The 206,481-nt window shown below is 72.1% G+C and carries 184 protein-coding genes and 3 riboswitches (1 of these 187 cut by a window edge); of the genes, 91 read left to right on the top strand and 93 right to left on the bottom strand.

The window, feature by feature from the left end:
- Positions 1–122: 122 nt before the first annotated feature.
- The gene (locus ACZ6D7_RS28930; RefSeq protein ID WP_469496813.1) at positions 123–488 is read right to left on the bottom strand and encodes an ATP-binding protein; all 366 of its coding nucleotides are present in this window, start codon (positions 486–488) and stop codon (positions 123–125) included.
- Positions 489–625: 137 nt separating this feature from the next.
- A complete protein-coding gene (locus ACZ6D7_RS28925; protein WP_469496810.1) occupies positions 626–1,789 on the bottom strand; it encodes an adenosine deaminase in 1,164 nt (387 codons plus the stop codon).
- Between the two features lie 113 nt (positions 1,790–1,902).
- Here ACZ6D7_RS28925 and ACZ6D7_RS28920 point away from each other — a divergent pair, with 113 nt between their 5' ends.
- Positions 1,903–2,664 carry an alpha/beta hydrolase gene (locus tag ACZ6D7_RS28920; protein WP_469496807.1) on the top strand — a complete coding sequence of 254 codons (762 nt, stop codon included), beginning with the start codon at positions 1,903–1,905 and terminating at the stop codon, positions 2,662–2,664.
- 56 nt (positions 2,665–2,720) lie between these two features.
- Here ACZ6D7_RS28920 and ACZ6D7_RS28915 read toward each other — a convergent pair whose 3' ends face one another.
- Positions 2,721–3,944, bottom strand: coding sequence for an RNA-guided endonuclease InsQ/TnpB family protein (locus ACZ6D7_RS28915; protein WP_469496805.1), 1,224 nt, complete (start codon positions 3,942–3,944; stop codon positions 2,721–2,723).
- A gap of 25 nt (positions 3,945–3,969) precedes the next feature.
- On the opposite strand from ACZ6D7_RS28915, the gene tnpA reads away from it, so the two are divergent.
- A complete protein-coding gene (gene tnpA / locus ACZ6D7_RS28910; RefSeq protein WP_469496801.1) occupies positions 3,970–4,386 on the top strand; it encodes an IS200/IS605 family transposase in 417 nt (138 codons plus the stop codon).
- 181 nt (positions 4,387–4,567) lie between these two features.
- On the opposite strand, the gene ACZ6D7_RS28905 is transcribed toward tnpA, so the two are convergent.
- A complete protein-coding gene (locus ACZ6D7_RS28905) occupies positions 4,568–5,521 on the bottom strand; it encodes a LysR family transcriptional regulator (protein WP_469496799.1) in 954 nt (317 codons plus the stop codon).
- A 63-nt stretch (positions 5,522–5,584) separates the two neighbouring features.
- On the opposite strand from ACZ6D7_RS28905, the gene ACZ6D7_RS28900 reads away from it, so the two are divergent.
- The 3 genes from ACZ6D7_RS28900 to ACZ6D7_RS28890 all read left to right on the top strand — a co-directional run bounded on the left by ACZ6D7_RS28900 (position 5,585) and on the right by ACZ6D7_RS28890 (position 9,190).
- Positions 5,585–6,850, top strand: coding sequence for an MFS transporter (locus tag ACZ6D7_RS28900; protein ID WP_469496797.1), 1,266 nt, complete (start codon positions 5,585–5,587; stop codon positions 6,848–6,850).
- Positions 6,851–6,933: 83 nt separating this feature from the next.
- Complete coding sequence (gene dnaN, locus ACZ6D7_RS28895; protein WP_469496794.1) at positions 6,934–8,055, top strand: DNA polymerase III subunit beta; 1,122 nt, start codon at positions 6,934–6,936, stop codon at positions 8,053–8,055.
- 109 nt (positions 8,056–8,164) lie between these two features.
- Positions 8,165–9,190 carry a sigma-70 family RNA polymerase sigma factor gene (locus tag ACZ6D7_RS28890; protein ID WP_469496792.1) on the top strand — a complete coding sequence of 342 codons (1,026 nt, stop codon included), beginning with the start codon at positions 8,165–8,167 and terminating at the stop codon, positions 9,188–9,190.
- On the opposite strand, the gene ACZ6D7_RS28885 is transcribed toward ACZ6D7_RS28890, so the two are convergent.
- The 10 genes from ACZ6D7_RS28885 to ACZ6D7_RS28840 all read right to left on the bottom strand — a co-directional run bounded on the left by ACZ6D7_RS28885 (position 9,074) and on the right by ACZ6D7_RS28840 (position 20,112).
- Positions 9,074–9,403 carry an STAS domain-containing protein gene (locus tag ACZ6D7_RS28885; protein ID WP_469496790.1) on the bottom strand — a complete coding sequence of 110 codons (330 nt, stop codon included), beginning with the start codon at positions 9,401–9,403 and terminating at the stop codon, positions 9,074–9,076. The genes ACZ6D7_RS28890 and ACZ6D7_RS28885 overlap by 117 nt on opposite strands.
- A gap of 62 nt (positions 9,404–9,465) precedes the next feature.
- Positions 9,466–10,053: a Uma2 family endonuclease gene (locus ACZ6D7_RS28880; RefSeq protein WP_469496788.1), complete on the bottom strand. Its 588-nt coding sequence runs from the start codon at positions 10,051–10,053 to the stop codon at positions 9,466–9,468.
- Positions 10,054–10,148: 95 nt separating this feature from the next.
- Positions 10,149–11,432 (bottom strand): thymidine phosphorylase, encoded by a 1,284-nt coding sequence (locus tag ACZ6D7_RS28875; RefSeq protein ID WP_469496784.1) that lies wholly within the window; start codon positions 11,430–11,432, stop codon positions 10,149–10,151.
- 98 nt (positions 11,433–11,530) lie between these two features.
- Positions 11,531–11,932, bottom strand: a complete 402-nt coding sequence (locus ACZ6D7_RS28870; protein WP_469496782.1) for a cytidine deaminase — start codon at positions 11,930–11,932, stop codon at positions 11,531–11,533.
- On the bottom strand, positions 11,929–13,191 hold the full coding sequence (locus tag ACZ6D7_RS28865; protein ID WP_469496779.1) for an ABC transporter permease: 1,263 nt from the start codon (positions 13,189–13,191) through the stop codon (positions 11,929–11,931). The genes ACZ6D7_RS28870 and ACZ6D7_RS28865 overlap by 4 nt, the downstream gene beginning before the upstream one ends.
- Positions 13,191–14,306: an ABC transporter permease gene (locus tag ACZ6D7_RS28860; RefSeq protein WP_469496777.1), complete on the bottom strand. Its 1,116-nt coding sequence runs from the start codon at positions 14,304–14,306 to the stop codon at positions 13,191–13,193. The genes ACZ6D7_RS28865 and ACZ6D7_RS28860 overlap by 1 nt, the downstream gene beginning before the upstream one ends.
- Entirely contained in the window at positions 14,303–15,973 is a 1,671-nt protein-coding gene (locus tag ACZ6D7_RS28855; protein ID WP_469496835.1) for an ABC transporter ATP-binding protein, read from the bottom strand. The genes ACZ6D7_RS28860 and ACZ6D7_RS28855 overlap by 4 nt, the downstream gene beginning before the upstream one ends.
- 224 nt (positions 15,974–16,197) lie before the next feature.
- Positions 16,198–17,250, bottom strand: a complete 1,053-nt coding sequence (locus ACZ6D7_RS28850; RefSeq protein WP_469496773.1) for a BMP family lipoprotein — start codon at positions 17,248–17,250, stop codon at positions 16,198–16,200.
- A gap of 240 nt (positions 17,251–17,490) precedes the next feature.
- Positions 17,491–18,522 (bottom strand): BMP family lipoprotein, encoded by a 1,032-nt coding sequence (locus tag ACZ6D7_RS28845; protein WP_469496770.1) that lies wholly within the window; start codon positions 18,520–18,522, stop codon positions 17,491–17,493.
- Between the two features lie 324 nt (positions 18,523–18,846).
- Positions 18,847–20,112 (bottom strand): amidohydrolase, encoded by a 1,266-nt coding sequence (locus ACZ6D7_RS28840; RefSeq protein ID WP_469496767.1) that lies wholly within the window; start codon positions 20,110–20,112, stop codon positions 18,847–18,849.
- A 486-nt stretch (positions 20,113–20,598) separates the two neighbouring features.
- On the opposite strand from ACZ6D7_RS28840, the gene ACZ6D7_RS28835 reads away from it, so the two are divergent.
- Complete coding sequence (locus ACZ6D7_RS28835; protein WP_469496764.1) at positions 20,599–21,267, top strand: class I SAM-dependent DNA methyltransferase; 669 nt, start codon at positions 20,599–20,601, stop codon at positions 21,265–21,267.
- A 60-nt stretch (positions 21,268–21,327) separates the two neighbouring features.
- Here ACZ6D7_RS28835 and ACZ6D7_RS28830 read toward each other — a convergent pair whose 3' ends face one another.
- Genes ACZ6D7_RS28830 through ACZ6D7_RS28815 form a run of 4 tightly spaced genes read right to left on the bottom strand, consistent with a single transcriptional unit; the run spans position 21,328 to position 25,973 of the window.
- Positions 21,328–22,401 carry a hypothetical protein gene (locus ACZ6D7_RS28830; protein ID WP_469496762.1) on the bottom strand — a complete coding sequence of 358 codons (1,074 nt, stop codon included), beginning with the start codon at positions 22,399–22,401 and terminating at the stop codon, positions 21,328–21,330.
- Positions 22,402–22,442: 41 nt separating this feature from the next.
- The gene (locus tag ACZ6D7_RS28825; RefSeq protein WP_469496759.1) at positions 22,443–23,381 is read right to left on the bottom strand and encodes an N-acetylneuraminate synthase family protein; all 939 of its coding nucleotides are present in this window, start codon (positions 23,379–23,381) and stop codon (positions 22,443–22,445) included.
- A 13-nt stretch (positions 23,382–23,394) separates the two neighbouring features.
- A complete protein-coding gene (locus ACZ6D7_RS28820; protein WP_469496757.1) occupies positions 23,395–24,612 on the bottom strand; it encodes a cytidylyltransferase domain-containing protein in 1,218 nt (405 codons plus the stop codon).
- 20 nt (positions 24,613–24,632) lie between these two features.
- Positions 24,633–25,973 (bottom strand): DUF6716 putative glycosyltransferase, encoded by a 1,341-nt coding sequence (locus ACZ6D7_RS28815; protein WP_469496755.1) that lies wholly within the window; start codon positions 25,971–25,973, stop codon positions 24,633–24,635.
- Positions 25,974–26,171: 198 nt separating this feature from the next.
- On the opposite strand from ACZ6D7_RS28815, the gene ACZ6D7_RS28810 reads away from it, so the two are divergent.
- The 6 genes from ACZ6D7_RS28810 (at position 26,172) to ACZ6D7_RS28785 (ending at position 32,457) form a co-directional block, all read left to right on the top strand.
- On the top strand, positions 26,172–27,158 hold the full coding sequence (locus ACZ6D7_RS28810; protein WP_469496752.1) for a glycosyltransferase family 2 protein: 987 nt from the start codon (positions 26,172–26,174) through the stop codon (positions 27,156–27,158).
- Positions 27,158–28,495, top strand: coding sequence for a polysialyltransferase family glycosyltransferase (locus ACZ6D7_RS28805; RefSeq protein WP_469496749.1), 1,338 nt, complete (start codon positions 27,158–27,160; stop codon positions 28,493–28,495). Before ACZ6D7_RS28810 ends, ACZ6D7_RS28805 begins: the two co-directional genes overlap by 1 nt.
- A 116-nt stretch (positions 28,496–28,611) precedes the next feature.
- Positions 28,612–29,607, top strand: coding sequence for a class I SAM-dependent methyltransferase (locus ACZ6D7_RS28800; RefSeq protein WP_469496746.1), 996 nt, complete (start codon positions 28,612–28,614; stop codon positions 29,605–29,607).
- A gap of 147 nt (positions 29,608–29,754) precedes the next feature.
- Entirely contained in the window at positions 29,755–30,783 is a 1,029-nt protein-coding gene (locus ACZ6D7_RS28795) for a glycosyltransferase family 2 protein (protein ID WP_469496744.1), read from the top strand.
- The gene (locus tag ACZ6D7_RS28790) at positions 30,773–31,195 is read left to right on the top strand and encodes a GtrA family protein (protein WP_469496741.1); all 423 of its coding nucleotides are present in this window, start codon (positions 30,773–30,775) and stop codon (positions 31,193–31,195) included. The genes ACZ6D7_RS28795 and ACZ6D7_RS28790 overlap by 11 nt, the downstream gene beginning before the upstream one ends.
- Positions 31,192–32,457, top strand: a complete 1,266-nt coding sequence (locus tag ACZ6D7_RS28785; protein ID WP_469496738.1) for an NAD(P)/FAD-dependent oxidoreductase — start codon at positions 31,192–31,194, stop codon at positions 32,455–32,457. Before ACZ6D7_RS28790 ends, ACZ6D7_RS28785 begins: the two co-directional genes overlap by 4 nt.
- A 58-nt stretch (positions 32,458–32,515) precedes the next feature.
- Here the strand turns inward: ACZ6D7_RS28785 and ACZ6D7_RS28780 are convergent, their stop codons facing one another.
- From ACZ6D7_RS28780 to ACZ6D7_RS28770, 3 genes are read right to left on the bottom strand one after another with little or no spacing between them, the layout of a single operon-like run.
- Positions 32,516–34,198 carry a hypothetical protein gene (locus ACZ6D7_RS28780; protein WP_469496735.1) on the bottom strand — a complete coding sequence of 561 codons (1,683 nt, stop codon included), beginning with the start codon at positions 34,196–34,198 and terminating at the stop codon, positions 32,516–32,518.
- Between the two features lie 4 nt (positions 34,199–34,202).
- Positions 34,203–36,539 (bottom strand): glycosyltransferase, encoded by a 2,337-nt coding sequence (locus ACZ6D7_RS28775; protein WP_469496733.1) that lies wholly within the window; start codon positions 36,537–36,539, stop codon positions 34,203–34,205.
- Positions 36,536–37,909, bottom strand: a complete 1,374-nt coding sequence (locus tag ACZ6D7_RS28770) for a glycosyltransferase family 29 protein (RefSeq protein ID WP_469496729.1) — start codon at positions 37,907–37,909, stop codon at positions 36,536–36,538. Before ACZ6D7_RS28770 ends, ACZ6D7_RS28775 begins: the two co-directional genes overlap by 4 nt.
- A gap of 310 nt (positions 37,910–38,219) precedes the next feature.
- Between ACZ6D7_RS28770 and ACZ6D7_RS28765 the strand changes: the two genes are divergently transcribed.
- Complete coding sequence (locus ACZ6D7_RS28765) at positions 38,220–39,347, top strand: acyltransferase family protein (protein ID WP_469496727.1); 1,128 nt, start codon at positions 38,220–38,222, stop codon at positions 39,345–39,347.
- 26 nt (positions 39,348–39,373) lie between these two features.
- Here ACZ6D7_RS28765 and ACZ6D7_RS28760 read toward each other — a convergent pair whose 3' ends face one another.
- Positions 39,374–40,024, bottom strand: coding sequence for a TetR/AcrR family transcriptional regulator C-terminal domain-containing protein (locus tag ACZ6D7_RS28760; RefSeq protein WP_469496724.1), 651 nt, complete (start codon positions 40,022–40,024; stop codon positions 39,374–39,376).
- A 64-nt stretch (positions 40,025–40,088) separates the two neighbouring features.
- Between ACZ6D7_RS28760 and ACZ6D7_RS28755 the strand changes: the two genes are divergently transcribed.
- Positions 40,089–41,447, top strand: coding sequence for an FAD-dependent monooxygenase (locus tag ACZ6D7_RS28755; protein WP_469496832.1), 1,359 nt, complete (start codon positions 40,089–40,091; stop codon positions 41,445–41,447).
- A gap of 4 nt (positions 41,448–41,451) precedes the next feature.
- On the opposite strand, the gene leuE is transcribed toward ACZ6D7_RS28755, so the two are convergent.
- The 3 genes from leuE to ACZ6D7_RS28740 form a co-directional block, all read right to left on the bottom strand.
- Positions 41,452–42,099 carry a leucine efflux protein LeuE gene (gene leuE, locus ACZ6D7_RS28750; protein WP_469496721.1) on the bottom strand — a complete coding sequence of 216 codons (648 nt, stop codon included), beginning with the start codon at positions 42,097–42,099 and terminating at the stop codon, positions 41,452–41,454.
- 30 nt (positions 42,100–42,129) lie between these two features.
- Positions 42,130–42,711 carry a Uma2 family endonuclease gene (locus ACZ6D7_RS28745; RefSeq protein WP_469496719.1) on the bottom strand — a complete coding sequence of 194 codons (582 nt, stop codon included), beginning with the start codon at positions 42,709–42,711 and terminating at the stop codon, positions 42,130–42,132.
- 92 nt (positions 42,712–42,803) lie between these two features.
- On the bottom strand, positions 42,804–44,384 hold the full coding sequence (locus ACZ6D7_RS28740) for an acyl-CoA mutase large subunit family protein (protein WP_469496716.1): 1,581 nt from the start codon (positions 44,382–44,384) through the stop codon (positions 42,804–42,806).
- A 124-nt stretch (positions 44,385–44,508) separates the two neighbouring features.
- On the opposite strand from ACZ6D7_RS28740, the gene ACZ6D7_RS28735 reads away from it, so the two are divergent.
- Positions 44,509–45,366: a L,D-transpeptidase family protein gene (locus ACZ6D7_RS28735; protein ID WP_469496714.1), complete on the top strand. Its 858-nt coding sequence runs from the start codon at positions 44,509–44,511 to the stop codon at positions 45,364–45,366.
- Between the two features lie 199 nt (positions 45,367–45,565).
- Here ACZ6D7_RS28735 and ACZ6D7_RS28730 read toward each other — a convergent pair whose 3' ends face one another.
- The 5 genes from ACZ6D7_RS28730 to ACZ6D7_RS28710 all read right to left on the bottom strand — a co-directional run bounded on the left by ACZ6D7_RS28730 (position 45,566) and on the right by ACZ6D7_RS28710 (position 50,244).
- Positions 45,566–47,059 (bottom strand): hypothetical protein, encoded by a 1,494-nt coding sequence (locus ACZ6D7_RS28730; protein ID WP_469496712.1) that lies wholly within the window; start codon positions 47,057–47,059, stop codon positions 45,566–45,568.
- Entirely contained in the window at positions 47,059–47,718 is a 660-nt protein-coding gene (locus ACZ6D7_RS28725; protein WP_469496829.1) for an RNA polymerase sigma factor, read from the bottom strand. The genes ACZ6D7_RS28730 and ACZ6D7_RS28725 overlap by 1 nt, the downstream gene beginning before the upstream one ends.
- 334 nt (positions 47,719–48,052) lie before the next feature.
- A complete protein-coding gene (locus ACZ6D7_RS28720) occupies positions 48,053–48,859 on the bottom strand; it encodes a hypothetical protein (protein ID WP_469496709.1) in 807 nt (268 codons plus the stop codon).
- Positions 48,860–49,063: 204 nt separating this feature from the next.
- Positions 49,064–49,672, bottom strand: a complete 609-nt coding sequence (locus tag ACZ6D7_RS28715) for an RNA polymerase sigma factor (protein ID WP_469496707.1) — start codon at positions 49,670–49,672, stop codon at positions 49,064–49,066.
- Positions 49,673–49,830: 158 nt separating this feature from the next.
- The gene (locus ACZ6D7_RS28710) at positions 49,831–50,244 is read right to left on the bottom strand and encodes a hypothetical protein (protein ID WP_469496705.1); all 414 of its coding nucleotides are present in this window, start codon (positions 50,242–50,244) and stop codon (positions 49,831–49,833) included.
- A gap of 258 nt (positions 50,245–50,502) precedes the next feature.
- On the opposite strand from ACZ6D7_RS28710, the gene ACZ6D7_RS28705 reads away from it, so the two are divergent.
- A complete protein-coding gene (locus ACZ6D7_RS28705) occupies positions 50,503–50,982 on the top strand; it encodes a DUF1877 domain-containing protein (RefSeq protein ID WP_469496703.1) in 480 nt (159 codons plus the stop codon).
- A 93-nt stretch (positions 50,983–51,075) separates the two neighbouring features.
- On the opposite strand, the gene ACZ6D7_RS28700 is transcribed toward ACZ6D7_RS28705, so the two are convergent.
- On the bottom strand, positions 51,076–51,645 hold the full coding sequence (locus ACZ6D7_RS28700) for a hypothetical protein (protein ID WP_469496701.1): 570 nt from the start codon (positions 51,643–51,645) through the stop codon (positions 51,076–51,078).
- A gap of 140 nt (positions 51,646–51,785) precedes the next feature.
- The gene (locus tag ACZ6D7_RS28695; protein ID WP_469496699.1) at positions 51,786–53,459 is read right to left on the bottom strand and encodes a beta-N-acetylhexosaminidase; all 1,674 of its coding nucleotides are present in this window, start codon (positions 53,457–53,459) and stop codon (positions 51,786–51,788) included.
- A 166-nt stretch (positions 53,460–53,625) separates the two neighbouring features.
- On the opposite strand from ACZ6D7_RS28695, the gene ACZ6D7_RS28690 reads away from it, so the two are divergent.
- The 10 genes from ACZ6D7_RS28690 (at position 53,626) to ACZ6D7_RS28645 (ending at position 61,041) form a co-directional block, all read left to right on the top strand.
- Complete coding sequence (locus tag ACZ6D7_RS28690) at positions 53,626–54,180, top strand: 2-oxo-4-hydroxy-4-carboxy-5-ureidoimidazoline decarboxylase (protein WP_469496697.1); 555 nt, start codon at positions 53,626–53,628, stop codon at positions 54,178–54,180.
- Positions 54,181–54,428: 248 nt separating this feature from the next.
- A complete protein-coding gene (gene sdhC / locus ACZ6D7_RS28685; RefSeq protein WP_469496694.1) occupies positions 54,429–54,809 on the top strand; it encodes a succinate dehydrogenase, cytochrome b556 subunit in 381 nt (126 codons plus the stop codon).
- Positions 54,810–54,814: 5 nt separating this feature from the next.
- Entirely contained in the window at positions 54,815–55,297 is a 483-nt protein-coding gene (locus tag ACZ6D7_RS28680; protein WP_189707585.1) for a succinate dehydrogenase hydrophobic membrane anchor subunit, read from the top strand.
- A gap of 19 nt (positions 55,298–55,316) precedes the next feature.
- Positions 55,317–57,071, top strand: a complete 1,755-nt coding sequence (gene sdhA, locus ACZ6D7_RS28675) for a succinate dehydrogenase flavoprotein subunit (RefSeq protein ID WP_469496691.1) — start codon at positions 55,317–55,319, stop codon at positions 57,069–57,071.
- Positions 57,071–57,850 carry a succinate dehydrogenase iron-sulfur subunit gene (locus ACZ6D7_RS28670; protein ID WP_469496689.1) on the top strand — a complete coding sequence of 260 codons (780 nt, stop codon included), beginning with the start codon at positions 57,071–57,073 and terminating at the stop codon, positions 57,848–57,850. The genes sdhA and ACZ6D7_RS28670 overlap by 1 nt, the downstream gene beginning before the upstream one ends.
- 156 nt (positions 57,851–58,006) lie before the next feature.
- A complete protein-coding gene (locus tag ACZ6D7_RS28665; RefSeq protein ID WP_469496686.1) occupies positions 58,007–58,627 on the top strand; it encodes a Uma2 family endonuclease in 621 nt (206 codons plus the stop codon).
- 120 nt (positions 58,628–58,747) lie between these two features.
- Positions 58,748–59,158 (top strand): VOC family protein, encoded by a 411-nt coding sequence (locus ACZ6D7_RS28660; protein WP_469496684.1) that lies wholly within the window; start codon positions 58,748–58,750, stop codon positions 59,156–59,158.
- A 131-nt stretch (positions 59,159–59,289) separates the two neighbouring features.
- Positions 59,290–59,697 (top strand): hypothetical protein, encoded by a 408-nt coding sequence (locus ACZ6D7_RS28655; protein ID WP_469496682.1) that lies wholly within the window; start codon positions 59,290–59,292, stop codon positions 59,695–59,697.
- 5 nt (positions 59,698–59,702) lie between these two features.
- Positions 59,703–60,212, top strand: coding sequence for a thiol-disulfide oxidoreductase DCC family protein (locus ACZ6D7_RS28650; RefSeq protein WP_469496828.1), 510 nt, complete (start codon positions 59,703–59,705; stop codon positions 60,210–60,212).
- 10 nt (positions 60,213–60,222) lie between these two features.
- Positions 60,223–61,041, top strand: a complete 819-nt coding sequence (locus ACZ6D7_RS28645; protein ID WP_469496679.1) for a TetR/AcrR family transcriptional regulator — start codon at positions 60,223–60,225, stop codon at positions 61,039–61,041.
- Here the strand turns inward: ACZ6D7_RS28645 and ACZ6D7_RS28640 are convergent.
- Together ACZ6D7_RS28640 and ACZ6D7_RS28635 are read right to left on the bottom strand one after the other, a co-directional pair.
- Entirely contained in the window at positions 61,038–61,448 is a 411-nt protein-coding gene (locus ACZ6D7_RS28640; RefSeq protein ID WP_469496676.1) for an ATP-binding protein, read from the bottom strand. The genes ACZ6D7_RS28645 and ACZ6D7_RS28640 overlap by 4 nt on opposite strands.
- Before the next feature lie 89 nt (positions 61,449–61,537).
- Positions 61,538–63,076 carry an ABC transporter substrate-binding protein gene (locus tag ACZ6D7_RS28635; protein WP_469496674.1) on the bottom strand — a complete coding sequence of 513 codons (1,539 nt, stop codon included), beginning with the start codon at positions 63,074–63,076 and terminating at the stop codon, positions 61,538–61,540.
- 279 nt (positions 63,077–63,355) lie between these two features.
- On the opposite strand from ACZ6D7_RS28635, the gene ACZ6D7_RS28630 reads away from it, so the two are divergent.
- Together ACZ6D7_RS28630 and ACZ6D7_RS28625 are read left to right on the top strand one after the other, a co-directional pair.
- Complete coding sequence (locus ACZ6D7_RS28630) at positions 63,356–64,105, top strand: hypothetical protein (protein WP_469496671.1); 750 nt, start codon at positions 63,356–63,358, stop codon at positions 64,103–64,105.
- A gap of 74 nt (positions 64,106–64,179) precedes the next feature.
- Positions 64,180–64,659, top strand: coding sequence for a hypothetical protein (locus ACZ6D7_RS28625; protein ID WP_469496669.1), 480 nt, complete (start codon positions 64,180–64,182; stop codon positions 64,657–64,659).
- 20 nt (positions 64,660–64,679) lie between these two features.
- Here the strand turns inward: ACZ6D7_RS28625 and ACZ6D7_RS28620 are convergent, their stop codons facing one another.
- Both ACZ6D7_RS28620 and ACZ6D7_RS28615 read right to left on the bottom strand, forming a co-directional pair.
- Positions 64,680–65,963, bottom strand: a complete 1,284-nt coding sequence (locus ACZ6D7_RS28620; protein ID WP_469496667.1) for a metallophosphoesterase — start codon at positions 65,961–65,963, stop codon at positions 64,680–64,682.
- 3 nt (positions 65,964–65,966) lie between these two features.
- Positions 65,967–66,206, bottom strand: a complete 240-nt coding sequence (locus ACZ6D7_RS28615) for an SCO4848 family membrane protein (RefSeq protein WP_469496665.1) — start codon at positions 66,204–66,206, stop codon at positions 65,967–65,969.
- A 91-nt stretch (positions 66,207–66,297) separates the two neighbouring features.
- On the opposite strand from ACZ6D7_RS28615, the gene ACZ6D7_RS28610 reads away from it, so the two are divergent.
- Complete coding sequence (locus tag ACZ6D7_RS28610) at positions 66,298–67,644, top strand: D-alanyl-D-alanine carboxypeptidase family protein (RefSeq protein ID WP_469496663.1); 1,347 nt, start codon at positions 66,298–66,300, stop codon at positions 67,642–67,644.
- Here ACZ6D7_RS28610 and ACZ6D7_RS28605 read toward each other — a convergent pair.
- Genes ACZ6D7_RS28605 through ACZ6D7_RS28590 form a run of 4 tightly spaced genes read right to left on the bottom strand, consistent with a single transcriptional unit; the run spans position 67,598 to position 70,509 of the window.
- Positions 67,598–68,512 (bottom strand): YihY/virulence factor BrkB family protein, encoded by a 915-nt coding sequence (locus ACZ6D7_RS28605; RefSeq protein WP_469496660.1) that lies wholly within the window; start codon positions 68,510–68,512, stop codon positions 67,598–67,600. The two genes, ACZ6D7_RS28610 and ACZ6D7_RS28605, sit on opposite strands and share 47 nt — an antisense overlap.
- Positions 68,500–68,937, bottom strand: coding sequence for a GtrA family protein (locus ACZ6D7_RS28600; RefSeq protein ID WP_469496655.1), 438 nt, complete (start codon positions 68,935–68,937; stop codon positions 68,500–68,502). Before ACZ6D7_RS28600 ends, ACZ6D7_RS28605 begins: the two co-directional genes overlap by 13 nt.
- A complete protein-coding gene (locus ACZ6D7_RS28595) occupies positions 68,931–69,944 on the bottom strand; it encodes a decaprenyl-phosphate phosphoribosyltransferase (protein WP_469496652.1) in 1,014 nt (337 codons plus the stop codon). Before ACZ6D7_RS28595 ends, ACZ6D7_RS28600 begins: the two co-directional genes overlap by 7 nt.
- Positions 69,937–70,509 (bottom strand): phosphatase PAP2 family protein, encoded by a 573-nt coding sequence (locus tag ACZ6D7_RS28590; RefSeq protein WP_469496649.1) that lies wholly within the window; start codon positions 70,507–70,509, stop codon positions 69,937–69,939. The genes ACZ6D7_RS28595 and ACZ6D7_RS28590 overlap by 8 nt, the downstream gene beginning before the upstream one ends.
- Before the next feature lie 132 nt (positions 70,510–70,641).
- On the opposite strand from ACZ6D7_RS28590, the gene ACZ6D7_RS28585 reads away from it, so the two are divergent.
- Positions 70,642–71,991 carry an FAD-binding oxidoreductase gene (locus ACZ6D7_RS28585; protein ID WP_469496646.1) on the top strand — a complete coding sequence of 450 codons (1,350 nt, stop codon included), beginning with the start codon at positions 70,642–70,644 and terminating at the stop codon, positions 71,989–71,991.
- A gap of 283 nt (positions 71,992–72,274) precedes the next feature.
- Entirely contained in the window at positions 72,275–73,030 is a 756-nt protein-coding gene (locus tag ACZ6D7_RS28580; RefSeq protein WP_469496644.1) for a decaprenylphospho-beta-D-erythro-pentofuranosid-2-ulose 2-reductase, read from the top strand.
- A 19-nt stretch (positions 73,031–73,049) separates the two neighbouring features.
- Here the strand turns inward: ACZ6D7_RS28580 and ACZ6D7_RS28575 are convergent, their stop codons facing one another.
- The 3 genes from ACZ6D7_RS28575 to ACZ6D7_RS28565 all read right to left on the bottom strand — a co-directional run bounded on the left by ACZ6D7_RS28575 (position 73,050) and on the right by ACZ6D7_RS28565 (position 76,347).
- On the bottom strand, positions 73,050–73,628 hold the full coding sequence (locus ACZ6D7_RS28575) for a 2'-5' RNA ligase family protein (RefSeq protein ID WP_469496642.1): 579 nt from the start codon (positions 73,626–73,628) through the stop codon (positions 73,050–73,052).
- 174 nt (positions 73,629–73,802) lie between these two features.
- Entirely contained in the window at positions 73,803–74,816 is a 1,014-nt protein-coding gene (gene trpS / locus ACZ6D7_RS28570) for a tryptophan--tRNA ligase (RefSeq protein WP_469496640.1), read from the bottom strand.
- Between the two features lie 79 nt (positions 74,817–74,895).
- On the bottom strand, positions 74,896–76,347 hold the full coding sequence (locus tag ACZ6D7_RS28565; RefSeq protein ID WP_469496637.1) for a glycine hydroxymethyltransferase: 1,452 nt from the start codon (positions 76,345–76,347) through the stop codon (positions 74,896–74,898).
- 44 nt (positions 76,348–76,391) lie between these two features.
- A riboswitch (ZMP/ZTP riboswitch) is annotated at positions 76,392–76,481 on the bottom strand.
- A gap of 56 nt (positions 76,482–76,537) precedes the next feature.
- Here ACZ6D7_RS28565 and rocD point away from each other — a divergent pair.
- Positions 76,538–77,779, top strand: coding sequence for an ornithine--oxo-acid transaminase (gene rocD / locus ACZ6D7_RS28560; protein WP_469496634.1), 1,242 nt, complete (start codon positions 76,538–76,540; stop codon positions 77,777–77,779).
- Positions 77,780–77,827: 48 nt separating this feature from the next.
- On the opposite strand, the gene ACZ6D7_RS28555 is transcribed toward rocD, so the two are convergent.
- Complete coding sequence (locus ACZ6D7_RS28555) at positions 77,828–79,021, bottom strand: glutathionylspermidine synthase family protein (RefSeq protein WP_469496631.1); 1,194 nt, start codon at positions 79,019–79,021, stop codon at positions 77,828–77,830.
- Positions 79,022–79,034: 13 nt separating this feature from the next.
- Entirely contained in the window at positions 79,035–79,385 is a 351-nt protein-coding gene (locus tag ACZ6D7_RS28550; RefSeq protein WP_469496629.1) for a hypothetical protein, read from the bottom strand.
- Positions 79,386–79,508: 123 nt separating this feature from the next.
- Between ACZ6D7_RS28550 and ACZ6D7_RS28545 the strand changes: the two genes are divergently transcribed.
- Positions 79,509–80,315: a DMT family transporter gene (locus tag ACZ6D7_RS28545; RefSeq protein WP_469496626.1), complete on the top strand. Its 807-nt coding sequence runs from the start codon at positions 79,509–79,511 to the stop codon at positions 80,313–80,315.
- A gap of 106 nt (positions 80,316–80,421) precedes the next feature.
- Positions 80,422–81,291, top strand: a complete 870-nt coding sequence (locus tag ACZ6D7_RS28540) for an aminotransferase class IV (protein ID WP_469496624.1) — start codon at positions 80,422–80,424, stop codon at positions 81,289–81,291.
- A gap of 32 nt (positions 81,292–81,323) precedes the next feature.
- On the opposite strand, the gene pdxR is transcribed toward ACZ6D7_RS28540, so the two are convergent.
- Positions 81,324–82,754 carry a MocR-like pyridoxine biosynthesis transcription factor PdxR gene (pdxR, locus tag ACZ6D7_RS28535; RefSeq protein ID WP_469496622.1) on the bottom strand — a complete coding sequence of 477 codons (1,431 nt, stop codon included), beginning with the start codon at positions 82,752–82,754 and terminating at the stop codon, positions 81,324–81,326.
- Between the two features lie 47 nt (positions 82,755–82,801).
- Between pdxR and ACZ6D7_RS28530 the strand changes: the two genes are divergently transcribed.
- Together ACZ6D7_RS28530 and ACZ6D7_RS28525 are read left to right on the top strand one after the other, a co-directional pair.
- Entirely contained in the window at positions 82,802–83,299 is a 498-nt protein-coding gene (locus tag ACZ6D7_RS28530) for a carboxymuconolactone decarboxylase family protein (protein ID WP_469496620.1), read from the top strand.
- A complete protein-coding gene (locus tag ACZ6D7_RS28525; protein ID WP_469496617.1) occupies positions 83,296–84,054 on the top strand; it encodes an isocitrate lyase/PEP mutase family protein in 759 nt (252 codons plus the stop codon). Before ACZ6D7_RS28530 ends, ACZ6D7_RS28525 begins: the two co-directional genes overlap by 4 nt.
- 41 nt (positions 84,055–84,095) lie before the next feature.
- Here ACZ6D7_RS28525 and ACZ6D7_RS28520 read toward each other — a convergent pair whose 3' ends face one another.
- The 7 genes from ACZ6D7_RS28520 to ACZ6D7_RS28490 all read right to left on the bottom strand — a co-directional run bounded on the left by ACZ6D7_RS28520 (position 84,096) and on the right by ACZ6D7_RS28490 (position 92,757).
- Positions 84,096–85,043: an ABC transporter substrate-binding protein gene (locus ACZ6D7_RS28520; protein WP_469496615.1), complete on the bottom strand. Its 948-nt coding sequence runs from the start codon at positions 85,041–85,043 to the stop codon at positions 84,096–84,098.
- A gap of 1 nt (position 85,044) precedes the next feature.
- Positions 85,045–87,006 carry an ABC transporter permease subunit gene (locus ACZ6D7_RS28515; protein ID WP_469496613.1) on the bottom strand — a complete coding sequence of 654 codons (1,962 nt, stop codon included), beginning with the start codon at positions 87,004–87,006 and terminating at the stop codon, positions 85,045–85,047.
- The gene (locus ACZ6D7_RS28510; RefSeq protein ID WP_469496609.1) at positions 87,003–88,178 is read right to left on the bottom strand and encodes a quaternary amine ABC transporter ATP-binding protein; all 1,176 of its coding nucleotides are present in this window, start codon (positions 88,176–88,178) and stop codon (positions 87,003–87,005) included. The genes ACZ6D7_RS28515 and ACZ6D7_RS28510 overlap by 4 nt, the downstream gene beginning before the upstream one ends.
- Complete coding sequence (locus ACZ6D7_RS28505; protein WP_469496605.1) at positions 88,178–89,707, bottom strand: GMC family oxidoreductase; 1,530 nt, start codon at positions 89,705–89,707, stop codon at positions 88,178–88,180. Before ACZ6D7_RS28505 ends, ACZ6D7_RS28510 begins: the two co-directional genes overlap by 1 nt.
- A 52-nt stretch (positions 89,708–89,759) precedes the next feature.
- Complete coding sequence (locus ACZ6D7_RS28500; RefSeq protein ID WP_469496599.1) at positions 89,760–91,280, bottom strand: aldehyde dehydrogenase family protein; 1,521 nt, start codon at positions 91,278–91,280, stop codon at positions 89,760–89,762.
- Between the two features lie 236 nt (positions 91,281–91,516).
- Positions 91,517–92,206 (bottom strand): GNAT family N-acetyltransferase, encoded by a 690-nt coding sequence (locus ACZ6D7_RS28495; RefSeq protein ID WP_469496596.1) that lies wholly within the window; start codon positions 92,204–92,206, stop codon positions 91,517–91,519.
- Positions 92,203–92,757 carry a DinB family protein gene (locus ACZ6D7_RS28490; protein WP_469496594.1) on the bottom strand — a complete coding sequence of 185 codons (555 nt, stop codon included), beginning with the start codon at positions 92,755–92,757 and terminating at the stop codon, positions 92,203–92,205. Before ACZ6D7_RS28490 ends, ACZ6D7_RS28495 begins: the two co-directional genes overlap by 4 nt.
- Before the next feature lie 58 nt (positions 92,758–92,815).
- Here ACZ6D7_RS28490 and ACZ6D7_RS28485 point away from each other — a divergent pair, with 58 nt between their 5' ends.
- Both ACZ6D7_RS28485 and ACZ6D7_RS28480 read left to right on the top strand, forming a co-directional pair.
- Positions 92,816–93,829 carry a helix-turn-helix transcriptional regulator gene (locus tag ACZ6D7_RS28485; RefSeq protein ID WP_469496591.1) on the top strand — a complete coding sequence of 338 codons (1,014 nt, stop codon included), beginning with the start codon at positions 92,816–92,818 and terminating at the stop codon, positions 93,827–93,829.
- 16 nt (positions 93,830–93,845) lie between these two features.
- The gene (locus tag ACZ6D7_RS28480) at positions 93,846–94,742 is read left to right on the top strand and encodes a GNAT family N-acetyltransferase (RefSeq protein WP_469496588.1); all 897 of its coding nucleotides are present in this window, start codon (positions 93,846–93,848) and stop codon (positions 94,740–94,742) included.
- On the opposite strand, the gene ACZ6D7_RS28475 is transcribed toward ACZ6D7_RS28480, so the two are convergent.
- A complete protein-coding gene (locus tag ACZ6D7_RS28475; RefSeq protein ID WP_469496586.1) occupies positions 94,734–95,654 on the bottom strand; it encodes a LysR family transcriptional regulator in 921 nt (306 codons plus the stop codon). The two genes, ACZ6D7_RS28480 and ACZ6D7_RS28475, sit on opposite strands and share 9 nt — an antisense overlap.
- A gap of 131 nt (positions 95,655–95,785) precedes the next feature.
- Between ACZ6D7_RS28475 and ACZ6D7_RS28470 the strand changes: the two genes are divergently transcribed.
- Entirely contained in the window at positions 95,786–97,219 is a 1,434-nt protein-coding gene (locus ACZ6D7_RS28470; RefSeq protein ID WP_469496582.1) for an MFS transporter, read from the top strand.
- Between the two features lie 8 nt (positions 97,220–97,227).
- Here the strand turns inward: ACZ6D7_RS28470 and ACZ6D7_RS28465 are convergent, their stop codons facing one another.
- The 5 genes from ACZ6D7_RS28465 to ACZ6D7_RS28445 form a co-directional block, all read right to left on the bottom strand.
- Positions 97,228–98,217 carry a malate dehydrogenase gene (locus ACZ6D7_RS28465; RefSeq protein WP_469496579.1) on the bottom strand — a complete coding sequence of 330 codons (990 nt, stop codon included), beginning with the start codon at positions 98,215–98,217 and terminating at the stop codon, positions 97,228–97,230.
- Positions 98,218–98,655: 438 nt separating this feature from the next.
- Entirely contained in the window at positions 98,656–99,717 is a 1,062-nt protein-coding gene (locus tag ACZ6D7_RS28460; protein ID WP_469496576.1) for a helix-turn-helix domain-containing protein, read from the bottom strand.
- 107 nt (positions 99,718–99,824) lie between these two features.
- The gene (locus tag ACZ6D7_RS28455; RefSeq protein ID WP_469496572.1) at positions 99,825–100,283 is read right to left on the bottom strand and encodes a helix-turn-helix domain-containing protein; all 459 of its coding nucleotides are present in this window, start codon (positions 100,281–100,283) and stop codon (positions 99,825–99,827) included.
- A gap of 236 nt (positions 100,284–100,519) precedes the next feature.
- Positions 100,520–100,993 carry a DUF3017 domain-containing protein gene (locus tag ACZ6D7_RS28450; protein WP_469496569.1) on the bottom strand — a complete coding sequence of 158 codons (474 nt, stop codon included), beginning with the start codon at positions 100,991–100,993 and terminating at the stop codon, positions 100,520–100,522.
- A complete protein-coding gene (locus ACZ6D7_RS28445) occupies positions 100,983–101,837 on the bottom strand; it encodes a bifunctional methylenetetrahydrofolate dehydrogenase/methenyltetrahydrofolate cyclohydrolase (RefSeq protein ID WP_469496567.1) in 855 nt (284 codons plus the stop codon). Before ACZ6D7_RS28445 ends, ACZ6D7_RS28450 begins: the two co-directional genes overlap by 11 nt.
- 264 nt (positions 101,838–102,101) lie before the next feature.
- Between ACZ6D7_RS28445 and ACZ6D7_RS28440 the strand changes: the two genes are divergently transcribed.
- From ACZ6D7_RS28440 to ACZ6D7_RS28420, 5 genes are all read left to right on the top strand, one after another.
- Positions 102,102–102,722 (top strand): hypothetical protein, encoded by a 621-nt coding sequence (locus ACZ6D7_RS28440; RefSeq protein ID WP_469496565.1) that lies wholly within the window; start codon positions 102,102–102,104, stop codon positions 102,720–102,722.
- Between the two features lie 164 nt (positions 102,723–102,886).
- The gene (locus ACZ6D7_RS28435) at positions 102,887–103,660 is read left to right on the top strand and encodes an FHA domain-containing protein (protein ID WP_469496562.1); all 774 of its coding nucleotides are present in this window, start codon (positions 102,887–102,889) and stop codon (positions 103,658–103,660) included.
- Complete coding sequence (locus tag ACZ6D7_RS28430) at positions 103,657–105,273, top strand: serine/threonine protein kinase (protein WP_469496560.1); 1,617 nt, start codon at positions 103,657–103,659, stop codon at positions 105,271–105,273. Before ACZ6D7_RS28435 ends, ACZ6D7_RS28430 begins: the two co-directional genes overlap by 4 nt.
- Positions 105,274–105,401: 128 nt before the next feature.
- The gene (locus ACZ6D7_RS28425) at positions 105,402–106,325 is read left to right on the top strand and encodes a hypothetical protein (RefSeq protein WP_469496557.1); all 924 of its coding nucleotides are present in this window, start codon (positions 105,402–105,404) and stop codon (positions 106,323–106,325) included.
- Between the two features lie 60 nt (positions 106,326–106,385).
- Positions 106,386–106,850 (top strand): hypothetical protein, encoded by a 465-nt coding sequence (locus ACZ6D7_RS28420; protein WP_469496554.1) that lies wholly within the window; start codon positions 106,386–106,388, stop codon positions 106,848–106,850.
- A 165-nt stretch (positions 106,851–107,015) separates the two neighbouring features.
- On the opposite strand, the gene purH is transcribed toward ACZ6D7_RS28420, so the two are convergent.
- Positions 107,016–108,593, bottom strand: coding sequence for a bifunctional phosphoribosylaminoimidazolecarboxamide formyltransferase/IMP cyclohydrolase (gene purH / locus ACZ6D7_RS28415; protein ID WP_469496552.1), 1,578 nt, complete (start codon positions 108,591–108,593; stop codon positions 107,016–107,018).
- Positions 108,590–109,231 carry a phosphoribosylglycinamide formyltransferase gene (gene purN, locus ACZ6D7_RS28410; RefSeq protein WP_469496550.1) on the bottom strand — a complete coding sequence of 214 codons (642 nt, stop codon included), beginning with the start codon at positions 109,229–109,231 and terminating at the stop codon, positions 108,590–108,592. The genes purH and purN overlap by 4 nt, the downstream gene beginning before the upstream one ends.
- Before the next feature lie 281 nt (positions 109,232–109,512).
- Between purN and ACZ6D7_RS28405 the strand changes: the two genes are divergently transcribed.
- From ACZ6D7_RS28405 to ACZ6D7_RS28395, 3 genes are all read left to right on the top strand, one after another.
- Positions 109,513–110,361 (top strand): hypothetical protein, encoded by an 849-nt coding sequence (locus ACZ6D7_RS28405; RefSeq protein ID WP_469496547.1) that lies wholly within the window; start codon positions 109,513–109,515, stop codon positions 110,359–110,361.
- 150 nt (positions 110,362–110,511) lie between these two features.
- Positions 110,512–110,895 (top strand): DoxX family protein, encoded by a 384-nt coding sequence (locus ACZ6D7_RS28400; RefSeq protein WP_469496545.1) that lies wholly within the window; start codon positions 110,512–110,514, stop codon positions 110,893–110,895.
- Positions 110,896–110,927: 32 nt separating this feature from the next.
- Complete coding sequence (locus ACZ6D7_RS28395) at positions 110,928–111,851, top strand: RNA polymerase sigma-70 factor (RefSeq protein WP_469496543.1); 924 nt, start codon at positions 110,928–110,930, stop codon at positions 111,849–111,851.
- 209 nt (positions 111,852–112,060) lie between these two features.
- Here ACZ6D7_RS28395 and ACZ6D7_RS28390 read toward each other — a convergent pair whose 3' ends face one another.
- Positions 112,061–113,839 carry a cell division protein PerM gene (locus tag ACZ6D7_RS28390; RefSeq protein WP_469496540.1) on the bottom strand — a complete coding sequence of 593 codons (1,779 nt, stop codon included), beginning with the start codon at positions 113,837–113,839 and terminating at the stop codon, positions 112,061–112,063.
- Between the two features lie 96 nt (positions 113,840–113,935).
- Between ACZ6D7_RS28390 and ACZ6D7_RS28385 the strand changes: the two genes are divergently transcribed.
- Positions 113,936–115,096, top strand: a complete 1,161-nt coding sequence (locus ACZ6D7_RS28385) for a helix-turn-helix domain-containing protein (protein ID WP_469496538.1) — start codon at positions 113,936–113,938, stop codon at positions 115,094–115,096.
- Positions 115,097–115,271: 175 nt separating this feature from the next.
- Here ACZ6D7_RS28385 and sucD read toward each other — a convergent pair whose 3' ends face one another.
- The 7 genes from sucD to ACZ6D7_RS28350 form a co-directional block, all read right to left on the bottom strand.
- Positions 115,272–116,156 carry a succinate--CoA ligase subunit alpha gene (gene sucD / locus ACZ6D7_RS28380; RefSeq protein WP_363118531.1) on the bottom strand — a complete coding sequence of 295 codons (885 nt, stop codon included), beginning with the start codon at positions 116,154–116,156 and terminating at the stop codon, positions 115,272–115,274.
- Positions 116,157–116,177: 21 nt separating this feature from the next.
- On the bottom strand, positions 116,178–117,356 hold the full coding sequence (sucC, locus tag ACZ6D7_RS28375) for an ADP-forming succinate--CoA ligase subunit beta (RefSeq protein WP_469496535.1): 1,179 nt from the start codon (positions 117,354–117,356) through the stop codon (positions 116,178–116,180).
- Positions 117,357–117,913: 557 nt separating this feature from the next.
- Positions 117,914–118,201 (bottom strand): hypothetical protein, encoded by a 288-nt coding sequence (locus tag ACZ6D7_RS28370; protein ID WP_469496532.1) that lies wholly within the window; start codon positions 118,199–118,201, stop codon positions 117,914–117,916.
- 1 nt (position 118,202) lies between these two features.
- Positions 118,203–118,790 carry a hypothetical protein gene (locus tag ACZ6D7_RS28365; RefSeq protein WP_469496529.1) on the bottom strand — a complete coding sequence of 196 codons (588 nt, stop codon included), beginning with the start codon at positions 118,788–118,790 and terminating at the stop codon, positions 118,203–118,205.
- A 200-nt stretch (positions 118,791–118,990) separates the two neighbouring features.
- A complete protein-coding gene (locus ACZ6D7_RS28360; RefSeq protein ID WP_469496526.1) occupies positions 118,991–120,166 on the bottom strand; it encodes a VWA domain-containing protein in 1,176 nt (391 codons plus the stop codon).
- Between the two features lie 17 nt (positions 120,167–120,183).
- Positions 120,184–122,811 (bottom strand): DUF5682 family protein, encoded by a 2,628-nt coding sequence (locus tag ACZ6D7_RS28355; RefSeq protein WP_469496524.1) that lies wholly within the window; start codon positions 122,809–122,811, stop codon positions 120,184–120,186.
- A gap of 110 nt (positions 122,812–122,921) precedes the next feature.
- The gene (locus tag ACZ6D7_RS28350; RefSeq protein ID WP_469496521.1) at positions 122,922–124,052 is read right to left on the bottom strand and encodes an ATP-binding protein; all 1,131 of its coding nucleotides are present in this window, start codon (positions 124,050–124,052) and stop codon (positions 122,922–122,924) included.
- A 157-nt stretch (positions 124,053–124,209) separates the two neighbouring features.
- Here ACZ6D7_RS28350 and ACZ6D7_RS28345 point away from each other — a divergent pair, with 157 nt between their 5' ends.
- Together ACZ6D7_RS28345 and ACZ6D7_RS28340 are read left to right on the top strand one after the other, a co-directional pair.
- Positions 124,210–125,592 carry an SWIM zinc finger family protein gene (locus tag ACZ6D7_RS28345; protein WP_469496517.1) on the top strand — a complete coding sequence of 461 codons (1,383 nt, stop codon included), beginning with the start codon at positions 124,210–124,212 and terminating at the stop codon, positions 125,590–125,592.
- A 26-nt stretch (positions 125,593–125,618) separates the two neighbouring features.
- Positions 125,619–127,505, top strand: coding sequence for a DUF5691 domain-containing protein (locus tag ACZ6D7_RS28340; protein WP_469496515.1), 1,887 nt, complete (start codon positions 125,619–125,621; stop codon positions 127,503–127,505).
- Here ACZ6D7_RS28340 and ACZ6D7_RS28335 read toward each other — a convergent pair.
- A complete protein-coding gene (locus tag ACZ6D7_RS28335) occupies positions 127,483–127,899 on the bottom strand; it encodes a cobalamin B12-binding domain-containing protein (RefSeq protein WP_469496825.1) in 417 nt (138 codons plus the stop codon). The genes ACZ6D7_RS28340 and ACZ6D7_RS28335 overlap by 23 nt on opposite strands.
- Before the next feature lie 491 nt (positions 127,900–128,390).
- Here ACZ6D7_RS28335 and ACZ6D7_RS28330 point away from each other — a divergent pair, with 491 nt between their 5' ends.
- Together ACZ6D7_RS28330 and ACZ6D7_RS28325 are read left to right on the top strand one after the other, a co-directional pair.
- Entirely contained in the window at positions 128,391–129,293 is a 903-nt protein-coding gene (locus ACZ6D7_RS28330) for an esterase/lipase family protein (RefSeq protein WP_469496513.1), read from the top strand.
- 220 nt (positions 129,294–129,513) lie between these two features.
- On the top strand, positions 129,514–131,031 hold the full coding sequence (locus ACZ6D7_RS28325) for a M23 family metallopeptidase (protein ID WP_469496510.1): 1,518 nt from the start codon (positions 129,514–129,516) through the stop codon (positions 131,029–131,031).
- 52 nt (positions 131,032–131,083) lie between these two features.
- Here ACZ6D7_RS28325 and pcrA read toward each other — a convergent pair whose 3' ends face one another.
- Entirely contained in the window at positions 131,084–133,573 is a 2,490-nt protein-coding gene (gene pcrA, locus ACZ6D7_RS28320) for a DNA helicase PcrA (RefSeq protein WP_469496507.1), read from the bottom strand.
- A 273-nt stretch (positions 133,574–133,846) separates the two neighbouring features.
- Positions 133,847–134,000: riboswitch (cyclic di-AMP (ydaO/yuaA leader) on the top strand.
- Positions 134,001–134,007: 7 nt separating this feature from the next.
- Here pcrA and ACZ6D7_RS28315 point away from each other — a divergent pair.
- Together ACZ6D7_RS28315 and ACZ6D7_RS28310 are read left to right on the top strand one after the other, a co-directional pair.
- A complete protein-coding gene (locus ACZ6D7_RS28315; RefSeq protein WP_469496506.1) occupies positions 134,008–135,189 on the top strand; it encodes a C40 family peptidase in 1,182 nt (393 codons plus the stop codon).
- A 271-nt stretch (positions 135,190–135,460) separates the two neighbouring features.
- Positions 135,461–136,447 (top strand): tellurite resistance/C4-dicarboxylate transporter family protein, encoded by a 987-nt coding sequence (locus ACZ6D7_RS28310; protein ID WP_469496503.1) that lies wholly within the window; start codon positions 135,461–135,463, stop codon positions 136,445–136,447.
- Here ACZ6D7_RS28310 and ACZ6D7_RS28305 read toward each other — a convergent pair.
- Positions 136,425–136,778, bottom strand: coding sequence for a hypothetical protein (locus tag ACZ6D7_RS28305; RefSeq protein ID WP_469496500.1), 354 nt, complete (start codon positions 136,776–136,778; stop codon positions 136,425–136,427). The two genes, ACZ6D7_RS28310 and ACZ6D7_RS28305, sit on opposite strands and share 23 nt — an antisense overlap.
- Before the next feature lie 510 nt (positions 136,779–137,288).
- Between ACZ6D7_RS28305 and ACZ6D7_RS28300 the strand changes: the two genes are divergently transcribed.
- Positions 137,289–138,389, top strand: a complete 1,101-nt coding sequence (locus ACZ6D7_RS28300) for a C40 family peptidase (protein ID WP_469496496.1) — start codon at positions 137,289–137,291, stop codon at positions 138,387–138,389.
- A gap of 30 nt (positions 138,390–138,419) precedes the next feature.
- Here ACZ6D7_RS28300 and ACZ6D7_RS28295 read toward each other — a convergent pair whose 3' ends face one another.
- Positions 138,420–139,160, bottom strand: coding sequence for a LuxR C-terminal-related transcriptional regulator (locus tag ACZ6D7_RS28295; protein ID WP_469496493.1), 741 nt, complete (start codon positions 139,158–139,160; stop codon positions 138,420–138,422).
- Positions 139,157–140,449 carry an ATP-binding protein gene (locus tag ACZ6D7_RS28290; RefSeq protein ID WP_469496490.1) on the bottom strand — a complete coding sequence of 431 codons (1,293 nt, stop codon included), beginning with the start codon at positions 140,447–140,449 and terminating at the stop codon, positions 139,157–139,159. Before ACZ6D7_RS28290 ends, ACZ6D7_RS28295 begins: the two co-directional genes overlap by 4 nt.
- 668 nt (positions 140,450–141,117) lie before the next feature.
- Here ACZ6D7_RS28290 and ACZ6D7_RS28285 point away from each other — a divergent pair.
- Both ACZ6D7_RS28285 and ACZ6D7_RS28280 read left to right on the top strand, forming a co-directional pair.
- Positions 141,118–142,569, top strand: a complete 1,452-nt coding sequence (locus ACZ6D7_RS28285; protein ID WP_469496822.1) for a PspC domain-containing protein — start codon at positions 141,118–141,120, stop codon at positions 142,567–142,569.
- Entirely contained in the window at positions 142,556–142,801 is a 246-nt protein-coding gene (locus ACZ6D7_RS28280; protein WP_469496487.1) for a hypothetical protein, read from the top strand. The genes ACZ6D7_RS28285 and ACZ6D7_RS28280 overlap by 14 nt, the downstream gene beginning before the upstream one ends.
- A gap of 133 nt (positions 142,802–142,934) precedes the next feature.
- Here the strand turns inward: ACZ6D7_RS28280 and ACZ6D7_RS28275 are convergent, their stop codons facing one another.
- Positions 142,935–143,468 (bottom strand): DoxX family membrane protein, encoded by a 534-nt coding sequence (locus tag ACZ6D7_RS28275; protein ID WP_469496484.1) that lies wholly within the window; start codon positions 143,466–143,468, stop codon positions 142,935–142,937.
- Positions 143,469–143,589: 121 nt separating this feature from the next.
- Positions 143,590–144,879, bottom strand: coding sequence for a hypothetical protein (locus ACZ6D7_RS28270; protein ID WP_469496482.1), 1,290 nt, complete (start codon positions 144,877–144,879; stop codon positions 143,590–143,592).
- Positions 144,880–145,081: 202 nt separating this feature from the next.
- Between ACZ6D7_RS28270 and ACZ6D7_RS28265 the strand changes: the two genes are divergently transcribed.
- Complete coding sequence (locus tag ACZ6D7_RS28265; RefSeq protein ID WP_469496479.1) at positions 145,082–145,966, top strand: DUF4429 domain-containing protein; 885 nt, start codon at positions 145,082–145,084, stop codon at positions 145,964–145,966.
- Positions 145,967–145,996: 30 nt separating this feature from the next.
- On the opposite strand, the gene ACZ6D7_RS28260 is transcribed toward ACZ6D7_RS28265, so the two are convergent.
- Positions 145,997–146,791, bottom strand: coding sequence for a class II aldolase/adducin family protein (locus tag ACZ6D7_RS28260; protein ID WP_469496476.1), 795 nt, complete (start codon positions 146,789–146,791; stop codon positions 145,997–145,999).
- 160 nt (positions 146,792–146,951) lie between these two features.
- Here ACZ6D7_RS28260 and ACZ6D7_RS28255 point away from each other — a divergent pair, with 160 nt between their 5' ends.
- Positions 146,952–147,425: a pyridoxamine 5'-phosphate oxidase family protein gene (locus tag ACZ6D7_RS28255; protein WP_469496473.1), complete on the top strand. Its 474-nt coding sequence runs from the start codon at positions 146,952–146,954 to the stop codon at positions 147,423–147,425.
- Positions 147,426–147,460: 35 nt separating this feature from the next.
- Here ACZ6D7_RS28255 and guaA read toward each other — a convergent pair whose 3' ends face one another.
- Entirely contained in the window at positions 147,461–149,035 is a 1,575-nt protein-coding gene (guaA, locus tag ACZ6D7_RS28250; protein ID WP_469496470.1) for a glutamine-hydrolyzing GMP synthase, read from the bottom strand.
- Between the two features lie 290 nt (positions 149,036–149,325).
- Here guaA and ACZ6D7_RS28245 point away from each other — a divergent pair, with 290 nt between their 5' ends.
- From ACZ6D7_RS28245 to ACZ6D7_RS28235, 3 genes are all read left to right on the top strand, one after another.
- A complete protein-coding gene (locus ACZ6D7_RS28245; RefSeq protein WP_469496819.1) occupies positions 149,326–149,649 on the top strand; it encodes a chorismate mutase in 324 nt (107 codons plus the stop codon).
- An 865-nt stretch (positions 149,650–150,514) separates the two neighbouring features.
- Complete coding sequence (locus tag ACZ6D7_RS28240) at positions 150,515–151,132, top strand: hypothetical protein (RefSeq protein WP_469496467.1); 618 nt, start codon at positions 150,515–150,517, stop codon at positions 151,130–151,132.
- Between the two features lie 36 nt (positions 151,133–151,168).
- A complete protein-coding gene (locus tag ACZ6D7_RS28235; protein ID WP_469496462.1) occupies positions 151,169–152,209 on the top strand; it encodes a hypothetical protein in 1,041 nt (346 codons plus the stop codon).
- A gap of 305 nt (positions 152,210–152,514) precedes the next feature.
- Here ACZ6D7_RS28235 and ACZ6D7_RS28230 read toward each other — a convergent pair whose 3' ends face one another.
- Positions 152,515–153,045, bottom strand: a complete 531-nt coding sequence (locus ACZ6D7_RS28230) for a TerD family protein (protein ID WP_469496459.1) — start codon at positions 153,043–153,045, stop codon at positions 152,515–152,517.
- Between the two features lie 154 nt (positions 153,046–153,199).
- Here ACZ6D7_RS28230 and ACZ6D7_RS28225 point away from each other — a divergent pair, with 154 nt between their 5' ends.
- The 5 genes from ACZ6D7_RS28225 (at position 153,200) to ACZ6D7_RS28205 (ending at position 157,262) form a co-directional block, all read left to right on the top strand.
- Positions 153,200–153,805 carry a YdbC family protein gene (locus ACZ6D7_RS28225; protein ID WP_469496457.1) on the top strand — a complete coding sequence of 202 codons (606 nt, stop codon included), beginning with the start codon at positions 153,200–153,202 and terminating at the stop codon, positions 153,803–153,805.
- 132 nt (positions 153,806–153,937) lie between these two features.
- Complete coding sequence (locus tag ACZ6D7_RS28220) at positions 153,938–154,597, top strand: histidine phosphatase family protein (protein ID WP_469496455.1); 660 nt, start codon at positions 153,938–153,940, stop codon at positions 154,595–154,597.
- Between the two features lie 12 nt (positions 154,598–154,609).
- Positions 154,610–155,515: an ADP-ribosylglycohydrolase family protein gene (locus ACZ6D7_RS28215; RefSeq protein ID WP_469496452.1), complete on the top strand. Its 906-nt coding sequence runs from the start codon at positions 154,610–154,612 to the stop codon at positions 155,513–155,515.
- Positions 155,516–155,853: 338 nt separating this feature from the next.
- Positions 155,854–156,555 carry a ribonuclease HII gene (locus ACZ6D7_RS28210; protein ID WP_469496450.1) on the top strand — a complete coding sequence of 234 codons (702 nt, stop codon included), beginning with the start codon at positions 155,854–155,856 and terminating at the stop codon, positions 156,553–156,555.
- Positions 156,556–156,623: 68 nt separating this feature from the next.
- Positions 156,624–157,262: a hypothetical protein gene (locus ACZ6D7_RS28205; protein WP_469496447.1), complete on the top strand. Its 639-nt coding sequence runs from the start codon at positions 156,624–156,626 to the stop codon at positions 157,260–157,262.
- Positions 157,263–157,876: 614 nt separating this feature from the next.
- On the opposite strand, the gene ACZ6D7_RS28200 is transcribed toward ACZ6D7_RS28205, so the two are convergent.
- Together ACZ6D7_RS28200 and ACZ6D7_RS28195 are read right to left on the bottom strand one after the other, a co-directional pair.
- Positions 157,877–158,497, bottom strand: a complete 621-nt coding sequence (locus ACZ6D7_RS28200) for a hypothetical protein (protein ID WP_469496444.1) — start codon at positions 158,495–158,497, stop codon at positions 157,877–157,879.
- Positions 158,498–158,781: 284 nt separating this feature from the next.
- Positions 158,782–160,947 (bottom strand): RecQ family ATP-dependent DNA helicase, encoded by a 2,166-nt coding sequence (locus tag ACZ6D7_RS28195; RefSeq protein ID WP_469496441.1) that lies wholly within the window; start codon positions 160,945–160,947, stop codon positions 158,782–158,784.
- A 130-nt stretch (positions 160,948–161,077) separates the two neighbouring features.
- On the opposite strand from ACZ6D7_RS28195, the gene ACZ6D7_RS28190 reads away from it, so the two are divergent.
- The 7 genes from ACZ6D7_RS28190 (at position 161,078) to ACZ6D7_RS28160 (ending at position 173,140) form a co-directional block, all read left to right on the top strand.
- Entirely contained in the window at positions 161,078–163,075 is a 1,998-nt protein-coding gene (locus tag ACZ6D7_RS28190; protein WP_469496438.1) for a DUF4192 domain-containing protein, read from the top strand.
- Between the two features lie 362 nt (positions 163,076–163,437).
- Entirely contained in the window at positions 163,438–165,357 is a 1,920-nt protein-coding gene (locus ACZ6D7_RS28185; protein ID WP_469496816.1) for a glycogen debranching N-terminal domain-containing protein, read from the top strand.
- Positions 165,358–165,487: 130 nt separating this feature from the next.
- The gene (locus tag ACZ6D7_RS28180; protein WP_469496435.1) at positions 165,488–166,246 is read left to right on the top strand and encodes an NUDIX hydrolase; all 759 of its coding nucleotides are present in this window, start codon (positions 165,488–165,490) and stop codon (positions 166,244–166,246) included.
- A 176-nt stretch (positions 166,247–166,422) separates the two neighbouring features.
- Positions 166,423–168,999 (top strand): ABC transporter ATP-binding protein, encoded by a 2,577-nt coding sequence (locus ACZ6D7_RS28175; RefSeq protein WP_469496432.1) that lies wholly within the window; start codon positions 166,423–166,425, stop codon positions 168,997–168,999.
- Between the two features lie 162 nt (positions 169,000–169,161).
- Positions 169,162–170,049 carry a FadR/GntR family transcriptional regulator gene (locus ACZ6D7_RS28170; protein ID WP_469496429.1) on the top strand — a complete coding sequence of 296 codons (888 nt, stop codon included), beginning with the start codon at positions 169,162–169,164 and terminating at the stop codon, positions 170,047–170,049.
- A gap of 449 nt (positions 170,050–170,498) precedes the next feature.
- The gene (locus ACZ6D7_RS28165) at positions 170,499–172,043 is read left to right on the top strand and encodes an RNA polymerase sigma factor (protein WP_469496427.1); all 1,545 of its coding nucleotides are present in this window, start codon (positions 170,499–170,501) and stop codon (positions 172,041–172,043) included.
- Between the two features lie 134 nt (positions 172,044–172,177).
- Positions 172,178–173,140: a serine protease gene (locus ACZ6D7_RS28160; protein ID WP_469496424.1), complete on the top strand. Its 963-nt coding sequence runs from the start codon at positions 172,178–172,180 to the stop codon at positions 173,138–173,140.
- Positions 173,141–173,280: 140 nt separating this feature from the next.
- Here ACZ6D7_RS28160 and ACZ6D7_RS28155 read toward each other — a convergent pair whose 3' ends face one another.
- A complete protein-coding gene (locus ACZ6D7_RS28155; RefSeq protein WP_030790025.1) occupies positions 173,281–173,511 on the bottom strand; it encodes a DUF7455 domain-containing protein in 231 nt (76 codons plus the stop codon).
- Positions 173,512–173,953: 442 nt separating this feature from the next.
- Here ACZ6D7_RS28155 and ACZ6D7_RS28150 point away from each other — a divergent pair, with 442 nt between their 5' ends.
- The 6 genes from ACZ6D7_RS28150 (at position 173,954) to ACZ6D7_RS28125 (ending at position 180,990) form a co-directional block, all read left to right on the top strand.
- Entirely contained in the window at positions 173,954–176,074 is a 2,121-nt protein-coding gene (locus tag ACZ6D7_RS28150) for a DNA gyrase/topoisomerase IV subunit B (RefSeq protein WP_469496423.1), read from the top strand.
- A gap of 330 nt (positions 176,075–176,404) precedes the next feature.
- On the top strand, positions 176,405–176,932 hold the full coding sequence (locus ACZ6D7_RS28145) for a DUF1453 domain-containing protein (RefSeq protein ID WP_469496421.1): 528 nt from the start codon (positions 176,405–176,407) through the stop codon (positions 176,930–176,932).
- Positions 176,929–178,080, top strand: coding sequence for a sensor histidine kinase (locus tag ACZ6D7_RS28140; RefSeq protein WP_469496419.1), 1,152 nt, complete (start codon positions 176,929–176,931; stop codon positions 178,078–178,080). The genes ACZ6D7_RS28145 and ACZ6D7_RS28140 overlap by 4 nt, the downstream gene beginning before the upstream one ends.
- A complete protein-coding gene (locus tag ACZ6D7_RS28135; RefSeq protein ID WP_469496416.1) occupies positions 178,077–178,760 on the top strand; it encodes a response regulator transcription factor in 684 nt (227 codons plus the stop codon). Before ACZ6D7_RS28140 ends, ACZ6D7_RS28135 begins: the two co-directional genes overlap by 4 nt.
- A gap of 80 nt (positions 178,761–178,840) precedes the next feature.
- Positions 178,841–179,401 carry a DUF485 domain-containing protein gene (locus tag ACZ6D7_RS28130; RefSeq protein WP_469496415.1) on the top strand — a complete coding sequence of 187 codons (561 nt, stop codon included), beginning with the start codon at positions 178,841–178,843 and terminating at the stop codon, positions 179,399–179,401.
- A complete protein-coding gene (locus ACZ6D7_RS28125; protein ID WP_469496412.1) occupies positions 179,398–180,990 on the top strand; it encodes a solute symporter family protein in 1,593 nt (530 codons plus the stop codon). The genes ACZ6D7_RS28130 and ACZ6D7_RS28125 overlap by 4 nt, the downstream gene beginning before the upstream one ends.
- Before the next feature lie 114 nt (positions 180,991–181,104).
- Here ACZ6D7_RS28125 and ACZ6D7_RS28120 read toward each other — a convergent pair whose 3' ends face one another.
- The 6 genes from ACZ6D7_RS28120 to ACZ6D7_RS28095 all read right to left on the bottom strand — a co-directional run bounded on the left by ACZ6D7_RS28120 (position 181,105) and on the right by ACZ6D7_RS28095 (position 187,215).
- On the bottom strand, positions 181,105–181,785 hold the full coding sequence (locus ACZ6D7_RS28120; protein WP_469496409.1) for a response regulator: 681 nt from the start codon (positions 181,783–181,785) through the stop codon (positions 181,105–181,107).
- Positions 181,782–183,515, bottom strand: a complete 1,734-nt coding sequence (locus ACZ6D7_RS28115; RefSeq protein ID WP_469496407.1) for an ATP-binding protein — start codon at positions 183,513–183,515, stop codon at positions 181,782–181,784. Before ACZ6D7_RS28115 ends, ACZ6D7_RS28120 begins: the two co-directional genes overlap by 4 nt.
- Positions 183,516–183,654: 139 nt before the next feature.
- Complete coding sequence (locus ACZ6D7_RS28110) at positions 183,655–184,596, bottom strand: sucrase ferredoxin (protein WP_469496404.1); 942 nt, start codon at positions 184,594–184,596, stop codon at positions 183,655–183,657.
- Positions 184,597–184,828: 232 nt separating this feature from the next.
- The gene (locus ACZ6D7_RS28105; RefSeq protein WP_469496401.1) at positions 184,829–186,085 is read right to left on the bottom strand and encodes a citrate/2-methylcitrate synthase; all 1,257 of its coding nucleotides are present in this window, start codon (positions 186,083–186,085) and stop codon (positions 184,829–184,831) included.
- Positions 186,086–186,182: 97 nt separating this feature from the next.
- Entirely contained in the window at positions 186,183–186,422 is a 240-nt protein-coding gene (locus ACZ6D7_RS28100; protein ID WP_469496398.1) for a hypothetical protein, read from the bottom strand.
- Positions 186,423–186,657: 235 nt separating this feature from the next.
- Positions 186,658–187,215, bottom strand: a complete 558-nt coding sequence (locus ACZ6D7_RS28095) for a DUF6082 family protein (protein ID WP_469496396.1) — start codon at positions 187,213–187,215, stop codon at positions 186,658–186,660.
- A gap of 322 nt (positions 187,216–187,537) precedes the next feature.
- Between ACZ6D7_RS28095 and ACZ6D7_RS28090 the strand changes: the two genes are divergently transcribed.
- Positions 187,538–188,683, top strand: a complete 1,146-nt coding sequence (locus ACZ6D7_RS28090) for a CobW family GTP-binding protein (protein ID WP_469496393.1) — start codon at positions 187,538–187,540, stop codon at positions 188,681–188,683.
- A 21-nt stretch (positions 188,684–188,704) separates the two neighbouring features.
- Here the strand turns inward: ACZ6D7_RS28090 and ACZ6D7_RS28085 are convergent, their stop codons facing one another.
- Entirely contained in the window at positions 188,705–191,161 is a 2,457-nt protein-coding gene (locus ACZ6D7_RS28085; RefSeq protein WP_469496391.1) for a DNA gyrase/topoisomerase IV subunit A, read from the bottom strand.
- A 305-nt stretch (positions 191,162–191,466) separates the two neighbouring features.
- On the opposite strand from ACZ6D7_RS28085, the gene ACZ6D7_RS28080 reads away from it, so the two are divergent.
- From ACZ6D7_RS28080 to ACZ6D7_RS28065, 4 genes are all read left to right on the top strand, one after another.
- Positions 191,467–192,816: a M16 family metallopeptidase gene (locus ACZ6D7_RS28080; RefSeq protein WP_469496388.1), complete on the top strand. Its 1,350-nt coding sequence runs from the start codon at positions 191,467–191,469 to the stop codon at positions 192,814–192,816.
- The gene (locus ACZ6D7_RS28075; RefSeq protein ID WP_469496386.1) at positions 192,813–194,201 is read left to right on the top strand and encodes a M16 family metallopeptidase; all 1,389 of its coding nucleotides are present in this window, start codon (positions 192,813–192,815) and stop codon (positions 194,199–194,201) included. Before ACZ6D7_RS28080 ends, ACZ6D7_RS28075 begins: the two co-directional genes overlap by 4 nt.
- 202 nt (positions 194,202–194,403) lie before the next feature.
- A riboswitch (cyclic di-AMP (ydaO/yuaA leader) is annotated at positions 194,404–194,570 on the top strand.
- A 14-nt stretch (positions 194,571–194,584) separates the two neighbouring features.
- A complete protein-coding gene (locus ACZ6D7_RS28070; RefSeq protein WP_469496383.1) occupies positions 194,585–195,328 on the top strand; it encodes a M23 family metallopeptidase in 744 nt (247 codons plus the stop codon).
- 188 nt (positions 195,329–195,516) lie between these two features.
- The gene (locus ACZ6D7_RS28065) at positions 195,517–196,212 is read left to right on the top strand and encodes a GntR family transcriptional regulator (protein ID WP_469496380.1); all 696 of its coding nucleotides are present in this window, start codon (positions 195,517–195,519) and stop codon (positions 196,210–196,212) included.
- Between the two features lie 348 nt (positions 196,213–196,560).
- Here ACZ6D7_RS28065 and ACZ6D7_RS28060 read toward each other — a convergent pair whose 3' ends face one another.
- A complete protein-coding gene (locus ACZ6D7_RS28060) occupies positions 196,561–196,842 on the bottom strand; it encodes an HPr family phosphocarrier protein (RefSeq protein ID WP_469496377.1) in 282 nt (93 codons plus the stop codon).
- A gap of 181 nt (positions 196,843–197,023) precedes the next feature.
- On the opposite strand from ACZ6D7_RS28060, the gene ACZ6D7_RS28055 reads away from it, so the two are divergent.
- The 5 genes from ACZ6D7_RS28055 (at position 197,024) to ACZ6D7_RS28035 (ending at position 202,857) form a co-directional block, all read left to right on the top strand.
- Complete coding sequence (locus ACZ6D7_RS28055; RefSeq protein WP_469496374.1) at positions 197,024–199,837, top strand: bifunctional acetate--CoA ligase family protein/GNAT family N-acetyltransferase; 2,814 nt, start codon at positions 197,024–197,026, stop codon at positions 199,835–199,837.
- A 10-nt stretch (positions 199,838–199,847) separates the two neighbouring features.
- Positions 199,848–200,261, top strand: coding sequence for a hypothetical protein (locus ACZ6D7_RS28050; RefSeq protein WP_469496372.1), 414 nt, complete (start codon positions 199,848–199,850; stop codon positions 200,259–200,261).
- Positions 200,262–200,356: 95 nt separating this feature from the next.
- Positions 200,357–200,953 (top strand): DUF5998 family protein, encoded by a 597-nt coding sequence (locus tag ACZ6D7_RS28045; protein WP_469496371.1) that lies wholly within the window; start codon positions 200,357–200,359, stop codon positions 200,951–200,953.
- On the top strand, positions 200,953–202,140 hold the full coding sequence (locus ACZ6D7_RS28040; protein WP_469496369.1) for an alkaline phosphatase family protein: 1,188 nt from the start codon (positions 200,953–200,955) through the stop codon (positions 202,138–202,140). The genes ACZ6D7_RS28045 and ACZ6D7_RS28040 overlap by 1 nt, the downstream gene beginning before the upstream one ends.
- A gap of 69 nt (positions 202,141–202,209) precedes the next feature.
- Positions 202,210–202,857 carry a thymidine kinase gene (locus ACZ6D7_RS28035; protein WP_469496367.1) on the top strand — a complete coding sequence of 216 codons (648 nt, stop codon included), beginning with the start codon at positions 202,210–202,212 and terminating at the stop codon, positions 202,855–202,857.
- 9 nt (positions 202,858–202,866) lie between these two features.
- Here the strand turns inward: ACZ6D7_RS28035 and ACZ6D7_RS28030 are convergent, their stop codons facing one another.
- Positions 202,867–203,670: a VOC family protein gene (locus ACZ6D7_RS28030; protein WP_469496365.1), complete on the bottom strand. Its 804-nt coding sequence runs from the start codon at positions 203,668–203,670 to the stop codon at positions 202,867–202,869.
- Between the two features lie 219 nt (positions 203,671–203,889).
- Between ACZ6D7_RS28030 and ACZ6D7_RS28025 the strand changes: the two genes are divergently transcribed.
- Complete coding sequence (locus tag ACZ6D7_RS28025; RefSeq protein WP_469496362.1) at positions 203,890–204,741, top strand: sulfurtransferase; 852 nt, start codon at positions 203,890–203,892, stop codon at positions 204,739–204,741.
- A gap of 150 nt (positions 204,742–204,891) precedes the next feature.
- Here the strand turns inward: ACZ6D7_RS28025 and sepH are convergent, their stop codons facing one another.
- Together sepH and ACZ6D7_RS28015 are read right to left on the bottom strand one after the other, a co-directional pair.
- Complete coding sequence (gene sepH, locus ACZ6D7_RS28020; RefSeq protein WP_469496359.1) at positions 204,892–205,926, bottom strand: septation protein SepH; 1,035 nt, start codon at positions 205,924–205,926, stop codon at positions 204,892–204,894.
- Positions 205,927–206,331: 405 nt separating this feature from the next.
- Positions 206,332–206,481, bottom strand: partial view of a D-arabinono-1,4-lactone oxidase gene (locus tag ACZ6D7_RS28015; protein WP_469496356.1) — the end only. The gene runs 1,170 nt beyond the window's last position; the window shows 150 of its 1,320 coding nt (coding positions 1,171–1,320); the start codon falls outside the window, past its right edge; it ends in the stop codon at positions 206,332–206,334.

Genomic DNA, 206,481 nt, shown 5'->3' with positions numbered 1-206,481 from the left:
TCTCCTCCCCCGGGGGGGGGGCACCCCCCCCCCCCCCCCCCCCCCCCCCCCCCCCCCCCCCCCCCCCCCCCCCCCCCCCCCCCTCTCCCCCCCCCCCCCCGACGGCGTGCGGTGCGCGCGGGTCAGCCCAGCGGGATTCCGTTCACCGGCAGGCCCTGCGTGGGCAGGCCCTTGCCGACCGGGAGACCGCCGAGGAGGCCGGCGACCGGCTTGGTGGGACCCTGGGCGAGCGCCTGCTCGGCGGCCGGCTGCACGGCGGCGACGCCCGTGGCGAGCGCCGGCTGGGCCTGGTCCAGCTTGGCCTGCTCCAGCACCTTGCCGGCACCCGGCAGCAGCTTGGCGACGTTCTCGACCGGCTTGGTGACCGAGTCCAGGGCCTGCGTGGCGTCGGGGACGGCCGGGGCGGCGTTCGCGGCGCCCGCACCGACGGCGGCGATGGCGGCACCGAGGGCGGCGACGCCGAGGGTCTTGGCAGCAGACTGCTTCATGATGAATGCGTCCTCGAATGGGATACGGGAACCGATCGGTCCACGACCGTAAACACGGGACGGGGGAGGCCGCAAACATCGAAATGCGGACGGATGGTGAATGTCCGTCCGCATTCCGTGCCCGAAGAAATCCGCGATCAGTTGCCCGCGGCCACAGAACCGCTGGTGGAGGCAGTCTGCTGGAACAGCCATTCGGACTTCAGCTCGGCATAGCCGGGCTTGATCACGTCATTGATCATGGCGAGTCGTTCATCGAAAGGAATGAATGCTGACTTCATAGCATTGACCGAGAACCACTGCATGTCGTCGAGCGTGTAATCGAATGCGTCGACAAGGTGCTCGAATTCCCGGCTCATGCTGGTCCCGGACATCAGCCGGTTGTCGGTGTTGACCGTGGCCCGGAAGTGCAGCCGGCGCAGCAGGCCGATCGGGTGCTCGGCGTAGGAGGCGGCCGCGCCGGTCTGGAGGTTGGAGGAGGGGCACATCTCCAGCGGGATCCGCTTGTCGCGGACGTAGGAGGCGAGCCGGCCGAGCTTCACCCCGCCGTCGGCGGCGATCTCGATGTCGTCGATGATCCGCACGCCGTGCCCGAGCCGGTCGGCGCCGCACCACTGGAGGGCCTGCCAGATGGACGGCAGCCCGAAGGCCTCGCCGGCGTGGATGGTGAAGTGGTTGTTCTCCCGCTTCAGATACTCGAAGGCGTCGAGGTGCCGGGTGGGCGGGAAGCCCGCCTCCGCGCCCGCGATGTCGAAGCCGACGACACCCAGGTCCCGGTAGCGGTTGGCGAGTTCGGCGATCTCCAGGGCGCGCGCCGCGTGCCGCATCGCGGTGAGCAGGGCGCCGACGCGGATCCGGTGGCCGTTTCGACGGGCCGTCCGCTCACCCTCCCGGAAGCCCTCGTTGACGGCCTCGACGACCTCCTCGAGGGTCAGCCCGCCGTCGAGGTGCTGCTCGGGGGCGTAGCGCACCTCGGCGTAGACGACACCGTCCTCGGCGAGGTCCTCGGCGCACTCGCGGGCGACCCGGACGAGCGCCTCCCGGGTCTGCATCACGCCGACGGTGTGCGAGAAGGTCTCCAAGTACCGTTCCAGGGAACCGGAGTCGGCGGCCTCCCGGAACCAGACGCCGAGCTTGTCGGGGTCGGTCTCGGGGAGCCGGGAGTACCCGGTGTCCCGGGCGAGGTCGACGATCGTGCCGGGGCGCAGCCCGCCGTCGAGATGGTCGTGCAGCAGAACCTTGGGCGCCCGCCGGATCTGGTCCGCGCTCGGGGTGTGGCCCGCTGGGATGCTCTGGCTCGTCATTTTCGCACTCTAACTCCTACGCGCGTAGATCGCGCGCTGTACCACTCCGTCGATACGTAACGGTGACCGCACGGACGGGTGGAGTACACCAGCGCTTCTGACACTGTTCTGTCATGGCACACCAAGCGACGCCGGTCCGAACGGCCCGGCTGGGGAGGGCGCTCGGCCCCGAGCCGACGACGGTCAGCGGGGTGGTGCTGCTGCTCCCCGGCGGCGAGGAGGTCTCCGACCGCAGACCGTCGCCCCTGTGGGCGGCGGCCTCCGTCCGCGCCCTGGGGCGCGCCCTGGCGCGGGCGGGACACGAGGAGGGCCTGGCCGTCCACGCCGTGCACTACCGCTACCGCGGGTGGAACGGCGGCGCGGCGCATCTCGCGGCGGACGCGGCCTGGGCGGCGGACGAGATCGTCCGGCGGTACGGGGACGTTCCGGTGTGTCTGGTCGGGGTCGGCATGGGCGGGCGGGCCGCGCTGCGCGCCGCCGGCCATGACGCCGTCAACTCCGTGCTGGCTCTTGCCCCCTGGTTGCCGGAGGAGGACATGGCCGCGCCGCCCGAACCGGTGAAGCAGCTGGTGGGGCGGCGGGTGATGATCGTGCACGGCACGAAGGACGAGCGGTCCGATCCCGAGCTGTCGTTCCGGCTGGCGTCCCGGGCGAAGAAGGCGAACCGTGACGTGTGCCGGTTCGAAGTGCATGCCGACGGACATGGGTTGCACCAGTACCGGGAGGAAGTGCTGGCCCTGGCCGCGGACTTCGTGATGGGGGTGCTGTTCGAGCGGGCGTTCGCGCGGCCGGTCGAGGACGCGTTGGCGGCTCCGCCGCCGCTGGGGCTGCGGATGCCGTTGGCCGTGGGGTTCGGGAAGTCGTTGCGGCGTTGACTTGCTCCTCGGGCTGAAGCCCGAGGATTCTGGCCTTCTCGTCCGTTGCTGTGCCGCTACGCGGCACGGGGTTCGGGGGAGAATCCGTGGCTTCCTGCTTCGGCGCGCTGTGCCAGGACGAGTCCTGGTCTGACCTGCGCTCCACAGGCTGCAACCGCCAGTCCGGCGGCCGTCTTCACGTTCTTCGCGGCGTTGTGGTCCCGGTCGTGGACCGCACCGCAGGCGGCGCAGGTCCAGGTCCGGATGTGCAGGGGCTTGGGACCGTCCTTGGCCCCGCACGCCGAGCAGACCTGGCTGGTCGGCTCGAACCTGCCGATCTTCACCAGGGTGCGCCCGTACCTGACCGCCTTGTACTCCAGCATGGCCACGAACTGTGACCAGCCCGCGTCATGCACGCTCTTGGCCAGCCTTGTGCGCGCCAGTCCCTTGACCGTCAGGTCCTCCACACCGATCGCTTGGTTCTCGCGGATCAGCTTCGTGGAGAGCTGGTGGTGGAACTCGCGGCGCGCGTCGGCCACTTGTGCGTGGGCGCGGGCGACCTTCAGGCGGGTTTTCTCCCGGTTCTTCGACCCCTTCTGCTTACGGGACAGGTCCCGCTGGGATCTCTTGAGTTTCTTCTGCGCGCGGCGCAGGAACCGCGGGGAGTCGATCTTCGTGCCGTCGGAGAGGACCGCGAAGTGCGCCAGGCCCAGGTCGATGCCGACCGTCTGGTTGCTGTCGGGCATCCGGTGGGCGTCGTCGGCCGGGTCCGTATCGATGACGAAGGACGCGAAGTATCGTCCGGCCGCGTCTTTGATCACGGTGACGGAGGAGGGGGTGGTGGGCAGGGTCCGGGACCACTCCACCTTCAGCTCGCCGATCTTCGGCAGGTTCAGCCGCCCGCTGCCGGTGATCGACCAGCGGGCGTTGGTGGTGAACCGGATCGACTGCCGCTTGTCCTTGCGGGACTTGAACCGGGGCGCACCCACCCGGGTACCCTTACGGACCCCCTTGAGGGAGGCGAAGAAATTGCGGTAGGCGGCCTCGGCGTCGCGCAGAGCCTGCTGGAGCACCACGACGGAGACCTCTCCCAGCCAGCACCGCTCCACGGTCTGCTTGGCCCCGGTGATCAGCTTCTTGGACAGCTCACCGGCCGTCGGGAACGCTGCGCCCGCCTGGCGGGCGTCCTCACGGGCGCGCACCGCGTCGTTGAACACGACGCGGGCACACCCGAACGCCTTCGCCAACGCGGTGCGCTGACCGGCGTCCGGGTACAGGCGGAAGCTGTACCTCAGCTGCATGGCGGCCACGACACATACTTGGGTTATGGGTGAGATGCAGGAGATCAGAACTGGTCGGCACTGTGTTTTCGTGATGCATGTGCACTTGGTCTTCGTGACCAGGTTCCGGCACAAGGTGTTCACCGATGTTCACCTGTCGCGGATGGAGGAGATCATGCGGTCGGTGTGCGCGGACTTCGAGTGCGAGCTGGTGGAGTTCAACGGCGAGGACAACCACGTCCACCTGCTGGTGGACTTCCCGCCCAAGGTCGCCGTCACCAAGCTGGTCAACTCCCTCAAGGGTGTCTCCTCGCGCCGTCTCCGCCAGGAGTTTCCCGACCTGGTGCAGCACTACTGGCGGGCCAACAAGCTCTGGTCGGGTTCGTACTTCGCAGGGACCGTCGGTGGTGCCCCGCTCTCCGTGGTCAGGCAGTACATCGAGCAGCAGAACCGGCCGGTGTGAGCACCGCCCGGCGCCGCCGGGACCGAGCCCCCGCGGCGCTCCGCGCCGCGGGTGGGGAACACGCCCTGTCCGGCTCCGCCGGACAGGAATCCGCGACGCTCCGCGTCGCAACCATCAGATTCGCTTCACCACCGGGCTGAAGCCCGATGCACTGCGAATGAATCCCGGTAGCGGCCGGCCCTCAGGTCGGCAGCAGGTTGCCCCGCCTCGACAGCAGGAACTTCTTGAAGGCCGCCACCGGCGGTGTGTCCGGATGGCCGTCCAGCCACGCCACGCCGATCTCACGGACCGCTCGCGGGGCGGTGACCGTCAGTTCCACCACGCCCGGACGGGCCACGGCGGGCGGCGGCAGCAGCGCCACCCCCAGCCCCGCCGCCACCAGCCCCCGCAGCGTCTCCGCCTCCTCGCCCTCGAAGGCGACCCTCGGGCGGAAGCCGGCCTCCTTGCAGAGGTCGTCGGTGATCCGGCGCAGGCCGTAGCCGGGTTCGAGGGTCACGAACGCCTCGTCGGCGGCCTCGGCGAGACGGACGCGGCGGCGGGCCGCGAGGCGGTGGTCGGCGGGGACGACCAGGCGGAGCTTCTGCTCGTCGAGACGGCGGGCGACCAGGTCGGGGGCGTCCGGGACCGGGGAGGTCAGGCAGAGGTCGAGGTCGCCGGCGCGCAGGCCTTCGAGCATCGCCTCGCCGTAGTTCTGGACGAGGCTGAAGCGGACCCGGGGGTGGTCGGCGCGGAAGGCGTGGATCAGACCGGGGACGGTCTCGGCGCCCATGGTGTGCAGGAAACCGAACGCGACCTTGCCGGTGGCCGCGTCGGCGTCGGCGCGGACCTCGTCGGCGGCCTTCTCGATCTCGGCGAGGGCGCGCTCGACGGAGGTCAGGAAGGTGCGGCCGGCCGGGGTGAGGGAGACCGAGCGGCCGCGGCGGGCGAACAGATCGACGCCCAGGTCCTGTTCGAGGCGGACCATCGCCCGGGAGAGCGTCGACTGCGGGACGTTCATCTCCTGGGCGGCACGCGTGACGTGCTCGGTGCGGGCGACCCCGGCGAAGTAGGCGAGCCGGGGCGCCAGCGACATCACCATGTCTTCTGTGTCACTGGACGGTGACAGGCGGGGCTGTGACCTCTGCTGATGCTCCATGGGAACGATTATGGCCATTCCATGCATTGGACGGATGAGCGGGGGCGTCCGTAGGTTCGAGGCATGTCTCCCGCCAGTACCGGGGCGTCCACACTCGTGGGCGCCGTCCCGTCCGTCCCCGCCTCCGACTCCCGTATGGCCCCCGGCGGCCCCGGCTACCGCCGGATGAGCTTCGCGCTCTTCCTCGCCGGGGTGGCGACCTTCGCCCTGCTGTACTCCACGCAGGCGCTCCTGCCGTTGATCTCCGGCGACTTCGGGGTGGCGGCGAGCGAGGCGAGCTGGACGGTCGCGGCGGCGACCGGCGGACTGGCGCTGTTCGTGCTGCCGATGAGCGCCCTCTCCGAGCGCTACGGCCGCCGTACGGTGATGACGGCCTCGCTGGCGGTCGCGGTGACCGTCGGCCTGCTGGTGCCGCTCGCCCCCTCGCTGGGCGCGCTGGTGGTGCTGCGGGCGGTGCAGGGCGCGGCGCTGGCCGGGCTGCCGGCGTCGGCGACCGCGTACCTGGCGGAGGAGGTCCGGCCGAAGGCGCTGGTCACGGCGATCGGCCTGTTCGTGGCGGGCAACAGCGTCGGCGGGATGAGCGGCCGGGTCATCACCGGCTGGGTCGCGCAGGAGTGGGGCTGGCGGGCCGCCGTCGCGGTGATCGGCGTGCTCGCGGTGGGCTGCGCGATCGCGTTCCGGCTGCTGCTGCCGGCGCCGAAGCACTTCACGCCGGGGTCGCTGCGGCCCGCCGTCCTGGTCCGCACGGTCCGCGACCACCTGGCCGACCCGCTGCTGTGCCGGCTGTACGCGATCGGCGCGCTGTTCATGACCGTCTTCGGCGGTGTGTACACGGTCATCGGCTACCGCCTGACGGAGGCCCCCTTCTCGCTCCCCCAGGGTGTCGTCGGCTCGATCTTCCTGGTGTACCTGGTCGGTACGGTGTCGGCGTCCACGGCGGGCCGGCTGGTCGGCCGGCTGGGCCGGCGCGGGGCGCTCTACCTGGCGGGCGGTACGACGGCGGCGGGCCTGCTGCTCTCCCTGGCCGACTCCCTCGTCCCGGTGCTGCTGGGCCTGGTCCTGATCACGGCGGGCTTCTTCGCGGGGCACGCGGTGGCGTCGTCGGCGGTCGGCAAGACGGCCACCACCGGCCGCGCGCAGGCCTCGGCGCTGTACCAGTCGGCGTACTACATCGGCTCCAGTGCCGGTTCCACGGTCGGCGCGATCGCCTTCCACGCGGGCGGCTGGGCCGGCACGGTCGGCGTGGGCGTCCTGGCGGTGCTCGGCGTCGTGACGATCACGGTGTTCGGGTCGCGGGCGGCCCGCCGGGAGACGTTGGCCACCGCCTGATCCCTTCCCCCTGCTCAGGGCCGGTTGTCAGTGGTCGCGGATAGCCTCCGCGACCACGACTGGTCCTAGCAGGGGGTTTGTTCATGGAGTTCCGGGTCGACCGCGGTGACCTCGTCGAGGCCGTGGGGTGGGCGGCCCGCGCCCTGCCCGCCCGGACGCCGGTGCCGGTGCTGGGCGGGCTGCTGCTGGAGGCGTCGGCGGGGCGGCTGAGCGTGTCGGGGTTCGACTTCGAGACGGCGGCGCGGATCGAGACCGACGCCGAGGTGACGGCCGACGGGCGGGTGCTGGTCCTGGGGCGGCGGCTGCTGGACATCTGCAAGGTCCTGCCGGACGGGCCGGTGGGTTGCGCCCTGGACGGGACCCGGTTCACGGTCGAGGCGGGCGGCACCAGCTTCGGCCTGTCCACGCTGGCGCGCGAGGAGTACCCGGCCGCTCCCCCGCCCCCGGCGGCGTACGGCACCGTGGACTCGGCCGCGTTCGCGACCGCCGTCGCCCAGGTCGCGGTGGCGGCCGGCCGCGACGACACGCTCCCCGTGCTGACCGGGGTGCAACTGCGGCTGGACGGCGACGAGATGACCCTGTCCGCCTCCGACCGCTACCGGTACGCGGTGCGGCGGCTGGAGTGGAAGGCGGAGGCGGAGGCCGCCGCCGGGGGTGTCGTGGAGGCGCTCGTGCCGGCCCGGCGGCTGCTGGACGTGGGCCGGTCGCTGGGGCGGTGCGGCACCGTGCGGGTCGGGCTCGACCCGGCCGCCGGGGGTGGTCCGATCGGCTTCGAGGGCGGGCGGATGCGGGCGGTGCTGCGCCGGCTGGACGGGCGGTTGCCGGCCTACGGCTCCCTGTTCGACACCGCGGGGGCGGCGGTCGCCGAGGTGGCGTGCGGGGCGCTGACGGAGGCGGTGCGCAGGGTCGCGGTGGTGGCGGAGGCGAACAGTCCGGTACGGCTGGACTTCGCGGCGGATTCGGTGCTGCTGCGCGCCGGGTACGGCGACGACGTGGCCGTACAGCGGCTGTCGGCCGTGCTGACCGGGGCCGACGAGGTCACCGTCGCCTTCAACCCTGCGTATCTGCTGGACGCGCTGGGCTCGTTCGAGGCGCCCGCGCTGCGGATGGAACTGCTGGGGACGGGGCAGCGGGCGCTGCTGGCCGCGGCGGACGCCCCGACGGCCCACCGGCATCTGCTGATGTCCGTGAAGCAGCTCGTCTGACCTGCGCGTTCGTCGACTCGGCGGGCCATTGTCAGTGGGCTGCGGTAGCTTCCGAAGTGCTGGGCGCACAGGCGCGTGACAGAACGGCCACAGGGGCGGGTGGACGACGATGAGTGACGGTACGGCCACGACGGCGACGGTGGAGGACCTCGACGTCAGGCTGGAGAAACACCGGGTCGAGCTGACCGGGTACTGCTACCGCATGCTCGGCTCCTCCTTCGAGGCCGAGGACGCGGTACAGGACACCCTGGTGCGGGCCTGGCGGAGCTACGACAAGTTCGAGGGCCGCTCCAGCCTGCGTTCCTGGCTGTACCGGATCGCGACGAACGTCTGCCTGGACATGCTGACGGCGGGCAACAAGCGGGCCCGGCCGATGGACCTGTCCGAGGCCACCCCGCTGGCCCAGGCGGCCCTGTCCCCCCGCCCCGACCACACCTGGCTGGAACCGATGCCGGACACCCGTGTACTGCCCATGGTGGAGGACCCGGCGGAGGCGGCGGTCGCCAAGGAGTCGGTGCGCCTGGCGTTCATGGCCGCGCTCCAGCAGCTCCCGCCGAAGCAGCGGGCGGTGCTGATCCTGCGGGAGGTGCTGGCGTGGAAGGCGAGCGAGGTCGCCGAGCTGCTCGGCACCTCGGTCGCCTCGGTCAACAGCGCCTTGCAGCGGGCGCGGGCGACGCTGGCCGAGCGCTCCGAGGCGGGCGCGGACGCGGCGGTGTCGAACCCGCTGGACGAGGAGCAGCAAAAGCTGCTCGACCGCTATGTGGCGGCCTTCGAGGGCTACGACATGACGGCCCTGACGGCGTTGCTCCACGAGGACGCCATCATGACGATGCCGCCGTTCGACCTGTGGCTGACCGGCCACGACGACATCGCGGGCTTCATGACGACGCTCGGCTCGGCGTGCGAGGGCTCACGCCTGCTGCCGGTGCAGGTGAACGGCCTGCCGGGGTTCGCCCAGTACAAGCCGGACCCGGAGAAGGGCGGGTTCACCCCGTGGGCCATCCAGGTCCTGGAGATCTCAGACGGCCGCCTCACCGGGTTCCACTTCTATCTCGACACCCAGCGCTGGTTCCCGCTCTTCGACCTCCCCCTCCACCTCGAAGCGGAGTCCGACGAGGCGGAGCAGGGCGCGTAGGGCGGGATCGGGGGCGCGCAGGCGGATGTGTCCCCCGGCCCTGCGGGCGGCCAGCTGAAGGCGCGCCAGCAGGTCCACGGCGGCCAGCCCCGGCGGTCCGATCCCGCTCACGTCACAGACGACGACCCCACCGCCCCCCGCGGCGTCCAGCAGCGCCCGTACGTCGTCGGCGAGCCCTGCCACCCGGTCGCGGGTGACAGGGCAGGTCAGCATGAGCACAGGCGGTGTTTTGGGGTCCACGTGCGGTAGACCCCGGGGTCGGGCTCAACTCATCGCTAGCCGACGGGAAACTCGCTGGTGTCCAGCTTCAGTCCGAACGGCTCGGGCAGCTCCACCGTGTCACCGAACTTGCCTGCCCGAAGTACGCGGTAGACCTCACCCTGCGGTTCGCCGTAGAGAGTGACCGTGGGACCGCCCGGTGCCCACCGATCGACGAGCAGGTAGAGAGGAATGCCGGCTGCCGCGCAGGCAGCGGGCTTGCTGACGCGGTCGTGGCGGGCGTTGGACTTGGACGTCACCTCGACGACGAACTCCGCGAGACCGGCAGGGACGTAGTTTTCCGACTCCGGATTCTCCAGCAGCAACGGGGCCACCACCAGGTCGGGGATGAGCATGCCCAGACGCGACGGCACTGCGATGGCCAGCGTCTGGAAGATCCCCCAGTCTTCGGGGATCACGGAGTAAAGGCGGCGCTGGATGCGATCCGCGATCACGTTGTGCTGGTACGCGGGAGCAGGTGACACGGTGACGATCCCTTCAATGATCTCCACCTTGCTGCCCTCGGGCCATTCCATCTCCTCCCAGAACCGGACCAGGTCGTCCCAGCTCTGCTCGGGGTCGTGGCCCACGGTGAGTGCGCTCATGGCGGTCTCCTATCGATGTGTCACCGATCCCAGCATGCCGAACGGGACCGGCGGGGGTCCACCGATCCCGTTCACCCGAACAGGGAAAGCGCAGGTCAGGCGATTCGTTCCAGCACCACCGGCGACGCCGTGAACGCGGTGCCAGGCGCGGCGATGTCGTAGGAGCCCGCCACCGACTCGAGGGCGTACTCGAAGCGCTCGGGGGTGTCCGTGTGGAGGGTCAGCAGGGGCTGGCCCTCGGTCACCGTGTCGCCGGGCTTGGCGTGGAGTTCGACGCCGGCGCCCGCCTGCACCGGGTCCTCCTTGCGGGCGCGGCCCGCGCCGAGACGCCAGGCGGCGATGCCGATGTCGTAGGCGTCCAGGCGGGTCAGGACGCCGGAGGCGGGTGCCTTCACCACGTGCTGCTCGCGCGCCACCGGCAGCTCCGCGTCCGGGTCGCCGCCCTGGGCCGCGATCATGCGGCGCCAGACGTCCATCGCCGAGCCGTCGGCCAGCGCCTTCGCCGGGTCCGCGTCCTTCACACCGGCCGCGTCGAGCATCTCGCGGGCCAGCGCGACGGTCAGCTCCACGACGTCCGCCGGGCCGCCGCCCGCCAGGACCTCCACCGACTCACGGACCTCCAGCGCGTTGCCCGCCGTGAGGCCGAGGGGGGTGGACATGTCGGTGAGCAGCGCGACCGTCTTCACGCCGTGGTCCGTGCCGAGGCCGACCATCGTGGAGGCCAGTTCCCGCGCGTCCTCGATGGTCTTCATGAAGGCGCCCGTGCCGACCTTGACGTCCAGGACCAGCGAGCCGGTGCCCTCGGCGATCTTCTTCGACATGATGGAGGAGGCGATCAGGGGGATCGCCTCCACCGTGCCGGTCACGTCCCGCAGGGCGTACAGCTTCTTGTCCGCCGGGGCCAGGCCGTCACCGGCGGCGCAGATCACCGCGCCGGTGGTGTCGAGGACGTGCAGCATCTCCTCGTTGGACAGCAGCGCGCGCCAGCCCGGGATCGACTCCAGCTTGTCCAGGGTGCCGCCGGTGTGGCCGAGGCCTCGGCCCGAGAGCTGCGGGACCGCCGCGCCGCAGGCCGCGACCAGCGGGGCGAGCGGCAGGGTGATCTTGTCGCCGACACCGCCCGTGGAGTGCTTGTCGGCGGTCGGGCGGGACAGGGACGAGAAGTCCATGCGCTCGCCGGAGGCGATCATCGCGGCCGTCCAGCGGCTGATCTCACGACGGTTCATGCCGTTGAGCAGGATCGCCATGTTCAGGGCGGCCATCTGGTAGTCGGCGACCTCCCCGCGGGTGTACGCGTCGATGACCCAGTCGATCTGTTCGTCGCTGAGGTCACCGCGGTCCCGCTTGGTGCGGATGACGGAGATGGCGTCCATGGCCATGGCTTTCCTTCCGAAGGTTCCAGAAGACGGTGCACAAAAAATTTGGTGCGGAAAAAGGGCGCGGCCCCTCTGTGTCGGTCAGAGGGGCCGCTCGGGACTTACCTGAGATGGTCCGGGCCGAACGCCTGCGGCAGCATCTCCGCCAGCGGCAGGATCCCCGCCGGCGTCTCGAGGAGCAGTTCCGGCCCGCCGAACTCGAACAGCAGCTGCCGGCAGCGGCCGCACGGGACGAGGATCTCGCCCCGGCCGTCCACACAGGTGAAGTGCGTGAGCCGGCCGCCACCGGTGTTCTGCAGCTCCGAGACCAGCCCGCACTCGGCGCACAGCCCGAGCCCGTACGAGGCGTTCTCGACGTTGCAGCCGGAGACGATCCGGCCGTCGTCGACCAGGGCCGCCACGCCGACCGGGTAGCCGGAGTACGGGGCGTACGCCCGGGACATGGCGTCCCGGGCCACCGCGCGCAGCTTCTCCCAGTCGGCCGTGGTGGCGGCGGGGGTCACTTGCCCTGCCCCTTCCGGTACGGCAGACCGTCCGCCTTCGGCATGCGCAGCCGCTGGGCGGAGAGGGAGAGGACCAGCAGGGTGACCACGTACGGGGTGGCCGTGACGACCTGGTTCGGGACCTCGTCCGTGCCGGTGTACCAGATGAACATCAGGGCCGAGACGCCCGCGGTGATCGCGGCGGAGATGTACTGCTTCTTCCACGCCAGGTAGACCGCGCCGGCCACCAGCAGGATCGCGATCAGCAGGATCAGGGCGTGGACGTTGGTGGCGCCGCCGCGCAGGTTGAGGCTGTCGGTGTAGCCGAACAGGCCCGCGCCGAGGGCGAGGCCGCCCGGCATCCAGTTGCCGAAGATCATCGCGGCGAGACCGATGTAGCCGCGGCCGGCGGTCTGGCCGTCCAGGTAGACGTTCGACGCCACGATGGACAGGAACGCGCCGCCGAGGCCGGCGAAGCCACCGGAGATGATCACGGCGATGTACTTGTACTTGTAGACGTTGACGCCGAGGGACTCGGCCGCGACCGGGTTCTCACCGCAGGAGCGCAGCCGCAGGCCGAAGGACGTGCGCCACAGCACGTACCAGGTGGCCGGGACCAGGGCGACGGCGACGACGGTGAGCGGCGACAGGTTGGTGATCAGACCGCCGACCAGGCCGGCGAGGTCGGAGATCAGGAACCAGTGCTTCTCGTTGAGGGTCTCCAGCCAGCTGGACAGGCCCGGGATGTCGAAGGTGCCCAGCGACTCGATCGGCGGGGACTGCTTGGAGGAGCCGCCCTCGGCATTCTCGAAGGTGAACTTGGACAGGTAGCGGGTGACGCCCAGCGCCAGGATGTTCAGCGCCACACCGGAGACGATGTGGTTGACCTTGAAGGTGACGGTGGCGATGGCGTGCAGGACGCCGCCGAGCGCGCCGCCGAGGATGCCGAAGACGACACCGGTCCAGGGGCCCCACTGGTAGCCGGCCCAGGCGCCGAACCAGGTGCCGAGGATCATCATGCCCTCGAGGCCGATGTTGACGACGCCCGCCCGCTCGGCCCACAGACCGCCGAGGCCGGCGAGGCCGATCGGCACGGCGGCGCGCAGCGCGGTGGACATCTGGCCGGTGGACGTGATGCCGTCCGCGCCGGTGATCAGACGGACGACCGAGGTCAGGATCAGGACGCCCGAGATGACCAGCAGGAGGACGGGCAGCGACAGCCGGCGGCCGCCCTTGCCGGGCTGCTTGCCCTTCGGCTTCGCGATGGTCGCGGTGCTCATCAGACCGCCACCTCCTTCTTGGTGTTCGCGGCGGCGGCGAGTTCCTCACCGACGCGCTTCTGCTGGCGGCGCAGACCCCAGGTGCGGACGACCTCGTAGGAGATGACGACCGCGAAGACGATCAGGCCCTGCATGATCATCGCGATCTCCTTCTCGTACGGCTCCGGAGTCGCGTAGTCGAGGGCGGGGGACGCCTTGTCGAGGAAGGCCCACAGGAGGGCGGCGAGCGCGATGCCGCCGGGGTTGTTGCGGCCGAGCAGGGCGATACCGATGGCGGTGAAGCCGACGCCCGTCGGGAAGCTCAGGCTGTAGGTGTGGGCGTCGCCGAGCAGCAGCGGGAGTCCGGCGAGACCGGAGACGGCGCCGGAGACGATCATCACGGTGAGGATCATGCGCTTGGCGTCGACGCCGGAGGCGGCGGCGGCCGACTCGGACTCACCGGTGGCCCGCAGGTCGAAGCCGAAGCGGGTGCGGTTGAGGACCAGCCAGTAGACGATGCCGAGGGCGACGGCGAGGAAGACCAGGCCGTAGATCTCGCCGACGTCCTGGCCCAGGTCGATGCCCGGAACCCAGCCGGACTCCTTCATGATGCCGGTCGTCTTGTTGTCGCCGACCAGCTCGCCGAAGACCTCGGGGAGGGTGAGGTAGGCGATGAGGCTGGTGGCGATGGCGTTCAGCATGATCGTCGCGACGACCTCGCTGACGCCCCGGGTGACCTTCAGGACGCCCGCGACACCGGCCCAGATACCGCCGGTGAGGGCGGCGACCAGCAGCAGCATCGGGACCTGGAGGAAGGCCGGCAGATCGACGTGGGCGCCGACCACCGCGGTCATCATCGCGGCCAGGCGGTACTGGCCGTCGACGCCGATGTTGAAGAGGTTCATGCGGAAGCCGACGGCGACCGCCAGTGCGGCGATGTAGTACAGCGACGCCTGGTTGACGATCAGCACCTGGACGTCGGAGTAGCCGATCTGCTCCAGCATGAGCGAGTACGGCTCGATCGGGCTCTTGCCGGAGGCGATCAGCACGACCGAGGTCAGCAGAATCGCCGCGACGAGCGCCATGACCGGGCCGGCCACGGCGAGGAGCACGCGCTCCTTGTCGAACTTCTTCATCGGGCCTCGTCCTCCGGACCGGCAGCTTCCTCGGTGGTGTCCGCGGTGTCCTGGTGCTCCAGGTGACCGGTCGCGGCGCCGGTCATGGCCGAGCCCAGCTCCTCCGGGGTGATGGTGGCGGGGTCGGCGTCCGCGACCAGCCTGCCGTTGTAGATCACCCTGAGGGTGTCCGACAGGCCGATCAGCTCGTCCAGGTCGGCGGAGATCAGCAGCACGGCGAGGCCCTCGCGGCGGGCTTCCCGGATGCGGTCCCAGATCTGGGCCTGCGCGCCGACGTCCACACCGCGGGTGGGGTGGGCGGCGATCAGGAACTTCGGGTTGTGGCTCATCTCGCGGCCGACGATCAGCTTCTGCTGGTTGCCGCCGGAGAGGGAGGCGGCCGTGACGTCGATGCCGGGGGTGCGGACGTCGTACTCCTCGACGATCCGGCGGGTGTCGTCCTGGGCGCCCTTGGGGTTCAGCCAGAAGCCCTTGGCGTTGGGGGCCTCGGTGACATGGCCGAGGATGCGGTTCTCCCAGAGCGGGGCCTCCAGGAGCAGGCCCTGGCGGTGGCGGTCCTCGGGGATGTAGCCGACGCCGGACTCACGGCGCTTGCGGGTGGACCAGGGGGTGATGTCCTCGCCGAGGAAGGCGATGGTGCCGGAGTCGGCGTTCTTGGTGCCGATCAGCGCGTCGATCAGCTCGGTCTGGCCGTTGCCCTCGACGCCTGCGATGCCCATGACCTCGCCGGCGTGGATGGTGAAGCTGACGTCGTCCAGGACGCGCTTGATCTCGCCGCCCTCGGGGGCGAGCGTGATGCCGCCGGTGGGCTCGGCCTCGGTGCCCAGGGAGGCGCCGCCGCTGGCGAAGACGGTGAGGTTCGCGACCGAGACGACGGCCTGGTCGGTGACCGTGGACTCGGCGGTCTCCGGGGTGGGCAGCTCGCTGCCGACCATCATCTCGGCGAGCTGGCGCGGGGTGGTCTCGGACGGGACCGCCGTGCCGACGGTCGTACCGCGCCGGATGACGGTGATGTCGTCGGCGACGGAGAGGACCTCGCCCAGCTTGTGGGAGATGAAGATGACGGAGAGGCCCTCGGCCTTCAGCTCGCGCAGGTTGTCGAAGAGCGCGTCGACCTCCTGCGGGACGAGCACGGCGGTCGGCTCGTCGAGGATGAGGGTCCTGGCCCCGCGGAAGAGGACCTTGAGGATCTCCACGCGCTGGCGGTCGGCGACACCGAGGTCCTCGACCAGGACGTCGGGGCGTACGCCGAGCCCGTAGCGGTCGGAGATCTCCTTGATCTTCTTGCGGGCGTTCGCGCCGATGCCGTGCAGCTTCTCGCTGCCCAGCACCACGTTCTCCAGGACGGTCAGGTTGTCGGCCAGCATGAAGTGCTGGTGGACCATGCCGATGCCGCGGCCGATGGCGTCCGCGGGGCTGGAGAAGCTGACCTGCTCGCCGTCGATCGCGATGGTGCCCTCGTCCGGCTTCTGCATGCCGTAGAGGATCTTCATCAGGGTCGACTTGCCGGCGCCGTTCTCGCCGACCAGGGCGTGCACGGTGCCTTTTCGGACAGCCAGGTGGATGTCGTGGTTGGCGACGACACCGGGGAAGCGCTTGGTGATCCCCGCCAGCTCTACCGCGATCGTCGACTGTGCGGTGAGCGGAGGGCTGCTGGACGCGTCGATGGCGCACTCTCCTTGAGAAAGGGGCCGCTCTACGCGCGTAGCGCCCCTGCTTTAAAAATAGTGCCCGGATCTGATCGATCGTTTTCAGTCTCGATCTGTTCCGAGCATTCTGCCGCGCGAACGGGGCACAGGACGGTCATCGTTCCCGTGCCCCGTTCCGCGGCCGTAACGCTGTCATTACAGCGCACTATTGGCCAATACCTCTGACCGGTTCGGTCGCCGGGTCAGGAGGTCTTGACGGTGATGCTGCCGTCCTTGATGCCCTCTTCGGCCTTCTTGATCGCGGCCTGGATGTCGGCGTTGTCGGCGAAGGCCGGGTTGGAGTCCGACACGCTCACGCCGCCGTTCTCCAGGCTGCCGCGGACGACGCCCGTGGCCGGCTTGCCGTCCTCGACCGACTTGGCCAGGGTGTAGACCGCGCCCTGGACGTTCTTCATGGCCGAGGTCAGGATCGAGTCCTTGTAGGCCTTCAGCGCGTCCTGCTTGTACTGGTCGGAGTCGACACCGATCGCCCACACCTTGTTGGCGTCGGCGGCCTTGATGACGCCCTGGCCGGAGAGGCCCGCGGCGGCGTAGATGACGTCCGCACCGGCGTCGATCTGGCCCTCGGCGGCGCTCTCGCCCTTGTCCGGGCTGGAGAAGCCACCCTCGGCGGCGGTCTCGGTCAGGTACTGCGACTTGACCGTGACACCCTTCTTGGTGTCCTCGACGCCCTGCTTGAAGCCGGCCTCGAACTTGTGGATCAGCGGCACGTCCACGCCACCGATGAAGCCCACGACGTCGGACTTGGTGGCCTTGGCGGCCGCGACACCGGCGAGGTAGGAGGCCTGCTCCTCGTGGAAGACGAGGTCTGCGACGTTGTCGGCCTTGATCTGCTCGTCGTCGACGATGCCGAAGGTGGTCTTCGGGTACTTGGCCGCGGCCTCCTTGACGGCGGGCGCGTACGCGAAGCCGACGCCGATGACCGGGTTGTAACCCTGCTTGGCGAGGTTCTCCAGGCGCTGCACCTTGTCCGCGTCGGACTCGCCGTCCTGCGGCTCGACCGCGGTGGACTTGTAGCCGAACTCCTTGTCGGCCTGCTCCAGGCCGGCGGTGGCGGCGTCGTTGAAGGACTGGTCGCCCTTGCCGCCGACGTCGTACGCGAGCGCGAGGCCCAGGTTCTTGTCGCTGCTTTCGGAGGAAGAGGACGACGTGGACGAGCTTCCACAGGCGGAAACGGTCACGGCGAGGGCTGCGGTGGCAACACCCGCGGCCGCGATTCGGGACACCCGGCGCATGGAACTGACTCCTTTGTGCATGCGCCCATACCAGGCGCTGGTTCCGCCGCAGCGTAACGCGCGTAGACCGGGAGGAAAAACCCTTCTGTCCGCTCCGTTATCGAGCTGTGGCCACAGTTGCATCCCAGATTACGGACAGCAGTACGCCCCTTGCGGGAGGCAAGGGGCGTATGGGCTGCAAGGACGCCCGTAAGGACGTAGCCGGGGGCCCTCCGGGCCCGGTCGGCGGGTAACGCGGCGTTACTTGGTGTTGACCGTGACCTTGCCGTCGATGATGTCCTGCTTGGCCTTGTCGACGGCCGCGACGACGTCCGTCATCGCCTTGTACTTCGGGTTGGAGTCGGCGAAACCGACACCGTCGTTGGAGAGGCTGCCGCGCACCACGCCGGACAGCGGCTTGCCGTCGACGACGGACTTCACGAGGTCGTAGACCGCTCCGCCGACGTTCTTCAGCGCCGAGCCGAGGATGTAGTCCTTGTACGCCGCCAGCGCGCTCTGGCTGTACTGGTCGGAGTCGACACCGATCGCCCACACCTTCTTGGCGGCGGACTCGGTGATCACGCCCTGGCCGGAGAGTCCGGCCGCGTGGTAGATGACGTCCGCGCCGGCCTCGATCTGGCCGCTCGCCGCGTCCTTGCCCTTGTCGGGGCTGGAGAAGCCGCCCTCCTGGGCCGTCTCGGTGAGGTACTGCGACTCGATCTTGATGTTCGGGACGACGGACTTGGCGCCCTGGATGTAACCGGCCTCGAACTTGTGGATCAGCGGGATGTCCACGCCGCCGATGAAACCGATGTGGCCCTTCTTGGAGGCCTTGGCGGCGGCGACACCGGCGAGGTAGGAGGCCTGCTCCTCGTGGAAGACCATGTCGGCGACGTTCTTGGCCTGGACGGTCTCGTCGTCGATGATCCCGAAGGTGGTGTTCGGGAACTTGGCGGCGACCTCCTTGACGGCCGGCCCGTAGACGAAGCCGACGCCGATCACCGGGTTGTAGCCGGCCTGCGCCAGCTGGGTCAGACGCTGGATCTTGTCCGCGTCGGTCTCGCCGTCCTGCGGCTCGATGTCCTTGCCGGTGATGCCGAACTCCTTCTCGGCCTTCTGCAGTCCGGCGTAGGCGGCGTCGTTGAACGACTGGTCGCCCTTGCCGCCGATGTCGTACGCGAGCCCGATGCCCTTGCCCGAGTACTTTCCGGACGACTCCGTGTCGGTCGCCTTGGAACCGGTGCTGGACTCACCGCAGCCGGCGGCCGCGAGGGCGATGACCGCGACGGTCACCGCTGCTTGGGAGAATCTGGTCCTCCGAGATATCCGACGCACAGCAAGCACCCCTTCATCCCCACGGCGCCGCTACCGGCCCGCTTTCCCCTAGGTGGCGCCGCCCCGGCGACTTCCCCGACAGGCCGTTCCGGGTGGCGATGTGGACGGACAGTAACGCGCGTAGAAGGGGAGGGGAACGGGGTTTCTCGCTGCCGTTATCGAACCGTGCCGCCCCTGGGTTACAAGCGCGTCCCGGGGATTACCAGTGGGTGACGCAAGGGGACGAAGGGGCACCTTCCGGTCGCCCCCTGCCCCCTGCCCCTGCCCCCTGCCGGTGTTCGGTCAGACGGTCCTGGTCGCCGCGTCCAGCAGTGCGGCCGCCGTGAACAGCTCCACGCCCACGGTGATCGCGGACTCGTCGGCGTCGAAGTCGCCCTGGTGCAGATCGCGTACGGTGCGCTCGCCGGGCGGCCGGACACCGAGCCGGGCCATGGCTCCGGGCACCCGCTCCAGGTACCAGGAGAAGTCCTCCCCGCCGAGGCTCTGCTCGGTGTTCTCGACGGAGGACGGGCCGCGCCGGGCGACCATCGCGTCGTACAGCAGGCCGGTGACCGCGCCGTCGTTGACGACCGGCGGGACCCCGCGCACGTAGTTGATCTCGGACTTGGCGCGGTGCAGGTTGGCGACCTCGTCGATCGCCGCGACGACGATGTCCGGGGCCTGGCGCCACGCCTCGATGTCCAGGCAGCGCACGGTGCCGGAGAGTTCGGCGTGCTGCGGGATGACGTTCGGCGCGTGTCCGCTCTCGATCCGGCCCCAGGTGACGGCCAGCCCGGCGCGGGTGTCCACGCGCCGCCCGACCAGCGCGGGCACGTCGGTGACGACCCGGGCGACGGCGGTCACCAGGTCGGTGGTGAGGTGCGGGCGGGCGGTGTGGCCGCCGGGCCCGTCCAGGGCGATCTCCAGCCGGTCGCAGGCGGAGGTGATGGCACCCTCGCGCAGCCCGATCCGTCCGGCGTCGACCCGGGGGTCGCAGTGCACGGCGATGATCCGGCCGACGCCGTCCAGCGCGCCGCCCTCGATGGCGTCGGCGGCGCCGCCCGGCAGCACCTCCTCGGCGGGCTGGAAGATCAGCCGCACCGGGCGCGGGAGCCGGCCCTGGCGGTGCAGCTCGGCGAGGACGAGTCCGGCGCCGAGGACGACGGTGGTGTGCACGTCGTGGCCGCAGGCGTGGGCGCGGTCGGGCACGGTCGAGCGGTAGGCGCACTCGGTCTTGGTGTCCGGGATCGGCAGCGCGTCGATGTCGGCGCGCATCGCGAAGATCGGGGTGCCCCCGTCCCAGGTGCCGTCCTCGGTCCCGATGTCACAGATGAGGCCGGTCCCGACGGCGAGGACCCGCGGCCGGAGACCGGCCTTCTCCAGGCGGGCCTTGATCGCTGCGGTCGTGCGGAACTCCTGGTTGCCCAGCTCTGGGTGCATGTGCATGTCGCGACGGAACGCGACCAGCTCTGCGCGCAGGGCTTCCGGCAGGGTGCCGGGAAGGGCTCCGGGGAGCACGCCTTCCCCGGCGGGTTCGGCCTCGGACTCTCGGGACGTCAATTGCTTCACCCTCTGAAGGGTAGGACGCCGAGGCGGTCAACTGACCCACGATCAACAAAACTTCAACCCCTTGGGGGGAGAAACGTTGGCCGCGCGGCGCATGGCTGCTGTGGGGGGTGGGTAAACTCGGGCGGCTTTCCGGCCGAGCGGATCATGGAAGGGGCCCTGGTGGTGGGGGCCTGGATCCGTACCCGTCACTCTGTTCCTTTCCTCCACGCATACCACGGCGCGGCCCACGCACGCGGAGCTGTCCACGTACCGGAACCGGGTCCGTATGCCGGTACGGCTCCCTCGTGTCACCGATCCACCACGCCGGGCGACGGGCGGGGGCGGCCCGGGCCCCGGGAAAGCGGCCGCGGAGGGTTGGGCCGTTGGGATGACGGGCGGGCGGTGCCCGGAAGCGGCGGCCGCCGGACGGAGCGTTCACCTCGCGGCGGGGCGTTCCTCGTCCGGCGTTCGTGCGGGTCTCCTCCGGCGCGGGTAGCGTGCGCCCCCATGACCGACCAGGACACCGGCTTCCTCCAGGCCACCCGGATCTCGTACGACACCATCGCCGACGCGTACGCCGAGGAGTTGCCCGACGGGCTCGGCGGGCGGCCCGTGGACAGCGCGCTGCTCTCCGGGTTCGCCGAGCTGGTCAGGGCGCGGGGCGGGAACGAGCCCGTGGCCGATGTGGGGTGCGGGCCGGGGCATGTGACCGCGCGGCTGGACGCGCTCGGGGTGCCGGTGTTCGGCGTCGACGTGTCGCCGCGCATGGTGGCGCTGGCCGGGCGGGCGCATCCCGGTCTGCGTTTCCACGTCGGCTCGATGACCGGGCTGGATCTGCCCGACCGCTCGCTGGGCGGGCTGCTCGCCCTGTACTCCCTGATCCACGTCCCGGACTCCCATCTCCCGCTGGTCCTCGGCGAGTTCAGGCGGGTCCTGGCCGACGGCGGGCAGCTGCTGCTCGCCTTCCAGACCGGGGACGGCGAGCAGGAGCACCTCGCGGAGCGGTTCGGCCGGGAGATCTCGCTGGGCTGCCACTGGCGTTCCCCGGAGACCGTGGCCGACCTGCTGACGGACACCGGCTTCGAGATCCGGGCCCGCATGGTCCTCGAACCGGACGAGGGCGCGAAGCGCCCCCGCGCCTTCCTCTTCGCCCACACCCCGCACTGCCGGCGCTAGCCCCGTACGGCCGGCATCCGCGATACGCCGTGTCCCTCGGGCCGTCCCTCGGGCCGCCCCTCAGACCACGCTCACCGCGGCCAACCGGTGGACGTCCCGGGCCGTGCCCGTGACGCCGGAGAGGAAGCCGTGGGCGCGGGGGGAGGCGTGTTCGGTGAGCCAGGCCGGGTCGATGTCGCAGACCGCCACGCGGACGTCCGTGCCGGACAGGGCGAGGGGCAGGGTGTGGACGACCGTGGAGGGGAAGCTCAGGACGGTCCTGCCGATCGGGCCCCGGCGGGCGATCAGTTCCAGGGGAAGGTCCGGGCGGACCACCTCCAGGCCCGTCTCCACGGCCAGCCGGTGGAGCTTTTCGGCGCTCTCCCGGCGGTGGGCGAAGTAGCGGGTCGCGCCATGGGCCCGGGCCAGCGCCCGTACCGCCCCCAGGTAGCGGTCGGCGTCCACCACGCCGGTCTCCACCAGGGACGTGCCCACCATGTCCGCGCCCTTGGTCACGCGCGGCGGGCCGAAGCGGGCGCGGGTCCAGGCGAAGGTGTTGGAGGTGACGGCGACGCCCTCGGGCGCCTCCTCGATCGGCATGGAGGAGAAGATTTCCACCCGCCGGTGCGCGCCCGGCGTCAGCCGACGCCGGGCCGACGACGACACCGGGGCGAACAGCAGGTCGCGCGGGCCGGGCCGGCCGCCCTTGCGGTGCCAGCGCACGAGCCGTTCGCCGCGCGCGAGCTGGCCGACGAACTCCATGGTGGCCGTGCCGTCGTCGACGACGACCAGGTCGGAGGCGCGGGTGATGGTCAGCAGCAGCTGGACGTACCGGGAGAACGGGTCCCCCATGACCACCCGCCCGGCGCGTCTCAGCAGCGGGGCCAGGCCGCCGATGGTGCGGAAGGGCGCCGCCGTGCCGCCGCGCGCCTCCTCCCAGCGGAGCTCGTGCCCCTCCCCGCGGGCCAGTTCGGCCATCCGGCGCAGCTGCCCGCGGGTCATCGGGTCGGTCGGGGACAGGACGACGACGGTGAGCCCCGCGCCGGGCTCCTCCTGGGCGTGCGCCCATTCGAGCACGTTGAGGAGCTGCACCGGGCTCTCGACGAATGCGAGGGTGCGGGGGGTGGTGCCGGTGTTCCCGGCGCGGGGGCTCATCGTCGTACGACCGTCCCGTCGTCGTAAGGCAGTCAGGGCTGTCAGACCGAAACCGGCTCGCCCGCCGCGGCGGCGATCTCCGCCTCGGCGACGACGCCCGTGACGCGGCGCAGCTTCTTCATCGGGCCCAGCTCGGAGTCGTAGACCTTCTTGACGCCGTCGCCGAGGGAGGCCTCGATGGTGCGGATGTCACGGACGAGGCGGGTGAGGCCCTGCGGCTCGACGGAGGCGGCCTGGTCGGAACCCCACATCGCGCGGTCGAGGGTGATGTGGCGCTCGACGAAGACGGCGCCGAGGGCGACGGCGGCCAGCGTGGTCTGCAGGCCGGTCTCGTGGCCGGAGTAGCCGATCGGGACGTTCGGGTACTCCTTCTCCAGCGTGTTGATCACGCGGAGGTTCAGCTCCTCGGCCTTCGCCGGGTAGGTCGAGGTGGCGTGGCACATGACGATGTTGTCGCTGCCGAGCACCTCGACCGCGTGGCGGATCTGCTTCGGGGTCGACATGCCCGTGGAGAGGATGACCGCGCGGCCGGTGGCGCGCAGCGCGCGCAGCAGCTCGTCGTCGGTGAGGGAGGCGGAGGCCACCTTGTGGGCGGGGACGTCGAACTTCTCCAGGAAGGCGACGGCCTCGGTGTCCCACGGGGAGGCGAACCAGTCGATCCCCTTCTCCTTGCAGTGCGCGTCGATCTGGCGGTACTCGTCCTCGCCGAACTCCACGCGGTGGCGGTAGTCGATGTAGGTCATCCGGCCCCACGGCGTGTCCCGCTCGATGTCCCACTGGTCGCGCGGGGTGCAGATCTCGGGGGTGCGCTTCTGGAACTTGACGGCGTCGCAGCCGGCCTCGGCGGCCACGTCGATCAGCTTGAAGGCGTTCTCGAGGTCACCGTTGTGGTTGATGCCGATCTCGCCGCAGATGTAGACGGGACGGCCGGGGCCGACCTCGCGGGAACCGAACGCGCGCTGACGGGAGTTGGTGCTCATGGCGGGGATGTCCTTACTTGGTGAGGGTGTCGAGAGAAGGTCCGAGGATCCAGCCGGCGATCTCCCGGATCGCGCCGTCACCACCGGGGATCGTGGTGACCGCGCGTGCGGCGCCGCGTACGACGTCGTGGGCGCTCGCGACCGCCACCGGCCAGCCCACGAGGGCGAAGCAGGGGAGGTCGTTGACGTCGTTGCCGACGTAGAGCACGCGCTCCGGCGCGATGCCCTGTTCCTCGCACCACTGCTTGAGTGCGAGGTCCTTGCGGTCGATGCCGTGCAGGACCGGGAGCTTGAGCTTCCGGGCGCGGGCGGCGACGACCGGGTTCTGTTCGGTCGAGAGGATGAGCAGCTTCAGGCCGCTCCTGCGCAGGGCGGCGATACCGAGGCCGTCCCCGCGGTGGACGGAGACGAACTCCCGTCCGTCGGAGTCGATCAGCACCCGGTCGTCGGTCTGGGTGCCGTCGAAGTCGAGGACGACCGCGTCGATGTCGTCGAAGGTGGGCAGGGCGCCGGGGCGGTCCGCGTCGAAGAGCGGCGCCAGGGCGCGGGCCCGCGCCAGCTCGTGCGGGTCGTCGATCTCCAGGACGCGCGCCGGGTCGGTGCGGACGAGTTCGGTGCGGCCGAAGAAGCGGTGCCTGTGCTCACGGAAGCCGGCCGCGTCCATCGCGTAGGCGGCGCCGGTCTCCAGGAAGTCCTGGGGGCGGTCCTGACGGCGGGGGCGGAAGGACTTGTCGTGGTTGACGCCGAAGCCGCCCTCGCTCGTCTCGTCCGAGTGGCGCCAGACGAAGCCGTGGAAGGGGGCGACGGTCACCGCGGTGTCCGCGCCCTGCTCGACGACCGCGCCGGCCACCCCGTCGACGTCCTCGCGGACCAGGAACGGGCTGGTGCACTGGACGAGCAGGACGACGTCGACCCGGCTGCCGTGCAGGGCCTCGTGGGCGTCCATCGCGTGCAGGACGGCCGCCTCGGAGGTGGCGGTGTCGCCGGCGATGGCGGCCGGGCGCAGCACGACCTCGGCGCCCGCCTCGCGGGCCGCGGCCGCGATGGCCTGGTCGTCGGTGGAGACGACCACGTCGGTGACGAGCCGGGTGGCCCGGCACTCGCGGACCGCCCGGGCGACCAGCGGGACACCGCCGACGGGGGCGAGGTTCTTCGCGGGGACGCCCTTGGATCCGCCGCGCGCGGGGATCACGGCGAGGACGCGGCGCACACTCGCTGAGGTGTCGGACATGGGCTTCTCTCCTTGAACGGTCACAGCTCCCCCATCCGCCGGATCACCGGTGCCACCCGCTGCACGCCGTGCCGGTAGGCGCCGCGCGCCGCCCGGCGCACGATCTGCCGGACCGGGCCGGGCTCCTTGTCGGAGGCGGGCGCGCCGGGCAGCGGGCTGCCGTCGGGGGCGAGGTGGTGGCGGGCGAGGATGCCGGGGAGGTAGCCGGGCGCTGTGGCGGGCGTGTAGTAGGGCGTGAGAGGCGGCAGACCGCCGGGCCGGCCGAGCAGCTTGGCGATGCGTTCGCGGGCCGGGTCGAAGGCGGTGGCGTAGCCGCCGTCCGCCGCGACGCCCTGCCGGGAGACCCACTCCTCGTCGGGGGCGGGGCGGTGTCCGGCGTCGAGCTGGTCCCAGGAGGCGAGGCAGCCGGAGCCCACGAAGTGGTGGTTGCCGAGCGCCTCGCGCACCCCGAGGTCGCTGAGGACGACGGTGGGGATACGGCGGTGGAGGGACTCCAGGGCGGCCGTGGAACTGACCGTGACCATCAGGTCGGTGCGGTCGAGGACCTCGCCCATGTTGCCGTACACCAGGCGGAAGTTGGACGGCAGGTCCAGCTTCTGCGCGAGCTTCTGGTAGGGCAGCTCCTCGATGTGGGTGGTGTGCTCGCCGGGCTTGGAGCGCAGCTTCAGCAGCACCTCCCGCTCGGGGTGCAGCCGGGCGTGCCGGACGAGCCGCTCCAGCAGGTACGTACGGTCCCTGCGGTTCTCCGGCACGGAGGGCTGGGCGGCGAAGACGACCGTGTAGGGGTCGTGCTCCCCGGTGTAGGGGGCACCGCCCAGGAAGGGCAGGGCCACCTCGGTCACCGAGGAGGCGTCGGCGCCCACTCCCTCGTAGACCGCGCGGAAGCGTTCGGCGTCCTGGCGGGAGTTGGCGAGGACCAGGTCGGCGCCGTGCCGCAGGAGCAGCCCGTCTGCGAGCTTCTCGTAGACGACGCCGACATAGCCGGTGACGACGACGGGCCGGGGGCCGCCGTCCTCCCAGATCCGCTTCAGGCCGTGCAGCACCGCCTGGACGCCGCCGCCGACGAGGGCGAGGACGAGGATGTCGTACGACGTCTGCGACATGGCGCGCAGGAACTCGACGGCCGTGACCTCGCGCAGCGAGTCGGCGCGCACGCCCACCTCGGCCAGCTGGCGGGGGGTGGGGGTGGCGCGGCCGCGCAGGAGGAACCCGTCGAGGACCGGCGCGACTTGCGCGTCCTCACGTGGTACGGCTTCCATGGACGGCGCGATCCGGGCCGCGGTCAGGGCACCCCATTTCCAGCGGGTGTCGGAATCCGCGAGGACGGCAATCCGTGGGGGGTTGGCAGTACTTGCAGGCACGAAGAAGACGCTAGAAAGCAAAACCGAGGATCCGCCCAACCCCCTCTCAACAAAAAGTTAACAGCATGCAGCCGGACATCGAACTGGCCCGTCAACGCGCCTCGAGAAGATGGGGTGCACCAATCCGACACATTGAGTTCACCCCCTGTCTCCCCACCGGAAAGTTTCGCTGCCGGGGGCGCTCCTAGGCTTTCGCGGGTGCCAAAGCTTTCCGTGATCGTGCCGTTCTACAACGTGCAGCAATTCGCCCCGGACACCCTCAGAAGTCTCCACCTCAACGCCCGCCCGGACTTCGAGTTCGTACTGGTGGACGACAAATCGAAGGACGAAACTCCGGCCATTCTCGAACGGGCGGTCGAGGAGCTTTCGAAGGTCGCCCACGTGCGGTACGTCCGCCACGAGGAGAACGGCGGCCTCGCCACCGCCCGCAACACCGGGCTCGACGCCGCCCAGGGGGAGTACCTGACGTTCCTGGACGGCGACGACTGGCTGGCCCGGGGCTACCTGGGCGAGCTGCTCGCCGCGATCGAGGAGCTGGGCTGCGACTTCGTCCGCACCGACCACGTCCAGGCCACCGGACGCGCCCGGACCGTCGTGCGCCATCCGCTCGGGCGGCGCGGAGAGGTGCTGAACCCGCGCGAGGCGATCCTGCCCACCGACCGCTCGACGTCCGTCGACTACGCGTACGCCTGGGCCGGCACCTACCACCGGCGGCTGCTCGACAAGGGGCTGCTGCACTTCACGGACGGACTGCGGACCGCCGAGGACCGGCCGTGGATCTGGAAGCTGCACCGGGAGGCCGAGTCGTTCGCCGTGCTGAACCTGCACGGCGTCTTCTACCGCCGCGGGGTCGCCTCCTCCCTCACCCAGATCGGCGACGCCCGCCAGCTGGACTTCATCCGCGCCTTCGACCAGGTCGTCGAGGAGACCGCGAAGGACCCGGAGGCGGACCGGCTGCTGCCGAAGGCGGTGCGCACCTACTGCGCGATCATCGCCCACCACCTCGCCGACATCGACAAGTTCGAGCCCGCGGTGGCCAAGCAGCTGCGGACGATGAGTTCGGCGGCCATACAGCGTATGCCGCAGGAGCTGCTCACCGACGTCCTGGACACCATGGACCTGCGCCGCTCCGCCAAACTGCGGCGGCTGCGGCGCAGGATCACCTCCGCGAAGGCGGCCGCCTGATGACCCGACACCCCCGGCGGACGACGCAGATTTTCTGCGCCTCCACGCTCTACGGCGCCGCCACCCTCGCCGCCGCCCTGGACTCCGACCTGTTCCCGGCGGCGGACCGCCGGCTGCTGCTGGTCTGCAACAACGCGACGAACCCGGAGACCACCCCGGCGGTCGACGAGATGCCCGGCTTCGAGCCGCTGCGGGACCGCTTCGACGCGGTGCTGTCGTGGAACGACGCGATCGCCCCCTTCCACCCGGGCGCCTGGTCGCCCCGCCCCGACGACGTGCCGCTCCTGGAGCGCTATCTGCGGCTGCTGTGGGGCCTGGAGGACGACCGGGTGGAGATCGTCCTGGAGTCCATCCAGGTCAACCCCGCCCAGGCGATCGCGCAGGTCTTCCCGGGCGCGCCGGTCGAGGTCTACGCCGACGGCCTGATGAGCTACGGCCCGACGCGCAACAAGATCGACCCGCTGATCGGCACCCGGGTGCGCCGGCTGCTCCACCTGGACCTGGTGCCGGGGCTGGTGCCGCTGCTGCTCACCGAGTTCGGGGTGACGGCGCGGACCGTGCCCGCCAGCGCGTTCCTGAAGGTGCTCGGGCAGGTCGGCGAGGAGGTGGCGGAGCTGCCGCCGCTGCCCGACGGCGCGGCGCTGCTGCTCGGCCAGTACCTGTCGGCGCTGGACATCCTCTCCGCGAAGGAGGAGGAGGACCTGCATGTGCGGATGATGCGCGGGGCGGTCGCCAAGGGCCACCGCTCGGTCGTGTTCAAGCCGCACCCGACCGCGCCGGCCCGCTACAGCCGGGTCCTGGAGGCGGAGGCGGAGAAGCTGGGCGTCGAGCTGACCGTGCTGGACACGCCGATCCTCGCCGAGGTGCTGTTCGAGAAGGCCCGGCCCGCGCTGGTCGTCGGCTGCTTCTCCACCGCCCTGTTCACGGCGTCCGCGTTCTACGAGCTGCCGGTCGCCCGGATCGGCACCGAGCCGCTGCTGGAGCGGCTGACCCCGTTCCAGAACAGCAACCGGGTGCCGGTCGTGCTGGCGGACGCGCTGCTGCCCGACCTGGAGGAGAAGGACGAGCCCGTCCCGGCGGACACGCTCACCGGGCTGGTCTCGGCGGTCGGCTTCGTGATGCAGCCGCAGATCTGCTCGGAGCTGCGCCCGGCGGCGGAGAACTACCTGCGCACCCGGCTCGGCCCGCGCACCCAGCGCTACTTCAAGCGCAAGCGGCTGACCTCGCTGGGCCTGCCCGGCGGCATCCCGGAACGGCTCGCGTTCCTCCCGCACAACTCCACGGCCCGCCGGATGGTCCGGCGCGCGAAGGCGCTGCGCAAGGCGGTCCGGCGCTGAACCACCGGGAGACCAAACCGAGGTGAACACACGGCGACATCACCACCGGGCGGGTCGGGAGCGCTCTACCGTCGCGCATCCCGATCCGCCCGACCCGACGCCACCGTGAGGACGCCATGTCGCAACTCGCCCGGCTCTACCCGCTGCTCGACGACGTCCGGCTCCCCGAGGAGGTGCCGTACGCGCAGATGAGCCAGTGGGAGCTGGCCTTCCTGTATCTGCTGGGCCGGCACCATCTCACCGGGCGGGACGGGCTGGTGGAGCTGGGGTCCGGCGGGGGCGGGTCGACGTACGCGCTGGCGCTGGGGCTGCGCGAGAGCCCGGTGTTCGACGAGCGCGGGGGGCGGCTGCACGCGTACGACTTCTTCCGGGTCGGCAAGGGCACCTTCGCCTCGCAGAAGTTCTTCACCGCCGGCGCCCGGCCCGCGGGCGAGGACTCCTTCCTGGACGACTTCCGGGAGCGGCTGGAGCCGTTCCTGCCGTTCCTGGAGATCCACGCCGGGGACATCTGGCAGACCTCCGACCCCGAGGACCGCTCCCCCGTCGAGTTCCTGCACATCGACATCGCCAAGACGCAGCGGGTGTTCCGGTGCGTGGCCGAGCGGTTCCTGCCCCGGCTGCGGCCCGGCTCGGTCGTCCTGCACCAGGACTTCGCCAGCCCCCGGCTGCCCTGGCTGCACCACAGCACGGGCGCGCTGCTGCCGTACATCGAGATCTCCGGCCCGCCGATCCGCTCCACGCTGGCCTTCGAGGTCGTCCGGCCGCTGCCCGGGGAGCTGCTGACCCGGATCGCCGAGGACGCGTACTCCGTCGAGGAGAAACTGGAGCTGATATCCGCCGTCCAGGAGCGGGTCGACCGCGACCACACGGGAAAGGTCCCGTTCCGGCCGGTGCTGGAACTCGCCAAGGCGTACGTCGCCCATTACGCCGGCCGGCCGCGCGAGGCATGGTCCATTGCCGAGCCGCTGACCTCGGATTCTTACCTGTCGGAAACACGCGCCGACCATTTCGCGCAGTTGCGTTCCGCGCGGGACAAGGCACCGGCGGACGAGTCCGGAACATCATCGGTGATCAAGTGGAAGCGGCTGTTGCGCAGAGCTGTGCGCCGCTGAACCCTCAAATAAACCCGAAAAGATGAAGAGCAACGGGGAAGCCCGCTTCCGGACGCGAGGAGTTGGGGTGCGGTTAACCAAGGCTCCATAGCTTCCCCGAATGCTGCAAATAGCGTTCTCCACAGCGCCGTCCGCGGGCGGGCCGAGATGACTCAGCAGGACATACGCCCGCCCGCCACCGCCTCCGTCACCCTGACCGCGGTGGAACCGGCCACGGAACAGCGGCCCCTGATCTCCTACGTGCTGCCCGTCTACAACGAGCAGGACGGCATCGCCGCCTTCCATGCCGAGTTGACCGCCGCCCTCGCCGGCCGGCCGGACCTCGACTTCGAGCTGGTCTACGTCAACGACGGCTCCGCCGACGGCTCGCTCGCCCTCCTCAAGGGCCTCGCCGAGCGCGACGACCGGGTCAGGGTGGTCGACTTCGCCCGCAACTTCGGCCACCAGATCGCCATCACGGCCGGCCTGGACATCGCCCGGGGCGACGCGGTGATCGTCATGGACACCGACCTCCAGGACCCGCCCCGGGTCAGCCTCGAACTGGTCGACGCCTGGCGCGAGGGCGCGGAGATCGTGCACGCACGCCGCCGCTCCCGGCAGGACACCAAGTTCAAGCGGACCACCGCGCACATGTTCTACCGGCTGCTGCGCTCCTGGACCGATGTGGACATCCCGGTGGACACCGGCGACTTCCGCCTCCTGGACCGGCGGGTCGCCGACGAGCTGTGCAAGTACCGCGAGCGCAGCAGGTTCGTGCGCGGCATCGTCGCCTCGATGGGCTACCGGCAGAAAGAGATCTCCTTCGACCGCGACGAGCGGTTCGCCGGCGAGACCAAGTACCCGCTGAGCAAGATGGCCCGCCTCGCCATCGACGGCGTGACCAGCTTCTCCACCACCCCGCTGAAGATGATCACGCGGCTGGGTTTCGTCGTCCTGACCCTCTCGCTGCTCGGCATCCTCTACGCGCTGGCGATGAAGTTCTTCCGGCCCGAGATCACCGTCTCCGGCTGGACCATGCTGATGGTCGTCGTGCTGTTCCTGGGCGGCACCCAGATGCTCTCCCTGGGCGTGCTCGGCAGCTACATCGGACGCATCTACAGCGAGGCGCAGGGCCGTCCGCTGTACCTGGTGCGCGAAGTGATCGGCGCCGAGAAGGACGGCGACGGTGACCGCTGAGACCACCGCGCCGGTGACCGCCCCGCCCGACGACCGGGCCCGGACGGTACGCCAGCTCGTCCGTTACACCCTGATCGGCGGCAGCGGCGTCGTCCTCGACCTCGTCGCGTTCCTGCTGCTGCACAACCTCGCCGGGATGGACGAGCAGATCGCCAACGCCATCAGCACCACGCTCGGCATCACCAACAACTTCGTCCTCAACGCCCGGTTCACCTTCGAACGCCGCGACCGGCTCGTCCTGCGCTTCCTTCGCTTCTACGCCGTCGGGCTGACCGGCATCGCACTCACGAACCTGCTGTTCCTGCTCTTCACCGACTCGCTGGGGATCGACGCCAACATCGTCAAGGCGGCCTCCCTGCCCCTGGTCCTGGCACTCCAGTTCGTGCTCAACAGAAAGTGGAGTTTCGCGTGAACCTCGGCATCATCGGCGCCGGCGCCACCGGCCTCACCGCCGCCTGGGACGCCGTACGGGCCGGCCATCAGGTCACCATCCTGGAGGCGGCGTCCGAACTCGGTGGTCTGGCGGCCTCGCTGGAGGTCGGCGGGGTCCCGCTGGAGCGCTACTACCACCACATCTTCCGCAGCGACAAGGCCATGATCGCCCTCATCGAGGAGCTGGGCCTCGGGGACGCGCTGCGCTTCCACAAGCCGACCACCGGCATCTACCGGGGCGGGAAGCTCATCGACTTCACCACCCCCTTCGACATGCTGCGCTTCCCGGAGTTCTCGCCGGTGGACGCCGTGCGGTTCGCGGGCTCGTCGGCGGTGCTGAAGGCCGTACGCAACGGCGGTGAGCGCTTCAACGACCTCACCGCGCTGGCCTGGCTGCGCAAGTGGGCCGGGAAGAAGGCCACCGGGGCGATCTGGGAGCCGCTGCTGAAGGGCAAGTTCGGCGATCGCGCCGAGCAGGTGTCGATGGCCTGGCTGTGGGCCCGGATCCACTGCCGGACCTTCGAACTCGGCTATGTGGACGGCGGGTTCGAGAGGGTCTACGCGGCGCTGCGGGACGGCATCGAGGAGCGCGGCGGCAAGGTGGAGTTCGGCAAGGCCGTCCAGACCATCCGGCAGGAGGCCGACACCCCGGTCGTGACCTGCGCGGACGGTTCGTCGTACCGTTTCGACCACCTGATCGTCACCACCCCGCAGCCGGCCTTCGCCCAGGCGGCCGGGCTGCCCTCGGACAACGCGGTGTGGAAGAACCAGTACCTGGGCGCGACCTGCTTCGTGCTGGAGCTGGACCGCAGCGCGATCCCGTACTACTGGCTCAACATCAACGAGCCGGACTTCCCGTTCCTGGCGGTCGTCGAGCACACGAAGATGATCGACCCGGCGGTGTACGGCGGGCGGCACATCCTCTACGTCGGCAACTACGTGGAGCGCGAGGACTGGCGGTTCACCACCGAGCCCGGTGAGCTGCTGCACGCGTTCCTGCCGTACCTGAAGCGGATCAACCCCGCCTTCGAGATGTCCTGGATCAAGGAGTGGCACTTCTCGAAGGCCGGTTTCGCCCAGCCGGTCGTGACGCCGCGGTACCGGGAGCTGATCCCGGCCCACGAGACCCCGATGAGCCGGGTCACGCTGGCCACGATGGCCCAGATCTACCCGCAGGACCGGGGGCAGAGCTACTCGGTGGAGATGGCGCGGAAGGTGACGGGGGCGCTGGGGCTGCGCTGACGCGGTACGAGAAGGGGCCCCGGTCGGATCGATCCGACCGGGGCCCCTCCCTTGTCCGTCACTTGCGCGTGCACACCACCGTCGGCGCGCCCTTCGTCAGGGGCGGGCAGTCGTAGGTCGCCTCCACCCGCGCGCGCAGGCCCGGGTCCACGTAGGCGAGCCGGAACCAGGCGCGGTCGAGGATCGCGTACGGCGCCGGGTCGTGGTCGACGCACTCCGCGTTCTCCTTGAAGGACGTCAGCTGGGCGACGTCCGGGAGGAAGCGGGAGCGCTGGAGGAAGGTGGCGATCGGGTAGCGGCACTGAGCCGGGTGGCCGACGTAGTACGTCGTGTCGCCGAAGGCCAGGTACAGCACCTTCGCGCCCGCCGGGATCCGGGCCCGCAGCCGGTCGGCGTCGGCCTCCTTGCGTTCCGTGTTGCGCAGGAAGGACGCGCTGGTGGAGGAGACCTTGCCGTGCTGCACCAGGTGCGGCGAGTCGGGCCAGATCGGTCCGGCCAGGCAGACCACACCGGCGAGGGCGACGAGCGCCGCCGACCGGGCCGGGGCCGGGCGCCGCAGCCGTACGTCGACCACCGCCGCCAGCAGGGCGACCAGCCCGAGCGCCCACACCGTCGCCGGGCGCTGGAGGCCCTTGGGCGCGTGGGTGTACAGCACGGGCAGGGCGCCGTACAGCAGGGAGACGGCGCCGAAGCACGACGGGGGTGAGCCCTTCGCGCCGCCCACCGCGAGGCCCCACATCGCGGCGGCCACGACGGTCAACTGGACGGCGTGGTACAGGAACCAGTTGCCCTGCACGATCACCACGGACAGCGAGCCGAAGCCGATGAGGGTGGCGATCGTGAGGAGTTCGAGGCGGCGGGCGCGGCCCTGCACGCGGGTCAGGATGAGCACCAGCGCGCCGGGGAGCAGCAGGAGCACCGGCGTGAGGACGGCCCGGTCGGCCAGGAAGTCCACGGAGCGTTCGAGGATGTGGCCGGGGCGGATCCCGGTGCGGCTGAGCGCCGACTGGTTGATCTGGGGCATGTCCTCGGTCCACTGCCACTCGTGGGAGCCGATGAGCACGCTCAGCCCGAAGAGGGCCAGCGCCCCGGGCAGGGCGACCAGGGCGACGCGTACCGCCCGGCCCCGGTCCACGGCCCAGACCAGCAGGATCCCGAAGGCGGCGGTGGAGGCGGTGGAGTACTTCATCATCACCGCGAGGCCCAGCGGGAGCGCGGCGAGCAGGGCGGCGGGCCAGGGGCGGCGGACGCCGAGGGCGGCGGCGACGCCCAGGACCGTCAGGACGACGGCAGTCCACTCGGGCTGGAGGAAGTCGGTGCGCGGGGCCAGGACGAGGACGAGTCCGGTGGCGCCGGCCGTGACGGCGGCCTCGCGGGCGTCGACCCGGCGCAGGAGTGCCGTGTACAGGGCGAAGGCCGCGGCGGCCACGACGACCGCGCCCTCGATCTCGATGATCGTCTCCCGTACGACCACCCCGCCGGCCGTCGGCATGTCCAGCAGCGCGACGAACCACCGGTAGAAGAAGGGGCGGTGGGTGAAGACCTCGGACGGGGAGTAGCCGGCGTCGCCGCCCAGCCGCAGGGCGCCGAGGACGTACTGGAGGTCGCCGGTGAGGCGCCGGGTGAGGACGGTGTACACGACGGCCGCCGCGGCCGTGACGGCGGCCGCCGGCCACCACAGGGGTGACCGGCGGGCGCGCGCGGCGGCGGGCGCGTCGACCGGGACGGTCGTCGTCGCCATGGGATCAGCCGCCCAGGATGGCGCGCAGGTCGGCGGCGTTCGCCTCGGTGGTCTTCCACAGCTCCTGCTGCCGGCCGTGCACGTCCGCGACCGTGCGGTCGTGGTCGGCGAGCAGGTCGCGGGAGCGCTCCACGAGGACGTCGGCGAGGTTGCGGTCGTGCACCGAGACACCCCATTCGGGGCGGTCGATGTCGCGCAGGAAGTACGCCATCTTCGGGTGCGAGATGAGGCTGATGATGGGCGTGCCGCAGCCGAACGGGATCATGCCCGCGTGGCCGCGCATGCCGATGACCAGCTTGGTGCGCGCGTACAGGTCGCGGATCTCGTCGTTGTCGAAGTCGTACATCGGGATGACGGGCATCGACACGCCGTGCTCGCGGCGCAGGTCGAAGGCGAGCTTCTCGTCGTCGAGGGAGTGCGCGGCGCACTTCACCTGGGCGAGCTCGCCGAGTTCCTTGACGGCCTTGGCCATCTGGGCGAGGAAGTAGCCGTAGTCGTGGCCGAAGCGCAGGCCGGCGCGGTCGTAGGCGGCGTTGAGGAGGATGGTGTCCTCGCGGGTCGCCGGGTCCTGCCAGCCGTCGACCAGCTGGCGGGTGACCGTGGTGGGGCAGGGCTGGAAGCGGACCTTGTCGTGCAGGTGGGCCGGGAGCATCGCCCGGACCTTCTCGATGGAGCCGTGGTTGCGCAGGCCGAAGAAGGACGAGCGCTCGACGAGCAGCCTGAGCGAGGCGCGGAAGCGCTCGGCGCGGTAGGACTGGCCGTCGAAGGCGTTGAAGCCGACGGCGTAGACCGCGATCGGCACGTCGATCCGGCTGAGCAGCTCGTCCGGGACGTTCCACTGCCAGGCGCTGTTGCCGTTGGGCATGGTGTCCGGGATGAACAGTCCGCCGCCGCCGATGACCATGCCCTTGCGGGCGTTGACGCGCTCCAGGGCGGCCTCGTCGAAGAGCCGGTGGGCGTGCACGGAGTGCCAGCGCCGGGAGGTGGTGTCGGGGCCGAAGGCGAGCCGGACGCTCTCCGGGAGCAGCTTGTCGCCGGCGTTGCCCTGGCGGTCCATGTAGAACGCGACGTGCGCCAGCTGGTCCTCGGGGCGGCCGGCGGGCTGGGCGGGGACGCCGATGGTGCGCTGGTGCCAGATGCGGCTGGCGCGGTGGGTCGGGTCGACGGTGAGGCCGTTCGTGGCGTACGTGCGGGCCTGGTCGTCGTCGCCGTGCACCCAGGAGATCTGGGCGAGGCGGGCGTAGGCGGTGGCGGCCCGGTTGGGGGCGGCGGTGGCCAGCAGGAGCTGGGCCCGGGCCTCGTCGTAGCGGGAGACGCTCATCAGGGCGTGCCCGTAGACCTCGTGCGGCCAGGCCTCGTCGATGGGCAGGTGCACGCGCTCCAGGATGTCGACGGCGGCCTGGTAGTCGCCGGCGCCGATGTGGGCGAGGGCGACCTTGCGGGCGGTGTCGATGTCACCGGTGCGCTCGACGTGCGGGGTGCCGTAGTGCACCAGCAGGTCGTGGTGGAGGGTGTCGCCGGCCTCCAGGTAGGCGGCGTGCAGTTCGGCGTCGGTCAGCTCGAACTCGGCCCAGCGTTCCTGCGCCTGTCCGTAGCCGGCCTCGCCGCCCTGCCAGGGCTTGTGGCGGCCGGTGAAGTGCAGGACGGCCGTGTCCTCGGGGACCGGGAGGTCGCCGGAGAGGCGGCGCTTGACGAAGTTGTACTTGGGGTCGAGGTCGACGAAGTCGCCGTCCAGGAGGGCGTTGAGGATGCCCTGGTCGTGCTTGTCCAGCTCGTAGGTGCCGCTGCGGCCGATCGCGTCGATCTTCTCGCAGAACGCGTCGGTCAGGTACTCCTTCTGGATGACGAGCAGACCGCTGTTGAGCATGCGGGTCTTGTCGCCGTAGAAGAACTGCGGGACGGCGGCGAGGCCGTGGCGCAGCGCGAGCAGGTCGTCGATCGGGCCGAGGACCACCATGTCGGTGTCCAGGGTGATCACGGTGTCGTAGTCGCGGATCCGGAAGACGTCGAGGATGAAGTACGCCTTGCGGACCAGGTAGTTGTCCTGGTCGCCCTTGACGTAGGAGTCGTAGTGGCCGGCGTCCACGCGGCGGAACTGCACGCGCGGGTGAAGGGCGCGGATGGCGGCGACGGAGGCGGGGCGCAGGTCGTCGTGGAGGACGAGGAAGTCCTCGCAGACGTCCGGGTTGGACAGCGCGAGGGAGCGCAGCAGGACGAGGAAGCCGGGGAGGTAGTTCTCGTCGACGAAGCTCGCGAAGGCGATGCGGCGCTTGCCGGTCAGGGCGCTGGCGTCGGTGGCGGGCGCCGCGGGGGTGGATATCGCGGGTGTGGTGGTCGTCATCGCAGGGAAATCCTCATGCCGGAGACGCTCTGGGCCCGTTCCATGACCCACGCCTTCTCGCTGCCGTATTCGTGCACGTTGGTGATGGCCAGCTTCATCGCCTCGGGGAGGCGGTAGGCGCCGCTCTCGTAGAAGTCGAAGCCGATCAGGTCGAGGGTGGGGCTGACGTCGAGGTGGTCGAGCAGCCACAGCATGTTGAAGCCGGAGGTGGGGATGGCCGAGAACTGCTCGGTGGTCCACCCGCCGATGTTGCGCACGGGCCAGCGCAGCGACTCGTCGTTGATGTACGTCTGGGCGCCCGGGACGAGCTTGTTGCGGACCGAGTACTTCCAGTCGGGCGAGTTGCCGCCGAAGACGAGCCGGATGCCGACCGGCTGGTCCCAGTTGTAGGCGTGCTTGTGGATGGTGACGTGGATGTCGGTCTTCTTGCCCGTGTGCACCGGGTCGATGCGGTACGAGTTGAAGCGGACGACCAGGTCGTAGCCGTCGATCCGGGAGCCCATGCCGCTCTCGCCGACCTTGCCGGAGTTGGCGATCAGGCAGATCGACTTTCCGGCGACCCGGTTGCGGAACTCGCCGAGGCTGAGCCACTGCACGCCCCCGAACAGGGGGTCGGGGACCGGGCCGCGCATCCGGTTGCGGCGGGAGTCGGCGTAGAGGGCGAGGGCCTGGGTCAGCTCGGCGGTGGGCCGGGGCTGCTGGGCCGTGGTCAGGTCCAGGTACTGGGCGAAGGCCTCCTGGAGCTCCTGCTCCGGCGTGCCCTGGCGGTCCATCGCGCGCAGGGCGCCGACCAGACGGGCCTGGGCGCCGCTCTGGTCGCCGGCGGCGTGCGCGGCGAGGCCGTCGGCCCAGACGTCGGTGGCGGGGCCCTCGGCGAAGCGGGCGGCCTCCGGGGCCGTGCGCTCCAGGAGGGTGAGCAGCTCGGTGCGGGCCTTGGTGGCGGCGTGGATGCCGTCGACGCGGGCGCGGACGCCGAAGCCGTCGTCCTTGGTCAGCTCGAGGTAGCGCTCGTAGGCCTCGGCGGCGGCCTCCGGCAGGCCCAGCGCCTCCAGGACGCGGCCGCGCAGCCGCCAGCCGGCGCGGGAGTTGCGGCGCTGGTGGAGGATCGTGTCGGTGATGAGCACGGTCAGGTTCAGCTCGTCGTCGTAGCCGCAGACGACGGCCTTGTTGCCGACGGCGAGCAGGGCGTCCAGGACGCCGTTGCTGATGCCGCCGCCGGTCGTCGCCGCCTTGGTGCGCCGCAGGATGCTGGTGGCGGTGACCGGCGCGGCCGGCTCCTGGGTCGCCCACAGGGCGAGGAGCTGGCGCAGTGCCTCGGCGAGCGCGAGGCGGCGGGGGTCGAGGCTGCCGACCAGCTTGCCGCTGTGCACCGAGCACGCACGCAGGCATTCGTCCAGCGTGACCGGGGACGGCGCTGACGAGGGCCTTTCCGGCCTGGTGTCTGACCCTCTGCTGCGGACCCTCGTCATGGTTCTCCTGGCATCTGAACTGACGTATGAAAATGACACAGAACTACTGCATGTCAATGGGAGGTTGGGAGAACGTAAGAAAGGAAAACGACGTCCAGGTGAACCCCTCGGAACACGGGGGCGAATGCTGACACTGTCGAACAGAAGTTTTCCGGGTGACGTCATAGAGTCCGCATAGACGGCACCCATGCGAATTCCGAGGTACACCGGCGTGACACAGACGGTCGTGAACACGACACAGGGGAGCCCCATCGCCGCCGCCCCCGTGAAGGCGGCACCGTCCGGCGGCCGACTGCGCGCCCTGGACGGCCTGCGGCTGCTGGCCGCGCTGATGGTGGCCTGCTACCACTACGGCGGCCGCGGCGGTGACATCACCCACGCCTGGGGGACCTCGGCGGCCCGGGTGTTCCCGACCCTGCACACGCCGTTCGCGTACGGCTGCCTCGGCGTCCAGGTCTTCTTCGTGATCAGCGGATTCGTCATCTGCATGAGCGGCTGGGGCCGCTCGCTGCGCTCATTCTTCGCCTCCCGCACGGCCCGTCTGATGCCCGCGTACTGGGTGGCGGTCCTGCTGGTGAGCGCCGTCTTCGCGCTGCCGTTCGTCGTCTACGAGACCGTCTCACCGAGCGACGCCCTGGTGAACCTGACCCTGCTTCAGCAGCCGCTGGGCGTGGACCGGGTGCTCGGCGTGGACTGGACGCTGTGGGCGGAGGTCCGCTTCTACGCCCTGTTCGCGCTGTGCGTGGTGCTGCCGGGCGCGAACCGGCGCCGGGTGATCCTGTTCTGCGCGGGCTGGATCCTGGCGGCGGCGATCGCGCAGGGCGCGCACCAGCCGCTGCTCGACATCGTGCTGATGCCGGAGTACGCGCCGTTCTTCGTCGGCGGGGTCGGCCTGTACCTGGTCCACCGCGACCGCCGCGACCCCTACGCCTGGGGGATCGTGGTCGTGAGCTTCCTGATCGGCCAGCACTACGCGGTGCGCAGCCTGTGGAACGCGGCCGACCCGAACGCCTTCGCGCACCGCACGTCCTTCGGCATCATCGCGGTCGTCGCCTTCGGGTTCGCCGCCGTGGCCGCGATCGCGCTGGGCCGGCTGGACCGGGTGAACTGGCGCTGGCTGACCGTGGCCGGGGCGCTGACCTACCCGTTCTACCTGGTGCACGAGCACCTGGGCTGGGTCGTCGTCGAGACGCTGCACCGGAAGCTGGGGGTGCCGTCGGCGGCGACGTTCCTGCTGACCATCGCCTCGATGCTGGTCCTGGCGTGGGTGATGAACAAGGTGGTCGAGGAGCGGCTGACGCCGAGGCTGCGGAAGGCGCTGGCGGCCCCGCGCTGGTGAATTCCCGGTGAATTGCCGGGCCTTTTTCAGGAAACTCCGTAGCGCACCCCGATTCCCGCGACGACGATCTCCAACCCCTCCTCGAAATGCTCGTCGTAGTCGGCGAAGATCTCCGCGCCCGCCCGTGCCGACAGCGGGAACTCGGCGAGCAGTCGGGCGCGTTCCGCCACGTCGTAGCCCTCGCGCCGCTCGTCCGGCAGCGGCTGCACGCCCTGCTCCTCGATGACGAAGCCGACGGTGTACGCGAACGTGGCCGACGTGGCCCGCACGGCCTGGCCGAGGGTGAAGCCGGCCGCCGTGAACAGCCGCAGCGTCTCCTCCATCTGGTGGGCGTGGTCGGTGCCGGTGAAGCGTGAGCCGCTGAACACCTTCGCGCCGTCGCGATAGGCGAGCAGCGCCTCGCGCAGCCCCCGGTTGGCCTTGCGCAGCCGCTCCTGCCAGGTGTCGCCGGGATCGAGCCGCGCGCCGGCGACCATCCGCCGGTACATCTCCGTCGCCATCTCGTCGAGCAGCGCCTGCTTGTCCTTGAAGTGCCAGTACAGGGCAGGCGCCTTGACGTCGAGTTCCCTGGCGATGGCGCGCAGGGTCAGTCCGTCCAGGCCGGTCTCGTTCAGCAGCGCCAGGGCGGTGTCCGCGACGCGCTTGCGGTCGAGGGGGGCTCGTCGTTCGGTGGTCACGCTTGACAGTTTAACGCCGTTAAGGGCACGCTCGTGGGCGACGGCACTTAACAACGTTAAGGAGATTGCTGTGCGACACACGGGCGTACGACACACGGACGTACTGGTCATCGGGGCGGGCCCCACGGGCCTCGCCCTCGGCATCGACCTGGCCCGGCGCGGGGTGAGCGCGCTGGTGGTGGAACGGGGCGCCACCCTGGCCCCCGGCTCCCGCGGCAAGGGCATCCAGCCGCGCACGATGGAGGTCTACGAGGATCTGGGCGTCCTCGACGAGATCCTCGCCGTCGGCGGCCCCTACCCGGTGGGCCTGATCTGGCAGGACGGCTCGCCGGCCGGCGAGCACCGGATGTTCGACCCGGCGGAGGACGGCGAGGAGGGCTCGCGCTTCACCGGGCCCTGGATGGTCCCCCAGTGGCGCAACCAGGAGATCCTGCGGGCGCGGCTGGAGGAGCTGGGCGGCGCGGTGCTCTTCGGCCACGAGGTGGTGCGGGTCGAGCAGGACGCGGACGGGGTGACGGCGCACTTCGCCTCCGGCGAGCCGGTGCGCGCCCGGTACGCCGTCGCCGCCGACGGGGGCCGCTCGGTGGTGCGCCGGGCGCTGGGCATCGGGATGACGGGCGAGACGGTCGACCCGGATCCGCTGCTGGTGGCGGACGTGCGGATTCCGGGGCTGGGGCGGGAGTGGTGGCACGTCTTCCCGCCGGGCGGGCCGGGTACCGGCTTCCTCGCGCTGTGCCCGCTGGCCGGCACGGAGGACTTCCAGCTCGTGGCGCAGTTCCCGGACGGGACCGACATCGACCTCTCCCCGGACGGCGTCCGCAAGGTCGTCGGCGAGCGCACCCATCTCGCGCCCGAGGACGTCACCGAGGTCGGCTGGACGTCGAACTTCCGCCCGCGCGCGGCCCTGGCGGACCGCTTCCGCGAGGGCCGGGTCCTCCTCGCCGGGGACGCCGCCCACATCCACTCCCCGGCCGGCGGCCAGGGCCTGAACACCAGCGTCCAGGACGCGTACAACCTGGGCTGGAAGCTGGGGGCGGTGCTGGGCGGACGGGCGCCGGAGAGCCTCCTCGACACCTACGAGGAGGAGCGCCGGCCGATCGCCGCGCGGGTGCTCGGCCTGTCGACCGCGATCCACCGGGACGAGGCCCGCCGCGACGCGGGCACCCGTCAGCTGGGCCTGGACTACCGGGACTCGTCACTGACGGAGGAGACCAGGCGGGACCCGGGTTTCGTGCGCGCCGGCGACCGGGTCCCCGACGTGACGGTGGACGGCGTCCGCCTCTTCGACCGCCTCAGGGGCCCGGACTGGACCCTGCTGACCCTGGCGGAGGGCGTGTTCCTGGTCCGACCGGACGGCTATGTCGGCTGGGCGGGCGAGACGGCGGAGGGAATGGCGGACTACCGGGCGCGCGCCGGCGCCTGAGGCGTCACGCGCTCGCCAGCGTCAGCTTCACGGCGAACCCGAGGAACAGCGCCCCCGCGGCCGAGGTGGCCCCCGCCGCCAGCCGCCTGCGCCGCCGGAAGGACGCCGCGAGCTTGGTCCCGCCGAATATCAGCGCGCTGAGATACAGGAAGCTCGCCGCCTGCGCGAACGCCCCGAGCACGACGAACGACAGCGCCGGGTAGGCGTACCCCGGGTCGACGAACTGCACGAAGAAGGCGACGAAGAACAGGATCGCCTTGGGGTTGAAGAGGCTGATGACCAGGGCCCGCCGGAAGGGACGCTCGTCGGAGACGGCTTCCCCGGCCTCCGGGAGCGTGCGCTCCCGCCGGGTGCGCCACATCCCCCACGCGGCCCGCAGCATGCCGATGGCCAGCCAGGCCAGATAGCCGGCGCCCGCGTACTTCACGATCCCGAACAGCACCGCGTTGCCCTGCAACAGCGAGGCGACGCCGGCGGCGGAGAGCGTCATCAGCACGGTGTCCCCGCACCACACACCGGCCGCGGCCGTATACCCGGCCCGGGTACCGCGCCGGGCGGCGACGGAGAGGACGTACAGGGAGTTGGGGCCGGGGAGCAGGACGATGAGGACCAGGCCCGCGAGATAGGTGGGGAGATCGATGACGCCGAACATGGGGACGAGTGTCGCACGGGGGTACGACAGTCAGTCGTCGCCGTCCAGAAGGGTGTCCACGGAGAGCTCGAGGGTGACACCGACGGACTCGGGGACCGGCACGCTCTGCCCCCGCTTGAAGCGGACAGGGTCGGGATACGCGCCGTCGGCCGGGTCGGTGTAGAGGAGCACCTCGTCGTGCTTGCGGTCGGCGATGAGGTAGGCAGGGATACCGGCCTGGGCGTAGCACTCGACCTTGGGACCGAGGTCGTCGGACCAGTTCGACGACGTCACTTCGACAACCAGTCGGAAGACGTTCGGAGCGTAGTAGTTCTTCGTCACGTGGGCGTCCCGGAAGTCCTCTTCGACGATGGAGAAGTCAGGGATCGCGAAGTCTGCGGGCAACGTGGGAAGCCAGATGCCGACACCCTGTACGTACCGGAGACCCGCTTTCCGGGCTCCGGCCGTATGGAATTGCACGACGAGCCAAGACAACGACAGGGCATGCGAGCCATCCGGCGGCGGTGTCACAGTGAGCCTCCCCTGGAGAATCTCCACGCGGTGCCCAGGCAGTGCACGGGAAAGCTGGTCGGCGGCTTCGCTCAACGTCAGCTCGTGTTGCAGTACGGCCACGGCATCCTCCTTTTCAGGGGTCACTCTTCACGAGCGTAACCGGGGGCGCGAAGTTTCCGCGTCAGTTCACTCGTTCGAAGTAAACGCCCTGCTCAGAAGGCATCCGACGGCACATACGTCCCCCACACCCCCCGGAGGGCACCGCACACCTCGCCCACCGTCGCGCGGGCCCGCAGCGCCTCCTTCATCGGGTACAGGACGTTGTCCTCCCCCTCGGCCGCCTTCCGCAGAGCGTCCAGGGCCGAGTCGACCGCCCCCTGGTCCCGCTCCGCCCGGAGCCGGGCGAGCCGCTCCGCCTGCTGGGCCTCGATCGCCGGGTCCACGCGCAGCGGTTCGTACGGCTCCTCCTCGTCGAGCTGGAAGCGGTTGACGCCGACCACGACCCGCTCGCCGGAGTCGGTCTCCTGGGCGATGTGGTAGGCGGAGTGCTCGATCTCGGACTTCTGGAAGCCGTGCTCGATCGCGGAGACGGCGCCGCCCAGGTCCTCGACCCTCCGCATCAGCGCGACAGCGGCCGCCTCGACGTCGTCGGTCATCCTCTCGATCACGTACGACCCGGCGAAGGGGTCGACCGTCGCGGTCACGTCCGTCTCGTACGCCAGGACCTGCTGCGTACGCAGGGCGAGGCGCGCGCTCTTGTCGGTCGGGAGCGCGATCGCCTCGTCGAAGGAGTTCGTGTGCAGGGACTGGGTGCCGCCGAGGACCGCCGCGAGGCCCTGGACCGCGACCCGGACCAGGTTGACCTCCGGCTGCTGGGCCGTCAGCTGGACGCCCGCCGTCTGGGTGTGGAAGCGCAGCATCAGCGACTTGGGGTTCCGCGCGCCGAACTCGTCCCGCATCACCCGCGCCCAGATCCGGCGGGCGGCGCGGAACTTCGCGACCTCTTCGAGGAGGGTCGTCCTCGCCACGAAGAAGAAGGAGAGACGCGGCGCGAAGTCGTCGACGTCCATGCCGGCCGCGACCGCCGTACGGACGTACTCGATACCGTCCGCCAGGGTGAACGCGATCTCCTGCGCGGGGGACGCACCCGCCTCCGCCATGTGGTAGCCGGAGATCGAGATGGTGTTCCACTTCGGGATCTCGGCCTTGCAGTACTTGAAGATGTCGGCGATCAGCCGGAGGGACGGCTTCGGCGGGAAGATGTACGTCCCGCGCGCGATGTACTCCTTCAGCACGTCGTTCTGGATCGTGCCGGTCAACCGGTCCGCGCGGACGCCCTGCTCCTCGGCGACCAGTTGGTACAGCAGGAGCAGCAGCGCGGCGGGCGCGTTGATCGTCATCGACGTCGAGACCCTGTCCAGCGGGATCCCGTCGAACAGCACCCGCATGTCGTCGATCGAGTCGATGGCGACGCCCACCTTGCCGACCTCGCCGTGCGCGATCGGGGCGTCGGAGTCGTGGCCCATCTGGGTGGGCAGGTCGAAGGCGACCGACAGTCCGGTCGTGCCGTGGGCGATCAGCTGCCGGTAGCGGGCGTTGGACTCCACCGCCGTACCGAACCCGGCGTACTGGCGCATGGTCCACGGGCGGCCGGTGTACATCGACGGGTAGACGCCCCGGGTGAAGGGGTACGCGCCCGGTTCGCCGAGCTTCTCGGCGGGGTCCCAGCCCGCCAGGGCCTGCGGCCCGTACACCGGCTCGATGGGTAGTCCGGACTCCGACTCACGCGCCATTGGTGTGATGCCTCCCATTGAGTGCCGCGGGGACGCGGGGACCTTCCTCACGGACGGGATTCCGTCCCGTTCACCACCATGCCGGTCCGTTCGCGGGGCGTCATCCGGGGGGAACATCTCAGGCATGCGGATCCGGAGATCGATCACCGCCCTGGCCGGCACGGCGGCCCTGGCGACGGTGTGCGGCTGTACCGTGCAGGCGCGGGAGACGGACGGCGGGGCACGCTCGCCCGTCCACATCGACGTCACCGGGACGTCGCAGGCACCGGCACGGACACCGGCGCCGGGCGCCGGCGTCGACGACAAGCCGAGCGAATCCCCCACCCCGAGCGCCACGCCGTCCCCCGCCCCCGCCGTCCTGTGGTCCCGTGGCGACACCGGGCCGGACGTCCGTGAACTCCAGGCCCGGCTGCGGCAGGTGGCGTGGCTCTTCGAGGGGCCGACGGGCACGTACGGCGCGGCCACCGAGGAGGCCGTGAAGGGGTTCCAGGGCAAGCGCGGGCTGCCACGGACCGGGCGGACCGACACGGTCACCTGGCAGCGGCTGGTGCGGATGACCCGTGAACCGAGCGAGTGGGAGCTGTACCTGATGGGCGGCCAGCCGGCCGCGGCACCCGACCCGCGGTGTCTGACGGGGCGGGTGCTGTGCATCGACAAGACCAGCCGCACCCTGCGCTGGATGATCGACGGACGGACCGTGTCGACGCTGTCGGTCCGGTTCGGCTCGCAGTACACGCCCACCCGGGAGGGCGTGTTCCACGTGTACTGGAAGTCCCGCCACCATGTGTCCACGCTCTACGACTCGCCGATGCCGTACGCGATGTTCTTCAGCGGCGGCCAGGCGGTGCACTACTCGGCCGACTTCGCGGCCCGGGGGTACGCCGGTGCCTCGCACGGCTGTGTGAACGTACGGGACGAGGCGGCGATCGCGCGGCTCTTCGCGCAGGTGAGGAACGGCGACAAGGTCGTCGTGTCCTGGTGATCCGGTAGGAGGAGTGGGGCGCGAGCGGGACCGGGGGAACGTGTCCCGCCCGCGCCAGGTGCACGAGCCGTCGGTACGGGGGGAACCCCGGCTCAGTGCGAGGGCCGATGACCAGTCGGCTCACTTGTTACTGCGTCGGAGCCGCGGAAAACGTCACACCCGTCGCGGAAAATTCTTCAGCGGGTGGGAACAGCGCAGGTCAGCGGCCGTTCTGGCGGTGGCCGTTTCCGCTGTGGCCGTTTCCGCTGTGACCGGTGCTGTCGGTTCCGCCGTGGCCGTTGCGGTTGCCGTCGTTGCCGTTGCCGTCGTGGGAGTGGCCGCCGTGGGACGAGCCCTCGCGGCCGTCACGGCCGTCACGGTCGTCACGGTCGCCGCGGTGACCGTCGCCGTCACCGTCGTCGCCGTCCCTGCCGTCGTTTCCGTCCTTGCCGCCGTCGTTCCCGCCCGCGCGGCCGGGTCTGTCGTCCTGGCCGCCGGAGTCGTCGTCGCCCTGACGGCTGTCGCGGGCGTCCGTGCCCTGGCCGTCCCGGCCGAACGTGCTCCTGCCGCTCTCGCGCGTGTCGCCCCGGGAATCGGTCCGGCCCGCGGTGCCCTTGAGGACGTCCGCGCAGTACGTCCGTACCCGCGACGGACCGCCCGCCAGGCGTTCCAGGGTCCGGCGGCGCTCGGCGTCCGGCGTCCGGCCGGCGCGGACGTCACGGCAGGAGGAGGTCACGCCGCTCGGAACGGTGCCCTTGCGGTCCGGGGCGGCGGAGGTGTCGTCGTCGGTGTCGGTGTCGGTGTTCCCGGGGGCCTCGGCGCCGGGGGCACCGGTGCTCGCGCCGGCGTCGGGCGTCGCCGGGGCCGTGCCCTTGCCGGTGGCGTCCGGCTCGGGGGAGACCAACGGCTGCTCGGGGTTCGCGGGGGCCGAGACGGAGGCACCGGGCCGAGCCGGCTCACCGCCGCCGAAGGGGCCCGGCAGCACACCGGTACCGGCCGCGACCGCGACCCCGCCGGCCAGGCCCACGGCGAGCGCGGCGGCCAGCGAGAGCCGGGCGGTCCGGCTCCAGCGGGACCGCCCGCCGACGGCCGCCGCCCGGGTCCGGGGAGGCTGTCCGCCGATCCGCACCAGCCCGCCGTCGGACGCACCGGACGCGCCGGACGCGCCGGACGCGAGCGCGGCGCCACGGGGGCGGGGAATGGCGACGGAGGCGACCCGCTCACCGACGGCAACGGCCTCGTCCGCGGCGCGGGTCTCGTGGGCGGCGCGGAGGTCGAACAGCTCGTCCACGGCGTGCGTCTCGCGGGCGGCTCGGCCGGCGTGGGCCGCGTCGGGCGTACGGGCCCGGCGGAACGCGGCCAGTGCCGCCGCCTCGCCGGCCGCACGCACGTCACCGACGTCCTGCACGCCACCGACCGCACGCACGTCACCGGCGGCCCGGGTGTCACTCGCCGTACGCGCCGCGCGGGCGTCGCGGGCCGCTCGGGCCTCGCGGAACGCCGCCAAGGCCGCCGCCTCGCCCGGGAGTTCCTCGTCGCCGGGTGGGAGCGCGGTGGCCGGGGAGGACAGCGCGGACAGTGTTCTGGCGAGGCGTTCGGCCTGGTCGCGGGTGGTTCTGGAGGCCGTGGCACCGACAGCGTTGTCGGGTGAGTCGCCGCGCAGCAGACGCTCCGCCGTGTCGCGGTCGAGCCACCTGTCCTGCTTGTCGGCCATCACATGTCCTTCTGCGTCCGCGTGCGCGCATGCGTCACACTCGCGGACGTCACCGCGCGCGAGCGCGGGTCGCGCTGGGGCGGCAGTGCGTCGAGCACGCCGGCCGTCTCCGGATCGTCGCCGAGCAGCTCGGCGAGCTTCTTCAGACCGCGGTGCGCGGCCGTGCGCACGGCACCGGGCCGTTTGCCGAGCGTCTCGGCGGCGGTCTTGGCGTCCAGGCCCATCACGACCCGCAGCACGACGGCCTCCGCCTGGTCCTGCGGCAGCCGCGCGATGAGGTCGAGGGTGCGGCCGGTGGCGAGCGCCTCGATGGCCTCGCCGGCGGTGTCGGACTCGGCGGCCCGCCCGGCCAGCTCGGTCTCGTCGCCGCCGATCGCGGGGCGCCGCCCGCGCATGCGTATGTGGTCCAGCGCGCGGTTGCGGGCGATCCGGGCGGCCCAGCCGCGGAAGCGGTCCGCGTCGCCGCTGAACCGTTCGAGGTCCCGGGCGATCTGGAGCCAGGACTCGGAGGCGACGTCCTCGGCGTCGGGTTCGCCGACGAGTGTGCGTACGTACCCGAGCAGGCGCGGGTGCACCGTGCGGTACACAGCCCGGAACGCGCTCTCGTCCCCGTGCTGTGCCGCGAGCACCGCGGCTGTGAGCTCCGCGTCGTCCCCCACGTCGTGGTTTCCTCGGTCGATGTTGGCGGTCGCGGTCTCGGGACCGCTGGTCGTTGCGGTGGTCATGCCGCTTGGCCGTCCGGCGCGAAAGGCACGTTACGACCTGAAACCGCCAGTCGTCCATGTCCGTACAACATGCAACTAACTCGTGACGCGGGAATCGACGCGGGAATCCCGGTCCGGGGGTGTGACAGAAAACGCACTCATGGCGCTGTAGGGAGTACGGGTCGCCGCGCGGCCCGTGCCGCGCGACGGCCGGGGCCTCTCCTGTGGGGGGTGGCGGCCCCGGCCGTTGCCTTGGCAGCACGTCAGGGGGGCGTGTTCCAGTAAGCCGTTACTGGCCTTTTTCGTTGCTCCGGCCGGCCTTCGGGGTCGCCTCGGAGTCGCCGTTGCCGCCGTTGCCGCCCTTGCCCGTGCCGTCGCTCTTGCCGTTTCCGGCCGATTCCGACGCCTGGGCCGACTCCGAAGCCTGGGCCGACTCCGAAGCCGAAGCCGATGCCGACGCGGACGCCGACGCGGACGCCGACGCGGCCAGCCGCGCGCAGTACGCGGTGACGTTCTCCTCGCCGCCCGCCGCCGTCACCAGCCGCTGCCAGGCCGTGGAGTCCATCGCGTTCCCCCGGCCCCGCACCCGCTCGTACGACCGGCAGTGGGCCTCGGTGTCCTGGGCGTTCTCGGGACGCTCCCGCTCCGCCGAGCCGTCCGAGGACGGGCCGGGGGTGAGCGAGGGCTCGGCGGACCGCCCCTCGGACGCGCTCGCCGACTGCCGCGAACGGTCCGCGTCACGGTCGTCGGTGGAGGACGAGGACCCGATCGCGGCGAACGCGACACCGCCCAGCGCGAGGCTCGCGACCAGCGCGGAGAGGGTGGCCCGCAGCGAACGCGCGGTGTGCCGCCGGGTCCGGGGCCGCCAGTCGTCGCGGCGCCGGGTGCGGGCGGTCCGGGCGGTCCGGTGCACGCCGGTGTCCCGGGCGGCCCGGAAGGCGGCCAGGGCCCGCAGCTCGCCCTCGCCGACCGCCGCGGGGCCGGCCGTCGGGCCGGACGGCTCGCGCGGGGCCGGCTCGCGCAGGACCCCGGCGAGCAGCGCTGCCACTCCCGGCGCCACGCCCGGCACCGGTCCCGGCGCAACGCCTGGCGCCATGTCCGCCTCCGGTCGCGCTTCCGCTCCCGCGCCGAGTCTCCTGTCGGCTCCCGCGTCCGAGGCCGGGCGGGCCGGGTGCGCACGCCGACGGCCCGGTTCACCCGTGTCGTTCAGCCGTTCACCCATGTCCGTTTCCGCCTCTGTCCCGTACGTACGCTCCCGCGGCCACCGCCGCCGATCCATACGGACCGCGGCCGACGCCGTTCATTCCGACTCCCCCAGCGCGCGGGATCCGTCATCCGTCACACCCAGCTGACGGGCCAGGCGCTTGAGCCCCCGGTGCGCGGCCGTGCGCACCGCGCCGGGGCGTTTGCCCAGGACGCGGGCCGCGGCGGGCCCGTCGAGCCCCACGACGACCCGCAGCAGCACGGCCTCCGCCTGGTCCCGCGGCAGCCCGCGGACCAGCTCCAGCGCGTGTTCGGTGGAGAGGGACTCCAGGGCCTGGTCGTGGGTGCTGTGCGGGCCGGGCAGTTCGAGCACGTCCTGTTCCGTGGCCGCCGACCGGGGCCGCACCCGCATCCGGCGCAGATGGTCGAGAGCCCGGTGCCGGGCGATGGTCGCCGTCCAGCCGCGGAAGCCCGCGCCGTCGCCCTTGAACCTCCCCAGGTCCCGGGCTATCTCCAGCCAGGCGTCGGAGGCCACGTCCTCGGCGTCGTCGCCGACGATCCCGCGCAGATAGCCGAGCAGTCCCGGCTGCACGAGCCGGTACGCGACGGCGAACGCGGCCTCGTCGCCGTCCTGGGCCCGCGCCACGGCCGCGCCCAGTTCCCCGTCGTACGCCTGCGCGCGCCGGGGTTCCCCTCCCTGGCCCAAGACTGTCCTCGTTCGTGCGGAGTTCCCTGCGGGTCCGCGGCCTGCCCGCCGCCCCCCGGATCCGGACACGGCCATGTCCCCACGCTCATCAGCGCCGGGGCTCACGGAATCGTCACAGCGTGCCGGCCCGGCGTCCGGTCGCGCGGCGACCCGGGCGGTCAGGCCGCCGCCCGGCGGGCGCGGCCGTGCAGGGTCAGGTAGAAGGTGCGCAGGGACTCCTCGGGGGCGCCCGTCTCGAAGCGGTTGACGACCTTGCCGAGGGGGTTCCAGACCCGCCCGTCCGGCATCCGCACCCCGACCCGCTGGCCGAACCAGGCCCGCTGCCGGTCGTCGAGGTCCACCCAGACCGCGCCCCCGCGCCGCACCAGCACCTCACCGACGTACGCGCCCAGTCCCACGAGCGTGTCGTGGGCCCGCTGCCGGTCGGCGCCGCCCTTGCGCAGGCCGTCGATCAGGAAGTCGACGACGCGCAGACTGGCGACGGAGTAGTCGAGGGGCAACCGCCGGTGCCGCGCGGTCGCCGTCGCGACGAAGGAGGCGGCACAGGCTCTCATCCCACCCGCGTCATCCATGGAATCCCTTCCTGCTGGCGTCCTACTGGCGTCCGAGGGGGGAACATCGATCCAGTTCCCCCGCCTGCCCCAGCGCACCGGGCCCCACAAACATCACGGGTCACGCGTGTGTCACCCGTCACATGGCGGCCCTGTCTGCTTCCCGGTGTTCCCCGGTGCTTTCACTGTGCGTTTCCGGCGTTTCCGGCGCTTCCCCTGGCCGGCGGTGCGTTCCTCGTGCGAGGTGACGCTTTCGTGCCCCCGTGCGCTCTGTGAGTGATGAGCGCGAACCTCCACCTCAGGTCCGTACCGCCCGCGGCGCTGCGCAACAGCGCGAACTGGCTGCGGAGGCTGTTCGACGATTCCGACCACCCCACCGACCACGGCGCCGCGCGGGACCAGCGGCATGTGCTGGGCCGGCCCTGCCGGGACCACCAGCTCCTCTACACCGACACCGACGCCGTCCTGGGGGACCAGGCGGTCCTCGGGGGCGGGCGGGTGTGCGCGCGGGGCTCGCAGGAGCCGCCGTTCCTGCTGCTCACCGCCGCCCAGACGGCCCGGGTGGCCGCGTTCCTGGCGGCCGCCGACTTCGACGAGCTGTGGCGTCCGGCCCGTACGGAGCTGCTGCCCCGCTACGGCGGCCCCGGCGAGGAACCCCGCACCCGGGCCGCCTTCGCCGCAGCACACCGGGAGCTGGCCGCCTTCTACCGGACGACCGCGCTGCACCGGGACGCGGTGGTGAAGTGGGTGATGCCGTAAGGGCGTGCGCCGGGCTCACGCCCCGCCCCGCGTGCGCCGGGCTCACACCCCATTGCGCGGGTCATTGCGCAGGCCATCGCGCGTGCGCCGGGCTCAGGACCGGCCGCGCGCCCGGCGGGACACCACCGCGCGCAGCACCCGGCGCCCCTCCGTGGAGACGTCGAGCGCCGGGCGCAGTCCGCCCGCGCCGTGGCCGGCGAGGAGTTCCAGGACGGTGATCTGGCGGCGCAGTTCGGCCGCCACGAGCGGCGACATGCCCTCCGTACGGCCCTCGCGGCGGGAGTCGACCGGGGAGGCGTCCGCGGCCGGGTCGAGCAGGCGGTGTATCTGGAGGGAGGCGACGGAGCAGGCGTCCGCCCACAGCCGCACCTCGGCGGCGGTCCGGTCCTCCGGCGCCGCGTCGAGCATCCGGCGGGCGAGCAGCGCGGCCTCGTCGCCGCCGTCACCGCCGGCCTCGCTGTCATCGCGTTGGTCCAGCTTGCCGCGCGCCTGGGCCAGCACCTCGCCCCAGTCCCCGGAACCGGCCTCGGAGAGGCTGGCCCACAGCGGGCGCAGGATCTCGTCGTCACCTCCGAGCAGCGGCACACACCGATCCAAACAAGCCAACCCGCTGGCAGCCAGTCCGCGTTCGTCGGCCTGAGCGATCAGCTCCACCAGGCTCATCCACGTCTCCCTCGCCAGGGCGCCGACCTTACGGAGCCCGCACTTCCCCTTACTGCGCGCGACGGAGCAAGAGTGTCACAGAGAAGATTTTCGGCCAAGGGTTACCGAGGGATCGGACCGGTTCGACAGCGGCGGGGCCGTCAGCCGACCTGGCCCGCCAGGGTCCTGAACTGCGACCAGGACAGCGACGGCCGGCGCGCGTCCCACAGTTTCTGCGCGGTCGCCCGCAGCGGCATCCGGATGCCGGCCGCGACCTGACCCTGCGTCTGCGAATTCGCGAGGTCGCACCAGACGGCGAAGGACCCGCCGAGGATCTGGGCGTCGTAGCGGGCGGGCACCGCCGTGGTGCCGCGCAGCACCCGCGGGGTCCACTGCTCGTAGATCCGCTGCCCGGTGGGGTAGACGAAGGTCTGCGGCTCACCGAGCACGTAGTAGAGGTACTCGTCGTTGTAGTTGACCACCTTGCGTCCCGCGCCCAGGTAGTCCGCCGGCACCCGTGCCCCGATCTCCTTGCCGGTCCAGTAGGCGACCACGAGGTCGGAGGCGGGTTTCACGGACGTGTTCCGGAAGAAGCCGTCGTTCCACACCCGCATGGTCCGGGCGTGGGCGCGGACCGTGTCGGCGCGGTCGTTCAGCCAGCCCGTCGCGAGGTCGGCGACGCCCGCGCCGGAGCCGTAGCGCTCCCGGGCGGCGGTGGCGAGCTGCGGGTAGGAGGCGGCCGGGTTCGCGACGGTCAGCGCCTGGTACTCGTCGCCGCCCAGGTGCCACTGCGCGCCGGGGAACAGGTCCGCGTACTCGTCGAGCAGGTCGTCGAGGAGGTTCGCGGAGTCCTCCTTCGAGATGTCGATCGCCCCGCGCGTCGCGACCCCGTTCGCGTTGCGCAGCTGGAGCTCGGGGTGGGCGGCGAGCACCGCGCCGAGGTGCCCCGGCGAGTCGATCTCCGGTACGACGGTGATGTGCCGCTGGGCCGCGAGCTGGACGATCTTCCGCACCTGCGCCTTGGTGAGGTGCTGCGCCGCCACGATCTCCGGGTGGGTGTCGGACTCGATCCGGAAGGCCTGGTCGTCGGAGAAGTGCAGGCCGAGCTGGTTGAACTTCAGGTCCCCCAGCTCACGCACCCGGTCCTCGATCCACCCGGGGGTGAAGTGCTTGCGCGCGATGTCGAGCATGAACCCGCGCTGCGGCTTGGCCGGCGCGTCCCGCACGACACCCTCCGGGGCCGTACGCCCCTCGTGCACCTCCTGCTTGAGGGTGCGGGTCCCGTAGAACACCCCGGCGTCGGAGGGCCCGCTGATGGTGACGCGCCCCCCGCGCACGGTCATGGCGTACGACTCCGGGTTCGCGCCCGCGTCGTCGTTGAGCGCCAGCCGCAGGTCGCCGGCGCGGATGTCGTCCTTCTCCCCCGCGTACGTCAGCCCCAGCTCCCCGGCGATCAGCCGCCCCTCGTCGGCGAGGTCGCCGTCGCTCACCACCACGCGGTTGCCCGCGGCGGGGCGCCAGCCCGGCCCGCGGGCGGGGGTGTGGGCGCTCACGGCGGGGATGGTGCGGGGGGTGGTGGAGAGGGCGTAGGAACGGCTGGGGCTCGGTGTGACGGCCGGCGCGCGGCCCGCGGCGGCCGGTCCGTCGCCGTCGGCGGCTCCCTGGGAGGTCTCGCGGCCCGCGGTCGCCCCGGTGGGCTCGCCGTCGTCGCCCGACGTGGCGTACAGCCCCAGCCCCACACCGAGCGCGGCGACCAGGCCGCCGGCTATCAGCGCCCGCGGCGCGACGCGCTGCTGCGGCTTCCTCTGGGGCGCCCGGCGCCGATGCCTGCTCACGCCGCCCACCGTACGGCCCCCGTCCGGGGCAGGCGCGCCGAGGAAGTCCACAACGGGTTCCGAAACTCTCTCGTTCGAGTGAAATTCGGGCATCCGTCGGACACATGCTGACCACTCTCGATAACGTGGCGCCACATATTTCACTGCCTCCCCTGCCACACCACACGTGACGCGAGGATCCACGCTGCCTGCGCACCCGCTTTCCCGTCCGACCGGCCAACTCCCGATACCGGCGCAGACCCGGACATCTCCGGCCCCCCTGCTGGACGGCTTCAACACCACCCCCGCCGAGGAGGCCCACCGCGCCCTCCTCGGCTGCCTGCGCAGCCTCCGCTGGGCCCGCCGGATCGCCGACCACCGCCCGTACCCGACGGTCGAGGCGCTCCTCGCCGCGTCGGACGAGGCGGCGTACGACCTGACGGCGGGGGATCTGGCGGAGGCGCTGGCCGGCGAGTCCCTCCCGCCGCTGCCGGACGACACGTACGAGGCGGCACACAGGGCGCTGCGTGCGGCGTACGCGGCGTACGAGGCCCGCTTCGGCCACGCGTTCGTCATCTATCTGGGCGACACGCCGCCGCGTGAAACGCTCGATCACGTCCTCGAAGCCATCCGGTCACGATTGACGAACGATCCGGAGGAGGAGCGGGTGGTGACGGCGGAGGAACTCCGGCGCCTCGCGCGAGGGCGGCTGGTGGCGCACCTGCGGGGCGCGGGGCTGTGACATGCGCGGCTCCACCGCGGGGCGCGACCGGCAGCACCGAACCACAGACGGCACATAACGCCACAACCCACCCCGGATGCCTCCGACGCTCACCCATACGCGTGCCACTTTGATCACACCGATAGGCCCGGCGTAAGCCCAGCGCCAGCGCGTCGCTACGATGCTGGGGGCCGGTGGACCGTACCCGGCCGGGCCCGTCCGACACCGAAGCCGGCAGGCCCCAATCCCCGCTCCCGGAGGGTTCTTCCGTGCCGGCTGGAACGCTGTACCGCGGCCGGGAAGGAATGTGGTCCTGGGTGGCTCATCGAGTCACCGGCGTCCTCATCTTCTTCTTCCTGTTCGTTCACGTGCTGGACACCGCACTCGTCCGTGTCTCCCCCGAGGACTACGACAAGGTCGTGGCCACGTACAAGACGCCGATCGTCGCGCTGCTGGAGTACGGCCTCGTCGCCGCCATTCTCTTCCACGCGCTCAACGGCCTGCGTGTCATCGCCGTCGACTTCTGGTCGCAGGGCCCCCGCTACCAGAAGCAGATGCTCTGGGGTGTCGTCATCCTGTGGCTGGTGCTGATGCTCGGGGCCATCTACCCCGTCCTCGGCCACGCCGCTCGTGAACTGTTCGGGAGCTGACACCGATGGCCACCACTGAAACCACCGCGTCCGGGATCGGCCCCGTCGAGGGCGGCTCGGTCTACAACGTCGACAACCCGGCGCCCCTCATCGAGGCCCCGCGCAAGCGCACGAAGAAGACCCCGCGCACCACGCGCGGCAACTTCGAGATGGCCGCCTGGCTCTTCATGCGGCTGTCCGGCGTCCTGCTGGTCGTCCTGGTCATCACCCATCTGCTGATCCAGCTGGTGCTGGACGGCGGCGTCTCCAAGATCGGCTTCGCCTTCGTGGCCGGCCGCTGGGCGTCCCCGTTCTGGCAGGTCTGGGACCTGCTCATGCTGTGGCTCGCGATGCTGCACGGCGCCAACGGCCTGCGCACGGTCATCAACGACTACGCGGAGCGCGCGAACACCCGGCTGTGGCTGAAGGGCCTGCTCTACACCGCCACGGTGTTCACCATCCTGCTGGGCACGCTGGTGATCTTCACCTTCGACCCGAACATCCGCTAGGCACGGGGCTGCGAGAATCATGAAGATCCACAAGTACGACACCGTCATCGTCGGCGCCGGCGGCGCGGGCATGCGCGCGGCCATCGAGTCGACGAAGCGCAGCCGCACCGCGGTCCTGACCAAGCTGTACCCCACCCGCTCCCACACGGGCGCCGCGCAGGGCGGCATGGCCGCCGCGCTGGCCAACGTGGAGGAGGACAACTGGGAGTGGCACACCTTCGACACGGTCAAGGGCGGTGACTACCTGGTCGACCAGGACGCCGCCGAGATCCTGGCGAAGGAGGCCATCGACGCCGTCCTCGACCTGGAGAAGATGGGCCTGCCGTTCAACCGCACCCCGGACGGCACCATCGACCAGCGCCGCTTCGGCGGTCACAGCCGCAACCACGGCGAGGCCCCGGTCCGCCGGTCCTGCTACGCGGCCGACCGCACCGGTCACATGATCCTCCAGACGCTGTACCAGAACTGCGTGAAGGAGGGCGTGGAGTTCTTCAACGAGTTCTACGTCCTCGACCAGCTGATCACCGAGGTCGACGGCGTCAAGAAGTCCGCCGGTGTGGTCGCCTACGAGCTGGCCACCGGTGAGATCCACGTCTTCCAGGCGAAGGCCGTGATCTACGCGTCCGGCGGCTGCGGCAAGTTCTTCAAGGTGACGTCGAACGCGCACACCCTGACCGGTGACGGCCAGGCGGCGGTCTACCGCCGGGGTCTGCCGCTGGAGGACATGGAGTTCTTCCAGTTCCACCCGACCGGCATCTGGCGCATGGGCATCCTGCTGACGGAGGGCGCCCGTGGTGAGGGCGGCATCCTCCGCAACAAGGACGGCGAGCGCTTCATGGAGAAGTACGCGCCGGTCATGAAGGACCTCGCGTCCCGTGACGTCGTGTCCCGCTCCATCTACACGGAGATCCGCGAGGGCCGTGGCTGCGGTCCCGAGGGCGACCACGTCTACCTGGACCTCACCCACCTCCCGCCGGAGCAGCTGGACGCCAAGCTCCCGGACATCACCGAGTTCGCGCGGACGTACCTCGGTATCGAGCCGTACACGGACCCGATCCCGATCCAGCCCACCGCGCACTACGCGATGGGCGGCATCCCGACGAACGTCGAGGGTGAGGTCCTGTCGGACAACACCACGGTCGTCCCGGGTCTGTACGCGGCCGGCGAGGTCGCCTGCGTGTCCGTGCACGGCGCGAACCGTCTGGGCACGAACAGCCTCCTGGACATCAACGTGTTCGGCCGTCGGGCCGGCATCGCGGCGGCGGAGTACAGCCAGAAGGCCGACTTCGTCGAGCTGCCGGAGAACCCGGCGGAGCTGGTGATCGACCAGGTGGAGCGGCTGCGGACCTCCACGGGCACCGAGCGCGTGGCGACCCTGCGCAAGGAGCTGCAGGAGACCATGGACGCGAACGTCATGGTGTTCCGCACCGAGCAGACGATCAAGACGGCGGTCGAGAAGATCGCCGAGCTGCGCGAGCGCTACCAGAACGTGTCGATCCAGGACAAGGGCCGGCGGTTCAACACCGACCTGCTGGAGGCCATCGAGCTGGGCAACCTGCTCGACCTGGCCGAGGTCATGGCCGTCTCGGCCCTGGCGCGCAAGGAGTCCCGCGGCGGTCACTACCGCGAGGACTACCCCAACCGCGACGACGTCAACTTCATGCGCCACACCATGGCGTACCGCGAGGTGGGCGACGACGGCAGCGAGACTGTCCGTCTCGACTACAAGCCGGTCGTCCAGACCCGCTACCAGCCGATGGAGCGTAAGTACTGATGGCAACCCCTGTTCTGGACAAGTCGGACGCGGCCGGCCAGCCCGAGCCCGGCTTCGCCGACTCCCCGTACATCACGGTCACCTTCCGCGTCCGCCGCTTCAACCCGGAGGTCTCGGGCGAGGCGACCTGGGAAGACTTCCAGCTGGAGATCGACCCCAAGGAGCGCGTCCTCGACGGCCTCCACAAGATCAAGTGGGACATCGACGGCACGCTGACCTTCCGCCGCTCCTGCGCCCACGGCATCTGCGGCTCGGACGCGATGCGGATCAACGGCAAGAACCGCCTGGCGTGCAAGACGCTGATCAAGGACATCAACCCCGAGAAGCCGATCACGGTCGAGCCCATCAAGGGCCTGACGGTCCTGAAGGACTTGGTCGTCGACATGGAGCCGTTCTTCCAGGCCTACCGGGACGTCATGCCCTTCCTCATCACGAAGGACACGAACGAGCCCACGCGCGAGCGTCTGCAGTCGGCCGAGGACCGCGAGCGCTTCGACGACACCACGAAGTGCATCCTCTGCGCCGCGTGCACGTCGTCCTGCCCGGTCTTCTGGAACGACGGCCAGTACTTCGGCCCGGCCGCCATCGTCAACGCGCACCGCTTCATCTTCGACTCGCGTGACGAGGCCGGCGAGCAGCGCCTGGAGATCCTGAACGACCGCGACGGCGTCTGGCGCTGCCGCACGACCTTCAACTGCACGGACGCCTGCCCGCGCGGTATCGAGGTCACGAAGGCGATCCAGGAGGTGAAGCGAGCGCTGATCACGCGCCGCTTCTGATCTCCCCTGAGCTCCACCCCCGAGGGCCCCGCACACATCCCGTGCGGGGCCCTCGGGCGTTCCGACCACGATCGGGTGAACGTGGCTCGTACGGGACGTGGGGGCGGCAACCTGCCTACGATGATGGCCTCGACACCCGCCCACAGGAGGCACGCGATGTCCGCTGCAGCCGTCGAGCAGCCCTTCGACGACGAGGAGCCGGTCACCCTCACGGCGATCGCCGACGAGATCATGGAGCGCCACCCGGGCTACCGCGTCGAGATCATCGGAGGAAATCTCCTCGTGACCCCGTCCCCGGATGTGCCCCACGCTCGCGCGCTGACCAAACTCATGCGGCCGTTCATCGCAGCAGGACTGGACGACGGTGAGACCGAGGTGCTCCAAGGCATCGGCCTCTGGCTGCCCACGGACGCCGAGGACTACGCCATCCCCGACCTCGCCGTGGTGGACGCCGACATCGACGACCACCTCATCGAGAACAACGCGTACGACCCGGTCTGCTTCCGGCTCGTCCTGGAGGTCACCTCCAAGAACTGGAAGAACGACCTGAAGACCAAGGTCGCCGCCTACGCCGAGGCGAAGGTCCCGGTCTACGTCGTCGTCGACCGCAAGCACCAGCGCCTGCACGTCCTCACGGAGCCGGTCGGGGACACGTACGAGAACCACCGCCCGCACGCCCCCGGCGAGATCGTCGCCCTGCCCGACTCGATCGGTGCCAAGGTCTCCCTGGACGTGACGGCGATCCTCGAGGCGGGCCGGCCGAAGGCGAGGGGCTGAGCCTGGGGGTGCGCGGCGCGTGGCCGTTCGGGGCGAGCCGCCACTGACGACGCCTCCGGGCGAGTGACCCCCACGGTCGGGCCTTCTTGGTCCGCGAGGCGGGATACCTAATCTGATGGCATGTCAGATGATCTGTCGTACGAGCTGCTCGGCTTCGACAACGTGCTGTTGCCCGTCGGGAACCTCGGGGAGGCCGTGGGGTTCTACGAGCGAGCGGGGTTCGCGGTGGCGTTCCGGTTCGACGAGGCCGGGATCGCGCTGCTGAGGGTGGGGGGCGAGACGCCCGGGATCCTGCTCAGGCAGGAGGAGGGGCTGGGGCACCGGCCGCCGCCGTGGCCCTCGCAGAGGGTGTGGCTGGAGGTGCCGGACGCGCGCGTGGCGGCGCGGCGGCTGGCCGAGGCCGGCGTCACGCCGCTCGACGCGCCGTTCTCCGTGGCGACCGGGTGGACCGTCGAGGTCGCCGACCCCTGGGGGAACGTCCTGGGGTTCACGGACTACACCAAGCGGCCGGAACTCGGCCGGAGGCCCTGACGCCCGACCATGACACCCAGCCGCGACGCGGGCCGTGACGCAGGTGCCGCACAAGCGAGTTGAACACGTTCAAAAGCAGGGCTACAGTCATCCCTGACAGCGTTTTGAACGCGTTCGAAAGGGTGGGGAACATGGACCGCACGGTCATCGCCTACGTCATCTACCTGGTCGTCAGCATCGCGCTGACCATCTGGGTCGCCCGGACCCTCAGCCGCAACGGACGGGTCTTCCTGGCCGACGTGCTCCAGGGCAACGAGAAGCTCGCCGACGCCGTCAACCACCTCCTGGTGGTCGGCTTCTACCTCGTCAACCTCGGCTTCGTCGCCCTCTACCTGAGCGGCGACGAGACCATCCAGGACACCCGGGGCGTCTTCGAGGCCCTGTCGACCAAGCTGGGTGTGGTGCTGCTGGTCCTCGGCGTGATGCACCTGGGCAACGTGTACGTGCTCAACCGGATCCGGCGGCGTGGGGTCATGGAGCGGGAGCAGGTCCCGCCGGTCGCCCCGCAGGCCTGGGCCACCCCGTCGGCCGGGGCGTGAGCACCGTGACCGCCCCGCAGGCCACCACGGGCCGGGACGCCGCGCGCGTCCCGGTCCGCCGGCTCACCGTCCTCTACGACGCCGACTGCGAACTGTGCGCCTTCGTACGCGACTGGCTGAACCGTCAGCCGCAGCTGGTGCCGCTGGAGCCGATCCCGGCCGGGTCCGCCCGGGCCCGGGACCGCTTCCCCGGCCTCGACCACCGCGCCACCCTGGAGGAGATCACCGTCGTCGGCGACTCCGGCCAGGTCTACCGGGGCGCCGCCGCCTGGATCGTCACCCTGTGGGCGCTGCGCGAGCACCGCCCGCTCGCCCACCGGCTGAGCACCCCCGCCGGGGCGAAGCTGGCCAAGGGCGCGGTCCTCGCGGCCGCCAAGTGGCGCGGGGCACGGGCCAGGGACGCACGGTGGGGTGGAGCCTCGTACCGGAGCGCGGACGGCTGGAGCTACGACCCGCGCCAGGGCTGGACGCACACCCCGCCCACCTGTGCCGACGGGGCCTGCTCAACTGGTTAGGCTCTCGTCCGTGTCCGCCAACAACGACGGCCCCGCCGAGGCCGCTCCCCCGCCCCCTACCGAGCCCCACGAGGCGTCGCCCGCGTCCAAGTCGGAACAGACCCGCGCGCTGATCCTGGAGACGGCGATGCGGCTGTTCCAGGAGCGCGGTTACGACAAGACGACGATGCGGGCCATCGCCCAGGAGGCCGGGGTCTCCGTAGGAAACGCCTACTACTACTTCGCCGGCAAGGAGTGGCTGATCCAGGGCTTCTACGACCGCCTCGCCGCCGAACACCGCGAGGCGGTCCGGGACATCCTGGCGCGGGAGACCAGCCTGGAGGCCAGGATGGCGGGCGTCCTGCGGACCTGGCTGGACGTGGCGATGCCGTACCACGAGTTCGCGGTGCAGTTCTTCAAGAACGCCGCGGACCCGGACAGCCCGCTCAGCCCCTTCTCCGCGGAGTCGGAGCACGCGCGCGTGGAGGCGATCGCCGTCCACAAGGAGGTCCTCGCGGGGTCGAAGGCGAAGGTGCCGGAGGAACTGCGGGAGGTGCTGCCCGAGTTGATGTGGCTCTCCCAGATGGGCCTCGTCATGTACTGGATCTACGACCGTACCGAGGGCCGTGAGCGCAGCTACCGGCTCGCCGACCGGGGCGCCCGGCTCACCGCGCGGGGCGTGTCACTGGCCCGCTTCCGGGTGCTGCGGCCCCTCGTCCTGGAGATCCACGAACTGTTCACGGACTTCCTGCCGGGCATGACCAACGCCCTGCCGGACCCGAGCCGGAAGAACGGGAAGGGCGAGAAGGGCGGGAAGGGCGAGAAGGGCGGCACGAGCGGGGCTTCCTAGGGCGCGGCGGACGGTGCCGTGATCAGGGCCCAGACCGTCTTGCCGTGGCGGCCCCTGCTCCACACGCCCCACGCGGCGGCGATGTGCTCCACCATGTGCAGGCCGCGGCCGTGTTCCTCCCACTCGCCGACGACCCGCAGCCGGGGTTCGTGCCGGCCCTCGTCCGAGACCTCGATCAGGCAGGAACCGTCGGCGAGGGCGGTCACGGCCACCTCGAACTCACGCTCCAGCAGCGGCCCGTGGCGTACGACGTTGGTGGCCAGCTCGGACACGACGAGGAGCGCGTCGGCCAGCGCCCCGTCGTCCGGGCCGTGCCCCCAGTCGGCCAGATGGTCCCGTACCCGGCGCCGGGCGAGACCGACGGCGGCCGGATGCCGGGGCAGCCGGAAGGAGTTGCGTCTCAGCACGTCTGCTCCTCATCCCGCGCACACCACCGTCACGTGGTGGTGCGTCGGGTGACTGCCCGCTGCCACGAGGGCTCAAGCCCGGCGGCCGCTCAGATCCAGTCCAGCTTCCACAGCCGGAACACCCCGTTGCCGTCCGCCAGGTACTGGCCGCCGCCGACGTCCGCGGTGGAGACCACGTACTCCTTGCGCTGCCAGAGCGGGATGACCGGCACGTCGTCGGCGACGACCTGCTGGAGGGCGCGGAAGTCGTCGGAGACCCGGCCGCGGTCGGCGTACTGCCGGCTGTCCTTGATGTACCGGTCGACGGTCTTGCTGCTGTAGCCGGTGTTCATGGTGGAGCCGGTGCCGACGAGCGGGCCCGCGAAGGTGTCCGGGTCGGGGTAGTCGGCGACCCACCCGACGGCGTACGCGTCGAGCTTGCCGCCGGCCCAGCGCTTCTGGAAGTCCGTCCACTCGTACCCCTTGACGTCCACCTTGAACAGACCGCCGGCCTCCAGCTGCCGCTTCAGCTCCGCGGCCTCCTCCTCGGCGGCGCCGCTGCCCAGGCCGTAGCCGTAGGTGAAGGTCACCGGGACGCTGACGCCGGCCTGCTCCAGCAGCTCGCGCGCCTTCCCGGGACTCTGCTCCGGGTAGGTGTCGAAGAACGAGGTGGTGTGGCCGGTGAGACCGGTCGGGATGAGCGAGTACAGCGGCTCCACCGTGCCGTCGTACACGGTCGCGGCGAGCTGCTCGCGGTCGATCAGCCAGGCCATCGCCCGGCGGACGGCCGTGGCGGACAGTGGGGAGCCGGAGCGGGTGTTGAGGTACAGGTTGCGGGTGTCGGAGCTGTCGGCCTCGGTGACGCGCTGGCCGGGGTCGCTGGCGTTGAGGGCCGCGAGGGTCGAGGGCGGCAGCTGCCGCGTGGCCACGTCGATCTTCTTGGCCTGCCACGCCTTGTTCAGGGCCTCGGGGTCGGCGAAGTAGCGCAGTTCGACGGGCGCGCCGGTGCCCACCGCGCCCCGGTAGCGGGAGTTGGGCGCCAGGTCGGCCCGCTCGCCCTTCGTATACGCGGTCAGCTCGTACGGGCCGGTGCCGTAGACCCCGTCACCGCTGCGCAGGGCGTCGGCCGGGTAGCGGGTGCGGTCGACGATCGAACCGGCCCCGGTGGCCACCTTGAACGGGAACGTGGCGTCCGGCGACGAGAGATGGAAGGTGACGGTCAGTCCTTTGGCGTCCACCGACTCCAGGGTGGAGAACAGGGAGGCCGGACCGACATCGGAGTCGATCTTCTTGACCCGGTCGAAGGAGTACTTCACGTCCTCGGCGGTCACCTGGGTGCCGCTCGGGAAGGTGAGGTCGTCGCGCAGCCGACAGCGGTACGTGTCCAGCCCGCCGCCCTCGAAGGCGCAGCTCCTGGCCGCGTCCGGCACGGGCGAGACCCCGCCCGGCTCGTACGTCAGCAGGGACTGGAAGACGTTGCTGAACAGCGCCCAGGAGCCCGCGTCGTAGGCGCCGGCCGGGTCGAGTGAGGTGACGGTGTCGGTGGTGCCCACGGTGATGGTGGCGCCGCTGTCCTGCTGCGACGGCAGCAGTTGCCAGCCGCCCACGCCGATGACCACGAGAACCAGCAGCGTCACGAGAATCCGCATGCGAACCGATCGCATGGTGATGCCCCGCCCTCCCCGGGCACACAAAAAGGCCCGGAATTCAACAGAAAGCCACCCCCCTTGGTGGCGCGGCTCACCTAACCACACGCGTTTCAACGGGGGGAAGAGAATTCTGGCGGGACGAGAAAGAACTTACCGACGCCTTGTTTCGGCGGAGTTTCACAGCTCTCCCACAGTTTCTCCGCCGCGATCATCACCGGCCCCTGCGGTTGACCTGCGTCGAGGACAACGGAAGAAACAGCGGAAGAAACAGAAGAAACAATGCGCACGGCACCGGTCGCGTCGGCGGCCGGGCAGGTGGACACGGTCTACGACGACTTCTGCAAGCCGGCCGCCTCGCTGGAGGAGCCCGCCAAGAAGGCCGTCGGCGGACTGGGCAAGCGGATGCACGACGACGTCCTGGTGCCCCTGCAGAACAAGGGCTATGGGGAGGGGACGGCGGCGCCCTACCTGGAAGATGATCGACGACATCGAGCGGCAGCTCGACGACGCCACCGCCGTGGCGAACGCGGCCCGCAGCGTGGACGGCGTGGGCGAACTGCGAGCCGCCCAGCGGGATGTGAAGGACGCCGCCCGGCGGGCCACGCAGAAGGGCTGCATGTCAGCGCGAGCGGCACGGTGTCCACCAGCGTCACCGACGGCGTCTGCAAGGTCGACTCGGGCGACATCGACAAGAAGGCCATCGAGGACGCCCAGCGCGAGATCAGCGAGATCCTGCAACGCGGGGTGGCTGCGGACCGCAACCTCGCCTTCAGCCTGACCTCGAACCTCGGGCTCGGCCAGTGGTTCAACGACGATCCGCGGTTCACCGACATCAACTCGACCCAGCGGATCGGGAACGACGAGTACAACGCGCTGGATCTCGCCATGCAGGGCAAGAACCCCTACCCGGGGCTCAGTTCGGGCGACCCTACTCGCTCGGCTGGGACTGGGTCTCCACATCACCACCAGCAACGAATCGTTCCCGCACTTCATCGGTCACTACGACCGGCTCGAGAAGACCAACCGTGAAGAGGGCCTCTTCTCCTCCGTGGACCAGGAGATCGTGTGGACCGAGCGCATCCCGGCAAAGGAGAAGTAGTTCCGTGATCCCGATCGCCCCGACAGGCAGGCGGCCCCGTGCGGTGGCCGCCCTGACGGTGCTTCCGCTGCTGCTGCCGCTGAGCGCCTGCTCCTCCGACGCCGGCGGGTCCTGCATGCCGCGGGACACGGCCGGCGTCAGCTCCGCGGACCTGGACGGCACCTACGAGGGCGCGACGCTCACCCTCGGCTCCTCCGACGGCACCGGGACCGGCAAGGTCACCGTGCGCGGCTGGCCCACGGGCGACTGGTACCGGAGCGAGCTGGGCGACACCTTCGACGGGTCCGGACAGTGGCGGTTCGACCCCGGCGCCGGTACCGACGACGGCCCCCGGGTGGAGCTCCGGTTCACCGAACCGGAGCTCTTCCTGAGCGACTACACCGTCGACACGCTCTCCGTCGCCCGGGACGCCGAGCGCACCTTCCTCCACGAGGACGACGATCCCGACGTCTGTGCCGGGTTCCGTCTGCAGTCGGAGAAGTGAGCGGGCCGGCCCGGGCGGGCTCACGCCTGCCGCGAGGCCAGCTCGATCACCGTGATGTCCGAGGGCGCGCCCACGCGCGTGGGCGGCCCCCAGGCGCCGGCGCCCCGGGAGACGTACAGCTGGGTGTCGCCGTAGCGTTCCAGCCCGGCCAGGGTCGGGTTCGCGGCCTCCGCGATCAGGTTGCCGGGCCACAGCTGGCCGCCGTGGGTGTGGCCGGAGAGCTGGAGGTCGACGCCGTGGCGTACCGCGTCGTGGATCTGGACGGGCTGGTGGGCGAGGAGCACGCACGCGCGTGTGGTGTCCCGGTCGCCGAGCGCGCGGGTGAAGTCCGGGCCCAGGCCCTCGCTCTCGCCCGCGATGTCGTTGACGCCGGCGAGGTCGAACCAGGGCAGTTCGGTGCGGGCGTTCTCCAGGGGGCGCAGGCCCAGCCGCCGTACCTCCTCGACCCACTGCTCGGCGCCGGAGAAGTACTCGTGGTTGCCGGTGACGAAGAAGCTGCCGTGCCGGGCCTTGAGCTGCGCGAGGGGCGCGGCCGCCGGGCCGAGGTCCTTCACACTGCCGTCGACGAGGTCGCCGACGACCGCGATCAGGTCGGGCTGCGTCCCGTTGATCGTGTCGACGACCTTCTGCGCGAAGCCCCGGCCGAGCACCGGCCCCAGGTGGATGTCGCTGACGACCGCGATCCGGTAGCCGTGGGCGGCGCGCGGGAGCTTGGCCAGCGGGACGGTGACCCGCTTGACCGTCGGGCCGCGCAGGACGCCGTAGGTGCCGTAGCCGACCGTGCCGACGGCGGCCGCGGCCGCCGCGCCGCCGACGACCCGGGAGACGAAGAGCCGCCGGGAGGGCGCCGGCCGCGCGGGCTCGGGCTCCTCGGAGGGCACCCGGTCCGGCTCGGAGGTGCCGGAGCGAGCCGTGTCGGAACCCGCCGTGTCGGAGCCCACCGGGACCGGCACCGCCTCCCGTTCCGGCGCGGCAGCCTCGGCGTGGGCCGCCCGCCGCTCCAGGAAGCGCCGCAGCAGGGGTCGTACGACCTCTCCCGCGACCACGCCGAGCAGCAGGTAGATCGACAGGGCCAGCCACAGGAAGCCCGGCCAGGCCAGGGTGCGCTGGAGCCAGAAGGGGGCGCCCGTGCGTTCGGCGACCAGGGCGCCGATCGCCATCACCCAGCCGCCGGCGATCAGCACTCCACCGCCGCGCCGGGCCCAGCCCGGACCGCGGGTGGTGTCACGGACCAGCCGGCGCCACAGGTACCAGTTGCCCCCGACCAGGACGCAGAGCGCGAGGAGCACGAAGAGGAGCGCCATCACCTATGCCGCTCCTCGCAGTGCGCGCAGCCCGCGCAACCCGATGACCCCGACGACCGTCCCCAATACGAAGGAGACGACGGCGAGCGTCAGGTGGACCCAGAAGTACGCCGTGGGATCGCCGTCGTCGAACGCGAGCCCGCTGCTGTCCTTGATCAGGTTTTTGACGAAAGTGACCCAGATGACCCAGCTCCACACCCCGAAGGCGAGCAGGAACCAGGAGACGGGGCGGCTGAGCTTCATGAGTTCAGTATCACCGGCCGGTGTCCGGTTCCATGACGGGGGTGGGGAGGGCGGCGGGACTTCCCGTCGTGTGCCAGGTACGTTCTCCGTCGTGCCCGCACCCATGAAGCAGACCGTCAGGCGATCCCTGCTGGTCACCTCCGCGACCCTCGCGTCCCTCGCGCTCACCGCGCCCGTCTCGCTCGCCGCGCCGAGCCCGTCCCCGTCGAGCAGTCCGTCCGGCAGTCCGACGGGCAGTCCGACGGGCAGTCCGACGGGCAGTCCGACGGCCGCTCCCCCGGCGAAGATGTCGACGGTCGGCGGGGTCCGGCTCGGGCAGCCGGGGACCCAGGTGGCGCTGGCGGGCGACGCGCCGGTGGTACCGAAGGACGTCACCGCGCGGTCGTGGATCGTCGCGGACGCCGAGTCCGGGGAGGTGCTGGCCTCGCACAACGCGCACTGGCGGCTGCCCCCGGCGAGCACGATGAAGATGCTGTTCGCCGACACCGTGCTGCCGAAGTTCCCGAAGACCACCGAGCACAAGGTGGTGCCCGCCGACCTGGAGGGCATCGGCTCCGGCTCCAGCATGGTCGGCATAAAGGAGAACGAGACGTACACCGTCCACGACCTGTGGCTCGGTGTCTTCCTGCGCTCCGGCAACGACGCCGTGCACGTGCTGTCGGCGATGAACGGCGGCATCTCGAACACCGTCAAGGAGATGAACGACCACGCCGAGGAGCTCCAGGCCCTCGACACCCATGTGGTCTCCCCCGACGGTTACGACGCCTCCGGCCAGGTCTCCTCGGCGTACGACCTGACGCTGATCGCCCGCTCCGGGCTCCAGAAGAAGGACTTCCGGGAGTACTGCTCGACCGTCTCGGCGAAGTTCCCCGGCGAGACGAAGAAGAACAAGAAGGGCAAGACGGTCCGCGGGACCTTCGAGATCCAGAACACCAACCGGCTGCTCAGCGGCGACTACGACATCTCGCAGTACCCGGGCATCGCGGGCGTGAAGAACGGCAACACCACCAACGCGGGCGCCACCTTCACCGGGGTCGCCGAGCGCGACGGACGGGTGCTGCTGGTCACGGTGATGAACCCGGAGAAGTCCGACCACAACGAGGTCTACAAGGAGACCGCCAAGCTCTTCGACTGGGGCTTCGCGGCGGCCGGCAAGGTGACGCCGGTGGGCGAGCTGGTGGCGCCGAAGGGCACCGAGCAGGCCGCCCAGCCCGGCGCGAACCCGTCGTCCTCCGCCACGGCCGGGGAGTCCGGCGAGGCGGGCGGCGCCGGGAAGGCGGGGGACAAGCCCGTGGCGGGCGCCGTCGCCGAGGACGGCTCCCGGGGCATGTGGACCGCGCTGGCGATCACCGGCGGGGTGCTGGTGCTGCTCGCGGGCGGCGCGTTCCTGGTCAACCGGCGCTGGCCGCTGCCGGATCTGGTACGCCGTCGTCGCTGACCCCGTCCGGCCCGGGGCCGCCGGCGCTGCCCGTCGCCGTCCAGGCGGCGCTGTACAGGACCAGCTTCGCGGTGAGGTTGATCCACAGCAGCAGGGCGATGGGCACGCCGAACGCGCCGTACATGCTCTTGGCGGCGACGCCCTGGATGTAGCCGCTGAGCAGCAGCTTCAGCAGTTCGAAGCCGACCGCGCCGATCAGCGCGGCGACGACCAGGCGGCGGCGCGGCGGTTCGACGCCGGGCAGCAGGGTGAGGACGTAGAGCAGCACCAGGAAGTCGGCGAGGACGGCGATGGCGAAGGCGATGGCCCGCAGCAGGATGCCGCCCCAGCCGTCCTTGTCGATGCCGAGTGCGTCGATGATCCGGCCGACCAGGGCGGAGGCGACGGTGGAGATGGCGAGGGTGACCAGTACGGCGCCGCCGAGACCGACCAGGATGCCCGCGTCCTTGGCCTTGCTCAGGACCGGGTTCTCCTCCTGGTCGGGCAGCTCCCACACCGCGCGCAGACAGTCGCGCATCTGATTGACCCAGCCCATGCCGGTGAGCAGCAGCAGCACGCCGGCGATCAGGCCGATGGTGCCCGCGTTCTGGACCAGGTTGTCGATGTCGAGCTGGTCGGAGATGCCGGGGACCTGGTCGGCGATCTTGTCCTGGAGGTCCTCCTGCTGGGACGTGCTGAGGGTGGCGGCGGCGATCGCGGCGGCCAGGGTCAGCAGCGGGAACAGCGCGATGAAGCTGATGAACGTCATCGCGGCGGCCAGCCGCGTCCACTTGACCCGGTCCAGTCGCTCGTACGACCGCCACGCGTGCGTCGCCATCAGGCGTGTGACGAACGGCCCGATCCCGGGAAGCTTTTTCAGCCAGTCCATGATCCCACTCTGCCCTGCTCACGGCCGCTGACGCGGAAGACGAGCGTACGGGTACCCCAGAACCGCAGGACGGTCGCCAGCGCCATGCCGATCCCCGCCCCGGAGACGGTGTCCGCGCGCTGCGAGGTGAGCCCGAGGCCGTAGTGGCTGACGGCGAGGCAGAGGAGCTGGACGAGCGCGCCGGCGATGTTCACCGCGAAGAACACGGCGTACGGGCGCAGGCCCGGCACGCGCGTGTGCCGGTAGGTGCCGAGCGCGTTGCCGAGGTAGGCGACCGAGCAGCCGGCCAGGAAGGAGAGGGTCTTCGCGGTGAGCGGGTCGAGGCCGACCGGGCCGCGCAGCCAGGTGAACAGGGCGAGGTCGGTGGCGTAGGCGAGGAGGCCGACGGCGGCGAAGCCCAGGAGTTCCCGCCGGCCTACTACCAATTGGCCACCGCCAGCGCGTACATGGACAGCCAGACCAGGCCGATGAGGGCGAGGGCGCGGTCGCCGAGGACGACCTCCTCGGGTTCGCCGGCGGTGCCCCGGTCGGCGAAGACGGCGTAGCGCAGGACGGCCAGGATGAAGGCGACCATGGACAACTGACGCCAGGGCAGCACGCTGGTGTGCGGGACGCCGCCCTCCTCCAGCGCCCACAGGCAGTAGCCGAGCACGGCGACCCCGGCCGCGAGCTGCCAGACGAAGCGCAGGTAGCCGGTGGTGTACTCGGTGAGCAGCGCGCGGGTGGCGCCGGCCGTGCCGGCCATCTGGACGGCCTCGGAGTAGCGCTTGGCCGAGACCATGAACAGCGCCCCGAAGCCGGTGGTGATGAGGAACCAGCGGGACAGCGGGATGCCGAGCGCGAGGCCGCCGACCATGGCCCGCATCAGGAAGCCGGTGGTGACGACGACGAGGTCGACGACCAGGACGTGCTTCAGGCTGACGCAGTACGCCAGTTGCATGCCGAGGTAGGCGGTGAGGAGCGCGGCGACGGCCGGGGTGGTCAGCCAGGCCGCGGCGGCCGGCGCGAGGACGGCGAGAGCGCCGCCGACGGCGTGGGCGACCGGCACGGGGACCTGTCCCGCGGCGACCGGGCGGTGCCGTTTGGTGGGGTGGGCGCGGTCGGCGTCGGCGTCGCGGGCGTCGTTGATCAGGTAGACGGCGGCGGCGCAGGCGGTGAACAGGACGAAAACCAGGGCGAGTTCGGTGAGGGCGGGCCAGGAGAAGAGCCGGCCGGCCGCGGCGGGGGCGGCGACGACCAGGCTGTTCTTGACCCACTGTTTGGGGCGGGCGGTGCGCAGGAGTCCACCGAGGAGGGTGCCGGTGCGCAGGGGCGGGCCGCCGTCCGCGCCCTCGCCTCGGGTGGGGGCGGGCAGCCGGCCGCGGGTGCGCTGCTCCCGCAGCGCCGCGTCCGCGGGGCGGGCGGGGTCGGTGAGGGGTCCGGCCTCAGTCATGAGCGCCCCCTTGCCCGCCCTGTACGCCCTCCTTCAGCCAGCGCGCTCCGATACGCGCCGTGAGCGCCCCCAGCGCCGCGCCCGCCGCCACGTCGGAGGGGTAGTGGACGCCGACGACCAGTCGGGACAGGCACATCGCGGCGGCCAGCGGGCGGGCGGCGCGCAGGCCCAGCGCGCCGAAGGCGACGGCGGCGGCCGCGGCGGAGGTGGCGTGCGAGCTGGGGAAGGAGTGCCGCCCGGCGGTGCGCACCAGGGGCTCGACGTGGGCGGGGCGCGGGCGGCGCACGATCCGTTTCACGCCCATGCTGGCGACGTGCGCGCCCGCGGTGAGCGCGGTGGCGCGCAGCCAGGCGCGGCGCCGCCCGCCGTCCACGGCGGCTCCCGCGAGCCCCGCCGCGAGCCAGAGCGCGCCGTGCTCGCCCGCCCGGGACAGGGCGCGTGCGGCGGCCGCCACGCGCGGGTCCGCGCCACGGGCGCGCAGCGCCGAAAGGATTCGGTGGTCGATGCCGCCCGTGCCGCCCGTCTCCGTGTCGTCCATCTCGTCCTTGTGGTCCTTGTGGTCCATGCGGACTCACTGTTCACGGCGGCACCATCAGAACACCGGCAATATTGAGCGACATCCCATTAATCACCCATTTCGGGGAGTAGGTGAGGTTTCAAAACCAATCGCAGATAACCGGGCGATACGGTCACCGTCATGCCTGCCGAGACCGTTTCCGTCACGGGATGGGGCCGCACCGCTCCCTCCACCGCCCGTCTGATCCGTCCCAGGACGTACGAGGAGGCCGTGGCCGCCGTCCGGGACTGCGGGGTCCGCGGAGGTATCCCCAGGGGCCTGGGGCGGGCGTACGGGGACGCGGCGCAGAACGCCGGCGGGGCCGTGATCGACATGACCGGCCTGGACCGGATCCACGCGATCGACGCCGACGGCGGGACCGTCCTGTGCGGCGCGGGCGTCTCCCTGCACCGGCTGATGCGGGTGCTGCTGCCGCTCGGCTGGTTCGTACCGGTGACCCCCGGCACCCGGTACGTCACGGTCGGCGGGGCGATCGGCGCCGACATCCACGGCAAGAACCACCATGTCTGCGGGTCCTTCGCCCGCCATGTGCTCTCCCTCGAACTGCTCACCGCCGACGGCAGCATCCGCGCGGTGGGCCAGGGCACCCCGCTGTTCGAGGCGACCGCCGGCGGCATGGGCCTGACCGGGGTGATCCTCACGGCCACCGTGCGGCTCCAGCCGGTCGAGACCTCACTGATGTCCGTCGACACCGAACGCGCCGTCGACCTCGACGACCTGATGGCCCGTCTGACCGCCGGCGACCACCTCTACCGCTACTCGGTCGCCTGGATCGACCTCCTGGCGCGCGGGGCGGCCACCGGACGCGCGGTGCTCACCCGAGGCGACCACGCGCCCCTGGACGCGCTGCCCACGCGGGCCCGCAGGGACCCGCTGGACTTCCGCCCCTCCCAGCTCCCGCCCGCCCCCGCCGTCCTCCCCGAGAGACTGCTCACCCGCCGGACCGTGGGCCTGTTCAACGAACTCTGGTACCGCAAGGCGCCCCGCGCGCGGACCGGTGAACTCCAGCGGCTCTCCGCCTTCTTCCACCCGCTCGACGGCGTCCCCCACTGGAACCGCGTCTACGGCCGGGCCGGCTTCGTGCAGTACCAGTTCGTCGTCGGACACGGCCAGGAGGACGCCCTGCGCAGGATCGTGGGCCGGATCTCCGCCCGCCGCTGCCCGTCCTTCCTCGCCGTCCTCAAACGGTTCGGGGAGGCCGACCCCGGCTGGCTCTCCTTCCCCCGCCCCGGCTGGACCCTCGCCCTGGACATCCCGGCCGGGCTGCCCGGCCTCGGCGCCTTCCTCGACGAGCTGGACGAGGAGGTGGCCGCCGCCGGCGGGCGCGTCTACCTCGCCAAGGACTCCCGGTTGCGGCCGGACCTGCTCACCGCGATGTACCCGCGCCTGGCCGACTTCCGCGCGCTGCGCGCGGAGCTGGACCCGCGCGGCGTCTTCGTCTCCGATCTGTCCCGGCGCCTCAACCTTTAGGGAGCGCCTTGTGGATCTTGCCGGGGTCGCGGGCCCTGGCACGCACTCCCCCAGAGGGGGACCCCCAGCGGCGTTGTCGTCGGTCGCCGACTCCCCCACGCTCGGCTGCGCTCGCGCGGGGGGACCCCATCGCGTCGACTCCCTCCTCCGCCTTGCAGCTGCACGCTCCCCCACTCTCGGCTGCGCTCGAGCGGGAGGGGCCCCCATGACCCCGCTCGGCCAGGCTTCGATGCACCGTCACCGGGAGCCGGCCTGATCCACAAGACACCCCCTAGGAGCTGTCGTGAAGGACGCCTTCGGCACCCCCCAGTCCCTCCTCGTCCTCGGCGGTACGTCCGAGATCGCGCTGGCCACCGCGCGCCGGCTGATCGCCCGCCGCACCCGCACGGTGTGGCTGGCCGGCCGCCCCTCGCCCGCCCTGGAGTCCGCCGCCGCGCAGCTGTGCGCGCTGGGCGCCGACGTGCGCACCGTCGCCTTCGACGCGCTTGACCCCGACTCCCACGAGGCGGTCCTCGGCAAGGTGTTCGCGGAGGGCGACGTCGACGTCGTGCTGCTCGCCTTCGGGATCCTCGGCGACCAGGCACACGACGAGCGCGCGCCGGCGGCCGCGGTGCGCGTCGCGCAGACCAACTACACCGGCGCGGTCTCGGCGGGCCTGGTGAGCGCCCGCGCGCTCCAGACGCAGGGCCACGGCTCGCTGGTCGTGCTCTCCTCCGTCGCCGGGGAGCGGGCCCGCCGCTCGAACTTCATCTACGGCTCCAGCAAGGCCGGCCTCGACGCCTTCGCCCAGGGCCTGGGCGACGCGCTGCACGGCACCGGCGTGCACGTCATGGTCGTACGCCCCGGGTTCGTCCGGACGAGGATGACGGCCGGTCTGGACGAGGCGCCGCTGGCCACCACCCCCGAGGCGGTCGCGGCCGCGGTCGAACTGGGGCTGCGACGGCGGTCGGAGACGGTGTGGGTGCCGGGCGTGCTGCGGGTGGTGATGTCGGCGCTCCGGCACGCGCCGCGCGGGCTGTTCCGGCGGCTGCCGGTCTAGCGCGTGGGCCGGATCGGTCCTAGCGAGTCGGCAGCGAGCCCCGGTCGACGTGGGCGACCTGCGGGGGGACGACCGCGCCTCCGAAGGCGAACTCGCGCAGCCGGCGCCAGACGCCGTCCGGGCCCTGCTCGTGCAGGGAGAAACCGGAGCAGGACCACTCCGCCTCGTACCCGGCCAGCTCCGCGAAGGCCCGGTCCATCGCCTGCTCGTCGATGCCGTGCGCGACGGTGACGTGCGGGTGGTACGGGAACTGGAGCTCGCGCACCAGGGGCCCGGAGGCGTCACGGACCCGCTGCTGGAGCCAGGCGCAGGCCTCGACGCCCTCGACGACCCTGACGTAGACCACCGGTGACACCGGCCGGAAGGTGCCGGTGCCGCACAGCCGCATCGGGAAAGGGCGGCCGGCCGCGGCCACCTGGGTGAGGTGGGCCTCGACGGCCGGCAGCGCGCCCGGCTCGATCTCCGTCGGCGGGAGCAGGGTGACATGGGTGGGGATGCCATGAGCCGCGGCGTCGCCGAAGCCCGTGCGCCGCTCCTGGAGCAGGCTGCCGTGAGGCTCCGGGACCGCGATCGACACGCCGATCGTTACGGTCCCCACGTCTTCTCCTGTCGTCATGACGGTAGTGGTGCTCGTGCCGGGTTCGTACTCAGTCGTACGGCTATCGACTGTACGGCCACGGCCGTGCTCTGGGCAGGCGCAGGGACAGTGATGTGCAGCGCTCTGCCCGGAGGAACGTGTGTGCGGTGCGCCCTCGGTGCTTCCGAGCGCCGCTCAGTGCTTCGCCGGCAGGAAGCCGACCCGCTCGTACGCCTGGGACAGCGTCTCCGCGGCGACGGCACGCGCCTTCTCCGCGCCCTTGGCGAGGATCGAGTCGAGCGTCTCCGGGTCGTCCAGGTACTGCTGGGTGCGGTCCCGGAACGGCGTCACGAAGTCGACGACGACCTCGGCGAGGTCCGTCTTGAGGGCGCCGTAGAGCTTGCCCTCGTAGTTCTGCTCCAGCTGGGGGATGCTCGTGCCGGTGAGCGTCGAGTAGATGGTGAGCAGGTTGCTGACGCCGGGCTTGTTCTCGGTGTCGTAGCGGACGACCGTGTCGGTGTCCGTGACCGCGCTCTTGACCTTCTTCGCGGTGGCCTTCGGGTCGTCGAGCAGGTTGATGAGGCCCTTCGGCGTGGACGCCGACTTGCTCATCTTGATCGACGGCTCCTGGAGGTCGTAGATCTTCGCCGTCTCCTTGAGGATGTACGGCTTCGGGATCGTGAAGGTGGCGCCGAAGCGGCCGTTGAAGCGCTCGGCGAGGTCGCGGGTCAGCTCGATGTGCTGGCGCTGGTCCTCGCCGACCGGGACCTCGTTGGCCTGGTAGAGCAGGATGTCCGCGACCTGGAGGATCGGGTACGTGAACAGGCCGACGGAGGCGCGGTCGGCGCCCTGCTTGGCGGACTTGTCCTTGAACTGCGTCATCCGGCTGGCCTCGCCGAAACCGGTGAGGCAGTTCATGATCCAGGCGAGCTGGGCGTGCTCGGGGACGTGGCTCTGGACGAAGAGCGTGCAGCGCTCGGGGTCGAGACCGGCCGCGAGGAGCTGGGCCGCGGCCAGCCGGGTGTTGGCCGTCAGCTCCTTCGGGTCCTGCGGGACCGTGATCGCGTGCAGGTCGACGACCATGTAGAACGCGTCGTGGGACTCCTGGAGGGCCACCCACTGGCGCACGGCGCCGAGGTAGTTGCCGAGGTGGAACGAGCCTGCGGTGGGCTGGATTCCGGAGAGCACGCGGGGTCGATCAGAGGCCATGCTCATCATTGTCTCAGAGCACGGGGACCACCCGGAACGGCCTCCCGGGCGGCCTCGCGGGCCGCCCGGGGTGCCGGGGTCAGCCCAGGTCGATCTCCGGGTACAGCGGGAAGCCCGCGACCAGGTCCGTCGCCCGCTGGGAGATCTCGTCCGCGATCTTCGCGTCCAGGACGTGGGCGGCCTTCGAGGGGGCGCCCGACTTCGTGGTGCCCGGCTCCGTCGTCGTGAGGACCCGGTCGATCAGGGCGGCGACCTCGTCCATCTCCGCCGTGCCCAGGCCGCGGGTGGTCAGGGCCGGGGTGCCGATGCGGATGCCGGAGGTGTACCAGGCGCCGTTCGGGTCGGCGGGGATGGCGTTGCGGTTGGTGACGATGCCGGAGTCGAGGAGCGCGGCCTCGGCCTGGCGGCCGGTGAGGCCGTAGGAGGTCTCCACGTCGATCAGGTTGAGGTGGTTGTCGGTGCCGCCGGTGACCAGGGTGGCGCCGCGGTTCATCAGGCCCTCGGCCAGCGCGCGCGAGTTGTCGACGATGCGCCGGGCGTAGTCCTGGAAGGAGGGCTGCCGGGCCTCGGCCAGGGCGACGGCCTTGGCGGCCATCACGTGCGGGAGCGGGCCGCCGAGGACCATCGGGCAGCCGCGGTCCACCTGGTCCTTGAGGGAGTCGTCGCACAGGACCATGCCGCCGCGCGGGCCGCGCAGCGACTTGTGGGTGGTGGTCGTGACGATCTGGGCGTGCGGGACCGGGTCGAAGTCGCCGGTCAGGACCTTGCCGGCGACCAGGCCCGCGAAGTGCGCCATGTCGACCATGAGGGTCGCGCCGACCTCGTCGGCGATCTCGCGCATGATCCGGAAGTTCACCAGACGGGGGTACGCGGAGTAGCCCGCGACGATGATCAGCGGCTTGAAGTCGCGGGCGGAGGCGCGCAGGGCGTCGTAGTCGATGAGGCCGGTCGCCGGGTCGGTGCCGTACGAGCGCTGGTCGAACATCTTGCCGGAGATGTTCGGGCGGAAGCCGTGCGTGAGGTGGCCGCCGGCGTCCAGGGACATGCCGAGCATCCGCTGGTTGCCGAAGGCCTGGCGCAGCTCGGCCCAGTCGGCGTCGGAGAGGTCGTTGACCTGGCGGACGCCCGCCCTCGCCAGGGCCGGGGCCTCCACGCGGTCGGCGAGGACGGACCAGAAGGCGACGAGGTTGGCGTCGATGCCGGAGTGCGGCTGGACGTAGGCGTGGCGGGCGCCGAACAGCTCCTTGGCGTGCTCGGCGGCCAGCGACTCGACCGTGTCGACGTTGCGGCAGCCGGCGTAGAAGCGGCGGCCGACGGTGCCCTCGGCGTACTTGTCGCTGAACCAGTTGCCCATCGCGAGGAGGGTGGCCGGGGAGGCGTAGTTCTCGGAGGCGATCAGCTTGAGCATCTCGCGCTGGTCGGCGATCTCCTGGCCGATGGCGTCGGCGACGCGCGGCTCGACGGCGCGGATCACGTCGAGCGCTGCGCGGAAGGCGGTGGACTGGGTGGAGAGGGGCTGCTGCTCTGACATGTCGTCGGCCTCCGGTGGCGTGGGCGTCAAGCGGTCACGGTTCTCGGTCTGGCCCAGGCGCACGGCACTCGGTCACTCACAGGCCGCTCCCCGATGGTCCGTCCCATCCCAGCGCGCCAGTCACGGCCCGTCGGCCAGCCTACCGGGCACGACGGGGCGTGAAGGTGCCGCGTCCACCATCCGAGCGACCATGGAAGGGAGCACCTCGGAGGTCCCGGGAGGTCCCGTGAGTACGACACAAGCGCTGATCGCCGCCGCCGACGCGCACAGCGCGCACACCTACCACCCCCTCCCGGTGGTGATCGCGACGGCCGAGGGCGCGTGGATGACGGACGTGGAGGGCCGGCGGTACCTGGATCTGCTGGCCGGCTACTCGGCGCTGAACTTCGGGCACGGCAACCGGCGGCTGATCGAGGCGGCGAAGGCGCAGCTGGAGCGGGTGACACTGACCTCGCGGGCGTTCCACCACGACCGGTTCGCCGCGTTCTGCGCGGAGCTGGCCGCGCTGTGCGGCATGGAGATGGTGCTGCCGATGAACACCGGCGCGGAGGCGGTGGAGACGGCGGTGAAGACGGCCCGGAAGTGGGGGTACCGGATCAAGGGCGTACCCGCGGAGATGGCGAAGATCGTCGTCGCGGGGAACAACTTCCACGGCCGTACGACGACGATCATCAGCTTCTCGACCGATCCGGAGGCCCGGGCGGACTACGGGCCGTACACGCCGGGCTTCGAGATCGTGCCGTACGGGGATCTCACCGCGCTGCGGGCGGCGGTCACCGAGAACACGGTGGCGGTGCTGCTGGAGCCGATCCAGGGCGAGGCGGGGGTGGTGGTGCCGCCGGCCGGGTATCTGGCGGCGGTGCGGGAGCTGACCCGGGAGCGGGGGGTGCTGTTCGTCGCGGACGAGATCCAGTCGGGGCTCGGCCGGACCGGGCGGACCTTCGCGTGCGAGCACGAGGGGGTCGTACCGGATGTGTATGTGCTGGGGAAGGCGCTCGGGGGCGGGATCGTGCCGGTGTCGGCGGTGGTCGCGAACGCCGAGGTGCTGGGGGTGTTCCGGCCCGGGGAGCACGGGTCGACGTTCGGCGGGAACCCGCTGGCGTGCGCGGTGGCGCTGGAGGTGATCGCGATGCTGCGGTCGGGCGAGTACCAGGCGCGGGCGGCGGAGCTGGGGGACCATATGCACCGGGAGCTGGGGGTGCTGGCCGGGACCGGGCGGGTGACGGCGGTACGGGGGCGGGGGCTGTGGGCGGGTGTGGACGTGGCGCCCGGGTACGGGAGCGGGCGGGAGGTGTCGGAGCGGCTGATGGACCGGCGGGTGCTGGTGAAGGACACGCACGGCCCGACGATCCGGCTCGCACCGCCCCTGGTGATCTCCCGCGAGGACTTGGACTGGGGGCTGGAACAGCTGCGGGCGGTGCTGGAGGTCTAGCGGTGCGGGAGGTCTAGCGGTGCGGGAGGTCTGGGCGGTGCGGGAGGTCTAGAGGATCACGTGGGGTACGAAGCGGGCGTAGCCGTCGGTGATCAGGCCGGAGGACTCGCGGATGCCGAGGCCGGCGGACTCGTCCCGCACCACCCAGGCGCCGAGGACGACGTGGTTGCCGTCGAAGGCGGGCAGGGGGGCCAGCTCCTGGTAGCAGCAGGGTTCGTCCCGCGGTGCGGGGACGACGGGTTCGTCGGACCTCTCGTGGACGGTGACGCCGGCGCCCTCACGGCCGAGGAGGGGCTTGGCGACGTAACCGGTGGTGCGGGCCAGGTCGCGGGGGCCGTCGAGGTAGGCGGGCAGGAGGTTGGGGTGGCCGGGGTACAGCTCCCAGAGGACGGCGAGCAGGGCCTTGTTGCTCAGCAGCATCTTCCAGGCGGGCTCGATCCACAGCGTGCTGCCGGTGCCGCCGCCGTTGTCGAGGGTGTCCAGGACGTGCCCGGCGAAGCGGTCCGTGGTGAGCCACTCCCACGGGTAGAGCTTGAAGCAGCTGCGGATGAAGCGCAGCCGGTGGTCGACGAAGCGGCCGGAGAGCCGGTCGAAGCCGATGTCCTCGACGGGGATGAACGCCGTGTCGAGACCGGCCTGTTCGGCGGTCTCCTTGAGGTAGGCGACCGTCATCAGGTCCTCGCCGAGTTCGTCGGCGGTGGAGTGCGCGAAGTACAGGGGGCTGCCGGGCGGCAGGAGGGGGGCCTGTGTCCGCCAGGCCTCGATCAGGCGTTCGTGGAGGGAGTTCCACTGGTCGGCGCCCGGGAAGCGCTCCTCCATCCAGAACCACTGGGGGGAGGCGGCCTCCACCAGGGAGGTGGGGGTGTCGGCGTTGTACTCCAGCAGTTTGGCGGGGCCCGTGCCGTCGTAGCGCAGGTCGAAGCGGCCGTAGACGGAGGGGAGTTCGGCGCGGCGGTGCCAGGCCTCGGTGACGGCGGCGGCGACGCGCGGGTCGGTGATGCCGAGGTCGGCGAGGCGGTCCGTCGCCACCAGGTGCTCGGCTGCCGCGAGGCACATGCGGTGGAGTTCCTCGACGGTCTCCTCCAGCGCCTCCACCTCGTCGAGGGTGAAGACGTAGTAGGCGCTCTCGTCCCAGTACGGGCGCAGGGTGCCGTCCGGGTGGCGGGTGAGGGGATACACGAGGCCTTGTTCCTCGACGGTCCGCTGCCAGCCGGGGCGGGGTTCGATGGTGCGGCGCTGCATGGCGTACGTCCGCTCAGCCGCCGCCGCTGCCGGAGCCGGAGCAGCCGAAGCCGCCGCGGTCGACGGCCTCGCTCTTGCTGAAGGTGCCGTAGTCGGCGTAGCCGTCGCTGACGTCGGCGTCGTAGTACCAGGCGGCGTCGGTCGCCTTGCCGGTGCTCTTCCTGCCCTTGGCGGTGGAGGTCGAGCCGCTCGACTTGCAGTTCTTGTCGGCGACGACCTTGTAGCCGTAGAGGGAGTCGTAGCTGTCGCGGTCGACACAGCGGCGGTCGGGGTCGGAGCCGCAGGAGGTGAGGGCCGCGGCGACCACACCCATGCCGCCGAGGACGACCGTGCTGGACCTCAGCCGTCGGCGTATTTCCGCCATCTGCGTGTCTCTCCTGTGGTCGGGCCGGTGGTTTCCGGCCGTCAGCCTAGAGATCGGTGAGAGCGCGCGTGCACGGACCCCCTGCCCCGGCCTCCTCGCCTACAGTCCGTTCGTGCTGTCGGAATGGTGTGCGCCCTTGGTGCGGCGGTGTGCTTCGGTACGGCGACGGTGTTGCAGGCGATGGCCGCACGGGCCGCCTCCGGTGGGGGTGGCGGGGAGGCGGCGCTGTTGCTGCGGGCGCTGCGGCAGTGGCGGTATCTGGCGGGGCTGGGGCTGGACGGGCTGGGGTTCGTGTGCCAGATCGTGGCGCTGCGGTCCCTCGCGATCTACGCCGTGGGGGCGGCGCTGGCGTCGAGCCTCGCGGTGACGGCGGTGGTCGCGGCACGGCTGCTGAAGGTGCGGCTGAGCCGGACGGGGTGGGTGGCCGTGGGGGTGGTGTGCGCGGGGCCGGCGATGCTGGGGCCGGCCTCGGGGCCGGAGGGGGAGGAGAGCGGGCCGGGGTGGCTGCCGTGGGCGATGCTCGGGACGGCGGGCGCTGTGCTGGTGCTGGGGCTGGTGGGGCGGTGGCTGCCGGAGCGGGGGCGGGCGTCGGTGCTGGGCCTGGGTGCCGGGTTCGGGTTCGGGGTGGTGGAGGTCGCGGTGCGGTTGATCGACTCGCTCGCGGTGCCGGAGCTGGTGGCCGATCCGGCGGTGTACGCGCTGGTACTGGGCGGGGGTGCGGCGTTCCTGGCGCTGACGTCGGCGTTGCGGCGGGGGTCCGTGACGGCGGCGACCGCCGGGATGGTGATCGGGGAGACGGTGTGGCCGGCCGTGGTCGGAGTGGTGTGGCTGGGGGACGGGACGCGTCAGGGGTGGGAGTCGGTCGCGGTGCTGGGGTTCGCCGTCGCGGGGGCGCTGACGCCGGCCCGCTTCGGAGAGGCGCCGGCCTGACCCTGAACGGGCTGCCACGCGCCGTACGGTCCCCGGGGCGGGGCGCCGACGGTGGCGGTGGCGGTGGCGGGCCGGAAGTACTGCCGGACGTACTGAGGGAGGAACCTTGACGACATCGACGACATCGACGGCATCGACGACGGCCGAGGGCCTGCTGACCTGGTCGCCCGGCCGGGGCCTGGTCCCGGCGCCGGAGCCGGCGCCGGCCGCGGACGGGGCGCTGCTCGTCGCGGACTCGTGGCTGCTGCGCGAGGGCCGGGTGCGCGGGTACGGCAGGCACCGGGAGCGGTTCCTGCGGGCCTGCGCTGACTGCGGCGGTCCGGGGCCGCGCCGGCTCGTCCAGTTCTGGCAGGACGTGACGGCCGTCCTGCCGCGCTCGGGCGCGTGGTTCCCCCGGGTGGAACTGGCCGCCGGGTCACGGGAGTTGCGGCTGCGGCTGCGGCGGGCGCCGGTGCCGGCGACCGGGGTGCGGGTCTGGTCGGCCCCGCAGCGCGATCCGCGGACCGTGCCCCGCCGCAAGGGGCCGGACCTCGGCACGCTGGCCCGGGTGCACGAGCGGGCGGCCGGCGTGGGCGCTCAGGAGGCGGTGCTGGTCGCGCCGTCCGGGGCGGTGCTGGAGGCGGCCACCGCGAGCGTGCTGTGGTGGGAGGAGGACGTCCTGTGCCTGCCCTCGCCCCGGCTGCCCGTGCTGGGCGGGGTGACCGCCGCGCTGATCCAGGAGCGGGCCGTGCGCCGCGGGATCCGGGTCGCCCACCGTGAGCGGACCCTCGACGAGCTGACCGGGCGTGAGGTGTGGCTGGTCAACGCGCTGCACGGGATCCGGCCGGTGACGAGCTGGACGGGGCGGCCGGGACCGCCGGAGCCGGCCGTGCGGGCGGCGGAATGGCGCGGGTGGCTGGACGGCCTGTCGGAGCCGCTTCCGGAGAAACGGTCACCGCCCCGGTCGACGCCGGTGTGGCGCGCTCCCGTTCGGTGACGAAGGGGGTCAGGGGGTCTCCCGCCAGACGTTCAGCGCGCAGGAATGCCCGGGTCGCCTTGCCGGATGTCGGCAACGGAAAGCGCGGTGCACAACGCGTCCAGCGCGCCGGACCAGGCGTGGTCCGGCGGGGTGCCGTACCCCACGACGAGGGCGTCCGGCGGCTCTGCGGTGGCGTCTGGGTGGCAGTGGCGGGGGCGCAGTCCGTCGAGCGCCAGACCCAGCCGGGCCGCCGCCCGGACCACCTGCCCCTCGGTGCCGGGCGGGAGGCGCAGAACAGCGTGCAGGCCCGCCGCGATACCGGTGACGCGGACCCACGGGGCGCGGGCGGCCAGCACCGCGACCAGTGCGTCGCGGCGGCGCCGGTAGCGGGTCCGGGCGGCCCGGACGTGCCGGTCGTAGCCGCCCGAGGAGATGAACTCCGCCAGCGTCAGCTGGTCCAGGACCCCGCAGGTGTCCACGCCGCCCTTGGCGGCCGCGACCGCCTCGGCCACGCCCGGCGGCGCGACCATCCAGGCCAGACGCAGACCGGGGGCCAGGGACTTGCTCGCCGTGCCCAGGTACACCACACGGTCGGGGTCCAGGCCCTGGAGGGCTCCGACGGGCCGGCGGTCGTAGCGGAACTCCCCGTCGTAGTCGTCCTCCAGGACCAGACCGCCGGTGCGGCGCGCCCACTCCACGACGGCCGCCCGCCGGTCGTGGTGCAGCGGGACGCCCATGGGGAACTGGTGGGCGGGGGTCAGCAGGACCGCGCCGCCGTCCGCCAACCCCGCCGGATCCGTGCCCCGTTCGTCGAAGGGCAGCGGGACCGTGCGCAGACCGGCCGCCTCCGTCAGCCTCCAGTGCGCGTCCAGGCCGTACGACTCCACGGCGAGCGTCTGCGCGCCGCGCGCCGCCAGGACCGTGGCGAGCAGCCGCATGCCCTCGGTGAACCCGGCGCACACCAGGAGGCGTTCGGGGTCGGCGTGCACGCCCCGGGCGCGGGCCAGATAGCGGGCGAGCGCGGTGCGCAGTTCGACCCGGCCGCGGGGGTCGCCGTAGCCGAGTGCGTCGTGGGGGGCGGCGGTGAGGGCGCGGCGGGCGGCCCTGAGCCACTCGGCGCGCGGGAAGGAGGCGAGGTCGGGGAAGCCGGCCCGCAGGTCGTACAGCGGCCGGCGGTGCGCGGAGCGGCGCGGGACCGCTCCGGCGGACGGGACGACGGCGCGGTCCGCCACCCGGGTGCCGGAGCCCTGCCGGGCGGTGAGCCAGCCCTCGGCGACCAGGTCGGCGTAGGCCGCGGCGACCGTGTTGCGGGCGATGCCCAGGTCGGCGGCGAGGGAGCGCGAGGACGGCAGCCGGGTGCCGGGGGCCAGCCGGCCGCTGCGGACCGCCTCGCGCAGGGCGTCGGTCAGGCCCCGGCGCAGCCCCGGGCCGGAGGGTTCGAGATGCAGGTCGACGCCGAGAGTGGCCCATGAATCCACCATGGAAATGGACCATACCCGTGGGCTGCCCGGCCCCTAGGGTCGAGGACATGACCACCGACGCAACTGTCCCGTACGCCCCCGAGAACCCCCCGCGCCTGCCCTGGGCCCAGCACGCCCCCGCGGTCTTCCAGGCGATGATCCGCCTGGACGGCGCGGCCCGGCAGGGCGTCGACCCGACCCTGTACGAGCTGGTGAAGATCCGGGCCTCCCAGATCAACCACTGCGCGTACTGCCTCGACATGCACACCAAGGACGCGCTGGCGGCCGGGGAGAGCGTGGAGCGGATCGTGCAGCTCGCGGCCTGGGAGGAGTCGCGGCACTTCTACACGGAGAAGGAGCTGGCGGCCCTCGCGCTGACCGAGGCGGTCACCGTCCTCACCGACGGCTTCGTGCCGGACGAGGTGTACGAGACCGCCGCCAAGCACTTCGACGAGCCCGAACTGGCCCATCTGATCGCCGCGATCACGGTGATCAACGCATGGAACCGGTTCGGGGTGACCGCCCGGATGACACCGGGGCACTACCACCCGGGCGGGCACGCGTGAGCCGTACGACCCGGCTGGACCCTGAGGCCGGGCCGGCAGCGAGGAAGGTCGACGTCTTCCGGGCGCTGCACCGGCGCCGGGCGCCGGGCGACCCGCTGGTGCTGCCCGGTCCCTGGGACGCGGCGAGCGCGCGGGCCCTGGAGGAGGCGGGGTTCCCGGCGCTCGCCACGCCCAGCGCCGGGGTCGCCGCCGCCCTCGGTCACGAGGACGGGCGGACCCCGGCCGAGGAGATGTTCGCGGCGGTCGCACGGATCGTCCGGGCCGTGGACGTGCCGGTGTCGGCGGATCTCGAGGACGGGTACGGGCTCGCGCCGAAGGAGCTGGTGGAGCGGCTGCTGGAGACGGGGGCCGTCGGCTGCAACCTCGAGGACTCCGCCGGGGGTGTCCTGAAGGACCCGCGGGAGCACGCCGACTGGCTCGCCGAGGTGCGGTCCGCGGCCGGCGACCGGCTCTTCGTCAACGCGCGCGTGGACACCTTCGCGCGCGGGATCACCGACCCGGGACGAGCCATCGAGCGGGCCGCGCTGTACGTCGCCGCGGGCGCCGACTGCGTCTATCCGATCGAGGCCCCGGTGGAGCTTCTCCCGCTGCTGCGGTCCGGGATCCAGGGACCGCTCAATGTGTTCGCGACGGTGGGCGAGGGCCCCTCCCCCGCCGAACTCGGCGAGCGAGGGGCCACCCGGATCACCTTCGGGCCGGGACTCCAGCGCCGGGCGACCCAGGCACTGCGGGAGATCGCCGCGCGGCTGAGGTGAGGGCGCGCGGCTGACGTGAGGGCGCGCGGCTGAGGTGAGGGTCAGGGCAGCCACGACCGCCAGGTCGACTCGTGGCCGTCCACCCACTTCTTCGCCGCCTCCTGCGGCGACAGCTTCTGGTCGGCGATCATCAGGGAGACCTCGTTCTGGTCCTCGGTCGTCCACCGGAACTTCTTCAGGAAGGCGGCCGCCGCACCGCCGCCGCGCGCGAAGTCGGCGTTGAGGTACTTCTGGAGCGGGGTGTGCGGATAGGCGCAGGCGACCTTCGCCGGGTCGGCGTCGCAGCCCTCCTGGTAGGCGGGCAGCTTCACCTCTGTCATCGGGACCTTCTCGAAGAGCCACTGCGGGGCGTACCAGTACGTCAGGAAGGGCTTCCTCTCCTTGGCGAACTGTTTGATCTGGGTGATCTGCGCGGCCTCGGAACCGGCGAACACGACCTGGTAGTCCAGGTCCAGGTTGTCCACCAGCGCCTTGTCGTTGGTGACGTAGGACGGGGAGCCGTCGAGCAGCTGGCCCTTGCCGCCGCTCTCCGGGGTGCGCAGCCGGTCCGCGTACCTGTCGAGGTTCTTCCAGTTCGTGACGTCCGGGTGCTGCTTCGCGAAGTACGTGGGGACGTACCAGCCGATGTGCCCGGTGACGCCGAGGCCGCCGCCGCGCGCGATCGTCCCCTTGTCGTCGATGTACCGCTTCTCCTGGTCGGGGTGGCCCCAGTCCTCCAGGATCGCGTCGACCCGGCCCTGGCTGAGCGCGTCCCAGGCGGGGACCTCGTCGACCTGGACGGTGTCGACGCGGTAGTCCAGCTCGTGCTCCAGGAGGTACTGGGCGACGGCCACATTGGCCTGCGCGCCGACCCAGGACTGGACGGAGAGGGTCACGGTCCGCGCGCCCCGCGCGTCGGCGAACGGCGAGGCCTGCCTGGTCATGTCGGCGGCACCGCAGCCGGTGAGCAGCAGCAGGGTGCCCACCAGGGCGGTGGTACGACCTCGCATGTCAGGCTCCCTTCTTCGGACGGCGTTCGGTCGGCTGGGTCACCCGGTCGAGCATCAGGCCGAGGCAGACGATGGCGGCGCCGGCCACCAGTCCGGTCGCGAGGTCGCCCTGGGCGAGGCCGAAGACGGCGTCGTAGCCGAGCGCGCCCCCGCCGACCAGACCGCCGATCACGACGACGGCGAGGACGAGGACCACGCCCTGGTTGACGGCGAGCAGCAACGCGGGCCGGGCGAGCGGCAGCTGGACCTGGCGCAGCTGCTGGGCCGGGGTCGCGCCGAGGGACCGGGCGGACTCCAGGGCGGCCGGGTCGACCTGCCGCAGGCCCTGCGCGGTGATCCGTACGACGGCGGGCAGCGCGTAGACGACGGCCGCGGCGACGGCGGGCGCGCGGCCCACGCCGAACAGGGCGACGACCGGGATCAGGTACACGAACTGCGGCATCGTCTGGAAGACGTCCAGGACGGGCCGCAGCAGCCGCTCGAACCGGTCGCTGCGGGCGGCCACGACACCGGTGGCGAAGCCGAGCACGAGGGTGACGGCGACGGCCGCGAGGACCTGGGAGAGCGTGTCCAGGGACGGCTCCCACACGCCGAGCACGCCGGTCGCGGCCAGGGCGAGGACGGCGGTCAGCGCGGTGCGCCAGGTGCCGATCGGCCAGGCGACGGCCGCGACCAGCAGCAGCACCGCCCACCAGGGCAGACCCTGGAGACCGTCCCGGAGCGGGTCGAGGACCCAGGTGGTGAAGTGCCCGGCCCAGTCGGCGGTGCCGCCGATCACGGGGACGCCGGAGTAGAGGTGGTCGGTCATCCAGGCGACGGCGTCGTTGACGGGGGCGGCGACGGCCACCGTCCAGGACTCGGGCCAGTCGAGCCGGCCGACCGTCCGTCCGGCGACGGCCACCGCCACCGTCACGGCGGCCGGTACCGCGTACACGACGGGCGCGGAGCGGGCCCGGCCGGTGCGCGTGGTGCGGCCGGTGGCGTCGCCGGCCGCGGCCGTGACCCGGTCCAGGACGACCGCCAGCAGCACGATCGGGATGCCGGCGGTGAGGGCCGCGCCCACGTCGACCGAGGCCAGCGCCTGGTAGACGCGGTCGCCGAGGCCGCCCGCGCCGATCACCGACGCGATGACCGCCATCGACAGCGCCATCATGATCGTCTGGTTGAGGCCGAGGAGGAGTTCCCTGCGGGCCAGCGGGACGCGGGCGGTCAGCAGACGCTGGCGGGCGGTCGCGCCCAGCGAGTCCACGGCCTCCAGGACCTCCTTGTCCGCGCCGCGCAGACCGAGGGCGGTGAGGCGGGCCATGGGCGGGGCGGCGTAGACGACGGTGGCCAGGACCGCCGCCGGGACGCCGATGCCGAAGACCAGCACGACCGGGAGGAGGTAGGCGAAGGCCGGGAGCACCTGCATGGTGTCCAGGACCGGGCGCAGGGCGCGGTCCAGGCGGGCGGAGAGGCCGGCGGCGAGGCCGAGGAGCGCGCCGACCACGACCGACGCGAGCACGGCGACGGCCATCAGGGCGAGGGTCTGCATCGTCGGGACCCACATGCCGAGCGCGCCGCAGGCCAGGAAGGCGGCGGCGGTGCCGAGCGCGAGGCGTGTCCCGGCCGTGCGCCAGGCGACGGCGGTCGCGGCGGCGGTGACGCCCGCCCAGCCGGCGGCCAGGAGGAGCAGGTAGACGGCGCGTACGGAGACGACCACCGCGTTGCTGACGTGGCCGAGGAAGTGGACGAACAGGGGGTGGCTGTCGCGGTGGTCGATGATCCAGTCGCCCGCGCCGGTGAGCGGGGTGGTGAGGTCGACGGTGAGGGCCCGGGGCCAGGTTCCGCTGGACCAGCGGGCGTCGGCCAGGGGGACGAGGATCGCGGCGGCCGCCACGAGCATGAGGAGTTTGCGGGCGGCCGGGTGTTTGAGAACGCCCGGGAGCGCGACGCGAGCGGTGGGCGCGGTGACCGTCGTCATCGGACCGCCTCCTTGTGGGCCGGCCCGGCCCCGGCCACTCCGGACACTCCGGCCACTCCCGCCGCCCCGGCCACTCCGGCCACTCCGGCGACCACGGCGAGCAGGCCTTCGTGGTCGACCACGCCCAGACACCGCCCGGCGTCCATGACCCGTGCCGGGGCTCCCGCCCGTGCCACCGCCTCGATGGCCTGTGACACGGTCGCGGTCGGGGCGATCGCCGGGCCGGTGCCCGCCTCCGCCGCCGACGCGGGGCGCATCGCCGTACGGACCGTCACCACCTGCTCGCGCGGTACGTCCCGGACGAACGCGCGGACGTAGTCGTCCGCCGGGGAGCCCACGATCTGTTCCGGGGTGCCCAGCTGGACCACGCGGCCGTCACGCATGAGGGCGATGCGGTCGCCGAGTCTCAGCGCCTCGGAGAGGTCGTGGGTGATGAAGACCATCGTGCGGCCCTCCTCGCGGTGCAGCCGGACGACCTCCTCCTGCATGTCCCGCCGGATCAGCGGGTCGAGCGCGCTGAACGGCTCGTCGAAGAGGAGCACCTGCGGATCGACCGCCAGCGCCCGTGCCAGGCCGACACGTTGGCGCTGGCCGCCGGACAGCTGGCTCGGGCGGCGCTGTTCCATGCCCTCCAGGCCGACCTTGGCGACGACGTCCGCCGCGCGCGCCCGGCGTTGCGCCCGGCCCATGCCCTGGATCTCCAGGCCGTACGCCACGTTGTCGAGGACCGTGCGGTGCGGGAGGAGGCCGAAGTGCTGGAAGACCATCGCGGCGCGGTGGCGGCGCAGCTCGCGCAGCCGGGACCGGTCCATGGCGCGCACGTCCTCGCCGTCGATGGCGATCGTGCCGGCGGTCGGCTCGATCAGCCGGGTCAGACAGCGGACCAGCGTGGACTTGCCGGAGCCGGACAGGCCCATCACCACGAAGACCTCGCCCTTGCGGACGTCGAAGGAGACGTCCCGGACGGCGGCCGTGCAGCCGGTGCGGGCACGCAGGCCGGCGGGCGGCAGGGCGGCCAGCTCGGGGTCGGCGGGGATCCGGTCGGCCTTGGGGCCGAAGACCTTCCACAGGCCGTCGACGGAGAAGACCGGGGTGGCCGGGGTGGTCGCGGTACTCGAAGTGCTCTGGGTGCTCGGAGTGCTCTGGATGCTCTGGGTGCTCTGGGTGCTCATCACGCACCGCCTCCGATCAGGTCGACGGCCTTCTCCCCGACCATGAGCACCCCGATCATCGGGTTCACGGCGGGCATGGTGGGGAAGACGGACGCGTCGGCGATCCGCAGACCGTCCAGGCCGCGCACCCGCAGCTCCGGGTCGACGACGGCGCGTTCGTCGTCGGCGGCGCCCATCCGGCAGGTGCCCGCCGGGTGGTACACGGTGTGCGCGGCCCTGCGGGCGTACTCGCTCAGCTCCTCGTCGCCGGTGAGGTGCGGCCCGGGGGCCACCTCGCGCCGGAGCCAGCCGGCGAGCGGCTCGGTCCGGGCGATCTCGCGGGCGATGCGGATGCCGTCGACGAGGGTGCGGCCGTCGTGGTCGTCCTCGTCGGTGAAGTAGCGGAAGTCGAGGGCGGGCTTCACGGCCGGGTCGGCGCTGGTGAGGTACAGGCGGCCGCGGCTCCTCGGCTTGGGGATGTTGGGGGTCATCGAGACGCCGTAGGGGGGCCGTTCGTAGCCCAGCCGCTCCGGGTTGTCGGTGAACGGGACCTGGTAGAAGTGGAACATCAGGTCGGGGCCCGGGTGTTCGGGGTCGCGGCGGACGAACAGGCCGGCGTCGCTGTCCATCGCGGAGTTCTCCGGGATCGGCCCGTTCGTCTCCCAGACGATCACCGACTCGGGGTGGTCGAGGAGGTTCTCGCCGACCCCGGGCAGATCGTGGACGACGGGGATGCCGAGCGCCTCGAGGTCCTCGCGGGGACCGATGCCCGAGTGCAGCAGCAGTCGGGGCGAGTCGACCGCGCCCGCGCACAGCACGACCTCGCGCCGGGCCCGTACGAGGATCTCCTCGCCGTCCTGACGGCGGACGTGCACGCCCGTCGCGCGGGTGCCGTCCAGCTCCAGCCGGTGGGCCCAGGTCTCCAGCAGGATCGTCAGGTGGGGGCGCTCGTCCATCACCGGGTGCAGGTAGGCCACGGAGGCCGACGAGCGCTTGTTGTCCTCGGGGTGGTAGGCGAGGTCGAAGAAGCCGGCGCCCTCGGTGAACGGCCTGCGGTTGAAGCCCTCGATCCGGGGGACGCCGAGGGCCTTGTGGGCCGCGTCGACGAAGTCGCGGGCGATGGCGTTCCGGTCCTTCTCGTCGACCGGGACGATGTTGTTGAGCAGCCGCGCGTAGTACGCCTCCATCGGCACCGCGCCCCAGCCCCTGGCTCCGGCCGCCTCCCACTCGTCCCAGTCGGACGGCAGCGGTTTGAAGGCGATGAGGGTGTTGTGGGAGGAGCAGCCGCCGAGGACGCGGGCGCGGCTGTGCCGGATGTGGGAGTTGCCGCGGGGCTGCTCGGTGGTGGGGTAGTCGTAGTCGAGTTCGCCGCCGAGCAGACCCGTCCAGCGGCGCAGGGTCAGCACGTCGTCGCGGCCGACGTCGCTGGGGCCGCCCTCGATGACGGCGACCGTGACATCGGGGTTCTCGGTGAGGCGGGAGGCGATGACGGAGCCCGCGGTGCCGCCGCCGATGACGACGTAGTCGTAGACATGGGTGTTCTCGGACATGGGGGTACTCCAGAAGGGGCTTGCGGAAGAGGAGGGAGGACGTCGGCCGGGGTCAGCCGGCGAACCAGCGGACCGGCTTCGGCGCGAGGTTCTGGTAGACGTGCTTGGTCTCGCGGTACTCGGCGAGCCCGGAGGGGCCGAGTTCGCGGCCGACTCCGCTCCGTCCGAAGCCGCCCCACTCCGCCTGCGGGAGGTAGGGGTGGAAGTCGTTGATCCAGACCGTGCCGTGGCGCAGCCGCGCGGCGACCCGGCGGGCGCGGCCGGCGTCGGTGGTCCAGACGGCGCCGGCCAGGCCGTACTCGGTGTCGTTGGCGAGGAACACCGCCTCGTCCTCGGTACGGAAGGTCTCGACGGTGAGGACGGGTCCGAAGACCTCGTCCCGGACGACCCTCATCTCGCGGTGGCACCGGTCCAGGACCGTCGGCTCGTAGAAGTAGCCGGACTCCGGGCGCTCGGGGGCGGGTGCGGGCCGGCGGCCTCCGGCGCGCAGCACCGCGCCCTCCGCGAGCGCGGAGTCGACGTACGCCTCGACCTTGGCGCGCTGCTGCTCGGAGACGAGGGGGCCGCACTCGACGCCCCGCTCGGTGCCGCGGCCGAGGCGGATCCGGGCCGCCCGGTGGGCCAGTTCGTCGACGAACCGCTCCCGGAGGGACTCCTCGACGATCAGCCGGGAGCCGGCCGAGCAGACCTGGCCGCTGTGGATGAAGGCCGCGTTGAGGGCCTGGTCCACAGCCGTGTCGAAGCCCTCGGCGGTCTCGCAGGCGTCCGCGAAGACGACGTTGGGGTTCTTGCCGCCGAGTTCCAGGGCGACCTTCTTGACGGTCGGGGCGGCGGCCCGGGCGACCTCGGTGCCGCTGACCAGGCCGCCGGTGAAGGAGACGAGGTCGACGTCGGGGTGCGCGGCCAGCCGGGCGCCGACGGTGTGGCCGGGACCGGTGACGATGTTGGCGACCCCGGCGGGCAGGCCCGCCTCGACGAGCAGCTCGATCAGGGCGACGGTCGTCAGCGGGGTGATCTCGCTCGGCTTGACGACGAAGGTGTTGCCGGCGGCGAGGGCCGGGGCGATCTTCCAACTCGCCTGGAGGAGGGGGTAGTTCCAGGGGGTGATCAGCGCGCACACCCCGACGGGTTCCTGGACGACGACGCTGTGCACGTCGGGCGAGCCCGCGTCCACCACCCGGCCCGGGGCCTCGGCGGCGACCAGGTCGGCGAAGTAGCGGAAGGCGTCGGCGACACAGTCGATGTCGATCCGGCCCTCTTCGAGCGTCTTGCCCGCGTCCCTGCTCTCCAGCAGACCGAGGCGTTCGCGGTCGCGTACGAGGAGATCGGCGACGCGGCGCAGCAGTGCGGCGCGGGCGGCGGCCGGGGTGCGCGGCCACTCGCCGGCGTCGAAGGCGCGGCGGGCGGCCGCGACCGCCAGGTCGGTGTCCTTCTCGTCGCCCTCGGCGACCACGGCGAAGGGGCGGCCGTCGGCGGGGTCGAGGATCTCCCGCGTGGCACCGGAGAGGGCCGCCCGCCATGCGCCTCCGGCGTGGACGGTGCCGTGTGCCTGCTGTTCCGTGCTGTCGACCATGGTCGCTGTCGCCTTCCGTTCCTGTGCAGTCCCCCTGTGTCACCCGTGGGTCACCCTCGGGGACCGCGATCGCCTGCCCTTCGTCTCCGGTTGCATGCGCAACGCGGGCGGAAAGTGCGCTGTGTCACTGAGGATGGGGGCGTATCGGGGCAAAAAGGAACGGTGGCGGAGCCTTGCGATGCGGATGGGTAGATGGGTGGACGGGTCAGACGGGCAGACGGGTTGCACGACCTCTCTCAGAAGTCGATCCGCATCACCACCCGCCGCAGCGTCGGCCTGCTCACCTCCCGGAAGCCCGCCTCGGCGAACACCTGGGCGGCGCCGACGTGCAGTTCGCCCCAGGTGATCTCGACCCCGGGGGTGGTGAGCATCGGGTACGCCTCCAGGGCGGTGGCGCCGTGGGCGCGGGCGTAGGGGACGGTGGCGCGGGCGAGGCCGTAGGTGATGCCCCGGCGGCGGAAGCCCCGCCGGGTGAGCAGGCAGGTCACCGCCCAGACGCCGTCGTCGGCCTTGTCCTCCCGGCGGCCCGTCCACGGCACGCGGGTGCGCAGCAGCCGGGGGTAGGCGGTACGGGGTTCCACGGCGGCCCAGCCGACGGGCTCGCCGTCGAGGTAGCCGACGAGTCCGGTGGTGGACCGGGCGCCGGGGTCGTCGCAGCCGCTCTGCTCACGCAGGTCGACGGCGCGCTCCTCGGGGGTGGAGGTGTTCCACACGTGGTCGAGGACCTTGTAGCGCCGGCACTGGCAGCGGCCGGGGTAGTCGGTGGTGCCGAAGACGGCCCGGAGGTCGTCCCAGGAGGCCTCGTTCGCGGGGACGACATCCAGCGCGTCGGGCAGGACGGCCTCGGGCGGAACGGCCTCCGGCCGGACGGCCTCGGGCAGAAAGGCCTCGGGCAGGAAGGCCTCGGGCAGGAAGGCGTCGCTCATCGCGGCGGGTCCTCCCCCACGCGGCCGTCGACCGCCTCCCGGATCAGGTCGGCGTGACCGGTGTGACGGGCGTACTCCTCGATCATGTCGACGAGCACCCGGCGCACACTGGGCGCGCGCCCGTCCGGCCAGGTGAGCCCGACCGGGTCGGCGAGGCCCCCCTCGGCGAGCGCCTGCCGCAGGTGGGCGCGGGAGCGGGCCACCGCGGCCTCCCAGAGGGCGTAGAGCCGCTCGGGCGGGTCGGCGGCGGCCGAGGCCCACTCCCAGTCCGGCTCGGCGTCCCGGTCGACGGCGTCCCAGGGCGCGCCGAGCGGCTTTCCGAGCAGCCGCCGGGTGAAGTACTCGTCCTCCACCAGCGCCAGGTGCTTGAGCAGGCCGCCCAGGGTGACGGTCGAGGGGGCCAGCGGGGTGTTCAGGCCGGCCGCGTCCAGGCCCTCGCACTTCCAGGCGAAGGTCCTGCGCTGCCGCTCCAGCGAGCCGATCAGGGTGTCGGCCTCGCTGCCCGCGACGGGCGGCTCCAGCAGCAGTGAGGGTTCGGGGTTCTCGCTCATGCCGGGCAGGCTACGGTCCGTTCCGGACGATCTGCTGCCGGAACCGTCAGGACGGTCGATGAAACCCCGCGAAACCGAGGACAGCAGCCCCACCGCCCGCGCCCTCCTGGCCCTGGAGCTGTTGCAGAACACCCCCGGCATCACCGCCGCCCGCCTGGCCGACCGGCTCGGTGTGTCCGAGCGGGCCGCCCGGCGCTACGTGGGCATCCTGCGCGAGGCCGGGATCCCGGTGGAGTCCACGCGCGGCCCGTACGGCGGCTACCGGGTGGGCCGGGGTCTGCGGCTGCCGCCGCTGATGTTCACGGCGACGGAGGCGCTCGGGCTGGTCATGGCCGTCCTGGACGGCCATCACGACGCGGCGGACCCGGCCGGGCCGGTGGGCGGCGCGCTCGGCAAGCTGCTGCGCGCCCTACCGGAGCCGGTCGCCGCCCCGGCCGAGGCGGTCCGCCGGGTCCGGGCCCGGGGCGGCCTCGGCGCCACGAGCCCCGCGCCCGAGACCACGGCCGCGCTGGTCCGGGCCTGCGCGGACCGGCGCCGGCTGCGGCTCGGCTACCGGCTGGGCGCGAAGGGCGTCCGGGGCATGGAGGTGGATCCGTGGGCGGTGGCCGTGCACCACGGCCGCTGGTACCTGCTGTGCTGGTCGCACACGCGCGAGGCCCGGCGGGTGCTGCGGGTGGACCGGGTGGCCTCGGTGACCGCCCTGCCGGAGACCTTCGAGCCGCCCGCGGGCCTCGACCCGCTCGCCACCATCGAGGAACACCTCTCCGAGGGCTGGACGTACGAGGTGGAGGTCGTCGTCGAGGCACCCGTCGAGCACGTCGCCCGGATCCTCCCGCGCAGCCTGGGCCGCCCCGAGCCGCTCGGCCCGGACCACACCCGGCTGCTGGCCACGACCGACGAGCCGGACTGGTACGTACGGCAGCTCACCGCGCTGGACGTGCCGTTCCGGATCACCGGACCGCGCGAGCTGCGGGACGCGGCACGGGACCTCGGACGGCGCCTCGCGGCGGCGGCCGGCGAGGAGGACGCGGGCGACCAGGACGACGACCGTCGACAGACACCGGACCTTTGACTAAAGTCAAAGAACTATGGAGCCCGTGGAGCCCGTGCCGAGTGACGACGTGGCGGCCCTGCGCCGCTTCAACCGCTACTACACCCGCCGGATCGGCGCCCTGGACGACCACTACCTGGGCCAGGACCGCCCTCTCGGCGAGGCCCGGCTGCTGTTCGAGATCGGCGACGGCGCGTCGCTGCGCGACCTGCGCACCCGGCTCGGTCTGGACGCCGGCTACCTCAGCCGGATGATCAAGTCCCTCCAGGCCCAGGGCATGGTCCGCACCGGCGTCCACCCGTCCGACAGCCGGCTGCGCACGGTCGAGCCGACCCCGGCCGGGCGGGTCGAGGTCAGGGAGCAGAACCGCCGGGCCGACGGCCTCGCCGAGAGCCTCCTCGGCGGCCTCACCGGCCCCGAGCGCGCCGAACTCACCGGCGCCCTCGCCGGCGCCTGGCGGCTGCTGCGGCTCGCGGCGATCACCGTGGCCCTCGTCGACGGGGCCGACCCGGACGCCCGCGCCTGTCTCGACGCCTACGCCGCCGACCTCGACGCCCGCTTCCCCGAGGGCTTCGACCCGTCCGACCTGGTCGGCCCGGCGGAGGTCTCGGGCGACGCGGGCGCCTTCTTCGTGGCGTACGAGGAGGACCGCCCGGTGGGCTGCGGGGGACTGCGCACCCTGGAGGCGGGCGTCGGCGAGATCAAGCACGTCTGGGTGCACCGCGACGCCCGCCGCCTCGGCCTCGCCCGCAGGCTGCTCGGCCGGCTGGAGCGGGCGGCGGCCGAGCGCGGCCTGGACGTCGTACGTCTGGACACGCACGCGTCGCTCACCGAGGCGCGGGCGATGTACCGGGCGTGCGGGTACCGGGAGATCCCGGCGTACGGGGACCACGTGTACGCGGGCCACTGGTTCGAGAAGCGGCTGTCAGGCTGACGGACACCCGGTCACCAGCTCCCGGACCGCGCCGCGCAGCCACGCGTGGGCCGGGTCGGCGTCGTGGCGCGGGTGCCAGGCCATCCCCAGGACGAGCGGCGGCAGGGGCAGCGGCACCTCGAAGGAGACCAGGCCGAGGCGCTCCGCGAGCGGTACGCCCCAGGCCGTGTTCAGGCCCACCAGGTCGGTGTCGCGCAGCACGAAGAGGGAGGCGGGCAGCGAGCCGACGCTCGCCACCACCCGCCGCCGCAGGCCGAGTTCGGCGAGCGCGGCGTCCACCGGCCCGTGCAGCCTGCCGCGCCGGGACACGATCAGATGACCGGCCTCCCGCGCGAACCGCTCGGGCGTCAACTCGCCCTCCAGCAACGGGTGTCCGGCCCGGACGACACCCATCATGCGGTCCTCGCGCAGGTGTTCGCGGTGGACCTCGGGTGCCACCGTGTCGATGACGCCCACTTCCAGGTCGGCGGTGCCCTCCCGCAGGAACGGCACGTCGATGTGGCTCTCGCTCAGGAAGCGCAGCCGGATGCCGGGCGCCTCGGCGGCGGCGCGGGCGAGCAGGGCCGGGCCGTACGCGGCCGCCACGGAGTCGTTCCCGAGGATCGTGACGGTCCGGGTCACCGCCGCGAGGTCGGTGTCGGCGGCCGGCGCGAACAGCGCACGGGCCCGCTCCACGACCGCGCTCACCTCGGCCCGTACGGCGAGGGCGCGCGGCGTCGGCACCATCCGCCGCCCGGCCCGGACCAGCACCGGGTCCCCCAGGGCCTTGCGGATCCGGCCCAGGGTGCGGCTCATCGCGGGCTCGGACAGGTGCAGCCGCCGGGCGGCGCCCTGAACGCTCTGCTCCTCCAGCAGCACGTCCAGCGCGGCCAGCAGATTCAGGTCCAGCCCCGCGGATTGCGTCATGCGCATGTGTCCCTTGCGAAGGTTGCACTGGAAAGCAGGTCGGGGCCGAGCCTACGGTGAAACCGCCCGCCGGCCGCACCGCCCGCCGCACCGCCCGCCGCCCGGGCCCCACCCCGACCAGCTCCCGAGGAGGAGCCTTGCCTCCGCACGCCCTGAAACGGTCCACGCTCCTCACGCTCTGCGCCTGTGTCCTGGTCGCGCAGAGCATGGTGGCCGCCGTCAACCTGCTGATCCCGCAACTGGGTTCGTCGTCCCTGCACCCCTCGTCCACCGAGATCCTGTGGACCGTCGACGCCTACGTCATCGTCTTCGCGGGCCTGCTCGTCCCGGCCGGCGCGGTCGGCGACCGGTACGGCCGCAAGGGCGCCCTGCTCACCGGGCTCGCCCTGTTCGCCGCCGGGGCCGCCGTCAGCGCCTGCGCGACGGGCCCCGCGCCGCTGATCGCGGGCCGCGGCGTCTCGGGCGCCGGGGCGGCACTGATCACCCCGGCGACCATGTCGATCCTCGTCCACCTGGCCGGACCGGAGCGCCGCGCCCAGGCGCTGGCCTCCTGGACGCTCGCCATGGGCCTCGGCGGCATGGCGGGCAACCTCGGCGGCGGACTGGTCGGCCAGTACCTGAGCTGGCGGGCCCTGTTCGGCGCGATGGTCCCCCTGGCGGCGCTGCTCGCGCTCGCCGTGCTGGTCGCCGTCCCGCGCACCGAACGCTCCCCGGGCGGCCGCCCCGACCCGGTGGGCACCCTGCTGCTCACCGCCGGTCTGGTCGCCGTCCTCTTCGGGATCATCGAGGGCCCCGGCCACGGCTGGACCTCACCGGACATCCTGCTGTCCTTCGCGGCAGGCGCCCTGCTGATCGCCCTGTTCACCGGGCACGCGCTGCGCTCCGCCGCCCCGCTGTTCGACCCGCGCGTGTTCCGCTCCCCCCGGCTGCGCGCGACCACCCTCGGCATGACGACCGGCTTCTTCGGGCTGTTCGCCCTGTTCTTCGTCAACTCCCAGTACCTCCAGGAGGTGAAGGGCTACGAGCCCGCCGTCACCGGCGTCGCGATCGTCCCGCTGATCGTCGGCATGACCCTGGTGCCGAAACTGGCCGCCCGCTGGTCGGCGCACCCGCGACCGGTCGTCGGTGCGGGTCTCGCCCTGATCGGGCTGGGGCTGCTCGGCGCGTCCACCGCGGGCCCCGACACGCCCTACCCCGTCTACGCCTGCTGGCTGCTGGTCATCTCGGCGGGCACGGGGCTGTCCATGCCCGCGCTGACCCTGGGCGTGGTGGCCTCCCTCCCGCACCGTCAGGCGGGTCTCGGCTCCGGCCTCGGCACCTCCGCCCGCGAGATCGGCGCGGCTCTCGGCGTCGCGGTCGCCGGCACCGTCCTGGCCGGGCACGCCGACCTCGCCGCCGGGATGGGGCCGGCGTTGCGCACGGTCGGGGCGGTGGTCCTGGTGGCGACCGCGGTGGTCGTGGCCGGTCTGCGGGGTACGGGCGGCCGGGGGACGGGTCCGACGGTGGCGGCGGTGCGGGAAAAGGCCGCGGGCCCCCTCCCGGAGGAGTCCGGAACGGGGCCCGTGAGGTGAGAGGAGGCTCAGATGAGGCCGAGGGCGCGGACCGCGTCGCGCTCCTCCTCCAGCTCCTTCACCGACGCGTCGATGCGGGCGCGGGAGAACTCGTTGATGTCCAGGCCCTGGACGATCTCGTACACGCCGTCCTTGGTGGTGACCGGGAAGGAGGAGATCAGGCCCTCCGGGACACCGTACGAACCGTCGGACGGGATGCCCATGGAGGCCCAGTCGCCGTCGGCGGTGCCGTTGACCCAGGTGTACACGTGGTCGATCGCGGCGTTGGCGGCGGAGGCGGCCGACGAGGCGCCACGGGCCTCGATGATCGCGGCACCGCGCTTGGCGACGGTCGGGATGAAGTCGTCGGCCAGCCACGTCTCGTCGTTGACGACCTCGGCGGCGTTCTTGCCGGCGACCGTGGCGTGGAAGATGTCCGGGTACTGGGTGGCGGAGTGGTTGCCCCAGATGGTCAGACGCTTGATGTCGGCGACCGTGGAGCCCGTCTTCTTCGCGAGCTGGGTCAGCGCGCGGTTGTGGTCGAGGCGGGTCATCGCGGTGAAGCGCTCGGCCGGTACGTCCGGGGCGGCGGCCTGGGCGATCAGGGCGTTGGTGTTGGCCGGGTTGCCGACGACGAGGACCTTGATGTCGTCCGCGGCGTGGTCGTTGATGGCCTTGCCCTGCGGCTTGAAGATGCCGCCGTTGGCCTCCAGGAGGTCACCGCGCTCCATGCCCTTGGTGCGGGGGCGGGCGCCGACGAGGAGGGCGACGTTGGCGCCGTCGAAGGCGACGTTCGGGTCGTCGCTGATGTCGATGCCCTGGAGCAGCGGGAACGCGCAGTCGTCCAGCTCCATGGCGGTGCCCTCGGCGGCCTTGAGGGCCGGGGTGATCTCCAGGAGGCGCAGCCGGACCGGCACGTCCGCGCCGAGCAGCTGGCCGGAGGCGATGCGGAAGAGCAGGGCGTAACCGATCTGGCCGGCCGCGCCGGTGACGGTGACGTTCACGGGAGTGCGGGTCATGGCGTTCTCCGTATGACAGCTGTCGGTGGGGCGTCCCTGCCCCTGGTGGGACGTACAAATGATCGATCTCTCGGTATCAAGAGATCCGACCAGCGGTCAGGCTATCGCGCCTCCGGGATGCCGGACGTCCGGGGCCGTGTGGCCCGTCCCACAGAACGGACACCCCCTCGTACCACGAACGGCGGCCGCCGGTCCGGGAGAGGAGAGACCGTACGGCCGCCGTGGTGGGGGTACCGGGTCGTGCCGGATCCCGTGGGGGTACGGTTCGCGTGCCCAGGGAGGACGGGGGTATTCCTGCCGGGCACGGTTTTTTCCTCCGGCCGCCGCACGACTCCACCCGTCCGGCCGTAACGAACGCCCCAACGCCCCACACCCCACGGTCAGACCGTCAGGTCGTCGGGCCGTCGGGCCGTCGGGCCGTCGGGCCGTCGGGCCGTCCTACAGCGTGCACCCCTTCTCGCCCGAGGCCAGGACCGCGCACGCCTTCGCCTCCGCCGCGTCCCGCACCGCGATCATCGGGGTGTACGCGATGGTGTCGCCGACGGTGGTGATCCGGCCGGTCTGCCGCGCCGCCCCCACGGTCACCCGCACCGAGTCCCCCGGGGCGGCCTGCACGATCCGGCCCCAGGCGGCGCCGCAGGTCCTGCTGTAGCGGACCTCGACCACGACCGCGCCGACACTCGCGCTCTTCGCCGTGACCACCAGGTCACCGCTGCACCCCATCGCCTCGGCGTCCTGGCCGGTGCACGCGGACCCGGCGCACAGCACCCCGGAGGGCAGCACGGCATCGGAACTCTCGGCCGGCGACGGCTTCCCCGCGCCGACGGCCTCCTTCGGATCCCCGTCACCGGTGAGCAGGAAGGCGCCGACCACGACGGTCACCACGCCCATGACCCCGGCGAGGAAGAGGGTCCACCGCCGCGAGCCGCTCCGCCCCGGGGGCGTGGGCTCCTCCGGCGTCGACAGCGTGGGCGACACCCCGCCCGGCCCCGCGACACCGGGGGCCGCCGCACCGGATGCCGTGGCGGCGGAAGCCGTGGCGGCGGAAGCCGTGGCGGCGGAAGCCTTGGCGGCGGGGGACTTGGCGGCGGGAACCGTGCCGCCCGGGGCCTTTGTGGCGGGGGTCGTGCCGCCCGGGGCCTTCAGGGCGCGGGTCGCGGCACCCGGCGCCGCCCGTGTCCCGTCCCGGGCGATCTCCAGCGCCTGCGTCGCCGCGTCGCGCCGCAGCTCCGCGCGGCTCCACGCGCGCTCGGCCAGTTCCCACAGGGTGGTGAGGTGGACGGACGGGGTGCCGGTGACCTCGGCGAGGGCGACGACCGCGCCCTTGGGGGCGAGCAGACGGCCGTTGAGATAGCGGTCCCAGGACGTCCTGCTGTAGCCGGTGCGGTCGGCGACCGCCGGGAGGCTCAGGCCGGCACGGCCCACGACCCTGCGCAGCAGTTCGACGAACTCCCGTACCTGCGGATCGAGTTCGTCCGGCAGTTCCTTCCACCGGGGCATCGGACCCCCTCCCTCCGCACCGTCCCCCATGGGCCACGCGGGCCCGATGTACCGACGATTCGGGACACATCCCCGAACTGTCAACGTATCGGCACGACGAGCGCACTTCAGCCGAAGGCCACCGCGCCCCCGACGGCCACGAGCAGCAGCGCGAGCAGGAGCAGCACCGCGTAGAGGAGGAGCCGTCCCGCGGCGCGCGGCGGGGCCGGCGGGGCGGGTTCCTCCAGGCGGTCCCACCAGGGGACCGTGGGGTCGTCCTCGTACTCCTCGCCGCCCGCCGCGGACGGCGGTTTCGGCCAGGCGTCGACGGCCAGTTCCCACCGCACGACGTGCCGTTCGGCGTCCGCCCCGCTCACCCCGGCCACCCGGCACAGCGCGGCGACGGCCTGCCGGGGCGGCGGCTGGACGGCGTTGAGATAGCGCTGCCAGGAGGACTTGCTGTACGCGGTGGCGGCGCCGAGCCCGGCCAGGCTGAGGCCCGTGCGGTCCTTCAGCTGCCGCAGCTGGTCCACGAAGTGCCGTACCTCCGACGGCAGCCCGTCCGGCAGCGGCTGCCAGCCACCCATCCCGCCCACCTTTCCCCTCGATCCGTCGAGAGGACGACGTCCGGATGCCGGACGGTTCCCGCGGCGGGCGGTGGCGGACGCGGCTGTGTCCGGGCGGGCACACGGTGTCGGAACGGTCACTTCCACGACACAGCGTACGGACAGCTGTTGAACAGGCCGTTCACCCTGCGGGAGCGTGGAACGCGACGGCGGCCCGTCCTTCTCGGGGGAGGGGACGGGCCGCCGTGCGCGCGGGCTCAGTTGGTGACCGTGAAGTGCAGCGTGTCCTTGAGGAACGGTATCTGCAGCCACGGGTCGGGCTGGGCCATCAGGGCCAGCAGGACGATCGCCGTCCCCAGCACCGCGTACGTCACGATGTCCGTGAAGCGGGAGCGTACGGCGAGCATGCCGACGCCGGGCAGCAGCCAGCGCAGCACCGCGCCGGCCAGCAGGGCGACGCCGATCAGTATCGTCCCGATCCGGAACTGGTCGAGCGCGGTCACCAGCAGGCCGAGCGCGACCAGGCCCAGGACCGCGATGATCGGCCACTGCCGGGCGGCCAGGGCGTCGGCGGCCGCCGCCCGGCCCGCGCCCTCGGGACGCGCCGTGTCCCTGGTGAACTTCGGGAAGCGGCGGGTGGTGCGGTGCGGCACGCCCTCGGCGTCCGGCGCGCTGACGGGATCCCGTACCTCGATGTCCTCGGGCTCGCCCGAGGTGCCGTCAGACGACACTGCGCTCCGCCGCCTCGACCACGTTGACGAGCAGCTGGGCGCGGGTCATCGGGCCGACCCCGCCGGGGTTCGGGGAGATCCAGCCGGCCACCTCGCGCACGTCCGGGTGGACGTCGCCCACGATCTTGCCCTCGGCGTTGCGGGAGACACCGACGTCGAGGACGGCGGCGCCCGGCTTGACGTCCTCGGCGCGGATCAGGTGGGCGGAACCGGCGGCCGCGACGATGATGTCCGCGCGCCTCAGATGGGCCGCGAGGTCCCTGGTGCCGGTGTGGCACTGGGTCACGGTCGCGTTCTCGCTGCGCCGGGTGAGCAGCAGCGGCATCGGGCGGCCGATGGTGACACCGCGGCCGACGACCACGACCTCGGCGCCCTTGATCTCGACGCCGTACCGGCGCAGCAGGGTGAGCACGCCGTGCGGGGTGCAGGGCAGCGGGGCGGGTTCGTTGAGGACCAGCCGGCCCAGGTTCATCGGGTGCAGGCCGTCGGCGTCCTTGGCCGGATCCATCAGCTCCAGGATGCGGTTCTCGTCGATGCCCCGGGGCAGCGGCAGCTGCACGATGTACCCGGTGCAGGCCGGGTCCTCGTTCAGCTCGCGGACGACCGCCTCGATCTCCTCCTGCGTGGCCGTGCCGGGCAGTTCGCGCTGGAGGGAGGCGATACCGACCTCGGCGCAGTCGCGGTGCTTGCCGGCGACGTACTTCTGGCTGCCGGGGTCGTCCCCGACGAGGATCGTGCCGAGGCCGGGCGTCACCCCCTTCTCCCTCAGCGCCGCCACACGGGCGGTCAGATCCGACTTGATCTCGGCTGCGGTGGCCTTGCCATCGAGAATCTGGGCGGTCATGGCCCCATCCTCCCGGATGACGGGCCCCCGGTTCCAATCCGGGTGACCCGACGGGTGCCCCCGGGTGTGCGCCCTTGATCGATGATGTTGCACTTGCACAACACCTGCGGAATCCGGCTGGACAACAAACCGGCCATTGCAGAACGATTGACGCCACAGTGCCGCGGGCAGTACCGGGGGGACGAACCGCATCTGTACCTCTTCCTCCGACACCAGGCCGCCCGTCGTCCCCGCACTCGAGCGCACCACGGAGGAAGGACCGCCATGAGTTTCGGCGAGCCGCACAACCCCTACGGGCCGCCGCAGCCGGCCCCTCAGCAGCCCCCCGCTCCCGGTTACGGCTACCCCGGCCAGGCCCCGCAGGGCTACGGCGCCCCGCAGGCCCCGGGATACGGGCAGCAGCCGTACCCCCACCCTGGCGACCCCGGCTTCCAGGGCGGCTACCCCGGCGGTCCCTTCGCGATGCCCGGTATCACCCGGGCCGCGCAGATCATGCTCGGTGTCGTGGTGCTCGCCCATGTGATCGTGGCGGCCGGGTACGCCTGGGTGCTGTCCGTGTGGGACGAGAAGATGGACGAGGCGGGCGTGTCCGGCACCGCGGACGCGGAGCGGGTCGCCGACCTCGGCAAGGGCGTGATCGGCTTCTTCGTGGGCCTGGCCGCCGTCTTCGCGATCCTCGGTGTGATCCTGCTGCTCCAGTGGGCCAAGGGCGGCAACGGCGTCCGGGTGTGCGCCATCGTCTACGGCTCGTTCGCGATCGTCACCGGCATCTTCATGATCGCCGCCTGGGGCCTGGGCCTCGTCCTGATGGTGGTGTCCATCCTGCTGATCGTCTTCTCCGCGAAGCGGGTCACCGCAGAATGGTTCCGCCGCCCGCGCTTCTGAGGGCGCGGGAGCGCTGTCGCGGGAGGGCGCGAACGCGCTGTCCCACGGGGGCGCAGGAGCGTCTTCACGCCATTCCTCCACGGGGCCGTGTCACGCCGTGACACGGCCCCGTCCCGTCGCCCACTCTGATGCGGTAGGCGCGGGTGGGGGGCGGGAGACACAGCGTGTACAGCATCATCGTCGTACCACCGGCGGACCCGGACGAAGGGCGCGGCGGCACTGAGCCCCGGCGCCGGCTCCGGCTCGCCCCCGGTGAGCGGCTGACCTTCGGGCGCTCGGCGCGCGACAACGACCTGGCGATCCCGCACGAGGGCGTCTCGCGGCGGGCCGGCGAGATCACCGCGCAGGGCGCGTTCTGGATACTCGGCAACTTCAGCCGGGAACAGACCTACGTGGTGGAGAACCCGGAGGGCGCGGGCGAGCACATCAAGGTCGCGCCGGGCCGGCTGGACGCGCCGGTGCCCTTCGAGTTCGCCCGGATCGTGCTGCCCGCGGCCGGCGATCTGCTGCCGGTCGAGGTGTGGGCGCCGCGCCACGACTACCTGGGCACGGCGTCCGGGCTGGACGGCGCGACCACGGCGCCCGCGTTCTCGCTGGACCGCACCAAGCGCTACTTCGCGGTGCTGGCCGCGCTCTGCGAGCCCCGGCTGCGCGGCGAGCCGCACGCCCCGCTGCCCACCGTCGAGCAGGTCGTCGCCCGGCTGCGGCCCGCCTGGCCGGCCGCCTCGCGCACCTCGGTGCAGTGGAACATCGACTACCTGGCCGTGAAGCTGCGGCTGAAACCCGGCCCCGACACGGCGGACCCGGGCCCGCGCCTGAACGGCAAGAAGGAGTCCCTGGTGTCGCTGGCGCTCCGCTTCGACCTGGTGCGCGAGGACGACCTCGCGGTACTGGCCGGGCGGACACCCCCGCCGGCCGATCCGGGGGCCGTACGGTGACCGGGGCCTACACCGTCCAGGTCCCGAACGGGTACCGGATCGGGCGCTGGGAAGTGCGGGAGCCCCTCGCGACCGGGGCGTTCGGCAGTGTGTACGCGGCCCGGCGGCACCCCGATGACAACGATGCCCCGGCGGACCTGCCCGAGTCGGCCGCCCTCAAGTTCCTGCCCACCGGCACCCGTACCCCGCGCCAGCTCGCCCATCTGCGCGAACTCGCCGAGCGGGAACTGGAGTTGCTGAGCCGTCTCACCAGCCCGCGGCTGATCCGCCTCTACGAGACGCTCACCGTGGACGACCCGGACCGCCCTCACCTCGACGGCGCCACCGTGCTGGTGCTGGAGCGGGCCGAGACGTCCGTCTCGGCGCTGCTGAAGCGCACCCCGAGGCCCGCGGCCGGGCCCGCCCTGCTCGCCGAGGTCTGCGCGGGCCTCGCCCAGCTGCACCGGGCGGGCTGGGTGCACGGCGACCTCAAGCCCGCCAACGTGCTGCTGATGGGGGACGGTTCGGCCCGCCTCGCCGACTTCAACATGGCCGCCGAGCTGGAGGGCACCCACGCCTATACCCCCGCCTTCTCCACCCCCGACTACACCCCGCCCGAGCTGCTGTGGGCCGAGATCGGCGAACGGGGCCGCCGGATCCGCCCGTCCGCCGACGTGTGGGCCTTCGGCGTCCTCGCCCATCTCGTCCTCACCGGCTCCTTCCCGCTGCCCGGCGGCACCCCGACGGCCCGCCGCGACGCGGCCGTCGCCTACGCCCGCGGCACCGCCGAGCTGCGGCTGTCCCCCGAACTCCCGGACGCCTGGCGCGAGACCGTCCGTGCCTGTCTGGCCCGTACGCACGCCGACCGGATCGGCACCGAGGCCCTGCTGCGCCGGGTGGAGACGGTCACCGCGACGGCACCCTCGGGCGGCCGCCCGCTCGGCCTCTCCGGCCGCCTCTCCGCTCGCCTCCGTGGCCGCCTCTCCGGTCGCCTCGCCGGCCGCCCTTCCCGTCGTACGGCGGTGCTGGCCGCCACGCTCGCCACCGTCACCGTGGCGGCCCTCGGGTACGGCGTCGCCACCTGGGGCGGCGCCGGCGCGGAGGAGGAGTCCGGGCCCGGCGGGGCGTCGGCGAACGCGGCCGCGCTGTACGGCGCCGAGTACCTCCGTACCGACCGGGGCATACCGACGCCGTACCGGCTGCTGATCGTCGAGACGGCGAAGGACTGCGACCACCGGTCCGTCACCCCGGCCCTGATCGCCGCCATGCTGAAGGTCGAGAGCGACTTCGACCCGGACCTCTCCGACCCCGCCAAGGACGAGTACGGCATCGCCCGCTGGACCCCGCGCGTGCTGCGCTGGTGGATGAACGAGGACGGCACGCCCGGCGAGACCGTCCCGTCGCCCCCGTTCCCGCCCGCCGAGTCCATCCCGGCGATGGGCCGCTACCTCTGTTGGATCGCCCCGCGCCTGGACACCGACATCGCCGGCGACCGGCGTGTCCTGGTCGCCGCCTCCTACCGGACGTCCTGGGACACGGTGAACAAGGCCGGCGGGGTCCCCGCCGAGTACCGCGCGTACGCGGAGCGGGTCGCCCACTACCTCAAGGAGTACACGCCCCCGGGCCGCACGTGACCCTGAGAGGTCCGAGGTACCCCCCGGCCCCGGCGTGCCCGATGGTGTGAGTGCCGCACCGGAGACGGGCGGCGAGGGGGAACCCGCGGGGAGACGGGGGACCCACGGGGGAGACGGGGGAACGTTCCATGAAGCGTGCGCTCGCTTCGCTGTGTGCGGTCGCGGCGGTCACGGGGGTCGTCGCGACCGGATGCGGCCGGGGCACGGAGACCGCCGCCGCCGCGCGTCAGGGCCGGCCCGAGCCGCTGACCTGGCAGCAGGAGCTGCGCGTCGGCGACGCCCAGCAGCGCCTGACCCGGCAGTGCATGAACCGGCACGGCTTCTCCTTCTGGGAGGACCGCTCCCTGACCCTGCGCGAGAGCATGCCGGTGCGCTATGTGCAGGACGACGTGGCGTGGGCGCGGACCTACGGGTACGGCGGCCGGATCGAGGCCCGGCAGGAGCGACGGCGTTTGCACCACCCCGTCGCCGCGTACCGGCAGGGGCTGTCCGCGTCGCGCCGAGCCGCCTTCGACCGGGCCCTGGACGGCGGCGACGGCGGCTCCCAGGTGCTCTCGGCCGAGCTGCCCGGCAGCGGCCGCGAGGTCCGCAAACGTCTCGGCGGCTGCACGGCGGAGGCGGAGAAGGCCCTCTACGGGGACCCCGCCGTGTGGTTCCGCGTGTCCAAGACCGCCACGGGTCTGAACGCGCTGTACTCCGCCGACCTCATGCGCGACCGGCGGCTGACCACCGCCGTGGCCGCCTGGTCACGGTGCCTGAAGAAGGCCGGACTGTCCTATCCGGACCCGCAGGCGGCCCGTGACGCGATACGGGAGAACACCGCACGGCTCGGCCCGGCGGGCACCGACCGGGCGTTCGCCACCGAACGGGCGACCGCCGTCGCCGACGCCCGCTGTGCCCGCTCCACCTCCCTGAGGTCCGTGGCCACGGACCTGGAGACCTCCTACGTCGACCGGCTCCCTGACCGGTACGGCGACGCGCTCGACACCTATCGGCGCCTCCAGCGGCAGGCGTACGACCGCGCGGTGCGGATCGTGCCGCAGCGCGCCTGACGCGACGCAACCGATTCCACGAAACGGACGCGACAGATTCAACGAAACGAGGGGAACACCATGCGCAAGTTCGCCATCACGGCGGCGGTGGTCGGCCTGACCGCGCTCGGGACGGTCGTACCGGCGACGACCGCCCAGGCGGCCGACACCGGCGCCCAGGCCACCGTCTGCAACAGCAAGTGGCCGGGCCGCAACGGCAACGTCTACGCCTGGGACGGCTACGACTGCCAGGGCACCCTGCTGGGCGTCACCGCGGGCAGCGACTCCGACTGGAGCACGGACGGCGGCGGCTTCACCAACGCCTGGGACAAGGCGTCGTCCGTCATGAACGCCGGCTACACCGGCGGCAACGACGTCGTGGAGTTCTGGTTCATCCAGGAGTACCAGGCCGGGTACGCCTGTCTGTCCCCCTACGAGTACTTCGCCGACGACCTGTCCGACAACTCGTTCAGCAACGGCGAGAGCGCGGACAACAACATCCGCTCGCACAGGTGGGTCAGCAGCTGCAACGTGTGGCTGACCTGACCCCCGCCGACCGGTGCGGGCGGTCCCGGCCCCACCCGGGGCCGCCCGCACCTCGCCGCTCCGGGGCGGCGTCCCGCGTGACCGCCGTACGGGGGGCGGCGGAGACGGGGCCGCGGGAACGGGCGGTCCGGCGGGATGCCGGACCGCCCGTTCCCGTGCGTGCGATCAGTGGAAGAAGTGCCGCGTCCCGGTGAAGTACATGGTGACGCCCGCCTTCTTCGCGGCCTCGACCACCAGCTCGTCACGGACCGAACCGCCCGGCTGGACGACGGCCTTGACCCCGGCCTCGACAAGGATCTCCAGCCCGTCCGGGAAGGGGAAGAACGCGTCGGAGGCAGCGTAGGAGCCGCGCGCCCGCTCCTCGCCGGCCCGCTCGACGGCGAGCTTCGCGGAGTCGACCCGGTTGACCTGGCCCATGCCGACGCCGACCGAGGCACCGTCCTTGGCGAGCAGGATCGCGTTGGACTTCACGGCCCGGCAGGCCTTCCAGGCGAAGGACAGCTCGGCCAGCTCCTCGGCGCCGAGCGCCTCGCCGGTGGCCAGGGTCCAGTTCGCCGGGTCGTCGCCGTCCGCCTGGAGCCGGTCGGTGACCTGGAGCAGGACACCGCCGTCGACGGGCTTGACCTCGACCGGGTTGGCGGGCGCGCCCGGCGCCTTCAGCACCCGGATGTTCTTCTTCTTGGCGAGGGCCTCCAGGGCCCCCTCCTCGTAGTCGGGCGCCACGATGACCTCGGTGAAGATCTCCGCGACCTGCTCCGCCATCTCCTTGCTGACCGGCCGGTTCACGGCGATGACCCCGCCGAAGGCCGACAGCGGGTCACAGGCGTGCGCCTTGCGGTGCGCCTCGGCGACGTCCGCGCCGACCGCGATACCGCACGGGTTGGCGTGCTTGATGATGGCGACGGCCGGCTCGTCGTGGTCGTACGCGGCACGGCGGGCGGCGTCCGTGTCCGTGTAGTTGTTGTAGGACATCTCCTTGCCGTGCAGCTGCTCGGCGACCGCGAGACCGGCGCCCGTGCCGTCGACGTAGAGCGCGGCCGGCTGGTGCGGGTTCTCGCCGTAGCGCAGGGTGTTCTCGCGCTCCCAGGTGGCGCCGAGGAAGTCGGGGAACCGCGACTCGTCCACGGGGGCGTAGGAGGAGGCGAACCAGGAGGCGACGGCGACGTCGTAGGCGGCCGTGTGCTGGAAGGCCTCGGCGGCCAGCCGCTTGCGGGCGGCGAGGTCGAAACCGCCCTCGGCGACCGCGGCGAGGACATCGCCGTAGCGGGCCGGGCTGGTCACGACGGCCACCGACGGGTGGTTCTTGGCGGCGGCGCGCACCATGGACGGCCCGCCGATGTCGATCTGCTCGACGCACTCGTCGGGCGAGGCACCGGAGGCGACGGTCTCGCGGAACGGGTAGAGGTTCACGACGACCAGGTCGAACGGCTCGACGCCCAGCTCTTCCAGCTGACGGCGGTGGTCCTCGAGCCGCAGGTCGGCGAGGATGCCGGCGTGGACCTTGGGGTGCAGGGTCTTGACGCGGCCGTCCAGGCACTCGGGGAAGCCGGTCAGCTCCTCGACCTTGGTGACGGGGACGCCGGCGGCGGCGATACGGGAGGCGGTGGAGCCGGTCGACACCAGCTCGACACCGGCCTCGTGCAGCCCACGGGCCAGCTCCTCGAGACCCGTCTTGTCGTAGACGCTGACGAGCGCACGCCGGATCGCCCGCTGGGAGCTGCTGTCGGTGGTCTGGGCGGTCACTGGATAACTACCTTTCGTCCCTCAATGCGATAGCCGTTGCGGGCGAGCCGCCCCACGACCTCGACGAGCAGCCTTCGCTCGACTTCCTTGATGCGCTCGTGCAGAGCGCTCTCGTCGTCCTCGTCCCGGACCTCGACCACGCCCTGGGCGATGATCGGTCCGGTGTCGACGCCGTCGTCGACGAAGTGGACGGTGCAGCCGGTGACCCGGGCGCCGTACGCGAGCGCGTCCCGCACGCCGTGGGCCCCCGGGAAACTCGGCAGCAGGGCGGGGTGCGTGTTCACGAACCGCCCGCCGAACCGCGCCAGGAACTCCTTCCCGACGATCTTCATGAACCCGGCGGAGACGACGAGGTCCGGCGCGTGGGCGTCGACGGCCTCGGTGAGGGCGGCGTCCCACGCGTCCCGTGTCTCGTAGTCCTTGACCTTGCGCACGAAGGTCGGGATCCCGGCGCGCTCGGCCCGGGCGAGCCCCTCGATGCCCTCGCGATCGGCTCCGACGGCCACGATCTCGGCGCCGTAGGCGTCGACACCGGTGGAGGCGATCTCGTCGAGGAGCGCCTGGAGGTTCGTACCGGATCCGGAAACCAGCACGACGAGGCGCTTGGCCACGGGCTTGGCCACGGGCTTGGCGGCCACGGTGGTGACCCTTTCTCGGGGAAGCGTTCGTACGGCCGGGCCGTACGACGTTTTGTACGTTCGTACGAATGCATCGGGCCCCCGGATACGGGGAAGCCTACGAAGCAGCCGACCGTCAGCAACGATACCGGCACACGGGGCGGCCCCCACGGGACGGGGGCGTGGCCGGAAGGTAGCGTCTGCGAGGAGCGGGATCGGGAACGCGGTCGCCGTGCGGCGCGTTCCGAAAGTGACAGCTCATGTCAGACAGTCGTATTCACCTAGGGGAAGACGCTCAGTTGATGCCGGACCGCAGCCTGCGACTCCACACGCTCCCCCCGCAGTACCTGCCGGGAGGAGAGCGCGGCGCCCTGCTGCTGCGCGAGCGCCCCGGCTCACCGCCCGACGCCCCGCAGGACGACAACCCCTTCGCCCCGCCCCCGGAGGGCACCCCGGACCGCCCCTGGCGGCCGAGGCACCCGTCCGGCGGGAACGGCTCCGCCGAGGGGCAGGGCGGACACGGCGGGCAGGGCGGCCAGGGACCTCAGGGTGGCCAGGGGCCTCAGGGCGGTCAGGGGGGTCAGGGCGGTCAGGGGGGTCACTCCCCCTGGGGCGGTCAGTGGAGCGACCAGCAGCCCGGCCGCGCGCCCGGCGGCGGTTTCGGTGAGCGGCCCGGCTCCGGTCCCGAGGGCGGCGGTCCCGGTGGGCCCGGCAGCCAGGGCGGCGGCCAGGGCGGCCCCACCTCACGCTGGGACCCCAAGGACCCGGCCCAGCGCAAGGCGCGCTACGCGCTGCTGTGCGGCATGTGGGCCTTCTTCTTCGCCCTCTTCGGCTGGCCGTACGTGGCCCTACTGCTCGGCGCCCTCGCCCTGAACTGGGGCATCGGCGCCCTGCGCGCCAAGCCCCGCACGCCCGACCCCACCAGCCCGGCACCCGCCGAGCCCACGGGCCGCCCCCAGACCACCGCCGCGATCAGCGGCATCGTCACGGCGTCGCTGGCCCTGCTCCTGGTGGCGGTCACCTTCACCGCGCAGCTCGTCTACCGCGACTACTACACCTGCACGGACGACGCCCTCACCAACGAGGCGAAGCAGTCCTGCAGCGACCTGCTCCCGAAGGAACTGAAGGGGATCCTGGGGGCGAACACCTGAGGGGTGCTTCTCGGGGGTCTGCCGGAGGTTCCTCGCAGATTCCCCGGGGCTTCTCGGGGGGTGGGCCCCTGAGCGCGGGCCGGGATGTCACAGGCGGGGCCGCTGTCTCGTCGTACGAGGTGCAGGCATTCCCCGATCAAGGAGTGGACGATGCACCTCGCGCTGTGGATCGTTGCCGGGCTGCTGGCCGTAGTGGCCCTGGCCGGCGGCATCAGCAAGTCGTTCGTGCCCAAGGAGACGCTGGCCGGGATGCACGGCGGGGGCTGGACCGGCGACTTCGGCGTCGCCTTCGTCAAGACGCTCGGCGTCCTGGAGCTGCTGGCCGCGGCGGGCCTGATCCTGCCCGCCGCGCTCGGCATCGCACCGGTTCTGGTGCCGGCGACCGCCTTCTGCTGGATTCTGCTGATGGTCGGCGCGATGATCACCCACGGCCGCCGCGGCGAATCCGCGTTCGTGGTGCTGAACCTGACCTATCTCGCGTGCGCGGCGTTCGTCGCGTGGGGCCGCTTCGGCCCCGAGTCCTTCACCGCGTGATGCCGCGTGACCAGAAGGGGGGAGCCGTCGACGTGAACAGGACCGAGGAATTCCAGGAGCTGCGGCCGCTGCTGTTCTCGATCGCCTACCGGATCCTGGGCGGCGTGAGCGAGGCCGAGGACGCGGTCCAGGAGACCTGGCTGCGCTTCGAGGCCTCCGCGACCCGGCCCAGATCGGTCAAGGCCTACCTCTCGGCCACGGTGACCCGGATCTCGATCGACGTGCTGCGCTCGGCGCGCGTCCGGCGGGAGCGGTACGTCGGGCCGTGGTTCCCCGAGCCGCTGCTCGCCGACCCCTACGAGGATCCGGCGCGGTCGGCGGAGCTGGCGGACTCCGTGTCGATGGCGGCCCTGTTGCTGCTGGAGCGGCTCAGCCCGCTCGAGCGAGCGGTCTTCGTCCTGCGGGACGTGTTCGATTTCGACTTTCCCGAGGTCGCGTCGGCGGTGGGTCGCTCGGAGGCCGCGTGCCGCCAGCTCGCGGTGCGGGCGCGGCGCCATATGGCGGCTGGCCGGCCCCGCTTCGAGGCCGACCGCAAGGAGCGGGAGGAATTGGCGTCACGGTTCTTCGACGCGCTCCGCGAAGGCGATGTCGCCGAACTGCGGGACCTGCTCGCCGCGGACGTGTCGCTGGTCGGCGACGGCGGCGGCAAGGCCCCTCAGCTGGCCAGGGCCGTCGTCGGTGCCGAGAACGTGGCCCGGCTGCTGGCCTCCGTCTTCCCCCGGATGGCCCGGATCGACGTCACGTTCGCACCGCACGAGGTCAACGGGCAGCCGGGCGCGATCTTCCGCGACCGCGACGGCAAGGTGCTCCACGCCCTGGCGCTCGACATACTCGACGGCCGGATCCACGCGATCCGCGCGGTGATCAACCCCGACAAGCTCACCCACATCGGCCCCGTGGCGGACGCCTGGGCCGTCGACCACGAACTGCGGCGCTCCCACCGCCGGCCGAACTGACCCCGAGAGCTTCGCCTGCCACCTCGCCCTCTCCGAGCAGCGCGGTCGGGTGGGGTGGGGCGGGGTGGGGTGGGGTGGGGCGGGGTGGGGTGGGGTGACGGAGGCGGCCGCGAAGAGCTCCCTCAGGGGCGCCGCCATGCGCGACGCCCAGGGCGGCCGCGATGCGGGCGATGCGGGCGATGCGGGCGCCCGCGATGCCGTGCCGGCCGTCACCGCGGCGGCGCCGCGCCCTCGTTCTCGGTGTCCCCTGTGTTCCCTGTGTTCCCCGTGTCCCCTGGGCTCCCCGTGTCCCCTGTTTTCCCTGTGGTCTCTGCGTTCCCTGCGTTCCCCGTGCCCCCCGGCGCACCTTCCCCCACCTCCCGCAGCGCCGCCCACCGCGCCTCCCGAGCCGCGTTCCCGTGCCACACGGGCCCGTCCGGCTCGTCGTCCACCTCCACGAAGTCGTACGGCTCGAAGCCGAACCCGTCATCGCCGTGCAGAACCTCGTCACTGCCGAGCGGAACCCCGTCGCCGCCGAGCGGAACCCCGTCGCCGTCACCGCGGCCCCCACGCGTCTCCCGCTCCGGCTGCCCGACCCCCGCCGTCCGCCAAGAAGTGTCCGGCACCCATGTCCGCCCCTGCCTCCATCGCGCCCACAACCCCACCGGCACCCCCACCCCCACGGCCCACAGAACCATCGCGCCCCCCGCCTGCCACCACACCGGCCCGAACCGGGCCAACGCCCCGACCCCCAACGGCCCGCCCGCCAACCCCGCGAGCGCCCCGACCAACACCCCGCACCCCACCCCCGCCGCCACCACGACGCCCACCGTCCGCCGGCGCGACCAGCAGCCCTCGCCGCCCCCCGGCAACGCCCCGGCCCTGGCCACGAACACCCCCACCGTCGCCCCGGCCACCACCGGCACGACCCCGGCGGCCCAGTTCCACACGCCGCCCGCACCCGCCTCCGGCACCGCCGCCAGCAGCGGAAACGGCGGCAGCAGCGGCGCCGGATCCGAGACCAGCGGATCCACCACATGCCCGGCCCCGAGCACATACCCCGGCCCGAGCGCGTACGCCGCAGCCCACACGGCCGCGTTCGGCACGAGCGCCACACACAGCAGCAGCACCGCGAACCGCCCCGACCACCCCTCGGTCAGCTGCAGGAACGCCCCCCGGGCCGCCCCCATGTGCCACACCGACGACGCCGCCACCAGCAACGCCCCGCCTCCGACCAGCACCGCCGCCCCGGCGCCGGCCGCCCGCACCCCCGCCCCGACCCACTCCCCGAGCACGTACCGCCGTACCCCGCGCGGCAGCGCCCGCACCAGGGCGCCCCAGGGGCGCCCGCAGCCCGTCCACACCCCCGCCCCGGCCGCCAGCACGGCGACCCCCGGCACACACACGCCCGCCCACATCCACGACGGCCGCAGCACACCGGCGGCCGCGTAGGAGGCAGCCCCCGCCGCCACGGCGAGATACCCGACGACCACCCCCGCCCACACCGTCCGCGCCCCCACCACGACGCCCGGCCGCTCCGCACCGCCGACGACCCCACCACCCCCACCACCCCCGCCGGCCCCGCCGGCCCCGCCAGCCCTGCCGTCCCTGTCGTCCCTGTCGTGCCCGCCATCCCTGTCGACCGCGTCCCGTGCGGCCCGATGCACCAGCCACACCGGCAGCACCAGCAACAGCAACGGCGTGACCCCCACCGGCGCCGCCGCCCCGGACAGCGTTTCGGTCCGCACCAGCTCCGCCCCGTGGGCCAGCAGCCACAGCGCGGCGGCGACATGCAGCGCCCCGCCCGGCCCGCTGTCCGGATAGGGCGAACTGATCCACAGCACCATCACGAGCGCGGCGAACGACCCCAGCCCCAGCCCGGCCGCCAGCACACCGCCCAGGAGGCCGGCGGCCAGCCCGGGAGACCGGTCGCGCAACCGGGCGAGCAACCGGGCGAGCAGGGGCGACAACGACGGCCGGCGAGCGCTCATCAGGATCACGCCCGCCATGGTCCCAACGACACGCGCTTTACCGCCGTAACAGGCGAACCTCCGCCGTGTCACTCAATATACGTTTATGTACTTTTTTGTACGGAAGGGCTTCCTGTGACGCAGCGCCCTGCCACCCCGCTTCCGCCGCCCAAGGAGCGCCGACGCCTGCGTGAGGCGGGCGCCTTGACTCAGGCTCAGGTCGCCGCGCAGGTGGGCGTCACCCGGGAGACGGTGCGTGCATGGGAGTCGGGCCGTACCACTCCGCGCGGGCGGAAGGGGGAGGCGTACGCGCACCTCCTGGCCGCCCTGACCACCCCGTCGACGGACCCGACCGGGGTCCCGGCGGCCACTCAGGTGGCGGAATCCACCCCTCGTCCGGCGGCGGGCCGGACGGGGAGGCACCAGCCGTCGGCCCCACCGACGGGCGTCACACCCACCACCCCCCGCGTGCCCGTCGAACGCGCGCACCCCGCCACCTTTCTGTCCCCCGCTCAGGCCTTCGACGCCCTCTACGCCTTCTGCGCCCCCGCCCTCGTCCGCCAGACCTACCTCCTCTCCGGCCGCCGCGAGCTCGCGCGCGAGTCGGTCGAGCGGGCCTTCCAGATCGCCTGGCAGCGCTGGCCCGAGGTGGCCGTCGACCCCGACCCGGCGAGCTGGGTGCGGGCGACGGCGTACGAGTACGCGCTCTCCCCCTGGCACCGGTTCCGCCCCCGATACCGCCACCCCGAACCACCGCCCGCCGACGCGGCCGACCGCGCCTTGCTCGACGTACTCCTGGCGCTCCCGCCGTCGTACCGCCGCACGCTGCTGCTGTACGACGGGGTGGGGCTCGGGCTGCCGGAGACCGCGGCGGAGACGGAGGCGAGCACGCCGGCCACGGCGAGCCGACTGCTGCACGCGCGCCAGGCGATCGCCGCGCGCCTGCCCGCACTGGCCGACCCCGCCGCGCTGCACCGGCGGCTCGCGGAGGTGGCGTCCGTCGAACGGCTGCGCGCCCCCAAACCGCCGGCCGTGCGCATGGGCAGTGAGCGGCGGGCGCGCTTCTGGACCCGCGCGGCGATCGCCTTCACCGTCACGATCATCGGCGCCACCGCACTCACCCTGCGCACGGCTCCCACGCAGTACCAGCCCCCGGTACCCCCCGGCGAGACCGTGCAGGGCATCCCCCCACGGGCCGCCCCCGGCACGCTGTCGGACAAGAAACTGAAGCTGCGGAGCAAGCTGCGCTCGGAGACGGCGCACGGCCCGGAACGGCTGATCCCGGAAGCACGCTAGGAAACGTGTTCCTGTCGGAAACGTTCCGCAGTCGCCTGTCGGGAACGTTCCGCAGTCGCCTTTCGGGAACGTTCCGCAGTCGCCTTTCGGAAGCGCCTTCGGAAGCGCGCCGGGAAACGGCGGTGGGCCCGCCCCCCACCCAGGGGAACGGGCCCACCGACATACGTCAGGAAGGTCAGCCGGCGAGGATCTCGCGCGCCAGCTTCGCCGTCTCGGTCGGCGTCTTGCCGACCTTGACGCCGGCGGCCTCGAGGGCCTCCTTCTTCGCGGCGGCCGTGCCGGAGGAACCGGAGACGATGGCGCCGGCGTGGCCCATGGTCTTGCCCTCGGGCGCGGTGAAGCCCGCGACGTAGCCGACGACCGGCTTCTTCACGTTCTCCTTGATGAAGGCCGCGGCCCGCTCCTCGGCGTCGCCACCGATCTCACCGATCATCACGATCAGGTCGGTGTCGGGGTCGGCCTCGAACGCGGCGAGCGCGTCGATGTGGGTCGTACCGATGACCGGGTCGCCACCGATGCCGACGGCGGACGAGAAGCCGATGTCCCGCAGCTCGTACATCATCTGGTACGTCAGCGTGCCGGACTTCGAGACCAGGCCGATACGGCCCGGCTTCGTGATGTCGCCGGGGATGATGCCGGCGTTCGACTGACCGGGGGTGATCAGACCCGGGCAGTTCGGGCCGATGATCCGGGTCTTGTTGCCCTTCGACACGGCGTACGCGTAGAACGCGGCCGAGTCGTGGACGGCGATGCCCTCGGTGATGACGACCGCGAGGGGGATCTCCGCGTCGATCGCCTCGACGACGGCGGCCTTGGCGAAGGCCGGCGGCACGAAGAGGACGGACACGTTGGCGCCCGTCTTCTCGATCGCCTCGGCGACCGTGCCGAAGACCGGGATCTCGGTGCCGTCGATGTCGACGGAGGTGCCCGCCTTGCGGGGGTTCACGCCACCGACGATGTTCGTGCCGTCGGCCAGCATGAGCTTGGTGTGCTTCATGCCCGTGGCACCGGTCATGCCCTGGACGATGACCTTGCTGTCCTTGTTGAGGAAGATAGCCATGGCTGTCTGAGTCCCTCTTCCTTACTTCGCAGCCGCGAGCTCGGCGGCCTTGTCGGCCGCGCCGTCCATGGTGTCCACGCGCTGGACCAGCGGGTGGTTGGCGTCGGAGAGGATCTGACGACCCAGCTCGGCGTTGTTGCCGTCCAGACGCACGACCAGCGGCTTGGTGACTTCCTCGCCGCGGTCCTCGAGGAGCTGCAGGGCCTGCACGATGCCGTTGGCGACCTCGTCACAGGCGGTGATGCCACCGAAGACGTTGACGAACACGGACTTGACGTCCGGGTCGCCGAGGATGATCTCCAGGCCGTTCGCCATGACGGCGGCGGAGGCGCCGCCACCGATGTCGAGGAAGTTGGCGGGCTTGACGCCACCGTGGTTCTCACCGGCGTACGCGACGACGTCCAGGGTGCTCATGACGAGACCCGCGCCGTTGCCGATGATGCCGACCTCACCGTCGAGCTTGACGTAGTTGAGGTTCTTCTCCTTGGCGGCGGCCTCGAGCGGGTTGGCCGACGCCTTGTCCTGGAGGGCCTCGTGCCCGGGCTGACGGAACTCGGCGTTCTCGTCCAGGGAGACCTTGCCGTCCAGGGCGATGACGTCACCGGAGGCGACCTTGGCCAGCGGGTTGACCTCGACGAGGAGGGCGTCCTCTTCGATGAAGGTCTTCCACAGGGTGACCAGGACGTTCTCGACCTTGTCGGCGACCTCGGCCGGGAAGTTCGCGGCCTCGACGATCTGGCGGGCGACCTCGGGGGTCACGCCCACGTTGGCGTCGATCGGCGTCTTGGCGACGGCCTCCGGACGGGTGGCCGCCACCTCCTCGATCTCCATGCCGCCCTCGACGGACGCGATGGAGAGGAAGGTGCGGTTGGCACGGTCGAGGAGGAAGGAGACGTAGTACTCCTCCAGGATCTCCGGGGCCGTCTCGGCGATCATCACCTTGTGGACCGTGTGGCCCTTGATGTCCATGCCGAGGATGTCCGTCGCGCGGGCGACGGCCTCGTCCGGGGTGGCGGCGAGCTTCACGCCACCGGCCTTGCCACGGCCGCCGACCTTCACCTGGGCCTTGACGACGGACTTGCCACCAAGACGCTCGGTGGCTGCGCGGGCCGCCTCAGGCGTGTCGATGACTTCACCGGCCAGCACCGGTACATCGTGCTTGGCGAAGAGGTCCCTCGCCTGGTACTCGAACAGGTCCACGCGCTTCCGTCCCTATCAGTGATCTCGCGGTTCGTTGGATGCGTGGGCGTGCCGCGATGGGCAACGTGACGTCCGCGTGTCACAAGGGGGGCGCACACGGTGTCCGAGCGCGCGGCATGTCCGTCTCGCAGGTTATCCCTGCTTCCCGGAGGCCTCTAAATCGCGGGTCACACCTGAGCGGTGATACCTGTCACATGATGTCGCCCTCACTGGCACGGCGTGCCGCTCGTGCGGGGCCTCACCGGGTTGGGGTTGACCCGGTGAGGCCCCTTGAGCCCCTCAGGGGCGCAGGGCGGTGAATCCCCACCCCAATGGGGACTCCTCGCCCCCCTCCATGAGGTTTCGGCCGGACGAACCGACGGCTTTCGGCCGTCCGGGGCCGCCCGCCTCACGAAGTCGTTCGCTCGCCCTCACTCCGGCACAGACATTGCGTGCGGCCGGAGCGGTTGCGATCAGCGAGGCGTGGACGTTTCGGCACCGGAGACGGAATCTCCGGGCGGGCGGGCAGACCTGCTCCACTCGCGCGGCAGGTCTACGACGGGGAAGGCCGCCCTGATCTAGCCGGGGAAGACCGGAATGTCCCGGTACCTGTCCCGCCGGGCGGCGGGACCGGCCCTGGTCTCGGCCACCTCGGAACGCACGACCCCGCCGGGCGCGAGCAACAGGCGCACCCGGTGGTGCGACGTGACGGCGTGCGCCTCACCGTGCCGCGACACACCGCCGTCGAGAACGACCGCCCGCCCCAACACGCCGCTGGGATCACCAGCCGGCCCTCGACGCGGCGGCACCTGGCCGGTACGGGCGACGGAAACGGGGGTCTGCGAGACCGCACGCAAGTCGGTCACGTCAGTCACGTTCGGTCACGTCGGTCACGTCGGGCACGTCGGGCACGTCGCGGATGACGGAAGCGACGGGGCCGTAGGGCGCGGGGGACAACGGGGGCGACACGGACGACCCGCGCGGCTTCGAGTGCCCCGCGTTGATCGCCTTCCCGTCCCCGGCCGCGTGCCCGTCCGGAGCCGGCGGCACCACGGCCCCGGGCTCGGACCCGGGCTCGGGCGCCTGCGGGACGGGCAGCGGAAGTGTGCGCACCGACAGCGGCGGGAGTTCTGGAAGACCTCGAAGGTCCGGAACATCCGGAACGTCGGTCAAGCCGTCGAGCTCGGTCAGATCCGTCAGATCCGTCAGGTCGGCCAGGTCCGTGAGGTCCGACAGATCCGACGGCACCTGCGCCTGCGCCGCCCCATGGACCGTTACGGCCACCGGCGCCACCGGCGCTCCCGTAACCCCTTCCGCCGCCCGCGCCTCCTCCCCGCAGAGGAACCCGAGCGCGAACAACCCGCCCACCAGCAAAGTCAGTTGCAGCGCACGCCGTCCGGCCGCCGTGCGCAGGACGCGCAACGCGGCAACGGGTAGAGCGGCTCGCGAGGTCAAGAGGGAGGATCCTCCCGTACGACTACGGCGGAAACGTCGGAGGCGGCGGCACGGACAGCGAGGGAAACCCGTGTCGCGGCGCGGCGCGGCGTCGATCCTCGCACGCGGATCCCGAGGTCGCGCAACCCCTCCCCTGCCGATGGGTGGTCAGGTCGGCCGGATCCAGTTCACCGGCGCCCGCATCACACGGCGTCACCGTGTCACACGGTGTCCGGCACGGGCAGGGGGCGTCTCTCGATCGCCGCCGCCATCACCTCCGGGAAGAGCTCGGGCGTGCAGGCGAACGCCGGTACGCCCAGTGCCGCGAGCGCGGCCGCGTGCTCCCGGTCGTAGGCGGGCGCCCCTTCGTCCGACAGCGCGAGCAGCGCGACGAACTGCACCCCGGACGCCTTCAGCGCCGCGACCCGTTTCAGCATCTCGTTCCGTATGCCGCCCTCGTACAGGTCGCTGATGAGGACCACGACCGTCTCGGCGGGACGGCTGATTCTCGACTGGCAGTACGCGAGCGCCCGGTTGATGTCCGTACCGCCGCCGAGCTGGGTACCGAAGAGCACGTCGACGGGGTCGGCCAGCTGCTCGGTGAGATCGACGACCGCCGCGTCGAACACCACCAGCCGTGTGCTGATCGACCGCATCGACGCCAGCACCGCCCCGAACACCGACGCGTACACCACCGATGCCGCCATCGATCCCGACTGGTCGACACAGAGGACGACCTCCTTCTTCACGGACCGCGACGCCCGCCCGTACCCGACGATCCGCTCCGGCACGACCGTCCCGTACTCGGGCAGATAGTGCTTGAGGTTGGCGGCGATCGTACGGTTCCAGTCGATGTCGCGGTGGCGCGGGCGGGCGATGCGCGCGCTGCGGTCGAGGGCGCCCGTGAGCGTGGCCCGGGTGCGGGCGGCGAGCCGCTTCTCCAAGTCGTCCACGACCTTGCGGACGACGGCCCGCGCCGTCTCCTTCGTCGTTTCCGGCATCGCCTTGTTGAGGGAGAGCAGCGTGCCGACGAGGTGCACGTCGGCCTCCACCGCCGCCAGCATCTCCGGCTCCAGCAGCAGCGCGGCCAGCCCGAGCCGGTCGATGGCGTCGCGCTGCATGACCTGGACGACAGAGGAGGGGAAGTACGTCCGGATGTCCCCGAGCCACCGCGCCACGGAGGGCGCCGACGCCCCGAGCCCCGCCGAACGGTCCCGCCCCGCACGGGGCTTCTCCCCGTTGCCGTAGAGCGCGGTGAGCGCGCCGTCCATCGCCGTGTCCCGCCCGGACAGACCGTGTCCGGTGCCGTCCGCCGCGTCACCGCCGAGCACCAGCCGCCAGCGCCGCAGCCGCTCCCGCCCGGCGTCGTCCAGCGGTGTCGGCTCAGTCGCCGTCATGTCGCCACCTCCCGCCGTCATGTCGCCACCCCCACCAGCTCGCCGTCGCCACCGGGTCCTCCTCCGTCGTCCAGTCCGAGCAGCAGCCGCACCACCGGCAGCACGGCGTCCGCCCGCTCCCTGTCGAGCCCACCCGCGAACCCCCGTGCCCCGGGCCCGGTCCCGCCCCCGCTCACCCGCTCCCCCGGCCCCCGCCGGACCAGCTCACCGAGTGTTCTGCGCACCGCCGCCTCGTACGCCGAGAACGTCCTCCGCAGCAGCGGCAGCACATCCGTGAACGCCTCCGCCGGCACCCGGGTGAGCCACCCGTCGACCAGTGCGAGCAGCCGCTCGTCGTGCACGAGCAGCAGCCCGCCCCCGGCCCCGCCCCCGACGAAGCCCTCGATCCACGCGGCCGCGTCCCCCGGCGGCGTCCCCGGCGACAGGGCGAGCCCCATGAGCCGCGCCGCCTCCTCGTGGTCCAGTTCCCCGTCGTCCAGCAACAGCCGCACGGCACGCCCCCGCAGCACCCCCGGCACCCGCTCCCGCCCGGCCAGCACCCGCAGCACCCCGCGCCAGCGCCCCCGCAGCCCGGTCCCTGGCCGAACCCCTGCGGCCGGGACGGCCGGACCGGTCCCGTCGCCCCATGCCGGATCCCGCCCCGCGTCCCGTGCCATACCCCCCGCCGTGTCGGTCGGCTCATCGGCCGCCCCGGTCACCCCGTCGGTCAGCCCGTCGGTCACCCCCTCAGCGACCGTCTCCTCCAGCAGCCCCACTGCCCCGTGCACGGCGTCCACATGGCGGCGCATCTCCTCTGCCGCGTCGCCGTCCAAGGCGGCGCAGGCCGGGGGCAGGCCGACGAAGATCCGCTCGGCGAGGCCCGCGGCGACCTCCGCCAGTGCGCCGGTGTCTGTGCCGCGCACATCGCCGTAGCGCAGGGAGCGGACCAGGGCGGGCAGGGCCTGGGCGAGATGGCCGACGTCCGTGTCGAGGGCCGCCCGGTCGGCGAGGATCCGCATCACGGCGGGGAGCGCCTCCGCCAGTCCGGCCAGCAGACAGCGCTCGGCGAGCGCGGTCACCTCGGCGAGGCCCCGCGCGGCGACCGCGTCGGCCTCGGCCCTGGCGGTCGCCGCGGCCAGTACGGTCGTCCCCCACACCCCGGCCTCGGCGACCCGCACGGACAGCTCGGGCTCCCAGCGCAGCCGCCACGTCTCCCGGAACGTGCCCGTGCCGCTGCGTGCGACGGCCGGTTCGCCCCACGCGACGCCCAGCAGCCGCAGCCGGTGCAGGAGTCTGCCGCGCTCGGCGTCGGTCTCCTTGCGCAGATCCAGCTCCAGCTCGCGCTCGGCCGCCTCCGGTTTGAGCCGCAGTCGGCGCTGAAGCCGGCTCAGGTCGCGCTGCAACGGCACCGCCGGCGCCCCGGCCGGGACCTCCCCCAGTACGTCCCCGACCACGAGCCGGTCGCGCACCAGCGCCAGTGGCACGTCCGAGCCCTCGCACAGCACCGCCCGCACGGCGTCGGTCGTCTCGCTCAGGCCGGGCAGCGGCCTGCCGCGCAGCGCGGCGAGCGTCTCCGCCAGCCGGACCGCCTCGATGACATGGGCCGGGGAGACGATCCGGTCCTCCTCCCGCAGCAGCCCCGCCACCTTGATCAGCCAGCGCTCGACCGGCCGGTCCGGCACACCGAACAGATGTGCGTACCAGCCGGGCGAGTCGATGCCCGCCCCGTATCCCCCGGCCCGCGCCAGCCTGCGGTGCGTCCACGGCACCCAGGTCAGGTCCGTCCTGACCTTCGCCAGCCCCTTGAGCAGCGCCCGGTCGGCGGCGACGGCGGTCCTCCGGCGCAGGGCGGGCACATGCCACGCCCCGCACACCACGGCCACCCCGTCGTCCCCGAACTCCCTGCACGCCGCCCGCACCTGAAGACGCATGTACGCCTCCCGCACCAGGTCGCGGCCGTTCCCCTCGTCGACATCCCCCTCGTCGACGTGCCCCTCGTCGCCGTACGCCGTCTCCCGGAGCGCCCCCATGGCCTCCTCCAGCGCGGCGAACGGCGCAAACGGGTCCCCCGCGCCCGCCCCGCGGTGCTCGACGACGTCCTCCCACCAGCGCTCGGCGTCGTCGTATCCGGCGATCGTGGCGAGCGTGCCGAGCGGATCGATCCGAAGACCGCCGGCACGCGCCCGTGCACGCGCGCCCGTCTCCGCACCTGTCCCCGCCTCCGCCTCGGCCCCCGCCTCTGTCTCCGTCCGCGTCGATTCCCCCTCGGCTCCTACGTCCTCCTCTCCCGCCCACGCCAACGTGTGGGTGGCCGGCAGGTCGATGAAACGGGCGGGCACGCCGTGCTCCAGGGCCCAGCGGAGGGCGACCCACTCCGGGGAGAACTCGGCCATCGGCCAGAACGCGGAGCGGCCGGGTTCGTCGACGGCGTGGGCGAGCAGGGCGACCGGCGGCCGCATGTCCGGGTCGGCGGCCAGCGGGATCAGCGCGTCGGCCTCGGGCGGTCCCTCGATCAGCACGGCCCGGGGCCGGGCGGCGGCCAGCGCCGCCCGGACCGCCCGTGCCGACCCCGGCCCGTGGTGCCGCACCCCGAGCAGGAACGGCCAGCGTGTGTCGTCGTCCCGCCGGTCGACACCCTGGCCGCCGGTCTCCTGAACCCCCGTCATCCTTCCCCCTCCTTCTCCAGCCCCTGCTTCTGCTCCAGCCCCTGCTTCTGCTCCAGCTCCTACTTCTGCTCCTGTTTCTTCTCCCGCTGATCCGCCCGCGCGGGCGGCGGTCACCCGCTCACCTCGCGGCAGGCCCGGTAGAAGTCCGTCCATCCGTCGCGCTCGCGGACCACCGCTTCCAGGTACTCCTGCCAGACCAGCCGGTCGGCCGCCGGATCGCGGACGACCGCGCCGAGGATCCCCGCGGCGACGTCGCCCGCCCGCAGCACGCCGTCACCGAAGTGCGCGGCGAGCGCGAGGCCGCCGGTGACGACCGAGATGGCCTCGGCGGTGGACAGCGTGCCGCTGGGCGACTTCACCTTCGTCCGGCCGTCGGAGGTGATCCCGTCGCGCAGTTCACGGAAGACGGTGACCACGCGGCGGATCTCGTCGATGCCGTCCGGCGCGGCCGGCAGGTCGAGGGAGCGGCCCATCTGGTCGACACGGCGGGCGACGATGTCGACCTCGGCCTCGACGCTCTCCGGCAGCGGCAGCACCACCGTGTTGAAGCGGCGGCGCAGGGCGCTGGACAGCTCGTTGATCCCGCGGTCCCGGTCGTTGGCGGTGGCGACGAGGTTGAAACCGCGGACCGCCTGCACCTCCTCGCCCAGCTCCGGTATGGGCAGTGCCTTCTCCGACAGGATGGTGATGAGGGTGTCCTGGACGTCCGCCGGAATGCGGGTCAGCTCCTCCACCCGGACCGTCCTGCCCTCCGCCATGGCCCGCATGACCGGGCTGGGGACGAGGGCGTCCCGGCTCGGGCCGTTCGCCAGCAACTGCGCGTAGTTCCAGCCGTAGCGGATGGCCTCCTCGGGGGTGCCGGCGGTGCCCTGGACCAGCAGGGTCGAGTCTCCGCTGACCGCCGCGGCCAGGTGTTCGGAGACCCACGTCTTGGCGGTGCCGGGCACACCGAGCAGGAGCAGGGCGCGGTCGGTGGCGAGGGTGGTGACGGCGACCTCGACGAGGCGGCGCGGGCCCACGTACTTCGGTGTGATCACCGTGCCGTCCGGCAGGGTGCCGCCGAGCAGGTAGGTGGCGACGGCCCAGGGCGACAGCCTCCAGCGGGGCGGGCGCGGGCGGTCGTCCTGCGCGGCGAGCGCGGTGAGTTCGGCGGCGAAGGCGTGCTCGGCATGCGGTCGCAACGCCTGCGCCGACTGCTGCTGAGCGGGTTTCAGGAACAACGGGTCTACGGACACGGACATGGCTGAGGTCCCCTCCAGCTCGGCCGGTTCGGATCTGGTGTCCACCGTGCACCACGCCACTGACAACGCGATCTGACCTGCGGAAACGCCGTGGCGAGGGTGCCGGCGGGGAAGCCTGCGGGGCCGATTGTCAGTGGGAGGATCTACCTTCGATGGCATGACTCAGCAGGAGGTGCGCTGGACGGCGGACCAGGTGCTGGCCCTGGCGCCTGACTCCGTGTCACGCAAAGCGGGAAGCAAACTCGGCGTGGCCGGGCCGTGGTCCGGCCTGGGCTGTTCGCGGGAGGGGGCGGTGTGGGGGCTGTGCCAAGGCAGCGGCGGCGCGCCGTATCGCACGGTCGTCGACACCACGGACCCGCACGGCGCCTCCGGCCCGGTGTACGACTGCGCCTGTCCGAGCCGCAGGTTCCCGTGCAAACACGCCCTCGGGCTGCTCCTGCTCTGGTCGGAGGGGGAGGAGTCGGTGCCGACGGGGCAGGCGCCGGACTGGGCCGAGGAGTACCTCGCGGCGCGTCGCAGGCGCCCGCGGGAGCAAGGGGAGAACGGGGACAAGGAGGCAGAAGGCCCGGCGGGGGGCGAGAGTTCGGGTCCCGCCGATCCGGAGGCGGCGCGCAAAAGAGCGGAGCGGCGCGCCGAGCGGATCACGGCGGGGGCGACGGAGTTGGAGCAGCGCCTGGCCGACCTCCTGCGTTCCGGTCTGGCCACGGCCGAGCAGGCGGGGTACGGCCTGTGGGAGGAGACCGCCGCCCGCATGGTCGACGCCCAGGCGCCCGGACTGGCCGCGCGGGTACGGAAGTTGGGTTCCATCCCGGCGTCCGGTCCCGACTGGCCGGAGCGGCTGCTGGAGGAGTGCGCGCTGCTCCATCTCCTCGGCCAGGGCTGGCTGCACCGCGAGCGGCTGCCGGGGGCCTTGGCGACCACGGTCCGCACCCGCGTCGGCCTGCCGTCGTCACCGGCCGGCCGGCCGGTCCGCGATTACTGGCTGGTTCTCGCCCAGTACGACACGGCGGACCCGAAGCTGACGACCCGTCGCATCTGGCTCCACGGCACCACCACGGGCCGCACGGCCCTCGTCCTGTCCTACGGCGCCGCCGGCCGCGCCCCCGACCTCACCCTGCCGGTCGGCCTGGCCCTGGACGCCGAGCTGTCCGCCCACCCGGGGACCGGGCGGCAACGGGCGGCGCTGGGTGAGCGGTTCGCCCCGCCCGTACCGACCAGGGCCCGTCCGCCAGGTACGACAACGGCCGGGGCGGCCGCCCTTTACGGCGAGGCCCTGCGCGACGACCCCTGGCAGGAGTCCGTCCCGGTGACGCTGGACGACGTCGTTCCGACGCCGGACGGCGACACCTGGCAGCTGGCCGACGCCGACGGTGACACGGCCCTGCCGCTCACCCCGGGCCCGGCCGGCCGCTCCGGTCTGTGGCGCCTGGTCGCCCTCTCGGGCGGTGCCCCCGTCAAGGTCTTCGGCGAGTGCGGCCACCGGGGCTTCACCCCGCTCACGGCCTGGCCGCCGGGGGCGGGAGAGGCGGTACGTCTGTGAACGCGACGGAGGGGACCCACATCCACATGACCGGCACCCCGACACCCTCGACTCCGGCACCCGCCGCCCCCACCCCCGCCCCCTGGGACGAGCTGCTCACCGCGGCCCTCCTCGGCACGGACCGCCGTACGCCTCCGGGCGCCGCCCGTGGCCGCGCGGCGCCGGCCGCGCTGCTGGACGCGGCGGCCGCCGAGACCGTACGACGGCGGGCCGGGCTGCGGCCGGGGCGGGCCGCGCCGCGCCCGGAGCCGGCACCCACCGACCCACGCCGGGCGCTGCCCCCGGCCGCCGCCCGCAGACTCGCGGTGCTGCTGGCCGACCGCCCCGGCACCGGCGGAGCCGGTCGCAGAGGCACCGCGCCGGACCTCATGGAGCTGCTGCCGCAGTGGCTCCAGGCGGCGAACACGCGCGGGTTCGCACCGCCCGCCGAATCCCTGCCCGCGCTGCTCGACGCGGCACGCGCGCGTACGGACCTGCGCCCGGCGGCACTGGAGTTCGCGGGGCCGCGCGCCCTGTGGCTGGCCCGGCTGAACCCGGACTGGCGGTTCGCACTGCGCGCGGCGCCGGGCGCGGACGGCGCTCTGCCCCGCCCGGAGGAGACCGAGCGGGTCGAGAAGCTCTGGCAGGAGGGCCTGTTCGCCGAGCGGGTCGCCCTTCTGGCGTCGCTGCGGGCCCGCGACCCGGACGCGGCGCGCGAGCTGCTCGCCGCCACCTGGCCGACCGAGCGTGCCGAGGACCGGCTGATGTTCCTCGACTCGCTGCGCACCGGCCTCGGCGCGCGGGACGAGCCGTTCCTGGAGCAGGCGCTGGCCGACCGCAGTCGCAGCGTACGGGCGACGGCGGCGGAGCTGCTGTCGGCGCTGCCGGGGTCGGCGCTCGCCGCGCGGATGGCGGCGCGGGCCGGTGCGTGCGTGGCCGTCGACCGCACACGGGACACGCCGACGATCGTGGTGGAGGCGCCCCACGAGTGCGACGCGGCCATGGAGCGCGACGGCGTGGCCCCCAAGCCGCCGGCCGGTCGTGGCGAACGGTCGTGGTGGCTCGGGCAGTTGGTGGAGTCGGCGCCGCTCACCGCCTGGCCGGCGCGGCTGGGCGGCCGTACGCCGGAGGAGATCCTGGCGCTGCCGGTGGCGGACGACTGGCTGGGCGAGGTGCACGCGGCGTGGTGCCGGGCGGCCGTACGGCAGCGGGACGCGGGCTGGTCGCGGGCGCTGCTCGGGGTGCCGTCGGCGCCCGGGGCGGGCGGTCCGGGCGCGGTCTCGCTCGCCGAGCGGGCGAAGCTGCTGGGCACGCTGCCGGTGGGCGAGCGGGCCGCGTGGGTGGCCGGGTTCATCGCGGCGCACGGTCTGTCGGAGGCGTTCCAGCTGCTCGGGGTGTGCGCGGTCCCGTGGGCCGAGCCGCTCGGCCGGGCAGTGGTGGACGCGCTCAACATCGCCCGGGACGCGGGCAGTTATCCGTGGAGCTTCAGCGGTGTGATGGGCCTGGCCGAGCGCTGTCTGGACCCGTCGGAGGCCTCCCGCCTGGACGGCCTGCTGGCCGTGCCGGACGAACCGGAGGATGCGTCACCGGGCGCCGGGAGCTACTGGGCGGAGGCGTTCCAGCGGCTGGGGTCGACACTGCGGCTGCGGGCGGTGATGAGCGCGGAACTCGACACGGGAACCGACGATCCGGAAGCCGACGACCCGGGAGCAGGCGACCCGGGAGCAGGCGACCCGGGAACCGACCGTCCGAGAACCGACGATCCGAGAACCGACCGTCCGAGAACCGACCGTCCGAGAACCGACGATCCGAGAACCGACCGTCCGAGAACCGAAGATCCGCGAGCCGACCGTCCGGGAACCGGCGACCCGGAACCCGGCGATCCCGACCCCCCGCACCCCCTACCGACGCCTACGCCCCGGCCGGCTGCCTGACGTTCGTGCGGACCCAGTCCACGATCGACGCCGTCGTCGCCCCCGGGGTGAAGATCTCGGCGACGCCCTTCTCCTTCAGCGGCGGGATGTCCGCCTCGGGGATGATCCCGCCGCCGAAGACGAGGATGTCGGCCGCGTCCCGCTCCTTGAGGAGGTCGATCACTGCGGCGAAGAGCGTGTTGTGCGCCCCGGAGAGGATGGAGAGGCCGATCGCGTCGGCGTCCTCCTGGATCGCCGTGTCGACGACCTGCTCGGGGGTCTGGTGGAGGCCGGTGTAGATGACCTCCATACCGGCGTCGCGCAGCGCCCGCGCGATCACCTTGGCCCCGCGATCGTGGCCGTCGAGCCCCGGCTTGGCGACCACCACGCGGATCGGACCGGCTGCCACACCCATCACTGCCTCCATGAAGCGACTCCGTCCATCCTCGACGGACGGACCACCCCGCGCCACACCGCCCGGGGAAGTGAACGAACGTTATCTCCAGCATCCCGCAACCGGCAGTTTCATGGCGCGGACCGAGGGGGAAATCACACGATGGGACAACTTCACCGCGCACTGTTCGCCCGCGCCACGGGGGAACAGCCGCACACGGGAGCCGCACGAGGTCGCCGTACCGCCGCGCCGCAGGCCGCGCGCCGCGGCGGTACGGCGCATCGGCACAGGCACGATCGGCACGCAGGGCAGGCAAGGCACGACGGCGGGGAGCCTGGTCGCCAGGGATCCTCGGCACGTCGGAGGTGCAAGGGGCGTCGTACTTCCGGCCCCCGTCACCCACCGGGCTCGCTCCACGTACGGCGGTCGCGCCCGGGCCGGCCTCCTCCGCGACTTCCACGAGGGCACACGGGGGACGGAGCGGTCGTCCGCGTGCCGACAGGAGGTCGGCCATGCAGGTCACCCGGGCGCTGGAGCCCTTTCTCCCGTTGTGTCAGCGACTGCTGCCGAGCCTGCCGGCCCTGCCGGTCAGACTGGTCGGACTCTCCGCGGCGCTCCTGAAGGCGACGGCCCTGGAGATCGCGATCCTCGCCGGTCACCTCCTCCTCTACCCCTCCGGCATCGCCCAGGAGCGCAGGTCCGCGCTGCCGTCGGGCGAGGGCACGACCACGGGCACGGGCACCGGCGATCCGGCGCCGCTGCCTACGCAGGCCCCGCCCCCGGTGGTCCTCCTGCACGGCTTCATCGACAACCGCTCCGTTTTCGTGCTGCTGCGCCGCAGCCTCGCCCAGCACGGCAGGCACCGGGTGGAGTCGCTCAACTACTCCCCGCTGACCTGCGACATCCGTACCGCGGCCGAGCTGCTCGGCCGGCACATCGAGGAGATCTGCGCCCGCACCGGCAGCAGCCGGGTGGATGTGGTCGGGCACAGCCTCGGCGGCCTGATCGCCCGCTACTACGCGCAGCGGCTGGGCGGTGACGTGCGGGTGCGGACGCTGGTCACCCTCGGCACCCCGCATTCCGGCACCCGGGTGGCGCCGCTGGCGAACGCGCACCCGATCGTGCGCCAGATGCGCCCCGGCTCGGAGGTCATCGAGGAGCTGTCCCGGCCCGCGCCCGGCTGCCGTACGCGCTTCGTCAGCTTCTGGAGCGACCTCGACCATCTGATGGACCCGCTGGAGACCGCCCGTATCGACCACCCCGATCTGCTGACGCAGAACATCCGGGTGACCGGTATCGGACATCTCGCCCTGCCCGTCCACCCGGCCGTCGCGACGGGCATACGGCAGGCCCTCGACTCCGCACAGGAGGACAGGGAAACCGCGCCGTCCGCCGACGGTCTGACGGTTGCGTGACGGCTCCAGCCCCTCCACCCTCGAACACTCTTCGAACATAGAGCCAAAACCCGTGCCCGCCCTTCCCCGAAACAGGGCCGAATGCCCCTTTCCCCCGAGCACGAAACCTGCGGAAGATTGTCGTGCCCGCGTACCGCCGGGTACAGTCGCCGCACTGCTCTGGCAGCCCCTGTTGTCGGCGAAAGAGAAGTTGGTGAACGACCGTCACCCGTCGGGGAGCATGACCACCCCGGCCCCGGCTTCTGACGCCGCCTCGGCGCACTTCACGTCGTACGGCACGCAACAGGAAGCCCCGTACGAAGGCTTCACCTCGTACGACAACGGGTACGTCACAGGCGCCTTCGACACCGGGGCGCACGTCACCGGCAACTTCGCGGCCGACCCCCTCTTCGGCAGCCTCCCGGACGACGGCTCCGCCACCGGCGCGTACGACAGCGCGCAGTGGAACACCGGCGGCCACCAGACCCTCGACACGGGCAGCCACCAGACCCTGAACTACGACCCGTACGCGGCCCAGCACCACGCCGCCTACGACACGGGCGCGTACGACACGACCGGCTGGTCCGCCGACGGACAGCCGCTGGCCACGATCCCGCCGCAGGGCTCGGCGCCCGACACCAGCGGTCAGTGGGACGCGAGCGCCTGGCTCCAGCCCGACCAGTCCGGCCCGGCCGACCAGACCCAGCACTGGGAATGGGGCTCGCAGGCCTTCGACACCGGCGCGTACGACGCCACGCAGTGGAACGCCGACGGCGGCGAGAACACCGCGTCCGCCGCCGGCGCCACGGCTGCGGAGGAGTACGAGCAGTCGGCCGAGGTCCCCTTCGACCAGCAGGCCACCGCCACGTTCGAGCAGGTCGGCTACGACGAACCCGCCCCGGACGGCGGCGAGTCGGCCGCCACCGGCGAGCTGCCCGCCGTCTCCGAGCTGCCCCTTCTCGACGACCAGGAGGAGGCCGCCCCCGCGCCCTCCTCGCGTGTCGCCGCCCGCGCCGCGAGCCGTTCCCGCCGCCGGCCGCCCGCGAGGCGCTCCGCGCTGCTGACCGTGGCCGTGCCCTCGGCCTGTGTGATGGGCGTCGCCGGGATCGCCGCCGCCTCGGTCGGCCCCCTGGCCAGCGGCGACGAGAAAGACACCACGGCGTCCGCCTCCGACGCGCAGGCGGTGAAACCGTCCGCCGCCAACAACAAGCTGGACGCCCAGCTCGAGACGCTCAGCGCCGAGGCCGACGACTTCGGCGACCGGGTCAGCCGTACGCAGGAACGTATCGACCTCAAGGCGCAGCAGGAGGCCGAGAAGAAGAAGGCGGCCGCCGAGGCCGCCCGCAAGGAGCGGCTGCGCCCCAAGTACGCCGTGCCGGTCTCCCAGCGCGGACTCAGCGCCTACTTCGGCCAGTCCGGCATCAACTGGATGTCCCAGCACACCGGCATCGACTTCCCCGTGGCCTACGGCACGACGGTGCTGGCGGCGACCGACGGCACCGTACGGACGCAGTGGAACAGCGCCTACGGCAACATGCTGATCGTGACGGCGAAGGACGGCACGGAGACCTGGTACTGCCACCTCTCCACCTACCGCGTCGCCTCCGGTACGACCGTGAAGGCCGGCGACCCGGTCGCGTACTCCGGCAACTCCGGCAACTCCACCGGCCCGCACCTGCACTTCGAGGTCCGGCCGGCCGGCGGGTCGGCGATAGACCCGCTGTCGTGGCTGCGCAGCCACGGGCTGGACCCGACGTAGACGACTTCCCGGTGAGCCCCCGCTGTTCGAGGCGGGGGCTCACCGCGTTCGGCTAGAGCTTCTCCACCGGCGCGTACCGCAGCAGCAGCCGCTTCGGCTTGGTGTCGCCGAAGTCGATCGTCGCCTCCGCGTTGGCGCCCGTGCCCTTCACTCCGACGACCGTGCCGAGCCCGAACTGGTCGTGGGTGACGCGGTCGCCGACGGCGAGCGAGACCACCGGCTTCTCCGCCGCGCCCCGGCGCGTCGCGAAGCCGGACGCACCGGCGGCCGAGGAACGCGAGCGGGACGAGGACAGTGAGGCCGCGACCCCGGACACGGGACCGGAGGACACGGGCGAGGTCGCCCCCGTCCGCTTCCAGTCCACATGCGTCGCCGGGATCTCCTCCAGGAACCGGGACGGCGGGTTGTACGACGGCTGCCCCCAGGCGCTGCGCAACGCGGACCGCGTGAGGTAGAGCCGCTCCCGCGCGCGCGTGATGCCGACGTAGGCCAGGCGGCGCTCCTCCTCCAGCTCCTTGGTCTGGCCGAGGGCGCGCATGTGCGGGAAGACGCCGTCCTCCATGCCGGTGAGGAAGACGACCGGGAACTCCAGGCCCTTGGCGGTGTGCAGCGTCATCAGGGTGATGACGCCCGAGCCGTCCTCGTCCTCGTCGGGGATCTGGTCGGAGTCGGCGACGAGCGCGACCCGCTCCAGGAAGTCGGCGAGGGAGCCGGACGCCTCGCCCTCACCGGACTCCTGCTCGAACTCCAAGGCGACGGAGGCGAGTTCCTGGAGGTTCTCGACGCGGGTCTCGTCCTGCGGGTCGGTGGAGTTCTGCAATTCGGCGAGGTAGCCGGTCTGGTTGAGGACCGCCTCCAGGACCGTCGCGGGCCCTGCGCCCGACTCGACGATCGTGCGCAGCTCCTCCATCAGCACGTTGAACCGCTTCACCGCGTTCGTGGAGCGCGCGGCCATGCCGTACGCCTCGTCGACGCGCTTGAGCGCCTGCGGGAAGCTGATCTTCTCCCGCTGGGACAGGGCGTCGATCATCGCCTCGGCGCGCTCGCCGATGCCCCGCTTGGGGACGTTGAGGATGCGGCGCAGCGGGACCGAGTCCTCCGGGTTGGCCAGGACGCGCAGGTAGGCCAGGACGTCCCGGACCTCCTTGCGCTCGTAGAAGCGGACGCCGCCGACAACCTTGTAGGGCAGGCCGACGCGGATGAAGACCTCTTCGAAGACACGGGACTGGGCGTTGGTGCGGTAGAAGACCGCGACGTCACCGGCCTTGGCGTCGCCCGCGTCCGTGAGGCGGTCTATCTCGTCGGCGACGAACTGCGCCTCGTCGTGCTCGGTGTCGGCGACGTAGCCGGTGATGCGCGCGCCCGCGCCCGCGTTGGTCCACAGGTTCTTGGGGCGGCGGGACTCGTTGCGCTCGATGACCGCGTTGGCGGCGGAGAGGATGGTCTGCGTGGAGCGGTAGTTCTGCTCCAGCAGGATCGTCGTCGCGTCCGGGTAGTCCTCCTCGAACTGGAGGATGTTGCGGATCGTCGCGCCCCGGAAGGCGTAGATCGACTGGTCGGCGTCACCCACGACGCACAGCTCGGCGGGCGGCACGTCGTACTCGCTGGGCGGTACGTCGACGGGGTGCTCGGCGGTGCCGACCAGCTCGCGCACGAGGGCGTACTGGGCGTGGTTGGTGTCCTGGTACTCGTCGACCATGACGTGCCGGAAGCGGCGGCGGTAGTGGTCGGCGACGTCGGGGAAGGCGCGCAGCAGGTTGACCGTCGTCATGATCAGGTCGTCGAAGTCGAGGGCGTTCGCCTCACGGAGACGGGACTGGTACATGGCGTAGGCCTGGGCGAGGGTCTTCTCGAAGCCGTCGCCCGCCTGGGCGGCGAAGTCCTCCTCGTCGATCAGCTCGTTCTTCAGGTTGCTGATCTTGGCGCTGAAGGACTTCGGCGGGAAGCGCTTGGGATCGAGGTCCAGGTCGCGGCAGACCAGGGCCATCAGGCGCTTGGAGTCGGCGGCGTCGTAGATCGAGAAGGAGGACGTGAAGCCGAGCCTCTTCGACTCGCGCCGCAGGATCCGTACGCACGCGCTGTGGAACGTCATCACCCACATCGCGTTCGCGCGCGGGCCGACGAGCTGCTCGACGCGCTCCTTCATCTCGCCCGCGGCCTTGTTGGTGAAGGTGATCGCGAGGATCTGGCCCGGGTGGACGTTCCGCTCGGCGAGGAGGTGGGCGATGCGGTGGGTGAGCACGCGCGTCTTGCCGGAGCCGGCGCCGGCGACGATGAGCAGGGGGGTGCCGGCGTGGACGACGGCCGCACGCTGGTTCTCGTTCAGCCCCTCCAGGAGCGCTGCCGCGTCGATCGCCGGGCGTGGGGCGCCGTCGCGGTAGTGGGTGTCCCGGTCCGGGGGCACGTCGAACTTCCCGCCGAACAGATCGTCCGGAAGCGGCTCCGGAGTGTGATCGTCCTCGGGCGGCGGCGGGGGTTCCTCCTCGTGGGCGCGGGGGCCCTGGAGGTCCGCCAGGAAGCTGTCGTCAAAGAGGCTGCTCATCGCTCTCCGAGTCTAGGGGGCGCCACTGACAACCGGCCGCCGTCCCCGAAACATCCCGCCCCCTCGCCTTCCGGGGCACCCCTCACCTTCCGAGGCGGCATTATCACAACCCGTGATCAGCCGTACGGTCTTTTCCCGAGGTCACGAAAATGTATCGGGCATATCACCCATCAACCTTCACAGGGGCCACACGAGTTGGCTACCGTGCCGGGCAGGCCGTACGACCCCCACCGGCGAACCTCGCCGGGCCGCGCGGCCTCCGCCGAGTCCGGCATGCCCCCTTCGCGGCAGCCGGAGCCGGGGACCCACCGAGACTCTGGGGTGAATCGGCCCGACTTCCCTTCGGGGGACAGGCCGTAGGGCAACCCTTCCGAACCATCCGCCCGAACCCGACAGCTAACCCGGTAGGCGGACGATGGAAGGAGTCGCCTCCCTTGGCGTCGCAGCACCGCAAGCCACGCTCGTCGGGTTCACGTGTGGCGGGCATACGCACGCCCGCTCTCGCCACCGCCGCCCTCACGTCCGTCGCCCTGTTCTCCCAGTCGGCGAACGCCGCCCCGTCGGACGACGACAAGCCGAGCCTGGAGGAGGTCGAGAAGAAGGTCGACGACCTCTACCGCCAGGCGGAGTCGGCGACCGAGAAGTACAACGCCGCCAAGGAGAAGACGACCAAGCAGCGCAAGCGCGTCGACGGCCTCCTCGACGACGTCGCCCAGCGCACCCAGAAGCTCAACGAGGCACGCGAGGAGCTGGGTTCCTTCGCCGCCGCCCAGTACCGCACGGGCGCCTCCGCACCCGACACGGCGACCTTCCTGCTCGCGGACTCCCCGCAGGACTACTTCGACCAGACCCAGCTGATGAGCCGGATGACCGACCGTCAGAAGGGCATGGTCGACGACTACATCACCGAACAGTCGGCGACGATGGAGAAGCGCCAGGAGGCCGGCGAGAGCCTGGCGGCGCTGACCGACACGCAGAGCGACCTGAAGGCCGCCAAGGCGACCGTCCAGAAGAAGCTCGGCGACGCGCGCGAGCTGCTGTCCCAGCTGACCGCCGCGGAGAAGGCCCGCCTGGCGGCGATCGAGAAGCAGAAGCAGGAGGAGGCCGCGCGCAAGGCGGCGGAGCTGGCGCAGCAGCAGGCGGCGGCCGAGCAGGCCGCCCAGCAGGAGAGCGCCGGGTCCTCGACGGACACGGGCGGCTCTTCGTCGTCCTCCTCGTCTTCGTCGTCCTCCTCGTCCGACACGGACGCCTCGTACACCACCAAGGCCGAGAAGGCGCTCGCCTTCGCCCGCTCGCAGATCGGCAAGCCCTACGTCTGGGGCGCGACCGGCCCCGACTCCTACGACTGCTCCGGCCTCACCCAGGCCGCCTGGAAGGCCGCCGGCGTCACCCTGCCGCGCACCACCTACGACCAGGTGAACGCCGGCACCACCGTCTCCCTCGCCGACGCCCGCCCCGGTGACCTGGTCTTCTTCTACGACGACATCACCCACGTCGGCATCTACATCGGCAACGGCATGATGATCCACGCCCCGAAGCCGGGCGCGTACGTGCGCGAGGAGTCGATCTACTACGACGGCGAGTCGGCGATCCACAGCGTGGTCCGACCGGCCTGACCACCGCACACGCACACGCGTGTGGGCCGTTCGCCAGGCACCGGCACACACGCGTGTGCCGGTGCCTCTGCGATCGGTGTGCGGGTGCGGGCGTGCCCAGTACGGGTGTGCGGGCGTGCCGGCGGGAGTGTGCGGGCGTGCCGGTGCGGGCGCGCCACCCGCCTCACCACCACCCGCGGGCCGCACTCGTCTGCGTACGCCCGCGCGTAATTCCCCTCCCCCGCGCGCGTGCCCCCGCGCAAGCCGCCGCGCACTCCCTAGCATCGGCTCCATGCCCGGCTCCCCCTCCCCCGCCCGCTCCCTTCGCGCCTGGTGGGCGCAGCGTCCCCCGGCGGCCGAGGCCGCCGTGATGGCGACCGGCATCCTGTCGGTCGGACTGCACCTGGCCGAGTACGAGGTCCTGTCCCGCGTCATGCTGGCGCTGGCCGGCGCCGCCTGGGTGGGGCTGGCCGCGGACTTCGCCGTCCGGCTGGTGCGGGAGCGCGAGCGGTGGCTGACGGAGGCGGGCACACCGGCCGGGCTGACCGCCGTGGCCGCCACGACCGTCCTCGGGACCCGTGTCTCGGCCCTCGGCTGGCAGACCCTGGCCGAGGCGCTGCTGGCGCTGTCGGTGGTGCTGTGGCCGGTGCTGCTGCTGGACGTCATGGGGCACTGGTCGCGGCGGATGCCCGGGGAGGTCTTCCTGTGCTGTGTGGCCACGCAGGGGCTCGCGGTGCTGGCCGCGACCCTGGCCAAGGCGGAGGCCACGGCGTGGCTCGCGCACGCCGCGCTGGTGCTGTTCTGGCTGGGGCTGGCGCTCTACGGGCTGATGCTGGCCCGGTTCGACCTGCGGCAGCTGGCCGAGGGCGTCGGGGACCAGTGGGTGGCGGGCGGGGCGCTCGCCATCTCGGCGCTCGCGGGCGCGAAGCTCATCGCGGCCGACAGCGCGGCGCTGTACCTGTGGAACGCCGACGACCGGCACGTACTGCGCACGGTGACCTTGGCCCTGCTGGTCCTCGCGCTGTGCTGGTACGCCGTCCTGCTCGCCGCCGAGATCCGGTGGCCCCGCCCGCGCTACGACGTGCGCCGCTGGTCGACGGTCTTCCCGATGGGAATGACGGCGGCGGCGATGCTGTCCGTCGCCACCGCCCTCCGCCTCGCGTGGCCGGAGGGGCCCGGGGAGGTGCTGCTGTGGGTCGCCGCGGCGGCGTGGCTGGCGGTCGCCGTCGCGGCGGTGGCCGAGGCGCGCGTGTCCGTCAGGTCCACAGGACCGCGATGAAGACGTTCGCCACGGTCAGCAGCCCGACCAGGCCGAACAGCGGCTTCTCCACCTTCTCGTCGTCCCGCTTCACATAGACGAGGCCGAGGATCACGATCAGCAGGGCCAGCTTCACGCCGATCTTGACGTTGTTGACGGTCTGGTCGTCCGCCTGGTTGAGGCCGACCAGGATCACCCCGGTGACCAGCATCGTGGCCGCACCGTGGAGCATCGCGGGGACGAAGCGGGCCGTGCCCTGGCCCATCGCCTTCATCTGGGTGAGGAAGCCGCCCAGCAGCGCGGCGATCCCGATGATGTGCAGGCCGACGAAGAGGTGGATGAGTACGTCCATGAGGCCGGATGCTAATCAGCCGGGCGCGGCCCGCCCGACACCGGCCCTCCCTCCGAGGGCGCGCGCCCGCATCAATGCACCCCATAGCAGCCCGCCGCTCCGGGACGCCCCGGAATCGCCGCTTCGGTCAGCCCACCACGCGAAGCCGACGGCCCCGGCCCGCCTTCCTACGCAGATACGGTCACTGGCGGTCCGCTCGAGTCACTTCCGCACATCGCGTTACCGACCCGACACAGACGGGCCTAGCGTCCTCCCCCAGGTGACCGGCTCCCCACCGCCGCCCGGGCCAGGGGCGGCAGTCGGCCACCACCGCCGAGAAGGTCCGGCGGCGTCCCGTTCCCCCTGTGCGGGCCGTCGCCGGACGCGTCAGCCGCTCCCCCCGTGGCCGTCCGTCCGCTCACCCGACGGCCGTGGACCCGCGGACCGGCCGACGGGTCAGGCCGGCCTTCGTCGGTCCGCCTGACGGCCGTACGGACGAGGCGGTCGTACGAAAGGACGTGCAAGTCCCACGTGGCAGCGCACCGAAAGTCCCGACAGCGCTCGCTCGGCGGCCAGAAGGCCCGTACGGCGTTCACGCTCGCTCTCGCGGGCGCGGCGACGGCGACCGCCTTCGACGGGACCGGTCAGGCCGAGCCGAACCTGACGACCGCGCAGGTCAAGGCCAAGGTGGACACGCTGTACCGGGAGGCGGAGGAAGCCACCGAGAAGTACAACGGCGCCCAGGAGAAGGCCACCGTCGCCGAGCAGCGCCTGAAGACCCTGCGGGACGAGGCGGCCCGCAAGGAGGAACGGCTCAACTCGGCACGCGAGAAGCTGGGTTCGATGGCCGCGGCGCAGTACCGCGACGGCGGGCTCGACCCCGTCGTGCAGCTGGCGCTCTCCGACGACCCCGACCGGTACCTCGACGGCGCCGCCTTCGCCGAACGCGCCAACGACCGCCAGTCGGCCGCCGTCAACCTCGTGCGCCAAGAGCTGCGGGAGATCGAGCAGTTGCGGGGCGCCGCGCGCCTCGAACTGACCTCACTCAGAACACGCCAGGCGGAACTGAGAACGCACAAGAAGACGATCACCGGCAAGCTGGACGCGGCTCGCCTGCTGTTGTCCCGGCTGACCGAGGCCGACCGGGCCCGGATCACCGGGGCCGCCGGCTCCGGCGGCACGACGGCCGACCGCGACCGCGCCTCCCGGGACGCGACGGACGCCCGCGCCACCCTCCAGGCGCCCGGCACCACCACGGCCGGGGCACCCGCCGGGGTACCCAGCTCCCGCGCCGCGGCCGCCGTGTCCTACGCCTACGCCAAGCTCGGCAGCCCCTACGTCTGGGGCGCGACCGGCCCGGACGCCTTCGACTGCTCGGGGCTCGCCCTGGCCGCCTACCGCTCGGCCGGGATCTCCCTGCCCCGCACGACCTACGCCCAGATCGACGCCGGCCGCCGTGTCTCCCGCTCCGCGCTGCTCCCCGGGGACCTGGTGTTCTTCTACTCCGGCATCACCCACGTCGGGATCTACATCGGCAACGGCCAGATGATCCACGCCCCCAACCCCTCGGCCCCGGTACGCGTTGCACCGATCGACGAGATGCCGTTCGCGGGGGCTACCCGGGTGGTGTGAGGAGGACGGGCCCGCGGCACGCGCCCGCGCTCACACCAGTCGCCGTGCGGTCGCCCAGCGGGTCAGCTCGTGGCGGTTGGACAGCTGGAGCTTGCGCAGGACCGCCGAGACATGCGACTCGACCGTCTTCACCGAGATGTAGAGCTGCCTGGCGATCTCCTTGTAGGCGTACCCGCGGGCGATGAGGCGCAGGACCTCGCGCTCACGCTGGGTGAGACGGTCCAGGTCCTCGTCGACCGGCGGGGCGTCCGTGGAGGCGAAGGCGTCGAGCACGAACCCGGCGAGGCGCGGCGAGAACACCGCGTCGCCCTCCTGCACCCGGAAGATCGAGTCGACCAGGTCGGTGCCGGTGATCGTCTTGGTGACATAGCCCCGGGCGCCGCCCCGGATCACCCCGATCACGTCCTCCGCCGCGTCCGAGACGGACAGGGCGAGGAAACGCACCGGCTGCTCCGGGTCGGCCATCAACGCGGCACACCGGCGCAGCACTTCGACTCCGCCGCCACCCGGCAGATGGACGTCGAGGAGGACCACCTCGGGCCGGGTCGCGGTGATGACCGTGACCGCCTGGTCGACGTCGGCCGCCTCACCGACCACCTCGACGCCCGTCTGTTCGGTCTGGCCGATCTCCGCCTGCACGCCCGTGCGGAACATGCGGTGGTCGTCGACGAGGACCACACGCACATGGCGCCCGCTCGCACCGTCGCCCTGGCCGGACTCGGCCGCCTCGGCCGCTCCCGTCGTCCCGTTCGCCTCGGTCGGGTCACTCATGACGTGTTCTCCGCCCTCTCCATCTCCAGCTCGACCTCCGTGCCGCCGCCGGGGACCGCCCGCAGCCGCGCCGTGCCGCCGTGACGCTCCATGCGGCCGATGATCGATTCTCTAACGCCCATACGGTCGGCGGGTATGGAATCGAGGTCGAAGCCGGGGCCTCGGTCCCGGACGGACACGAAGACCGTCCTGCCCTCGACTTCGGCGTAGACCTGCACCGCGCCGCCCTCGCCACCGTACTTGGCGGCGTTCACCATCGCCTCGCGCGCGGCCTGCATCTGTGCCCCGACCCGTTCGTCGAGCGGGCAGTCGCCCACGACCACCACCTCGATCGGGACGCCGTGCTTGTCCTCGACCTCGGCCGCGTTGCGCCGGACCGCGTCGGCCACCGTGGTCGGCTCGTCCTCCTCGTCCTTGCCGGTGCCCTCGGGTTTGTAGAGCCAGGTGCGCAGGTCGCGCTCCTGGGCGCGGGCGAGCCGCCGCACCTCGTTCGCGTTCTCCGCGTTGCGCTGGATCAGGGTGAGGGTGTGCAGCACCGAGTCGTGGACGTGTGCCGCGACCTCCGCGCGCTCCTGGGCCCGGATGCGCATCAGGCGCTCCTCGGAGAGGTCCTGGGTCATCCGGACCAGATACGGCCCCGCGAGCAGCGTGATCCCGACCAGCACGGCGAGCGCCGCCTGGAGGACGGAACCGAGGTGCGCGGCGGAGCCCTGGAGAACGAAGATCCCGGAGACACCGGCGGTGACCAGGAGGACACCCCCGCCGGCCCGCAAGAGCGAGAGCGTCCGGCGTCTGCGGCCGACCTCGACCCAGCGGGCCCGCCGGGCGTTGTCCGCCTGCCGCCAGACCAGGGCGACGCCGGCGCCGACGAGGACGGCGGGCAGGAGATACGCCTTGGCTCCACTGCCCAGGTTCACATTGCCGACGAAGACCATGGCGACGACGACCATGAGCAGCAGGGCGACGATCTGCCCCTTGTCGGGCTTGCGCGCGACGAGTCTGCGGCGGCCGTCGGGCGCGGTCTCGGTGGTGACGAGCGACGGCGGCCTCTGGTCGCCCACCCCGCCGACGCCGAGCGGCACGAAGAACCAGAAGGCCGCGTACAGCAGGGCACCGAGGCCGTCCGCCATGAACAGGCCGACGAAGACGAGCCGCACCCACACCACGGGCAGCCCGAGATGCCCGGCGAGCCCCCGCGCCACACCACCCAGCCAGCGACCGTCGCTGCTGCGGTAGAGCTTGCGCGGCGGCCGCGGTTCGACGAGTGGCGCTGCTGCGGCTTCCGGCATGCCAACGATGCTCACACAGCGGACGGGCCCGGGCATCAGGGTTAGCCCCCGAGACGCCCCTGATCTTCGACGCCGACGCAGGTCGAACGCCTCCCCGGTCCGGGGTCAGGGCCGATATCAGGGTCCGACCAGGGTCATACCGACTGCCGCCGGGGCCGCTCGACCGCCACCATGGACGCATGGCAGATCACCAGCACGCCGCGGACGCCGTGCCCGACGGGGACACCGCGTCCGACGCGGCCACCCCGTCCGCCGGCACCCCCGGCACCGCAGGTGAGGAACCGCGCACGCACGAGCCCGCGGACGCACCCGGAGAACAGGGAGACCTGGACGACCGGAACGACCGGGACGACCGGGAGGGCAGGGACGACCGGGAGGGCAGAGCAAGCCGGGAAGGCCCGGACCACCCAGTAGGCCGGGACGAGCCGGCAGGCCCGGACGACCGAGAAGGCAGCGAGGAAAGCGGTCCGTCCGAAGGGGCTCGGCCGGAGAACACGGGCAGCGCGGAGGACACGGGCCGACCGGAGGGGGCAGGTCGGCCGAAGGACACGAGCAGCGCGGAGGACACGAGTAGCGCCGCAACGGCCGGCGCGACCGAGGAGACAGGAGCGGCAGGGGCGGTGAAGGACACGCAGGGCGGCGACGGCATCACGGCGGCCGAGGCCGCCATCGGTGCCTCCACGGCGGAGGCCTGGGCAAGAGCGACCACGGCCGGCGACGGGACGACCGGGGCAACAGGAACGGCGGGGGCTACAGGGGCGACAGGAACAGCCGGAGCATCGGGGGCCGCGAGGGCGACCACGGCCGCCGGCGGGGGAACCGACGCCGCGGACGGAGCGGATGCCGTCGCACCCCCCACCAGATTCCGGCGCGACCGCCGGCAGAAGATGATCGCCGGCGTCTGCGCGGGGCTCGGGCGGCAGTGCGACATGGATCCGGTGATCTTCCGGATCACGCTCGCCGTGCTCTCCGCGACCGGCGGCATCGGTCTCATCTTCTACGGCTTCGCATGGCTGCTCGTCCCCTATTCCGACGAGGACCAGAACGAGGTCCGCAGGCTGCTGACCGGCCGGGTCGACGGCCAGGCCCTCGCGGCCGTGCTGTTCGCGCTGGTCGGCTGCGGTGTGTTCCTGTCGATGCTGAACAACGGCGGGGTGCTGACGTTCGCCGTCGTCCTCTCGCTCCTCCTGGCGGGCGCGGGGTACTGGTCACAGCACCGGGACTCCTCGGCGCCCGACCCGCTGGCCGCGCAGGCCGTCGCCGATGCCCCGCCGGAGGCCCAGGCACCACCGGTGCCGACCGCCTACCCGTCCTGGTGGCGCGACCCCATCGTCAAGGACGGCACGCACGACGGCGGCACCGGCTACCTGTGGGGCCCCCGGGACTCCCGCGGCCGGGACATCGCGGCGGTCGTCGACGTGAGCCTCACCGGCCACCACCGCCCCGAGGACATACGCACCCCGCACGAGCACCCGCGCCGACCGCCCGGTCCCCGCTGGATCGGCGGGTGGGTCTCCCTGCTCTCCCTGCTCGCGGGCTGCATCGTCACGCAGCTCACCTGGGACGAGCACCCGCTCGGCACCAGCCTCCAGGCCGGCTTCGCGGCGGCGCTCATCGTGCTCGGCGCGGGCATCGCGGTCAGCTCGTTCCTGGGTCGTACGGGGGCGGGGTCGGTGTTCCTGGCGATCGTCGCGGCGGGCCTGCTGGCCGCGTCGGCGGCCCTCCCCAAGGACGTCGGCACGCACTGGATCGACCGGACCTGGCGTCCCGCGGCGGTGGCCGACGTACAGAAGTCGTACGACCTGGGCACCGGAGACGCCACGCTGGACCTCTCCCGGCTGGACCTGGCCGAGGGGCAGACGGTGAGCACCAGCGCCGAGGTGGGGCTGGGCCGGCTGCGGGTGATCGTGCCGCCGGACGTGACCGTGAAGCTGAACATCGACGTGGGGCTCGGCGACATCCAACTGCCGGGCGACAACGAGAAGGACGTGGACGTGGAGCCGGGCAAGCAGAAGGAGACGACCCTGTCGCCGGTGTCGGGCGGCAAGAGCGGCGGCACGCTCGACCTGGACCTGAACGTGGGTCTCGGACAGGCGGAGGTGACCCGTGCTGCGTCATGAGTTCCAGCCCGGGCGACTCGTCGCCGGTGCCTTCCTCACCTTCGTGGGTGTCCTCTACGCGGGTGACGCGGGCGGTCTCTGGGACATGCCGTGGTTCGCGGTGATCCCGATGATCGTGGGCGGCCTCTGCCTGGCGGGCGCGACGGGCGTGATGGCGCACGCGATACGCAGCCGACGCGGCCCCGGCCGGCGCACACCGACCGAGGCCGCGGGCTTGGACACGAAGTTCTGACAGCTATGGAAGTTCTGACAGCTATGACTGATGACTGCACTGCTACCAGTCATCACTCCACTGGCAGTTCTGACAGGTCTGGCAGTTCCAACAGGTGTGGCTGGTCTGGCTGGTCTGGCAGGTCCGACCTGGGCTACACCAGGCCCCCCGCCCGCTCCCGGCGCCTGGTGCGCCAGATCGCGTCCAGGGAGAGGACCGGGGCGCCCGCGAGGATGAGAGGGATCCAGGCCATGAGGTAGGGGAGGTCGTTGCCGTAGTAGTAGGGATCGGCGGCCCAGCTCACGGTCAGCCAGAGGCTGAGCGAGATCAGTGCTCCGCCGAGGGCGGCCAGGCGGGTGAGCAGGCCCAGCAGGGTGCCGATGCCGACGGCGAGTTCTCCGAAGGCGATGGCGTAGCCGAAGCCGACGGGGCTCTTCAGGGCCAGGTCGACGAGGGCCGGGATGGCCGCGGAGTCACGGACGCCGCGCATCATCTCGCCGATGGAGCCGGCCCCGCTGTCCTTCATGAAGGCGCTGTCCGTGAGTTTGTCGAGACCGGCGTAGATGAAGGTGACGCCGAGGAAGACGCGCAGTGGGAGCAGAGCGTATTGGCCGGCGGTGTCCCGCCAGTCCCGGCCGCCGCCGCCGGAGTAGGGAGGGAATCTGTCCGTTCGCATGCCGTGACTCATCGCCTGAGCCGCCTCTCGCCCGCCGTGGTGGGACCCCTCAACAGACCATACGTACGCAATGGGGGCCACGCTCAACTGTTTGCACCCCTACCCCGGACACCCCGTTCACTCCGTCGATCTGTCACTCCGTCACGTCGATGGCGTACCGGTTCGTCTCGACGCCGGCCGCCGTGACGACCTGCACCTCGACCCGGCCCGGTTCCACGTCCGCGGGAACGGGGACGGTGAGGAGGTCGTCACTGGGGTTGCTGAAACCGCCGTTGACGGGGACGAGGGGGACGTGGACATGAACGGGGCCGATGCGGACGACCATGCGGGAAAGACGGTCGGCGGTCTGGGCGCCTGGCGGGACGAAACCGGCGCCGCGGATCTCGATGTCGTCGCCGGTGCGGATCGGGGCGTCGAGGTCGCCGGCCTCGCGGGAGCGGACGACGGAGAGGATGACGGGACGGCCGCCCTCGGCGTACTTACCGGCCACATAGGTCGCGGCCGAGACGAGGACCACGACCGCCAGGCCCCAGGGCAGGTCGGGCAGCTGGTCGGGGCGGCGGGCGAGGCGGACCGCGGCGAAGACGAGCGCGACGGCGCTGATCACGACGTACTGGATGTCGGCGAAGGTGCCGCGGCCGGAGTCGTCGGTGAGCAGGTCGGCGGCCCGGGGGCGTTCGGCGCGCACCTTCTGGAGCCGCTGACCGAGGACCCGCAGGCCGACCACGCGGCGTACCAGGACGGCGATGCCGCAAACCACGGCGAGGACGGTCACCACGCCGGCGCCGCGGGCGAGGTCGAGGCCGGAGATCAGGGCGTCGCGTTCGGTGTGGCCGGAGGCGGCGGCGAGCCGGCCGACGAGGACCAGGACGGCGTAGGCGACGAGCAGGACCCAGGCCGCGGCGACGGCGCGGGAGGTGGAGAGGCGGTTGTCCTCGCCGATGACGGGGGCGAGGACACCGCCGCGGGCCCGGTGGAACCAGGAGGCGGTGGTGAGCGCGCCGGCGACGACGAGAGCGGCGAGGAGTCCGGCGGTGCGGGCGGTGGTCCAGCCCGCACCGATCGCCGTCAGGGACTGCACCAGCAGCAGCACGACGACGGTCGCCCACACCGTGGCGGCGGTGCGGATCCAGAGGCGGCCGAGCCAGGCCTCGCCCTCGGCGCGGCCGCGTTCGGCGACGAGTTCCGCGGACTGGGTGAGTTCCTCGGACACCCACTGGCGGGAGGCCGACGCCGAGTGGGCGACGGCGGCCGGGAGCCCTTGGCCGGCCGCGAACTCGTCGCGCTTCAGCAAGAACTCGGCGACCGCGCGCCGGTGTCCCGCGCGGGCGCCGTGCGGGCAGTCCCCGCAGGTGCAGCCGCCCTCGTGCGGGCCCGGCCCCGTGCCCGGATTCGCACCGTGTCTCGCCTCCTGCACCGCCACGTCCGACGCCCGCCTTTCCCCATGACCCGAACGGACGGCGGCCCTCGTGGAACCCGGTACGGATCCCGGCCGCCGCCCTGTGGACAACTCCCCTGTGATGTCAGCGAATTGTGCCTTACCGCACACCGGGTGGCCTCGGCAGGTCTGGTCAGGGCGGGTGAAGCGGGGACGGCCGTGTTGACCCGGCTGCGAGAATTTCCGTATGGCCGAGATCATCCAGCGTGACGGGACCTGGGCCTTCGACGGCACGACGGTCCGGATCACGCCGGGACTCCACCGTTCCGTGCCGTTGTTCCGGCAGTCGTACGGGGAGATCGCCGTGCCGCTGGAGGCCGTCGCCGGGATCGTCTACGAGCCCGAACGCAGGCGTGGGCGGCTGCGGATGCGGTTGCGGGAGGGCGCGGACCCGCTGCTCCAGGCGACCGGCGGGCGGCTGCCCGACGCGGCGGACCCCTACCGGCTGGCCGTGGACGTGGACCGGGCCGGGGTCGCCGAGTACGTGGCCGAGGAGATCCGGCACGCCCTGCTGCTCGACCAGATCCCGAAGGAACCGACCGGCGCCTATCTGCTGCCCGGCCCTCCGGTGCCGGTGTCGGTGCGCTCCTCCGACGGCACGGTCTCCTTCGACGGCACCCAGGTGCGCATCGACTGGGCGGACACCTCCGACCGGGTGAAGCGGTCGACGGGGCCGCGCATCATCGCCGTGGCGGATCTCGTGCGGATGGAGTGGCTGCCCAACTCCGGCTACGAGGACGGCTTCCTGCGGTTCGCGACCCGCGAGACGGTGTTCTCGAAGCTGCCGCCGGAGAAGGACCCGTACGCACTGGACCTGTGGGGCAATGTGCGCCGGGATCTGCTGACCGCGCTGGTGGCGACGGCGGTGACGGCACGGCTGCCGCATCCGTCCACCCGCACGGCGCGGGAGGCGCAGCGGCCGCGCCGGCGCCCGGCGTCCGTCCCCGCGCAGGCCGACCACCACGACGTACTCCTGAAGCGACTGCGGGAGTTGGGTGAGCTGCACCGGGACGGGGTGCTCACGGACGAGGAGTTCGCGAGGACGAAGTCCGTGATACTGCGCGGCTTCTGAGCCCGGTGGCGTCTCCGCGCCCCGGGGGGTTCAGCTCAGCAGGTCCGGTTCGCTGCGGCTGATGTCCTGCCACAGGGGCTGGTAGTTGATCCAGGCCACCAGGTCGCCGCCGAGTTGTTCGCGGGTGGCGACTGCCGCCTTGTGGTCGATCAGGACGGGCCTGCCGGCCGCGCGGGCGGTGAGCTGTACCTGGCTGGAGCGTTCCATGGACATGAACCACCAGGCCGCGGCGTCCACGGAGTCCCCGACGGTCAGCAGCCCGTGGTTGCGCAGCACGAGTGCCTTGCGGGAGCCGAGCACGCGCGCGATGCGCCGGCCCTCCTCGGCGTCGACGGCGACGCCGGTGTAGGCGTCGTACAGCGCCACGTCCTCGTAGAAGGCGCAGCTCTCCTGGGTGATGGGGTCCAGCAGTTCGCCGAGGGCGGCGAGGGCGCGGCCGTGGACGGAGTGGCAGTGGGCGACGGCGACGACGTCCGGGCGGGCCGCGTGGACCTGGGCGTGGACGGTGAAGGCGGCCTGGTTGACGTGGTAGCGGCCCTCGACGACCTGGCCGTCGGAGTTGGCGAGCACCAGGTCACTGACGGTGACGTGCTTGAACGGCATGCCGAAGGGGTTGACCCAGAAGCAGTCGCTGAACTCGGGGTCGCGCGCGGTGATGTGTCCGGAGACCCCGTCCTCGAAGCCCATCCGGCCGAAGAGGCGTACCGCGCCCGCCAGGCGTTCCTTGCGGTGCCGGCGCTCGTCCTCCACCGAGTCGTGCATCGGCGGCATGGCGAACTCCAGCCGATCGGTGGGCAGCGGGGCAGGCGGCGTGGGCCCGTGCATCGGTCCTCCAGCACTGGGTGGGTGTACGGGCGGAAGTTACCGTCGGTCAGCGCAGGAGAACAGGCTTGTTATGCAACGATGACGTTCGGCGCCAGGACACGACACAAGAGTGGATCAAAAGACGACAGAAGATGTCGGGTATCGGGGTCAGACTCGGTGCATGCCATCGAACTGGGCGACCTTCGCCGCAGCCGAACCCGATCTCGCGACGACCGTCGAGGAGCGCTTCGGCGCGTACACCCACCACATTCTCGCCACCCTCCGCCGGGACGGCTCCCCGCGCACCTCGGGCATCGAGGTCCGCTTCCTCGGCGGTGAGCTGTGGCTCGGCATGATGCCGGGCTCCCTGAAGGCGCTCGACCTGCGCCGCGACCCGCGCTTCGCCCTCCAGGCCAACCCGGGCGAGGGCACGGGGATGGGCGGCGGGGACGTACGGATCGGCGGGCGGGCGGTGGAGGTGGCGGAGGCGGCGACCATGGCGGCGTACGTGAAAGAGGTGGAACCGCCGGAGCCGTTCCACCTCTTCCGCACCGAGCTGACGGAGGTCGTACGGACCTCCGTCGAGGACGACACGTATCTGGTCACCCAGGTCTGGAAGCCCGGGGAGCCGGTGCGCACGCTCAAGCGGACCTGACGCCCGCAGCGGACCTGACGGTCAAGCGGAAGCGGCTACTCCCACTCGATGGTGCCCGGGGGCTTCGAGGTCACGTCGACGACGACACGGTTGACGTCCCGCACCTCGTTGGTGATCCGGGTGGAGATCTTCGCCAGGACGTCGTACGGCAGCCGGGACCAGTCGGCGGTCATCGCGTCCTCGGAGGAGACCGGGCGCAGCACGATCGGGTGACCGTAGGTGCGGCCGTCGCCCTGGACGCCGACGCTGCGGACGTCCGCGAGCAGGACCACCGGGCACTGCCAGATCTCGCGGTCGAGACCGGCGGCCGTCAGCTCCTCGCGGGCGATGGCGTCGGCGTCGCGGAGGAGGTCCAGGCGCTCCTTGGTCACTTCGCCGACGATCCGGATGCCCAGGCCGGGGCCGGGGAACGGCTGGCGCTGGACGATCTCCTCCGGCAGGCCCAGCTCCTGGCCGACCATCCGGACCTCGTCCTTGAAGAGCTTGCGCAGCGGCTCGATCAGCTGGAACTCGAGGTCCTCGGGGAGCCCGCCGACGTTGTGGTGGGACTTGATGTTGGCGGTGCCGGTGCCGCCGCCGGACTCGACCACGTCCGGGTAGAGCGTGCCCTGGACCAGGAACTCGACCGCCGGGCCCGCGTCGGCGATGATCTCCGCCTGGGCCTGCTCGAAGACGCGGATGAACTCGCGGCCGATGATCTTCCGCTTCTCCTCGGGGTCGGAGACACCCTTGAGGGCGGTGAGGAAGCGCTCCTCGGCGTCGACGACGACCAGCTTCACGCCGGTCGCGGCCACGAAGTCCTTCTCGACCTGCTCGGTCTCGCCCTTGCGCATCAGGCCGTGGTCGACATACACGCAGGTCAGCTGGTCGCCGATGGCCCGCGCGACGAGCGCGGCGGCCACCGCGGAGTCCACACCGCCGGACAGACCGCAGATCGCGCGCTTGTCGCCGACCTGCTCGCGGATCGCGGTGACCTGCTCCTCGATGACGTTCCCGGTGGTCCAGTCCGGCTTCAGGCCCGCGCCGCGGTACAGGAAGTGCTCCAGCACCTGCTGGCCGTGCGTGGAGTGCATGACCTCGGGGTGGTACTGGACGCCGTAGAGCTTCTTCTCGTCGTTCTCGAAGGCCGCGACCGGGACGACGTCCGTGGAGGCGGTGACGGAGAAGCCCTCGGGGGCCGCGGAGCAGGCGTCGCCGTGCGACATCCACACGTGCTGCTCGGCCGGGGTCCCCTCGAAGAGGGTGGAGGAGGTGCGGGACACGTGCAGGTCGGTGCGGCCGTACTCGCGGGCGCCGGTGTTGTCGACGGTGCCGCCCAGCGACTGCGCCATGAGCTGGAAGCCGTAGCACATGCCGAAGACGGGGACGCCGGCCTCGAAGAGCGCGCGGTCCAGGCGGGGTGCGCCCTCCTCGTACACGGACGAGGGGCCGCCGGAGAGAATGATCGCCGCCGGGTTCCTGGCGAGCATCTCCTCGACCGGCGTGGTGCTCGGCACGATCTCGCTGTAGACCCGGGCCTCGCGGACCCGACGGGCGATGAGCTGGGCGTACTGCGCGCCGAAGTCGACGACCAGGACGGTGTCGGGGGCGGCGGGGGTCGCTGATGACACGGGTTGCCTTCCGGCGGTGAGCGAGGTGTGTATGCGCCCGAGTCTACCGGGCTCCCCGGGACGGCCCGGGGGACGAGGGTCCGTCCCGTCACGTCTCAGGATGCGAACCGGGTTGGACACCCCCGGACGGCCCGGCATACTGACCTCATGCTCACGCACGCGACCTTCCTCTTTACCTATGGCGACCGGCCCACCGGCTGCCATGGTCGTGCCGCTTGAGCAACTGACGAGCGACTTCCCCAGGCGCCCCGGGCCGACAAGGTCCGGGGCGCCTGTCGTTCTCCCGGGTCCTGCCGTTCCGGGGCACCTCCACCCACACCACAGGAGCCCCCATGACAGCCCTCGACGTGACCGGCGCGCGCACCCCCGAGGCCGCCGACGTGATCAGCGGCGCGCGTGAGCGCATCGACGCCCTCGACGACCGGATCATCGGTCTGATCCAGGAACGGATGGCCGTCTCCGCCGTCATCCAGGAGGCCCGGATCACCTCCGGCGGCCGGCGGGTGAACCTCTCCCGCGAGATGGAGGTCCTCGGCCACTACCGGGACGCGCTGGGCAGGCCCGGCACCGCCCTCGCCATGACGCTGCTCGAACTGTGCCGGGGTCGCATCTGAGTTCGGTCCCCCTCTCACCCGTACGGCGCGTGACCGGCACCGGCACGCTTCGTTGGTCCCGGTGTCCGTTCCAGCCAGGGGCGGGCCCGGAAGAACCACGCGTGGCTCACTGGAGCGTTGAGGCGTACGGATCGTGCTGTGCGCCGTGGGACCTCGCTCCAGGTAAGTGACCGGACGGCAGGGGACAGCAGCCCGGTCACCCAAGAGAACGGCCGGCCTCGGGGACGCCCGGGGCCGACCGGCGGAAAATGCAAAAATGCACAAGGGCTGGGTCAAACGGTTGCGGGGGCCGCTTTCATCCAGCACGATGCGTAGAAAGCCCCACACCCCGGACAGCCCCAAGTCCCTTCCCGGACCCTCGCATTGCCTGCGTTGCCCCGATCGACCGCCAGAGGTCCAGACCTGTCGCCCGCCCCGCGCGCGCCGGGGCGCCGACCCGGCGGAGACAGGGGCGCGAATCCAGCGGCGCAACCCCCCGGCGCCGCTCCCAGGCACCGGCGCCGCCCTGACGCCGGTGCTGACGGTAAAGAAGGGCCCCGTGGTTCCGTCCCGCGGGGCCCTTCGTCATGCGGTCACCCTGCTGACCGCTCCGCCTTGCCGAATTCCCCGCCAGTCACCCTGGTCGTCCCGGTCGCCTCGATCGCACTGCCGACAATTTCGCCAGTCTTTCACTCCCCTTTCACTGCTTTCACTTGCCTTTCACCGAATACACACATTCGGCCGCTTGATGACCCCTTCCAGCCAAACAACGCTTGGTCATCTTCTGGCCACTGATTGATCCCCTTAGATCGCCTCATCCGCCCCTCGTTCACCGGAATCCCCGAGGAACACCACAGGTGGCGGACAGCTGAGGGGGAACACACGCGTGGCGATCAAACGGAGGACGATCTTCGTCATCGGTGCGGCGAGCGCCGCCCTGGTCGCGGGCACCACCGTCGTCCAGGCCGCCTTCACCGACAACATGTACCCGACCGCCAATTACAGCCCGACCTGCCGGGACGGCGAGATGGGCGACACGTTCTGCCAGACCGACAACAGAACGCTGACGGTCTACCGGGCGGGCAGCCTGACCTCTGCCGAGAAGAGCACCATCTCCCGGGCGGTGAAGGACTACTACGGTCCGACCGACCTCGTCGTGAAGATCGAGTCGAACGACGTCACCTCGGGCGGCGCCGAGACGGACATCATCTACAAGGCCAAGACCCTGGCGCGCGGGAAGATCGGCATCACCTGGTGCGACGACGCCGTCACGTCGCGGAAGTGCGACCAGCACTACATCGCCTTCAACAAGGACAACACCGGAATCGGCGCCATCAACAAGTCGGACGCCTGCCACGAGACCGGTCACGCCGTCGGCCTGACGCACGGCCCCAACGCCAGCCCGGCCACCGGCCTCTACGACGACCGGCTCGGCTGCATGTCGTACAACGACGTCTACCGGCTCGGCGCGAACAACAAAGACAACGTCAACGCGACCTACTGACACGTGACCAGGGAAAACAGGGGGATTCTCGTGGCAATGTCCACCAGAGGGAAGATCACCGGCGCCGTGCTGGGTGCCGCGCTGGCCGCTTCGATAGCGGGCGCGGCCACGCTCGCCCCGTTCGGCGACGGTGCCCGCGCCGACCACGCGGGCCGGCAGAACGGCCTCATCATCGCCGAGTCGAAGGACGCGATCCCGTCCACGACCGCGACCGACTGGGTGTCGTACGGCGACCAGGCCGCGGTCGTCCATGTGGCGGCCGAGCATGAGGTGGCCGCCGACGCCGAGGAGATCGAGGCCGGCGAGGGGTACCTGTCCCGGACGGTCGACCTCGAGGTCAAGGAGCGCGTGTGGTCGCGGTCCGGCGCCTCGGCCCTGCCCAGCACCCTGACGATCGTCGCCGACGGCTGGTCGTTCAAGGGGGACGCGAAGACCCGCGTGGGGTCGGCCGAGGCCTCGCGGCTGGAGGTCGGGCACGACTACCTGGTCTCGCTCGCCCACTACTCCGACGGTGTGTGGGCGACGATCGGCACGGGCGGCATCCTGCCCTACGACAACAGCGAGGTGGGCCAGGGCGAGTACGAGGGCTCCACGGTGACGGCGGCCGCGTACCGCTCGGCCATGCAGGCGAAGCTGGTCGCCGGCGCCGAGGAGCCGCTGGCCTACCGGGCCAGCACCAAGGCCGCGGCCAGCGTCAAGACCTTCCTGACCAGCGCGACGCCCAACGCCACCGCCGCCCAGAACTACGCCCTCGACGCGGCGGCCCGGGCCAAGCTGGTCGCCAAGGCCGCGGCGGCCGCCGCGGCGGCCGCTGACACCCTGTGCAAGGTGGCGGCACCGCTCGCGACCGACGCCGGGGGCACCTACACCCCGGAGGAGATGTCCGACGTCGTCTCGGACCTCGCCGCGCTGTGGGACAGCCCGGCGAGGGCGGTCCTGACCGCCTACGCCGCGCAGTTGAGCGCGAGCGCGGACCCCGCGAGCTGGACGCTCCGCGGCTCCGCGGCGACCCGGATCTCGCGGGAGTGCTCCATCGAGGTGACGCTGCTGCCGAACGACACGGACGTGGCGGAGTAACCGGCCCGAGGCCGGAGTGAAGCGGGGGGGGGGGGGGGGGGGGGGGGGGGGGGGGGGAGCGGGGGGGGGGGGGAGGGAGGGGGGGGGGGGAGGGGGGGGGGGGGGGGGGGGAGGGGGGGGGGGGGGGGGTGGGCGTTTTCCGCCGATGTGGGGGGGGTGTGGGGCGAACAGGGGGGGGGCGTTTACCCCCCCCCGCGGCGGGGGGGGGGGGGGGGAGGTGGGGGGGGGGGGGGACCCCTCCCCCCCCCCCCCCCCCGCGGTGCGTTCAGGGCGCCCTCAGGCGCGCTCCAGGTGCCCTCAGGGCGTCAGGACCGGCGCACCTGGCCCATGATGCGGGTGAACGTCGCCGGGTCGTCCTCGAAGCCCTGGACGCCCGAGTGGAACGACCAGCCGTCGGTCTGGCGCACGAACTCCGCGACCGTCGCCGCCGTCGCACCCAGCACATCGCCGAACTCGCCCTCGTCCAGGACGTTGTAGCCCTCCCGTATCCGGAACGCCGGGTTGGCCACGCTCACGAACGTCCGGTGCGCGGGGTGCTGCTGTATGACGACACCGACCACCACGCGCGTGTACCGCGCGTCCAGCCGGTCCAGCTCCAGCGTCATGACCTCGTCCCAGCCGAAGCCCTTGCCGTCCTTGCTGTCCCGGTTGAGATAGATGGTGCCGTCGGGGGAGCGGCTGTCGAAGTGCACCACATAGGCGGGCGCGCCGTTCGGATCGGCCGCCAGGTAGGTCGCGGCGACGACGTCCAGGTCGGTGGCCGGCTGTCCGGCGGGGCTCGGATCCCACTTCAGCGCCATCTCGACCTTGCGGATTCCCTTGTTGAGGCCGTTCACCGGACTCCCCTCCCCGTATCCCCGACTGCCGTCGTCCGAACTGCCCGATCATCAGGGCCGGTTGTCCATCCTGCCACGCGGGTGTGTCACTCGGCATGACAGCTCTGGGCCAGAGGGTGACCGGCGCCACGCCCGCTGGCCTTACCATGGCGCGGTGCTGGTCAAGTGGATTCGCTGCACCGTGGTGGACCGCCGCGGTTTCGAACGCGGGCAGCGAAAGTGGGCGGGGCTTCTGGGGGAGCCGGGGTTTCGGGGACAGGGCGGGGGCTGGAGCAGGGGGCGGCCCTCGGTCGCGCATGTCTTCGCCTTCTGGGAGAGCCGTGCCTTCTACGACTCCTTCATGGCTCGTTCCCATGATCGGCTGGCGGCGGCCCAGGCGGGCACCTTCAAGGACGCCCAGGTCCGGCTGTTCGACTACCGCTTCGACGTGAAGACGGGCTTCGAGCCCCGCTTCACCGACTCCGACCTGGTGCGGGTCGCCCTGTGCCGGGTGCACGAGGAGCGCGCCGAGCACTTCACCCTCATGCAGGAGAAGGTCTGGAACCCGGCCATGGCCGGCTCGCCCGGCATGATCCGCGGCCTGTTCGCCGAGGCACCGGGCCATGAGTTCCTGGTCCTGTCGATGTGGCGCTCCGAAGCCGAGCACGGAAAGTACCGGACCGAACGCGTGGAGCGGCTCGCGCTGCGCGCCCAGACGGAGGCGGACATCGCCTCGCTCACCGGTGACATCGTGGAGCTGGAGCCGACCTGGACGGTGTGAAATGCGGACTTGCTCGCGGGGTTGTTCGAGCTCGCGCATTTGTGTGACTTCCGGTGCGGGTTCCGTGTGACCTACGCCGTATGAGGGCCGGGTGAGTATTCGATCTGCCGTGAACCGATCTAGGGTCTTGGCATGGCACGACCACGGCGCATCGTCCTTGTCCGGCACGGGGAGTCAACGGGCAATGTTGATGACACCGTCTACGAGCGTGAACCCGACCACGCACTCGCCCTGACCGACCGCGGCTGGCAGCAGGCCGAGGAGACCGGCAAGAGGCTGCGGGAGGTGTTCGGCCGCGAGCGTGTCAGCGTGTACGTCTCGCCGTACCGGCGCACCCATGAGACCCTCCGGGCCTTCCATCTCGACAACGACCTCATACGCGTACGCGAGGAGCCCCGGCTGCGTGAGCAGGACTGGGGGAACTGGCAGGACCGCGACGACGTGCAACTGCAGAAGGCGTACCGGGACGCCTACGGGCACTTCTTCTACCGCTTCGCGCAGGGTGAGAGCGGAGCCGACGTGTACGACCGGGTCGGCGGCTTCCTGGAGAGCCTGTTCCGCAGCTTCGAGGCACCCGACCACCCGCCGAACGTGCTCATCGTGACCCACGGCCTCGCCATGCGTCTCTTCTGCATGCGCTGGTTCCACTGGACGGTCGCCGAGTTCGAGTCGCTGTCCAACCCGGGGAACGCCGAGATGCGGATGCTCGTTCTGGGAGACGACGGCAAGTACACGCTTGACCGGCCTTTCGACCGATGGCGAGATCCGGAGCCGTACGGGATCACCGGATAGAGTGGCAGAGCGATGACCGCTGACTCCTCTCCCGACGGGCGCCTGGAGCGCGCCCTCGCCAGCCTGCGCGGACTCGCGGTGGGTGACGCACTGGGCTCGCAGTTCTTCGTCCCGGTGAACTACCCGCTGCTGAAGCGCCGCGAGCTGCCTCCCGGTCCCTGGCAGTGGACCGACGACACCGAGATGGCCTGCTCCGTCGTGGCCGTCCTCGCCGCCCACCACCGCATCGACCAGGACGCCCTCGCGCGCTCTTTCGCGGACCACCACGACTTCGACCGCGGCTACGGCCCCGCGGTCAACCGGCTGCTGCGGCTGGTCAGAGAGGGCGCCGACTGGCGCGAGCTCTCGGCCGCCCTCTTCAACGGCCAGGGGTCCTGGGGCAATGGCGCCGCGATGCGGATCGCCCCCCTCGGCGCCTGGTACGCGGACGACCCCGAGCAGGCCACCCACCAGGCCGAGATCTCCTCCTACCCCACGCATCAGCACCGTGAGGCCGTCGTCGGGGCCATGGCCGTCGCCGCGGCCGCGGCGTTCGCCGCCGCACCGGGCGGCCCGCCGAGCGCCACCGCGCTGTTGGACGGCGTGATCGCGCTCGTCCCGAAGAGCGCCGTCGGCGCCGGCCTGCGGCGGGCCCGGGACATGCTCGACTACGGCGACGCGGCCACCGTCGCGGCCGTGCTGGGCTGCGGCCGGCGTACGTCGGCCCATGACACCGTTCCCTTCGCCCTCTGGTCGGCCGCTCGCGCCCTCGGTGACTTCGAGCGCGCCTTCTGGACGACCGCGCAGGTCGGCGGCGACGTGGACACGACCTGCGCCATCGTGGGCGGGGTACTCGCCTCGGGGAAAGCGGGGGCGCCACCCGCGGCCTGGGCGGAGCAGGTGGAGGCGTTGCCCGAGTGGGTGTCGGGGGCTGGGTGACGGGCGCGGAGTGACGGGCGCCTCGCACCGCGTCCGGTTAATTCGCGAACGTGACCTCGTGGCGAGGCTCGCTGTCGGGCCGTACTCGTGCGGCAGTCTCTCAAGCGTCGCCATGGGGCGATTGGTGGCCGAGAGCGGGTGCCCGCAGGGGTGAACTCGTGTGCCGGGGGCGCCGTTCCGGACGTGATGACGTGCCGATCAAAGGTGTGCGTCAGTGAATGAAGCGCACGGAGTCCCGAAGCGATGGACGACCTGTGCGCGCCGCCGTCCGTGCGGTAGGGCGGTCGGGGGGACCGGGGTGTCGCGAGGGGATCCGGGCGGCGTACGCTAAGGGCGCCATGCCGTACGAACCACCTACTCACACCGTCGAGCGCTCCCTTCGCGCCACGACCGGAGCGAAGGTCATTGCCGGTGTCGACGAGGTGGGCCGCGGTGCGTGGGCCGGGCCCGTCACCGTCTGCGCGGCGGTCACCGGGCTGCGCAGGCCCCCCGTGGGCCTCACCGACTCCAAGCTTCTCACCGTCAAGCGTCGCAACGAGCTCGACGAGGTCCTGCGGAAATGGGTGACCTCCTACGCCCTGGGGCATGCCTCTCCCGAGGAGATCGACGATCTGGGAATGACGGCCGCGCTGCGGCTCGCCGCCGGGCGGGCCCTGGACGCGCTGCCGGTCCGCCCGGACGCGGTGATCCTCGACGGGAAGCACGACTACCTCGGCGCCCCGTGGAAGGTCCGTACGGTCATCAAGGGCGACCGCTCGTGCGTGGCGGTGGCGGCGGCCTCGGTGATCGCCAAGGTTCAGCGCGACAAAATGATGGCCGAACTGGGTATCGACCATGCAGACTTCGGTTTTGCGGACAATGCCGGGTATCCATCGCCCGTGCACAAGGCCGCACTGGAAGTGCGGGGCCCCACCCCGTATCACCGGTTGTCGTGGGCGTATCTTGATGCGCTGCCCCAGTGGCGGCACCTCAAGAAGGCCCGCAGCTGGGCGGACGGAAGCGTTCCGGAGATCGAGGGCCAGCTGGGCTTCGACTTCTGACAAATCCGCTCGCACTGATGTGCCACCCGCTGGCGCGAGCCGCACCAACGTTTGATAAATAACAGCTCATGCCTCTCATTCCCGAGGAGCCTCAGATTCACGAGAGTGCCCAGGGTCCCCGCGCCACTCCGGCCAGCGGCCGCACAGCGCCGACCCCTCGACCCGTACCCGGTCCCCGTCCCGCGGCTCCGTCGCGTCCCGGTCGTCCCGGACCCCTGCGGCCCATGCCGCCGGCGCAGCGCACCCCGCGTGACGTCGCGCCCAAGCCCGGGCCCTCGGCCCCGGCCGCTCCCGCCGCCTCCGCGCCCGCTCAGGCGGCTCCTCAGATCCAGCTGATCCCCGCATCGGCCGACGGCGCCCTGGACGCCGCCGAGGAGGCCGTGGACCTGCTGCTGGACTCGGGGCGTGCCCCGGGCGAGGTGCTGGTGCTCACCACGGGTGAGCAGCACCCCTGGGCCGCCCACGAGCTGACGTTCGGCGAGGCGTCTTACTGGGCGCAGCACGACGCGGGAGACGACGTCTTCTACGCCGATGCCGCCGTCGCGGGCCGAGCGTCCGCGCGCCCGGTCGTCGTGGTCGCCGTCAACGGCGGTCCCGACACGGCCGCCGCGACCGCCCTGCCCCAGGCTCGCGCTCGGGCCGGTGCCCTGTTGGTCGTCTGCGGAGACGTGCAGCAGATCAACGCGGCGCTGGCCGCGGACGTCTGAGCCCGCTCCGGTAGGCCGGGGGACGCCGGAGCCCCAGGAGGCGTCGCTGCCGCGGCACTTCCACGGTGTGCCTTCGCGTGAGCGGAAGGCAGTGGGCTCGGCGCGCGCCTCGGCGTGCCCGGGGTCCGGCGCCGACGTTCTGGCGCCGTCCGGCAGGTGCGTTCCGCGGTCGCCCGCGCGCGAGTTCGGCGTCTTCGGTACTGGGTAGATCCGTTGCGGGGTGGTACGGCGTACGACCCCGGCCGCAGTGCTCACAACTTCCCCCGCCCGGCTGTGTCTCACAGCCGGGCCGGGTGTCTCCTGGGGCGGTGCCCCACGTGGCCGTCGGTGGTCTTGTGGTCCCGTCTGCAGAACGTTCGTCAGCCTCTGAGGGTTCCCCGCTCCGCAGTCTTGCGGCGTGATCGGCCGCGAGGCGCCGCCGGGCACGCAGGGGGCCGCGTCGACCGGCCCCTTCAACGGATGGCCGCGTCTTCGACGGGGGATGCGTCAAGGGGCGGCCGAGCCAAGGGACGGCCGCGTCAACGGGAGTGCGGATCGACCGGCGTTCGTCTCAGCGGGAGCCTGCATCGACCGGCGTTCGCCCCAGCGGGAGTCCGGATCGACCGGCGTCCGTCTCAGCGGGCCGCGGCGCGTCGGAGAACCTCTGATGCCGCGCCACCCGTCCGTGGCAACGGAGGCGGTGCCTCGGACAGGCCGAACGGCTCCGGAGCGGAGTCCGAGCTGGGGCGGCGGCCCCCGCGGCCCTCACCGAGGACCTGCCAGCCGTCCCGGGTCAGCGTGATGTACGCCCCGCAGCGCAGCCCGTGCAGGGTGCACGCGTCCCGAAGGCCCCACATCCACGCGCCGTCCTCCTCCGTCCAGTGCGCGTCGCCGTCGCGGCAGTACATCAGTACGGCGGTGCGCACCGGGGTACGGCGCCGCAGGTCGTGCGGGATGATCCGGCGCAGCTGGGCGAGCAGCGCGTTGCGGAACATCCAGCCGTCGGCCGGTGCCTGACGCCGGGTGAACGAGGCGCTGGCACATACCCGTTCGTCCGGATCGAGGACGGCCACGACGGCGGTGGCCGGCCGGGGCCGGTGCCGTGAGTGCAGACCGCTGACCACGTCCCGCGGGTTGCGCAGCAGCGGGATGCCGGCCGCGGCCCACTCCGCGGGTTCGAGCAGGCGGTTGGCGGAGGCGGCGGACGTGGACGTCGACAACGAGGCTGCCGAGGACGGAGCGAATCCGAGGGTCACGATCCTCCCTTCGGCTACGGCCCACACTGCGGGCGGGTCGGATTCGGGGGAGCGCACGCCACAGCAGAGCCCTACCGGACTACGGGCGGGATCCGTGCGGGGAGCGGAACTCAATTCTTGCTGTCGAACTGGGATGCGGCAACGAGCAATTGGGGCCACCGACCGTTATATGGCCGTCCGGGTCATATATCCCTACCCGGTGATGCCCAGATCGACGCATGGGTCGGGGCCGATCCCGCTCGCGCGGAGGCAGGCCGCCACGCTGCGTGAGCGACGTGTCGTGATCAGCCCTGCACGGCCAGGACCAGAGGCAACACCCCCTGCGCGCCGGAGCGTCGGAGCATCCGGGCGGCGACCGCCAGGGTCCAGCCCGTCTCGGTGTAATCGTCCACGAGCAGCACCGGGCCGGGGGCCTCGGCCAGCGCGGCGGCCAGCTCCGGCGGCACCTCCAGCATGCCGTCCAGCGCCTTGAGGCGCTGGGCGCTGTTGCTCCGGGGGACCGGTGAGGACTCACCGCTGTACTCGACCGCGCCCAGCAGCGGCAGCCGGCCGACCTCCGCGATCCGCGCACCCAGTGAGTGGATCAGCTGTGGCCTGGTGCGTGAGGCGAGGGTGACCACGCCGACCGGGCGCGGCTGGGCGTCGGACTCACCCGAGGCCCAACCGCCCGGACCCTTCGCCCAGTCGGCCAACACGCCCACCACGGCCCGCGCCACATCGTCCGGAACAGGTCCGTCGGGAGCCTGCGCGGTGAGCATCGGGCGGAGCCGGTTGCCCCAGCCGATGTCCGAGAGACGACCCAAGGCCCGTCCGGTCGCCGCCTGTTCACCCGCCGGAATCCGCCCCTTGACGTCCATGCCGATCGCGGGGAGACCGGTCGGCCACATCCGGCGGGGCTCCACCTCGACGCCCGCCCGGCCCAGATCGACCCGCGCGGCGTCCAGCGCGGCCGTGGACGTGTCGGCGCCGTAGCGGGCTCCCGCGCAGTTGTCGCAGCGTCCGCAGGGCCTGGCGCCGTCGTCGTCGAGCTGGCGCTGCAGGAACTCCATCCGGCAGTCCGTCGTCGACGCGTACTGCCGCATCGCCTGCTGCTCGGCCCTGCGCTGGCGCGCCACCCAGTCGTACCGCTCGGTCTCGTACGTCCACGGTTGTCCCGTGGCGATCCAGCCGCCCTTGACCCGCTGGACCGCCCCGTCCACGTCGAGGACCTTGAGCATGATCTCCAGGCGGGAGCGGCGCAGCTCCACCAAGGGTTCGAGGGCGGGCAGCGACATCGCCCTCTCCGCGCGCGCGAGGACGTCCAGCGTGCGGCGCACGAGGTCCTCCGAGGGGAAGGCGAGCGAGGCGAAGTACTCCCAGATCGCCTCGTCCTCCTTGCCCGGCAGCAGGAGCACCTCGGCATGCTCGACACCGCGTCCGGCGCGGCCCACCTGCTGGTAGTAGGCGATGGGGGAGGAGGGCGAGCCGAGGTGGACGACGAAACCCAGGTCGGGTTTGTCGAAGCCCATGCCGAGCGCCGAGGTGGCGACCAGCGCCTTGACCTTGTTGGCCAGCAGGTCCTCCTCGGCCTGCTGCCGATCGGCGTTCTCCGTCCGGCCCGTGTACGAGGCGACCAGGTGTCCGCGTTGGCGGAGGAAGGCGGTGACCTCCTCGGCGGCGGCAACGGTGAGCGTGTAGATGATTCCGGAGCCGGGCAGTTCGTCGAGGTGGTCAGCGAGCCAGGCCATGCGGTGCGCGGCGTCCGGCAGCCGCAGCACGCTCAGGCTGAGACTCTCCCGGTTCAGCGGGCCGCGCAGCACCAGGGCGTCGGATGTGCCGCCCGTGCCCAGCTGTTCGGCCACGTCGGCCGTCACGCGCGCGTTGGCGGTCGCCGTCGTGGCGAGCACCGGGACGCCGGCCGGGAGGTCGGTGAGCATGGTCCGCAGACGGCGGTAGTCGGGGCGGAAGTCATGGCCCCAGTCGGAGATGCAGTGGGCCTCGTCGACCACGAGCAGCCCGGTCGCGGCGGCCAGCGCGGGCAGCACCTGGTCGCGGAAGTCCGGGTTGTTGAGCCGCTCGGGACTCACCAGCAGGACGTCGACCGCGCCCGCCGCGATCTCGCCCTGCACGGTCTCCCACTCCTCGGTGTTGGAGGAGTTGATCGTGCGGGCGTGGATGCCGGCCCGGGCCGCCGCCTCGACCTGGTTGCGCATCAGGGCGAGGAGGGGCGAGACGATCACGGTGGGTCCGGAGCCCCGGGCCCGCAGCAGTGAGGTCGCCACGAAGTAGACCGCGGACTTGCCCCATCCGGTGCGCTGGACGACTAGGGCCCGGCGCCGGTCGGCGACCAGTGCCTCGATGGCCCGCCACTGGTCCTCGCGCAGCCGTGCCGCTCCCGTGGGGTCGCCGACGAGGCGGGCGAGGACGGCGTCGGCGTCCGCCCGGAGATCCGCGTTGCTCGTGTGCTCCATGGGTCCATACAACAGGACGGCGCTGACAATCCGGTCGTGGCCGATGCCCGTTCCGCCCGTTTGGTGTGTCCCTGATCAGAGTTATCCACAGGCTCAAGCGGAACTTCGCATTTCGCGAGATCGTCGGGGCATGACGAATCACAGCGAAACGACTGGATCCTCTGAAAACGGCGACATCGACGGGGGTGACGGGTGCCGTGGGCGTGCCGGACGCGTCGGACGTGACGGCCGTGCCGGACGCGTCGGACGTGATGACTGGGGTGGGCGCGACGGCTTGGACAGGGACGGTCTGGACAGGCCTGGGCATGGGCATGGGCATGGGCATGGGCATGGGCATGGGCATGGGCCTGGGCGCCGTGGCGGCGGCGAGCGCGGCCCCGGCGACGGGAGCGGCGGTCGAGACGAGAGCGGCGGTCGAGAGGGGCCCGGGTCGTACGGCAGTGAGCATGCGCACGGCGCCCCGCCGGTGCCGGCGCACGACGGGCCGCTGGCGTACATCAGCCACACTCCGTACGACGCGAGCACCACGTACGACGGCAGCCCCACCGTCCACCAGGTCACCCTGCGCACCCCCGCCGAGCTGGCCGACGCCTTGCCGTACCTGCTCGGATACCGCCCGGAGGACAGCATCGTCCTGGTCGCTCTGGATGATCGTGGCGGGAGGGGCCGGTTCGGCGGGCGGGCCAGGCTCGGGATTCCCGCGAACCCGGACGACTGGGCCGACGTCGCCGAGCAACTCGCGCAGGGCTTGGTGAAGGGCAGCGAGCGGCGAGGCACCCGAGCCGCGCAGATGGTCGCCTACCTCTGCCAGGAGCCGGCGAACGGCGAGATGGGCCGACAGGTCATGGAGCGGCTGGAGCCGCTGGCCCGGCTTCTGCGTCTCGCCTGCGGGAACCTCGATGCCCCCGTGATCGAGGCGCTGTGCATCTCCGACGGCCGATTCTGGTCGTACTGCTGCGCGAAGAACGGCTGTTGTCCGGTCGAAGGTGTGGCCATGGGCCTGCCCGGCACCTCCGTACTGGCCGCAGCCGCCACCTACGCCGGGATCCAGGTCCGGGGCACCCTGCGCGAGCTACGGGCCCGGCTGTTGCCCCTGGAGACCGGTGAGGCACTGGAGCAGGAAGTCGCCCTGGACGCCGCGGGCATGGCGCTGGTCCCCAGGATCCTCGACGACGTGAGTCGCGCGGCGGTGGCCGAGGAGACGCTCGAACTGGCCGGACGCCTCATGCGGCGTTTCGCGGAAGCGCCCGCGGTGTCCGGCGCCCTCATGGCGGACCGCCGGGACGACGAACTGCTCGGGTCCGACGAAGCCGCGGCTGTGATCCTCGGCCTTCAGGACCGTGTGACGCGTGACCGCGCGGCCGAGTGGATGGAGGGGGACGAGGCCCCTCCCGCCTTGCGCCTCTGGCGTGCCCTGGCGCGCCGCTGCGTCGGCCCGTACGGCGAACACGCGGCGGCGCTGCTCACGCTCGCGGGCTGGGTCGCATGGTCCAGCGGTGACGAACTGGAGGCCAGGGAGGCGCTGGCCATGGCTTTGGGCGCGGATCCCGAGTACCTCTTCGCCCGCCTTCTCCACCAGGCCTGCAACGAAGGCCTCGACCCTGAGTCGGTACGACGCTGCCTGCGCTCCGGGCGGAACGGACGCGGGGCGCGCGCCGACGAGTGGGGCGAGGTGGGCGACGTCGGTTCACCGGACGGCGGCACCGGTGTCGACGAACCTGGCGGGGGGAAGGGCGTCGTTCCGGAAGAACCCGCGCCGATGCTTGAGCCGACGTCTGCACCGATGCCTGAGCAGACGTCGGCACCAACGCCTGAGCAGACGTCTGCGCCGATGCCGGTACAGACGCCGGCGCCGGTGGCCGGCCGTCGGCGACGCCGGGCGGGTTCGGCCCGTGCCACGAGCGGTCTCCCACGCCGCGCGGGCTCGGAGGGCGACGACCGGGAGACGGACGCCCCTGCGGCGCACGTCCTCCGCCCGCCCGCGCCGACGCCGGGCACCACTCGTCCCCGCACACCGAGCCGGGGCGGTTCACGCCCGCGCACCGAGGCGAAGCCCTCGGCGCGGCGCCGAGACAACCGTCCCGAGGGGGCGCGGTCCGACGGTGACGGCGCCAAGGGCGAAGGGTGAGCGACCGCGCGAGCCACCGCCATTCGGTGGGCCCCCGCGGTCAGGGGCGTGACCTGGGGGAGTCCTGCCCCGTTCACCTGAGTGGCGGTACACCTGCGCCGGACGTACCGCCACAGCGCACCTGCCGTCAGGGCCCTCCCCTCCGGCAACGACCCTGCCCGAGGCGCACAGAGAGTCGAAGAGGCCACCGCATGCACCAGCCGACTCCGCCCTCCACCGCCGACGAACGCCCCGGCACCGGCACGCTGGTGCCACCCCCGGGTACGGCCCGCCGCCCGTCCCCTCAGCCGAGAGGTGCCGCCCCACCGGCGGCGCCGACGGCGACGCAGCGCCCCGCCGGATTGCCGCCTGTCCATACGGCGATGATCTGCGTCGCCCTGCCCGGCCTCGCCATCTCCACGGAACAGGGCCAGCTGACCGGACGCGGTCTGGAGGGGATCTATCGCGCGGGCCGACGCATCCTGTCCCGCTGCCAGGTGCGGGTGGCCGGACGGGAACCGTTGGTGGTCCAGGCCCGGATGACCTCCGCCGGCCGGGCCCGCTTCATCGGCACCCTGCGCGTCACCCCGCACGGCGGCCCGGATCCGGACGTCGTCGTCGAGCGGACCCGCTCCGCGGACGGCACGGAGCGGATCACGCTGCAGAGTGCCGCCACACGGCCGCTGCGCCTGCCGGTCGAGGTGGCTCTCGGCACGGACCTGGCCGACCTCGGGGCGATCGCGTCGGGCACCGTCGGCCCCGAACTGCCCGCGAGCGTGCACGACTCCGGCCTGCGTTGGGTCGGCGCCACCGGGACCTCGTGCGTCACGGCGTCGCCGCCACCCGCCGACGCGCTCGCCTCCGCGGGACTGCTGCGCTGGGACTTCGAGGTACCTCCCGGCGGCAGCGTCTCGGTGGAACTGAAGGCCCGCCTGGAGGGTGCGGGCCCGGTCCGTTCTGTGGGCCGCGCCGCCACGAGCCCCTTGGCTCCCGCGCGCGCGACGGGCGACGATCCACGGGTCGGGCCACTCCTGGCCACGAGCGTCGAGGATCTCCAAGCCCTGCTAGTGCGCGATCCTGCGCACCCGACGGACACGCATCTCGCGGCGGGGGCGCCCTGGCGCTGCGGCCTGGCCCCGGCCGAGGCGCTCGCCGCGGCCCGGATGACGCTGCCGCTCGGCACCCGGCTCGCCGCGGGAACGCTGCGTGTCCTCGCCCGCACCCAGGTCACGGGCCACGGATCGCGGTTCGGCATGATCCCCGGCCCGCGCCGGGACGCGGGCGCGCACCTGCCGCCGGGCTGCACAGGGACGGAGGCCACCCTGCTCTTCCCGGTCCTGCTCGCGGAGGCCCGCCGGTGGGGCCTGCCCGAGCAGGAGACGGAGGAACTGCTGCCGACTGCCGAGCGGTGCCTGACATGGCTGCTGGCCGCCGTCGGCGATGGCCCCTATCTGCCCGACCCCCAGCCGGGCGGACCGGTCCGCTGCGAGACCCAGGCCCACGCCCACCGTGCGGCACTGCTCGGAGCCGACCTCCTCGACGCGCACGGCAGACCGGGCGGCGGCCAGCTGCGGGAGTGGGCACTGGCCCTGCGGGCCGCCTTCCGGCAGGACTTCTGGATCGACGACCTGGGCGGCGGCCGGCCCGCGGCCGCTCGAACCCCGGACGGGCGACCGGTGCCCCACCTCGGTGCCACCACGGTCCACCTGCTCGACACCGGCCTGTTGGGCGGCGGCGAACTGGCCCCCGGACTGCTCGACAAGGTGCGCACCGAACAAGTGGCCCGTCTGCTCGGCAGCCCTGTCATGGACTCCGGCTGGGGACTGCGGGGCTTGGGCGTGAAGGAAGCCGGCTACAACCCCTTCGGTCACCGCAGCGGTGCCGTACGCGTGCACGAGACGGCGATCGCCGTGGCTGGCATGGCCGCCGCCGGCTACGAGAAGGAGGCTGGTGCGCTGCTGCGCGGCGCGCTGGCGGCGACCGAGGCCTTCGGCCATCGCCTCCCGGAGATGTACGCGGGGGAGCAGCGCGCCGAGGGCAGTGCTCCCCTGCCCCACCCTGCGGCCTGCCGCCCGGCGGCCACCGCGGCGGCCGCCGGGGTGCTGTTGCTGACCACATCGGCTGGCATCCGCCCCGACGCCCCGGCCGGCACGCTCACCCTGCGTCCGCTCCACAGCGCACCCCTGGGCGAGATCGTCCTGACCGGCCTGCACGTCGCGGGGGCCCCCTTCTCCGTACGGGTCAGTCGACTGGGGCTCGCCATGGTCGAGGAAGCGGTCGACGGACTGCAATTGGGAGTGTGATCTCGTACGACGCCCACGGGGAAGGGAGCCGGACAGGACGGTCGCGGCGCGGCCGAACCTGAGTGGACCAGCCGTCGAAGCGTCCGGCGAGGGGAGTGTTTATCGTCAGGAAGACGACTATGATCGCCGCATGTCCTACGACCCGTCAGCCTTTCCGCCCTTCGCTGTCACCGTGGACCTGGTCGTGCTGACCGTGCGCCGCCATGCCCTGTGCGCGCTGGCGGTGCGCAGGGGTGAGTCGCCCTTCCAGGGACGGTGGGCACTGCCCGGAGGCTTTGTACGGGCCGACGAGGACCTCACCCAGGCCGCGGCGCGCGAACTGGCCGAGGAGACCGGACTGCGCGCCCACGATCCCTCGGTCCCGGCCCAGGACAACGGGGCCCACCTGGAGCAGCTCGCCACGTACGGCGACCCCAAGCGTGATCCCCGGATGCGTGTCGTCAGCGTCGCCCACCTCGCGCTCGCCCCGGACCTCCCCGCTCCACGGGCCGGCGGCGACGCCAGCAACGCGCGCTGGGCGCCGGTGGAGGAACTGCTGCAGCAGGGCGGATACGGCCGTGACGGCGAACCCGTCGCTCCCCTGGCCTTCGACCACGCCCAGATCCTCGCGGACGGGGTGGAGCGTGCCCGTTCCAAGATCGAGTACTCGTCGCTGGCCACGGCGTTCTGCCCCACCGAGTTCACGGTCGGCGAGCTGCGCCGCGTCTACGAGGCGGTGTGGGGCGTGGCGCTCGACCCGCGCAACTTCCACCGCAAGGTGACGGGCACCCCGGGCTTCCTGGTCCCGACCGGCGGTACCACCACGCGGCAGGGCGGCCGGCCCGCCCAGCTCTTCCGTGCCGGCGGCGCGACCTTGCTCAACCCGCCGATGCTGCGGCCGGAGGTGTGACGGGGAGCCGTAGCGGACACCGAGCCGCGCCCTGTGCCCCTCCCGGTGGCCTGTCCGTCGCGCGTCCCGGTGGCGCCTGTGGCCGTGTCCGTTGTGGCAGGACGCGTTGACCGCGCCTGCGTCGCCAGCCGTGCGGTGAACGGGAAAAACGGACATAGCGCGCTATCTTGCTGCAGGTGATCCAGGCCTTCGGACTGACCAGCAATCCCCGCAAGGCGCTTCCGCCCGCCGTCGACGACGTCTCCTTCGAGGCGCGCGCGGGCCGCGTCACCGTGCTGCTCGGGGCGCCGGGTGCGGGCAAGACCACGGTGCTGAGACTCATGCTCGAACTCCAACAGGGGCGCGGTCTCGCCTACTTCAGAGGCCGCCCCCTGCACCGCATCGCCCACCCCTCCCGTGAAGTCGGCGTCCTCCTGGGCGACGTACCAGGGCATCCCTCCCGCACCGTCCGGGGCCATCTGCGGATGCTGTGCGCGGCCGCAGGCGTTCCGGTCCGGCGGGCCGACGAAGTCCTCGAGGTCGTCGGTCTGGTCAGCCTGCGCGACGAACGCCTCGGCACCCTGTCTCGCGGCATGGACCGGCGGCTCGGCCTTGCCTGCGCCCTTCTCACGGACCCGCACACCCTGGTGCTCGACGCTCCGGCGGACGGTCTCTCGGCACGCGAAAACCGTTGGCTGCACGGCATGCTGCGCGCCCACGCGGACCAGGGAGGCACGGTCCTGACGACCACGGCCGACCCCAAGGAAGCCGCTCGCACAGCCGATCGGGTCGTCACGCTTGCGGAAGGCAGACTCGTCGCCGACCAGGAAGCCACCGACTTCGCCCGCACCCGGCTGCGCCCCCGAGTGGCCGTCCGCAGCCCGCACGCCGCACGCCTGGCGGCCCTGCTCACCAAGGAGGCCCGGACCGCACAGTGCTCCGTCGAGGTCGTCCAGGAGGACGGCAACCGGCTCTCCGTGTACGGCAGTACATGCGCGCACGTGGGAGAGACGGCGTTTCGCCACGGCATCCTCGTCCATCAACTCGCCGACGAGACAGGTGACATGGGGGTGGGCGGCACGTTGGCAGAGGTGGCCGCAGAGGGGGAGTCCGGGCTCCTGGGCGATGAGCAGGTCCAAGCCGAGGCTTCCGCGACGAGCGTCGCCCGTCCGGAAGTCTCCGACAGCCACCCGGCAGAGGGCGGAGCCGAGGAAGCCTCCGCCGCCGTCGCACCGGACCTGCCCGACGAGGGGCCGGGATGTTTCGCCGCGTCGCCCGAGCCTGACGAGTCTGTACGTTCCGGTGGCGCGCCGGCCGCCGAGGCGGAGGGCCCACACGTGGCCACCGCGACGACTGCCGACGCCAGCGCCGCCTCGGACGACCCGCCGGCCGAGGCCGAGGCCGGTTCCGAGCCGGAGTCCGAGTCCGGTTCCGCGTCCGAGTCCGGTTCCGATCCCGAGTCTGTCACCGACGAGCAGGCCCCCGACGCCGAGCCGGCTTCCGGTAGCGAGCCGCACTCTGAAACCGAGCCACAGCCCTCTGCTGATCCTGAGCCCGTCAACTCCCCGATCCCCGCATCAGCCGCCGCCCCCACAGAAGACCGTCAGTCACGCGAAGACCCCGACACGACTGACGGCCCCACGGACACCGGCACCGGCACCGGCACTGACACGGACGCAGACGCGGAAACAGACACCAACGCCGACAGCACAACCGTCGGCACCCCCGAAGACGCCCCCACGGTCACCGACCGCTCTGCCCCAGCTTCCGTCGCTGCCCCCATTCCCACCCCCGTTTCCGCCCCCATCGCCGTCCTCGCCGCCGTCTCCCCGACGGACCCCGCTCGGTCCTCCCAGGCACCCCCGGTATCCGCGGTCCCCGTCTCCCTGACCGCATCCACACCACCCGTCGTCGCCTCTCCGCCCAACGAGTCACCCCGTTTCCCGGCGCCCCACCCCCTCGACGCCCTGCCCGACCTGCCGCCTCCCATCGCCGTGCGCTCCGCCCCCAGCCCGATGCGCCCCCTCCGCTACGAACTGCGCCGCGCCGCCGGTATCAGCACCGGCTTCCTCACCGGCGCCGCCGTCCTGGTCGTCTCCGCCCTCACCGCCGTGTTCCTCGCCCGCCTCGGCCACACCCCGCAGGCCCGCCTGCTGGCCGCGTGGCCCGTCGAGCTGCCGCTGCCGCCGGCGGCGCTCGGTGCGGGGCTGCTCGGTGCGCTGGCCTTCGGGGACGAGTTCCGTCATCCCGCCCTGGCCGCGGACCGCGGCAGCGTGCCCCGGAGGCTGGGCATGCTCACCGCCAAGCTCCTCGTCGCCGCGTTCACCGCGCTGATGCTGGCCTTCCTCACGGTGGGCTGCAACGCCGAAGTGCTCTATCTCCTCTACGGTCGGGAGTTCGCGAAGGTTCCGGCGGACTGGCTTCCGCTGAGCGCGAGTTGGCTTGGACTGGTCGTCGGCTGTGCCTGGGCCGGCGTCCTGGCCGCAGGTGTCTTCCGGTCCACCACGGCCGGACTCGCGGCGGTGCTCGCCGTACCGGTCGCCGTCGTGCCCCTCGTACAAGAGGCCGCGGGGAACGCATCTGTGCGGACCGCGACGGGATTCTCGCTGCGCCTGCGCGAGGTGCTACTGGTGCAGTGGCCCTTCGGAGGAGAGCGGTATCTGTCCGCCGCGGTGCGGCTGGTCGGTCAACCCGTGGGCTGGGCGCTGGCGTTGTCGCTGACCACGCTGCTCTGCGCGTATCTGTTCATGACCCTGCGGAGCAGGGTCCGATGACGACAGTCCGGAACCATATGGTCCCGGCATGTGCACAACTCCCCGGAGAAAGCCCATTTCTTTCCGATAAGGCGTCAATTGCGACGGTGTGAGCGATCACCCTTTCGTGTGCTTTTCACCAAAGACCTCAAGGGAGTTGGAGGCGGCGCCGACAAAGGATCCGTGAGTACCCTTGCGCACACCATGATGACCGCCGCCCGCTCCGCCGACTCCGGTCTGGCCGGCCCGGGCGAACTCGACCGCTACCCCTACGCCGACGCGCCCGCCGTCGACCGCGTCGGAGCTCCCGTCTGGGAGGGCGCGGACCCCGAGCTGGGCCGTGTGGGCCGGCGTACCGCGGGCAGCCGCGGACGCGGGCTGCACGGCCAACTCGTCCAGCAGCTGGGACAGATGATCGTTTCGGGTGACCTGGGCGCCGACCGCCCGCTGGTGCCCGAGGAGATCGGCCAGCGTTTCGAGGTCTCCCGCACCGTCGTCCGCGAGTCGCTGCGTGTGCTGGAGGCCAAGGGCCTGGTCAGCGCCCGGCCGAACGTCGGCACGCGCGTGCGTCCCGTCAGCGACTGGAACCTCCTCGACCCGGACATCATCGAGTGGCGGGCCTTCGGCCCCCAGCGCGACGACCAGCGGCGCGAGCTGACCGAGCTGCGCTGGACGATCGAGCCGCTCGCCGCCCGTCTCGCCGCCGGTCACGGCCGTGACGACATCCAGCAGCGGCTCGGCGACATGGTAGAGATCATGGGGCATGCCATGGGGCAGGGTGACGCGCTCACGTACTCCCGGGCCGACACCGAGTTCCATACGCTGCTCATCCAGGTCGCGGGAAACCGCATGCTGGAGCACCTGTCCGGGATCGTGTCGGCGGCCCTGCAGGTCTCCGGCGGCCCGGTCACGGGCTGCGACCGGCCGACCGAGGCCTCGCTGGCGCACCACGGCAGGATCGCCGACGCCCTGGCCGCGGGTGATGGCGGCGCGGCCGAGGCAGCCATGCGCCAGCTGCTCACCGTTCACCCCGAGGTGGAGCGCGTCGTACCGGCGCCGCGCGAGCACTGACCCCACAGTGCGGGTGGTACGGCCCGGGGGTGCCCTCCCCCTCCTGCGTCATCCCCGGCCGGCTCCCCGCCCTCGATCGGCCCTCTGTCGGACCCTGCGGAACCCGTCCCGGGGGCTGCGGGGTCCGACTGTGCGACAGGCCGAGAAGGCCGCCAGAAGAGGCGCAGAACGCGCGTGGGTGCCACAGGTGACCTCTTCTGTCTATATTTGACCGTTTTTGAGCGCTTACGCGGTGTGACTCGGGCCACGAAGATTGGGCGTAACGCTCATGGAAACAACGCGATGACCTAAGAGGTGACAGTCGAGGAGGGAATACGGACGCCGTTTTCGGCGCTGTGCATCTTCCCGGCCCCCGCCCGCGCCGTCGGCCGATCCCCAGGCCGGTGGTCGGCTCCTGTCCATCGTGGACGGGGCCGGAAGCCGTTTTCCAACGTTCCGAGAGGTTGTTCGTGTCGGCCAGCACATCCCGTACGCTCCCGCCGGAGATCGCCGAGTCCGTCTCTGTCATGGCGCTCATTGAGCGGGGAAAGGCTGAGGGGCAGATCGCCGGCGACGATGTGCGTCGGGCCTTCGAAGCTGACCAGATTCCGGCCACTCAGTGGAAGAACGTACTGCGCAGCCTCAACCAGATCCTCGAGGAAGAGGGTGTGACGCTGATGGTCAGTGCCGCGGAGCCCAAGCGCACCCGAAAGAGCGTCGCAGCGAAGAGTCCGGCCAAGCGCACCGCCACCAAGACGGTGGCGGCGAAGACGGTGACCACGAGGAAGGCCACCGCCACCACGGCTGCCTCGGTCGCACCCGGTGCGGACGAAGCCGCAGAGGAAGCCGCCCCCGCCAAGAAGGCGGCTGCCAAGAAGACGACGACCGCCAAGAAGGCGGCCGCGAAGAAGACCGCCGCCCCCGCGAAGAAGACGGCGGCCAAGAAGACCACCGCCAAGAAGGACGACGTCGAGCTGATCGAGGACGAGGTCCTCGAGGACGCCCCCAAGGCCGGCGACGAGCCGGAGGGCACCGAGAGCGCGGGCTTCGTCCTGTCCGACGAGGACGAGGACGACGCGCCGGCCCAGCAGGTCGCGGCGGCGGGCGCCACGGCCGACCCGGTCAAGGACTACCTCAAGCAGATCGGCAAGGTCCCGCTGCTCAACGCCGAGCAGGAGGTCGAGCTCGCCAAGCGCATCGAGGCCGGTCTGTTCGCCGAGGACAAGCTGGCCAACGCCGACAAGCTCGCCCCCAAGCTCAAGCGCGAGCTGGAGATCATCGCCGAGGACGGCCGCCGCGCCAAAAACCACCTCCTGGAGGCCAACCTCCGTCTGGTGGTCTCGCTGGCCAAGCGCTACACCGGCCGCGGCATGCTCTTCCTGGACCTCATCCAGGAGGGCAACCTCGGTCTGATCCGCGCGGTCGAGAAGTTCGACTACACCAAGGGCTACAAGTTCTCCACGTACGCCACCTGGTGGATCCGTCAGGCGATCACCCGCGCCATGGCCGACCAGGCCCGCACCATCCGTATCCCGGTGCACATGGTCGAGGTCATCAACAAGCTCGCGCGCGTACAGCGCCAGATGCTCCAGGACCTGGGCCGCGAGCCCACCCCGGAGGAGCTGGCCAAGGAACTCGACATGACCCCGGAGAAGGTCATCGAGGTCCAGAAGTACGGCCGCGAGCCCATCTCGCTGCACACCCCGCTGGGTGAGGACGGCGACAGCGAGTTCGGCGACCTCATCGAGGACTCCGAGGCCGTCGTCCCGGCCGACGCGGTCAGCTTCACGCTCCTGCAGGAGCAACTGCACTCCGTCCTCGACACGCTGTCCGAGCGCGAGGCCGGCGTCGTCTCCATGCGGTTCGGTCTCACCGACGGTCAGCCGAAGACCCTCGACGAGATCGGCAAGGTGTACGGCGTCACGCGTGAGCGGATCCGCCAGATCGAGTCCAAGACCATGTCGAAGCTGCGCCACCCGTCGCGTTCGCAGGTGCTGCGCGACTACCTCGACTAGGTCGCTTCCGTACGACGCCGAAGGCCCGGTCTCCCGTCAGGGAGCCGGGCCTTCGGCGTGAGCGCGCGGGTGCGGCGTGCCGCCCGCTGAATCACATTGGGTGTTCATCGATCACTTCAGTGTGAGGAGCGTGCATGCGTCGTCTCCTGGCCCGGGCGCTGACCCGGCCGTTGATTCTCGCGGCCGCGGCGGCCGCCATACCGTTGCTGTCGGCCGCCCCGGCAGCCTCCGACGGCGTCGTCGTGGGCGGCTTTCCCGTCGATGTCGCGCAAAGCCCGTGGACCGTCGCCCTGTCCAGCCGTGACCGGTTCGGAGGTACGCGGTCGGGGCAGTTCTGCGGCGGTGTGGCGGTCGGCCCGACCACCGTGCTCACGGCGGCCCACTGCCTGAGCGAGGACGCTCTGGGGGTGCCGCCGGACCGGGTACCCGACCTGAAGGTCATCGCGGACCGTACGGACCTGTACACGGCCACGGGCCGGGAGATCCCCGTGAGCGGTACCTGGGTGAATCCGCACTACGACGATTCCAGCAACGCGGGCGACTTCGCCGTACTCACGCTTGCGGAGGCTCTGCCGGAGACGGCGGTCATCCCGATGGCCGCCGCAGGGGATCCGGCGTACGCGCCCGGTACGGATGCCGTCGTCTACGGATGGGGGGACACCACGGGGTTCGGTGCCTACGCCCAGAGCCTCCGGGCCGCTCGGGTGCACGTGCTGGCCGACGAGCTCTGCGAGCGGGCCTATCCCGCCTCGCCCGACGGTACGTACCTCGCGGCGAGCATGGTGTGCGCCGGTGAGCGGCTGGGCGGCCGCGACTCCTGCCAGGGGGACAGCGGTGGACCGCTGGTCGCTCAGGGCAAGCTCATCGGCCTTGTGTCGTGGGGCAGCGGCTGTGGCCGCGCGGGGAGTCCGGGTGTCTACACGCGTGTCTCGGGCGTCGTACGCGTGCTCGGGCCGGGTGCCACACCGCCGGGCACCCTCGCGACGCCTTCGGAGACCCTGGTGGAGCCTTCGGACACCGCCGCGACGCCTTCGGGCACCCTCGTGGAGCCTTCGGGCGCACCCGAGGCGGCCTCGGACGCCGTCGCGACTCCTTGACGGCTTTGACGGCGTCTCGGTACTCCTCTGCCCTGGGGCAGGGCTTCAGGGCATGAGAACGGGCGGCGGCCCCTGGTGACCAGGGGCCGCCGCCCACGCACCGGCCTGTGCCGGTTCTCGCTCGTCGTGGACGCGAAGGATCAGCGCTCTTCTTCGGAGGCGGATGCAGGAACGGTCGTCAGCCGCTCCGTCTCGTCCTGTATCTCAGCGGCGATCTTCTTGAGCTCCGGCTCGAACTTGCGGCCGTGGTGGGCGCAGAAGAGCAGTTCTCCGCCGCTGAGCAGGACGACGCGCACGTACGCCTGGGCGCCGCAGCGGTCGCAGCGGTCAGCGGCCGTCAGCGGGCTCGCGGGGGTCAGAACAGTAGTCACGTCGCCTCTTCTCTAGCTCGACGAGCTGTCGTACCAGGGTCAACATCCAACCAGCCTCAAAACGTTCCCGCTCGTGGCTATTCCTCGAAAAAAATCTTCGAGGTGGCCGTCTGCTGCCGGTTTGGCGGCGAATGTGCCGTATTGCGTGTCTGTGGTGCTTACGGTTTCGCGCTGTCGGTCATGGTCTGGTCCTCCCGGCTGGGTTGCCGGTTTGTTCATGAGGACGTGCCCGGAGCCTAAATGGTTCATGCCTCGAAGGGAACGTGATATGTACTTCACTCAATCGAGGGATCGAACACCCATACGACTCTGGACTAGTCTGAGTTCAGACGAGGGTGGCGTGACAACGGCTCTACCAGGCCTCGGTACCCTCTTGGCGGCGAATGACGCCGCGCCCTTACCCAGAAGGGCCCCACCTGAAATTCAGCGAGGAGCGAACCGCGTGACCGCCGAAACGTCCGTGCCGTCCACAGCTCTGCTGGCAGGAGCAGACCGGGACGGTTCCAACTACACCGCGCGGCACCTGCTCGTCCTCGAGGGGCTCGAGGCCGTGCGGAAGCGCCCGGGCATGTACATCGGGTCGACCGACAGCCGTGGTCTGATGCACTGCCTGTGGGAGATCATCGACAACTCGGTCGACGAGGCCCTCGGTGGCTACTGTGACCACATCGAGGTGATCCTGCACGACGACGCCTCGGTCGAGGTGCGCGACAACGGCCGGGGCATCCCCGTCGACGTCGAGCCCAAGACCGGCCTCTCCGGCGTCGAGGTCGTGATGACCAAGCTGCACGCCGGCGGCAAGTTCGGAGGCGGGTCCTATGCCGCCTCCGGTGGTCTGCACGGCGTCGGTGCCTCCGTCGTGAACGCCCTGTCCGCCCGGCTCGACGTCGAGGTGGACCGCAGCGGCCACACGCACGCGATCAGCTTCCGCCGAGGCGTCCCCGGCGCCTTCGCCGCGGACGGCCCCGATGCCAAGTTCGAGCAGGGCGGCCTGCGCAAGACCAAGAAGATCGCCAGGGCTCGGACCGGCACGCGCGTGCGCTACTGGGCCGACCGTCAGATCTTCCTCAAGGACGCCAAGCTCTCCCTGGAGAACCTCCACCAGCGTGCCCGCCAGACCGCGTTCCTGGTGCCGGGCCTGACCATCGTCGTCCGCGACGAGTACGGCCTGGGCGAGGGCGGCAGCAAGGGCGAGGAGTCCTTCCGCTTCGACGGCGGCATCAGTGAGTTCTGCGAGTACCTGGCCACCGACAAGGCCGTCTGCGACGTCCTCCGCTTCACCGGGCAGGGCACCTTCAGGGAGACCGTCCCGGTCCTGGACGAGCACGGCCAGATGACCCCCACCCAGGTCACCCGCGAGCTCGAAGTGGATGTCGCGATGCGGTGGGGCACGGCGTACGACACGACCCTGAAGTCGTTCGTGAACATCATCGCCACCCCCAAGGGCGGTACTCACGTCGCGGGCTTCGAGACGGCCGTGACCAGCACCATGAACGAGGTGTTGCGCGCCAAGAAGCTGCTCCGTGTCGCCGAGGACGACATCGTCAAGGACGACGCCCTGGAGGGCCTGACCGCCGTCGTCACCGTCCGACTGGCCGAACCTCAGTTCGAGGGTCAGACCAAGGAGGTCCTCGGTACCTCGGCGGCCCGCCGCATCGTGAACACCGTGATCTCCAAGGAGCTCAAGGCGTTCCTGACCTCCACGAAGCGGGACGCCGCGGCCCAGGCGCGGGTCGTCATGGAGAAGGCGGTCGCCGCAGCACGCACGCGTATCGCCGCCCGCCAGCACAAGGACGCGCAGCGCCGCAAGACGGCCCTGGAGTCGTCGTCGCTGCCCGCCAAGCTCGCCGACTGCCGCAGCGACGACGTCGACCGCAGCGAGCTGTTCATCGTCGAGGGCGACTCCGCGCTCGGTACGGCGAAGCTCGCCCGGAACTCCGAGTTCCAGGCGCTGCTGCCGATCCGGGGCAAGATCCTCAACGTCCAGAAGTCGTCCGTCACCGACATGCTGAAGAACGCCGAGTGCGGCGCGATCATCCAGGTCATAGGGGCTGGCTCCGGGCGGACCTTCGACATCGACGCCGCCCGCTACGGCAAGATCATCATGATGACCGACGCCGACGTGGACGGCTCCCACATCCGGTGTCTCCTGCTGACCCTGTTCCAGCGCTACATGCGGCCCATGGTCGAGGCCGGCCGGGTGTTCGCCGCGGTGCCGCCGCTGCACCGCATCGAACTGGTCCAGCCGAAGCGGGGTCAGGACAAGTACGTGTACACCTACTCGGACCGTGAGCTGCGCGACAAGCTCATGGAGTTCCAGAGCAAGGGCGTCCGGTTCAAGGACTCCATCCAGCGCTACAAGGGTCTCGGTGAGATGGACGCCGACCAGCTGGCCGAGACGACGATGGACCCGCGCCACCGCACGCTGCGCCGTATCAACCTGTCCGACCTCGAAGCGGCCGAGCAGGTGTTCGACCTGCTCATGGGCAACGACGTGGCCCCTCGCAAGGAGTTCATCTCCAGCTCGGCGGCGACGCTGGACCGGTCGCGCATCGATGCGTAGCCGCTGCGCTCGGCGCGGGGCGTCGCGGGCGGTGTGAGTCGCGGGCGGGCTGAGGGGCGGCGTGGGGGTGAGGGCTGGCCTGCGTGCGGAGGATGTGCGCAGGCCAGGCTGGCCTGGCCAGGCCGGTGAGGCTGAGGATCGGGCGGGGCCGTGGGCCTGCTGCCGGCGGCCCGGCGCTCGGCTCTCCACCCGTGGGTGGAGGACTCCGCCCGGCGGAGATCCACCCGCGATCCACCCTCGGTCCGATCTGCTGAGCTGCGCGATTCCGTAGCGTCGAAGGCGTCGGCAGCGCTCGCTGTCGGCTCCCTCTTCCCGCTGACGGAGGCTGTGATGTCCGGGCTTGCCGACGCGCTGGTGATCGCGGCCGTGGCTGTTGTGGTGATCGTGCGGCAGTTCCGTGCGAGCCGTGTCGACACGGACCGGCGGTGGTGGGTCCTGCCCGGGATCCTCGCCGTCGTGGCTCTGCGCGAGCCCGGCCTTCTCGACGCGCACCGGCACATGGCGTCGGCCGCGGTGCTCGGCGCCGAGCTGCTCGTGGGCGTGGCCATGGGAGCCGGCTGGGCCTGGACCACCCGCATATGGGCGGAGCCGGACGGCGCGGTGTGGAGCAAGAGCACCAAGGCGAGCGCGGTCGTCTGGATCGCCGGCCTCGGCCTGCGCGTCGGCCTCTTCGTCCTGGGCGCGATGGTGGGCATCCACCAGAACGGCTCTGCCCTGCTCCTGGCACTCGCGGCCACTCTGCTGGTCCGCTCCGGGATCCTGATGTGGCGTGTGAGCGCTCTGCACGGGGTTCTCGCGCGCGGCGCCGCGTACGGTGGCCACCCCGTGCCCCGGTCCGCGTGGAAGGAGCGCGTGTGACGGAGAACGTCTGGACACGCTGGCCCTCTCGCGAGGCGCTGGGCCCCAAGGAGATCTCGCGGCCCAGGCGGCTGCTGGCCTGGGCCGTGCGGCTGCTGGTGCTCGGCGCGCTGCTGTGGAGCGCGTTCCACGACGGCCGGATCCATGGATGGGCCGCGGTCGCCGGGGGCCTCGGGGTGATCGTGGCCGGTGGGCTCGCCTGGGCGTTGTTCCGGACGACGTTCCAGCACCGGCTGTGGCCCTCCCTCGGGCTGGTCCTCCTGCTGCTGGGGCTGGCCGTCGGGGCCCAGGCCGTGGGTTTCGGCACTCCGGCCGTCGTCCTGTGGTGCGGATGCGCCATGGCGGCGCTGGAGCGACTGCCTCTCGGGGCCGCTCTGCCGGTGGCCTCCCTCGGTTTCGCCGCGTTCGCCGTGGTCAACGGGGATGAGTGGCCGACCACCGCCGTCATCGTCGGAGGCATGGCCCTCGCCGGGTACGCGCTGCGACTGGATGCCGAGGCCCGGGGTAGCGCCCAGCGGCTGCTCGCCCAGGAACGGGCGGCCAGAGCTGCCGAGGCGGAGTCGGCGGCCCTGGCGGAGCGGGCCCGTATCGCCCGGGAGATCCACGACGTACTGGCGCACAGCCTTTCGGCGCAGCTGGTGCATCTGGAGGCCGCCCGGCTGCTGATCGAGCGGGGCGCGGACCGTACGCAGATTCTCGAGCGTGTGGTGGCGGCACGTGGGATGGCTCGTGACGGGCTGGACGAGACCCGGCAGGCGCTCTCCGCGCTGAGAGGTGACCTGACGCCGCTGGAGGAATTCCTGAGCGGCCTCGTTCGCCAGGCCGACGGAGCCGAGGTCGCTGTCCAGGGTGAACGCAGAGCACTGCCGGCCGAGGCCGCGCAGGCCGTGCGCAGGGTCGCGCAGGAGGCCCTGACGAACGTCCGCAAGCACGCTCCCGGCGCGAAGGTGCGCGTACGGCTGCAGTACGCCGCCCATGAAGTGACCCTGGACGTGCGGGACTCGGGGGGTTCGCCGGGTGAACTCGCGGAGGCGGGGGGCGGGTACGGTCTGCTGGGTATGCGCGAGCGCGCCGAACTGCTGGGCGGGTCGCTCGTCGCGGGACCGGGCGAGGAAGGGTTCGTGGTGACGCTGAGGGTGCCGGTATGACGGAGGAGGCGGGCAGCCGTTCGGCCAGGGTCGTGGTGGCGGACGACCAGACCGTCGTCCGGGAAGGCATCGTGATGCTGCTCGGCCTGCTGCCGGGGATCGAGGTGGTGGGCGCCGCGGGGGACGGCGACGAGGCGGTGAAGCTGGTCGCCGAACTCGCCCCGGACGTGGTGCTGATGGACCTGCGCATGCCCCGCTGCGACGGAGTCGAGGCCACACGCCGCATCCGGGCGGAGCACCCCGGTACGCAGGTCGTGGTGCTCACGACGTACGCGGACGACGAGTCCCTGTTCCCGGCGCTGAAGGCGGGCGCGCGCGGGTACCTCACCAAGGACGCGGGCGGGGAGGAGATCGTGCGAGCCGTGCACAGCGTCCTGTCCGGGGACGCGGGGCTGTCGCCGAGTGTCCAACGGCGGCTCCTGGAGCGCCTCTCGGCGCCCGAGCCGGAGCCGGCGGAGCCCGTCGAGCCACCGGACGGGCTGACCACACGGGAGATGGAGGTGCTGCTGCTGATCGCCGAAGGACTCAGCAACCAGGAGATCGGCCGCAGGCTGCATGTGTCCACGGCGACGGTGAAGACCCACATCAACAACATGTTCGCCAAGACGGGGATCAAGGACCGTGCCCAGGCGGTGCGTTACGCGTACAGGAAAGGGCTGGTTCGGCCGTCGGCGGGGTGAATGGCCCGTTGGTCACCTGATGGGGTGAAGTGCGCGAGGAAGAAGAGTCATGGATCTTCCCGTTCTGTCCATCCTTGGGCATGCAGTCAAGCAACGGTCGTGCCCGCGACGACGGGGACGGTCCCGAGAGATCGGGCGAGCACCACCAGGGCCGGGGTCCGGCGTTCGTCGACGTGCCGGGAGACGTGCGCTACGAGGACCCGTGGTACGACGCGCTCGCGTCGGGCTGGGGCGAGCCGGGCGCCGGGAGCACCCCCGGAGCCGAGGTGCCGGCGGCCCGCCGGGAGGGGGAGGTCGAGGCCGTGGCGGCGGCCCAGGTCTACCTGGAGGTGCAGCGCAGCGCGGCCTTCCAGGAGGTGCGCAGCCGGTACCGACGGTTCGTGGGGCCGGCCGTCGCAGGGTTCTTCCTCTGGTACGTGGGATACGTCGTGACCGCGACGGCCGCACCCGGGTTCATGGCGCGGCCCGTGGCGGGCGCGGTGAACGTGGCGTTGCTCGCGGGGCTCGGACAGTTCCTCAGCACGTTCCTGCTCACCTGGGCCTACACCCGGCACGCTCGGCTGCGGCGGGACCGTGCGGCGCTGGAACTGCGCTGGGACACGCAGGAGCTGACGCGGGGCGCGAGGGGCGGTGTCTCGTGACCGGCAACCATCAGACGCTGGCGTTGTTGCTGTTCAGCGCCTTTGTCGCGGTCACGTTGGGGATCACGACGTGGGTGAGCCGCCACCGGCACGGTTCGGAGGAGGAGTTCTACGCCGGCGGGCGGTTGTTCTCGCCGATGGAGAATGGTTTTGCCATCGCGGGCGACTACATGTCGGCCGCCTCCTTCCTCGGTATCTCCGGGCTCATCGCGCTCTACGGCTACGACGGGCTGCTGTACTCGGTGGGCTTCCTCGTGGCCTGGCTGGTGGTGCTGTTCCTCGTCGCCGAACTGGTGCGCAACTGTGGGCGGTTCACGCTCGCGGACGTGGTGGCCGCGCGGATGAGGGAGCGGCCGGTGCGGATCGCGGCGGGAACTTCCTCGGTCACCGTGTCCGTTCTGTACCTGGTGGCGCAGATGGTGGGGGCGGGCAGCCTGGTCGCGCTGCTGCTGGGGAACACGAGCGAGGCGGCCCAGTCCTGGGCGGTCATCGGCGTCGGCGCGCTCATGGTGATCTATGTGTCGTTGGGAGGGATGCGGGCCACCACATGGATTCAGATCGTCAAGGCGGTACTGCTGCTCGCCGGCACGATCGTGCTCACGGTGCTGGTCCTGGTGCGCTTCCACGGTGACTTCGATCGGATGCTGCTGACGGCGGCCGAGCGCAGCGGGCACGGTGCGGCGTTCCTGGCGCCCGGGCTGAAGTACGGCGGGGACTGGACGGCCCGCTTCGACTTCATGAGCCTGGGACTGGCGCTCGTGCTGGGCACGGCGGGACTGCCGCACATCCTGGCGCGCTTCTACACCGTGCCGACCGCGCGGGCGGCCCGGCGGTCCGTCGTCTGGTCGATCGGGCTCATCGGCGGCTTCTACCTGATGACGATCGTCCTCGGGTTCGGGGCGGCGGCCATCGTCGGCCCGGACGCCGTGCGCGGCTCGAACGCGGCGGGGAACACGGCCGTGCCGCTGCTGGCCCTGGACCTCGGCGGCGGCGCCGACTCCACAGGGGGCACGGTCCTGTTCGCGATCGTGGCGGCCGTCGCCTTCGCCACGATCCTCGCGGTCGTGGCCGGGATCACGCTCGCCTCCTCGGCGTCGGTGGCCCACGACCTGTACGCCTCTCTGCGCCGCCGGGACGCGAAACCGCGCAGCGAGGTGGCGGTGGCACGGGCGGCCGCCGTTGGGATCGGCGTGGTCGCGATCGCCCTGGGCCTGCTGGCCCGCGATCTCAACGTGGCCTTCCTGGTGGGCCTCGCCTTCGCGGTCGCGGCCTCCGCGAACCTGCCGGTCCTGCTCTACTCGCTGTTCTGGCGGGGCTTCACCACCCGGGGTGCCGTGTGGGCGGTGTACGGCGGTCTGGTGCCGGCCCTGGTGCTCGTGATGCTGTCCCCGGTGGTGTCGGGCAGCCCCGACTCGCTCTTCCCGGGCGTGGACATCCAGTACTTCCCGCTCCAGAACCCGGGGCTGGTTTCGATCCCGCTGGGCTTCCTCGCGGGCTGGCTCGGCACGGTCACCTCCGCCGAGGTCGCGGACGAGGCCAAGCACGCGGAGACCGAGGTGCGGTCACTGACAGGGGCGGGGGCCGTGTAGCGGGCGGCGCCGGCGCCTTCACTGTCGTAAGCCATCCACGATCTGCACCGCCGAACGGCACCCGGCTCCACGATCTGCACCCTCGAACGGCACAGGGCTCCACGGACCGTGTCCTCAGGTGCGGGTCGCCCAGATGTAGCGGTGTTCCGGGCGGCCCGCGTCGCCGTATTTCAGGGTCAGCCGGGCCCTCCCCGTGCGCTCCAGGAGCTTCAGATAGCGCTGGGCGGTCTGGCGGCTCACCCCCGTCCGGTCGGCGATCTCCAGAGCCGACAGGGGCCCTTCGGCGTTCATCAGGGACTGGCGGACCAGTTCGGCGGTGGTGGGGGAGTGCCCTTTGGGGAGGCCGGGCTCCGAGGGGGCGGACAGTGCGCCGAAGATGCGGTCGACATCGGCCTGTTCGGCCTCGCCACCACCGTCGAGGGTGCGACGCAGATCGGCGTACGCCTCCAGCTTGGCGCGCAGACCGGCGAAGGCGAACGGCTTGACCAGGTATTGGAGGGCGCCCTGGCGCATCGCGGCCTGCACCGTCGAGACGTCCCGCGCCGCCGTCACCATGATCACGTCGGCCTGGTGGCCGCGTCGGCGCATCTCCTGTACGACCTCCAGACCCGTCTCGTCGGGCAGGTAGTGGTCCAGCAGGACCAGGTCCAGCTGCGGCAACAGCTCCAGCTGGCGCAGCGCCTCCGCCGCGCTGTGCGCCTCGGCGGCCACCCGGAAGCCGGGCACCTTCTCGACGTAGGCGGCGTTGACCTGGGCGACCCTGGTGTCGTCGTCCACGACCAGGACCTGGATCATCGCGTCTCCTCCTCGACAGTGCGGTGCGACGGTGCGGACAGGGCGGGTTCCGTGGCGGGTTCCGGACCGGGCTCGGCGGGGGTGGGCTTCCGACCGGGTTCCTGACCGCCCTCCGGTTCAGGCTCGGCCAGGGCCTCCGGCAGGACGACGGTGAACTCGGCGCCTCCGCCGGACGCCTCGCCCACCGTGGCACGGCCGCCCTGACGCTCGGCGAGCCGGCGCACCAGGGAGAGCCCGATACCGCGCTTGCCGTGCGCGGGCGGCGTCTTCGTGGACCAGCCCTCGGTGAAGATCAACTCGCGCTGCCCGACCGGGATGCCCGGCCCTGTGTCCCGTACCCGCAGGATCGCCGTGCGCCCCTCGGCGCGCAGTTCGACCTCCACGCGCGCGTGGAGGGTGCCCGCGACGGCGTCGAGCGCGTTGTCCACCAGGTTGCCGACGACCGTCACCAGCCCGCGCGGGTCGACCAGACGGTCCGGGAGCCGGGTGCGGTCCGAGACCCACAGGGCGACGCCCCGCTCGGCCGCGACGGTCGCCTTGCCGACCAGCAGGGCGGCGAGCAGCGGGTCCTCGATTCTCTCGGTCACCTGCTCCGCGGTCGCCCGGTGATCGCCGACCACCTCTCCCACGAAGTCCACGGCGTCGTCGTACATCTCCAGTTCGAGCAGCCCGAGCAGGGTGTGCATACGGTTGGCGTGCTCGTGGTCCTGGGCGCGCAGGGCGTCGATGAGACCGTGCGTGGAGTCGAGTTCGCGGCCGAGCTGCTCCAGTTCGGTCCGGTCACGCAGGGTGGCGACCGCGCCGCCGTCGTCGGTGGGCATGCGGTTGGCGACCAGGACGCGCTGTCCGCGTACGGCGATCAGGTCGGTGCCGGTCACCCGGCCGGCCAGCACATCGGCCGTACGGCCCTCGCCGAGCGCCTCGTCGGGCGAGCGGCCCACCGCCTCGTCACCGATGCCCAGAAGGCGCTGAGCCTCGTCGTTGAGCAGGCGCACGCGGCCGGCGCGGTCCAGGGCGACGACGCCCTCCCGGATGCCGTGCAGCATCGCCTCGCGCTCCGCGAGCAGCGCCGAGATATCGGAGAAGGCCAGGTCACGGGTCTGCCGCTGGACTCGGCGGGAGATCAGCCAGGCGGCCAGGGCGCCCACGGCGAGGGCGCCGCCGGCGTACGCGAACAGCCCCGGGATCGCGTGGATCAGCCGGGCCCGGACACTGTCGTACTCGATACCGACCGAGACCGCCCCGATGATCGTGCCGTCGCTGTCGCGCAGGGGCACCTTGCCGCGGGCCGAGCGGCCCAGGGTGCCGTTGTCGATCTCCATGACCTCCTCGCCGGCCAGGGCCTGGCTGGGGTCCGTCGAGACATGGCCGCCGACCTCCTCGGGGTCGGTGTGCGACCAGCGCGTGCCATGGACGTCCAGCACGACGACGTACTCGGCGCCGCTGGCCTTGCGGATCCGCTCCGCCTCCCGCTGCACCGGCCCGTCGACCGAGGGCGTGGTGTCCTGGAGGTCCTCGGCGATCTGGGGCATCGCCGCGGTGGTCTGCGCGATGGCGAGCGCGCGGCGCATCGCCTGGTCGTCCAGCTGGTCGCTGAGCGGGGCCAGGAACAGCCCGGTCGCGAGCACCACGACTCCCGCGGCGATCGCCAGCTGCATCAGCAGCACCTGCGAGAACACGCGCCTGGGCATGCCGAGGCGCAGGCGACGGGCGGGGGGAGTCGGGCTCATACCCACGACGGTACGTGGGCGGGCCGGTGCAGCCGTAGGGGTGTGTGGTGTGGATCTCTTCGGCCCGCCCGGCGGTCAGCCGGGTACGTGCCGGGTACGTTCGGTCCTCTGTCGCTCGCCCCGGGCGCGCGCGGGCGTCTCAGCCGGCCACGCCTGCGATCGTCAGCTCGTGCACGGCCACCACGTCCATTCGCGCGGGTGACCCGAGGACCGAGGCCCCGCAGCTCTCCTCGCGGGGCGGCTGGGAGGCGGCCTGGGCCACCACGACCCGCCAGTGGCGGCCGTCGGTGTGCGCGACGGTCACCTCCCAGCGCGGTGCCCCACCGTGTGTGGCGACGACGGTGAGCGCCTCCGCCGCGTTCTCGCCGACCGCCCTGCGCACGGCCAGCTCCGCCGCCTGGCCGGGCCGTTCCCAGGCCGAGCTGCCCCGGCACCCCTCCAGGACGATCCGGCCGTCCTGGACGCCGTGCAGGACTTCCTTGATGGTGTGGGCCTCGGCCCGGCCGTACGCGTACCCGTGCGGAAGGACGAGCACGGTGGGGGAGAAGCGATGACCCCCCAGATGGGTGACCTCCCAGATGCCCTCCACCTCCGACGCGGCGAGTTCGGCGGCGAGGGGACGGCCGAGGAGCGCGCAGCAGCGGTCGCGCTTGCCGTTGGTGCAGACGAGGGCCAGCGGGTCGCCGGTGTGGGGCCCGCCCCGCAGCGCGGTGTCGAAGGTGCGGTGGTCGCCCTGGCCGAGCGCGGCGAAGTCGAGGTCCAGCAGCTGCCGCGGATCGTGGGTCCAGGCGCTGCGCAGCCACACCCGCCCGGGGACGGTGTGCGCCGCGTACACCTGGCGCAGGGGCGGGGTGCCGAAGTCCGCGTGGCGTCCGGGACGCCGGATGAGCGCGACACGGACGCCGGTGCCCTGCGCGGCCGCTTCCAGGGCGCGGCCCAGGACGGGGTCGAGGTGGCTCTGCACCAGCGCTTTCGCACCCCAGGGGCCTGGCTGTTCCAGGAGGAGCCAGGTCGATGCCGTGGCCGCGGTACCGGAAATGGGCTCGCCGAGATTCCGCGAGACGGTCGCGCACGTACTCACAGAGGTGAGCCTAACCTGACTTGACGCGGAGCGACTTCCCACCGCGCCTGTGGATCACTGTGCGGTGGCGGGGACATGGCTGTGCGCCCGGCCGCGCTCCAGGTCAGGCGCCTTCTCGTGGGTCAGGCGACTTCTCGGCACGGCCGCACGTCAGGACCGGCACAGCCGCACGTCAGGACCGGTGCGTCCTGCTCGGGCCGGTGTGGCCTGCTCGGGGAGGGGCCGGCACGGCCTACTCGGGCAGGGGCTGGGGCGGCGTCGGGCCCACGTAGTGCCCGCTCGGGCGCATCCGCAGGGGCCGCTCCCCGTACTCCTCCAGGGCGTGGGCGATCCAGCCCGCCGTACGGGCGACGGCGAAGATCGTCTCGCCGGCCGACGGCTCCATGCCGCTGGAGGCGGTGAGGACGGCGAGCGCCAGGTCCACGTTGGCGTGCAGCGGGGTGTGCCGGGCGGTCGTGGTCACGATGTCGCGGGCCGCCGCGAGCGCGGGCGCGGCGTCGGGGATCTCCTCCAGGAGGGCGAACAGGGCACGCGCGCGTGGGTCCTCACCGGAGTAGAGCCGGTGGCCGAGACCCGGGACACGGCGGCCGGCCCGCAGCTCCTCCGCGATCACCGGGGTGGCGTTGCCCACGGCGAGCACGTCGAGCAGCAGCCGGTGGGCGCCTCCGCTCGCCGCGCCGTGCAGGGTGCCCTCGATGACCCCGAGCCCCGCGGAGACGGCCGCGTAGGGGTGCGCGCGGGCGGACGCGGCGACGCGGACCGCGAGTGTCGAGGCGGCCAGATCGTGGTCGACGAGCAGACCGAGCGCCGTGTCCAGGACCCGCAGCTCGGCCGGCTCGGGGGAGCGCCCGCTGAGCCGCGCCCACAGACGCCCGGCCAGTGGGCCCTCGTCGCCATGAGCGGGACGTTTCGGGGGCAGCGCGGCGACGAGGGTGGGGATCAGGATGCGCGCGGTGCCGAGCACGGCCTCCTCGGACAGATCGAACCGCAGCGGGTCCGTGACCGCGGCGGCGACGGCGGCCACCCTCAGCCGGTCGGTGGGGCCGCTGTGGTCGGGCAGCGCCTCGACCGCGCGGCGGGCGGCCTCGACCGAGGGATCGGGGGCGGTGAAGACGACCCCGGGGCGTATCCGGCCGGTCCAGAGCCACTCGGCGACCTCTTCGTAGGAGTGCCGGGCGGCCAGTTCGGTCGCGTCGGCGCCCCGGAAGTAGTACCGGTCCTTGTCGATGAACGTGAGGCGGGTGCGCACGGACAGGTCGGCGCCGGTCCCCGGACTCCCGCCACCCTCCCGTCGGCCGCGCCGCGCGAGCGCCTCGACCTCCCGGGCGTCCAGCGTGCTGCCCCGGCCGCCGGGCGCGCGCCGGCTGCTGAGCCGGCCACGGCTGACGTACGCGTACACGGTCTCGGGCTTCACCCCGAGCAGCTCGGCGGCCTCCTGGGTGCTCAGCCGTCGTTCCGGGTCGGCGGGGCCGGGGTCGTGATCGCGCATGGGGTCACCGTAACCGCCCGGTCGGCGGCACACAGAAGGTGCGGCACCTTGAGGTGCCGGACCTGGCGTGGTGACGTGGATCAGCTCCCGGGGGCGCTCACGCGTCGGGGATGTCGGCCCTGGCGCGCAGCAGCGTTTCCCGCGTGATGACGACGATCCGCTCGTAGTCGGCACGCGAGGCGTCGGCCGGGAGGTCCCCGTCGAGCTTCTCCGTCGCGTCCGTGCCGATCACGGCGAAGTTCCCGTCGGCCAACTCGAAGATGTCGGGGCAGTTGCCGCCTCCCGTGCTCCCCCGTTCGCTGGGGGACACACCGATCCGACGGATGATCTGACTCACTGTTGGTTCCTCTGACTTTCAAGGCTGAACTTCGCTGAAGGGAGTGCGCGCACGGCGAATGCGGGGCGAGAAGGCAGCCCTGTGGGGCGCGTTCGTCATCCGGCGGCGTGAACGACGGTCTTATGGAGTCGCTCTACGCGATCACGTTGTGAGTCAACCCCAGCCGTGTCTGGGACAACGCCGTACTTCATCCGTTCGTTATGGGCCGTCGGCGTGAAGCTGCGGGCGTGCGCCCTCACTCGACGGGCGGCTCGCCCACCACCCACCACTCGTCGATGTCCGCTTCCTCGAGTTGGCGCAGGAGTTCATCGACCATCCGCCCCAGAGCGGCCTCGTCCGAGTCGTCGGGGAGCGTCGCGCGCTGGCCCTGCGTCGCGTACCAGTACTCCCGCACGACCGGGTTCTGGAGCAGGCCGCGCACGCGGCCGTGAAACTCCTCCCGGCTGAGATTGCCGATGCGGTAGTAGAACAGCAGGTTCGTGTAGAGGGCGTTCGCGAAGAGGTACTGCCGTCGCTTCTGCGGAGACGCCGGGGCCTCGAAGATGTCCAGCACCTCCGCCAGCTCGGGACTGTCGATGGCTTTGCTCAGCAGTTCCCAGTGGAGCCGCTGCTGATGGGCGAGGTTCGTGTGGCGATGGTCCTGGGCCGCCGCCTCGAGGTGGTCGAGTCGCGCGCGCAGCGCGTCGAGCGTGTGCCGCTGCGCGGCCAGTGCGGCGAGGGCACCGGCGGCCAGGCCGAGGCCCGCCGCCGCGAGGGGGACGAGTCCCCGTGCCCGAGACTTCCGTGTGGCCATGTCAACCCCCGAATCAGGCGGCCGTGCGCCGGTCGTCGGGATACGGGTGGACAGACGGGGACCGGCGAGCGGTGGGCGGCGCTTGCCGTCTCCCAGAGTGCCGAGCGGCTCTGATCGGCGGGGGAGGCGGAGGGGAGGCGCACGGAGGGAAGTGAGGGTCGCACGCCAGGGCGCCTTGCCTGACGTCTGCCCCGCGGGTGCTGCTAACAATCGTTCACTTCGCGGGCTTTCCTCCGGCTCGTATCCTGGGCCCGCATTCATTCCTCGTACGCGCGCCGCAGCCGTGAGCCGGTGCGCGCGCAGGTGTCAGAGAGGTCGCACGGTGACGCACAGCCCCAGTCCGCAGCAGATCCCGGTCGTCGTACTCGCCGGATTCCTCGGCTCGGGCAAGACGACCCTGCTCAACCACCTGCTGCACCGCAGCGGGGGCAGCCGGATCGGCGCGATCGTCAACGACTTCGGCGCCATCGAGATCGACGCCATGGCCGTGGCCGGCGCGCTCGGGGACTCCACCGTCTCCCTCGGCAACGGCTGTCTGTGCTGTGCCGTCGACGCCAGTGAGCTGGACGTCTACCTCGAACGGCTGGCCCGGCCCGCCACCGGCATCGACGTCGTCGTGATCGAGGCCAGCGGCCTCGCCGAACCCCAGGAACTCGTACGGATGCTGCTCGCCAGCGACCACCCGGGGATCGTGTACGGCGGACTCGTCGAGGTCGTCGACGCGGCCGAGTTCGACGAGACCAGGGCGAAGCACCCCGAGATCGACCGGCATCTCGCCCTCGCCGATCTCGTCGTCGTGAACAAGCTCGACCGCGCGCCCGACGCCGATCGCGTCCTCGGGCTCGTCCGCACCCTCACCGACCGGGCCGCCGTCGTCCCGGCCACCTATGGCCGTGTCGACCCGGAGTTCCTCTTCGACTGCCGGCCGAGCGAGGAGCGCATCGGGCAGCTGTCCTTCGACGACCTGCACCGGCACGGCGACGCGGATGCGCACGGCGATGCGGATGCGCACGGCGACGCGGATACGCACGGCGATTCCGACGCACACGGCGGCTCCGGCCCGCACCACGGCCACCTGCACGCCGCCTACGACAGCGTCTCCTTCGTCTCCGGAGTCCCCCTCGACCCGCGCCGGCTGATGCGGTTCCTCGACAGCAGGCCGGAGGGGCTCTACCGGATCAAGGGGTACGTCGACTTCGGCGCCCACGATGTCGTCAACCGGTACGCGGTGCACGCCGTCGGCCGCTTCCTGCGCTTCTACCCGGAGCCCTGGGGCAGCGGATCCGGCGACGACCGCCTCACCCAGCTCGTCCTCATCGGCTCCGGCGTCGACGCACCCGCGCTGGTCAAGGAGCTGGAGGCCTGCCGGAGCGACGCCCCGCACACCGCCGACGAACACGGCATGTGGGGCGTCCTCCGCTACGTCCAGGACCCCGAGGACTCCCTGCCCGAGGGTGTCGAGGCCTAAGGACCTGTCCGGCGGACGGGCCTAGACCGGCCCCGCCACCACCCCCACGGTCTTCGCCAGCGACACACCCGAGCCGTCACGGCGCGGGTCGATCTCCGGCAGCTCGGCGGGCAGGCCGTTCTTCTGGGCGGCCTTCGCCGGTGTGGGGCCCGCCCAGGCGAACGCCAGGCAGTCCTCGCCCTTCAGGAACCGCTGGCAGCGCACACCGCCGGTGGCACGGCCCTTGCGCGGGTACTGGTCGAACGGCGTCACCTTGGCCGTCGTCTGGACGGAGTCGTCCAGCGTGCCGCGCGAGCCGGCCACCGTGAAGACCACCGCGTCGGCCGCCGGGTCCACCGCGGAGAACGAGATCACCTTCGCGCCCTCGGTGAGCTTGATACCCGCCATACCGCCGGCCGGGCGGCCCTGCGGGCGGACCTGCGCGGCCTGGTAGCGCAGCAGCTGGGCGTCGTCGGTGATGAAGACCAGGTCCTCCTCGCCGGTGCGCAGCTCCAGCGCGCCCACGATCCGGTCGCCCTCCTTGAGGGTGATGACCTCCAGCTCGTCCTTGTTGGAGGGATAGTCGGGCACCACCCGCTTGACCACGCCCTGCTCGGTGCCCAGGGCCAGACCCGGCGACGACTCGTCGAGCGTGATCAGGCAGACCACCGTCTCGTCGCCCTCCAGGGAGACGAACTCCGACAGCGGGGCGCCGCCCGAGAGGTTGGGCGCCGACGCCGTGTCCGGGAGCTGCGGCAGGTCGACGACGTTGATCCGCAGCAGCCGGCCCGCCGAGGTGACCGCGCCGATCTCCCCGCGCGCGGTGGCCGGCACGGCGGAGACGATCACGTCGTGCTTGGCGCGCTTGCCGTCCTCGTCCTCGGCGAAGGGCTCGGCGTTCGCCGTGCGGGCCAGCAGGCCCGTGGAGGACAGCAGGACCCGGCAGGGGTCGTCCGCGACCTGGAGCGGCACGGCGGAGGCCGCACTGCCCGACGACTCCATCAGGACCGTACGGCGCTCGGTGCCGAACTTCTTGGCCACCGCGGCCAGTTCGGCGGAGACCAGCTTGCGCAGCTCCGCGTCCGACTCCAGGATCCGGGTCAGCTCGGCGATCTCCGCGTTGAGCCGCTCCTTCTCCGCGTCCAGCTCGATGCGGTCGTACTTGGTCAGACGGCGCAGGGGCGTGTCCAGGATGTACTGGGTCTGGATGTCCGACAGCGAGAAGCGCTCCATCAGGCGCTCCTTCGCCTGCGCGCTGTTCTCGCTGGACCGGATCAGCCGGATGACCTCGTCGATGTCGACGAGCGCCGTCAGCAGGCCCTCCACCAGGTGCAGCCGGTCGCGGCGCTTGGTGCGGCGGAACTCGCTGCGCCGGCGGACGACGTTGAAGCGGTGGTCGAGGTAGACCTCCAGCAGTTCCTTCAGGCCCAGCGTGAGCGGCTGGCCGTCCACCAGCGCCACGTTGTTGATGCCGAAGGACTCCTCCATCGGCGTCAGCTTGTAGAGCTGCTCCAGGACCGCCTCCGGCACGAAGCCGTTCTTGATCTCGATGACCAGGCGCAGGCCGTGCGCGCGGTCGGTGAGGTCCTTGACGTCGGCGATGCCCTGGATCTTCTTCGAGCCGACCAGGTCCTTGATCTTCGCGATGACCTTCTCGGGGCCGACCGTGAAGGGCAGTTCGGTGATCACCAGGCCCTTGCGGCGGGCGGTCACGGTCTCCACCGACACCGTGGCGCGGATCTTGAAGGTGCCGCGGCCCGTCTCGTACGCGTCCCGGATGCCGGAGAGGCCGACGACCCGGCCGCCGGTGGGCAGGTCGGGGCCCGGGACGAACTTCATCAGGGCGTCCAGATCCGCGTTGGGGTGGCGGATCAGATGACGGGCGGCCGCGATCACCTCGCCCAGGTTGTGCGGCGGCATGTTCGTGGCCATGCCGACCGCGATCCCGGACGAGCCGTTGACCAGCAGGTTCGGGAACGCGGCGGGCAGCGCCACCGGCTCCTGCTCCTGGCCGTCGTAGTTGGGCGTGAAGTCGACCGTGTCCTCGTCGATCGACTCCGTCATCAGGCTCGTCGCCTCGGCCTGGCGGCACTCGGTGTACCGCATCGCGGCCGGCGGGTCGTCGTTGCCCAGCGAGCCGAAGTTGCCGTGGCCGTCGACCAGCGGCACGCGCATGGAGAAGGGCTGGGCCATCCGCACCAGGGCGTCGTAGATCGACGCGTCGCCGTGCGGGTGCAGCTTGCCCATGACCTCGCCGACCACGCGCGCGCACTTCACATAGCCGCGGTCGGGGCGCAGCCCCATCTCGTTCATCTGGTAGACGATGCGGCGGTGCACCGGCTTGAGGCCGTCGCGGGCGTCAGGCAGGGCGCGGGAGTAGATGACCGAGTACGCGTACTCGAGGAAGGAGCCCTGCATCTCGTCGACGACGTCGATGTCGAGGATCCGCTCCTCGTACGAGTCGTCGGGCGGCGGGGTCTTCGTGCTGCGGCGGGCCATCGCTGCCGGCTCCTTGCTGAGGCGTGGGACGGGATCTGACGCGGACCATTGTGGACCGTGGCACTGACAAGACGGGCCAGGACCCGGTGTCGGCCGCCCGCCCCGGTGCAGGGAGGCGCCGTACCTGCCACGGTTGCCCGCAGGCTACGCCATCGCGTCGGCGTCCCCTTTCCCGCTCTCGATTCTCGCTCTCGGCGTACGACCTCCGGGAACTTCGCCGACCGACCGCACGCTTGCATAAAGTGACAGGACCGGCAGGAACCGCGCGGTTTCGACGACCGCGTCCGCGATCGGAAGGGATGTACATGCCCATGGGTCACACGGCCACAGACCAGGCAGGCACCGGGGGCCTGACAGCGACCGAGCACCGCCTGGCCAACGGGCTGCGCGTGGTGCTCTCGGAGGACCATCTGACCCCCGTCGCGGCGGTGTGCCTCTGGTACGACGTCGGCTCGCGCCATGAAGTCAAGGGCCGTACCGGCCTGGCTCACCTTTTCGAGCACCTGATGTTCCAGGGCTCCGGGCAGGTCAAGGGCAACGGCCACTTCGAACTGGTCCAGGGCGCCGGCGGCTCGCTCAACGGCACCACCAGCTTCGAGCGCACCAACTACTTCGAGACCATGCCCGCCCACCAGCTGGAGCTCGCCCTCTGGCTGGAGGCCGACCGCATGGGCTCCCTGCTGGCCGCCCTGGACGACGAGTCCATGGAGAACCAGCGCGACGTGGTGAAGAACGAGCGCCGCCAGCGCTACGACAACGTCCCCTACGGCACCGCGTTCGAGCGGCTGACCGCGCTCGCCTACCCGGACGGCCACCCCTACCACCACACGCCGATCGGCTCGATGGCCGACCTGGACGCGGCGACGCTGGAGGACGCGCGCGCCTTCTTCCGCACGTACTACGCGCCCAACAACGCCGTCCTGTCGGTCGTCGGCGACATCGACCCGGAGCGCACGCTCGCCTGGATCGAGAAGTACTTCGGCTCCATCCCCGCCCACGACGGCAAGCCCGCCCCGCGCGACGGCGCGCTCCCCGAGGTCATGGGCGAGCAGCTGCGCGAGATCGTCGAGGAGGAGGTCCCGGCCCGCGCCCTGATGGCCGCCTACCGTCTGCCGCACGACGGCACGCGCGCGTGCGACGCGGCCGACCTGGCGCTCACCGCCCTCGGCGGCGGCGAGTCCTCCCGCCTGTACAACCGGCTGGTGCGCCGCGACCGTACGGCCGTCGCGGCCGGCTTCGGCCTGCTGCGGCTCTCCGGGGCCCCCTCCCTGGGCTGGCTGGACGTGAAGACGTCCGGGGACGTCGAGGTGCCCGTCATCGAGGCCGCCATCGACGAGGAACTCGCCCGGTTCGCCGAGGAGGGCCCGACGGCCGAGGAAATGGAACGCGCCCAGGCCCAGTTGGAGCGCGAGTGGCTGGACCGGCTCGGCACGGTCGCCGGCCGCGCGGACGAACTGTGCCGCTTCGCCGTCCTGTTCGGCGACCCGCAGCTCGCCCTGACCGCCGTCCAGCGCGTGCTGGAGGTGACGCCCGAGGAGGTGCGGGAGGTCGCCAAGGCCCGCCTGCGCCCCGACAACCGCGCGGTGCTCGTCTACGAGCCGACCGCCCCCGAAGCCACCGCCGACCAGGACGAGAACGAGGAGGCGGCCCAGTGACCGAGCTCGCCGCGATGGAGTTCCACCCGCAGCCCCACGCGGGCGAGGCCAAGCCGTGGGCGTTCCCGGCGCCCGAGCGCGGCACGCTGGACAACGGCCTGACCGTGCTGCACTGCCACCGCCCCGGCCAGCAGGTCGTCGCCGTCGAGGTCATCCTCGACGCGCCCCTGGACGCCGAGCCGGACGGTCTGGACGGCGTCGCCACGATCATGGCGCGGGCCTTCTCCGAGGGCACCGACAAGCACTCCGCCGAGGAGTTCGCCGCCGAGCTGGAGCGCTGCGGTGCCACCCTCGACGCGCACGCAGACCACCCCGGTGTCCGCCTGAGCCTGGAGGTCCCGGCCTCGCGTCTGCCGAAGGCGCTCGGCCTGGTCGCCGACGCCCTGCGCGCGCCCGCGTTCGCCGACAGCGAGGTCGAGCGCCTCGTCCGCAACCGCCTGGACGAGATCCCGCACGAGCTGGCCAACCCCTCCCGCCGCGCCGCCAAGGAACTGTCCAAGGAGCTGTTCCCGGCCACCGTGCGCATGTCGCGGCCCCGCCAGGGCACCGCGGACACGGTCGAGAAGATCGACTCCGCCGCCGTACGGGCCTTCTACGAGAAGCACGTCCGGCCCGCCACGGGCACCGCCGTGATCGTCGGCGACCTCACCGGCGTCGACCTGGAGGCGCTGCTGGGCGACACCCTGGGCGCCTGGACGGGCTCTCAGGCCCAGCCGCGGCCCGTTCCGCCGGTGACCGCCGACGACGCCGGCCGGGTCGTCATCGTGGACCGCCCGGGTGCCGTCCAGACGCAGCTGCTGATCGGCCGGATCGGCGCCGACCGGCACGACCGGGTGTGGGCGGCACAGGTGCTCGGCACGTACTGCCTGGGCGGCACCCTCACCTCCCGCCTGGACCGCGTCCTGCGCGAGGAGAAGGGCTACACCTACGGCGTGCGGGCGTTCGGCCAGGTCCTGCGCTCCGCCCCGGACGGCACGGGTGCCGCGATGCTCGCCATCAGCGGCTCCGTCGACACCCCGAACACCGGGCCGGCCCTCGACGACCTGTGGAAGGTGCTGCGCACCCTCGCCGCCGAGGGGCTCACCGACGCCGAACGCGACGTCGCCGTGCAGAACCTGGTCGGAGTGGCGCCGCTGAAGTACGAGACCGCCGCGGCCGTCGCGAGCACGCTCGCCGACCAGGTCGAGCAGTACCTGCCCGACGACTACCAGGCCACGCTCTACCAGCAGTTGGCCGCGACCGGCACCGTGGAGGCCACCGCGGCCGCCGTGAGCGCCTTCCCGGTGGACCGCCTGGTGACCGTCCTCGTGGGCGACGCCTCCCAGATCAAGGAGGCCGTGGAGGCCCTCGGGATCGGCGAGGTGAAGGTCGTCTCCGCCGAGTAGCCGCGCACAACGGCACACGCGTGTGGGGGCCCTGGGGGACGGAGAGGTCACCAGGGCCCTCAGATGTCCGAATTGATGCGGAGGCTGCCTGTCTGGCCTGTGGCGTGCGCTACAAAAACCGTGATCCGTTTGAGGATTGAAAGCGGCGGCGCATAGCGTCATGCGGGCTGTTCGTCGGGCAGTGCGCCGCATCCGCGGCACCGGACAGTCATCGCCGAGTCCCCGTACGGCGCGAGCCAGGGGAGCCGGGGACCCACTCTGTGCAGTCCCTGGGGTGAATCGGACGCCCGCGCGAACGCGAGGGGGCCCGTAGGAGACCTTCCTGCTCCGAACCCGTCAGCTAACCCGGTAGGCGAGAAGGAAGGAAAGGACCGCTCAACTTCATGGCGTTCACCTGCGCCACCGGGAAGCACCGTCGTCCCAGCCGGATGCAGCGCACCACCGCCCGCGCGGCGGGTGTGGCGGCGCTCACCACCACCGGTGTCATGGCCACCGTTGCCTCCTCCCCGGCCTTCGCCGCGGAGCCCACCCCCGAACAGACCGGGCTGATCCCCGTCGTCACCGCCGGCGAGGCCGTCGCCGAGCAGATCGACGACCAGGTCGTCGCGCAGAAGGAGGCCGCCTTCGAGGAGGCCGCCCGCGAGGCTGCCGCCAAGAAGGCCGAGGAGGAGCGCGAGGCACGCGTGCGTGCCGCCCGCGAGGCCGAGCGCAAGCGCCTCAACACGTTCGTGCTGCCGATCAGCGGCTCCTACGTGTCCACCGGCTACCAGGCCAGCAGCTCCCTGTGGTCCTCCGGCAGCCACACCGGCGTCGACTTCCACGCCGCCAGCGGCACCTCGGTGCACGCGGTCGGCCTGGGCACCGTCGTGGAGGCCGGCTGGGGCGGGGCGTACGGCAACCAGGTCGTCATCAAGATGAACGACGGCACGTACACCCAGTACGGTCACCTGTCGTCCATCGGCGTCTCGGTGGGCCAGCAGGTCACCCCGGGCCAGCAGATCGGCCTGTCCGGCGCGACCGGCAACGTCACCGGCGCGCACCTGCACTTCGAGGCCCGCACGACGGCGGAGTACGGCTCGGACATGGACCCGGTCGCCTACCTCCGCGCGCACGGCGTGAACATCTGACGACACACGGCGACAGATCGTGCAGCCCCGGCCCCCTCGGCCGGGGCTTTCGTCGTTTTCGGGACCCCGCTGTCCAAAAAATATCCCTGGATTCCGGCCCGCCGTCGGAAATTCCGGCTCATTGCAATAGAGTCACGGAACACACGTCAATCGTCGACGTTTCACGGGGATTAAGGCGGAGGTCGGTCATGCGTATTCCGGCGCATTCGGTGTGCACGGCGATCCGGGACGACATCGTCGCGGGTGTCTACGAGCGCGGCAGCCGCCTCACCGAGGAACTTCTCGCCCGCCGCTACGGTGTTTCCCGGGTCCCTGTCCGCGAGGCGCTGCGCACCCTGGAGGCCGAGGGCTTCGTCGTCACGCGGCGGCACGCGGGCGCGTGCGTCGCGGAGCCGACCGAGCACGAGGCGGCCGACCTGCTGGAGATGCGCATGCTCCTGGAACCGCTCGGGGCCGCGCGGGCCGCCCAGCGGCGCACCGAGGCCCATCTGAAGGTGCTGCGCGGACTGGTCCGGCTGGGCCAGGAGCGGGCCAGGAGGGGCAACAGCGAGGATCTGCGCTCCCTGGGCGGCTGGTTCCACGAGACGCTCGCCCAGGCCTCCGGAAGCCATGCCCTGACCTCGATGCTCACCCAGCTCCGGCACAAGATCGCTTGGATGTACGCGGTGGACGCCCCGGCCGACCCGGTGGAGTCCTGGGCCCAGCACGGCGCGATCGTGGACGCGGTGGCGCGCGGCGACGGCGAGCGCGCGCGGGCGGTCACGGCGCTGCACACCGAGCGCGCGACGGCCGTGCACCGGCTGCGCTTTTCCGGCGGGACCGAGCGCGCCGACCGTGTGAGGACTTCGCAACCTCCCGTAAACATGACGGGTCTGCGGCATTAACACGGGGGCCGTATACAAAGAAGGGATATTTGGCGGAGAGGTATTTCCGCTGCCCTTTTCGTTGCGCGCCCGGAAATTCCGGTGACGCGCTCTTCGCATGCCCGGGTCCGGGTTTCCGGGTATGCCGCCGGTAATTCCTCGCCGGGTCGGCGACAGCCCGGCCCGGCAAAACACCGGCCCGGCGAAAACGCGGCCCGGTGAAAGCCGTACCCGGCGCTGGCCCGGCCCGGTGAACCCGGCCTGAGCCCCCTGAGCTGCCCTGGGCGGCTGTGCGGAAGCCGGCCGGGAACCGCGGAGCCGCGCCGCCCCTGAGGGCGACGCGGCTCGGCGTGTGACTCGACCCGGAACTCAGACGGTCTCGGGAAGCTCCTCGAGACCCTCGGCGACCAGCTTCGCCAGCCGGTCGAGGGCGGCGTCCGCACCCTCGGCGTCGGTGGCGAGGACGATCTCCTCGCCACCCTGGGCGCCGAGGCCGAGGACGGCCAGCATGGAGGCCGCGTTGACGGGGTTGCCGTCGGCCTTGGCGATCGTTACCGGGACGCCTGCGGCCGTGGCGGCTCGGACGAAGATGGAAGCGGGGCGGGCGTGGAGGCCCTCGGCCCAGCCGACGTTGACGCGGCGCTCAGCCATGTGTTGCTGCCCTTCGGTTCTCATGTTGTCTAGACCAGTGTTCCACACGTGAAGCCTGAGAGGAACGGGTCATGCGTCCCGTTCCCCTGGTGGTGGTCGTCGGATCGCGGCCTCGATCCGACCTCCGTCCTCCACAGACTGCCTCGCGCCGTTGTCGTACGCGAGCCGTACTCTGGGCCCCATGCAGAGCGCCTCGGACCGGCACGAGTACCCCGCCCACTGGGAGGCCGACGTGGTGCTGCGCGACGGCGGCACCGCGCGCATCCGCCCCATCACCGTTGATGACGCCGAGCGCCTGGTCAGCTTCTACGAGCAGGTGTCGGACGAGTCGAAGTACTACCGCTTCTTCGCGCCCTACCCGCGACTGTCCGCAAAGGACGTCCACCGCTTCACGCACCACGACTTTGTGGACAGGGTGGGACTCGCGGCCACGGTCGGCGGCGAGTTCATCGCAACCGTACGCTATGACCGCATTGGCGCCGACGGCATGGCCGCCTCCGCACCGGCCGACGAGGCCGAGGTCGCCTTCCTCGTGCAGGACGCCCACCAGGGCCGTGGCGTCGCCTCCGCCCTCCTCGAACACATCGCGGCCGTCGCCCGCGAGCGCGGCATCCGCCGGTTCGCCGCCGAGGTGCTCCCCGCCAACACCAAGATGATCAAGGTGTTCACGGACGCCGGCTACACCCAGAAGCGCAGCTTCGAGGACGGCGTCGTCCGCCTGGAGTTCGGCCTCGAGCCCACCGAGCGCTCCCTGGCCGTGCAGCGCGCGCGGGAACAGCGCGCCGAGGCCCACTCGGTACGGCGCCTGCTGGTGCCCGGCTCCGTCGCCGTCGTCGGCACCGGCCGCACCCCCGGCGGCGTCGGCCGCAGCGTCCTCGGCAACCTGAGGGAGGCCGGCTTCACCGGGCGCCTGTACGCCGTCAACAAGGCGTTCCCCGAGGATCTCGAGGACCTCGACGGCGTGCCCGCCCACCGCTCCGTGCGCGAGATCGAGGAGCCCGTCGACCTGGTGGTCGTCGCCGTCCCCGCCGAGCAGGTGCCCGAGGTCGTCACCGAGTGCGGCGAACACGGCGTCCAGGGACTGGTGGTCCTCTCCGCCGGCTACGCCGAGAGCGGCCCCGACGGACGCGAGCGCCAGCGCGCGCTCGTCCGGCACGCGCGCGCGTACGGCATGCGGATCATCGGCCCCAACGCCTTCGGCGTCGTCAACACCTCCCCGCAGGTGCGGCTCAACGCCTCCCTGGCCCCGGAGATGCCCCGCCCGGGCCGGATCGGTCTGTTCGCCCAGTCCGGCGCCATCGGCATCGCCCTGCTCTCCCGCCTCCACCGGCGCGGCGGCGGCGTCACCGGCACCACCGGCGTCTCCACCTTCATCTCCTCCGGCAACCGCGCGGACGTCTCCGGCAACGATGTCGTCCAGTACTGGTACGACGACCCCGACACCGATGTCGCCCTGATGTACCTGGAGTCCATCGGCAACCCGCGCAAATTCACCCGACTCGCCCGGCGCACCGCCGCGGCGAAGCCGCTGGTGGTCGTCCAGGGCGCCGGCTCCGCCCCGCAGGGACACGCCGTCCGCGCGACCCGGCTGCCGTACGCCACGGTCTCCGCGCTGCTGCGCCAGGCCGGGGTGATCCGCGTCGACACCATCACCGAACTGGTCGACGCGGGCCTGCTGCTGGCCCGTCAGCCCCTGCCGACCGGGCCCCGGGTGGCCATCCTCGGCAACTCCGAGTCCCTGGGGCTGCTGACGTACGACGCCTGCCTCTCCGAGGGGCTGCGCCCGCTGCCGCCGCTGGACCTCACGACGGAGGCGTCGGCCGAGGACTTCCACGCGGCCCTCGCCCGGGCGCTGGCCGACGAGACGTGCGACGCGGTGGTGGTCACGGCCATACCCGCGATCGGCGAGACCTCCCCCGGGGACGCGGAACTGGCCGAGGCACTGCGCTCCGCCGCGGCCGCCGCCCCCGCCAAGCCGGTCCTCGTCGTCCACGTGGAGCTCGGCGGCCTCGCGGCGGCCCTGTCGGCGGCGACGAGCACCGCGCCTCGCACCGAAGCGGCCGCACGCGCGCGTGCCACGGCCTCCGAGGGCGGGCCGCAGCCGCGCGCCGCCGTCGAGGCACCCGAGGGCGCTCACCTCATCCCGGCCTACCCCGCCGCCGAACGCGCCGTGCGGGCCCTCGCCGAAGCCGTGAAGTACGCCCGGTGGCGCCGCGAGGCCGCCGACCCCGGCAAGGTGCCCGAGTACGAGGACATCGACGAGAAGGGCGCCGCCCGGCTCATCGAGGGGCTCCTCGCGCGCGGGCAGGGCCTCACCCTGGGCACCGAGGAGACGTGCGAGCTGCTCGGCTGCTACGGCATCCGCACCCGCCGCGCGATCCCCGCGCCCACTCCCGACGACGCGGCACGGGCCGCGGCCTCCCTCGGCTACCCCGTCGCCCTGAAGGCCACCGCCCCGCACCTGCGCCACCGCGCCGACCTGGGCGGCGTCCGCCTCGACCTCGCGGACGAGGAGCAACTGCGGAGGTCGTACGCCGAGCTGACGGAGCTGTTCGGGAAGCCGGAGGAGTTGCGCCCGGTCGTCCAGGCGATGGCCCCGCGCGGGGTCGACACGGTCGTGCGCGCGGTCATCGACCCGGCGGCCGGCGCCGTGCTGTCCTTCGGGCTCGCCGGGGCCGCCTCCCAGCTGCTCGGCGACATGGCCCACCGCCTGGTCCCGGTCACCGACCGCGACGCGACCTCCCTGGTCCGCGCGATCCGCACGGCCCCCCTGCTGTTCGGCTGGCGCGGCTCGACCCCCGTCGACACCCCCGCCCTGGAGGAGCTGCTGCTGCGCGTCTCCCGGCTGGTCGACGACCACCCCGAGGTCGTCGCCGTCACCCTGGAACCCGTCGTCGTCGCCCCGCACGGCCTGAGCGTCCTCGGCGCCTCGGTCCGCCTCGCCCCGCCGCCCGCGCGCGACGACCTCGGTCCGCGGACCCTGCCGGCGTACTGAGGGGTCGGACATGGAGCAGCGCGCCACCGCCCTCGCGCTCCCCGAGGGCTCCTGGTGGGACTGGGACGTGATCGCCTGGGGCCCCGCGGAGTTCCGGCTTGCGGCCGGCCACGACCTCACGTACCACCACGGACTCGAGCTGGTCTTCGGCGACCCGGCCTTCGTGGCGTGCCCCGCCGCCTTCCACGACCCCGTCTTCCGGGAGCCCACACCCGACGAGCTGCTGCGGCTGGCCCGCCGGCTCGGCGAGGCGCCGCCCGTCGTGGTCGCGTTCGAGGCGGACGCCGGCGGAGCCGAGCCCGTGCCCTGCCTGGTCGCGGCGGAACGGATGGAGATCGTCCAGGAACACGTCCAGAGGTACTGGAGCGCGGACCCGGCGCCCGGCCGGCGGTTCGCGCCGTGGGTGCGGCCTCCGGCGAGGTGAGACACGGCCGCCGGCCCGGTGAGAGGGACCGGCCCCTGTCGCAACCGCCGGGGTTGCCCTTGACTGGCCCGGACCGCCCTTACCCACGGATTAGGATGGACGGCATGGCCAAGACCAGTACGACGACCCAGGGGCTGCGCGCGGCGATCGAGCGCAGCGGCTACTACCCGGCCCTCGTGGCCGAGGCGGTGGAGGCCGCTGTGGGCGGCGAGCCCATCTCGTCGTACCTGGTCCACCAGGAGACCACGTTCGACCAGAACGAGGTCCGCCGGCATGTGACCGTGCTGGTCCTCACCGGCAACCGCTTCATCGTCAGCCACACCGACGAGCAGGCCGCCGACACCACCTCCCCGACGCCGTACGCCACGACGTCGACCGAGTCCGTGAAGCTCGGCCGGATCTCCTCGGTGGTGGTCAGCCGGGTGGTCGCCAACCCCGAGTCGTACACCCCGGGCACCCTGCCCCGCGAGGTCGTGCTGACCATCGGCTGGGGCGCCGTCTCCCGGATCGACCTGGAGCCGGCCGCCTGCGGCGACCCCAACTGCGACGCCGACCACGGCTACACCGGCAACTCGACGGCGGACGACCTCAGCCTGCGCGTCAGCGAGGCGGGCGACGGCCCGGAGACGGTGCGCCAGGCGCTCGCCTTCGCGCAGGCGCTCTCCGAGGCCACCGCGGATCTGACCCGCTGATGGCGCAGCCAGCCTGGGACCATCCGGAACCCCTCCCCGTCGCCTCCGCCCCCGTCCCCGAGTACGGCACCGGCTCCCTCGCCGATCTGCTGCCCACCCTGGCCGCCGGGATGGGCGTACCCGGCACGACCGCGGCGATCGGGGAGCTGACCCCGGCCGACCGCAACTGTGTCTTCCTGATCGACGGCCTCGGCTGGGAGCAGATCAAGGCCCACCCGGACGAGGCGCCCTATCTGCACGGGCTCCTCGGCACCTCGCGCGGCGGCACCGGACGCCCGCTCACCGCCGGCTACCCGGCGACCACCGCGACCTCCCTCGCCTCCGTCGGCACCGGTCTCCCGCCGGGCGCCCACGGCCTGCCCGGCTACACCGTGCGCAACCCGGCCACCGGCGAGCTGATGAACCAGCTCCGCTGGCAGCCGTGGACCTCCCCCGGCCCCTGGCAGCCGTACCCCACGATCTTCCGGCTCGCCGACGAGGCGGGCGTGCACGCCGCCCAGGTGTCCTCGCCGACCTTCCAGAACACCCCGCTGACCAAGGTCGCGCTCAGCGGCGGAACGTTCCACGGGCGGCTGACCGGCGAGGAGCGCATGGACCTCGCCGCCGAGCAGCTCGCCGCCGGCGACCGCTCCCTGGTCTACACCTATTACGCCGAGCTGGACGGCGCAGGCCACCGCTACGGCGTCGCCTCCGACACCTGGCGCGGCCAGCTCATGTACGTCGACCGGCTCGTCCAGCGCCTGGCCGAGCAGCTGCCGGCGCGGAGCGCGCTCTACGTCACCGCCGACCACGGCATGGTCGACGTGCCCTTCGACGAGCAGCACCGCATCGACTTCGACGAGGACTGGGAGCTGCGCGCCGGGGTCGCCCTGCTGGGCGGCGAGGGCCGCGCCCGCCACGTCTACGCCGTACCGGGCGCCGCGGCCGACGTCCTGACCTGCTGGCGCGAGGTGCTCGGCGAGCAGTTCTGGGTGGCCTCTCGGGACGAGGCGATCGCCGCGGGCTGGTTCGGGCCCCGGATCGACGAGCGGGTGTACGACCGGCTCGGCGACGTGATCGCGGCCGCCCGCGACGACGTCCTGCTCATCGCCTCCGAGCGGGAGCCCAAGGAGTCGGCGATGGTCGGCAACCACGGTTCCATGACCCCTGCCGAGCAGCTCGTCCCGCTGCTCGAAGTACGCTCCTGACGCCCCGCACCCTCCCCTCCGCCACCTCCTTCTCCGCCTCCTTCTCCACCGAAAGGTGCTCAACTCCCCATGCCCGAGCTGGTGTTCTTCTCCGGAACCATGGATTGCGGGAAGTCGACGCTGGCTCTCCAGATCGAGCACAACCGCTCCGCGCGCGGCCTCCAGGGCATGATCTTCACCCGCGACGACCGCGCGGGCCAGGGCAAGCTCTCCTCCCGGCTCGGCCTGGTCACCGACGCGGTCGAGGTCGAGGACGGCCAGGACCTGTACGCGTACCTGGTCGACCACCTTTCCCAGGGCGGCCGCGCGGACTATGTGATCGCGGACGAGGCGCAGTTCCTCGCCGAGGAGCAGATCGACCAGCTCGCGCGCGTGGTCGACGACCTTGGCATAGACGTCTACGCCTTCGGCATCACCACCGACTTCCGCTCCAAGCTGTTCCCCGGCTCGCAGCGGCTCGTCGAGCTCGCCGACCGGGTCGAGGTCCTCCAGGTCGAGGCCCTGTGCTGGTGCGGCGCCCGCGCCACGCACAACGCCCGCACGGTGGGCGGCGTCATGGTCGTCGAGGGCGCGCAGGTCGTGGTCGGCGACGTCAACCAGGCCGACACCATCGGCTACGAGGTCCTGTGCCGCCGCCACCACCGACGCCGTATGACAGCGGCCTCGGCCCACGCGGCGGCCCTGTCACCGGACGTACTGCCGGTGCAGCACCTCTAGGGACCGTTCTCAGCGCGGCCCCTGGATCAGCGCGAAGCGAGCCCCCTCCGGGTCCGCGACGGTCGCCACGCGCCCGTGGGCGCTCTCGCGGGCCGGTGCGAGGACATGCCCGCCCAGGTCGGTGACGAGGGCGAGCGCGGCATCCGTGTCGGCCACCTCGAAGTACGTCATCCAGTGCGGCCCCCGGTCCCGGGGCAGCGCGTTGCCCACACCGTGGATGCCGGCCACCGGGCGCCCGGCGATGTGCAGGGTGACGTAGTCGAAGTCGGCAGAGACCTCCGCCTCCTGCTCGTAGCCGAACACCGTCTCGTAGAACTTGGCGACCCCGGTGGTCTCGAAGGTCAGCAGCTCGTTCCAGGCGGGCGTGCCCGGCACGCCGGTGATGCCGGTGCCGAGGTGGGCCGCCGCCTGCCAGACGCCGAAGACCGCGCCGGTGGGGTCCGAGCCGATCGCCAGGCGCCCGGCGTCCGCCGCGTCCAGCGGGCCGACGCCGATCGTGCCGCCGCACAGGCGCACCGTTTCGGCGGTGGAGTCCACGTCGTCCGAGGCGAGGTACGGCGTCCAGGCCACCGGCAGATGGCGGTCCGGCGGCAGTTGGCCGATTCCGGCCACCTCACGCCCGTCGAGCACGGCCCGGACGTAGGGGCCGAGCTGCTGCGGACCGGGTTGGAATTCCCAACCGAACAACTCGGTGTAGAACTCCTGGGTCGCCGTCAACCCGTGCACCATCAGACTCACCCAGCAGGGTGTGCCGGGCGCGTACCGAGCGTGCGCTGTGCCGCCGGGTTCGGCCGACCCACGTGCCTCGGTCATCGTCACCTTCTCCTCGGCCTTGGTGGTGGCCGTGTCGCTTCCGCCCTCGGAGGATGCCTGATGGGGGGTTTCTCATCGGTTTACGCGCGGTTGTCGCCGTATGTCGATCGTCTGTACGGCATGTGCTCGAACCCGTACGCCTCGTGACCGAGGCTGTCCGGCCGAGCAGAGTAGCCGGACATGGACGTGGGGGCCACCCCGTGCGCGAGGATGGGGGCCATGAACGCCATCATCTCCGCATCCGAACTCGCGAGCGACCTGGCCGGGGAGCACCCGCCGGTCGTCCTCGACGTCCGCTGGCAGCTCAGCGTGGCCAAGGCGGCGGGCGAGCCGCCGTTCGACGGCCGGGTCGCCTACGAGGCCGGGCATGTGCCCGGCGCGGTCTACGTCGACCTGGACCGGGAGCTGGCGGGGGCGCCCGGCGCCGCCGGCCGGCATCCGCTGCCCGACCTCGCGGAGTTCGGCGCCGCGATGCGCCGCGCGGGTGTCTCGGCGGCCCGCCCGGTGGTCGTGTACGACGGCGGACAGGGCTGGGCGGCGGCCCGCGCATGGTGGCTGCTGCGCTGGACGGGTCACCCGGACGTGCGGGTTCTGGACGGCGGGTTGCCGCGGTGGAGCGGAGACCTCTCGGTCGACGTCCCCGCGCGCGTGGAGGGCGACTTCGAGCCGGTCGCGGGCGCCGCGGGCCTGCTCGACGCGGACGACGCCGCCGCGCTCGCCCGCTCCGGAGTGCTGTTCGACGCGCGCGCGGGGGAGCGCTACCGGGGCGAGGTCGAGCCGATCGACCGAGTCGGCGGGCACATCCCGGGGGCCGTTTCCGCGCCGACGAACGAGAACGTGGGCCCGGACGGCCGCTTCCTGCCCGCGGAGGAACTGCACGACCGCTTCAAGGCGCTGGGGGCGTCCGACGGCGCCGAGGTGGGCGTGTACTGCGGTTCGGGCGTCTCCGGCGCCCACGAGGTGCTGGCACTGGCCGTGGCGGGCGTCCCGGCGGCGCTGTACGTGGGTTCCTGGTCGGAGTGGTCCTCGGACCCGTCCCGGCCGGTCGCCGTGGGTCCCGACCCGCAGTGACTTTCCTCGCACACGCTACGTACGGGAGGGCCGCACCGAACAGGTGCGGCCCTCCCGTACGTATGAACCGGTGTGCGAACCGTTGCGAGTGAACCCGCGGGCGCCTCGACCGAGGCGCCCGACTCGGGCTCACCGCTGCCGTGCGGCGGCTTACTCCTGCTTCTTGCGCCGGGTCCCGAACACGATCTCGTCCCAGCTCGGCACCGCGGCGCGGCGGCCCGGACGGACGCCGTCCGCCTCGGCCTGACGGTCGGTGGCACCGATCAGCCGGTCGCGATGGCTGCCGACGGAGCGCGGCATGAGGACGTCGGCGTAGGCGGACCCCGCGGAGGCGGCGGGCGCCGGGGGCTCCTCGGCCTCCGGTTCCTGCTCCTCGGGCTCCTCGGGGGCCTCGGCCGGACGCTCCGGGACCACCATGTCGCCCCGGAAGCTCGGCACCGCCTCCAGCAGGCTGGTCAGCGAGTCCCGCTCCCGCTCGCCGGTGATCTCCTCGGCCGGCTCGGACGGCTGGGCGGGCAGGCTCGGCCGCTCCAGCGCGCGGTCCATCGAACGGTCGCGCGGCAGACGGGCGATACGCGGGACGAACGGAAAGCTGGGCTCCGGCGCGGCGAGGTCGTCGGACTCGCCGATCAGCGAGCGCGCCTCGTCGTCGACGGCCTGGACGAGCCGCCGGGGCGGGTCGTACGTCCAGCTCGCCGAGTGCGGTTCGCCCGCGACCCGGTAGACCAGCAGGACCTCCCAGGTGCCGTCGTCGCGGCGCCAGGAGTCCCACTGGACGGTGTCCTTCTCGGCGCCGCGCAGCAGCAGCCGCTCCTGGACGGCCTCGCCGAGCTGGGGACCCGCGTTCTCACCGGGCCGGCGCACGGGCGTCTTGCGGGCCCGCTCGGCCATGAAGGCACGCTCGGCCAGCACGGGGCCCTCGAACCGGCGTACGCGGTCGACGGGGATGCCCGCCATCTGCGCGACCTCTTCCGCGGTCGCGCCGGCACGTATGCGTGCCTGGATGTCGCGGGGGCGGAGATGGCTCTCCACCTCGATCTCGATCTGGCCGAGGCGGGGACGGTCGCCGCGGACAGCTGCGCGCAGACGCTCGTCGATCGGAAGCGTGTACTCCGTGCTGTCCGCAGCCTTCAGCACCAGCCGTGTGCCGTCATTCGAGACGGCCACGACACGCAGTTCGGGCATGGGGACCTCCCGGGTGGTGCCTGCCGACGTCACGTGCGTCGCTGCTTCCGCTAGTCGAGTGTGGCCTGCCCGGGTGCAGCCTGCCACAACCTTGCCGAGTTGCCCGGCGTGTCGGGCACGGGCCCTGGATCGCCGTTATGGCACGGTTACCTATTCGCCACGCTAAGTCACCAACGCCGTCACCCTGTGCAACTAGCCCCCCTCTTGGCGGTCCAGCGCGGCCCCGGACACCCCGAAGGGAGGCCGGGCCCAGGGCTCGCAACAGTACTCCATTTGGGCCACGTGCGTGGATTGGCACGCCGCCCAACTTCTGGCAAGAACCGGGACTTGGCCGCCGTGAAGCGCTTTCGGTGATCTTGGAAGTGGCGTACTTCACGCAATCTCCGGAATCACCCGAAGCATCCGCTACGCCCCCAACACCCTCCGCAGGTAGTCGTTCTGGAACCGGCGGTCGGGGTCCAGCCGGTCCCGCAGCGCGGTGAACTCGCCGAAGCGCGGGTACACCCGGGAGAAGTACTCGGCGTCCCGCGTGTGGACCTTGCCCCAGTGCGGTCG

The sequence above is a fragment of the Streptomyces sp. NPDC041784 genome (genome assembly GCF_055591025.1).
Note: the sequence above shows the minus strand (reverse complement) of the source record. Positions and strands in the feature narration are given on the sequence as shown.

Bases quoted from the DNA above. Each gene is read 5' to 3' on its own strand.
- ACZ6D7_RS28930 (WP_469496813.1), bottom strand. From the start codon at position 488: ATGAAGCAGTCTGCTGCCAAGACCCTCGGCGTCGCCGCCCTCGGTGCC.
- ACZ6D7_RS28925 (WP_469496810.1), bottom strand. From the start codon at position 1,789: ATGACGAGCCAGAGCATCCCAGCGGGCCACACCCCGAGCGCGGACCAG.
- ACZ6D7_RS28920 (WP_469496807.1), top strand. From the start codon at position 1,903: ATGGCACACCAAGCGACGCCGGTCCGAACGGCCCGGCTGGGGAGGGCG.
- ACZ6D7_RS28915 (WP_469496805.1), bottom strand. From the start codon at position 3,944: ATGCAGCTGAGGTACAGCTTCCGCCTGTACCCGGACGCCGGTCAGCGC.
- tnpA (WP_469496801.1), top strand. From the start codon at position 3,970: ATGGGTGAGATGCAGGAGATCAGAACTGGTCGGCACTGTGTTTTCGTG.
- ACZ6D7_RS28905 (WP_469496799.1), bottom strand. From the start codon at position 5,521: ATGGAGCATCAGCAGAGGTCACAGCCCCGCCTGTCACCGTCCAGTGAC.
- ACZ6D7_RS28900 (WP_469496797.1), top strand. From the start codon at position 5,585: ATGTCTCCCGCCAGTACCGGGGCGTCCACACTCGTGGGCGCCGTCCCG.
- dnaN (WP_469496794.1), top strand. From the start codon at position 6,934: ATGGAGTTCCGGGTCGACCGCGGTGACCTCGTCGAGGCCGTGGGGTGG.
- ACZ6D7_RS28890 (WP_469496792.1), top strand. From the start codon at position 8,165: ATGAGTGACGGTACGGCCACGACGGCGACGGTGGAGGACCTCGACGTC.
- ACZ6D7_RS28885 (WP_469496790.1), bottom strand. From the start codon at position 9,403: ATGCTGACCTGCCCTGTCACCCGCGACCGGGTGGCAGGGCTCGCCGAC.
- ACZ6D7_RS28880 (WP_469496788.1), bottom strand. From the start codon at position 10,053: ATGAGCGCACTCACCGTGGGCCACGACCCCGAGCAGAGCTGGGACGAC.
- ACZ6D7_RS28875 (WP_469496784.1), bottom strand. From the start codon at position 11,432: ATGGCCATGGACGCCATCTCCGTCATCCGCACCAAGCGGGACCGCGGT.
- ACZ6D7_RS28865 (WP_469496779.1), bottom strand. From the start codon at position 13,191: ATGAGCACCGCGACCATCGCGAAGCCGAAGGGCAAGCAGCCCGGCAAG.
- ACZ6D7_RS28860 (WP_469496777.1), bottom strand. From the start codon at position 14,306: ATGAAGAAGTTCGACAAGGAGCGCGTGCTCCTCGCCGTGGCCGGCCCG.
- ACZ6D7_RS28850 (WP_469496773.1), bottom strand. From the start codon at position 17,250: ATGCGCCGGGTGTCCCGAATCGCGGCCGCGGGTGTTGCCACCGCAGCC.
- ACZ6D7_RS28835 (WP_469496764.1), top strand. From the start codon at position 20,599: ATGACCGACCAGGACACCGGCTTCCTCCAGGCCACCCGGATCTCGTAC.
- ACZ6D7_RS28830 (WP_469496762.1), bottom strand. From the start codon at position 22,401: ATGAGCCCCCGCGCCGGGAACACCGGCACCACCCCCCGCACCCTCGCA.
- ACZ6D7_RS28825 (WP_469496759.1), bottom strand. From the start codon at position 23,381: ATGAGCACCAACTCCCGTCAGCGCGCGTTCGGTTCCCGCGAGGTCGGC.
- ACZ6D7_RS28820 (WP_469496757.1), bottom strand. From the start codon at position 24,612: ATGTCCGACACCTCAGCGAGTGTGCGCCGCGTCCTCGCCGTGATCCCC.
- ACZ6D7_RS28805 (WP_469496749.1), top strand. From the start codon at position 27,158: ATGACCCGACACCCCCGGCGGACGACGCAGATTTTCTGCGCCTCCACG.
- ACZ6D7_RS28800 (WP_469496746.1), top strand. From the start codon at position 28,612: ATGTCGCAACTCGCCCGGCTCTACCCGCTGCTCGACGACGTCCGGCTC.
- ACZ6D7_RS28795 (WP_469496744.1), top strand. From the start codon at position 29,755: ATGACTCAGCAGGACATACGCCCGCCCGCCACCGCCTCCGTCACCCTG.
- ACZ6D7_RS28780 (WP_469496735.1), bottom strand. From the start codon at position 34,198: ATGGCGACGACGACCGTCCCGGTCGACGCGCCCGCCGCCGCGCGCGCC.
- ACZ6D7_RS28775 (WP_469496733.1), bottom strand. From the start codon at position 36,539: ATGACGACCACCACACCCGCGATATCCACCCCCGCGGCGCCCGCCACC.
- leuE (WP_469496721.1), bottom strand. From the start codon at position 42,099: ATGTTCGGCGTCATCGATCTCCCCACCTATCTCGCGGGCCTGGTCCTC.
- ACZ6D7_RS28740 (WP_469496716.1), bottom strand. From the start codon at position 44,384: ATGGCGCGTGAGTCGGAGTCCGGACTACCCATCGAGCCGGTGTACGGG.
- ACZ6D7_RS28735 (WP_469496714.1), top strand. From the start codon at position 44,509: ATGCGGATCCGGAGATCGATCACCGCCCTGGCCGGCACGGCGGCCCTG.
- ACZ6D7_RS28730 (WP_469496712.1), bottom strand. From the start codon at position 47,059: ATGGCCGACAAGCAGGACAGGTGGCTCGACCGCGACACGGCGGAGCGT.
- ACZ6D7_RS28720 (WP_469496709.1), bottom strand. From the start codon at position 48,859: ATGGCGCCAGGCGTTGCGCCGGGACCGGTGCCGGGCGTGGCGCCGGGA.
- ACZ6D7_RS28710 (WP_469496705.1), bottom strand. From the start codon at position 50,244: ATGGATGACGCGGGTGGGATGAGAGCCTGTGCCGCCTCCTTCGTCGCG.
- ACZ6D7_RS28705 (WP_469496703.1), top strand. From the start codon at position 50,503: ATGAGCGCGAACCTCCACCTCAGGTCCGTACCGCCCGCGGCGCTGCGC.
- ACZ6D7_RS28700 (WP_469496701.1), bottom strand. From the start codon at position 51,645: ATGAGCCTGGTGGAGCTGATCGCTCAGGCCGACGAACGCGGACTGGCT.
- ACZ6D7_RS28680 (WP_189707585.1), top strand. From the start codon at position 54,815: ATGGCCACCACTGAAACCACCGCGTCCGGGATCGGCCCCGTCGAGGGC.
- sdhA (WP_469496691.1), top strand. From the start codon at position 55,317: ATGAAGATCCACAAGTACGACACCGTCATCGTCGGCGCCGGCGGCGCG.
- ACZ6D7_RS28670 (WP_469496689.1), top strand. From the start codon at position 57,071: ATGGCAACCCCTGTTCTGGACAAGTCGGACGCGGCCGGCCAGCCCGAG.
- ACZ6D7_RS28665 (WP_469496686.1), top strand. From the start codon at position 58,007: ATGTCCGCTGCAGCCGTCGAGCAGCCCTTCGACGACGAGGAGCCGGTC.
- ACZ6D7_RS28660 (WP_469496684.1), top strand. From the start codon at position 58,748: ATGTCAGATGATCTGTCGTACGAGCTGCTCGGCTTCGACAACGTGCTG.
- ACZ6D7_RS28655 (WP_469496682.1), top strand. From the start codon at position 59,290: ATGGACCGCACGGTCATCGCCTACGTCATCTACCTGGTCGTCAGCATC.
- ACZ6D7_RS28635 (WP_469496674.1), bottom strand. From the start codon at position 63,076: ATGCGGATTCTCGTGACGCTGCTGGTTCTCGTGGTCATCGGCGTGGGC.
- ACZ6D7_RS28630 (WP_469496671.1), top strand. From the start codon at position 63,356: ATGCGCACGGCACCGGTCGCGTCGGCGGCCGGGCAGGTGGACACGGTC.
- ACZ6D7_RS28620 (WP_469496667.1), bottom strand. From the start codon at position 65,963: ATGGCGCTCCTCTTCGTGCTCCTCGCGCTCTGCGTCCTGGTCGGGGGC.
- ACZ6D7_RS28615 (WP_469496665.1), bottom strand. From the start codon at position 66,206: ATGAAGCTCAGCCGCCCCGTCTCCTGGTTCCTGCTCGCCTTCGGGGTG.
- ACZ6D7_RS28605 (WP_469496660.1), bottom strand. From the start codon at position 68,512: ATGGACTGGCTGAAAAAGCTTCCCGGGATCGGGCCGTTCGTCACACGC.
- ACZ6D7_RS28595 (WP_469496652.1), bottom strand. From the start codon at position 69,944: ATGACTGAGGCCGGACCCCTCACCGACCCCGCCCGCCCCGCGGACGCG.
- ACZ6D7_RS28590 (WP_469496649.1), bottom strand. From the start codon at position 70,509: ATGGACCACAAGGACCACAAGGACGAGATGGACGACACGGAGACGGGC.
- ACZ6D7_RS28585 (WP_469496646.1), top strand. From the start codon at position 70,642: ATGCCTGCCGAGACCGTTTCCGTCACGGGATGGGGCCGCACCGCTCCC.
- trpS (WP_469496640.1), bottom strand. From the start codon at position 74,816: ATGGCCTCTGATCGACCCCGCGTGCTCTCCGGAATCCAGCCCACCGCA.
- ACZ6D7_RS28565 (WP_469496637.1), bottom strand. From the start codon at position 76,347: ATGTCAGAGCAGCAGCCCCTCTCCACCCAGTCCACCGCCTTCCGCGCA.
- rocD (WP_469496634.1), top strand. From the start codon at position 76,538: ATGGAAGGGAGCACCTCGGAGGTCCCGGGAGGTCCCGTGAGTACGACA.
- ACZ6D7_RS28555 (WP_469496631.1), bottom strand. From the start codon at position 79,021: ATGCAGCGCCGCACCATCGAACCCCGCCCCGGCTGGCAGCGGACCGTC.
- ACZ6D7_RS28550 (WP_469496629.1), bottom strand. From the start codon at position 79,385: ATGGCGGAAATACGCCGACGGCTGAGGTCCAGCACGGTCGTCCTCGGC.
- ACZ6D7_RS28545 (WP_469496626.1), top strand. From the start codon at position 79,509: ATGGTGTGCGCCCTTGGTGCGGCGGTGTGCTTCGGTACGGCGACGGTG.
- pdxR (WP_469496622.1), bottom strand. From the start codon at position 82,754: ATGGTGGATTCATGGGCCACTCTCGGCGTCGACCTGCATCTCGAACCC.
- ACZ6D7_RS28530 (WP_469496620.1), top strand. From the start codon at position 82,802: ATGACCACCGACGCAACTGTCCCGTACGCCCCCGAGAACCCCCCGCGC.
- ACZ6D7_RS28520 (WP_469496615.1), bottom strand. From the start codon at position 85,043: ATGCGAGGTCGTACCACCGCCCTGGTGGGCACCCTGCTGCTGCTCACC.
- ACZ6D7_RS28515 (WP_469496613.1), bottom strand. From the start codon at position 87,006: ATGACGACGGTCACCGCGCCCACCGCTCGCGTCGCGCTCCCGGGCGTT.
- ACZ6D7_RS28510 (WP_469496609.1), bottom strand. From the start codon at position 88,178: ATGAGCACCCAGAGCACCCAGAGCATCCAGAGCACTCCGAGCACCCAG.
- ACZ6D7_RS28505 (WP_469496605.1), bottom strand. From the start codon at position 89,707: ATGTCCGAGAACACCCATGTCTACGACTACGTCGTCATCGGCGGCGGC.
- ACZ6D7_RS28500 (WP_469496599.1), bottom strand. From the start codon at position 91,280: ATGGTCGACAGCACGGAACAGCAGGCACACGGCACCGTCCACGCCGGA.
- ACZ6D7_RS28495 (WP_469496596.1), bottom strand. From the start codon at position 92,206: ATGAGCGACGCCTTCCTGCCCGAGGCCTTCCTGCCCGAGGCCTTTCTG.
- ACZ6D7_RS28490 (WP_469496594.1), bottom strand. From the start codon at position 92,757: ATGAGCGAGAACCCCGAACCCTCACTGCTGCTGGAGCCGCCCGTCGCG.
- ACZ6D7_RS28485 (WP_469496591.1), top strand. From the start codon at position 92,816: ATGAAACCCCGCGAAACCGAGGACAGCAGCCCCACCGCCCGCGCCCTC.
- ACZ6D7_RS28480 (WP_469496588.1), top strand. From the start codon at position 93,846: ATGGAGCCCGTGGAGCCCGTGCCGAGTGACGACGTGGCGGCCCTGCGC.
- ACZ6D7_RS28475 (WP_469496586.1), bottom strand. From the start codon at position 95,654: ATGCGCATGACGCAATCCGCGGGGCTGGACCTGAATCTGCTGGCCGCG.
- ACZ6D7_RS28465 (WP_469496579.1), bottom strand. From the start codon at position 98,217: ATGACCCGCACTCCCGTGAACGTCACCGTCACCGGCGCGGCCGGCCAG.
- ACZ6D7_RS28460 (WP_469496576.1), bottom strand. From the start codon at position 99,717: ATGCCCCGGTGGAAGGAACTGCCGGACGAACTCGATCCGCAGGTACGG.
- ACZ6D7_RS28455 (WP_469496572.1), bottom strand. From the start codon at position 100,283: ATGGGTGGCTGGCAGCCGCTGCCGGACGGGCTGCCGTCGGAGGTACGG.
- ACZ6D7_RS28445 (WP_469496567.1), bottom strand. From the start codon at position 101,837: ATGACCGCCCAGATTCTCGATGGCAAGGCCACCGCAGCCGAGATCAAG.
- ACZ6D7_RS28440 (WP_469496565.1), top strand. From the start codon at position 102,102: ATGAGTTTCGGCGAGCCGCACAACCCCTACGGGCCGCCGCAGCCGGCC.
- ACZ6D7_RS28425 (WP_469496557.1), top strand. From the start codon at position 105,402: ATGAAGCGTGCGCTCGCTTCGCTGTGTGCGGTCGCGGCGGTCACGGGG.
- ACZ6D7_RS28420 (WP_469496554.1), top strand. From the start codon at position 106,386: ATGCGCAAGTTCGCCATCACGGCGGCGGTGGTCGGCCTGACCGCGCTC.
- ACZ6D7_RS28405 (WP_469496547.1), top strand. From the start codon at position 109,513: ATGCCGGACCGCAGCCTGCGACTCCACACGCTCCCCCCGCAGTACCTG.
- ACZ6D7_RS28400 (WP_469496545.1), top strand. From the start codon at position 110,512: ATGCACCTCGCGCTGTGGATCGTTGCCGGGCTGCTGGCCGTAGTGGCC.
- ACZ6D7_RS28390 (WP_469496540.1), bottom strand. From the start codon at position 113,839: ATGGCGGGCGTGATCCTGATGAGCGCTCGCCGGCCGTCGTTGTCGCCC.
- sucD (WP_363118531.1), bottom strand. From the start codon at position 116,156: ATGGCTATCTTCCTCAACAAGGACAGCAAGGTCATCGTCCAGGGCATG.
- ACZ6D7_RS28360 (WP_469496526.1), bottom strand. From the start codon at position 120,166: ATGACGGCGACTGAGCCGACACCGCTGGACGACGCCGGGCGGGAGCGG.
- ACZ6D7_RS28355 (WP_469496524.1), bottom strand. From the start codon at position 122,811: ATGACGGGGGTTCAGGAGACCGGCGGCCAGGGTGTCGACCGGCGGGAC.
- ACZ6D7_RS28350 (WP_469496521.1), bottom strand. From the start codon at position 124,052: ATGTCCGTGTCCGTAGACCCGTTGTTCCTGAAACCCGCTCAGCAGCAG.
- ACZ6D7_RS28345 (WP_469496517.1), top strand. From the start codon at position 124,210: ATGACTCAGCAGGAGGTGCGCTGGACGGCGGACCAGGTGCTGGCCCTG.
- ACZ6D7_RS28340 (WP_469496515.1), top strand. From the start codon at position 125,619: ATGACCGGCACCCCGACACCCTCGACTCCGGCACCCGCCGCCCCCACC.
- ACZ6D7_RS28335 (WP_469496825.1), bottom strand. From the start codon at position 127,899: ATGGGTGTGGCAGCCGGTCCGATCCGCGTGGTGGTCGCCAAGCCGGGG.
- ACZ6D7_RS28330 (WP_469496513.1), top strand. From the start codon at position 128,391: ATGCAGGTCACCCGGGCGCTGGAGCCCTTTCTCCCGTTGTGTCAGCGA.
- ACZ6D7_RS28325 (WP_469496510.1), top strand. From the start codon at position 129,514: ATGACCACCCCGGCCCCGGCTTCTGACGCCGCCTCGGCGCACTTCACG.
- pcrA (WP_469496507.1), bottom strand. From the start codon at position 133,573: ATGAGCAGCCTCTTTGACGACAGCTTCCTGGCGGACCTCCAGGGCCCC.
- ACZ6D7_RS28310 (WP_469496503.1), top strand. From the start codon at position 135,461: ATGCCCGGCTCCCCCTCCCCCGCCCGCTCCCTTCGCGCCTGGTGGGCG.
- ACZ6D7_RS28305 (WP_469496500.1), bottom strand. From the start codon at position 136,778: ATGGACGTACTCATCCACCTCTTCGTCGGCCTGCACATCATCGGGATC.
- ACZ6D7_RS28295 (WP_469496493.1), bottom strand. From the start codon at position 139,160: ATGAGTGACCCGACCGAGGCGAACGGGACGACGGGAGCGGCCGAGGCG.
- ACZ6D7_RS28290 (WP_469496490.1), bottom strand. From the start codon at position 140,449: ATGCCGGAAGCCGCAGCAGCGCCACTCGTCGAACCGCGGCCGCCGCGC.
- ACZ6D7_RS28275 (WP_469496484.1), bottom strand. From the start codon at position 143,468: ATGAGTCACGGCATGCGAACGGACAGATTCCCTCCCTACTCCGGCGGC.
- ACZ6D7_RS28265 (WP_469496479.1), top strand. From the start codon at position 145,082: ATGGCCGAGATCATCCAGCGTGACGGGACCTGGGCCTTCGACGGCACG.
- ACZ6D7_RS28260 (WP_469496476.1), bottom strand. From the start codon at position 146,791: ATGCACGGGCCCACGCCGCCTGCCCCGCTGCCCACCGATCGGCTGGAG.
- ACZ6D7_RS28255 (WP_469496473.1), top strand. From the start codon at position 146,952: ATGCCATCGAACTGGGCGACCTTCGCCGCAGCCGAACCCGATCTCGCG.
- ACZ6D7_RS28235 (WP_469496462.1), top strand. From the start codon at position 151,169: ATGTCCACCAGAGGGAAGATCACCGGCGCCGTGCTGGGTGCCGCGCTG.
- ACZ6D7_RS28220 (WP_469496455.1), top strand. From the start codon at position 153,938: ATGGCACGACCACGGCGCATCGTCCTTGTCCGGCACGGGGAGTCAACG.
- ACZ6D7_RS28215 (WP_469496452.1), top strand. From the start codon at position 154,610: ATGACCGCTGACTCCTCTCCCGACGGGCGCCTGGAGCGCGCCCTCGCC.
- ACZ6D7_RS28210 (WP_469496450.1), top strand. From the start codon at position 155,854: ATGCCGTACGAACCACCTACTCACACCGTCGAGCGCTCCCTTCGCGCC.
- ACZ6D7_RS28205 (WP_469496447.1), top strand. From the start codon at position 156,624: ATGCCTCTCATTCCCGAGGAGCCTCAGATTCACGAGAGTGCCCAGGGT.
- ACZ6D7_RS28195 (WP_469496441.1), bottom strand. From the start codon at position 160,947: ATGGAGCACACGAGCAACGCGGATCTCCGGGCGGACGCCGACGCCGTC.
- ACZ6D7_RS28190 (WP_469496438.1), top strand. From the start codon at position 161,078: ATGACGAATCACAGCGAAACGACTGGATCCTCTGAAAACGGCGACATC.
- ACZ6D7_RS28185 (WP_469496816.1), top strand. From the start codon at position 163,438: ATGATCTGCGTCGCCCTGCCCGGCCTCGCCATCTCCACGGAACAGGGC.
- ACZ6D7_RS28180 (WP_469496435.1), top strand. From the start codon at position 165,488: ATGTCCTACGACCCGTCAGCCTTTCCGCCCTTCGCTGTCACCGTGGAC.
- ACZ6D7_RS28160 (WP_469496424.1), top strand. From the start codon at position 172,178: ATGCGTCGTCTCCTGGCCCGGGCGCTGACCCGGCCGTTGATTCTCGCG.
- ACZ6D7_RS28145 (WP_469496421.1), top strand. From the start codon at position 176,405: ATGTCCGGGCTTGCCGACGCGCTGGTGATCGCGGCCGTGGCTGTTGTG.
- ACZ6D7_RS28135 (WP_469496416.1), top strand. From the start codon at position 178,077: ATGACGGAGGAGGCGGGCAGCCGTTCGGCCAGGGTCGTGGTGGCGGAC.
- ACZ6D7_RS28130 (WP_469496415.1), top strand. From the start codon at position 178,841: ATGCAGTCAAGCAACGGTCGTGCCCGCGACGACGGGGACGGTCCCGAG.
- ACZ6D7_RS28120 (WP_469496409.1), bottom strand. From the start codon at position 181,785: ATGATCCAGGTCCTGGTCGTGGACGACGACACCAGGGTCGCCCAGGTC.
- ACZ6D7_RS28115 (WP_469496407.1), bottom strand. From the start codon at position 183,515: ATGAGCCCGACTCCCCCCGCCCGTCGCCTGCGCCTCGGCATGCCCAGG.
- ACZ6D7_RS28105 (WP_469496401.1), bottom strand. From the start codon at position 186,085: ATGCGCGATCACGACCCCGGCCCCGCCGACCCGGAACGACGGCTGAGC.
- ACZ6D7_RS28095 (WP_469496396.1), bottom strand. From the start codon at position 187,215: ATGGCCACACGGAAGTCTCGGGCACGGGGACTCGTCCCCCTCGCGGCG.
- ACZ6D7_RS28085 (WP_469496391.1), bottom strand. From the start codon at position 191,161: ATGGCCCGCCGCAGCACGAAGACCCCGCCGCCCGACGACTCGTACGAG.
- ACZ6D7_RS28080 (WP_469496388.1), top strand. From the start codon at position 191,467: ATGCCCATGGGTCACACGGCCACAGACCAGGCAGGCACCGGGGGCCTG.
- ACZ6D7_RS28070 (WP_469496383.1), top strand. From the start codon at position 194,585: ATGGCGTTCACCTGCGCCACCGGGAAGCACCGTCGTCCCAGCCGGATG.
- ACZ6D7_RS28065 (WP_469496380.1), top strand. From the start codon at position 195,517: ATGCGTATTCCGGCGCATTCGGTGTGCACGGCGATCCGGGACGACATC.
- ACZ6D7_RS28060 (WP_469496377.1), bottom strand. From the start codon at position 196,842: ATGGCTGAGCGCCGCGTCAACGTCGGCTGGGCCGAGGGCCTCCACGCC.
- ACZ6D7_RS28055 (WP_469496374.1), top strand. From the start codon at position 197,024: ATGCAGAGCGCCTCGGACCGGCACGAGTACCCCGCCCACTGGGAGGCC.
- ACZ6D7_RS28050 (WP_469496372.1), top strand. From the start codon at position 199,848: ATGGAGCAGCGCGCCACCGCCCTCGCGCTCCCCGAGGGCTCCTGGTGG.
- ACZ6D7_RS28045 (WP_469496371.1), top strand. From the start codon at position 200,357: ATGGACGGCATGGCCAAGACCAGTACGACGACCCAGGGGCTGCGCGCG.
- ACZ6D7_RS28040 (WP_469496369.1), top strand. From the start codon at position 200,953: ATGGCGCAGCCAGCCTGGGACCATCCGGAACCCCTCCCCGTCGCCTCC.
- ACZ6D7_RS28035 (WP_469496367.1), top strand. From the start codon at position 202,210: ATGCCCGAGCTGGTGTTCTTCTCCGGAACCATGGATTGCGGGAAGTCG.
- ACZ6D7_RS28030 (WP_469496365.1), bottom strand. From the start codon at position 203,670: ATGACCGAGGCACGTGGGTCGGCCGAACCCGGCGGCACAGCGCACGCT.
- ACZ6D7_RS28025 (WP_469496362.1), top strand. From the start codon at position 203,890: ATGAACGCCATCATCTCCGCATCCGAACTCGCGAGCGACCTGGCCGGG.
- sepH (WP_469496359.1), bottom strand. From the start codon at position 205,926: ATGCCCGAACTGCGTGTCGTGGCCGTCTCGAATGACGGCACACGGCTG.